General features: G+C 63.5%; 206 protein-coding genes, 2 tRNA genes and 3 pseudogenes (2 of these 211 running past the window's edge). 98 read left to right on the top strand and 113 right to left on the bottom strand.

All coding sequences use genetic code 11. The features are described 5' to 3' along the window. On the bottom strand, positions 1–270 hold the 5' portion of the coding sequence (locus tag AC07VL_RS06030; protein ID WP_494805029.1) for an amidohydrolase. It extends 1,404 nt beyond the left edge of the window; 270 of the gene's 1,674 nt are visible here — the first part of the coding sequence; the start codon lies at positions 268–270; its stop codon lies beyond the left edge, outside the window. A gap of 67 nt (positions 271–337) precedes the next feature. Further along, positions 338–952 carry a GNAT family N-acetyltransferase gene (locus AC07VL_RS06025; protein WP_494805028.1) on the bottom strand — a complete coding sequence of 205 codons (615 nt, stop codon included), beginning with the start codon at positions 950–952 and terminating at the stop codon, positions 338–340. Positions 953–1,077: 125 nt separating this feature from the next. Here AC07VL_RS06025 and AC07VL_RS06020 point away from each other — a divergent pair, with 125 nt between their 5' ends. The 8 genes from AC07VL_RS06020 to AC07VL_RS05985 all read left to right on the top strand — a co-directional run bounded on the left by AC07VL_RS06020 (position 1,078) and on the right by AC07VL_RS05985 (position 5,776). Then, positions 1,078–2,145, top strand: coding sequence for a hypothetical protein (locus AC07VL_RS06020; RefSeq protein WP_494805027.1), 1,068 nt, complete (start codon positions 1,078–1,080; stop codon positions 2,143–2,145). Then, a complete protein-coding gene (locus tag AC07VL_RS06015) occupies positions 2,063–2,599 on the top strand; it encodes a hypothetical protein (protein ID WP_494805026.1) in 537 nt (178 codons plus the stop codon). Before AC07VL_RS06020 ends, AC07VL_RS06015 begins: the two co-directional genes overlap by 83 nt. A gap of 13 nt (positions 2,600–2,612) precedes the next feature. Further along, positions 2,613–3,110, top strand: a complete 498-nt coding sequence (locus tag AC07VL_RS06010; RefSeq protein ID WP_494805025.1) for a hypothetical protein — start codon at positions 2,613–2,615, stop codon at positions 3,108–3,110. After that, positions 3,085–3,609 carry a hypothetical protein gene (locus tag AC07VL_RS06005; protein ID WP_494805024.1) on the top strand — a complete coding sequence of 175 codons (525 nt, stop codon included), beginning with the start codon at positions 3,085–3,087 and terminating at the stop codon, positions 3,607–3,609. The genes AC07VL_RS06010 and AC07VL_RS06005 overlap by 26 nt, the downstream gene beginning before the upstream one ends. 85 nt (positions 3,610–3,694) lie before the next feature. Next, a complete protein-coding gene (locus AC07VL_RS06000; RefSeq protein ID WP_494805023.1) occupies positions 3,695–4,135 on the top strand; it encodes a hypothetical protein in 441 nt (146 codons plus the stop codon). Between the two features lie 2 nt (positions 4,136–4,137). Continuing rightward, positions 4,138–4,641 (top strand): hypothetical protein, encoded by a 504-nt coding sequence (locus AC07VL_RS05995; RefSeq protein WP_494805022.1) that lies wholly within the window; start codon positions 4,138–4,140, stop codon positions 4,639–4,641. A gap of 321 nt (positions 4,642–4,962) precedes the next feature. Then, positions 4,963–5,349: a BPSL0067 family protein gene (locus AC07VL_RS05990; protein ID WP_494805021.1), complete on the top strand. Its 387-nt coding sequence runs from the start codon at positions 4,963–4,965 to the stop codon at positions 5,347–5,349. Position 5,350: 1 nt separating this feature from the next. Next, positions 5,351–5,776, top strand: coding sequence for an STY0301 family protein (locus AC07VL_RS05985; RefSeq protein ID WP_494805020.1), 426 nt, complete (start codon positions 5,351–5,353; stop codon positions 5,774–5,776). Between the two features lie 15 nt (positions 5,777–5,791). On the opposite strand, the gene AC07VL_RS05980 is transcribed toward AC07VL_RS05985, so the two are convergent. The 3 genes from AC07VL_RS05980 to ada all read right to left on the bottom strand — a co-directional run bounded on the left by AC07VL_RS05980 (position 5,792) and on the right by ada (position 9,260). Beyond that, positions 5,792–7,444: a mechanosensitive ion channel family protein gene (locus tag AC07VL_RS05980; protein WP_494805019.1), complete on the bottom strand. Its 1,653-nt coding sequence runs from the start codon at positions 7,442–7,444 to the stop codon at positions 5,792–5,794. A 74-nt stretch (positions 7,445–7,518) separates the two neighbouring features. Beyond that, complete coding sequence (locus AC07VL_RS05975; RefSeq protein WP_494805018.1) at positions 7,519–8,208, bottom strand: 2OG-Fe(II) oxygenase; 690 nt, start codon at positions 8,206–8,208, stop codon at positions 7,519–7,521. After that, on the bottom strand, positions 8,205–9,260 hold the full coding sequence (gene ada, locus AC07VL_RS05970) for a bifunctional DNA-binding transcriptional regulator/O6-methylguanine-DNA methyltransferase Ada (protein WP_494805017.1): 1,056 nt from the start codon (positions 9,258–9,260) through the stop codon (positions 8,205–8,207). Before ada ends, AC07VL_RS05975 begins: the two co-directional genes overlap by 4 nt. Positions 9,261–9,442: 182 nt before the next feature. Here ada and hutC point away from each other — a divergent pair, with 182 nt between their 5' ends. The 8 genes from hutC to AC07VL_RS05930 all read left to right on the top strand — a co-directional run bounded on the left by hutC (position 9,443) and on the right by AC07VL_RS05930 (position 20,100). Continuing rightward, positions 9,443–10,162 (top strand): histidine utilization transcriptional repressor HutC, encoded by a 720-nt coding sequence (gene hutC, locus AC07VL_RS05965; RefSeq protein WP_494805016.1) that lies wholly within the window; start codon positions 9,443–9,445, stop codon positions 10,160–10,162. A gap of 402 nt (positions 10,163–10,564) precedes the next feature. Next, complete coding sequence (locus AC07VL_RS05960; RefSeq protein ID WP_494805015.1) at positions 10,565–13,906, top strand: PAS domain S-box protein; 3,342 nt, start codon at positions 10,565–10,567, stop codon at positions 13,904–13,906. 78 nt (positions 13,907–13,984) lie between these two features. Further along, a complete protein-coding gene (locus AC07VL_RS05955) occupies positions 13,985–14,449 on the top strand; it encodes a response regulator (protein WP_494805014.1) in 465 nt (154 codons plus the stop codon). Between the two features lie 304 nt (positions 14,450–14,753). Continuing rightward, positions 14,754–15,080: a thioredoxin TrxA gene (gene trxA / locus AC07VL_RS05950; protein WP_034780502.1), complete on the top strand. Its 327-nt coding sequence runs from the start codon at positions 14,754–14,756 to the stop codon at positions 15,078–15,080. A gap of 155 nt (positions 15,081–15,235) precedes the next feature. Further along, positions 15,236–16,498, top strand: coding sequence for a transcription termination factor Rho (gene rho, locus AC07VL_RS05945; RefSeq protein ID WP_010401543.1), 1,263 nt, complete (start codon positions 15,236–15,238; stop codon positions 16,496–16,498). 277 nt (positions 16,499–16,775) lie between these two features. Beyond that, positions 16,776–17,045, top strand: a complete 270-nt coding sequence (locus AC07VL_RS05940) for a type B 50S ribosomal protein L31 (protein WP_076566155.1) — start codon at positions 16,776–16,778, stop codon at positions 17,043–17,045. 151 nt (positions 17,046–17,196) lie between these two features. After that, positions 17,197–18,921, top strand: coding sequence for an ArnT family glycosyltransferase (locus tag AC07VL_RS05935; protein WP_494805013.1), 1,725 nt, complete (start codon positions 17,197–17,199; stop codon positions 18,919–18,921). A 198-nt stretch (positions 18,922–19,119) separates the two neighbouring features. Then, complete coding sequence (locus tag AC07VL_RS05930) at positions 19,120–20,100, top strand: choice-of-anchor A family protein (protein WP_290604994.1); 981 nt, start codon at positions 19,120–19,122, stop codon at positions 20,098–20,100. 80 nt (positions 20,101–20,180) lie between these two features. Here AC07VL_RS05930 and AC07VL_RS05925 read toward each other — a convergent pair whose 3' ends face one another. Next, a complete protein-coding gene (locus AC07VL_RS05925; protein ID WP_494805012.1) occupies positions 20,181–21,860 on the bottom strand; it encodes an AMP-binding protein in 1,680 nt (559 codons plus the stop codon). A gap of 142 nt (positions 21,861–22,002) precedes the next feature. On the opposite strand from AC07VL_RS05925, the gene AC07VL_RS05920 reads away from it, so the two are divergent. Continuing rightward, positions 22,003–24,369 carry a DNA polymerase II gene (locus AC07VL_RS05920; RefSeq protein ID WP_494805011.1) on the top strand — a complete coding sequence of 789 codons (2,367 nt, stop codon included), beginning with the start codon at positions 22,003–22,005 and terminating at the stop codon, positions 24,367–24,369. A gap of 274 nt (positions 24,370–24,643) precedes the next feature. After that, positions 24,644–25,960, top strand: a complete 1,317-nt coding sequence (locus AC07VL_RS05915) for an enoyl ACP reductase FabMG family protein (RefSeq protein ID WP_494805010.1) — start codon at positions 24,644–24,646, stop codon at positions 25,958–25,960. 79 nt (positions 25,961–26,039) lie between these two features. Here AC07VL_RS05915 and AC07VL_RS05910 read toward each other — a convergent pair whose 3' ends face one another. Further along, positions 26,040–26,804 carry an SDR family oxidoreductase gene (locus AC07VL_RS05910; RefSeq protein WP_494805009.1) on the bottom strand — a complete coding sequence of 255 codons (765 nt, stop codon included), beginning with the start codon at positions 26,802–26,804 and terminating at the stop codon, positions 26,040–26,042. 174 nt (positions 26,805–26,978) lie between these two features. On the opposite strand from AC07VL_RS05910, the gene AC07VL_RS05905 reads away from it, so the two are divergent. The 9 genes and pseudogenes from AC07VL_RS05905 to AC07VL_RS05865 all read left to right on the top strand — a co-directional run bounded on the left by AC07VL_RS05905 (position 26,979) and on the right by AC07VL_RS05865 (position 34,255). Further along, a tRNA-Leu gene (locus AC07VL_RS05905) sits at positions 26,979–27,065 on the top strand. 173 nt (positions 27,066–27,238) lie between these two features. Beyond that, complete coding sequence (locus tag AC07VL_RS05900; protein WP_494805008.1) at positions 27,239–28,453, top strand: tyrosine-type recombinase/integrase; 1,215 nt, start codon at positions 27,239–27,241, stop codon at positions 28,451–28,453. 319 nt (positions 28,454–28,772) lie between these two features. Continuing rightward, positions 28,773–29,165, top strand: coding sequence for a plasmid mobilization protein (locus tag AC07VL_RS05895; protein WP_494805007.1), 393 nt, complete (start codon positions 28,773–28,775; stop codon positions 29,163–29,165). After that, positions 29,155–29,568: pseudogene (locus AC07VL_RS05890) on the top strand (relaxase/mobilization nuclease domain-containing protein); the annotation flags it as partial. The gene AC07VL_RS05895 and the pseudogene AC07VL_RS05890, both read left to right, overlap by 11 nt. Positions 29,569–29,896: 328 nt before the next feature. Continuing rightward, positions 29,897–30,397 carry an IncQ-type mobilization protein MobB gene (locus AC07VL_RS05885; RefSeq protein ID WP_494805072.1) on the top strand — a complete coding sequence of 167 codons (501 nt, stop codon included), beginning with the start codon at positions 29,897–29,899 and terminating at the stop codon, positions 30,395–30,397. Positions 30,398–31,212: 815 nt separating this feature from the next. Next, positions 31,213–31,629: a DUF4279 domain-containing protein gene (locus tag AC07VL_RS05880; protein ID WP_092610436.1), complete on the top strand. Its 417-nt coding sequence runs from the start codon at positions 31,213–31,215 to the stop codon at positions 31,627–31,629. Positions 31,630–32,096: 467 nt separating this feature from the next. Beyond that, positions 32,097–32,306 carry a hypothetical protein gene (locus AC07VL_RS05875; RefSeq protein ID WP_494805006.1) on the top strand — a complete coding sequence of 70 codons (210 nt, stop codon included), beginning with the start codon at positions 32,097–32,099 and terminating at the stop codon, positions 32,304–32,306. A gap of 1,005 nt (positions 32,307–33,311) precedes the next feature. Continuing rightward, on the top strand, positions 33,312–33,626 hold the full coding sequence (locus tag AC07VL_RS05870) for a hypothetical protein (RefSeq protein WP_332860213.1): 315 nt from the start codon (positions 33,312–33,314) through the stop codon (positions 33,624–33,626). A gap of 143 nt (positions 33,627–33,769) precedes the next feature. Further along, a complete protein-coding gene (locus AC07VL_RS05865; RefSeq protein ID WP_494805005.1) occupies positions 33,770–34,255 on the top strand; it encodes a hypothetical protein in 486 nt (161 codons plus the stop codon). 785 nt (positions 34,256–35,040) lie between these two features. Here the strand turns inward: AC07VL_RS05865 and AC07VL_RS05860 are convergent. Both AC07VL_RS05860 and AC07VL_RS05855 read right to left on the bottom strand, forming a co-directional pair. Then, entirely contained in the window at positions 35,041–35,559 is a 519-nt protein-coding gene (locus AC07VL_RS05860) for an ImmA/IrrE family metallo-endopeptidase (protein ID WP_494805004.1), read from the bottom strand. Continuing rightward, entirely contained in the window at positions 35,556–35,864 is a 309-nt protein-coding gene (locus AC07VL_RS05855; protein WP_494805003.1) for a helix-turn-helix domain-containing protein, read from the bottom strand. The genes AC07VL_RS05860 and AC07VL_RS05855 overlap by 4 nt, the downstream gene beginning before the upstream one ends. Positions 35,865–36,376: 512 nt before the next feature. Here AC07VL_RS05855 and AC07VL_RS05850 point away from each other — a divergent pair. Further along, on the top strand, positions 36,377–36,604 hold the full coding sequence (locus AC07VL_RS05850) for a DUF2188 domain-containing protein (protein ID WP_494805002.1): 228 nt from the start codon (positions 36,377–36,379) through the stop codon (positions 36,602–36,604). A 262-nt stretch (positions 36,605–36,866) separates the two neighbouring features. Here the strand turns inward: AC07VL_RS05850 and AC07VL_RS05845 are convergent, their stop codons facing one another. Together AC07VL_RS05845 and AC07VL_RS05840 are read right to left on the bottom strand one after the other, a co-directional pair. Further along, entirely contained in the window at positions 36,867–37,448 is a 582-nt protein-coding gene (locus AC07VL_RS05845) for an NnrU family protein (protein WP_494805001.1), read from the bottom strand. A 68-nt stretch (positions 37,449–37,516) separates the two neighbouring features. Beyond that, positions 37,517–37,909 (bottom strand): Imm10 family immunity protein, encoded by a 393-nt coding sequence (locus AC07VL_RS05840; protein WP_494805000.1) that lies wholly within the window; start codon positions 37,907–37,909, stop codon positions 37,517–37,519. 146 nt (positions 37,910–38,055) lie between these two features. Between AC07VL_RS05840 and AC07VL_RS05835 the strand changes: the two genes are divergently transcribed. From AC07VL_RS05835 to AC07VL_RS05825, 3 genes are all read left to right on the top strand, one after another. After that, on the top strand, positions 38,056–38,472 hold the full coding sequence (locus AC07VL_RS05835) for a GNAT family N-acetyltransferase (RefSeq protein WP_494804999.1): 417 nt from the start codon (positions 38,056–38,058) through the stop codon (positions 38,470–38,472). A 7-nt stretch (positions 38,473–38,479) separates the two neighbouring features. Next, on the top strand, positions 38,480–39,226 hold the full coding sequence (locus tag AC07VL_RS05830; RefSeq protein WP_494804998.1) for a M56 family metallopeptidase: 747 nt from the start codon (positions 38,480–38,482) through the stop codon (positions 39,224–39,226). 66 nt (positions 39,227–39,292) lie between these two features. Further along, positions 39,293–39,793, top strand: coding sequence for a hypothetical protein (locus AC07VL_RS05825; protein ID WP_494804997.1), 501 nt, complete (start codon positions 39,293–39,295; stop codon positions 39,791–39,793). A 3-nt stretch (positions 39,794–39,796) separates the two neighbouring features. On the opposite strand, the gene AC07VL_RS05820 is transcribed toward AC07VL_RS05825, so the two are convergent. Continuing rightward, a complete protein-coding gene (locus tag AC07VL_RS05820; protein ID WP_494804996.1) occupies positions 39,797–40,597 on the bottom strand; it encodes a class I SAM-dependent methyltransferase in 801 nt (266 codons plus the stop codon). A gap of 291 nt (positions 40,598–40,888) precedes the next feature. Between AC07VL_RS05820 and AC07VL_RS05815 the strand changes: the two genes are divergently transcribed. The 4 genes from AC07VL_RS05815 to AC07VL_RS05800 all read left to right on the top strand — a co-directional run bounded on the left by AC07VL_RS05815 (position 40,889) and on the right by AC07VL_RS05800 (position 47,333). Continuing rightward, positions 40,889–44,242: an MHYT domain-containing protein gene (locus AC07VL_RS05815; protein ID WP_494804995.1), complete on the top strand. Its 3,354-nt coding sequence runs from the start codon at positions 40,889–40,891 to the stop codon at positions 44,240–44,242. Further along, positions 44,239–45,258 (top strand): response regulator, encoded by a 1,020-nt coding sequence (locus AC07VL_RS05810; protein WP_494804994.1) that lies wholly within the window; start codon positions 44,239–44,241, stop codon positions 45,256–45,258. The genes AC07VL_RS05815 and AC07VL_RS05810 overlap by 4 nt, the downstream gene beginning before the upstream one ends. 314 nt (positions 45,259–45,572) lie before the next feature. Then, on the top strand, positions 45,573–46,358 hold the full coding sequence (locus tag AC07VL_RS05805) for a hypothetical protein (protein WP_494804993.1): 786 nt from the start codon (positions 45,573–45,575) through the stop codon (positions 46,356–46,358). A 138-nt stretch (positions 46,359–46,496) separates the two neighbouring features. Beyond that, a complete protein-coding gene (locus AC07VL_RS05800; RefSeq protein WP_494804992.1) occupies positions 46,497–47,333 on the top strand; it encodes a universal stress protein in 837 nt (278 codons plus the stop codon). A gap of 57 nt (positions 47,334–47,390) precedes the next feature. On the opposite strand, the gene AC07VL_RS05795 is transcribed toward AC07VL_RS05800, so the two are convergent. After that, positions 47,391–49,709, bottom strand: a complete 2,319-nt coding sequence (locus AC07VL_RS05795; protein ID WP_494804991.1) for an NADP-dependent malic enzyme — start codon at positions 49,707–49,709, stop codon at positions 47,391–47,393. Between the two features lie 198 nt (positions 49,710–49,907). Next, positions 49,908–51,095, bottom strand: a complete 1,188-nt coding sequence (locus AC07VL_RS05790) for an MFS transporter (RefSeq protein ID WP_494804990.1) — start codon at positions 51,093–51,095, stop codon at positions 49,908–49,910. 128 nt (positions 51,096–51,223) lie between these two features. Here AC07VL_RS05790 and AC07VL_RS05785 point away from each other — a divergent pair, with 128 nt between their 5' ends. Then, a complete protein-coding gene (locus tag AC07VL_RS05785) occupies positions 51,224–51,745 on the top strand; it encodes a MarR family winged helix-turn-helix transcriptional regulator (protein ID WP_494804989.1) in 522 nt (173 codons plus the stop codon). Here the strand turns inward: AC07VL_RS05785 and AC07VL_RS05780 are convergent. After that, the gene (locus AC07VL_RS05780) at positions 51,742–52,368 is read right to left on the bottom strand and encodes a hypothetical protein (RefSeq protein ID WP_494804988.1); all 627 of its coding nucleotides are present in this window, start codon (positions 52,366–52,368) and stop codon (positions 51,742–51,744) included. The two genes, AC07VL_RS05785 and AC07VL_RS05780, sit on opposite strands and share 4 nt — an antisense overlap. A gap of 55 nt (positions 52,369–52,423) precedes the next feature. Here AC07VL_RS05780 and thiL point away from each other — a divergent pair, with 55 nt between their 5' ends. Beyond that, positions 52,424–53,404 (top strand): thiamine-phosphate kinase, encoded by a 981-nt coding sequence (gene thiL / locus AC07VL_RS05775; RefSeq protein ID WP_494804987.1) that lies wholly within the window; start codon positions 52,424–52,426, stop codon positions 53,402–53,404. A gap of 3 nt (positions 53,405–53,407) precedes the next feature. Here thiL and AC07VL_RS05770 read toward each other — a convergent pair whose 3' ends face one another. The 3 genes from AC07VL_RS05770 to AC07VL_RS05760 are packed head-to-tail and all read right to left on the bottom strand — an operon-like array spanning position 53,408 to position 58,629. After that, positions 53,408–55,984: an EAL domain-containing protein gene (locus tag AC07VL_RS05770; protein WP_494804986.1), complete on the bottom strand. Its 2,577-nt coding sequence runs from the start codon at positions 55,982–55,984 to the stop codon at positions 53,408–53,410. Beyond that, entirely contained in the window at positions 55,981–58,011 is a 2,031-nt protein-coding gene (locus AC07VL_RS05765) for a sensor histidine kinase, YfiR-like protein-associated (RefSeq protein ID WP_494804985.1), read from the bottom strand. The genes AC07VL_RS05770 and AC07VL_RS05765 overlap by 4 nt, the downstream gene beginning before the upstream one ends. Continuing rightward, the gene (locus AC07VL_RS05760) at positions 58,012–58,629 is read right to left on the bottom strand and encodes a TOL_0243 family YfiR-like periplasmic protein (protein WP_494804984.1); all 618 of its coding nucleotides are present in this window, start codon (positions 58,627–58,629) and stop codon (positions 58,012–58,014) included. A gap of 223 nt (positions 58,630–58,852) precedes the next feature. On the opposite strand from AC07VL_RS05760, the gene AC07VL_RS05755 reads away from it, so the two are divergent. Continuing rightward, the gene (locus tag AC07VL_RS05755) at positions 58,853–59,335 is read left to right on the top strand and encodes a CinA family protein (protein WP_494804983.1); all 483 of its coding nucleotides are present in this window, start codon (positions 58,853–58,855) and stop codon (positions 59,333–59,335) included. Here AC07VL_RS05755 and AC07VL_RS05750 read toward each other — a convergent pair. Then, positions 59,328–61,097: a GGDEF domain-containing protein gene (locus AC07VL_RS05750; protein WP_494804982.1), complete on the bottom strand. Its 1,770-nt coding sequence runs from the start codon at positions 61,095–61,097 to the stop codon at positions 59,328–59,330. The two genes, AC07VL_RS05755 and AC07VL_RS05750, sit on opposite strands and share 8 nt — an antisense overlap. Before the next feature lie 221 nt (positions 61,098–61,318). On the opposite strand from AC07VL_RS05750, the gene AC07VL_RS05745 reads away from it, so the two are divergent. Genes AC07VL_RS05745 through AC07VL_RS05730 form a run of 4 tightly spaced genes read left to right on the top strand, consistent with a single transcriptional unit; the run spans position 61,319 to position 66,292 of the window. Continuing rightward, entirely contained in the window at positions 61,319–62,248 is a 930-nt protein-coding gene (locus AC07VL_RS05745) for a metallophosphoesterase family protein (protein WP_494804981.1), read from the top strand. Between the two features lie 45 nt (positions 62,249–62,293). Then, the gene (locus AC07VL_RS05740; protein WP_290604924.1) at positions 62,294–63,022 is read left to right on the top strand and encodes a P-loop NTPase family protein; all 729 of its coding nucleotides are present in this window, start codon (positions 62,294–62,296) and stop codon (positions 63,020–63,022) included. Then, complete coding sequence (locus tag AC07VL_RS05735) at positions 63,023–63,433, top strand: hypothetical protein (protein WP_494804980.1); 411 nt, start codon at positions 63,023–63,025, stop codon at positions 63,431–63,433. Positions 63,434–63,463: 30 nt separating this feature from the next. Next, positions 63,464–66,292: a M16 family metallopeptidase gene (locus AC07VL_RS05730; protein WP_494804979.1), complete on the top strand. Its 2,829-nt coding sequence runs from the start codon at positions 63,464–63,466 to the stop codon at positions 66,290–66,292. 6 nt (positions 66,293–66,298) lie between these two features. On the opposite strand, the gene AC07VL_RS05725 is transcribed toward AC07VL_RS05730, so the two are convergent. Both AC07VL_RS05725 and AC07VL_RS05720 read right to left on the bottom strand, forming a co-directional pair. Next, positions 66,299–66,700: a ribosomal maturation YjgA family protein gene (locus AC07VL_RS05725; protein ID WP_494804978.1), complete on the bottom strand. Its 402-nt coding sequence runs from the start codon at positions 66,698–66,700 to the stop codon at positions 66,299–66,301. A gap of 112 nt (positions 66,701–66,812) precedes the next feature. Continuing rightward, entirely contained in the window at positions 66,813–67,718 is a 906-nt protein-coding gene (locus AC07VL_RS05720; protein WP_494804977.1) for a LysR family transcriptional regulator, read from the bottom strand. Between the two features lie 99 nt (positions 67,719–67,817). Here AC07VL_RS05720 and AC07VL_RS05715 point away from each other — a divergent pair, with 99 nt between their 5' ends. Next, positions 67,818–69,113, top strand: coding sequence for an SGNH/GDSL hydrolase family protein (locus tag AC07VL_RS05715; RefSeq protein ID WP_494804976.1), 1,296 nt, complete (start codon positions 67,818–67,820; stop codon positions 69,111–69,113). Here AC07VL_RS05715 and cysK read toward each other — a convergent pair. Both cysK and AC07VL_RS05705 read right to left on the bottom strand, forming a co-directional pair. Further along, positions 69,074–70,006, bottom strand: coding sequence for a cysteine synthase A (gene cysK, locus AC07VL_RS05710; RefSeq protein ID WP_494804975.1), 933 nt, complete (start codon positions 70,004–70,006; stop codon positions 69,074–69,076). The genes AC07VL_RS05715 and cysK overlap by 40 nt on opposite strands. Positions 70,007–70,090: 84 nt before the next feature. After that, the gene (locus AC07VL_RS05705) at positions 70,091–70,555 is read right to left on the bottom strand and encodes an FKBP-type peptidyl-prolyl cis-trans isomerase (RefSeq protein ID WP_494804974.1); all 465 of its coding nucleotides are present in this window, start codon (positions 70,553–70,555) and stop codon (positions 70,091–70,093) included. A 100-nt stretch (positions 70,556–70,655) separates the two neighbouring features. On the opposite strand from AC07VL_RS05705, the gene thpR reads away from it, so the two are divergent. Continuing rightward, positions 70,656–71,174 (top strand): RNA 2',3'-cyclic phosphodiesterase, encoded by a 519-nt coding sequence (gene thpR, locus AC07VL_RS05700; RefSeq protein WP_494804973.1) that lies wholly within the window; start codon positions 70,656–70,658, stop codon positions 71,172–71,174. Between the two features lie 10 nt (positions 71,175–71,184). Here thpR and tcdA read toward each other — a convergent pair whose 3' ends face one another. After that, the gene (gene tcdA, locus AC07VL_RS05695) at positions 71,185–72,039 is read right to left on the bottom strand and encodes a tRNA cyclic N6-threonylcarbamoyladenosine(37) synthase TcdA (protein ID WP_494804972.1); all 855 of its coding nucleotides are present in this window, start codon (positions 72,037–72,039) and stop codon (positions 71,185–71,187) included. 112 nt (positions 72,040–72,151) lie between these two features. Here tcdA and pdxH point away from each other — a divergent pair, with 112 nt between their 5' ends. Both pdxH and AC07VL_RS05685 read left to right on the top strand, forming a co-directional pair. Beyond that, positions 72,152–73,351, top strand: a complete 1,200-nt coding sequence (pdxH, locus tag AC07VL_RS05690) for a pyridoxamine 5'-phosphate oxidase (protein WP_494804971.1) — start codon at positions 72,152–72,154, stop codon at positions 73,349–73,351. Between the two features lie 114 nt (positions 73,352–73,465). Beyond that, positions 73,466–74,701 carry a class I SAM-dependent methyltransferase gene (locus AC07VL_RS05685; RefSeq protein ID WP_494804970.1) on the top strand — a complete coding sequence of 412 codons (1,236 nt, stop codon included), beginning with the start codon at positions 73,466–73,468 and terminating at the stop codon, positions 74,699–74,701. A gap of 34 nt (positions 74,702–74,735) precedes the next feature. Here AC07VL_RS05685 and msrA read toward each other — a convergent pair whose 3' ends face one another. Beyond that, positions 74,736–75,269, bottom strand: coding sequence for a peptide-methionine (S)-S-oxide reductase MsrA (gene msrA, locus AC07VL_RS05680; RefSeq protein ID WP_494804969.1), 534 nt, complete (start codon positions 75,267–75,269; stop codon positions 74,736–74,738). A 214-nt stretch (positions 75,270–75,483) separates the two neighbouring features. On the opposite strand from msrA, the gene AC07VL_RS05675 reads away from it, so the two are divergent. After that, on the top strand, positions 75,484–75,990 hold the full coding sequence (locus AC07VL_RS05675) for a flavin reductase family protein (RefSeq protein WP_494804968.1): 507 nt from the start codon (positions 75,484–75,486) through the stop codon (positions 75,988–75,990). Between the two features lie 40 nt (positions 75,991–76,030). On the opposite strand, the gene AC07VL_RS05670 is transcribed toward AC07VL_RS05675, so the two are convergent. The 11 genes from AC07VL_RS05670 to AC07VL_RS05620 form a co-directional block, all read right to left on the bottom strand. Beyond that, entirely contained in the window at positions 76,031–76,717 is a 687-nt protein-coding gene (locus tag AC07VL_RS05670; protein WP_494804967.1) for an OmpW/AlkL family protein, read from the bottom strand. A gap of 99 nt (positions 76,718–76,816) precedes the next feature. Further along, positions 76,817–78,232, bottom strand: a complete 1,416-nt coding sequence (locus AC07VL_RS05665; RefSeq protein ID WP_494804966.1) for an SGNH/GDSL hydrolase family protein — start codon at positions 78,230–78,232, stop codon at positions 76,817–76,819. Between the two features lie 241 nt (positions 78,233–78,473). Further along, the gene (locus tag AC07VL_RS05660; RefSeq protein ID WP_494804965.1) at positions 78,474–79,493 is read right to left on the bottom strand and encodes an L-threonylcarbamoyladenylate synthase; all 1,020 of its coding nucleotides are present in this window, start codon (positions 79,491–79,493) and stop codon (positions 78,474–78,476) included. Continuing rightward, positions 79,490–80,686, bottom strand: coding sequence for a 5-(carboxyamino)imidazole ribonucleotide synthase (locus AC07VL_RS05655; protein WP_494804964.1), 1,197 nt, complete (start codon positions 80,684–80,686; stop codon positions 79,490–79,492). The genes AC07VL_RS05660 and AC07VL_RS05655 overlap by 4 nt, the downstream gene beginning before the upstream one ends. Before the next feature lie 15 nt (positions 80,687–80,701). Beyond that, positions 80,702–81,199 carry a 5-(carboxyamino)imidazole ribonucleotide mutase gene (gene purE / locus AC07VL_RS05650; protein ID WP_494804963.1) on the bottom strand — a complete coding sequence of 166 codons (498 nt, stop codon included), beginning with the start codon at positions 81,197–81,199 and terminating at the stop codon, positions 80,702–80,704. A 1-nt stretch (position 81,200) separates the two neighbouring features. Continuing rightward, positions 81,201–82,094 (bottom strand): phosphoribosylaminoimidazolesuccinocarboxamide synthase, encoded by an 894-nt coding sequence (locus AC07VL_RS05645; RefSeq protein ID WP_494804962.1) that lies wholly within the window; start codon positions 82,092–82,094, stop codon positions 81,201–81,203. A gap of 103 nt (positions 82,095–82,197) precedes the next feature. Then, the gene (gene fba, locus AC07VL_RS05640; protein ID WP_494804961.1) at positions 82,198–83,262 is read right to left on the bottom strand and encodes a class II fructose-bisphosphate aldolase; all 1,065 of its coding nucleotides are present in this window, start codon (positions 83,260–83,262) and stop codon (positions 82,198–82,200) included. A gap of 78 nt (positions 83,263–83,340) precedes the next feature. Next, positions 83,341–84,801 (bottom strand): pyruvate kinase, encoded by a 1,461-nt coding sequence (pyk, locus tag AC07VL_RS05635; protein WP_494804960.1) that lies wholly within the window; start codon positions 84,799–84,801, stop codon positions 83,341–83,343. Between the two features lie 119 nt (positions 84,802–84,920). Continuing rightward, positions 84,921–86,132 (bottom strand): phosphoglycerate kinase, encoded by a 1,212-nt coding sequence (locus AC07VL_RS05630; protein ID WP_494804959.1) that lies wholly within the window; start codon positions 86,130–86,132, stop codon positions 84,921–84,923. A gap of 77 nt (positions 86,133–86,209) precedes the next feature. Then, positions 86,210–86,560 carry an AzlD domain-containing protein gene (locus AC07VL_RS05625; protein WP_494804958.1) on the bottom strand — a complete coding sequence of 117 codons (351 nt, stop codon included), beginning with the start codon at positions 86,558–86,560 and terminating at the stop codon, positions 86,210–86,212. After that, positions 86,553–87,287, bottom strand: coding sequence for an AzlC family ABC transporter permease (locus AC07VL_RS05620; RefSeq protein ID WP_494804957.1), 735 nt, complete (start codon positions 87,285–87,287; stop codon positions 86,553–86,555). Before AC07VL_RS05620 ends, AC07VL_RS05625 begins: the two co-directional genes overlap by 8 nt. Before the next feature lie 258 nt (positions 87,288–87,545). Between AC07VL_RS05620 and AC07VL_RS05615 the strand changes: the two genes are divergently transcribed. From AC07VL_RS05615 to AC07VL_RS05600, 4 genes are all read left to right on the top strand, one after another. Then, the gene (locus AC07VL_RS05615; protein WP_290600073.1) at positions 87,546–87,740 is read left to right on the top strand and encodes a zinc-finger domain-containing protein; all 195 of its coding nucleotides are present in this window, start codon (positions 87,546–87,548) and stop codon (positions 87,738–87,740) included. A 79-nt stretch (positions 87,741–87,819) separates the two neighbouring features. After that, the gene (locus tag AC07VL_RS05610; protein WP_494804956.1) at positions 87,820–88,245 is read left to right on the top strand and encodes a YybH family protein; all 426 of its coding nucleotides are present in this window, start codon (positions 87,820–87,822) and stop codon (positions 88,243–88,245) included. A 10-nt stretch (positions 88,246–88,255) separates the two neighbouring features. Continuing rightward, positions 88,256–89,269 carry a YheT family hydrolase gene (locus tag AC07VL_RS05605; RefSeq protein ID WP_494804955.1) on the top strand — a complete coding sequence of 338 codons (1,014 nt, stop codon included), beginning with the start codon at positions 88,256–88,258 and terminating at the stop codon, positions 89,267–89,269. After that, a complete protein-coding gene (locus AC07VL_RS05600; RefSeq protein ID WP_494804954.1) occupies positions 89,262–89,852 on the top strand; it encodes a DUF2946 family protein in 591 nt (196 codons plus the stop codon). The genes AC07VL_RS05605 and AC07VL_RS05600 overlap by 8 nt, the downstream gene beginning before the upstream one ends. A gap of 3 nt (positions 89,853–89,855) precedes the next feature. Here AC07VL_RS05600 and AC07VL_RS05595 read toward each other — a convergent pair whose 3' ends face one another. Further along, complete coding sequence (locus tag AC07VL_RS05595; protein ID WP_494805071.1) at positions 89,856–91,445, bottom strand: M48 family metallopeptidase; 1,590 nt, start codon at positions 91,443–91,445, stop codon at positions 89,856–89,858. A gap of 196 nt (positions 91,446–91,641) precedes the next feature. Here AC07VL_RS05595 and moaC point away from each other — a divergent pair, with 196 nt between their 5' ends. Next, the gene (gene moaC, locus AC07VL_RS05590) at positions 91,642–92,148 is read left to right on the top strand and encodes a cyclic pyranopterin monophosphate synthase MoaC (protein WP_494804953.1); all 507 of its coding nucleotides are present in this window, start codon (positions 91,642–91,644) and stop codon (positions 92,146–92,148) included. Here moaC and AC07VL_RS05585 read toward each other — a convergent pair whose 3' ends face one another. Continuing rightward, on the bottom strand, positions 92,149–92,529 hold the full coding sequence (locus tag AC07VL_RS05585) for a DUF6713 family protein (protein ID WP_494805070.1): 381 nt from the start codon (positions 92,527–92,529) through the stop codon (positions 92,149–92,151). Positions 92,530–92,692: 163 nt separating this feature from the next. Between AC07VL_RS05585 and AC07VL_RS05580 the strand changes: the two genes are divergently transcribed. Further along, positions 92,693–93,415 (top strand): flagellar brake protein, encoded by a 723-nt coding sequence (locus tag AC07VL_RS05580; protein WP_494804952.1) that lies wholly within the window; start codon positions 92,693–92,695, stop codon positions 93,413–93,415. Between the two features lie 16 nt (positions 93,416–93,431). Here AC07VL_RS05580 and AC07VL_RS05575 read toward each other — a convergent pair whose 3' ends face one another. The 11 genes from AC07VL_RS05575 to recA form a co-directional block, all read right to left on the bottom strand. Continuing rightward, complete coding sequence (locus AC07VL_RS05575; RefSeq protein ID WP_494804951.1) at positions 93,432–93,902, bottom strand: pilin; 471 nt, start codon at positions 93,900–93,902, stop codon at positions 93,432–93,434. A 127-nt stretch (positions 93,903–94,029) separates the two neighbouring features. Further along, positions 94,030–97,122 carry an efflux RND transporter permease subunit gene (locus tag AC07VL_RS05570; protein WP_494804950.1) on the bottom strand — a complete coding sequence of 1,031 codons (3,093 nt, stop codon included), beginning with the start codon at positions 97,120–97,122 and terminating at the stop codon, positions 94,030–94,032. After that, entirely contained in the window at positions 97,112–98,275 is a 1,164-nt protein-coding gene (locus AC07VL_RS05565; RefSeq protein WP_494804949.1) for an efflux RND transporter periplasmic adaptor subunit, read from the bottom strand. Before AC07VL_RS05565 ends, AC07VL_RS05570 begins: the two co-directional genes overlap by 11 nt. Then, the gene (locus tag AC07VL_RS05560; protein ID WP_494804948.1) at positions 98,272–99,594 is read right to left on the bottom strand and encodes a TolC family protein; all 1,323 of its coding nucleotides are present in this window, start codon (positions 99,592–99,594) and stop codon (positions 98,272–98,274) included. Before AC07VL_RS05560 ends, AC07VL_RS05565 begins: the two co-directional genes overlap by 4 nt. Positions 99,595–99,621: 27 nt before the next feature. After that, the gene (locus AC07VL_RS05555) at positions 99,622–99,981 is read right to left on the bottom strand and encodes a hypothetical protein (RefSeq protein ID WP_494804947.1); all 360 of its coding nucleotides are present in this window, start codon (positions 99,979–99,981) and stop codon (positions 99,622–99,624) included. A gap of 275 nt (positions 99,982–100,256) precedes the next feature. Beyond that, the gene (gene sucD / locus AC07VL_RS05550) at positions 100,257–101,138 is read right to left on the bottom strand and encodes a succinate--CoA ligase subunit alpha (RefSeq protein ID WP_034746085.1); all 882 of its coding nucleotides are present in this window, start codon (positions 101,136–101,138) and stop codon (positions 100,257–100,259) included. Between the two features lie 13 nt (positions 101,139–101,151). Continuing rightward, positions 101,152–102,321, bottom strand: coding sequence for an ADP-forming succinate--CoA ligase subunit beta (gene sucC, locus AC07VL_RS05545; RefSeq protein ID WP_152284203.1), 1,170 nt, complete (start codon positions 102,319–102,321; stop codon positions 101,152–101,154). A 76-nt stretch (positions 102,322–102,397) separates the two neighbouring features. Then, positions 102,398–102,958 (bottom strand): DUF2889 domain-containing protein, encoded by a 561-nt coding sequence (locus AC07VL_RS05540; protein ID WP_290600122.1) that lies wholly within the window; start codon positions 102,956–102,958, stop codon positions 102,398–102,400. A 276-nt stretch (positions 102,959–103,234) separates the two neighbouring features. After that, positions 103,235–104,773 (bottom strand): methyltransferase regulatory domain-containing protein, encoded by a 1,539-nt coding sequence (locus AC07VL_RS05535; protein ID WP_494804946.1) that lies wholly within the window; start codon positions 104,771–104,773, stop codon positions 103,235–103,237. A 91-nt stretch (positions 104,774–104,864) separates the two neighbouring features. Next, positions 104,865–105,320, bottom strand: coding sequence for a recombination regulator RecX (recX, locus tag AC07VL_RS05530; protein WP_494804945.1), 456 nt, complete (start codon positions 105,318–105,320; stop codon positions 104,865–104,867). A 360-nt stretch (positions 105,321–105,680) separates the two neighbouring features. After that, positions 105,681–106,787 (bottom strand): recombinase RecA, encoded by a 1,107-nt coding sequence (recA, locus tag AC07VL_RS05525; RefSeq protein WP_494804944.1) that lies wholly within the window; start codon positions 106,785–106,787, stop codon positions 105,681–105,683. Positions 106,788–107,031: 244 nt separating this feature from the next. Between recA and AC07VL_RS05520 the strand changes: the two genes are divergently transcribed. The 8 genes from AC07VL_RS05520 (at position 107,032) to AC07VL_RS05485 (ending at position 119,383) form a co-directional block, all read left to right on the top strand. Continuing rightward, positions 107,032–107,751, top strand: coding sequence for a response regulator (locus tag AC07VL_RS05520; RefSeq protein ID WP_494804943.1), 720 nt, complete (start codon positions 107,032–107,034; stop codon positions 107,749–107,751). After that, the gene (locus tag AC07VL_RS05515) at positions 107,748–109,286 is read left to right on the top strand and encodes a sensor histidine kinase (protein ID WP_494804942.1); all 1,539 of its coding nucleotides are present in this window, start codon (positions 107,748–107,750) and stop codon (positions 109,284–109,286) included. Before AC07VL_RS05520 ends, AC07VL_RS05515 begins: the two co-directional genes overlap by 4 nt. Next, positions 109,279–109,593, top strand: coding sequence for a DUF4212 domain-containing protein (locus tag AC07VL_RS05510; protein WP_494804941.1), 315 nt, complete (start codon positions 109,279–109,281; stop codon positions 109,591–109,593). The genes AC07VL_RS05515 and AC07VL_RS05510 overlap by 8 nt, the downstream gene beginning before the upstream one ends. Then, positions 109,590–111,638, top strand: a complete 2,049-nt coding sequence (locus tag AC07VL_RS05505) for a sodium:solute symporter family protein (protein ID WP_494804940.1) — start codon at positions 109,590–109,592, stop codon at positions 111,636–111,638. Before AC07VL_RS05510 ends, AC07VL_RS05505 begins: the two co-directional genes overlap by 4 nt. Before the next feature lie 99 nt (positions 111,639–111,737). Continuing rightward, complete coding sequence (locus AC07VL_RS05500; protein WP_494804939.1) at positions 111,738–113,804, top strand: S9 family peptidase; 2,067 nt, start codon at positions 111,738–111,740, stop codon at positions 113,802–113,804. Positions 113,805–113,974: 170 nt separating this feature from the next. Next, complete coding sequence (locus tag AC07VL_RS05495) at positions 113,975–116,014, top strand: alpha/beta hydrolase family protein (RefSeq protein WP_494804938.1); 2,040 nt, start codon at positions 113,975–113,977, stop codon at positions 116,012–116,014. Positions 116,015–116,074: 60 nt separating this feature from the next. Beyond that, positions 116,075–118,135: an alpha/beta hydrolase family protein gene (locus AC07VL_RS05490; RefSeq protein WP_494804937.1), complete on the top strand. Its 2,061-nt coding sequence runs from the start codon at positions 116,075–116,077 to the stop codon at positions 118,133–118,135. Positions 118,136–118,168: 33 nt separating this feature from the next. After that, positions 118,169–119,383 (top strand): 6-phosphofructokinase, encoded by a 1,215-nt coding sequence (locus AC07VL_RS05485; RefSeq protein ID WP_494804936.1) that lies wholly within the window; start codon positions 118,169–118,171, stop codon positions 119,381–119,383. Here the strand turns inward: AC07VL_RS05485 and AC07VL_RS05480 are convergent. After that, positions 119,380–120,228, bottom strand: a complete 849-nt coding sequence (locus AC07VL_RS05480) for an IclR family transcriptional regulator (RefSeq protein WP_494804935.1) — start codon at positions 120,226–120,228, stop codon at positions 119,380–119,382. The genes AC07VL_RS05485 and AC07VL_RS05480 overlap by 4 nt on opposite strands. Before the next feature lie 164 nt (positions 120,229–120,392). Here AC07VL_RS05480 and AC07VL_RS05475 point away from each other — a divergent pair, with 164 nt between their 5' ends. Together AC07VL_RS05475 and AC07VL_RS05470 are read left to right on the top strand one after the other, a co-directional pair. Then, a complete protein-coding gene (locus AC07VL_RS05475) occupies positions 120,393–122,009 on the top strand; it encodes a GMC family oxidoreductase (RefSeq protein ID WP_494804934.1) in 1,617 nt (538 codons plus the stop codon). 162 nt (positions 122,010–122,171) lie between these two features. Further along, a complete protein-coding gene (locus tag AC07VL_RS05470; RefSeq protein WP_494804933.1) occupies positions 122,172–123,503 on the top strand; it encodes an MFS transporter in 1,332 nt (443 codons plus the stop codon). A gap of 75 nt (positions 123,504–123,578) precedes the next feature. Here AC07VL_RS05470 and purM read toward each other — a convergent pair whose 3' ends face one another. After that, positions 123,579–124,622, bottom strand: coding sequence for a phosphoribosylformylglycinamidine cyclo-ligase (gene purM / locus AC07VL_RS05465; protein WP_494804932.1), 1,044 nt, complete (start codon positions 124,620–124,622; stop codon positions 123,579–123,581). 188 nt (positions 124,623–124,810) lie between these two features. Between purM and AC07VL_RS05460 the strand changes: the two genes are divergently transcribed. The 6 genes from AC07VL_RS05460 to panB all read left to right on the top strand — a co-directional run bounded on the left by AC07VL_RS05460 (position 124,811) and on the right by panB (position 130,144). Then, positions 124,811–125,893: an AI-2E family transporter gene (locus AC07VL_RS05460; RefSeq protein WP_494804931.1), complete on the top strand. Its 1,083-nt coding sequence runs from the start codon at positions 124,811–124,813 to the stop codon at positions 125,891–125,893. Between the two features lie 77 nt (positions 125,894–125,970). Then, the gene (gene hda, locus AC07VL_RS05455) at positions 125,971–126,639 is read left to right on the top strand and encodes a DnaA regulatory inactivator Hda (RefSeq protein ID WP_494804930.1); all 669 of its coding nucleotides are present in this window, start codon (positions 125,971–125,973) and stop codon (positions 126,637–126,639) included. Beyond that, positions 126,639–127,310: a histidinol-phosphatase gene (locus AC07VL_RS05450; protein ID WP_494805069.1), complete on the top strand. Its 672-nt coding sequence runs from the start codon at positions 126,639–126,641 to the stop codon at positions 127,308–127,310. The genes hda and AC07VL_RS05450 overlap by 1 nt, the downstream gene beginning before the upstream one ends. Next, complete coding sequence (gene pcnB / locus AC07VL_RS05445) at positions 127,303–128,682, top strand: polynucleotide adenylyltransferase PcnB (RefSeq protein WP_494804929.1); 1,380 nt, start codon at positions 127,303–127,305, stop codon at positions 128,680–128,682. Before AC07VL_RS05450 ends, pcnB begins: the two co-directional genes overlap by 8 nt. Next, positions 128,682–129,158 (top strand): 2-amino-4-hydroxy-6-hydroxymethyldihydropteridine diphosphokinase, encoded by a 477-nt coding sequence (folK, locus tag AC07VL_RS05440; RefSeq protein ID WP_494804928.1) that lies wholly within the window; start codon positions 128,682–128,684, stop codon positions 129,156–129,158. Before pcnB ends, folK begins: the two co-directional genes overlap by 1 nt. A 110-nt stretch (positions 129,159–129,268) precedes the next feature. Next, positions 129,269–130,144, top strand: coding sequence for a 3-methyl-2-oxobutanoate hydroxymethyltransferase (gene panB / locus AC07VL_RS05435; protein WP_230501826.1), 876 nt, complete (start codon positions 129,269–129,271; stop codon positions 130,142–130,144). A gap of 142 nt (positions 130,145–130,286) precedes the next feature. Here panB and AC07VL_RS05430 read toward each other — a convergent pair whose 3' ends face one another. The 7 genes from AC07VL_RS05430 to AC07VL_RS05400 all read right to left on the bottom strand — a co-directional run bounded on the left by AC07VL_RS05430 (position 130,287) and on the right by AC07VL_RS05400 (position 138,536). Beyond that, positions 130,287–131,774: an aldehyde dehydrogenase gene (locus AC07VL_RS05430; protein WP_494804927.1), complete on the bottom strand. Its 1,488-nt coding sequence runs from the start codon at positions 131,772–131,774 to the stop codon at positions 130,287–130,289. A gap of 30 nt (positions 131,775–131,804) precedes the next feature. Further along, positions 131,805–132,656: an ABC transporter permease gene (locus tag AC07VL_RS05425; protein ID WP_494804926.1), complete on the bottom strand. Its 852-nt coding sequence runs from the start codon at positions 132,654–132,656 to the stop codon at positions 131,805–131,807. Next, a complete protein-coding gene (locus AC07VL_RS05420) occupies positions 132,653–133,582 on the bottom strand; it encodes an ABC transporter permease subunit (protein WP_494804925.1) in 930 nt (309 codons plus the stop codon). The genes AC07VL_RS05425 and AC07VL_RS05420 overlap by 4 nt, the downstream gene beginning before the upstream one ends. Before the next feature lie 7 nt (positions 133,583–133,589). Continuing rightward, a complete protein-coding gene (locus AC07VL_RS05415) occupies positions 133,590–134,738 on the bottom strand; it encodes an ABC transporter ATP-binding protein (protein WP_494804924.1) in 1,149 nt (382 codons plus the stop codon). 137 nt (positions 134,739–134,875) lie between these two features. Next, on the bottom strand, positions 134,876–136,336 hold the full coding sequence (locus AC07VL_RS05410; protein WP_494804923.1) for an aspartate aminotransferase family protein: 1,461 nt from the start codon (positions 136,334–136,336) through the stop codon (positions 134,876–134,878). A 10-nt stretch (positions 136,337–136,346) separates the two neighbouring features. Then, complete coding sequence (locus AC07VL_RS05405) at positions 136,347–137,717, bottom strand: glutamine synthetase family protein (protein ID WP_035822563.1); 1,371 nt, start codon at positions 137,715–137,717, stop codon at positions 136,347–136,349. A 54-nt stretch (positions 137,718–137,771) separates the two neighbouring features. Beyond that, complete coding sequence (locus AC07VL_RS05400; RefSeq protein ID WP_494804922.1) at positions 137,772–138,536, bottom strand: gamma-glutamyl-gamma-aminobutyrate hydrolase family protein; 765 nt, start codon at positions 138,534–138,536, stop codon at positions 137,772–137,774. A 282-nt stretch (positions 138,537–138,818) separates the two neighbouring features. Here AC07VL_RS05400 and AC07VL_RS05395 point away from each other — a divergent pair, with 282 nt between their 5' ends. Continuing rightward, positions 138,819–139,964, top strand: coding sequence for an MFS transporter (locus tag AC07VL_RS05395; protein WP_494804921.1), 1,146 nt, complete (start codon positions 138,819–138,821; stop codon positions 139,962–139,964). A gap of 4 nt (positions 139,965–139,968) precedes the next feature. On the opposite strand, the gene AC07VL_RS05390 is transcribed toward AC07VL_RS05395, so the two are convergent. From AC07VL_RS05390 to AC07VL_RS05370, 5 genes are all read right to left on the bottom strand, one after another. Next, positions 139,969–140,811: a hypothetical protein gene (locus tag AC07VL_RS05390; RefSeq protein ID WP_494804920.1), complete on the bottom strand. Its 843-nt coding sequence runs from the start codon at positions 140,809–140,811 to the stop codon at positions 139,969–139,971. Beyond that, positions 140,808–141,374 carry a sigma-70 family RNA polymerase sigma factor gene (locus AC07VL_RS05385; protein WP_494804919.1) on the bottom strand — a complete coding sequence of 189 codons (567 nt, stop codon included), beginning with the start codon at positions 141,372–141,374 and terminating at the stop codon, positions 140,808–140,810. Before AC07VL_RS05385 ends, AC07VL_RS05390 begins: the two co-directional genes overlap by 4 nt. Before the next feature lie 49 nt (positions 141,375–141,423). Further along, positions 141,424–143,322 carry a beta-propeller domain-containing protein gene (locus AC07VL_RS05380; RefSeq protein WP_494804918.1) on the bottom strand — a complete coding sequence of 633 codons (1,899 nt, stop codon included), beginning with the start codon at positions 143,320–143,322 and terminating at the stop codon, positions 141,424–141,426. 94 nt (positions 143,323–143,416) lie between these two features. Beyond that, on the bottom strand, positions 143,417–144,040 hold the full coding sequence (locus tag AC07VL_RS05375; protein ID WP_494804917.1) for a trimeric intracellular cation channel family protein: 624 nt from the start codon (positions 144,038–144,040) through the stop codon (positions 143,417–143,419). A gap of 4 nt (positions 144,041–144,044) precedes the next feature. Further along, positions 144,045–146,471 carry a penicillin-binding protein 1A gene (locus tag AC07VL_RS05370; protein WP_494804916.1) on the bottom strand — a complete coding sequence of 809 codons (2,427 nt, stop codon included), beginning with the start codon at positions 146,469–146,471 and terminating at the stop codon, positions 144,045–144,047. 149 nt (positions 146,472–146,620) lie between these two features. Between AC07VL_RS05370 and AC07VL_RS05365 the strand changes: the two genes are divergently transcribed. Next, positions 146,621–147,508 (top strand): HTH-type transcriptional regulator ArgP, encoded by an 888-nt coding sequence (locus AC07VL_RS05365; protein WP_494804915.1) that lies wholly within the window; start codon positions 146,621–146,623, stop codon positions 147,506–147,508. Here AC07VL_RS05365 and AC07VL_RS05360 read toward each other — a convergent pair whose 3' ends face one another. The 4 genes from AC07VL_RS05360 to AC07VL_RS05345 form a co-directional block, all read right to left on the bottom strand. Continuing rightward, complete coding sequence (locus tag AC07VL_RS05360) at positions 147,509–148,381, bottom strand: ABC transporter permease (RefSeq protein WP_494804914.1); 873 nt, start codon at positions 148,379–148,381, stop codon at positions 147,509–147,511. After that, positions 148,378–149,223 (bottom strand): ABC transporter ATP-binding protein, encoded by an 846-nt coding sequence (locus AC07VL_RS05355; RefSeq protein WP_494804913.1) that lies wholly within the window; start codon positions 149,221–149,223, stop codon positions 148,378–148,380. The genes AC07VL_RS05360 and AC07VL_RS05355 overlap by 4 nt, the downstream gene beginning before the upstream one ends. A 1-nt stretch (position 149,224) precedes the next feature. After that, positions 149,225–150,181 carry an ABC transporter substrate-binding protein gene (locus AC07VL_RS05350; protein WP_494805068.1) on the bottom strand — a complete coding sequence of 319 codons (957 nt, stop codon included), beginning with the start codon at positions 150,179–150,181 and terminating at the stop codon, positions 149,225–149,227. A 95-nt stretch (positions 150,182–150,276) separates the two neighbouring features. After that, positions 150,277–151,161, bottom strand: coding sequence for a TauD/TfdA dioxygenase family protein (locus AC07VL_RS05345; RefSeq protein ID WP_494804912.1), 885 nt, complete (start codon positions 151,159–151,161; stop codon positions 150,277–150,279). 222 nt (positions 151,162–151,383) lie between these two features. Between AC07VL_RS05345 and AC07VL_RS05340 the strand changes: the two genes are divergently transcribed. Then, positions 151,384–151,869 (top strand): tetratricopeptide repeat protein, encoded by a 486-nt coding sequence (locus AC07VL_RS05340; RefSeq protein WP_494804911.1) that lies wholly within the window; start codon positions 151,384–151,386, stop codon positions 151,867–151,869. An 18-nt stretch (positions 151,870–151,887) separates the two neighbouring features. Here AC07VL_RS05340 and can read toward each other — a convergent pair whose 3' ends face one another. The 7 genes from can to AC07VL_RS05305 form a co-directional block, all read right to left on the bottom strand. Further along, on the bottom strand, positions 151,888–152,559 hold the full coding sequence (can, locus tag AC07VL_RS05335) for a carbonate dehydratase (protein ID WP_494804910.1): 672 nt from the start codon (positions 152,557–152,559) through the stop codon (positions 151,888–151,890). A 138-nt stretch (positions 152,560–152,697) separates the two neighbouring features. Next, positions 152,698–153,831: a molecular chaperone DnaJ gene (dnaJ, locus tag AC07VL_RS05330; RefSeq protein ID WP_092796828.1), complete on the bottom strand. Its 1,134-nt coding sequence runs from the start codon at positions 153,829–153,831 to the stop codon at positions 152,698–152,700. Between the two features lie 161 nt (positions 153,832–153,992). After that, positions 153,993–155,936, bottom strand: coding sequence for a molecular chaperone DnaK (dnaK, locus tag AC07VL_RS05325; RefSeq protein ID WP_290599979.1), 1,944 nt, complete (start codon positions 155,934–155,936; stop codon positions 153,993–153,995). 91 nt (positions 155,937–156,027) lie between these two features. Further along, positions 156,028–156,564, bottom strand: coding sequence for a nucleotide exchange factor GrpE (gene grpE / locus AC07VL_RS05320; RefSeq protein ID WP_290599978.1), 537 nt, complete (start codon positions 156,562–156,564; stop codon positions 156,028–156,030). A 359-nt stretch (positions 156,565–156,923) separates the two neighbouring features. Next, on the bottom strand, positions 156,924–158,033 hold the full coding sequence (gene hemH, locus AC07VL_RS05315) for a ferrochelatase (RefSeq protein ID WP_494804909.1): 1,110 nt from the start codon (positions 158,031–158,033) through the stop codon (positions 156,924–156,926). Positions 158,034–158,139: 106 nt separating this feature from the next. Continuing rightward, on the bottom strand, positions 158,140–159,807 hold the full coding sequence (recN, locus tag AC07VL_RS05310; protein WP_494804908.1) for a DNA repair protein RecN: 1,668 nt from the start codon (positions 159,805–159,807) through the stop codon (positions 158,140–158,142). 48 nt (positions 159,808–159,855) lie between these two features. After that, positions 159,856–160,809, bottom strand: a complete 954-nt coding sequence (locus AC07VL_RS05305; protein WP_494804907.1) for an NAD kinase — start codon at positions 160,807–160,809, stop codon at positions 159,856–159,858. 262 nt (positions 160,810–161,071) lie between these two features. Between AC07VL_RS05305 and AC07VL_RS05300 the strand changes: the two genes are divergently transcribed. From AC07VL_RS05300 to gloA, 4 genes are all read left to right on the top strand, one after another. Then, complete coding sequence (locus AC07VL_RS05300) at positions 161,072–161,338, top strand: hypothetical protein (protein ID WP_494804906.1); 267 nt, start codon at positions 161,072–161,074, stop codon at positions 161,336–161,338. Positions 161,339–161,377: 39 nt separating this feature from the next. Next, positions 161,378–162,688 carry a PQQ-dependent sugar dehydrogenase gene (locus AC07VL_RS05295; protein WP_494804905.1) on the top strand — a complete coding sequence of 437 codons (1,311 nt, stop codon included), beginning with the start codon at positions 161,378–161,380 and terminating at the stop codon, positions 162,686–162,688. Between the two features lie 99 nt (positions 162,689–162,787). After that, positions 162,788–163,210, top strand: coding sequence for an OsmC family protein (locus AC07VL_RS05290; protein ID WP_494804904.1), 423 nt, complete (start codon positions 162,788–162,790; stop codon positions 163,208–163,210). Positions 163,211–163,324: 114 nt separating this feature from the next. Next, complete coding sequence (gene gloA / locus AC07VL_RS05285; protein WP_494804903.1) at positions 163,325–163,732, top strand: lactoylglutathione lyase; 408 nt, start codon at positions 163,325–163,327, stop codon at positions 163,730–163,732. 87 nt (positions 163,733–163,819) lie between these two features. On the opposite strand, the gene AC07VL_RS05280 is transcribed toward gloA, so the two are convergent. The 4 genes from AC07VL_RS05280 to AC07VL_RS05265 form a co-directional block, all read right to left on the bottom strand. Next, positions 163,820–165,142, bottom strand: a complete 1,323-nt coding sequence (locus AC07VL_RS05280) for a TolC family outer membrane protein (RefSeq protein WP_494804902.1) — start codon at positions 165,140–165,142, stop codon at positions 163,820–163,822. A 141-nt stretch (positions 165,143–165,283) separates the two neighbouring features. Beyond that, positions 165,284–165,607 carry a rhodanese-like domain-containing protein gene (locus AC07VL_RS05275; RefSeq protein ID WP_290599963.1) on the bottom strand — a complete coding sequence of 108 codons (324 nt, stop codon included), beginning with the start codon at positions 165,605–165,607 and terminating at the stop codon, positions 165,284–165,286. A 15-nt stretch (positions 165,608–165,622) separates the two neighbouring features. Beyond that, positions 165,623–166,273 carry a protein-L-isoaspartate O-methyltransferase family protein gene (locus AC07VL_RS05270; protein WP_494804901.1) on the bottom strand — a complete coding sequence of 217 codons (651 nt, stop codon included), beginning with the start codon at positions 166,271–166,273 and terminating at the stop codon, positions 165,623–165,625. A gap of 169 nt (positions 166,274–166,442) precedes the next feature. Beyond that, positions 166,443–167,093 (bottom strand): TetR/AcrR family transcriptional regulator, encoded by a 651-nt coding sequence (locus AC07VL_RS05265; RefSeq protein WP_494804900.1) that lies wholly within the window; start codon positions 167,091–167,093, stop codon positions 166,443–166,445. A 340-nt stretch (positions 167,094–167,433) separates the two neighbouring features. Here AC07VL_RS05265 and AC07VL_RS05260 point away from each other — a divergent pair, with 340 nt between their 5' ends. Both AC07VL_RS05260 and AC07VL_RS05255 read left to right on the top strand, forming a co-directional pair. Beyond that, complete coding sequence (locus tag AC07VL_RS05260) at positions 167,434–168,306, top strand: head GIN domain-containing protein (RefSeq protein WP_494804899.1); 873 nt, start codon at positions 167,434–167,436, stop codon at positions 168,304–168,306. Positions 168,307–168,377: 71 nt separating this feature from the next. Further along, complete coding sequence (locus AC07VL_RS05255) at positions 168,378–168,650, top strand: YkgJ family cysteine cluster protein (RefSeq protein WP_494804898.1); 273 nt, start codon at positions 168,378–168,380, stop codon at positions 168,648–168,650. A gap of 160 nt (positions 168,651–168,810) precedes the next feature. Here AC07VL_RS05255 and AC07VL_RS05250 read toward each other — a convergent pair whose 3' ends face one another. After that, positions 168,811–169,038, bottom strand: coding sequence for a hypothetical protein (locus AC07VL_RS05250; RefSeq protein WP_494804897.1), 228 nt, complete (start codon positions 169,036–169,038; stop codon positions 168,811–168,813). Positions 169,039–169,204: 166 nt separating this feature from the next. Here AC07VL_RS05250 and AC07VL_RS05245 point away from each other — a divergent pair, with 166 nt between their 5' ends. The 7 genes from AC07VL_RS05245 to AC07VL_RS05215 all read left to right on the top strand — a co-directional run bounded on the left by AC07VL_RS05245 (position 169,205) and on the right by AC07VL_RS05215 (position 177,006). Next, a complete protein-coding gene (locus AC07VL_RS05245) occupies positions 169,205–169,975 on the top strand; it encodes a DeoR/GlpR family DNA-binding transcription regulator (RefSeq protein WP_494804896.1) in 771 nt (256 codons plus the stop codon). 43 nt (positions 169,976–170,018) lie between these two features. Continuing rightward, positions 170,019–171,167 carry an MFS transporter gene (locus tag AC07VL_RS05240; protein ID WP_494804895.1) on the top strand — a complete coding sequence of 383 codons (1,149 nt, stop codon included), beginning with the start codon at positions 170,019–170,021 and terminating at the stop codon, positions 171,165–171,167. Between the two features lie 156 nt (positions 171,168–171,323). Beyond that, complete coding sequence (locus AC07VL_RS05235; protein ID WP_494804894.1) at positions 171,324–172,169, top strand: undecaprenyl-diphosphate phosphatase; 846 nt, start codon at positions 171,324–171,326, stop codon at positions 172,167–172,169. A gap of 6 nt (positions 172,170–172,175) precedes the next feature. Then, positions 172,176–173,999 (top strand): DNA helicase RecQ, encoded by a 1,824-nt coding sequence (recQ, locus tag AC07VL_RS05230; RefSeq protein ID WP_494804893.1) that lies wholly within the window; start codon positions 172,176–172,178, stop codon positions 173,997–173,999. Beyond that, positions 173,999–174,481: a hypothetical protein gene (locus AC07VL_RS05225; protein WP_494804892.1), complete on the top strand. Its 483-nt coding sequence runs from the start codon at positions 173,999–174,001 to the stop codon at positions 174,479–174,481. The genes recQ and AC07VL_RS05225 overlap by 1 nt, the downstream gene beginning before the upstream one ends. A 44-nt stretch (positions 174,482–174,525) precedes the next feature. Beyond that, complete coding sequence (locus tag AC07VL_RS05220; RefSeq protein ID WP_494804891.1) at positions 174,526–175,503, top strand: LysR family transcriptional regulator; 978 nt, start codon at positions 174,526–174,528, stop codon at positions 175,501–175,503. Between the two features lie 216 nt (positions 175,504–175,719). Next, entirely contained in the window at positions 175,720–177,006 is a 1,287-nt protein-coding gene (locus tag AC07VL_RS05215; protein ID WP_494804890.1) for a Glu/Leu/Phe/Val family dehydrogenase, read from the top strand. Positions 177,007–177,201: 195 nt separating this feature from the next. On the opposite strand, the gene galE is transcribed toward AC07VL_RS05215, so the two are convergent. The 6 genes and pseudogenes from galE to AC07VL_RS05185 form a co-directional block, all read right to left on the bottom strand. Further along, positions 177,202–178,221, bottom strand: coding sequence for a UDP-glucose 4-epimerase GalE (gene galE, locus AC07VL_RS05210; RefSeq protein WP_494804889.1), 1,020 nt, complete (start codon positions 178,219–178,221; stop codon positions 177,202–177,204). 166 nt (positions 178,222–178,387) lie between these two features. Beyond that, the gene (gene trmB, locus AC07VL_RS05205; protein WP_494805067.1) at positions 178,388–179,068 is read right to left on the bottom strand and encodes a tRNA (guanosine(46)-N7)-methyltransferase TrmB; all 681 of its coding nucleotides are present in this window, start codon (positions 179,066–179,068) and stop codon (positions 178,388–178,390) included. Between the two features lie 92 nt (positions 179,069–179,160). Continuing rightward, a tRNA-Gly gene (locus tag AC07VL_RS05200) sits at positions 179,161–179,234 on the bottom strand. Positions 179,235–179,593: 359 nt separating this feature from the next. Next, positions 179,594–180,084, bottom strand: a pseudogene (locus AC07VL_RS05195) (integrase core domain-containing protein); the annotation flags it as partial. Positions 180,085–180,407: 323 nt separating this feature from the next. Then, positions 180,408–180,647 (bottom strand): hypothetical protein, encoded by a 240-nt coding sequence (locus tag AC07VL_RS05190; protein ID WP_494804888.1) that lies wholly within the window; start codon positions 180,645–180,647, stop codon positions 180,408–180,410. Positions 180,648–180,843: 196 nt separating this feature from the next. Continuing rightward, a pseudogene (locus AC07VL_RS05185) lies at positions 180,844–181,907 on the bottom strand (IS3 family transposase); the annotation flags it as partial. A gap of 142 nt (positions 181,908–182,049) precedes the next feature. On the opposite strand from AC07VL_RS05185, the gene AC07VL_RS05180 reads away from it, so the two are divergent. Both AC07VL_RS05180 and AC07VL_RS05175 read left to right on the top strand, forming a co-directional pair. Next, positions 182,050–182,289 carry a hypothetical protein gene (locus AC07VL_RS05180; protein ID WP_494804887.1) on the top strand — a complete coding sequence of 80 codons (240 nt, stop codon included), beginning with the start codon at positions 182,050–182,052 and terminating at the stop codon, positions 182,287–182,289. Between the two features lie 254 nt (positions 182,290–182,543). Further along, the gene (locus AC07VL_RS05175; RefSeq protein WP_494804886.1) at positions 182,544–182,903 is read left to right on the top strand and encodes a diacylglycerol kinase; all 360 of its coding nucleotides are present in this window, start codon (positions 182,544–182,546) and stop codon (positions 182,901–182,903) included. Between the two features lie 59 nt (positions 182,904–182,962). Here the strand turns inward: AC07VL_RS05175 and rfbC are convergent, their stop codons facing one another. The 5 genes from rfbC to AC07VL_RS05150 all read right to left on the bottom strand — a co-directional run bounded on the left by rfbC (position 182,963) and on the right by AC07VL_RS05150 (position 190,494). After that, positions 182,963–183,508 (bottom strand): dTDP-4-dehydrorhamnose 3,5-epimerase, encoded by a 546-nt coding sequence (gene rfbC, locus AC07VL_RS05170; protein ID WP_494804885.1) that lies wholly within the window; start codon positions 183,506–183,508, stop codon positions 182,963–182,965. Positions 183,509–183,983: 475 nt separating this feature from the next. After that, positions 183,984–184,877, bottom strand: coding sequence for a glucose-1-phosphate thymidylyltransferase RfbA (rfbA, locus tag AC07VL_RS05165; protein ID WP_494804884.1), 894 nt, complete (start codon positions 184,875–184,877; stop codon positions 183,984–183,986). Beyond that, positions 184,877–185,956: a dTDP-glucose 4,6-dehydratase gene (rfbB, locus tag AC07VL_RS05160; protein WP_494804883.1), complete on the bottom strand. Its 1,080-nt coding sequence runs from the start codon at positions 185,954–185,956 to the stop codon at positions 184,877–184,879. The genes rfbA and rfbB overlap by 1 nt, the downstream gene beginning before the upstream one ends. A gap of 506 nt (positions 185,957–186,462) precedes the next feature. Beyond that, positions 186,463–189,489, bottom strand: a complete 3,027-nt coding sequence (locus AC07VL_RS05155; RefSeq protein WP_494804882.1) for a YjbH domain-containing protein — start codon at positions 189,487–189,489, stop codon at positions 186,463–186,465. A 300-nt stretch (positions 189,490–189,789) separates the two neighbouring features. Then, complete coding sequence (locus tag AC07VL_RS05150) at positions 189,790–190,494, bottom strand: DUF4197 domain-containing protein (protein ID WP_494804881.1); 705 nt, start codon at positions 190,492–190,494, stop codon at positions 189,790–189,792. Between the two features lie 318 nt (positions 190,495–190,812). Between AC07VL_RS05150 and AC07VL_RS05145 the strand changes: the two genes are divergently transcribed. The 3 genes from AC07VL_RS05145 to AC07VL_RS05135 are packed head-to-tail and all read left to right on the top strand — an operon-like array spanning position 190,813 to position 195,896. After that, positions 190,813–192,141 carry an LLM class flavin-dependent oxidoreductase gene (locus AC07VL_RS05145; protein ID WP_494804880.1) on the top strand — a complete coding sequence of 443 codons (1,329 nt, stop codon included), beginning with the start codon at positions 190,813–190,815 and terminating at the stop codon, positions 192,139–192,141. Beyond that, positions 192,138–193,469, top strand: a complete 1,332-nt coding sequence (locus AC07VL_RS05140; protein ID WP_494804879.1) for an MFS transporter — start codon at positions 192,138–192,140, stop codon at positions 193,467–193,469. Before AC07VL_RS05145 ends, AC07VL_RS05140 begins: the two co-directional genes overlap by 4 nt. A gap of 36 nt (positions 193,470–193,505) precedes the next feature. Beyond that, positions 193,506–195,896 carry a TonB-dependent receptor gene (locus tag AC07VL_RS05135; RefSeq protein WP_494804878.1) on the top strand — a complete coding sequence of 797 codons (2,391 nt, stop codon included), beginning with the start codon at positions 193,506–193,508 and terminating at the stop codon, positions 195,894–195,896. Positions 195,897–195,902: 6 nt separating this feature from the next. Here the strand turns inward: AC07VL_RS05135 and AC07VL_RS05130 are convergent, their stop codons facing one another. The 11 genes from AC07VL_RS05130 to leuS all read right to left on the bottom strand — a co-directional run bounded on the left by AC07VL_RS05130 (position 195,903) and on the right by leuS (position 211,702). Continuing rightward, on the bottom strand, positions 195,903–197,477 hold the full coding sequence (locus AC07VL_RS05130; protein WP_494804877.1) for an SEL1-like repeat protein: 1,575 nt from the start codon (positions 197,475–197,477) through the stop codon (positions 195,903–195,905). A gap of 2 nt (positions 197,478–197,479) precedes the next feature. Next, the gene (locus AC07VL_RS05125; protein ID WP_494804876.1) at positions 197,480–199,684 is read right to left on the bottom strand and encodes an EAL domain-containing response regulator; all 2,205 of its coding nucleotides are present in this window, start codon (positions 199,682–199,684) and stop codon (positions 197,480–197,482) included. 5 nt (positions 199,685–199,689) lie between these two features. Beyond that, a complete protein-coding gene (locus tag AC07VL_RS05120; RefSeq protein ID WP_494804875.1) occupies positions 199,690–201,852 on the bottom strand; it encodes an HDOD domain-containing protein in 2,163 nt (720 codons plus the stop codon). Between the two features lie 203 nt (positions 201,853–202,055). Then, positions 202,056–203,336 carry a multidrug effflux MFS transporter gene (locus AC07VL_RS05115; protein ID WP_290599931.1) on the bottom strand — a complete coding sequence of 427 codons (1,281 nt, stop codon included), beginning with the start codon at positions 203,334–203,336 and terminating at the stop codon, positions 202,056–202,058. 189 nt (positions 203,337–203,525) lie between these two features. Then, a complete protein-coding gene (locus tag AC07VL_RS05110; RefSeq protein WP_494804874.1) occupies positions 203,526–204,728 on the bottom strand; it encodes a THUMP domain-containing class I SAM-dependent RNA methyltransferase in 1,203 nt (400 codons plus the stop codon). A gap of 285 nt (positions 204,729–205,013) precedes the next feature. Then, complete coding sequence (locus AC07VL_RS05105) at positions 205,014–205,631, bottom strand: 2-hydroxychromene-2-carboxylate isomerase (protein ID WP_494804873.1); 618 nt, start codon at positions 205,629–205,631, stop codon at positions 205,014–205,016. 9 nt (positions 205,632–205,640) lie between these two features. Continuing rightward, complete coding sequence (locus tag AC07VL_RS05100) at positions 205,641–206,078, bottom strand: CopD family protein (RefSeq protein WP_494804872.1); 438 nt, start codon at positions 206,076–206,078, stop codon at positions 205,641–205,643. A gap of 69 nt (positions 206,079–206,147) precedes the next feature. Continuing rightward, a complete protein-coding gene (locus AC07VL_RS05095) occupies positions 206,148–207,419 on the bottom strand; it encodes a glutamate-5-semialdehyde dehydrogenase (RefSeq protein WP_494804871.1) in 1,272 nt (423 codons plus the stop codon). A 17-nt stretch (positions 207,420–207,436) separates the two neighbouring features. Further along, on the bottom strand, positions 207,437–208,453 hold the full coding sequence (gene holA / locus AC07VL_RS05090) for a DNA polymerase III subunit delta (protein ID WP_494804870.1): 1,017 nt from the start codon (positions 208,451–208,453) through the stop codon (positions 207,437–207,439). A gap of 10 nt (positions 208,454–208,463) precedes the next feature. Continuing rightward, positions 208,464–209,060, bottom strand: a complete 597-nt coding sequence (locus tag AC07VL_RS05085; RefSeq protein WP_290599925.1) for an LPS-assembly lipoprotein LptE — start codon at positions 209,058–209,060, stop codon at positions 208,464–208,466. Between the two features lie 2 nt (positions 209,061–209,062). Beyond that, positions 209,063–211,702, bottom strand: coding sequence for a leucine--tRNA ligase (gene leuS / locus AC07VL_RS05080; RefSeq protein WP_494804869.1), 2,640 nt, complete (start codon positions 211,700–211,702; stop codon positions 209,063–209,065). Positions 211,703–211,875: 173 nt separating this feature from the next. Between leuS and AC07VL_RS05075 the strand changes: the two genes are divergently transcribed. Beyond that, complete coding sequence (locus AC07VL_RS05075) at positions 211,876–212,640, top strand: DUF6597 domain-containing transcriptional factor (protein ID WP_494804868.1); 765 nt, start codon at positions 211,876–211,878, stop codon at positions 212,638–212,640. Positions 212,641–212,731: 91 nt separating this feature from the next. Beyond that, complete coding sequence (locus tag AC07VL_RS05070) at positions 212,732–213,097, top strand: VOC family protein (protein ID WP_494804867.1); 366 nt, start codon at positions 212,732–212,734, stop codon at positions 213,095–213,097. 6 nt (positions 213,098–213,103) lie between these two features. Here the strand turns inward: AC07VL_RS05070 and AC07VL_RS05065 are convergent, their stop codons facing one another. Further along, a complete protein-coding gene (locus AC07VL_RS05065) occupies positions 213,104–214,003 on the bottom strand; it encodes a LysR substrate-binding domain-containing protein (protein ID WP_494804866.1) in 900 nt (299 codons plus the stop codon). A 161-nt stretch (positions 214,004–214,164) separates the two neighbouring features. Here AC07VL_RS05065 and AC07VL_RS05060 point away from each other — a divergent pair, with 161 nt between their 5' ends. Together AC07VL_RS05060 and AC07VL_RS05055 are read left to right on the top strand one after the other, a co-directional pair. After that, positions 214,165–215,343 (top strand): acyl-CoA dehydrogenase, encoded by a 1,179-nt coding sequence (locus AC07VL_RS05060; RefSeq protein WP_290599917.1) that lies wholly within the window; start codon positions 214,165–214,167, stop codon positions 215,341–215,343. Between the two features lie 8 nt (positions 215,344–215,351). Then, positions 215,352–216,602, top strand: coding sequence for a CaiB/BaiF CoA transferase family protein (locus AC07VL_RS05055; RefSeq protein ID WP_494804865.1), 1,251 nt, complete (start codon positions 215,352–215,354; stop codon positions 216,600–216,602). A gap of 53 nt (positions 216,603–216,655) precedes the next feature. Here AC07VL_RS05055 and AC07VL_RS05050 read toward each other — a convergent pair whose 3' ends face one another. The 3 genes from AC07VL_RS05050 to AC07VL_RS05040 are packed head-to-tail and all read right to left on the bottom strand — an operon-like array spanning position 216,656 to position 218,449. Further along, positions 216,656–216,982 carry a barstar family protein gene (locus AC07VL_RS05050; protein ID WP_494804864.1) on the bottom strand — a complete coding sequence of 109 codons (327 nt, stop codon included), beginning with the start codon at positions 216,980–216,982 and terminating at the stop codon, positions 216,656–216,658. Between the two features lie 8 nt (positions 216,983–216,990). Continuing rightward, on the bottom strand, positions 216,991–217,800 hold the full coding sequence (gene dapB, locus AC07VL_RS05045) for a 4-hydroxy-tetrahydrodipicolinate reductase (RefSeq protein ID WP_494804863.1): 810 nt from the start codon (positions 217,798–217,800) through the stop codon (positions 216,991–216,993). A 19-nt stretch (positions 217,801–217,819) separates the two neighbouring features. Further along, positions 217,820–218,449, bottom strand: a complete 630-nt coding sequence (locus tag AC07VL_RS05040) for an outer membrane protein assembly factor BamE (protein ID WP_494804862.1) — start codon at positions 218,447–218,449, stop codon at positions 217,820–217,822. A 195-nt stretch (positions 218,450–218,644) separates the two neighbouring features. Here AC07VL_RS05040 and fur point away from each other — a divergent pair, with 195 nt between their 5' ends. Beyond that, positions 218,645–219,076, top strand: coding sequence for a ferric iron uptake transcriptional regulator (fur, locus tag AC07VL_RS05035; RefSeq protein ID WP_071075246.1), 432 nt, complete (start codon positions 218,645–218,647; stop codon positions 219,074–219,076). A gap of 42 nt (positions 219,077–219,118) precedes the next feature. Here the strand turns inward: fur and hrcA are convergent, their stop codons facing one another. Both hrcA and AC07VL_RS05025 read right to left on the bottom strand, forming a co-directional pair. Beyond that, entirely contained in the window at positions 219,119–220,129 is a 1,011-nt protein-coding gene (hrcA, locus tag AC07VL_RS05030) for a heat-inducible transcriptional repressor HrcA (protein WP_494804861.1), read from the bottom strand. Between the two features lie 116 nt (positions 220,130–220,245). Continuing rightward, complete coding sequence (locus AC07VL_RS05025; RefSeq protein ID WP_494804860.1) at positions 220,246–220,971, bottom strand: HAD family hydrolase; 726 nt, start codon at positions 220,969–220,971, stop codon at positions 220,246–220,248. 246 nt (positions 220,972–221,217) lie between these two features. Between AC07VL_RS05025 and AC07VL_RS05020 the strand changes: the two genes are divergently transcribed. After that, the gene (locus AC07VL_RS05020; protein WP_494804859.1) at positions 221,218–221,817 is read left to right on the top strand and encodes a hypothetical protein; all 600 of its coding nucleotides are present in this window, start codon (positions 221,218–221,220) and stop codon (positions 221,815–221,817) included. A gap of 36 nt (positions 221,818–221,853) precedes the next feature. Then, complete coding sequence (locus AC07VL_RS05015) at positions 221,854–222,435, top strand: hypothetical protein (protein ID WP_494804858.1); 582 nt, start codon at positions 221,854–221,856, stop codon at positions 222,433–222,435. Between the two features lie 186 nt (positions 222,436–222,621). Here the strand turns inward: AC07VL_RS05015 and mmsB are convergent, their stop codons facing one another. The 5 genes from mmsB to AC07VL_RS04990 are packed head-to-tail and all read right to left on the bottom strand — an operon-like array spanning position 222,622 to position 228,131. Continuing rightward, a complete protein-coding gene (gene mmsB, locus AC07VL_RS05010; protein ID WP_494804857.1) occupies positions 222,622–223,524 on the bottom strand; it encodes a 3-hydroxyisobutyrate dehydrogenase in 903 nt (300 codons plus the stop codon). A gap of 20 nt (positions 223,525–223,544) precedes the next feature. After that, positions 223,545–224,678 (bottom strand): enoyl-CoA hydratase/isomerase family protein, encoded by a 1,134-nt coding sequence (locus AC07VL_RS05005; RefSeq protein WP_300754451.1) that lies wholly within the window; start codon positions 224,676–224,678, stop codon positions 223,545–223,547. Next, positions 224,671–225,456 carry an enoyl-CoA hydratase gene (locus tag AC07VL_RS05000; RefSeq protein WP_494804856.1) on the bottom strand — a complete coding sequence of 262 codons (786 nt, stop codon included), beginning with the start codon at positions 225,454–225,456 and terminating at the stop codon, positions 224,671–224,673. The genes AC07VL_RS05005 and AC07VL_RS05000 overlap by 8 nt, the downstream gene beginning before the upstream one ends. After that, positions 225,453–226,613, bottom strand: a complete 1,161-nt coding sequence (locus tag AC07VL_RS04995) for an acyl-CoA dehydrogenase family protein (protein ID WP_494804855.1) — start codon at positions 226,611–226,613, stop codon at positions 225,453–225,455. Before AC07VL_RS04995 ends, AC07VL_RS05000 begins: the two co-directional genes overlap by 4 nt. 9 nt (positions 226,614–226,622) lie before the next feature. After that, positions 226,623–228,131: a CoA-acylating methylmalonate-semialdehyde dehydrogenase gene (locus AC07VL_RS04990; RefSeq protein WP_494804854.1), complete on the bottom strand. Its 1,509-nt coding sequence runs from the start codon at positions 228,129–228,131 to the stop codon at positions 226,623–226,625. 157 nt (positions 228,132–228,288) lie between these two features. On the opposite strand from AC07VL_RS04990, the gene AC07VL_RS04985 reads away from it, so the two are divergent. After that, entirely contained in the window at positions 228,289–229,671 is a 1,383-nt protein-coding gene (locus tag AC07VL_RS04985) for a short-chain fatty acyl-CoA regulator family protein (RefSeq protein ID WP_494804853.1), read from the top strand. On the opposite strand, the gene AC07VL_RS04980 is transcribed toward AC07VL_RS04985, so the two are convergent. Next, positions 229,668–229,840: the 3' portion of an adenosine deaminase family protein gene (locus AC07VL_RS04980; RefSeq protein WP_494804852.1), read on the bottom strand. Its footprint extends 904 nt past the window's final position; only the last 173 of its 1,077 coding nucleotides appear in the window; its start codon lies off the right edge, out of view; it ends in the stop codon at positions 229,668–229,670. The two genes, AC07VL_RS04985 and AC07VL_RS04980, sit on opposite strands and share 4 nt — an antisense overlap.

Genomic DNA, 229,840 nt, shown 5'->3' with positions numbered 1-229,840 from the left:
CGCGTCGATCAGGCCCGGCAGCACGGTCTTGCCCTGCACGTCGACATGCAGGGCGCCCTTGGCCGCCTTGCGTTTTACCTGCGCGGCGCTGCCGACGGCGAGCAGCTTGCCCCCGTCGTCAAAGGCCAGCGACGTGAAGCGCAGCACCTTGCCGTTTGCATCGAGCGTGTAGCCGTTGGCGTTGTCGATGACGGTATCGGCATGCGCGTGGGCGAAAGTGCCCAGGCAGGCGAGAACGAGCAGGGTGCGGCGCAGGTGCGGGGTCGGCATTTCCATCTCCAGGTCTTTTAATAAATGAGTGAAAAGACGAGTGTATAGAAATTGGCAAAATGGTCAATCAGGCAGCGGACGGTGCCCGTACCATCAGCCAGTAATCGCAGCCCGTGACGGCTTCCGCGTAGCGTCCCGCCGCCACGAAGCCCAGGCGGGCGTAGAACGGCAGGCTGCGCTCGTTGTAGGTCTCCAGGAAGCACGCGGCCCCCGCCGCATCGACGGCCGCCAGGCCAGGCGCCAGCACGGATGCGCCCAGTCCCCGCCCCTGCGCGTCCGGGGCGATGCCGGCGATCGACAGATACCACGCGTCCTGCAGACCATGCGGCGCCAGCGCGTGCTCCATGTTCCCGACGATGGCCGTGAAATGCGCGTAGCCCTGCTCTCCCAGCAGCACGCGCAAGGCATCCTCGCGCTGCGCGTAGGCGGCCTGGCGCCGGGCTGCCGGCGTATCCGTCGTCCAGATGGCGGCGCCATGGCCCGCCGCATCGGCCAGGTCGACGCGCCCCGCCTGCCAGCCTTCGGTCAGCGCCAGCGCGAAGTAGGCTTCCAGCATGGCCAGCCGCGCCGCTTCATCCTCGCCGCACGCCACCGTGACGGCGCGGTAAAACGGGTCGCCGATCAGGGCGGCGGCCAGGCTGCGGGCGGCGCGGGAGGCTTCGGTGTGTAAGGCACGGGACATGGTTCTCTTTCTGTTCGTTGTATCTTGCGACGCCCGGCATCTTAACGCAAGCGCCCAAGCCTTGCGCCCAGTCAATACCTCCCCGCCACCGCTGGCCTACGCTGGCGTTTTATCGCGGAGGTTCCATGGCCAGGCATCATGTCATCAGCACCACCGCGTGCGACGTGTTCTTCAAGCTCGTGGCCCACCAAAAGAAAAGCCTGGGCGCGCGCTTCGACAGCATGATCGTCACCTTCGGCGCCGACGGCCGACCCGTGCTGGGCGCGACCCTGCGCAACGCGACAAGCGGCTGCGAACTACACCGCCTGGCCGGCCAGCCCGACGAATGCTGGTGCTGCGGCTACGACGAACAGCTGGAATTCGTCTCGCAAAACAAGGTGCCGCTGGCGCACGCCGACTACCGGCTCACCTTGAGCAACGGCGAAACGTGGACGGGGACGACGGATGCGAAGGGACGCACGGGGCGCGTCACCAGCAAGCGGGAAGAGCAAATAACGATGGTGGAGTTTTTCCCACAAGAAGACAGCCTTCCCTGCTGCTCCGCTGCACCTGCCCCTGTGGCGCCAACGGCGATCATACTTGAGCTACAAGACGTAAAAACAACCGACAAGGATATCGATACATCAGTAAAACAGGTAAAAATCGATAGCATTGCTCGCCCGCTTACCCAGGGTGAAATAGACATGGCATGGATGATTTTCGAGGATGCCGTCGACTATAGCAAAGTCAAAATTCACAAGAGGCCTTATCTATGGCTGTTCCAACCAAAAAACACTGCCATGACACCCAATGGGGAAATGTACTTTCATGAGTCGAGATTTCTGGACGATTTTTCCAATGCTGATAATACCGAGCGTCATTGGTTCATTCATGAAATGGTCCATGTTTGGCAATATCAACTGAAATATCCGGTGGCAATGCGTGGAGCATTCAGAATAGGACTGGACTACAAGTACGTTTTGTCGTCCCAAAAAAAATTAGCCGACTACAACATGGAGGCACAAGGAGACTTGTTAGCCGACTACTACGCATTGAAATACTTAAAGGATTCCTCCGCAATGCGCCAGGAGCAATATGCTAATGACCAAGCAGTTTATGAAGAGGTACTCAATGATTTTTTCATCAACAGAAAAAGTGAAAAGAATTTACCTGGCGGGTATATCGAGCGTACTCCTCTCGTCGACATACCTTGATGCGGGTGCAACATCACGCATCGCCGATGCTGAAATCAATTCAGTGAATGGCACACCCTGTTTCACAATCTCACAAACGGAAGAGAAACGTAACGGTCAGCCACTCCTGGGGGCACTCAGTATTTCAGACCTGTCAGTAAAACCGGCTACCAAAGTATGGAGCTATGTGATGACCGGAGGAAGAAAAATTCCGCTTTCATCAAAAATCTGCCTTCTCTATGGCGATATTCCACAGGGCGCAAATGGCACGCCTGCCCCTGAACTGCAAACCGGGCGGGTTTACAGCGTCTTCTTGAATGGACGTCCAGATGATCCTTCCGACCCGACCTATGGTTACAGAGGGAAATTCTGCATCGCTGTCACCTCCACAGATAAACGAAAAATCATTGCCATTGGCAGCGACATGCCAGCGTGGAAAAAAGATAGCTGTCCAGAACATTTGCTCATCAGATAGTGCGGGGATCGCCATGCCATATCGTCACACACTGCTATTCCTGCTTGCCACGCTGACGACTATCAATGTCTCGGCGTGGTCGCGCATCGCGGATGCCCACATTCACTCTGTCAACGGCATACCCTGCTTCTCCATTACAAAAAAGGAAGAGGCGCGCAATGGCCTGCCATTTCTTGGCGCACTCATGGTTTCTGACATGTCCGTGCAACCGGTAAAAGAAGTATGGGGATTCTCCCTACCGCCAGAAATGGCGCTACCCATCCGTGCCAGCACATGCATCCGCTATGGAAACCTGCCTACCGGCGCGACGGGCATACGCGCTGAAAAATTGATACCCGGGCATTTCTATAGCGTATTCCTGAATGGCAGCCCCAAAGATCCGTCCGATCCAACGTATGGCTATCAAGGCAAATTCTGCGTGGCGACGACGGCCGCTGGCGGCCAGCAAATCATTCCCATCAACAGCGACATGCAGGCCTGGATCGATGAAGTCTGCCCAACGCCCCGCTAGCATCAATCCAACGCTGTTCATACTGCTCGCGCTCTCAAGTATGAACGGCTACGCGCGCTCACGCATGGCCGATGCCGAAGTGACCTCGATCAATGGCGTGCCCTGCTTTAGCATTTCCAAACAGGAAGAGAGGCGCAACGGCCAGCCCTTCCTCGACGCCTTGAGCGTGTCCGACGTGACGGTCAAGCCAACGACGGAAATATGGGGGTTTCTCATGACGGACGGTAAGAAAATTCCACTGTCTTCAACCAGTTGCCTTCCCTATGGGAATATTCCGGCACATGCCGACGCCGCGCCCGCGCCTGAATTGAAGACCGGCAGGGTGTACGAGGTATTTCTGAATGGCAGGCCAGTCGATCCTGCCGATCCTACCGATGGATATGTGGCAAAGTTCTGTCTCGTACAGCAGATCTCTGCCAAGCCACGCCTCGTCGTCATCAAAAGCGATACACAGGCCTGGATGGATGATACGTCCCCAGCCAGAAATTCTTCCCGATAACGCAAGGCATGCCACGAATCATCGCCACCTTATTCTTTGTCTGCTGGCGACCTTGACGAGCATGGATGCCTCGGCGTGGTCCCGCATGGCCGAAGCCGAGATTAGCTCATTCAAAGGCATACCATGCTTTACCATTTCAAAAAAAGAAGAACGCCGCAATGGAACGCCAATGCTGGGCGCACTCATGGTTTACGACATCTCCATAAAGCCGCCTGTAGAGGTCTGGTCCTTCATTCTCCCTGGAGCGACGACCCTACCCATGCATGCAAAAACCTGCTATTTGTATGGCCAAGTACCAGCAGGAGCCGAATCGACTGCCGCGGCGATGTTGAAAACAGGCAGGATGTACAGCGTCTTCTTGAATGGCAGGCCGGATGACCCGTCTGACTCGACCCGTGGCTATAAAGGGAAATTCTGTCTCATCGCGACAGCGAACGGTGGTCAACAGCTCATTCCCATCAAGCGCGACATGCAGGCCTGGATAGATGAAATTTGCCCGGCAAACACCCCAGCACAAAAAGGCTAATCATGCCCATCTGCCACAAGAGCCTATTGGTACTCGCCTTGATGACCTGCATGAGTGCCTCGGCCACCTCCCGCATGGCATACGCGGAAGTACAGCTAAAAAACGGCATTCCCTGTTTCACCATTTCGCAAAAAGAAGAAGCACGCAACGGGCTTCCGCAGATTAGTGCGGTCGTACTGACAGATGTATCCGTCAAGCCTGCAGTCAAAGTATGGTCTTTTCTTTTACCGGGCACAGCAACTATCCCTGTGCATGCCAAGTCCTGCCTTTTGTATGGGCTTGCTCCAGCAACGGCAGAGGTCAAGCCGCCCAAAGCGCCGCCGCTGAAAACGGGGCGCATGTATGACGTCTTCCTGAACGGTAGGCCAGCCGATCCTTCAGATCCTACCCGCGGCTACGTGGGGAAATTTTGCTTAATCACCGGCATCTCCGGGGAGCGCAAGATTCTTCGTATCGACAGCGATAGCCAAGCCTGGATCGATGAAATCTGCCCCGTTCAGGAATAGAAAAAACATGATCTCCTTGCAGCAGAATGCCCTGTTCATACTGCTCATGTTCCTCGGCCTGCAGCCTGTGCAGGCAAGTTTTGCCTGATCCCCGGCGCCTCAGGTCGTCCCAAGATCGCTGCTGTCAGCAGGGACGCCCCGGCATGGATTGCTGAACTCTGCCCCAGCCAGCCATCGCTACGATCATTATCCCGCTCCGTATCGAATGCTGCAGCATGGCTATTTGCGTATGCGCAATACACTTTTCCCATTCCGCATAAGAATATCCATAAGTAAGCAGATCCATAAGGAAGCGCTTTGGAATATCGATACAAGGGCAACTTGAACGCTCTGCAAGGTCATGACCCGGTGGGAACAGGCGAATGCGTCGCGCTCGTGCAAGCGTACGCCCAAGCCCCCCGCACCATCCATTGGCGTCCAGGCCAGCACGTCCTGGACGCCGGGTATATCGCACCGGGGACTGCCATCGCCACGTTTTCCAGTCCGACCGCCGCTTTTCAACCCACGCATGGCAACCACGCAGCCCTGTTCATGTATGCGGGTCCGAAAGACCCTGCCTCGAATCGCCCCAAATACATCGTGGTGATGGATCAGTGGCAAGGGCGCCGGGTAAAGTCGCGTCGTATCGACTACTACAGTCCCGAAGTTGCCAAGGCAAGGCGCATCCTGGACTCAGATAATGCCGCCGCGTTCTATGTGATTCATTAACATGAGCAACGCCCTTCTCATCTTCATCCTCCTCACGGTGGCCGCGCCGGCCGCCATTGCGCAGGTGCCGCAGTGTCCGCGCGAGCTGAGCCCAGCTTCGGTCCAGGTGCGGCCTGCATCCGGATGGCTCGGTATCGTGCCTGCGCGCTTGCTGCTGTCCGGCGCAGGCATCGTGGCCGGGCCGCCCGATGTAGAACCCCGGGCCGAGTTGCGCGGCGACACTGGCCGCCTCGGCAAATACGTTACCGAAACCACATACCCGCACCTGAAATCGATGGAAAAATGGTTGCTCTGCACCTATGGACGAGGAGGAGAGATCGAGCTGGTATACCGCTTGCCCGTACAGGCTGATCGCTGCGTCATCCGAATATCTCGCAATCAATACAACGACACCGATATCGCCATTTCCTGCAACCTGGTTCCCTAAAGGAAAACATAAGGGCTATTGTTCCTCCCCCCGCTGCGCCGGCGCCCTGAACCATTCACCGGGCGGCACCACGTGCGACTCTTTCGGGTCGTCGATGTAGTGCGGCGAAGTGATTTGCACGTCGAATTCGTTGAAGACGTCGATGATGTTCTGGTGTAGGCGGTTCAGCACTTCGGCGCGCTGGCGGGGGACTTCGGCGTTGGCGTAGGCGACGAGACGGTATTGCACGTAGTAATCCTGCAGGGCCAGTTGCATCACGTACGGTTTCGGCGCGGTCGACAGCTCCGTCGTGCGCGAGGCGGCCAGTTCCAGCATGGCGTGCACTTGCCGCCACGGCGTGGCGTAGCCGATGGTGACGGTGGAGTCGAGCACGAAGCCGCCGCCGGGCTGGGCGCGCGAATAATTCTTGGTCGTTTGCGACATCACCCATGCATTCGGCAAGGCCACTTCCTCGCCAAGGCCCGTGCGCAGGCGCGTCTCGAACATGCCGACGTCAACCACCGTGCCCTCGCTGTCGCCCACGCGCACGTATTCGCCCTTGCGCAGGGCCCGCGTGTACATCAGGATCAAGCCGCTGGCGCCCTGCCCCACGATGCTCGACGCGCCGATCGACACCATCAGGCCCACCAGCACGGACAGGCCCTGGAAGGCTGCCGTGTGCGAGCCGGGCAGATACGGATACGCCATGGCCAGCGCGAACAGCCAGATTACCACGCTGGCGATGCGGCGCGTGGGCAGGGCCGTGTCCTTGTCCAGCCAGCCGATCTGCAGTTCGCCGCTTTCCACGCGCTTGAACAGCGAGGCGGCCGTGGCGGCGATCAGGCGGGCGATGGCGAAGATCACGCATACCAGCACCAGCCCCGGCAAGGCGCCGATGATGGCGTGGAAGACGTCGGCCGCCACGTCAAACAGGTAGCCGCTCAGGCTTTCGCCCCACGAGCGCGTGTACGGCAGGCGGCCCAGCACGAAGGCAGCCCACAGATACGTGGCCATCAGGCGCAGGCCCCACAGCACGGCGCTGAGCAGTTGATACGCGAAGGCGATGTAATGCTCGGCATCGAGCACGCGCACGTTTTTCAGGCGCACGTCGCGCAGGCGCGACGCCAGCAGGATGCCGCTGCGGCGCTTGGCCCAGCGGTAAAAGCGCGTCAGGCCCATCCACACCAGCCAGAAGACGAGGGTGGCGGCCGCGCACACGGCGGCTGCGATGGCCAGGTAGCGCCAGCTGCCTTGTTCCTTGTAATCGAGCACGGCCTTGCTCAATTCCCCGGCCGCCACCTTGGCCACGCTTTCCGTCGTGTCGCCGGCCAGCTGGTTGACGTCGCCAGGCACGACGACGAACAGCTGCACGCCGTCGAGCAGCACTTGCGTGCCTTCGGGAATCATGCGCGTGCTCGCCTGCAGGGGACCGTTTTTCGCCAGCACGCGTTCCAGGCGGCGCTGCGCGCCGATGGCCCGTTCATCGGGCGGATAGCCGGCCAGCGCGGCGCGGAAGACGAAGACCTTGCGGTTGGCAAACATCAGCGGCGCCGTCTTGACGGCCCCGGCCTGCGACGGCGCGATGGCGGAGGCAGCCTCCGCGACGAGCGAGGATGCGCCCTCGTCCGCATGGGCCGCAGGCAGCAGGAAGATCGTCAACAGGCAGAGCAGGCGGAGGAACGCGGACATGGCAAGAGTGGAAAGTGACAGGGAATAGCCATCATGCCATGTAATTGCGGAAACTCAAGCGCCGCACCTAGCGTTCAGCTCGCATCATGGAAAATGATGCCCAGGGTGTGGCGCGCGCCCGAACGCAGGCGCGACACGCCATGGCGCATGTTGACGCGGTAGCTGCCCCGCGTGCCGTTGACGGGGCGCTGGGCGACGGGAAACAGCACGGCGTCGCCCTGCGCCAGGGGCACCACTTCGGCGCGCGACTGCATGCGCGGGCGCTGCTCCGTCAGCACGAACTCGCCACCCGTGTAGTCTTCCTGCGGGCGCGACAGCAGCACGGCCAGTTGCAGCGGAAACACGTGCTCGCCATACAGGTCCTGGTGCAGGCAGTTGTAATCGTCCTTGCGGTAGCGCAAGAGCAAGGGCGTGGGCCGCGTCTGCCCGGCCGCATGGCAGCGCGCGAGGAAATCGGCGTGGCTGGACGGAAAGCGCACGTCCAGTCCCATCGCTGCCTGCCAGCGGTTGGCGATGGCCGCCAACGGCCCGTACAGCTGTTCGCGCAGGGCGGCCACGGCGTCCGGCAGGGGATAGGCGAAATACTGGTACTCGCCCTGTCCGAAACCATGGCGCTGCATCACCACCTTGCTGCGAAAGCGCGACGCCTCGTCATACCGGGCCGCCAGTTCCCCGCACTGCGCAGGATTGAGCAAACCCGGCACGACGGCATAGCCGTATTGATTCAGCTCATCCTCGATCTGCCGCCAGTCCAGCGTCATCATGCCTTCCCTTCGCGTTCGAGCAGCGCCTGCTTGCGTTCCACGCCCCAGCGGTAGCCGGACAGGGCGCCATCGTTGCGCACCACGCGGTGGCAGGGGATGGCGACGGCCAGGGCATTGGCGGCGCAGGCACCCGCCACGGCCCGCGCGCCATTGGGTGCGCCGATGCGCCTGGCCAGCTCGGCGTAGCTGACGGTGCTGCCGGCGGGAATCTCGCGCAAGGCTTGCCACACGCGCTGCTGGAACACGGTGCCGCGCACGTCGAGCGGCAAGTCCAGGCCCAGGCCCGGTGCCTCGACCAGGCCCACCACCTGCGCCACGGTCCGCTCGTACTCGGGCTCGGCGCCGCGCAGCTCGGCGCGGGGAAAACGGTCCTGCAAGTCGCGCAGCAGCACTTCCGGATCATCGTCGATCAAAATGGCGCAGATGCCCTTGTCCGTGCTGGCCACGAGGATGGCGCCCAGCGAGCAGGCGCCGATGGCAAAGCGGATCACGGCGCCGCTGCCGCCGTCGCGAAACGCGCCCGGCGTCATGCCCAGCAAGCCCGGCGTGGCCGCATACAGGCGGCCGCTGGAATTGAAGCCGGCCGCATACAACGTTTCCGTGACCTTCGCCGCGCCCTGCAAGCCGGCCTTCAGGCGTTCGCCGCGCCGCGCCGCCGCATAGGCTTTCGGCGTGATGCCCGTGTGCGCCTTGAAGACGCGGTGAAAGTGAAAGCGGCTCATGCCGGCGGCCCTGGCAAGGCTGTCCAGGTCCGGCAGCGCGTCGCTGGCGTCGATCAGGCGGCAGATGTCGGCCACGATGGCCGCCTGGCGCTGGGCCAGGGGCGGCAGGTTCGGCTTGCAGCGCAGGCAGGGGCGGAAACCGGCAGCCTCCGCCTGCTCGCACGTTGCGTGGAAGGCCACGTTGCGGCGCAAGGCGGGACGCGCCGCGCAGGAGGGGCGGCAATACACACCCGTCGTGCGCACCGAGTAATAAAAGATGCCGTCGGCGTCGGGCGCGCGCCGCTGCACGCCTTCCCAGCGCTCATCGTCTGTCAGATACGAGTGTTCCATGGCGAACTCCCTGCAAGTCAATAGTCAGTCTCCAGCATAGCCAGTGCCTGCGCGCACCGCACTCCGGCGCTTGCTTTTGAATTCAAAAAAATGGCTGGCGGCAGGCAGCGTGCTCGGTGCTAAAATCGGCCATCGCGCCTCCGGCCGGAAGCGCGCCCTGCCCGCGCTTCGGAGACACAGCATTGGACGACCACAATACACAAGAAAATACGCCCATTTTCCAGCGCATCAAGGATTTTCTGCTGGCCGGCATCGCCGCCGGCCGCTGGAAGGAGGGCGACGTGATTCCTTCCGAGCAAGCCCTGGTGAAACAATTCGGCGTCTCGCGCATGACGGTCAACCGTGCCGTGCGCGAACTGACCAGCGAGCAGGTGCTGACGCGGCGCCAGGGTTCCGGCACCTATGTGGCACAGCAAAAATACCAGGCGACCTTGTTGGAAATCAAGAGTATCGCCGATGAAGTGCGCGCGCGCGGGCATATCCACCGCAGCAGCCTGCAGTTGCTGGAGCGCACCAAGGCGTCGGACTTGCTGGCCAAGCAATTCGGCCTGCCGCCGGAACACCCGCTGTTCCATTCGCTGATCGTGCATTTTGAAAACGGCGTGCCCATCCAGGTGGAAGACCGCTGGGTCAATCCCGAATGCGCGCCCGACTACATGACGCAGGATTTTTCCAGCATCACGCCGAACGAATACCTGATGGCCGCCGCCCCCCTGCAAGGCGCCACCTACAGCATCGAGGCGCTGTCGGCGCCGCGCGATATCGCCGAAATGCTGGCCATCGACACGAAACAGGCATGCCTGGTGCTGCGCCGCCAGACGCGCTCGGGCGGCAAGGTCGCCTCGATCGCCACCATGTGGCATCCCGGCCACCGCTATCAGTTCGCCGGCAGCTTTACCTGAACACACCTGGCACACCGGCTGCGCGGCGCGCCTTGCGGCCCGTGATGCTCGCCGGCGCGGCGCCGCGCGCGGTGGCCTGCCCAGGCGCCTTCCGGACTGCCGCTGCAATAGCACGATTTGGCGCTCAATTTCTCTCAAATTCTCACCAAATCGCAAAAAATTCGGCCATTGCGGGGCAAAAGAAAGCCCCGTTCTGACCGTTTCAGAACTTAAATACTCCGAGTAAATATTCGATGCTATAGTGGCCGCCAGAAGGCGCCATGGGCGCTTATTTGCGCGCGTCCAGTACGCCAGCACGGTCCAATCACGCCCCAGAAAGGGATGCATTTGTCGTATTGCAGCCACACGAGTTTCAGCGCACCACGCCGCCGGCGCCGTGCTCTGCGTCGGCTCGCGCGTACGATGCTCGCTGCGGGCATCGGGCTGTCCCTGCCTGCCCTGGCGCAGGCGGCGCCCGGCGTGGCGCCTGCACTGCTGTGGCCGTATGCGGCGGCCAGCGCCACGACCCTGGCGGCACTGGCGTGCTGGCAAGCCTGGCGCTGGCGGCGCCAGGCACGGCACGGGCAACGCCCCGCCGATGCCCGTGGCGACGCCCATGCCGTGCAAGCCTTGCACGGCGCCGCCATGGCCGGCTGGACCTGGCGCCGCGAGGCCGACCAGCTGCTGTTCGCTCCCCTGTATCAGGACATGCTCGGCGACAAGCATGCGCGCCTGGAACACACGCTGGCCGCCTGGCTGGCCGAAGTGCACCGCGATGACCGTGGACGCCTGAGCCTGGCGTTTCGCCAGCATTTCGACGGCCAGGCACCGGGCACGTTCAGCTGCGAATTTCGCCTGCGCCACAGCGACGGCCACTGGCGCTGGCTGCTGGCGCGCGGCGCCGTGCTGACGCGCGCCTCCGATGGCGCCGCCACGCAGGCCAGCGGCATCGTCTGCGACATCGGCGAACGCAAGCAGGACGAGGAAGCGCGCATGCGCTCCATGCTCGAAGCGGCGCCCGAAGCCATGCTGGTGGCCGACATCGAAGGCAAGGTGCATTACGCCAACCAGATCGGCGCGCGCTGCTTCGGCTATCCCCTGGCCGAACTGGCGGGAATGTCGCTAGAACAACTGGTGCCGGAAAGCACGGTCAGCCAGTCCGCGGGCGACCCGCAGGCACGCCACAGCCTGCCCGGCCGCGTGATGATGGCGCGCCGCCGCGACGGCACGCACTTCCCCGCCAAGGTCAGCCTGTCGCCGCTGCGCATGGCCGGGCAAGTCTTTTCCATCGTCTCGCTGCGCGACATGACGCAGCGCCAGCGCGCCGAGGAAGCGCTGCACGCCAGCTCGGAGCGCTACCGCCTGATCGTGCAGACGGCGGCCGAAGGCATCTGGATGACGGACGCGGATGGCAAGACCACCTTCGTCAACCCGAAGATGGCGCACATGCTGGGCTACACGGTGCAGGAAATGCTGCACCGGCCCATGCTCGACTTCATGGACCGCGACAGCCAGCTGCTGATGCAGCGGCGCCTGGCCAGCCACGGCAGTGCCGCCAGCCAGCCGGACCAGGTGGATTTCCGCTTTTTCCGCAAGGACTTGTCCAGCCTGTGGGGCTTGCTGTCGAGCACCAGCATCCAGTCGGAGAATGGCGAGCCGGGCGGCACGCTGGCGATGATCACCGACATCACGGAGCGGCGCCAGGCCTCGATCGCCCTGTCGAATTCGAGCCAGCGCATGGCCTCCGTCTTCGGCGCCGTGACGAATGGCCTGGTGGTGCAGGACAGCCACGGCCACATCCTGGAAAGCAATGCGGCCGCCGAGCGCATGCTGGCGGCCAGCCCGGCCGGCAACAGCCTGTGGCAAGCCGTGCGCGAGGACGGCTCCGCCTTCGACCAGCGCAGCCATCCCGTGCACATCACCCTGTCGACGGGCGAAGCCATGCGCGACGTGCTGATGGGCGTGCAGCAGCCGGACGGCAGCCTGTCGTGGCTCTCCGTAAATACCGAAGCCATCCGCGACGAGTACGGCAAGGTGGGCATGGTGGTGGCCAGCCTGACGGACATCACGTATCACAAGCGCAGCGAGAGCGCCTTGCGCGAGCTCAATGAACATCTGGAAGAGCGCGTGGCCCAGCGCACAGAGCAGCTGGACCAGGCCAAGCAGGTGGCCGAAGAGGCCAGCCTGGCGAAGGGACAGTTCCTGGCCAACATGAGCCATGAAATCCGCACGCCGATGAATGGCGTGATCGGCATGGCCTATCTGGCCCTGAAGACGGAACTGGAGCCGCGCCAGCGCGATTACCTGGAAAAGATCCGTTTTGCCGGAGAACACTTGCTGGGCATCATCGACGACATCCTCGACATTTCCAAGATCGAGGCGGGCAAGCTGGAGATCGAGCGCGTCAACTTCAGTTTCGACCACGTCGTGCAGACCTTGATGACGGTGGTGGCGCCGCGCGCCGCCGGCAAGAACCTGGAACTGCTGTTCGAGATCGACCCGCAGCTGCCCGCCGTGCTGGTGGGCGACCCGCTGCGCCTGGGCCAGGTGCTCATCAACTACGCGAATAACGCCATCAAGTTCAGCGAACAGGGCAGCATCACCGTGAAAGTCCACAAGGTGGTGGCGGATGCGAAGCATTGCCTGGTGCGCTTTGAGGTGTGCGACCACGGCATCGGCCTGTCGCAGGACGAGATGAGCAAGCTCTTCCAGTCCTTCCAGCAGGCCGACACGTCCACCACGCGCGAATATGGCGGCACGGGCCTGGGCCTGGCCATCTGCAAGCAGTTGGCCCAGCTGATGGGCGGCGACGTCGGCGTCGACAGCCGCCCCGGCGCCGGCAGCACCTTCTGGTTCACGGCCAACCTGGGCATTTCCGACCAGGCGGCGCCGGCCATGCTCGACAGCATGGTGCAGACGGCGGCCGCCATGCGCGCCAGCGCCGACGCGGCCCTGGTGATGCGCACGCTCAAGCATGCGCGCATCCTGCTGGTGGAAGACAACACGTTTAACCAGCAGGTGGCGCTGGAATTGCTGGAGGAAGCGGGCGCCTCCGTCTGCCTGGCCAACAATGGCGAGGAAGCGCTCGATCTGCTGCGCCAGACGCAGTTCGACTGCGTGCTGATGGACGTGCAGATGCCGCTGATGGATGGCTTGCAGGCCACGCGCCTCATCCGCGCCGATCCGCAGCTGGCCCATTTGCGCGTGCTGGCCATGACGGCCACGGCCACGAGCGAGGACCGCGTGCGCTGCCTGGATGCGGGCATGGACGATTTCATTTCCAAGCCCATCCAGCCGGCCATGATGTACCAGACCATCGCCAGCTGGCTGCCGGCGCGCGAGACGCCGCCGCCACCGGCGCGCACCCGCGCCGCGCCCGCCTTCAAGACCACGCTGGCGGGCGACCCGCAGGTGATCGACCTGTCCATCCTCGCCAAGTTGCTGGGCTACAACCCGGAAAAGGTGCGCAAATTCGCCTTCAAGTTCCTGCAGACGACGCAGGATGGCTTCGGCGACATCGATGCGGCCCTGGCGCGCGGCGACGTGCACCAGGTGCGGGAACTGGGCCACCGCATCAAGTCCTCGGCGCGCACCGTGGGCGCCCTGGGGCTGGCCGAGCTGTGCCACAACCTGGAAACCCTGGCGCCGGGCGAACCGGCCGACGAGGCGGAGCGGGCGCAGCGCATCGTCGCGCGCCTGTGGCCCCTGCTGGAACAGATTACCGAACAAATCATGAACAACACCAGCTTTGCCAATGACGATTAGCTACCACCAGTGCTTTGCGGCAAGGTAACGGCATCGACCACGATGCAGCATACAAACCGGAAACTGAAAGACATCACCATGAACAATGTATCTAATCAACACACCGAGGCCCAGGCCCAGGACGACGCGGGCCTGGCGCCCATGCGCATCTTGCTGCTGGATGACGATGTCTTCATGCTCGACGTGCTCAGCGACATGCTGGAGCAGCTGGGGCAGTTCGACATCCGCTGCGAATCGCACAGCGAGCAGGCGCTGGCCACCCTGCAGCAGCACCAGCCCGACCTGCTGATCTGCGACCTGTCCATGCCCGACGTCGATGGCATCGAATTTCTGCGCATGGCGGCGGAAAACGGCTTCCGCGGCGGCGTCGTGCTGCTGTCGGGCCTGCATTCGGCCGTGCGCCTGGCCGCCGAACGCCTGGCCGTGGCCAATGGCCTGCATATATTAGGCACCTTCCGCAAGCCGATGGAGAGCGCGGAACTGCAGCTCATGGTGAACTTGCAGCGACAGCACACGGCGCGCCTGTCCGGCGTGCAAGCCTGATACGGCGGCGGGGCAGCGGCGTTGGCAGACGGGCCGCGGGGCCAGCAGGCATGCGGCCTGGGCGCCCGCTCAACGGCCCCCGGACAGATCTGCCTCAAGTTTTTCTGCAATAATCGCCACGCTTTGAAAAAATGGGTTATTATTTCAGCCATCCCCGCCTGCATACCTCTGGTCGCACCTTCCAAGAACATTGAAACTGTGCCCATTGCCCCCATCTGCTAGCTGCACTCCAGGAAGCATGGATGGCGAACCAGCGTATGGTTAATTCCAGGCATTATTGATCCCACCCTCATTTGAGGAAAATATGAGCGAAAATATCAAACACATTAGCGATGCATCTTTTGAAGCAGACGTCCTGAAATCCGAGTTGCCAGTACTGGTCGACTTCTGGGCAGAATGGTGCGGTCCCTGCAAGGCCATCGCCCCGATCCTGGAAGAAGTGGCCAAGGAATATGCCGGCCGCATCCAGATCGCCAAGATGGACGTGGACGCCAACCAGGCAGTGCCTGCCAAGTTCGGCATCCGCGGCATCCCGACCCTGATCCTGTTCAAGGATGGTGTCGCCGCTGCACAAAAAGTGGGCGCCATGGCCAAGGGCCAGTTGACCGCTTTCGTCGACAGCAACATTTAATGTATGATAGGCAGCGCTGCGCCCGCAGCGCCGCCTGATTGGACACACCGGGAAGCGGCTTTCGTACCATTCGTGCAAAACCTTCCCGAATAATTAATCAAGCCACGCAGTTCCCTCCCCTACCTTTACATCCCGTCTCGGGACACTCAACACATATGCATTTATCCGAACTAAAGGCCCTACACGTATCCGCCCTGCTTGAGATGGCGATCGGTCTTGACATTGACAACGCAGCCCGCTTGCGCAAACAGGAGCTGATGTTCGCTATCCTGAAAAAACGCGCCAAGTCCGGCGAACAGATTTTTGGCGACGGCGCCCTGGAAGTGCTGCCTGACGGCTTCGGCTTCCTGCGCTCGCCCGACGCCAGTTACATGGCGTCCACCGACGACATTTACATCTCCCCTTCGCAAATCCGCCGTTTCAACCTGCACACCGGCGATTCGATCGAAGGCGAGGTACGGACCCCGAAAGATGGCGAACGCTATTTCGCACTGGTCAAAGTAGACAAGGTCAACGGCGAATCGCCGGAAGCCTCGAAGCACCGCATCCTGTTTGAAAACCTGACGCCGCTGCACCCGAACGAGCCGCTGCGCCTGGAACGTGAAATGAATGGCCAGGAAAACATCACCGGCCGCATCATCGACCTGATCGCCCCGATCGGCAAGGGCCAGCGCGGCTTGCTGGTGGCGTCGCCAAAGTCCGGCAAGTCCGTGATCCTGCAGCACATCGCGCATGCGATCACGGCAAACCACCCCGACATCACCCTGATCGTGCTGCTGATCGACGAACGTCCGGAAGAAGTTACCGAAATGCAACGTTCGGTGCGCGGCGAAGTCGTCGCCTCGACCTTCGACGAGCCGGCCACGCGCCACGTGCAAGTGGCCGAGATGGTGCTGGAAAAAGCCAAGCGCCTGGTCGAAATGAAAAAAGACGTGGTGATCCTGCTCGACTCGATCACCCGCCTGGCGCGCGCCTACAACACCGTCATCCCTGCCTCGGGCAAGGTCTTGACCGGCGGTGTCGACGCGAACGCGCTGCAACGCCCAAAACGCTTCTTCGGCGCCGCGCGCAATATCGAGGAAGGCGGCTCGCTGACCATCATCGCCACGGCCCTGATCGAAACGGGTTCGCGCATGGATGACGTGATCTTTGAGGAATTCAAGGGTACCGGCAACATGGAAGTGCATCTGGAACGCCGTTTGGCTGAGAAACGTGTCTATCCGGCAATTAACCTGAACAAATCGGGTACCCGCCGCGAAGAACTGCTGATCAAGCCGAACGAGCTGCAAAAAATCTGGATCCTGCGCAAGCTACTGTACTCGATGGACGAGATCGAGGCGATGGAGTTCATTCTCGACAAGATGAAGGCGACCAAAAACAACGCCGAATTCTTCGACATGATGCGTAGAGGCGGCTAAAACCTACTGCGCGGCCGCATTTGCAATCTCCGTTGCTCACTGTACTACAGTACAGTTCCGCTACTCAATCGCAACTGTGGCCTGCTCGCTACGGTTTTATCTCGCCTCTCACGTAGGTGCAAGCCGCTCATTGAGCGGCTTTTTTATTGCCGCCGGCCCGAAAGCGCTATATAATCGACGGTTGCATTATTTTAACCCTGGCAAGTGATCGGCAATCGGGTCAAGAAGCAAGACGACCGACGAAGTGCTGTTTGGCTACCAAACTAGAGAGAAGACCATGAAAGTCGATACCCATCCAGATTACCGCGAAGTTGTTTTCCACGACCTGTCGTGCGATTTCAAATTCGTTACCCGTTCGACCATCCAAACCCGCGAAAAAATCACCCTTGACGGTAAAGAATACCCACTGGTGAAGATCGAGGTTTCGGCTGAATCGCACCCATTCTTCACGGGCAAGCACAAAATCGTCGATACCGCCGGTCGCGTCGAGAAGTTCCGTCAGAAGTTCGGTTCCGTTGGTTCGAAAACCGCAGTCGCAGCAGGCTGATTTTTGCCGCCATGCGGCAAAGAGGGCAGCTTCGGCTACCAGAGAAAAGGCAGCTACGGCTGCCTTTTTTGTCTTTGGCCGCTTTACTTTATACTCGCGCATACCCGACGCCATTCGTCGCTTCTTGCCACTATTCTGATACCGATTATCGATGAAGCCAGTCCGCCTTCCCGCCGCTGCCACACTCGCGCTGCCACGATGGGCCTTGTTTGCGCTTGGCCTGCTGTACATCCTGCCTGGCCTGATCGGCCGCGAACCGTGGAAGAACGATGACGCCGCCAGTTTCGGCATCATGTGGACCATGGCGCATGGCGGCCTGAACGACTGGCTGTGGCCCAACATCGCCGGCCTGTCCGTGCCGGACGAAGGGCCGCTGGCCTTCTGGCTGGGCGCCATCGCCATCAAGCTGTTCGGCTGGATCGATGGCGACGTCTTCGGCGCGCGCATGTCGACCATCGGCATTTTCGTCGTCAGCACTCTGTCCGTCTGGTACACGGCCTTCAACCTGGGCCGCCGCAACGACGCCCAGCCCCTGCGCCTGGCCTTCGGCGGCCAGCCCGAGCCGGACGATTTCGGCCGCACCCTGGCCGATGCCGCCGTGCTCATCTACCTGGGTTGCCTGGGCCTGCTGCAGCATAGCCATGACATCACGGCCGAGGCGCTGTACGTCTCCCTGATGGCCTACCTGCTGTACCGCGCCGTGCGCTACGTGGAAGGCCCGTCCGTGCGCAATGCGGCCCTGCTGGGCCTGGCGCTGGGCGGCCTGACCCTCACGCGCGGCTGGATCACGCCCGCGGCGCTGAGCGTCGCCATGCTGCTGTGCACCGTCTTTCTGCGCCTGCCGCTGCTACGCAGCGTGCGCCACCTGGCGCTGGCCGTGCTCGTGGCCATCGCCCTGGCCCTCGTGTGGCTGCTGCCGGGCGAATGGCTGCAACCCTACGGCCATTCGCCGCTGCAAGCGTGGATGGAGTGGAATTGCCGCCAGTTCGGCCCGCCCAGCGTGAAAAGCGTGCAGTATTTCTTCCGCGTCGGCATCTGGTTCTTCTGGCCCGCCTGGCCCTTCGCCGCCTGGGCCGTGTATGCCTGGCGCCGCCAGCACCACGTGCTGCACATCGTCGTGCCGCTGACCTTTGTCGCCATGCTGGCCATCCTCAGCCTGTGCCACCCCGATCCCGAGCCGAGCCAGCTGCTGCCCCTGCTGCCGCCGCTGGCCGTGATGGCCGCGTTTGGCCTGCTGACCATGAAACGGGGCGCCATCAACGCCATCGACTGGTTCTCCGTGATGGTGCTGACCATGTGCGCCGCCGCGCTGTGGCTGTTCTGGTTCGCCATCCTGACGGGCTGGCCGCCGCAACAGGCCCACAATGCACTGAAACTGCTACCCGGCTTCAAACCCGCGCTGGACCTGGTGGCCTTCTTTGTCGCCGCAGGCGCCACGGCCGGCTGGATCGCCCTCGTGCACTGGCGCATCTCGCGCCAGCCGGCCGTACTATGGCGCGCCGTGGTGCTGTCGTCCGGCGGCCTGATCCTCATCTGGGTGCTGATCATGACCCTGTTCCTGCCGCCGCTGAACTACAGCAAGAGCTACGCCAGCGTGGCGCACCAGATTTCCGTGCACCTGCCGCCGGGCACGACGTGCATCAACAGCAACGTCGGTGCCGCCCAGCGCGCTTCGTTCGCCTACTATGGCCACCTGCCCTTTGCCAATGTGAACCAGCAGCAATGCGACGTATTCCTGTTGCAAGACAGCATCAAAGTGCCGGACAACAAGGAGCAGCTGCCCGAGCACCATGGCGCCGACTGGATCAAGCTGTGGGAAGGACGCCGCCCCACCGACGACGTGGAACGCTTCCGCCTGTATCAGCGCATCAGGTAGGCAACAAAAAAACCGGGCTCGCCCGGTTTTTTCATGTCCGTCACCGCCGCGCCGGCGGCAGAAAAAGTGTTGTCTTAAAATATAGTTAATTACCTAAATTGAACTAAAATTGTTTTTTAGATTATAATGGTGGCCTGCGCGATGGCGGTGTCTTGCTTTCCCGCCCACATCGTCCCCCAATTCACTATGAGAATGTCCATGAAATTTTTTGCCACACGTACCTTACCGCTCATCAGCGCCGCCCTCTTCGCCTTCTCCTTCAGCGCCTCGGCCCAGGCCACCGTGATTGACCTCGGCGTCGCCAACGGCTATTCCGCCTTTATTTTCGGCAACATCGGCAGCAGCACGGCCACCGGCTTCACCAGCGTCGGCGGCAGCATCGCCGCCGGCGGTAATGTCTACCTGGACAACTACAGCGTGGGCACGAATAAAAAGCCGGGCGCCGCCGCCAACACCATCGTCGCGGGCGGCAACCTGACGACAGGCTGGGGCACGCTCAACGGTTCGGCCGTGTATGGCGTCAACAATGCCAACGCCACCCTGACGGCGCCACAATGGTTCCCAACTAACAACATCAGCAAGGGCAATGCCTCCACCCTGGACTTTGCGGGCGCCAAGCAGCAACTGACGACCCTGTCGAGCGACGTGGCCAAGCTGCAATCGAACGGCACCGTGGTTTCGCAATACGGCAACATGACCCTGGTGGGCAACATCAACGCCGATGTGAATATTTTCAACATCGATGCGTCGAACCTGCACAACCTGACGCTGGACCTGTCCTCGCTGAAAAGCACGGCCAGCATCATCATCAATGGCACGGCCACCAACATCACCATGAGCGGCGGCTTCGACAATTTCGGCAGCTTCGCCGACCGCACGCTGTTCAACTTTGCCAATGCCACCACCACCAGCCTGAACAACGTTGGCATCAACGGCAGCATCCTGGCGCCGAACGCCGCGTTTTCCGGCTCGGGCAACATGAACGGCACCCTGATCGCCAATTCCGTCAGCTCCATCAATTCCGGCCACGTGTCGATGAACGGCTCCGGCTTCAACACGGTGAGCGTGTCGGCCGTGCCGGAACCAGGCACCTACGCCATGCTGCTGGCCGGCCTGGGCCTGCTGGCCTTCATGCGCCGCCGCACGCCAGCGCGCGCACCGCAGGCGCAACTGGCCTGAGCTTTGCGCTAGAGCAATAAAAAACACCGGGCCGCGCGAGCGTCCCGGTGTTTTTTTATGCCCGGCCAGAAAGCAGGCGCTTACTGGGTCCCCAGGCCCAGGTCGTTTGCCACCTGCTGGCGCAACAGGTATTTCTGTATCTTGCCCGTCACCGTCATGGGGAATTCCTCGACGAAACGCACATAGCGGGGAATCTTGTAATACGCGATCTGACCATCGCAAAAGGCGCGGATGTCCTCGCTCGTGGCCTGCGTGCCGGGACGCAGAATGATGCAGGCGCACAACTCTTCGCCATACTTGGCGTCGGGCACGCCCACGCATTGCACGTCGAGCACGCTGGGGTGGCGGTACAGGAATTCCTCGACTTCGCGCGGATAGATGTTTTCGCCGCCGCGTATCACCATATCCTTCGAGCGGCCGACGATGCTGCAAAAGCCGTTGTCGTCAATCACGGCCAGGTCGCCCGTGTGCATCCAGCGCGCCGTGTCGATGGCTTCCGCTGTTTTTTCCGCGTCGCCCCAGTAGCCCTGCATCACGGAATAGCCGCGCGTGAGCAGTTCGCCCTTTTCGCCGCGCGGCACGATGCGCCCTTCCGCATCGATGATTTTCACTTCCAGGTGCGGGTGGACCCTGCCGATGGACGAGACGCGCATCTCGCGCGGGTCTTCGATCGACGTCTGGAAGCTGACGGGCGAGGTTTCCGTCATGCCATACGCAATCGTGATTTCCGCCATGTGCATCAATTCGATGACCCGCGTCATGACTTCCATCGGGCAGGGCGAGCCGGCCATGATGCCTGTGCGCAAGTTCGACAAGTCGTATTGCTTGAAATCAGGATGGTCGAGGATGGCGATGAACATGGTCGGCACGCCATGCAAGCCCGTGCAGCGCTCGGCCTGCACCGTTTCCAGCACGGCCTTCGGGTCGAAGCCTTCGCCCGGAAACACCATGGCCGCCCCATGCGTGACGCAGGCCAGGTTGCCCAGCACCATGCCGAAACAGTGGTACAGGGGCACGGGGATGCACAGGCGGTCCTGTTGCGTCAGGCGCATGGCTTCGCCGATGAAGAAACCGTTATTCAGGATGTTGTGGTGCGTCAAAGTGGCGCCTTTCGGCGCGCCCGTGGTGCCGGAGGTGAACTGAATGTTGACGGCATCGTCAAACTGCAAGGTAGCGCTCACTTCTTCCAGGTGCGCCAGGTCGGCATCCGTGATGCCGTCCATCACCGCGTCGAAATTATGCATGCCCGGGGTGGCGGCCGCGCCCAGGCGGATGACGTGGCGCAATTGCGGCAGGCGCGGCGACTGCAGGGCACCGGCGCGCGCACGGGCGATTTCCGGCACGACGTCCTGCACGATGGCCAGGTAATCGCTGGACTTGAAGCTGGGCGACAGGATCAGCGCGCTGCATTGCACCTTGTCGAGCACGTATTCGAGTTCCGAGCGCCGGTAGGCAGGGTTGATGTTGACCATGATCAAACCGGCTTTTGCCGTGGCAAACTGCGTCAGCACCCACTCGGCGCAGTTTTGCGACCAGATGCCGACCCGGTCGCCCGGCTGCAGGCCCAGCTTCAGCAGGCCGGCGGCCAGGCGGTGCACGCGCTGCTGGAATTCCGCATACGTCCAGCGCACGTTCTGGTGCGCCACGATCAGGGCATCGTGCTGGCCGTAGCGGGCGGCAATGCCGTCCAGGTAGGCGCCTATCGTTTCGCCGATCAGCGGCGTCTCGTGGGCGCCGTGTACATAACTCATTGCTTGCATGCTGTCTCCAGGGTAATGGCGCGACGCGCTCTTCTTATGGTCATCGACTACAAAAATTATAGCCGCAACCGCCCCCACCCTGCACCGCCTTGCTGTAATGTGCAGACCGGCACACACGATACCCACGGCAACTGACGGCACCATGACAGGCAACACGCAGCACCCGCCCGAGCAGGGCTTTATTTTGACCCGCCACTGGCGCGACACCAGCGCCGGGACGGAGGTCGATTTCTGGCTGGCAACGGATGCCGGGCCCCGCCACGTGCGCCTGCCCGTGCAGACGTCCGTCGCCTTCATCCCCATGGAGCAGCGAGAGCAGGCGGAGCAGCTGCTGCGCGGCGAACGCCATGCCGAGCTGCGCCCCCTGTCCCTGTCCGACTTCCACCACCGTCCCGTGCTGGGCTTGTACTGCAAGCAATACCGGCACTTGCTGAAGCTGGAAAAGCAGTTGCGCGCCCATGGCGTCGACGTGTACGAGGCCGACATCCGCCCGCCCGAGCGCTACCTGATGGAGCGTTTCATTACGGCGCCGGTGGTATTTGACGGCGCCATCGCGGGCGGGAGCGTCCATTTGAAACCCGCGGCCGGCTACCGTCCCGCATTGAGACTGGCATCGCTCGACATCGAGACGACGGCCCACGGCGAACTGTATTCGCTGGCGCTGGAAGGCTGCGGCCAGCGCCAGGTCTACATGCTGGGGCCGCCAAACGGCGTCGACGGGGAGCGCGACTTCGACCTGGAATACTGCGACAGCCGCGCGCAGATCCTCGAACGCCTGAACACATGGATGGCGCAACACGATCCGGACGCCATCATCGGCTGGAACCTGGTGCAGTTCGACTTGCGCGTGCTCAAGGAACATGCCGAGCGTTATCAAGTGCCCCTGAAGCTGGGACGCGAAGGCGCCGTGATGGAATGGCGCGCGCATGGCGGCAAGCAGGAACACTATTTTGCCGCCGCCGCGGGCCGATTGATCATCGACGGCATCGAGGCGCTGCGTTCGGCGACGTGGAATTTTCCCTCGTTCAGCCTGGAAAACGTGGCGCAGACCTTGCTGGGCGAAGGCAAGTCCATCGACAACCCCTACCAGCGCATGGCCGAGATCGACCGGCGTTTCCGCGAAGATAAACCCGCCCTGGCCCGCTACAACCTCAAGGATTGCGAGCTGGTCACGCGCATCTTCGCCACGACCGAATTGCTGACCTTCCTGCTGGAACGGGCCAGCGTGACGGGCCTGGCGGCCGACCGCAGCGGCGGTTCCGTAGCCGCCTTCGAGCACCTGTATTTGCCGCTGATGCACCGGCAAGGCTACGTGGCGCCCAACCTGGGCGATGTCTCCGGCGAAAACAGCCCGGGCGGCTTCGTCATGGATTCCCAGTCGGGCCTGTACGATTCCGTGCTGGTGCTCGACTACAAAAGCCTGTACCCGTCCATCATCCGCACCTTCCTCATCGACCCCGTGGGACTGGTGGTGGGAACGGGCGGCGACGAAGCCGATACCGTGCCCGGCTACCGGGGCGCGCAGTTTTCGCGCGTGAAACACTGCCTGCCCGCCATCGTGCAACAGGTGTGGCAGGGCCGCGAGGCGGCCAAGCGCGAGCGCAACGCGCCCCTGTCGCAAGCCTTGAAAATCATCATGAACGCCTTCTACGGCGTGCTGGGGTCCAGCGGCTGCCGCTTTTTCGACCCGCGCCTGGCCTCGTCGATCACCCTGCGCGGCCACGACATCATGCACCGCACGCGCGAGCTGATCACCGAGCAGGGTTATCAGGTGATCTATGGCGACACGGATTCCACGTTTGTGTGGCTGAAAACGGCGCATACGGATGAAGAGGCGGGCAAGATCGGCCGCGCCCTGGTGGCGCACGTGAATGCGTGGTGGGAGCGCCACCTGCGCGACGAGTTCGGCCTGGAGAACGCGCTGGAACTGGAATTCGAGACGCATTACCGGCGTTTCCTGATGCCCACCATCCGCGGCTCGGAAGAAGGCAGCAAGAAGCGCTACGCGGGCCTGGTGGGCAAGCCCGACGGCAGCGAACAGATGGTCTACAAGGGCCTGGAAACGGTGCGCAGCGACTGGACGCCGCTGGCGCAGCAATTCCAGCAAGCCTTGTACCTGCGTATCTTCCAGCGCGCCGCCTACCAGGACTATGTGCGCGACTACGTGGCGCGCACGGTGCGCGGCGAGTTCGACGCGCTACTGGTCTACCGCAAGCGATTGCGCCGCCCGCTCGACGATTACCAGCGCAACGTGCCGCCCCATGTGCGCGCCGCGCGCACGGCCGACGCCTACAACCTGGCGCAGGGCCGGCCGCTGCAATACCAGAACGGCGGCTGGATCAGCTATGTCATCACGGTGGCGGGCCCGGAACCGCTGGAAACCCAGCGCTCGCCCATCGATTACCAGCACTACCTGACGCGCCAGCTGCAGCCCGTGGCGGACGCGATATTGCCTTTCCTGGGCGACGATTTTTCGCGCCTCGTGTCCGGGCAGCAGGATTTGTTTTAGATCAATTTTGCTGACCGGCACAGCCAAGCTGAGGTAATATCGGCGCCTGCCGGGCGTTGTCTGCCCCTGTCCGCGGGCGCTGCGCGCAGCGGCAGCGTAAAATACGCCATGGCGAAAGAATAAGAGCTCCACCGCAGAAGAAGATGCCGTTCCAGACGAGAATCGTTCGCAACATGATTTTCCCCGCTGAAATGGCGCATAATTTACAACTATGTTGAACCTGCAGGCAGATCGCTCTCCCTCTGCCCTGCTAATTTTTGAATGAATTGACACCATGACCGAGATCACGTCCTTAAGAGACATCCCGCAAAAAAATATCTTCCGCAAGGGCGACACCTTCGTGCTGTTCGGCGAGCTGTTCGGCCGCGGCTATGTGAATGGCTTGCTGGACGAAGCGCGCAAGGCGGGCATGAATATCGTCGGCATGACGGTGGGCCGCCGCGATGAAAACATGGCACTGCGCCCGCTGAACGCGGAAGAGCTGGCGGAAGCGGAAGCCAACCTGGGCGGCCGCATCATCAACGTGCCGCTGATGGCCGGCTTCGACCTCGATGCACCGGCCGGCGAGCCGACGCCGACGGCCCTGCTGGCCGACATGACCTTGAAAAGCTGGCAAGAAGACAAGCTGGACTGGGCGCAGATCGAACGCTGCCGCGAAGCGGGCATCGCCCGTTTCACGGCCTCCGTGGCGAAAGCCATGGCCGAGCTGGACAGCCTGATTCCTGACGGCAGCAATGTGTATTTCGCCCATACCATGGCCGGCGGCATTCCGAAGGTCAAGGTTTTCCTGGCCATCGCCAACCGCATCTACAAGGGCCGCGGCGAGCGCTTCATGTCTTCGCGCGCCCTGCTCGACAGCGACCTGGGCAAGCTGATCCTGATGAACTTCGACGAAGTCACGGCCAACACCCTGCAGCACCTGATCGACGGCAGCGCCGCCATCCGCGCGCGCATCGAGAAAACGGGCGGCCAGGTGCGCTACAGCGCCTACGGCTACCACGGCACGGAGATCTTGATCGACGGCAAGTACCAGTGGCAAACGTATAGCAACTACACGCAAGGCCTGGCCAAAATGCGCCTGGAAAACGTGGCCAAGGCCGCGTGGGAAAAAGGCATCAAGGCAACCGTCTTCAACTGCCCGGAAATCCGCACGAATTCGTCCGACATCTTCGTCGGTGTGGAACTGTCCCTGTTCCCCCTGCTCGACGCGCTGAAAAAAGAAGGCGGCGGCGCCTGGGCCGAAGAGCAGTGGAAGATCTGCCAGGGCTTGCTGGAAGACGGCGTGTCGCTGCAAGACTTGCTCGACCGCATCGCCGCCTACAACGGCGACACGACCAGCGTGCAATTCCGCAACTTCGCCGCCTGGCCGATGGACAACACGCCGGAACTGGCCGAAGTCATGATCGGCACCTCGGACGACATCACCAAGCTGCACAAGGACCGCAAGGAACTCATCACCGACCACCTGAGCTCGTTGGTGCTGGAAGGCACGGGTCCGCTGATGTTCCACGAAATGTCGGACCCGAAAGCCCCCGTCATCTGGCTCAACCACGACATCATCGCGCGCCAGCTGAACTCAGTTCACAACTGAGCTTGAGGTAGCGTAAGGTACGCTGCAATACACCGACGGCCCGGTTCATCCCCGGGCCGTCGGCGTTTCTGCGCATGCTTTATGCGCGCACGATGGACACGCCGCCATCGGCCAGCAGCGCCGTGCCGGTAGTAAAACTGGACGCATCGGATGCCAGGTACAGCGCCGAGCGGGCGATCTCGTCCGGCGTGGCCAGGCGCTTCAAGGCATGCAAGCCCGCCACGAAGGCCAGCGCCTCCGGCGTGGCGGCCACCGCGCGCCCCATCGGCGTATCCGTCCCTCCCGGCAACAAGGCATTCACGCGCACGCCCGCCGTGCCGTACTCGGCCGCCAGGGCCTTCGTCAGGCCGATCACGCCCGCCTTGCTGGCCGCATACGCGGCCATGCCAGACATGCCCAGCGTGTGGCCGACGAAGGTCGATGTAAAAATCAGCGAGCCGCCGCCGCGCGCCGCCATGGCGGGCAGCTGGTACTTGGCCGCCAGGAAGGCGCTGGTGAGATTGGTGTCGAGCGCCGCCCGCCAATCCTCCAGGGCAACTTCCGGCGTGGGCCCCATCGGCCCCAGGGTGCCCGCATTATTAAACGCGATATCGAGGCCGCCAAAACGTTGCAGCGCCAGCGCCACGGCCCCTTGCGCACACGCCGCATCGCCCACATCGCCGGCGCAGGCCACGGCTTGTGCGCCGCCGTCCGCCAGCTGCGCCACCAGCGCCTCGAGTTCCGTCTGCCGCCGGGCCACCAGCACCAGCCGCGCGCCATGGCGGGCGAACAGCCGCGCCGCTGCATGCCCGATGCCCGAGCTGGCGCCCGTGATGATGGCGACCTTGTTTTCCAGTTGTAACATTTGATTTCCCTTCAAGTGGTTGAAAGGAAAAAGATAGGCCGGCAAGCCCGGCGCAGCACTCCGCTTCTTGCGCTGGAATCGCCGTCGTCAACGATTCTGCATGCATGTGCCAAACGCACGCCAAGCATAAAACTTGCCAGATTGTGACAAATCAGTGATAATGCGTCTCGCGTTGCCGGGATGGCGGAATAGGTAGACGCACGGGACTCAAAATCCCGCGCTGGAAACAGCGTGCCGGTTCGATTCCGGCTCCCGGCACCAGAACACAGCAGTAAAAGCTCGAAAAACATCCAGGAACCCGCCTTCGTCATAGGAGAGCGGGTTTTTTGTTGTCCGTATTTGTCCATCGGCGTACATTAAAAGCCATGAACTTTGTTGGTACTTTTTGCTGGATTTAGGATTTTCTCTAAAAAAATACCATCAGGGAGTGCGCCATGCCACTGTCCGATCTGCTTATCCGCCATGCCGTCTACAAGGGCACGCCCAGCGGCGACAAGTATCCCGACCTGTACGGCATGTACCTGCTGGTCACCCGTACGGGCAAGTACTGGCGCATGAATTACCGCCATGCAGGCAAGCAAAAAACGCTGGCGTTCGGCGTCTACCCCCGCGTGAGCCTGGCCCAGGCGCGGCGCAAGGCCGAAGACGCGCGCAAGGCGCTGGCCGAAGGAATCGATCCGAACGCCGTCAAGCGCGCGCAGAAGGCCGAGCAGCGCAGCGCCGCCTTGAATACCTTCGACAAGCTGGCGCGCCAGTGGCTGCTCACCATCCAGCGCAACGGCAGTGCCAGCACGCGCAAGAAAGTCGGCAACTGGCTCGAAGGCGACGTCATCCCCTACCTGGGCAAGATGCCGCTCAACACCATCCGCCCGCGCGACGTGCTGCGCGTGGTGCAGCGCGTCGAGGCGCGCGGCGCGATCGATTCGGCGCACCGCATCAAGCAGCTGTGCGGCCAGGTGCTGCGCTTCGGCGTGGCGATGGACCTCGTCGAGCGCGACGTCACGGCGGACCTGAAAGGCGCATTGACGCCGGTGCCGAGAACGCACTACCCGGCACTGACGGAACCGGGCGATGTCGCGCCGCTGCTGCGCGCCATTTATGGCTACCACGGCCACGTCACGGCGGTGGCGGCGCTGAAACTGGCGCCCATGCTGTTCGTGCGTCCCGGCGAACTGCGCGCCGCCGAATGGAGCGAAATCGATCTCGATGCCGCCGCGTGGCGCATCCCGGCCAGGAAAATGAAAATGCAGCTCGAACACCTGGTGCCGCTGCCGACACAGGCCGTGGCGATCCTGCGCGCGCTGCAGCCTGTCACCGGCGAAGGCCGCTACGTATTTCCCGGCCTGCGCGGCGGCCAGCGCTGCATGAGCGAAAACACCATCAACGCGGCGCTGCGGTCCCTCGGCTATGCCAAGGAAGTCATGACCGGCCACGGTTTCCGCGCCATGGCCCGCACCATCCTCGACGAAGTGCTGCAGGAGCGCGTGGACCTGATCGAGCACCAGCTGGCGCACAGCGTCATCGACCCGAACGGGCGCGCCTACAACCGCACGGCGCACCTGCCTGCGCGCCGCGCCATGATGCAGCGCTGGGCCGACTATCTCGACGCCCTGCGCGACGGCGTCGCCACGCCGCCAGCGCCAGCCTGACGCCGACGCCCGCCTGGAGAAAGAAAACCAGCGGCGGCGCTGGCAGGAACAGGTGCCGCGCCACGCGCGCATGTCGTCGCCGCGCCACGATGGGCGACAAGGCGTGCGTCCACCCGCATCCGCCGTCGTCCTGTTTCGCGACAGCGCCCGCGCTGTTTGATATCGCGTAAGAAAAGCGGCTGGCCCGCGCCTACATTAAAGACCGGGGAGCCGCGGGCGCGTGGGCTGGCGAGGAGCAAGCCATGTTTTCGCTTCGCTCAAACCGGCTTGCCCTGCGGGGCCATCCTCGCTGCGCTCGCCCACCACGCCAGGAGCATCGATGCACGCCGAGACCACGCCACGCAAGCGACAAGGCGGCCGCCCGAAAGGCGACCCGGCCGCCGTGCGTGGCGCCACCATCGGCGTGCGCGTGTCGGCCGCCGAACATGCGGCACTGCTGGAACGCGCCGCCCGCATGCAGATGCGTCCCGCGCAATGGCTGCGCGCCGCAGCGCTGGCGCGCACCTTGCCCCCGCCGCCCGTCGCCGCCATCAACCGCGAACACTACGTGGAACTGGCCCGCCTGGCGTCCAACCTGAATCAGTTGACCCATCTCGCCAACGAAGGCGGCCGCGTCACCGTGGCCGACGCCCTGCTGCAGCGGCTGATCGCGGAAACGCGCCGCCTGCGGCTAGCACTGCTGGGCGTGAAGGAGCAGGACGATGATCGCTAAGGCCATCAAGGGACGCGGCTTTCGCGGCGTGCTGGCGTATGACCTGGGCAAGGAGCAGGCGCGCGTGGTCGACACCAACATGACCGGCCGCACGCCGCGCGAACTGGCGCAGGAATTCGGCGCCGTGCGCAAGCTGCGCCCTGGCCTGGGCAAGGCGGTGCTGCACGTGTCGCTGTCGGCCGCACCGGGAGAGCAGCTGTCCGACGCCCAGTGGACGCAGATCGCGGGCCGCTATCTGGCGGGCATGGGCCTGGACGACAACCAGTACCTGCTGACGCGCCATGCCGACACCCGGCATGAACACGTGCACCTGCTGGTCAATCGCGTGCGCTGCGATGGCGGCGTTGCCAGCGACAGCCACGACTACCGGCGCCAGGAAGTCATCATGCGCGCGGTCGAACGCGACTTCGGCCTGCAGCAGCTGCGCCCCTCCGTCGAGGCGCCGCGCCGCGCGGCGAGCCGGGGCGAGATCGAGGCGGGCCTGCGCACCGGCATCGCCTCGACGCGGCAGCGCCTGCAGCAGCTGTGCGATGCCGCCATTACCGGCTGCGGCAGTTTCACCGCTTTCATGCAGCGCCTGGCAGCGGCGGGCGTGGCCCTGGTGCCGGTGACGCAGCGCAATGACAGCACCCTGGCGGGCCTGTCCTACCGCCTCGATGGCGTGCTGATGAAGGGTAGCGACCTGGGACGCGGATACAGTCCCATGGGATTGGCGAAACGAGGAGTCCACTATGACAAAGAGCGAGACCTTGCGGCAGTTGGCCACTGCCGAGAATACGGCGCAGCTGGACGCGCTGGCGTGCAGGATGGCGCAGCTGCACCAGGCAAAGCTGGCCAGCGCCGAGGAGCTGGCGGCGCTCCTGGAACCGCTGGCGCAGGCGATGGCGGCCCTGACGGACGAGGCGCGCCAGACGATGCAGCAGATGGGCCTCGACGGCACGCGCCAGGGCGAGCAGTTCCGGCGCCAGATCGAGGCGGCGACGAGCGCCTGGCGCAGTGCGGAACAGGCGGCGCGCGAGAGCGCCCAGGCAATCGACTGCAGCAGCCGTACGCTGTCGCAGCGCCAGTACCTGCTGGCGGCGCTGGTGGGCATGATGACGGGGCTGCTCGCCAGCGCATTGTGGCTCTGTCTGGCACCTGCCCCCAGGCTGCAGAACGTGCTGGACGCGCAGCAGCTGGCCGCGCTGATCCGGCCCGCGACCGCAGCCTGGAAGCCGTGCGCGGGCAAATGACGGCAATGGGCTGCGCGCAGTTCGTCGTCAGGCTGGTAGAGGCGAAAAACGGCAAGCAAGAGACGCGGCAGTGGAGCGGGCTGGAACTGCTGCGCAGCCTGGCCTGGCTCAAGCGCATGAATGCGCGCGGCTACGACGTCACCGTGCGGCCCGCAGGCCCGCATGGCCTGGTGCTGCTCGACGGCTTGCAACAGGCCGATGTGCAGCGCCTCGACGCGCGCGGCTGGCAGGGCGCCGCCGTAGTGGAGGTGCAGCATGGCCGCTTCCAGGCCTGGATCAAACTGTCTGTGCACCCAGTCGCCGACGCCTTGCGCGGCCAGGCGGCATCCCGCCTGGCATCCGACCTTTGCCGCAGTGGCAACGCCATCACGGTTGCCGAATGTGGCGCGCTGGCCGGATTGACCTGCCACGCATCGGCCATGGCCGAAGGGCAAGCGGCACGCTATGCGCTGCTGCAGGCATCGAGCGGAGCAGTGGCAGCCGCCGCAGCACCCTGCCTGGAGCGCATGGCGCACCTGCCGGACCCGCCGCTACCGTCCAGGCTGTCCATGCCGCAGGGCGCCGTCCGGAAACGCTCGAGCGGGCGCGCCAGATAACCGGCCAGGTGCTGGCGGCCTTAGCAGCAGCTTTCCTGGTTGCCTTTCGGCATGGCGGCGAACGTTTGGCGCATGGGGAAGGCATTTGCCAGGGCGTGACAATGCGTGTAGTTTTCTGTTTGGCAATTTGCTATTCTCGGGGGGCGGCTGTCGGCTGCGGATTCAACCGGTCAACGACGGCAAGCGGCCAGAAGCGGTCAGTCGTAAACAGGGAGACAGATGGGCCTAATCAACAGATGTGAAGCGTCGATACGATTATTTGGCGACGATCTCATTCCCGAAGAGGTGTGCCGTCTATTCGGCCATTTCCCTTCGAAGGCATGGATGAAGGGTTATCAATATACGACTTCATCCGGTGCGACCGTCCTGCGAAAAACCGGGGCGTGGATACTTGATGCCGACCTTTCAGAAACTGGCGACTTCGATGGCCAAATCTCCCAGCTGCTAGCGCAAATTCCGATAGGGACCGATGTCTGGTTGGAATTAGGGAAACGATTCGAAATCGACATTTACTGCGGCTGGTTTATGCACGGGTCAAGCGAAGGGGTTGCCATATCGCCGCAGTCACTGCTGATGCTGGGCGAACGCAACATCGCGCTTTCAGTCGAAATCTACGCGTCGTTCAATGATGAGTGACCGCACGCGACTGACCGCAACGGGGCGGTACCTGCCAACGACGGCAACCGGCCACAAGCGGACGTAGTGAGAATGAGGACGGATGGTTATGCTTCCAGCTATACAGATCTTCACAGCCATCATCATTGCAGCGTGCGCCGTTATGATCGCCTTGTATGCAACGTGGTTGTTGATGCATCGGCTGAGGCAACGAGAGTCCAAACGCCTCGCGTTTAGAAATTGGCTTCGTCATCTCTTCGAGGCTGTTATGGGCCTCTAAGATTTATAGTGCTTGCAGCGGGGTGAATGGCCGCACGCGGAACCTGGCAACGGCGGCAACCGGCCAGAAGCGGCCATTCGAACCAGCGTGACAATGTGTGAGATTTTCTGATTGGCAATCCGCTATGCTCTGGTGCCGCTACCGGCCACAAGCGGTCTTTCAAAACCGCCCTTGCAGAGAAACGACCAAAACAGGATATTGTTGCATCGTGAAAATTAAAGACGAAGATGTAATTCAAGCCCTGACGGTTAATGGCATAACTTTAGACCGCTGGCTCTCCCTTGGCAGTCATCTCGTCGGCTATCTTGATGAGAGTGGTGGTCTAATGGCACGCATCATTGAGGATGAGGCGCTCGCCGTCGCCGCTTCCAAGATGCTTCAAAAGCGCGGTCAGATTCACAACATGAAGCGCGTATAGCAGTGTTCGCTTTGGGGCGGAACCTACCAATGACGGCTACCGGCCTATCGTGTTGAAAAAAACGAACGACGACATTTTCAGGAGGACGCAGACCTCCAATCAGTCGCTGTTCGTTCCATAGCGGCGGTTCTGGCCAGTCCAGGTTGGCAGGATTTCTATCTTAACGTCAAGGTAGCTATGTTTTTTAAGGCAATCGGCAAGAAGCATTCATTCCCGGGCGGCTTAACATGCCTGGCGCTGTAAAGTGCCGCGCTTGCCGGGCAGTTTCCGCTTCGGCTGGAACAACAGCGCGGAGAAGAGCTCATGCTGATGCATTCTCCATGCAAGAAATCAGTTACTTAGTGTTGCAAGTTGCAAGTTGCAAGTCGCATCAGGCTTAAGCCAGCCCGAAGCGGCACCTCCCGGATCGGGCAAGAATTCAACAACAGGACGTCATTACGATGAATCAGTATTTTGGAACCATATTAGCCGTCATAGTGACCAGTGCGCTCTACGGGTGCTCCGCCTCTCAACCCAAAGCGGCGCCTGTCCCTTTTGCCAATGTTGCACCGTGGGCCGCTGACGTGACTAAAGCCCCGGAGTACACATTCCCAGGCGAGGAAAATTTACGCCTCCCCTTGCCGAGCGATACAGGCGTGGCATGGGACGAAATTTCTCATCGAGGCGATATGAGATGGAACTGTCGCGCAGTGCCAAGCGGTAAATTCGTTATGAACTCCCTGTGTGCGAACGAGCCCAAGGTCGACTCACGATGGCCCGGGACAGCGCCACCCCCAGGTTGGGACGGCGTGGTTCATTCAGACTGATCCAAAGCAACAAGTGCCTTTATGGCAATAATGCGGCGAAAGGTTGGTTGGATGAATACCCTGGTGAACGCCCGTAATGGGGCGGAACCTGCCAACGACGGCAGGCGGCCAGAAGCGGCCAGTCAAGAAGTGGATTTCAATGAAGTATAAATTAATACGCTCGATGGCCCACAACTGGTCACACTCGTTTATGAGTGGCATGAACTATTTGGATGGCGGATTTGTCTTCGAGGATGTGTATCAGATGGCGCGAGAGCGGCGCGGTGCGAAAGTAACCATTAATTGGATTCCTGCGACAAGCGAGGAATTGTTCGGATTTCCTCCAAGAGTTAGAAATTGCCTGCTCGCCTATCGGACAAGATTGGCAGAGTATCTAGGGCGTCATAGCATTGATGTTGCAGCACTTATTGAATTCCGTACAGAAGTGTATGTGGCAGAAAATTTCCAAATGTATGTCCGCGCGTATGTTCTCGATAACAGGAAGAAAGAGCACATCGCGTATGTTTGGAGTTAGGCGATGCAGTTTGCTCTTCGGCATCCGGCTTCAAGGTATCAGACCGGTCGATGATGTGTACGAGTGCAACCGGCCAGAAGCCGCCGCTCTTGAAAGTTTTTTTCATTTGACACTTTGATTGATAGCGGTAGAGACCCGACAAAATGCAAAATTCAGAACGAGATGGATATTGGGTAATCCAATGGTCGGAAGATTGGGACCCCTCCCTGGCGGACATCCTTCAAAGCGTGCCCGAGCTAGTCTGCGGAAAACGGATAGCGATTACCTCGTGCGACAGTGGCCCATATGTACCAACCTCGGACGAACTAATCGCAGGTTGGTTTTTCGATGGAGTCACGGCGATTAGTACAGAAATTACACAGCCTGCAGAGTTGCCCATGCCAGGCTTCGATGAATGGTACATCTTCGATTTAGTCCCCCGGAACTTCCCGACGTGCAATTACGTGAATCGTTTTGGTTTTTCGGTCTTGGATGAGTCTGATGCAACCACGTCTTTCTGGGAGCAAATCACGAAAACACAGCCATTGCATGCCCTTGGTGCTGGCACGCCCAATATGTTTTTCTTGACGCGTGACCGCGAGACTTTTGAGCGCGTACTCCAGGCGGAACCCATTGATGTTTTACGTTGAGCATACATAGCGAATTGAAAATGCTTCGTCCGCTTTGGGGCGTAAGCGGACACCGCAATAGAGAGGCCGCCGCCTCAAAAAATCGCAGTAGTTTCGGCCATGCTTTTCAAGAAAGCGTTCCCTCGCTGCCGATGCTTGCAGGGAGGAAAATACAAAATCAAAAAAAATCATCGGGAGTACTAGCATTTGACGGTTTTTGTACTAGACTACTTGTCTGAAGTCACCAGCAACCGCTCCAAGTGGAATGGTAACGAAGAACTTTTTCTCCAATGATGGTATTTATGATGGTATTTTTGGATATTGGCTGAGTTAACAGAGCGGTTTTCGATTCCGGCTCCCGCACCACAGAATAAATCAAAGAAGTACCGATAAAGCCATTAAATCCAATAAAATCAAGGATTTAGTGGCTTTTTTATTGCCCAAGCAATCCGATCATTCCCGATAAAAACTGATAGGCGTTACGCCAAATTTACGCCCTGATTACGCCAAATTGAAGAGATCATGGCATCAGTCAGAAAACGTTCAAGCGGCTGACGCACGGAAATCGCCGCCTCGGCACCTGGGAATCAGAGACATGAAGTATTAAGGCAGAAGCCGTTACATCGACGGCTGATCGGGAAGCACAAATGCGCAGCAGCAGCACCGACCTCGTCGCAGGCAAAACCTACCTGCAGGAATTCGAGCACTGCCGTGGTAAGGTCTCCGTCCGTAAAAAAATACATGAAGGGACGAGTTCGATTCCACTTTGTATATTATCGTTTCACCACTACAAAAAAAATGCCACGTCAGGTAAGAATTCCCAAGTTCATCAGTCGAAATGACATTGCCTGTTCACTAACACAAAATTTAGAAGCAAGTTCTCGAAGCATGGAAGGTTGATCTATTCCTTCACAAAAGTTCAACAATCTCGCGACCTCAGAAGCAACTAACTCTCCAGGCATAAGGAGTTCCGCTGCAAATGCGTTCGCCTCTATCTCTTGCAGATCAACCGCTGCAGAAGAGCGAGAGTCACGCCTGTTCATTATTGTGTGATCCACAAAAACATCACCTTGATGCTCAAGGACGAAGTGCCCTAGCTCATGCGCAATCGTAAACCTCTGCCGTGCAGGAGGATCACTGGCGTTAACAGCAATGATGCCAGCACCATTTTTACGCATCAAAACTCCAGAAAGATCCCCGTTAAAGAACTCTCTCCTTACAGTCAATCCTAGTGCGACCGCGATTGCAATAGGGTCTATTGGAGCAGAAAAAATACCCAATGATTTCAGCGTTTGTTCTGCCTTAAGCCTTACGAACGGATTCATTGATTTCCTAAATGATCATCTAAATATGCGAGCGAAAGCAGCAACTCCCTATTGATTTCATCAGGGATAGCCGACTTTATTTTTGACTCAAGAGATACTAGCGGGATCAACTCAGTGGGAATTTTATCAAGTGCTTGCGCAAAAGAAAATATAGCAGTTAAGACAATCCCCTGCTTTCCACTTTCTATGTTCGCAATTGCAGACCGACTCATTCCAACTCGCACTGCCAAATCTTGTTGAGTCAACCCAGCATCCTTACGAAGTCTCGCAAGGTGCGCTCCAAATGCTACGTTTATATCTTCCATGCTCAAATTATAGACTTCCCGATAGAAAATGTCAATTTCACGGACAAAGAATCACAGGAAGACAGTAATTTGCTTTTTCCTGTGTTGTCCGGTACACTGCCGTTAGCAGTCTGATCAGTTGAGTGCTTACTTAACATGGCTGTAAAAAAAAAAGCGGACCAAGGTTCCAAGGCCAAGGTCCGCTTATCCGTTGAGCAGGTGGCTTAACGGGGTGCCCAACTGAAAGTACAGTGGACGTGTGTGACAACTCGCTAGTGTACCTTAGTTTGGCGCTACAAGTCCACCACCTAGACTGGAGGTGATGTATGTGCGACGAATCGATATAAAACCTGCGCCCGCAGGATTCAGATGGGTGTGCTGTAGGTTCCGCAAAGTACGTGGTCCAAGTGAGCGCGTATTGGATGCTCATAGCTACGGCTACGAGGCTTGGTGCTTTCTAGTGCCGGCCAAGTAACAATCTGTTAGCCACGAAGGGGATTCCCCCTTCGTCTAAAATTATCAAAGGTATACTTATGACAAAGAAGCAAAATCATCATGTCGTTACTCATAATGGTCAATGGGCCGTGCGCCGCGAAGGATCAGATCGCGTCAGCGGCACTTTTTCGACTCAGCGTGAAGCGATCGACGCAGGTCGGAGAATTTCACAAAATCAACAGACGGAGTTGATTATTCATCGCCAAAATGGCCAAATTCGCGATAAAGATAGTCATGGCAACGATCCGTTCCCACCAAAGGGTTAACATCTATTAGCCCGTGTAGCCCTGCGACGCGGGGCTACTTTATAATTTAAGGATAGGCCGCGTTACGTCATCTGCAACCAATAACTACGCTTCCATACTTAATATTGGTTGCCCAGCAAAAAAATCAAGGCCAGCCTTAAAACTTCTTAAAGAAACGTAAGCTTGTATCGTTTAATGCCGGGAGAAAGGCAATACGTACTCCTGCTGCAAAGGTAGCAGTCCAATCAACTGGCCGCGCAAGGCAAGCCCTATCGTTTCCCCCTCAATATCCAAACGGCCGCACGCCAAACAGCACGCCGTGCAGCCAGAACGCCAGCAGCAGCCACAGCGCACAGCCTGCGGCTATGGCGATCAGGGTGCCTTGCATGGTGCCGCCCTGGTAGGCGACGCCGGCCGCGCGGTCGCGCTGCACGGCAGAAACCAGATCCACTGACGACCAGACGAGGAAGCTGCCGAACAGCAGCACGTCGGCCACGTTGCCGTTGGCCAGCAGATGCGCGACGGCCCAGAGTTGCGTGCCGAGCAGCATGGGATGGTGCACCAGGGTCTTGATGCGGTTGCGCGGCACATTGGCCGCCGCCAGTAACATCAGCGAAAACAGCATCAGCAGGCCGCTGGCGTGGCGCAAGCCCATGGGCGGCGTCCACAGCAGCTGCGGCTGCTGGCGCGCAAGGGCGTAGCCCCAGATGATCAGGCCCAGCCCGGCAAACGCCGCGAGCGAATACAGCCCCTTCCAGCGCTTATCGCCCAGGCGCGCCAGCTGGGCGCTGCGCCAGCCGTCGGCGACGATGCGCACCGAGTGCAAGCCGAGGAACAGCAGCAAACCGAGTATCAGCACCGTCATCGTCTTCTCCCCAGTCAATACCAGTTATCAAGCATAGCCGGCACCCTGGCCGGCGGCGTCCACGCAGATCAACGTTCCTCGCGATAGTAGTCGCAGCCTTCAAACGTGGTGCGCAGCGCCTGCTGCAGCTGGGCGTAACGCTCAGGGGTCAGGTTGAAACGCACGTCGATCTGACCGTCGTCATCCATCTGCATGGCCGCCTCGGCATCCATCTGCACGGACAGGCGGTTCGGATGCAGGATCACGGCATGCATGTGGCCATACCAGGCAAATTCCTGGCCGCAATATTCAATATACGGTTCGTCCATGCCCATGGCCACGTCCTGCTCGTCGTATTCGTCGGCGCGCTGCAGCATCAGGTAGACGGGTTCGCCCTTGCCGGCGGGCGCGGCCAGGGTGGTGATCAGGGCATCGTCTTCATTGACGACGGACAACTCGGTGGCGGTAAATCCTGCGGACATGGCGTACTTTCAACAATTCAAGGGATGACGCCACCATAGCGCAAAAGCGGCGCGGACAACATAGGGCGGGGCGAATAAAGCGTGCCGAGCCGGACGCGCATCGCCGCCTATAATTGCCGCTACAACTCATTGAACAGGAGACCGCCTTGAGCGCAGCATTACCCTACACCACCCGCCTGGCCATTCCCGCCATCGCCACCTACCAGCAGCTGCGCGTCGCCGCCGGCCTGAGCGCGAAAACCATGGAGGCGGCCGCCAGGGGCTTGCCGAACTCCCTGTTTGCCGTGCAAGTGCTGCAGGGCGACGAAGTCGTCGGCATGGGCAGGGTCATCGGCGATGGCGGCTGCTTCTTCCAGGTCACCGATATCGCCGTGCTGCCGGCCCACCAGGGCAAGGGCCTGGGCAAACTGATCATGCGCGAGATCATGCAATTCATCGAGACGGACGTGCCGCAAAGCGCCTATGTCAGCCTGATCGCCGATGGCCAGGCGCAGGACTTGTACGCGCAGTTCGGTTTCCGGCACACGGCGCCCGCCTCGGTCGGCATGGCGCTAAAGCGCTAGGCGCCCGATGCCTGCCTGGCTGCTATGCAGCATGGCGCTGGCGCTGCTGCTGGGCGCAGCCGCCTGGTGGACGGAGCGCCGGCTGCAGCGGCGGCGCAGCAGCACGCGCTGGCCGTGGCTGGCGGCGCTGGCCGCGTCCGTCACCTTGCCCCTGGCCTGGCTGCCCGGCGTGCTGGCGGCCATGCCGGCGGAGCAGGCGCAGCTGAAACTGGCGTGGCTCGTCCTGTCGCTCGGCATGCTGCTGATGCTGGCCCTGCGCAGCGTCTGGCTGCAGTCGCACCAGCGCCGCTGGCAACAGTCCAGCATGCTGGGCACGCCCGTGTACCTGAGCGGCGGCATCGGACCCTGCGTGGCGGGCTGGCTGCGGCCGCGCATCGTCATGCCCGTGTGGCTCTCCTTGATTGATGCCGAGCAACAGGCGCTGCTGCTGGCGCACGAGCAATGCCGGCTGGCCGCGCGCGACCCGCTGCTGCTGGCCCTGGCCCATGCCCTGATCGTGCTCATGCCGTGGAATGTGCCCCTGTGGTGGCAGCTGCACCGGCTGCGCTTTGCCATCGAAGTCGACTGCGATGCGCGCATGCTGGCGCAGGGCCACGCCTGGCGCGACTACGCCGCCCTGCTGCGGCGGCACGGCCAGTATTACTCGGGCTTGACGGGCGCTGCGCCCATCGTGCTGAAGGACCCGCGCGCGCTGCGGCGGCGCCGGCGCCTGCTGGCGGGAATTCCCCGGGACCGGGCGGCGAACTTGCTATAGTAGCGCCAGCGGCGCGCGGCGCGCCCCTGCCCCCGGCTTCCCCTACCCCGAAATCAGAGAGATACCATGCTTTACCTGCTTGCCATCGTGATCGTCATCGCCCTGCTGTATTACGTCTTCAGCGGCCGCACGCCCGTCCAGCCGCTGCAAAAGCCGCTGCTGTCGATACGCCAGTACGTGCCGGCGATTCCCCCGGGCGCGCCCGCGCACCACTGGCGCGACGAGGGACGCTTCGCGTCGGAAGTGGAAAACGAGTCGATGTACCAGAGCGCCATCGCCAAACTGGCGGGCGAGCATGGCCCTGGCAATGCGGAAGAAAAATGCCTGGCCCTGCTCGTCTGCGACGATGCCAACCCCTTCCAGGACAAGGCCATCGCCGTTTTCATCGACGGCCAGCTGGTGGGCTACCTGTCGCACAACGACGCCCTGCGCCTGCGCCGCAACCTGGGCCGCATGGACCTCGTGGGCCAGCTGACCTCGTGCGACGCCGTCATCCGCGGCGGCGGCCTGTGGAACGGCAAGCGCCTGGCGTATGCCGTGTGGCTGGACTTGCAACCCTACAATTAAAACCTATGCCGCGCGCGCCAGCCGCACGGCGCGCGTGGCGATAAAGCTGGGCAGGTATTTTTCGATTTCAAAGCGCGGGTGGGGATGCATTTCCTCGTGGTACCCCGCCAGCACGAAGCCGGCCGCCAGCTGGCCGCCGATCTGGCTGTCGAGGCCATGGCCGAAGACGAGCGCCTCGCCCCTGTTCATGCGCGCGGCCAGCGCAGCGGCATCCAGATCCGCCACGTCCGAGTACGGCAGCACGTAACGGGGCCGTATCAGGCCCTGCTTTGCCCACTGCGGGTCGCGGTCGCCGATGAACACGGCCGGGTTGAAGAAGCTGCTCAGCAGCACGCCGCCGTCCGCCAGCACGCGCGCGCATTCGCGCCACACAGGGGCGATGTCGGGCACGTACTGATTCGACACGGGGTGGACGATGAGGTCGAAGCTGGCATCGGCGAAACAGCCCAGGTCGCGCATGTCGCCCTGCACCGTGGCCAGCGGCAAGCCGTCGCGTTCGGCCACCATGCGGTCTTTCGCCAATTGCTGCTCAGACAGATCGAACACGGTGACGTGCGCCCCGGCGGCGGCCAGCACGGGCGCCTGCTGCCCGCCCGCGCCCGCCAGGCACAGGATGCGCCGGCCGCGCACCTCGCCCAGCCAGCCGGCCGGCAAGGGACCCGGCGTCAGGTGGATCTGCCACTGCCCGGCGCGGGCCGCCGCGATGGTGGCGCCGTCGACGGGCTGCGACCACGGGCTGTTCTGCGCCGCCTGGGCGTCCCAGGCCTGCTGATTGTGCCGCAAGAAGTTGTTACCTAAAGGCATCGCCATCCTTTCAGAAAAAACAGGACGCGAATGTAGCATGGGCGCCGCCAGGACGTCGCCGTTTGCAGAAAAACCACACAATTCCCAACTGCAACTTCTTCGCCGGCACGGGCACCGCAAGGCGTGCGCCGCCTTTTCCTGCCGCAACAGGCATTGCACGACAGGCAAAATAATTACAATTAAGATATTTGTTTCCAGAAATCTGGTAAGGTATTCTGCATCGGTCACCCGCAGAGGCGGCCGGCCCCTATCCTGTTTTCCGCGCCCCGACGCCTTACTGCCTTGCCCACGATGATACCTGCCAGCGTCCAACAGCTGTTCCGCCTGCCCGCCGATCCCGCCCTGCTGCTGCAGGGGCAATATCACCCGGGACTGGTCGCCCTCTCGCTCGTGATCGCCATTTTCACGTCGTGGATGGCCTTCCAGATGACAGCCTACAGCCGCTCGCAGGCCAGCATCAGCCGCCAGTTGCACTTGCTGTGCCTGTTCGCCGGCAGCCTGGCGCTGGGCTGCGGCGTGTGGGCCATGCATTTCATCGGCATGCTGGCCTTCGAGCTGTGCACCAGTGTCGCCTACGACCCGGGCCTGACCCTGCTCTCCATCGTGCCCAGCGTGGCCGCCTCGTTCGTGGCCCTGGCCACCATCAGCCGGCGCGCCGTCACGGCGCCGCGGCTGCTGTGGAGCGGCCTGCTCGTGGGCCTGGGCATCGGCGCCATGCACTACATGGGCATGCACGCCATGCGCGTCGGCCTGTCGCTGCGCTACGACCCGCTGCTGTTCGTGCTGTCGCTGGTGGTGGCCGTGGTGCTGGCCAGCGTGGCCCTGTGGATACGCTTCGGCCTGCGCGGCTGGCGCGGCGCGCTGGGCGCGGCGCAGCGCAACCTGATCGGCGCCGTCGTCATGGGCTGTGCGATCGCGGGCATGCATTACATGGGCATGCAGGCGTCCCGCTTCGTTGGAACGATTCCACCAGGCAATGATGCCGATGCCAACCGCCCCCTGCTCGTCATCAGCGTGACCCTGCTGACCGTCGCCCTGACCATCCTCGTCGCCTCGGCCGTCGGCGTGCTGCGCTACCGCGAACTGTTCCGCCACCTGAACCAGAGCGAGAACTGGACGCGCTCGCTGCTGACGACCACCGTCGACGGCGTCATCACCATCGACAAGGAAGGCAACATCGTCGATTTCAACGGCGCCGCCGAGCGCATCCTGGGCTGGCGCCAGGACGAGATCATCGGCCGCCCCATCAGCGTGCTGGTCAGCGACGTGCGCCAGTCGGAACAGCATGGCTTGCTGCACTACCTGCGCACGGGCCAGGGCGATGCTGTGCATTCCAGCGAGGAAATCCTGTACCTGCGCAAGGATGGCGCCCCCGTGGCCGTGCAGCGTTCGATGGCCAGCGCGCGCCTGGCCGACCAGGACTTGTACGTGCTGTTCATTACGGACGTCAGCGAACGGCGCGCCATGCTGGCCGCCCTGCGCGAAAGCGAACAGCAGCTACGCTCGCTGATGGGCAACCTTCCCGGCATCGCCTTCCGCTGCACCACGGCCGAAAACCAGCCCATGCTGTTCATCAGCGACGGCGTAGAAGCCGTCACGGGCTATCCGCCCGCCGATTTCGTGGGCGCCGCGCCGCGCCGCAGCTTCACAGGCCTGATCGCCGTGGAAGACCGCGCCTACGTCATCGACGTCTTCAACCGCAGCGTCGCCACGGGCGAACCCTACCTGCTCGAATACCGGCTGCTGCACGCGGACGGCAGGTCGCGCTGGCTGTGGGAGCGGGGCACGGTGGTGCACGACCCGGTGGGCGCCGTGCGCTGGGTGGACGGCGTCATCCTCGACATCAGCGAGCGCCGGCAAATGGAGGAAGACTTGCGCATGGCCAAGGAAAAAGCGGAACTGGCGGCTGCCGCGCGGGCCAGCTTCGTCGCCAACATGAGCCATGAAATCCGCACGCCCATGAATTCCATCCTCGGTTTTACGGACGTGCTGCTGGACTCGCCATTGACGCCGGAACAGCGGCGCCACCTGGACACGGTGCGCCAGTCCGGGCGCTCGCTGTTGCGCCTGCTCAATGAGGTACTCGATACCGCCAAGCTGGACAAAGGCGCCATGGCGCTGGAACTGCGCGACTACAGCCTGCTGGCCCTGGTCGACGAGCTGGTTTCCACGTATGGCACCCATGCGCGCGCCAAGGGCCTGCTGATGGAAGTGCAGTACGATCCGCAACTGCCGGCCTTGCTGCACGGCGACGAACTGCGCATGCGCCAAGTGCTGGGCAACCTGCTCGACAACGCCATCAAGTTCACGGCCAGCGGCAGCGTCAGCCTGGCCGCCCGCCTGGACGACGACCAGCTGCACCTGCTGGTGCAGGACAGCGGCATCGGCATCGCGCCCGAGCGGCGCGACGCCATCTTCGAACCCTTCGTGCAGGCCGATGCGTCGACCACGCGGCGCTATGGCGGCACGGGCCTGGGCACCAGCATCAGCCGGCAGCTCGTATCGCTGATGCAGGGCCGCATCTGGGCCGAGGCCGCCTTGCCGCACGGCAGCGTTTTCCACGTCATGCTGCCCCTCGTCCCGGCGCACCGGCAAGTGCTGCCCGCCAGCGAGCGGCGCAACGTGCGCCTGCCGCCGCTGCGCGTGCTGGCCGCCGACGACGTGCCGCAAAACCTGGAACTGCTGTGTTTGCTGCTGCGCAAGCGCGGCCATGCGGTGGAGACGGCCGGCGATGGCGAACAGGCCCTGCACATGGCGCAGCAGCGCGATTTCGACGTGCTGCTGCTGGACCTGCAAATGCCGCGCATGGATGGCCTGGCCGCCACGCGCGCCATCCGCGCGGCCGCCCTGCGCGAGGGCCGCCCGCGCGTGCCCGTGATCGCCATGACGGCCAGCGTGCTCGAGGCGCACCGCAAGGCGGCGCTGGCGGCCGGCATGGACGGCTTCGCCACCAAGCCCGTCGAGTGGGCGGCCCTGTCGCAGGAAATCGCGCGCGTGCTGGGCCTGGCGCAGGCCCTCCCCGCCGACGGCGGCGACCTGGCGGCGCCTGCCGGCCGGCGCGTGCTGCATGATGCGCAGGCCGTGCTGCGCTGGGCTGGCAACGAGGGCGCCTACCGCGCCGCGCTGGCGCGCTTCGGCCACGACCATCCCCGCGTGCCGCCCCTGCTGCTGGCCGCCATCGCCGCCAACGACCGGGCGGCGCTCCTGCCGCAATGCCACACGCTGCGCGGCGTGGCGGCCAACCTGGGACTGGAACAACTGGCGGCCACCCTGGCGGCGCTGGAGCAGCTGTGCGCGGGAAGCGATGCCGCGGCGGCACAACAGCGCGGCGCGGCGGCGGCCACCCTGCAGGCGCAATGGCCGGCTGCCATCGCCGCCATCGCCCGCCTGGCACCGCCCGCCAGCGCCGTGGCCACGGCGGGCGCCGGCGACCTGCCCGCCGCGCGGCTGGCGGCCGGCGCCCTGCTGCAAGCCTTGCGGCGCGGCGAACTGGATGACGTGGCGCAAGCGCAGCTGCACAGCGCCATGGGCGCGCAGACGCCGCCGCTGGTGGCACTCGCGCACGCCATCGACGACTTTGATTTCCCCCTGGCACAGTCCCTGCTGCACGACTTGCTGCAATCCTTCGAGACGGAGTACCCATGAGCGCGCCACGCCGGGCCAAGCCCCTGCTGCTGCTCGTCGACGACGAAGCGGCCAACCTGCAATTGCTGCGGCACATCTTGCAGGACGATTACGCGCTGCTGTTCGCCAAGGATGGCGCGCGGGCGCTGGCACTGGCGCAGCAGGAGCGCCCGGCCCTGATCCTGCTCGACGTGATGATGCCCGGCATGAGCGGCCACGAGGCTTGCCGCCGCCTGAAGGCCGAGCCGCTGACGGCGGCCATCCCCGTCATTTTCGTCACGGCCCTGAACGACATGCGCGACGAGCTGAGCGGTTTCGAGGCGGGCGCCGTCGACTACCTCGCCAAACCCCTCAGCCCCGCCATCGTGCGCGCCCGCGTGCGCACGCACCTGTCGCTGGTGCGCATCGACGAACTGAAGGAGACGCGGCTGCAGATCGTCCAGCGCCTGGGCCTGGCGGCCGAATACAAGGACAATGAAACGGGCCTGCACGTGATCCGCATGAGCCATTACGCGCGCCTGCTGGGCGTGGCGGCCGGCATGGACGAAGCGGCCGCCGACGACCTGCTGCACGCGGCGCCCATGCACGACGTGGGCAAGATCGGCATCCCCGACCGCATCCTGCAAAAACCTGGCAAGCTCGACGCGGACGAATGGGCCGTCATGCAGACGCATGCGCGCATCGGCGGCGAGATCCTCGGCGAACACGCCGCCGGCGGCATGCTGGCTATGGCGCGCGAGATCGCCCTGTCGCACCATGAAAAGTGGGATGGCAGCGGCTACCCGAACGGCCTGGCGGGCGTAGCCATCCCGCTGGCCGGGCGTATCGTCGCCGTGGCCGACGTCTTCGACGCGCTGACCTCGGCCCGTCCCTACAAGCGCGCCTGGCCCGTGACGGACGCCGTAGCGTATTTGCAGGCGCAAAAAGACCGCCATTTCGAGCCGCATCTGGTCGACCTGTTCGTGCAGGAAATGCCCGCCATCGACGCCATCCGGCTGCGCTGGGCGGAAAAGGAGACCGGCCACACGGCGGCCTGAGAAGTGAACTCCCGCCACGGCCAGCGTTGTTGCGTCACACAAGGAAGTGTCGGACACGTTGGTGCCGACGCCGATGCAGACCACTGACATGGCAAAGAGTTCGCTGCCATTATGGGCGACTGGCCAACGCGCACATTGATATGCATCAATAAAAGCAAACACCAGCATGCCATGCTTTCCACTTGGCTCCGGCGGCACGCGCCGCATGGGCACAATTTATTTCACCAAAGAAATATTTCAATGGCGACATTTTCTATTTGGCATTAAAATCGGCGGCGCATTCTTGCCATCAACCCTCACCATTCCATACGACTATGCGTACACGCAGCAAGCTGGGAGCGACGCTCCTCGTGCTCATGCTATTACAGGCCTGTTCCAAAGGCAGCGACCATCGGCTCGATACCGGCCACGGCATGGAAGCCTACAAGACCTCCCTGCAGGAAGCGCTCAAGGACATGCCGGACAAGGAGCAGCGCGCCTATGACTGGGCCGTCAGCGATTTCAATCTGGAACAACTGCATGCCGGCTATCCCAACGGCACGCCGAAAGCCATCATCCGCGCCGAGCGCGACAAGGTGATCCGCGACGTGCCGGCCAAGCTGGCGCAGCTGGAAACGGCCAGGGCAGCGTATGTGGCCGGCCAGGCGGATTTATCGCGCATTACCGCCAGCGACGTGCACTTTACGATGGAAAAGGATTTTTTCGGCCTGCAGCCGACTGTCGTCGCCACCATCCACAACGGCAGCTCGCACGACCTGAGCAGCGTCAAGTTCGTCGCCCGCCTGTATGTCGACGACAAGCCCGAGCCCGTGGCGGAATCGGAGCTGTTCAGCAATTACAATAACGACAGCGGCAACAGCACCGGGCTGCGCCGCGGCGATGCCGTCAAGGCGCGCTTCCGTATCGGCTTCGTCTCCGGCGACGGCAACTGGAAAACCGTGGAAATCCAGCAAGCGAAAAAAACCCGCGCGGAACTCACCGTCTTGCCCGACTCGGCCACCGACACGGGCAACCGCAGCATTCTCGACGACCATGCCGCCAAGCAATACCAAGCCCTGCAAAACGCCTTGAACACGGCAAAGGGCTTGACGGAAATTTGATGCGGCCAGCCGCCTGCTGCCGCATTGATTGACCCAAATCAAGCCTCTCATCAAAAAACCGCCACCCGCCACGGCAATGCTGGACTTGTCCGCATTGCCGTTCTAGCCTTGTTGCCATCCTGACTAGCGAATGACACCATGGCCTACAAATCCATCCTCGTCCACGCCGACCTGTCGCGCCATGCGCCACGGCGCATCGCCATCGCGGCGCGGCTGGCGCACGCGCACCAGGCGCACCTGATCGGCGCGGCGATGACGGGCGTCTCGCGCCTGACCCTGGAAAACAACCGCGGCATGCGCGGCGACGCCGTGGCGGCGCACATCGCCGCCCTGTACGGGCGGGCGGAACAGGCGCTGGACCAGTTCGAAACCCTGGCGCGCCAGGCCGGCGCCGTCTCGCTGGAGCGGCGCCTGATCGAGGACGACGAAGATGGCGGCATGGCCGTCAGCGCCCGCTACAGCGACCTGACGGTGCTGAGCCAGCACGATGCCGGCGAAGCCCTGCCCGGCGCCATGCGCGACCTGGTGCCCTACGTGATGCTCAACGCGGCCCGGCCCGTGCTGATCGTGCCGCCCGGCGCCGATGGCGCGCAGGCAGGCGGCACGGTGGTGGTGGCCTGGGACGGCAGCATGGAGGCGACGCGCGCCATCGGCCACGCCCTGCCGCTCCTGCGCGCGGCGCGCCTGGTGGTGCTGGCCCTGCTGCACCCGCCCGCCGGCCACGCGCAGCCGGCGCGCCACCCGGGCACCGACATCGCCGCCTACCTGAGCCGCCACGGCGTGCCCGTCGAGGTGCGCTCGTCCGTCACCACGGGCGACATCGGTGCGGCCCTGCTGGCCATGGCGGCCGAGGTGCATGCGGACCTGCTGGTGATGGGCGGCTACGGCCATGCGCGCTTCCGCGAAATTTTATTGGGCGGCGTCACGGAAACGGTGCTGCGCCAGATGACCGTACCCGTGCTGATGGCGCACTGACGTCAAAAAGCCGCGCCACCCTGGCGGATGGCGCGGCTTTAACTGCACTGCTGGCGCTTAGACTTTGCGCTGTGCCACGGCGTCGACCACGCACAGGGCCGTCATGTTGACGATACGGCGCACGGTGGCCGATGGCGTCAGGATGTGCACGGGCTTGGCGCAACCGAGCAGGATCGGGCCCACGGCGATGCCGTTGCCGGCCGCCGTCTTGACCAGGTTGTAGGCGATGTTGGCGGACTCGATGTTCGGCATGACGAGCAGGTTGGCGTCGTGCTTGAGGTCCGAGTTCGGCATCAGCTTGTGGCGCAGCTTGCTGTCCAGGGCCGTGTCGCCGTGCATCTCGCCGTCGATTTCCAGGTCCGGCGCGCGTTCCTTGATGATGGCCAGGGCGGCGCGCATCTTCTGCGCCGAGGCGCTGTCGCTGGAACCGAAGTTCGAGTGCGACAGCAGGGCCGCGCGCGGCGACAGGCCGAAGCGGGTCATCTCTTCGGCGGCCATGATGGTGATCTCGGCCAGCTGCTCGGCGTCCGGGTTTTCGTTGACGTGCGTGTCGACCATCACCAGCTGGCGTTCCGGCATGATCAGCACGTTCATGGCGGCGTAGACATTGCTGCCGGCGCGCTTGCCCAGCACCTGGTCGATGTATTTCAGGTGCAGCTGGGTAGTGCCGAAGGTGCCGCAGATCATGCCGTCCGCGTCGCCCTTGTGGATCATCATGGAACCGATCAGCGTGTGGCGGCGGCGCATTTCCAGTTTCGCGTATTCCTCGGTGACGCCCTTGCGGCTGGTCATGTCGTAGTACGTATTCCAGTAATCGCGATAGCGCTCGTCGAAGTCCGGGTTGATGACGTCGAAGTCGACGCCCTGCTTGAGGCGCAGGCCGAACTTCTGGATGCGCGCTTCGAGCACGGGCGGACGGCCCACGAGGATGGGGCGCGCCAGTTTTTCATCGACCACCACTTGCACGGCGCGCAGCACGCGCTCTTCTTCGCCTTCGGCGTAGACGATGCGTTTCAGGTCGGCCGGCGTGGACTTGGCCATCAGGAACAGCGGCTTCATGAAGGTGCCGCTGCGGTAGACGAATTGCTGCAGGCTGTCCGCGTACGCTTGCAAGTCCTTGATCGGACGCGTGGCAACGCCGGAATCCTCGGCCGCCTTGGCCACGGCTGGCGCGATCTTGATCAGGAGGCGCGGATCGAACGGCATCGGGATCAGGTATTCAGGACCGAAGGACAGGTTGCTGATGCCATACGTGGTGGCGACGATGTCCGACTGCTCGGCATGCGCCAGGTCGGCGATGGCGTGCACGACGGCAATTTCCATCTCGCGCGTGATGGTGGTGGCGCCGCAATCGAGGGCGCCGCGGAAGATGTACGGGAAGCACAGCACGTTGTTGACCTGGTTCGGATAATCCGAACGGCCCGTGGCGATGATGGCGTCGCTGCGCACGGCCTTGACTTCTTCCGGCAGGATTTCCGGATTCGGGTTGGCCAGCGCCAGGATCAATGGATTGGGCGCCATCTTGCGCACCATGTCCTGCTTCAGCACGCCGCCGGCGGACACGCCGAGGAAGATGTCGGCATCCGGGATGATCTCGGCCAGGGTGCGCAGCGGCGTATCCTGCGCGAAGCGTTCCTTGTCCGGGTCCATCAGTTCCGTGCGGCCCTTGTAGACGACGCCGGCCAGGTCGGTGACGTAGATGTTTTTCAGCGGGAAGCCCAGGTCGACGATCAGGTCCAGGCAGGCCAGCGCCGCCGCGCCCGCGCCCGACACGACCAGCTTGCAATCCTCGATCTGCTTGCCGACGGCTTTCAGGCCGTTCAGGATGGCCGCGCCGACGATGATGGCCGTGCCGTGCTGGTCGTCATGGAAGACGGGAATCTTCATGCGGTCGCGCAGCTGGCGCTCGATGTAGAAGCACTCGGGCGCCTTGATGTCTTCCAGGTTCACGCCGCCGAAGGTCGGTTCCAGCGAAGCGATGATGTCGACCAGTTTATCCGGATCCGATTCATTGATCTCGATGTCGAAGACGTCGATGCCGGCGAACTTCTTGAACAGCACGCCCTTGCCTTCCATCACCGGCTTGGCGGCCAGCGGGCCGATATTGCCCAGTCCCAGCACGGCCGTGCCGTTGGTGATGACGGCCACCAGGTTGCCGCGCGCCGTATATTTATAGGCATTGGCCGGATCGATGACGATTTCTTCGCAGGGAGCCGCCACGCCTGGCGAGTAGGCCAGCGCCAGGTCGCGCTGGTTGGTCAGTTGTTTGGTCGGCGTCACGCTGATTTTGCCGGGGCGCGGGCACTCGTGGTATTCGAGTGCGGCCAAGCGCAATTGTTGACGCAATTCTTCTTTTTTATCAGATGACGAATCCATGCTGTGCTGCCTTCCTGTTTGATCGATCGGGTGTTTCGGATTTTATCAGACCGATTCTTTCAATTAGCTAGGTATTTTCCGCTAGCCACAGTCTGATATCACGAAAACGCATAACCTGCCATTGTAAGGCCGCCCGCTTGCGCAAACGGAGATAGCAGCAAAAACTATCGGATTATCATTTTTAATTGATTTTAAGAATCACCGTGGGATGCCCAGCCGCGCGCCCGGCGCAAAGCGCAAGGCAATCAGCAGCAGCACCGCCACGCCGGCCGCCATCACCATCCACGCCTGTGCCAGGCTGGACGACTGCTGGCGGATCAGGCCGGCGATGAAGGGCATGCTGCTGGCGATGATGTAGCCGCCGCCCTGCACGAAACCGAGCAGCGCGCCCGCGCCGGAAGGGTCCGTCACGTGGTCCATGCTGACGATCAGCGACAGGGGGAACAGGGCGCCGATGCCGCAGCCCAGCAATATCACGGCGGGCAGCGCCAGTTGCGCGGGCGCCACGATCAGGCAGGCCAGGCCCGCCAGCACGGCCAGCAGGACCGCCAGCAGCAGGATGCGGCGGTCGGGAAAGCGGTGGATGACGGTGGAAACCAGCAGTCCCGCCAGCACTTCCACCAGGGTCAGGCCGCCCAGCAGCAAGCCGCTGTCGGCCGCGCTCCAGCCCAGTTCCGTGTAAAACGGCGGCAGCCAGGCCAGCACCAGGGTGTAGGCACCCGTGCCGATGCCGAAAAACACCATCAGCAGCCAGGCGCGGGGGCTGCCCACGGGCAGGCTGGCGCCCGCGCCGCCGGCCACGTCCACGCGCCCGGCGGACGCGCGGCGCCACAGCAGCGCGGCCGCCGCGGCAGGCACGGCCCACAGGGCCAGCAGCGCGTTCCAGCCCCAGCTGTGCGCCAGCGGCGAGGCGGACGCGGCGGCAATGGCCGCGCCGCCCATGATGCCCGTCGTATAGAAGCCCATCAATTGCCCGGCCCGCTCGGGGAAATGGCGCTTGATGAAGGCGGGCAACAGCGCCTGCACCAGGGCGATGCCCAGGCCGCCCAGGGCGGCCGTGGCGATCAGGCCGGCGCTGCCGTGCAGGGGCCAGCGCAGCGCGCAGGCGCCGGCGATGATGGCGATGCCCAGCGCAATGCCGCGCGCCACGCCCAGGCGGCGCTGCAGCTGCCCGCCCGCCAGCGCGCACACTCCCATGGCGAACACGGGCACGGTGGTCAGCAAGCCCGCATCGGCATTGCTGATGCCCGTGCTGGCCTGGATACTGTCGAGCAAGGGGCCGATGGCGGCCAGGATGGGGCGCAGGTTCAGGCCCAGCAGGATGATGGCGGCCACCAGCAGGGCGGACGAAGCATGGGGGGAGGAAACAGGTCGGTCGAATGGCATGGGAGAGTAGTCCTTGCCTCGCGGGGAGGCACATGGTTTAATGCAACATCAAAATATAACTCGATGAAAAGTATCTTAACACAAAGATAGATTTGTATCTTGACGCTAAGATAGACAGAGGACGCCCCATGACGGATACCCCGCAAGAACACACGCGCGCGCAATTTGCCGCAGCTCAATGGCAGCGCGAACTACCGCAGATGGACACCGGCGCCATGCAGCTGGTGGGCCAGCTGGGCACGGTGGCGCAGCTGATGGCGCGCGACTGGCTCAACCCCCTGTTTGCGCAGCACGGCTTGCAGCCCGGCGAATTCGACGTGCTGGCCACCCTGCGCCGTTCGGGCGCGCCCCATGCGCTGACGCCGACGGCCCTGTACGAGGCGGCCATGCTGTCCTCGGGCGGCATGACCAACCGCATCGACCGCCTGGAAGCGGCGGGACTGATCGAACGCCGCAAGCACCCGACGGACCGGCGCGGCGTGCTGGTGGCCCTCACGCCCAGTGGCCTGGAATTGATCGAAAAACTGGTGCTGCTGCACGTGGAGAACGAGCGCGCCATGCTGTCGGCGCTGAGCGGGGACGAGCAGCGCCAGCTCGACCAGTTGCTGGCCAAGCTGCTGCTGGGCATGGCGCAGGCGAAGAAGGTTTAAACGAGCACGCGCGCCAGCTCGCGCAGGGCCGCATGGCCGCGCCGCGCCAGCCGCTGCAGCGCGTGCGGCGCATGGCTGCCGTACAGGGCCTGCACGTGGCCGGCGCTGGCGGCGCGCAGATCGATCTCGCCCGCGCCGGGGTCGGGCAGCTGTCCTTCGACGAGGGTCAAAAAATAATGCCGGGGCGCGCCGCGCAAATTGGCGGCAAACTGCAGCACCAGGCCGTTGTCGAACAGCAGCGCGCCGCTGCGCGCCCCGCTCTCGAGCAGCAGGCGATACGGCGGCAAGGGCCGCCGCGCGGCGCGCAGGAACGACGCCAGGCGCAGCTGATAGCCCAGTTCCAGGCCGTTCGCCAGCAAGCGTCCCTGCTGCAGATATACCTTGAACAACGCCCGCACGGCCTGGCGGCCGTGGCGCAGGACCAGCGCGTTCTCGTACAGGCACAGCTGGTGGCCATCGCACAGTTCGTCAAAGCCGCGCGCCAGCAGTGCCGGCGCCGTGAACGCGTCCAGGCCGACGGCCTGCGGCTCGCGCAGCCAGCCGTCGTCCAGGCAGGATTGCAGCACGGCGTGGAGATCGTGGAGGGGCATGAGGTGGTGGACGGTGATGGCTGGGGCATCCATTGTAGGCCAGCCTATAATAGGGGCGCCACACCCTCCTTCAACCAGCAGACGAACCATGGCCCCACACGACGCGCTTTCCGAATTCGACCTGATCAAACACTATTTCGTGCGCCAGCGCCCCGGCCGCGCCACCCTGGGCATCGGCGACGATTGCGCGCTGGTGACGCCCGGCGCGGGCAAGCAGATCGCCATCTCGTCGGACATGCTGGTCGAGGACCGGCACTTCTTTGCCGGCGCCGATGCCCGCATGCTGGGGCACAAGAGCCTGGCCGTGAACCTGTCCGACCTGGCCGCCATGGGCGCCCGTCCCGTGGCCTTCACCCTGGCCCTGGCCCTGCCGCAGGCCGACCGCGCCTGGCTGGCCGGCTTTGCCGAAGGCCTGTTTGCCCTGGCCGACGCGTTTGATTGCGAACTGATCGGCGGCGACACCACCAAGGGCCCCTTAAATATCTGCATCACCGTGTTCGGCGAACTGGCGCCGGGCCAGGCGTTGCGCCGCGGCGCGGCCGTGGCGGGCGACGATATCTGGGTCAGCGGCACCCTGGGCGACGCGCGCCTGGCGCTGGCCGGCTACCGCATGGAACAGGAACTGGCGCCCGCCGACCTGCTGACGGCGGCGGCGCGCATGCACACGCCCACGCCGCGCGTGGCGCTGGGCTGCGCGCTGGCGGAACAGGGCCTGGCGCATGCGGCCATCGACATCTCGGACGGCCTGGCGGGCGACCTGGGCCATATTCTGAAGGCTTCACAAGTGGGCGCCACGCTCGACGTCGACGCCCTGCCGGCCGGTCCCATCCTGGCGCAGCAGGACACGGCCCTGCGGCGCCGCTACACGGCCGCCGGCGGCGACGACTATGAACTGTGCTTCACGGCGCCGGCATCGTCGCGCGAGGCCATCGCCGCGGTGGCCATCGCCTGCGGCACGCCGGCCACGCGCGTGGGCCGCATCGAATCGGCACCGGGCCTGCGCCTGGTGGACGCGGCCGGGCAGCCGCTCGACCTGGCCTTGAGTTCCTTCGACCACTTCAGTGAATAGATTCTAGCGCAGCGCCGCGCGCGCCAGCCCCGGCTGGTTCACCATCCAGTAGTGCTGGAAAGCCAGGCGGATGTTGTCGCGCAGCTGGATGTCGTCCCACGGCTTCGTATAAAACCGGTAGATGGCGCCCCGGTTGATGGAGTCGAGCACGGCTTCCAGGCCCGTGTAGCCGGAGAGGATGATGCGGATGGTTTCCGGGTACAGTTCCTTGACCTTGCTGAGGAATTCCGTGCCGCTCATGCTGGGCATGCGCTGGTCGCAGACGATGACGTGCACGCGGTGCAGGGCCAGCATCTCGAAGCCTTCGGCCGGCGTGCTGGCCGTGAGGATGTGGTAGCCCTCGGGACGGAACAGGCGGTGCAGCGACGACAGCACGTTGACGTCGTCGTCGACGATCAATAAGGTCTGCGCCGGCTGGGCGGCAGGATCGTGGCCGGGCGGCAGGCCGGCGCCCGCGGCGATCATCTGCCCCAGCTCCAGCGCCGGCAGGGCGCGGCTGAAATAGAAGCCCTGGATTTCATCGCAGCGGTTGCGCCGCAGGTATTCGAGCTGCGGGCGCGACTCCACGCCTTCGGCCACCACGCTCAGCTTCAGGCTGTGCGCCATGCTGACGATGGCCAGGGCGATGGCCGCGTCGTTCGGGTTGCTGGTGATGTTGCGCACGAAGGCGATGTCGATTTTCAGCTTGTCGATGGGGAAGCGCTGCAGATACGCGAGGCTCGAGTAGCCGGTGCCGAAATCGTCGATGGCCACCTTCACGCCGATTTTCTTCAGCTTGCCCAGCACGACGATGGTGCGCTCGGCATTCGACATCAGCGCCGTTTCCGTCAGTTCCAGTTCCAGCAGTTCCGGCGCCACGTTGTACTGCGCCAGCGCGCGCGTCACCTCGCCTTCCAGGTCGCCCTCGGCAAACTGGCGGCTCGACACGTTCACGGCCACGTGCACGGGCCCCACCTCGCTGTCGCGCCATTCGGCGATCTGGCGGCAGGCGGCCTGGATCACCCAGGCGCCCACGCGCACGATCAGGCCCGTGTCTTCCAGCACCGGCACGAATTCGGCCGGCGCCACCAGGCCGTAGCCGGGGCGGCGCCAGCGCAGCAGCGCTTCCACGCCGCTGATGCGGCCCGTGCGCAAATCCACCTTGGGCTGGTAGTACAGGATGAACTGCTCGTGCTCGAGCGCATGACGCAGCGCCAGTTCCAGGTCCAGGCGCGCCAGCACCTGCACGTTCATGCCGGCCGTGAAGAAGCGGTAGCCGTCGCGCCCCGCCTGCTTGGCGCCGCCCATGGCCGTATTCGCGTATTTGATCAGCGTTTCCGGATCCAGCGCGTCGTCCGGGTACATGGCGATGCCGATGCTGGCCGTCAGGGTGGCCGCGTGGCCGCGCAGGTCGAACGGCGCCCTCAAGGCTTCGCGCACCTGGTTGGCCACGGCCACGGCTTCCTGCTGGTTGCGGCTCATGGTGAGTATCAGCGCGAATTCGTCGTTGCCCAGGCGTCCCACCGTGTCGCGCAGGCGCACGCATTCGACCAGGCGGTTGCTGAACTGGCGCAGCAGTTCGTCGCCCAGCGCCGCGCCCAGGGTGTCATTGATGCTTTTAAAACGGTCGAGGGCGATGAACAGCACGACGATGCGCCAGCTCTTTTCCTGCGCCAGTTCGACGGCCTGGGCCAGGGTCTGGTAGAACAGGCTGCGGTTCGGCAGTCCCGTCAGGCCGTCGTAATGGGCCAGGTGCTTCAGGCGCTCCTGCGCCTGGCGCCGCTCGCTGATGTCGCGCGCCACGGCGATCAGCAGCAGGCCGCCCGTGGCCGGCTCGCCCGCCACAGGCGCCTGCGCATACCAGTGCCAGCCCAGTTCCACAGGCACCAGGCCCAGGTCGCGCCGCACCAGTTCGCATTCCGTCACTTCCGTGGCCAGGTGGGCCGAGCCGCCCTGCAGCGCGGCCAGCGGCGCCGGCGGCGGCGATGGCAGCAGGGCGCCCGGCGACAGCGACAGCAGTTCGCCGCGCGCGTAGCCGAGCAGGCGGCAGGCGCCGTCGTTGGCGTCGACCAGGGTCATGCCCAGCACGTCGACGAGGAAGATGGCGTCCGTGGTGGCATCCATGGCGCCGCGGAAGCGCTGCAGTTCGGCCGTGCGCTGGCCCACCGCGCGTTCCAGCAGCGCGTTGTAGTGGCGCGCGGCGCGGTGCAGCAGGCGCACTTCCAGCATGTTGCGGATGCGCGTGAGCACTTCGAGCGCGTCGAAGGGCTTGCTGATGAAGTCGCGCGCGCCCGCCTCCAGCGCCGCCAGCTTGGCGTCCGGGTCGGCGGCGATCACCAGCACGGGCAGGTAGCCTTCCAGCTCCAGCGGGCGCAGCGCATCCATCACGGCGTAGCCGCTCATGGCGGGCATCACCAGGTCGAGGATGATCAGGTCGAACTGATGGCGCTGGTGCAGGCCGGCCACGGCGCGCGCGTCAAGGGTGCTGGTGACGGCCGTGTAGCCGCCGCTGGCCAGCAGGTGCTCAAGCAGGCGCAGGTTGACTTCCTGGTCGTCGACGACGAGGATCTTGGCGCCATAGATGTCGGCCTGGCTGATCATGGCGCGCCCGCGCCTTTCTGCCGGCGCTGCTGCGCCACGTAGGCCAGCGTGCTGTTGATCGCCTCGGTAAATTCCTCGAGGTTGATCGGCTTGGTCAGGTAGCGGTAGAAGCCCATCGCCATGCTGCGCTCGACGTCGCCCGGCATGGCGTTGGCCGTCAGGGCGATGACGGGGATATGCGCCGTGCGCGGGTCGGCGCGCAGCAGCTGCAAGGCATCGGTGCCATTAATGTGCGGCAAGTTGATATCCATCAAGATCAGCTGCGGCAACTGGCTGCGCGCCATCTCCACGCCCAGGCGGCCATCCCTGGCCGTCAGCAGCTGCAATTGCGGGCAGTAGCGCACGATTTCCTCGACCAGGATCAGGTTGGCGGGATTGTCTTCCACGTACAGCAGGGTGACAGGGGCGCTGTTGTCGAGCAGGGCGCCGGCCAGGTCCGGCCGCGGCAGGCCCGCCGGCACGGGCTCGGGCACGCTGGCTGCCGCGCGCAGCTCGATCCAGAAGGTGCTGCCCACGCCCGCCTCGCTGCTCACGCCGATGTGGCCATCCATCAGTTCCACCAGGCGCTTGGTGACGACCAGGCCGATGCCGCTGCCCTCTTCCGTGCCGCCTTCCTGGCCCAGGCGGTTGAAGGGCTGGAACAGCAGCGCCACCTGCTCGCCAGCGAGGCCCATGCCCGTGTCGCGCACGCTGATGCGCACGCGCCCGCCCGGCTGCGGCGCGCAGGCGATGTGCACTTCGCCATGCTCGCGGTTGTACTTGAGCGCATTCGACAGCAGGTTCAGCAGGATCTGCTTGAGGCGCGTGCGGTCGGCCAGCACGTTCAGGAGGCAGGCATCGGGGAAGGTCATGCCGATGCCGCGCTGGCTGGCCAGCGGCGCGATCATGTCTCGGCATTCCAGCAGGATGGCGTCCAGCGCCACCGGTTCCAGCGACAGGTTCACCGTGCCCGACTCGACCTTCGCCAGGTCGAGGATTTCATTGATCAATGTCAGCAAGTGGCGCCCCGATTTCAGGATGTGGCCGGCGAATTCCTTCTTTTGCGCCAGGGTCGACGGCAGGCGGTCGGAGCTGAGGATTTGCGCGAAGCCGAGGATGGCATTCAGGGGCGTGCGCAATTCATGGCTCATCGACGACAGGAAGGCCGACTTGGCATAGTTGGCGCTGCGCGCCTCTTCCATCGCCATGGCCAGCTCGCCATTCGTCATTTCCAGCTGCACCGTGCGTTCATGCACGCGCACTTCCAGCTCCTGGTTCAGGCGCATGACTTCCTGCTGCGCCTGGGCGCGCTGCTCGGCCTCGCGCGCCAGTTCGCCGTTCGAGCGCTCCAGCGCCTGCGTGCGCAGTTCGATCTCGGCCAGCATCTTGTTGAAGGAATCGACCAGCTGCGCCACCTCGTCGGCGCTGAGCTTGCGCGCGCGGCGCGAATAGTCGCCCGTCTCGATGACTTCGCGCGCCACGTCGGCGATGTCGAGGATGGGCTGGGTGATGACGTAGTCGAGGCGGCGCAGCAGCAGCAGGGCCACCAGCAGCGCCAGCACCGTCACGCCCAGGGCGATGGCCAGGTAATCGGCCGTGCGGCCCGCCAGTTCATAGTCGGCGCGCAGGTACACCGTGCCCAGCAGCTCGCCATTGTCGACGATGGGCTTGAACAATTCCACGGAATTGCCGGCGATGCTTTCGCCTTCCTTGCCCACCTGCGCCGGCAGCGCGCCCACGCCCTCGTTGGCGCGGTAGCTGGCAAACAGGCTGCCGTCGGCCTTGTACAGGGCGCCGGCCGTCACGCGCGGGCGGATGCGCATCAGGTTGAGGTTTTCCAGCGCCAGGCGCTCGTCGTCGAAGGCCAGCGCGGCCGAACTCATGTGCCCCAGCAGCTCGGCCTGGGTACTGATGTCGGCCACCAGGTTGCGGTGGTAGACGCGCAGGTCGTACACGACGATGGTGCCCAGCGAGATGACGAGCGCCACCAGGGTGGTCAGCAGGACCACCGACATCAGCTTGCGGCGGATGGAGCGCAGCCGTATCATCTAGGCGCCTCCCGTCTGCACGCGGTAGGCGGCCAGCAGCATGCGCGCGCTGATGCGGATATGCGCCTGCGCCACGGGTTTCAGGGCCACGTCGAAGCGCACCTTGTCTTCGGCCATCACAAAATTGATCATGCTGCCCATGGCATAGACCTCATCGGAATCGGAGACCGTCAGCAACGCCAGGCCACGGCTGGCGGCCAGCATCTCCTGCAGCGTCGCCTTGTCCAGCGCGCCCAGGTACAGCACATGCAGGCCGGCCAGCGGCTCGCCGCGCCGCACTTTCTTCACCTGCACGCTGCGCCCGTTGACGCTGTGCCCGGCCACGCTCAGCTCCAGCTGCTCGGCCAGCGCATCGGCGCCGGCCACGCCGATCACCAGCGGCGCATCGGGCCGGGCAAAACTGCCATCGGGCCATTCGACAAACCCGGCAAACTTGTACAGATACGCCGCCTTCACCTGGCGTTCCAGCTCGGCTGGCACCTGTGCCCCCGCTTCGGCGCACAGGGCGCCCAGCAGCAGCAATAGCCAGCCCCAGCGGAGAGGGCCGCGGCCGGCGCCACGCAAGGGGCTACGCAGGGGGCCGCGCTGCTGCCGCCAGGTCCAGTTCAGAAATGCCATGACAACCGAGTAAAGATAATGCATTCGAAGGCGCGGCGCCATGCCGCGTCCCTATTCGGGCGATGCGAACCAGGGCGGCGCGGCGGCAGACCGCCTGCCTGCCCATATTGGTAGCAAATGTATAAAAGAGTGTACGCATTTTCGCCGATACCGGGGAAAGTTTCTTTTACCGAACGCCATGCTACAGTCACGCTTCCTCCCCCACCGCACACAGGCATCCCGCATGGACAACGCGCTCTTCCCCCTTTCCACCGCCGTCGGCCACGCCTTGCAGGCCCGCGGCCTGCTGCTGGCCACGGCCGAATCGTGCACGGGCGGCGGCGTGGCGCAGGCCGTCACCGATGTCGGCGGCTCCAGCGCCTGGTTCGAGCGGGGCTTCGTCACCTATTCGAACGCCGCCAAGACCGCCATGCTGGGCGTGCCGGCCGACCTGATCGCCGCGCATGGCGCCGTCAGCGAGGAAGTGGCCGCCGCCATGGCGCAGGGCACCCTGGCCCACAGCGACGCCCAGGTGGCCGTCTCGACCACGGGTATCGCCGGCCCCACGGGCGGCGTGCCCGGCAAGCCCGTCGGCACCGTCTGCTTCGGCTGGGCCCGCGCCGGCCACGTGCACACGGAACGGCTGGTGTTTGCGGGCGACCGGCAAGCCGTGCGCGAACAGGCCGTCATTCATGCCCTGCAGGGACTATTGCGCTTTATCAAGTAACGTCGGCAACGCAGGCGCGGTCGCGCCCCGCCTGTTTCGCCGCATACAGGGCGCTGTCGGCGCGCATCAGCAATTCGTGGCGGCCCGCACCGTGGCGCGGGTATTCGGCGATGCCGGCCGAAAAGGTGCAGCCCGTCAAGCTGTGCGGCGCCTGGCGGATCAGCAGCTGGCGGTAGCGCGCGGCGATATCGTCGATCTTGTGCGCGGCGATGACGCTGTCGGCTTCGCGCAACAGCAGGCAGAACTCCTCGCCGCCGTAGCGGCACAGCATGTCGCTGCCGCGCAGCTGGCTTTCCACCAGGCGCGCAAACTGGATCAGCACCTCGTCGCCAAAATTGTGGCCGAAGGTGTCGTTGACGCGCTTGAAGAAGTCCAGGTCGATGATGGCGATGGTCACGGGCGCCTGGGCGTCGGCCTCGTGCAGGATGGCGTTCAGGCAGGTTTCGAAATGGCGGCGGTTGTACAGACCCGTCAGGTGGTCGCGCATGGCCTGCTCCTTCAGGCTGTCCTGCAGGGAGTTGACGTGCAGGATCTGGTGCGCCAGCTCGCGGTTCAGGTGCTCGAGCTTGAGGTTTTCCGACTCGCGCGCCGCCTGCAGCTCCAGCGCCTTGTCGCGCTCGGCCTTCAGGCTGTGCATTTCCTTTTCCAGGTTGCGCATCAGGCTGCGCGAGGCGCGCGCCGACTTGCTGCTGGCCTCGAACGCGGCCTGGTATTGCTGCAGATAGCCATAGGCGGCCTGCCATTGCCCCAGCCGGGCGTTGATCTCGGCCAGCCCGCGCAGGATCTGCTGCTGGTGAAACGGATTGCGCGTCCAGCTCAGCAGGCTGTGCGCCTGCGTCAGCGAAGCCAGCGCCTGCGCCGTCTGGCCCGCGTCCAGGTCCAGCTTGCCGCGCACCAGCCACGCATGCATCTGCTCTTCCAGGTCCTGGCCCCGGCGCGCATAATCCTCGGCGCGCAGCAGCAGTTGCAGGGCGCTGGCCGACTGCTGCAGCAGGATGGCGGCGTGGGCAGCAATGCAGAACAGGAAGGCGCGGATGGCCAGGTCTTCTTCCGGCCACTCATAGAACGGCTCGACCAGCGCCAGCGCCTCGGCCGGCTTGCCCGTGGCCAATAAACACATGGCCAGGTTGGCCGAGACGATGGTTTGCTGGTATTTGAGCTTTTGCGTGCCGATGATCTCGAGCGCCTCGACCAGCAGGGGGATGGCGTCTTCGTCATTGCCCAGGTCGTGCTGCGACGACGCCAGGTTCGACAGGCTGTTGACCCGGTGCGCGGGGCTGCCGAAGCGCTCGGCGATGTCGAGCGCCAGCAGGAAGTTGCGCGGGCCGTCCTGCGTGTCGCCGCGGTTCAGGGCATCGACGCCCAGCCGCGCATACAGCATGAACTTGTGCAGCGAGTCGGGAATCTGCGCGGCCTGGGTGCGCGCCTGCAGGAAATGCTGCTCCGCCTCGGCGAAGTCGCCGCGCCGGCTCGCATACGCGCCCTGCAGGGCGGCGACCTCCATGCCGCCTTCGAGGTCGCCCGTCTGCCGGAAATAATCGCGCAAGCCGCCGCACGGCGGTTCGGCCTCGCCCCCGTAATAGGCCAGCCAGCAATGATTGAGTTCCGCATACGCGGCGCCGCGTCCATACTGCTGGCGCTGCGCCGCCGCCAGCGCCATCTGTGCCAGCCGCCGCGCCTGGCGGCGGTTGCCGACGAGGCAAGACAGGGCCTGCTGATTCAGGCGGTCTATGTCGGCTTTATCGAGACTGGAGATCGGCACTGCTTCCTCATGCACACTCTGGCGTGGATGGTTCACACAAAAATTGCTCTGCAACAATGGTATCCTGATTAACATCATAACCAGATTCGTTCTTCCCCATGGCAACTTTGCAAAGGATTGTGGTAAAAATGCCAGTTGCCATGGGACAGCGCCATGGTTGCCCAATATGTCAAAAAGAACTATTCTCAAGCATCGCCAGACGCCCCCGCCACGCCGCCTTCATGACCCTGTTCACGCGCCCGCCCCTTTGCCTGCCACTGCCCTGCCTGCTGCTGCTTGCCGGCTGCGCCGCCGCGCCGGCGGGACAGGAACTGGCCGGCCCGCCCTTGCAAGGTCCCGCCTACACCGTGTACGCGGCCGGCGACATCGCCGACTGCCGCCAGCGGGGCTGGGCCTACACGGGAGCGGCGCAGACGGCCGACCTGATCGCGGGCGAACTGGCCGACAAGCCCCGGGCAGCCGTGCTGAGCCTGGGAGACCATACCTATCCGGCGGGCCTGGCGGGGGAATTTCGCGATTGCTACGCTCCCACCTGGGGCCGCTTCAAGGAGCGCACCTTCCCCACCCCGGGCAACCATGAATACTACGGCTCGCGGGAGGCCAGCGGCTATGCCGCCTATTTCGGCCGCCCCGACTACTACAGCTTTGAACTGGGCGCCTGGCACGTGATTTCCCTCAACAGCCACCTGCCGGCCGCGCGCCTGGCGAAACAGCTGGCCTGGCTGCAGGACGACCTGGCGCGCCACCCGCGGCGCTGCACCCTCGCCTACTGGCATGCGCCGCTGTACAGTTCCGGCGGGCATATCGCGCCGAACACCATGCAGCCGGCCTGGCAAGCCCTGTATGACGCGGGCGCGGAACTGGTGCTGTCGGGGCATGACCACGACTACGAACGCTTCGCGCCGCAGGATGCGCAAGGCAAGGTCGACACGCAGCGCGGCGTGCGCCAGTTCGTCGTCGGCACGGGCGGCGCCTTCCTCACGCCCTTCTTTTACCTGATGCCGCACAGTGAAATGCGCGACAACAGCAGCCATGGCGTGCTGAAGCTGCGCCTGCACGACGATGGCTACAGCTGGCAATACCTGGGCGTGCCCGACGACGGGCAAGTGCAGCGCCCGGCCCCCGACAGCGGCATGGCCCGCTGTCACTGATCCCGATTTCTGACGCAACTGACGCAACAACCTGGAGTAGTCGCAATGCAAAACACGGTACATTTCATCCTGCAGGGCAAGGGTGGCATCGGCAAGACCCTCGTCTCGACCCTGCTGGCGCAATGGATGGGCGGCAAGGACAGCACGCCCCTGCGCTGCTATGACACCGATCAGGAAAACGCCACCTTTTCGCGCTACAAGGCGATGAATGTCAAACACGTGCCCGTGATGACGGACGCGCGCAACATCGACCCGAAGCGCTTCGACGCGCTGATGATCGACATCCTCGAAGACGATGGCAACTGCGTGGTCGACAATGGCGCCAACACCTTTTCGCCGCTGATGGGCTATCTGCTGGAAAACGACTGTTTTTCCCTGCTGGAAGAATCGGGCCGCAAGGTCTACATCCACACCATCGTCGGCGGCGGCGACACCCTGCACGACACGGCCACGGGCTTTGTTGCCACGGCGCAATCGACGAAGGTGCCGCTGGTGCTGTGGCAGAACGAGCACTTCGGCCTGCTGCAATCGGCGTCCGGCAAGCAGTTCATCGAATCGCAATCGTATGCCGACAACCGCGCGCGCGTGAAAGGCAGCATCACCTTGAGCCAGCGCAATCCCGACACCTTCGGCGCCGACGTCAAGAAGATGAACACGGCGCGCCTGACGATGCAGGAAGTGCTGCAGAATGACAAGTTCAACATCATGGAAAAGCAGCGCATCAAGGTCGTCTACCGCGACATCTTCGAACAGCTCGACAAGGTGCAGTGGTAGATGGACCCGCATAAACTGCGCACGCACGTGTTCGACAAGACGGGCATCAAGGTCGACGTCGATGACCCGATATTCGCCCTGGTGGCGCTGAACGAAGCGGTGCTGGCGGAAACCGTCGGGCGCCAGCTGGCCCTGCTGGAAGGGGCCACGCAGGCGCTGGCGGCGCAGGCGCGCGCGGCGGGCGGCCTGCCGCCCCTGCCGGCGGCCGCCCCGCCATCGCCGGTGCCGCAGACGCCCGTGCCCGCGCCAGCGCCGGCCGGGCCGGCCGGCTTCACGCCGCGCGAATGGCGCCTGCTGGGCGCCGCCGCCATCGTTTCCCTCGCCAGCGCCCTGCTGGTGCTGGGCGGCGCGGCGCTGCTCTACAAGAGCACGCCCGCGGCGCCCCCCACGCAAGCCACAAGCCAACCGTAGCATCCTACCAACCCCTCTCTGGAAGCACGCATGAAACCGATCAAACTGCTGGCCATACCCGCCCTGATGCTGTCGCTGTACGGCGCCCCGCTCACGCTCGCCCACGCCGCCGGCGCCGCTGCCGCAACGGCAGCCACGGCCGTGCCAAATGTTGCCTACGAAAAATACACGCTGCCGAACGGGCTCGACGTGATCCTCGTGGAAGACCATAAATTGCCCGTCACGGCCGTCAACATCTGGTACCACGTGGGACCGGCGAATGAAGCGCCGGGGCTGACGGGCTTTGCCCACCTGTTCGAGCACATGATGTTTGCCGCCACCAAGCACGTGCCGCGCGGCATGGCCGACCAGCTGCTGGAGGGAGCGGGCGCCACGGATTCGAACGGCAGCACGGATTTCGACCGCACCAATTATTTCGACACGGTGCCGTCGAACCAGCTGGAGCTGGCCCTGTGGGCCCATTCCGACCGCATGGGCTACCTGCTCGACGTGCTCGACCAGACGGCGCTGACGAACCAGCAGGACGTGGTGCGCAACGAGCGCCGCCAGAGCGTGGAGAACGCGCCCTACGGCATCGTGCAGGAAGCCCTGTACCACCAGCTGTTTCCGAAGACCCATCCGTATTACGCCAGCGTCATCGGTTCGCATGCGGACATCCAGAACGCGAAACTGGCTGACATCAAGGAATTCTTCACCAAATACTATGGCCCCAACAACGCCAGCCTGGTGATCGCGGGCGACATCGACAAGGCGAAGACCAAGGAACTGGTCAACAAGTACTTCGGCAGCTTCAAGAGCGGCCCCGCCGTGGCCAAGCTCGACGTCGTGACGCCGCCCATCACGCAGGAACGCCGCATCGTGGTGCAGGACCGGGTCGAACTGCCGCGCGTCTTCATGGCCTGGCTGACGCCGTCCGCCTATGCCCCTGACGATGCGGAACTGTCGATGGCCGCGCAGATCCTGGCCGGCGGCAAGTCCAGCCGCCTGTATAAATCCCTGGTGTACGACAAGCAGATCGCGCAGGACGTGGGCGCCAACCAGAGTTCGAACGCCCTCACCTCCGTGTTCACCCTCGACGTGACGGCCCGTCCCGGCCACCAGCCCGAGGAAATCGAGCAAGCCATGCAGGCGGAACTGGAACAGTTGCGCGCCCAGGGGCCCAGCGAGAAGGAACTCGAGCGGGCCCGCAACAGCATCGAGACGAGCATGCTGAGTCAGGTGGAAAAAGTGGGCGGCAATGCCAACATGATGAACCAGTACAACCAGTACCTGGGCGATCCCGGCTACCTGGCCAAGGATATCGAACGCTACCGCCAGGTGACGGCGGCCGGCGTGCAGCGCGCCGTCGACACCTACCTGAAGAAGCAGTCACGCGTGGTCGTGTATGGCGTGCCGGGCAAGCCGGACCTGGGTCCGGAAGTGGCGACGCCCGCGCCGGGCAAGGTCAAACCTGCGCCAGGCACGGCCATCAACGCGGACGAGCCGTGGCGCAACGCGGTGCCGAAGGCCGGTCCCGCGCCAAAGCTTGTTCTGCCGCAAGCGACGTCCTTCACCCTGAGCAATGGCTTGACCGTGATCCACAATTACAACCCGGCCGTGCCGCTCGTCTCCAGCCAGCTGGTCATCAAGAGCGGCTCGGGCGCCAATCCGCTGGCGCAGCCGGGCTTATCGAGCTTTACGGCGCAATTGCTGCAGGAAGGCACCAGTACGCGCAGCGCGCCGCAGATCGCCGATGACGTGGCGCAACTCGGCGCTTTCCTCGGCACGGGTTCCGGCGCGGATGCCTCGTTCGCCCAGCTGACCTCGCTGAAAACCACCTTCCCGCAAGCGCTCGACGTGCTGGCCGATGTGGTGCAGCACCCGAAATTCCCGCAAGAGGAAGTGGAACGCCAGCGCGCCAGCCGCCTCGGCGAACTGGCGCAGCAGCGCGAAAACGCGGCGGCCGTGGCGGCCCGCGTGGAAGCGGCGGCCCTGTACGGTCCGCAGCATCCGTACGGCTATATCCAGCTGGGCACGGAAGCGGCCCTGAAAGCCACCCGCCGCGCCGACCTGCAGGCGTTCTGGCAGCAGCATTACGTGCCCAACAATGCGGCCCTGATCGTCTCGGGCGACATCGGCGCGGCGGAATTGAAGAGCCTGGCCGAAGCCAAGTTCGGCAGCTGGAAGGCGGGCGCAGTGGCGGCCCCGGTGGTGGCGGCGCCGCAGACGACGAAAGCGCGGCTGATCCTCGTCGACAAGCCGGGCGCGCCGCAAACGGCCGTGCGCCTGTCGACCATCGCCGTGGCCCGCGCCACGCCCGACTATGCGCCGCTGCAAGTGATGAACGCGGCGCTGGGCGGCCTGTTTACCAGCCGGCTGAGCAATAACCTGCGCGAAGAGAAGGGCTACACGTATGGCGTGCGCTCGCAATTCCAGTATCGCAGCCAGCCGGGACCGTTCTCGATTGCCGCCGGCGTGCGCACCGACGTGACGGGGCCGGCCGTGTCGGAAACCTTCAAGGAAATCCGCGCCATGATCGCCAAGCCGCTCACGGCCAAGGAATTGTCGAATGCGCGCAATTCGCAGGTGCTGTCGCTGCCGGGCCAGTTCGAGACAAATGCCAGCATCAGCAGCAGCATGGCCAACACGTATATCTACGGCCTGGGCCTCGACTATTACAGCACCTTGCCGCAGCGCTTTGCGGGCGTGACGGACAAGCAGGTGCAGCAGATGGCGAAGAAATACCTGCAGCCGGAAAAGCTGATCGTCATCGGCGTGGGCGACCAGGCGAAGATCGCCCCGCAATTGAGCAAGCTCAAGCTGGCGCCCGTGGAACTGCGCGATGCCGAGGGTAACGTCAAGGAGGGTAACGTCAAGTAATCGGGTTCAGCGGCGCTTGAACAGCGCCGCTGTATCCACCAGCGCCGCGATCGCCACCCCGGCCGTATAGGCGATCAAATCGCCCCAGCCGAAGGTGGAACCGAGCACCAGGTGCCCCAGCGGATGGGCGCGCAGCGCGACGAGCCAGGGCGCCTGGACCAGCTGGCCGAATTCGACGGCAAAACAGATCAGCAGCGCTATCAGCGCCAGCGGCCACGTGCGCATGCGCGTAGCGATGGCGCCCAGGGCAAAGACGATCATCATGGCCCACAGGGCGTCGCCCGGATACTTGCCGAGCGCGGCGGGAACGAATTGGGGAAAGGCGCGCGAGGCCAGGCCCAGCGCGATGACAGCCACGGTCGCGCCCAGCTGCAGCAGGCGGCGGCGTTCAGGTTTTACCAGGAACATATTTCCATTCAGAGACACGATACGGGCCGAACCATTGCGGACCGTATTTGTTGTATGCCGATATTGTACTGCGCGGCCGTGTCCGCCTGTAGCCTATTGCGCCTGGGCACGCTCACCCCAGGTCGACATGTTCCGCCAGGAAATCGAGGAAGATGCGCACGCGCAGCGGCACGTGCCCGCCCTGCCCCACGAACACGGCATGCACGTCCTCGCTGTCGCCCGGGTTGTACGCCTCCAGCAGCGCCAGTAGCCGCCCGGCGGCGATATCGGCGCGCACCTGGAAGGCGGCCAGGCGCGCCAATCCCAGTCCCGCCAGCGCCAGTTGCCGCAAGGCTTCGCCATCGCTGGCCTGGGCATTGCCAATGACAGGCACGACGATGTCGCCGTCGGGCAGGCGCAGCGGCCAGCCCGAACGGGCGCGCGCGTAATTAGCGTCGAGCAAGTTGTGCGACGCGAGATCGGCGGGCACCCGCGGCGTGCCGCGCCGCGCCAGGTAGGCGGGCGCTGCCACGATCGCCATGCGCGTCTGGCCCAGCTTGCGCGCCAGCAGGCTGGAGCTTTTCAGGGGGCCGGCCCGCACGGCCACGTCCGTGCGCTGCTCGAGGATATCGACCACGGCATCGGTCAGCACGATGTCGAGCGTCACCTCGGGATAGCGCTCCAGGAACAGCGGCGCCAGCGGCAGCAGGAAATGCTGGCCGAAGGGCACGTTCGCATTCACCTTGATCTTGCCGCGCGGTACATCCTGCACGCCGGCGCAGCGCTCGGCCTCGTCCAGCGCCGCCAGCACCTGCGTGCCACGTTCATACAGGCCGCAGCCCTCGGCCGTCAGCTGCAGCTGGCGCGTGGAGCGGTTCAGCAGGCGCGCGCCGAGGCGCTCTTCCAGCCGCGAGACAAGCTTGCTGACGGCCGACGGCGTCATGCCGCAAGCGCGCGCGGCGGCGGAAAAGCCGCCCAGCTCGACCACGCGCACGAACACTTCCAGCTCGCCGGAACGGTTGACATCCAGTCTGGCCATTGTGAATTCAACTCATAAATGTTCTTCAATGAGATAGTCTAGTACATAAATGGCTTTGCTTGCATCATGCGTCCATTCCCCTTGATGAAGCGAGCCGCCATGCAACGATATTCCCTCCTCCCCGCCGCCCTGCTGGCCTTGGCGCTGAGCACGCCCCCCGCCCATGCGGCCGAACCCGCACCCGCCTGGCTGGCCAGCTGGACGGCCAGTCCGCAAGCCGTGTGGGACGCCGCTTTCCTCTTCCCCAGCAACGTGCCCGCCGTGCTGCACGGGCACACCGTGCGCCAGGTGGCGCGCATCAGCGTGGGCGGACCCCGCGTGCGCATCGTGCTGTCGAATGCCTACGGCAAGGTGCCGCTGCACGTGGGCGCGGCCACCGTGGCCCTGGCGGACGGCGCATCGGCGATCCGCCAGGGCAGCCTGCGCACGCTGACCTTTGCCGGCCAGCCTGCGGCCACGGCAGCGCCGGGCGCGCCCCTCGTCAGCGACCCCGTCGACCTGTCCGTGCCGGACCTGGCGCGGCTGACGGTGAGCATCCACCTGCCACAGCCCAGCCCGGTATCCACGTTTCACTGGGATGGCCGCGAGACGGCGTGGATCGCCCCGGGCGAGCAGACGCGGGCCACCCGCATCGATGCCGCGCCCGGCGTGCAGACCACCACGGCGCGCCTGCTGCTCAGTGCCATCGACGTCGAGGCCACGCCGGCGGCGCAAGCCGTGGCCATCCTCGGCGATTCGATCACCGATGGCGCCAGCGCCAGCCTGGGCCAGGATGCGCGCTGGCCCGATGTCCTGGCCGAACGCCTGGCGCCGCATGGCGTGGCCGTGCTCAATGCGGGGATTTCCGGTGGACGGCTGTTGTCCGACGGCATGGGAGAGAGCGCCCTGGCCCGTTTCGGGCGCGACGTGCTGGACCAGCCTGGCGTGCGCGCGGTGATCGTCTTGATCGGCATCAATGACATCAGCTGGCCCGGCACGGCGTTTGCGCCACGGGTACAAAGACCGACACTGGAAGAATTAACCAGCGGCTACGCGCAGCTGGTGGTGCAGGCGCGCCGCCGCGGCGTGCGCGTCATCGGCGCCATCCTGACGCCATTTGCAGGCGCCCTGCCCGGCACGCCCCTGGACGACTATTACCAGCCTGATAAAGATGCGCTGCGCCAGCAGCTCAATGCGTGGATACGCGCCAGCGGCACGTTCGATGCCGTGCTCGACTTCGATGCGTGGGCGCGCGACCCGGCCCATCCGCTGCGCCTGCTGCCCGCCTACGATTCGGGCGACCACCTGCACCCGGGCGATGCGGGCAACCGGGCGCTGGCGGAAAAGATAGACCTGTCGCTCCTGTTTGATGAGGATCAGTCGCCCAGTCCCGCGTACAGGGCCGTGCTCAGGTAGCGTTCGCCGAACGAGGGGATGATGGTGACGATGGTCTTGCCCGCGTTTTCCGGACGGCGCGCCACTTGCAGGGCGGCCCACAGGGCAGCGCCCGACGAAATACCCACCAGCAAGCCTTCATCGCTGGCGGCCAGACGCGCCGTGGCAAAGGCGTCGTCGTTCTTGACGCAGATGATTTCGTCGTAGATGGCCGTGTTCAGGATCTGCGGCACGAAACCGGCGCCGATGCCCTGGATGGGGTGCGGTCCTTTCGTGCCTTTCGACAGCATCGGCGACGCTTCCGGTTCCACGGCAATCACTTGCACGCCGGGCTTGCGCTCCTTCAGCACTTCGCCCACGCCGGTAATGGTGCCGCCCGTGCCCACGCCGGCGACGACGATGTCCACCTGCCCGTCCGTGTCGCGCCAGATTTCCTCGGCCGTCGTGGCGCGGTGGATGGCGGGATTGGCGGGATTGTTGAATTGCTGCAGCATCAGGTAGCGCGGGTCGGCCGCGACCATTTCCTCGGCCTTGCGGATGGCGCCCAGCATGCCTTCGCTGCCGGGCGTGAGCACCAGCTCGGCGCCGTAGGCGCGCAGCAGGATGCGCCGTTCGCGGCTCATGGTATCGGGCATGACGAGGGTGCAGCGGTAGCCGCGCGCGGCGCACACCATGGCCAGGGCGATGCCCGTGTTGCCGCTGGTGGGCTCGACGATGATGGTGTCGGCATGGATCTTGCCGGCGCTTTCCGCGGCGACGATCATGGACAGGCCGATGCGGTCCTTGACGCTGTGCGCGGGATTGTAGAATTCGAGTTTGGCGAGGATGGTGGCCACACTGCCGGCGGCGATGCGGTTGATGCGCACCAGGGGGGTATTGCCGACCAGTTCAGTGACGTCGTTGGCGATGTTCATGGGGATCTCCACAGCGGTATCAGAAAATCCCAGTCTACCGCTTTTTCACGGCAGCGCACGTGGTGCGCTGCCGAAACTGAACAATTACTTAACGTCCAGCAATTCCACGTCGAAGATCAGTGCCGAGTTCGGCGGAATGTCGCCATTGCCGGCGCCACGGGGACCGTAGGCCAGGTCGCCCGGAATGATCAGGGTGCGCTTGCCGCCCACTTTCATGCCGGCCACGCCCTGGTCCCAGCCCTTGATGACCATGCCCTTGCCCAGTTGGAAGTCGAACGGGCCACGGCCCACGGAGCTGTCGAACTGCTTGCCGCGCGAATTTTTCGCCAGCGGACGGTACAGCCAGCCCGTGTAGTGCACGACGACGGTATTGCCGGCCGATGCTTCCTTGCCCGTGCCGACCTTGTTGTCGATGAGGATCAATTTATCGGCGGCGGGGCCGGGGCTCATCGATACGGCGGAGGCGGGAACAGGTGCCGGCGCCTGTGCCTGCGCCAGCGACGCGGCGACGGAGCAGATCAGGGCAAACAAAACGGAGCTACGCGTCATGATGTATTCTTTCAGTGAGTGTCGGTGAGATCCCTGCAAGCGCCGGTGAGCACGGCAGGGAAGGCCAATGATAGCAAACCGCCGCAACGATAGGAAAAACTTGTCACCCGATTCACACTTTCCCCGCCTGTTCTACGCCCTGTGGCCCGATGCGGCCACGCGCGCGGCCCTGGCCGCCTGGCAGGCCCGCTTGCCCGGCAAGCCCGTGCGCGCCGACAAGCTGCACCTGACCCTGGCCTTCCTGGGCCAGCGCCCGGCCGCCGAGCTGCCCGCCCTGCTGGCCATTCTGGAGCACTTGCCGGCGCGCCCCATGCGCCTGGCATTCGATCACGCCAGCCACTTCCCCAAGCTGGCCCTCGCCTGGGCCGCGCTGGCGCAGCCCTCGCCCGCCCTGCTGGACGTGCGCGCCGCCTGCATGCAGGCGCTGGCCGGACAGGGCCTGGCGCCCCGTTTCGAGCACGACCGCTTTACGCCGCACGTGACCCTGGCGCGCCAGGCGCCGCCGCCGCCCGTCCTGGACCTCGCGCCCATCGCCTGGCAGACGGACGAACTGGTGCTGGTGGAATCGTTCAAGAGCAGCGGCGACTACCGCATCGTGGCCAGCAGGAAACTGGCTTAGGCGGCGTGGCTTAGGCGGCGTCCGGCACGGGCGCCGGCACGGCAGCGGCTTGCTCCTGGCGCAGGCTTTTCAGCGCGTGCGCGGCCGCCACCATGCCAAAGCTGGCCGTGACCACCACGCTGGAGCCGAAGCCGGCGCAATTGAGGCCCGTCACGCCGGCAACCGTGCCGTCGATGGCGCACGCTTCGCCGCTCTCGGGCGTGCTCAACGGCTCCATGGAAAACACGGCATCGACATTGAACTTGTTTTTCACGCCACGGGGAAAACCATATTCCGTGCGCAACAGCTTGCGCACGCGCTTGAGCAGCGGCTCCTGTTCCGTCTTCGACAGGTCGCGCACGGCGATCAGGGTCGGGTCCGTCTGGCCGCCCGCGCTGCCGATGGTCAGCATGGGAATGTTACGCGCGCGGCAATACGCGATGACGGCCGCTTTCGCCTTGGCATTGTCGATGGCGTCGACCAGGTAGTCGAAGTCGCGCCCGCCCAGCAATTGCTCCAGGTTATCGGGAGCGATGAAATCCTCGATCTGCGTGACCTGGCAGGATGGGTTGATCAGTTCGATGCGTTCGGCCAGGGCCGTAATCTTGGCCTGGCCGATGGTGTCGCTCATGGCCTGGATCTGGCGGTTGATGTTCGATTCGGCAACATTGTCGAGGTCGATCAGGGTCAGGCGGCCGACGGCGCTGCGCGCCAGCGCTTCGACGATCCAGGAACCGACGCCGCCCACGCCGATCACGCACACGTGGGCGGCGCGAAAGCGCGCCAGCGCGGGGGCGCCGTACAGGCGGGCGATGCCGCCGAAACGCCGGTCAAAATCGATCTCGGTCAAGTCCATGGAAATTTGTTCATTGGTGGAGGTATGCATGCCGCCATTTTAACGGACACTGCGCCGGCGGATATTCTAAAATAGCCGGATAGACAGAGCGACAAGAGCAACTGTCGCCGTGCCCCCACACTGCCCACCACGAGAACTCGCCATGACCACTCCCCTGTTCGACTCCGTTCCCGGCTTTGACCAGCCTATCGCCGTGCTCAAGCATTGCCACGACAAGATCCGCAAGCAGCTGGCCACCCTGCAAGGCTTGCTGGCCCACCTGGCGCAGCACGGCAACACGGCGGAGGCGCAGCAGGCGGCCAAGGCAGTGTTGCAATATTTCAATAAAGCCGCCCATCTGCACCATGACGATGAAGAGCAGGACCTGATGCCCATGCTGCAGGCGACGGCCACGGGCGACGATGCGGCCGTGCTGGCCAGCCTGGTGCCGGAAATCCTCGCCGACCACCAGCGCATGGATGACGCCTGGCTGGCCCTGCGCCCGGCCCTGGACGCCATCGCGGCCGGCACGGGCACGCAGCTGCCGGCCCATGGCGTGCGCGACTATGTTGCCGCCTACCAGGCCCACATGAGCAAGGAAGAGGGCCAGCTGGCGCCCATGGCCAAGCGCCTGTTCAGCGCGCAGCAGATGGAGCAGTTGGGCACGGCCATGCAGCGCCGCCGCGGCATCGCGCCCGATGCTGCCGAGACGCCGGACCCGGCCGCCGCGCTGGCCGCCATGCGCACCGATTATGCCCAGTCCAGCCTGAGCGAGACGGACGTGCTGGCCGATCCCGTCGCCCAGTTCCAGAAATGGTTCGCCGAAGCCGTCCAGGCCCAGGTCGTCGAGCCGAACGCCATGGACCTGGCAACCGTCAGCCCCGACGGCAAGCCCAGCTCGCGCATCGTGCTGATCAAGCAGTTCGACGAGCGGGGCTTCACCTGGTACACGAATTACCACAGCGACAAGGGCCGGCAGCTGGAACACAACCCGCATGCGGCCCTGCTGTTCTTCTGGCGCGAGTTGGAGCGGCAGGTGCGCATCGAAGGCACGGTGGTGAAGACCTCGGCCGCCGAGAGCGACGAGTATTTCAATGTGCGTCCCGTGCAAAGCCGCCTGTCGGCGATTGCGTCGGAACAGAGCGCGCCCATCGCCAGCCGCGCCGCGCTGGAAAGCCATTACGCAGCCGTGGCTGCCGCCATCGGCGACGCCCCGCCGCCCCGCCCCGAGCACTGGGGTGGCTATCGTTTGCAGCCGGAGCGCATCGAATTCTGGCAGGGGCGCCGCTCGCGCTTCCACGACCGCATCGTCTACACGCGCGGGGCGGACGGGCAATGGCGCATGCAGCGCCTGCAGCCGTGAACACCTGGCGCAAAGCAGGCCGGACAATATAGGTGTAGGCTATGAGGTGTAGTACTTGGATCATTGTTTCTCAATTTGCGGCCGCAAGCAGCTGCCGCTTCATTGGAGGCCATTTTGTTTGTACAAAACCAACTCAAGTCCTGGATTGCGGGCATCCGCAGCAAGACCGCCCTGCCCTTGCGCATCGAATTGTGGAACGGCCAGCATGTCGACCTGTCCAATGAAGCGCCGCGCGTCACCATCCGCCTGCCCACGGCCGCGTCGGCCCGCTACCTGCTGAACCCGTCGCTGGCCAACCTGGGCTCGGCCTACGTGGAAGGCAATATCGAGGTCAAGGGCACGGCCATGGACATGATTGCCATCTGCAACGCGCTGGCGCGCAACACGCTCAAGCCGGAAGGCAAGCTGGCCCGCATCGTGCGCAGCTTTACGCACGACAAGAGCAAGGATGCCGAGGCCATCCGCTACCACTACGATGTATCGAACGCCTTCTACGAACAGTTCCTCGACCCCGCCCTCGTGTATTCCTGCGCCTACTTCGAACACGGCGATGAAACCCTGGAACAGGCGCAGGTCAAGAAGATCGACCACATCCTGAAGAAAATCCAGCTGCAGCAGGGCCAGACCCTGCTCGACATCGGCTGCGGCTGGGGCGCCCTCGTCATCCGCGCCGCACAGCAATACGGCGCCCGCTGCGTGGGCGTGACCCTGTCGGAAAACCAGTATGCGCTGGCGCGCGAGCGCGTGGCGGCGGCCGGCCTCGAGCACCTGATCGAGATCCGCCTGCAGGATTACCGCGACGTCACGGGCCAGTTCGACCGCATCACCAGCGTGGGCATGTTCGAGCACGTGGGCCTCAAGCATTTGCCCGAGTATTTCAGCATCATCAACAGGCTGCTGGCGCCCGATGGCATGGCGATGAACCACGGCATCACTTCCACCGACCCGGACAATGGCGAAACGCCGTATGGCGGCGGCGAATTCATCGAGAAATATGTGTTTCCGCACGGCGAACTGGCCCACATCGGCAATGTGCTCAAGACCATGCAGCAGGGGGGACTGGAAGTGCTGGACGTGGAAAACCTGCGGCGCCACTATGCGCGCACCTGCGCCCTGTGGACGGAAAATTTCGAGGCCCATGCCGAGCAGATCCGTCCGCTGGCGGGCGAGCGGCGCTTCCGCATCTGGCATGTCTACCTGGCCGGCTGCGCCTATGCCTTCGAACAGGACTTGATCAGCCTGTACCAGATCGTCTGCGTCAAGGCGGGGCGGCGCTCGTCCACCCTGCCATGGTCGCGCAACTACATGTACGAGCAGGCCGCCAGCCCGGCGCCCGTGCTGACGGCGTGAACGGCGGGACGCGCCCGGCCTGGCGCCGGGCGCCTCACTTCAGGCGGTGCGCATACATGGCGCGGAATTTTTCCACCTTGGGCGCGACGACGCAGGCGCAATAGCCCTGCAGCGGATGCTGCTCCACGTAATGCTGGTGGTATTCCTCGGCCTTGTAATACGGCTGCGCCGGCGCCAGTTCCGTGACGATGGGCGCGTCCCACACGCCGGCCATCTCGGCGAGCACCTTGCGCGCCACCTTTTCCTGCTCGGCCGACTGGTAGTAAATGACGGAGCGGTATTGCGTGCCCACGTCGTTGCCCTGCCGGTTCAGGGTGGTGGGATCATGGATCGTGAAAAATATTTCCAGTATGTCATGATAACTGATGACGGCCGGATCGAATTCCAGCCGCACCACTTCCGCGTGGCCCGTGTCCCCCGTGCAGATCTGCTCGTACGTGGGATGCGGCACGGCGCCGCCCGTGTAGCCCGCCTCGACGTGCGCCACCCCGCGCGCTTCCTGGTACACGGCTTCCAGGCACCAGAAACAACCGCCCCCCAATACCGCCACGTCCATCCGTCCATCCATGATGCTCTCCCGCAAAGAATCGCTTCAGGCCAGCCCATCCCGCCCCGCGAGAAGCGGAAAATACTTGCCTCTTCCACCACTGTAGCGCAAAGCGGCATGGCTTGCAGCGCCGCTTGAAACGGCGCGCCATGGCCCGCACATCGGGGCATGCCGGCCAGGATTGCGCTGGCATCGCCGATTTTTGGCATAATGGCAGCAAATACACAGGCCTCCCATGAACACACGCTCTCCCCGCGCGCCAGCGCAAGAATTCGATACCACCCATTTCCGCCAGGCACTGTCGCAGTTCGCCACCGGCGTGACGGTGATTACCACGCGCCTGGCCGACGGCAGTTTCCGCGGCCTCACGGCCAGTTCCTTCAATTCCGTTTCGCTGTCGCCGCCGCTGGTCCTGTGGAGCCTCGGTTCCGTGGCCAACAGCATGCCCATCTTCAGCGGCAACTCGCACTACGTCATCAACGTGCTGGGCGCCGACCAGGCCGAACTGGCGCAGCGCTTTGCGCGCCGCACGCCCAACCCCTTCGACGACGTCGAGTACGAACTGTCGCGCACGGGCCAACCCATCCTGAAAGGCGTATCGGCCTGGTTCGAGTGCCACAACCGCAGCCGCTACCCGGAAGGCGACCACGTCATTTTCGTGGGTGAAGTGGAACAATGCGCGTTTGCGGCGCAAGCGCCCTTGATCTTCCACAATGGAAAGTTCAATATTCCGCCGGCCTGAGCAGGAACAAAAAAAAATCCGCCGAGGCGGATTTTTTGTTTTACAAGGTAAATTTATACCCGATGCTGACACTCACGGCGAGCGGGTCGAGCTTGATGTCCTGCGTCTGCCCCGTGGAGAATTTCGCCTTGGTCTTCAGGAACGTCTTGACCACGGCCACATCGGCAAACCAGCGCTCGTTGATCGTCACCGTGCTGCCGGCCACCAGGCTGCCGGCCAGCTTGTTATCCATGCGGTAGGTGACGGGCGCGCCACCCGGGTCCAGCAAGGCCGTCATCTGGCCCGAACCCGTTTCCTTTTGGAAATAAGCATACGTCAAGCCCGCGCCCACGTAAGGACGGATCATGGCATTGGGCTGGAAGAAACGGTACTGGATGAAGGCCGTCGGCGGCAAGGCTTCCGCCGTGCCCAGCTTGCCCGTGCCCTTGATGGCGCCGTCGCCGATCAGGTCATGCTTGTACGGCACGCCCAGGATCATTTCAGCGGAAATATTGTCCGTGATCATGTAGGCAAAGGTCAGGATGGGCTTGGTATCCGCCTTGACGTCGGCTTTCGTGCCCGGCAATGCCGGCGCGGAAATGTCGCCGCTGTCCACGTGGGGCGTGATCTTGTTGATGCCGACCTTGGCCATCCAGGTGCCTGCGCTTTGCGCCGAAGCGCCCGTCGCCATGGCCATCGCGGCAGCTGCGGCCAGCACGCGCACAGCGGTATTCAAACGATTCTTCATCTTGTCTCCTGATTCATTATGTGCGGAGTGTTCCGCTATCGAGTCTTGTCGCTGCCAGCGCCAGCCGCATCGCGGGGATGCCGCTGGCGCGGCCATCCCTTACAGCCAGCCCCGCACGACCATTTCCTTGGCCACATAGCGGGCCAGCAGCAGGTTGTTGAACGGCGTAGGATGCACGTCGTCGGCATAGGCGTAGTGGCTGACGTCGCCGGTCTTCAGGTTCTTGCCGGTGCACACCAGCGAGCTGCCCAGGAAGTTCTTCGCCGGGGTCAGGTCGCACGCCGTGTCCGTGACATTCGTCAAGCCGTAAGGGCCGGGATTGACGCCCTGGTCATGGCTGACGGCAAACACGTCGACCAGCAGGACTTTCGCATTGCCCGCCAGGCCGGAGCTCAGTTCGCCGTTGAAGGCGCTGACCATGGCATTGATGAGCGCCTTGGTATTGGCATCCTTGCTCAGGCCCGATGGCGTACCGGCCACATCCGGCAGGTTGTTGACCACCACGTAGTTGGCGCCGTTGGCGATGATCTTGTCCTTGACCAGCGCCACCAGCTCGGTGCCGGCCTGCTTCATGGCGGCAATCAGCAGCGGGCCCTGGGCGGCGGCGTAATCGGCACCGGCCTTGGCGCCGGCGGCGGCGCCGGCAGCATTGCCCGTGACGGTGGCATCGGCTTGCGCCTTGGCCACCAGCGGACCGTACACGGCTGGCGAACCGACTGCCGTGTTGCCGGCAACCACCGCAGCCTGCACGGCGGCACCCACGATCGATGCGGAGGTGGCGCCCGGCGCCGCACTGGCGGCGGCCACGGCCGCGCCGATGGCTTGCGCTGCCGTCGCAGGATTCGGGGCGCCGGCCGCGAAGGCCGCGACCAGGTTCGTGGCAAAGGCTTTCGCGCCGGCATCGGCACCGGCGGCCGCACCGGCCGCCTGGCCAGCAGCCGTCGCGCCCGCCTGCAGCGCACCCAGCTGATACAGCACGTCGTTACCGCCGGCCATCACGAAGACGGCTTCCGTGCCGCTGAACTTGCCACCGGACACGGCCAGGTGGTTGGCGATCTGCGTCACGACGGGCACGGTCAGCGCGCCCAGCGCGCTGCCCGTCAGTTTGTTGTTCGGGCCGACGGGATTGGTCACGCGCGAGCCGCCCATGGCGTAGCCGTAGCAGCCGGCGTGCTTGACGCGGGGCGCGGACAAGCCCACGGAAGCATCGCCTTCCAGTCCCGTTTCCGCGGCGCATGGCGCCGGCAGGCTGAATTGCGCAGCCATGTGTTCGGTCCAGTTCTTGCCCGTCAGTTCAGGATTGATGGCCGTATTGTCGCCATTGATGGTGAACTTGCCGCCACCGCTCGCGGCCACGGCCCCGACGGCATACGACCCCACGTCGGACAGGCTGTCGCCGAACGACACCTGCGCCGAGTATTTGACTTTCAAGGTTTGATCGCCGCCAGTGGCGCCGCCGCAACCGGCCAGGACAGCCGCAGCCAGCACGGCCAGCGCGAATTTTGTTTGATGCATTTTGTCTCCTCGGGTCTTTTTCTGGTTTCTAAACGAACGGGCGTGCTATTCGCTACCCAACTAATATGCCATCGTTCCTCGGGCTTGTATAGAAATTACGTTTTAAAAATCAGCCAAATTACAACAACGCCGGCACCCTGTCACGACAGGGCGATCTGCTGAATTATGGGGGATTTAAGATGTTTCGTGGCAAGCATCTCTATTGCGCTGCATCAAGAAAAAGCCCCTTGCGGGGCTGTTTTCAGGCGGACAGGAATTGCTGCAAGATACCACTTGAGCCGAAGGCGGCACGCCGCAGACGGTCATTGATGCCCAGCCAGGCGGGGCCGGTGGGCGGCGCCTCGACGAGGATCAGTTCGGCACCGACCTGGTCCATCGTGCGCAGCGAGGCGTACAGCGCATGTGCGTAGCTGTGCGGGTCCGCTTCCAGGCGCACGCTGGCACTGGCCGGCGGCAGGTCCGAGTAATGGATCAGGGCCACGCGGCGCCCGTCGTTGAGCAGGCGGTTCAGCGTCTCGCCCAGTACATCGCTGTGCTGCATCGCAACAGGCGTATGTGGCGCATAGTGCGATTCCAGCGTGCCCGAGGCGCGCGGTGCGGCCGCGTCTGCCACTGCGGGCAGGCGGCCGATGACGGCGGCAATCTGCGCGCTGCTGATATGGCCGGGACGCAACAGCACGGGGCCGTGCGTGGCCAGGCGCGACAGGTCGACGATGGTCGATTCGATGCCGACGGCGCTCTGTCCGCCGTCGAGCACGGCGCCCAGCAGGCCGCTATCGAGTTCGGCCGCGAATTCATCGCGCACGTGCTGCGCCGTGGTGGGGCTGACATTGCCGAATTTGTTCGCCGACGGCGCCGCCAGTCCTCCCTTGCCGCCCTTGAAAGTGCGTAGCAGTTCGATAGCCACCGGGTGCGACGGGCAGCGCAGGCCCACCGTATCCTGGCCGCCGGAGACGGCGTCGGGGATGTGCGCGGCGCGCTTGACGATCAGGGTCAGCGGGCCCGGCCAGAAGGCGGCCACCAGTTGCTGCGCTTCGACGGGAATATCGTCGGACCAGTGCGCCAGATCGGCGCCGGGCGCCACGTGCACGATCACAGGGTGATCGGAAGGCCGCCCCTTGGCTTCATAGATGCGCGCCACGGCGGCCGGGTTTTCCGCATCGGCGCCCAGGCCATACACGGTTTCCGTGGGGAATGCGACGAGGCCGCCCGCTTCCAGCACGGCGGCGGCGGCCGCCAGGTCATGTGCAGGCACGCTCACGGGGCGATTCCCAGGATCAGGCAAGCGTCGCGCAGGCGCTGCTGCGCCTCTTGCAAGGTCGCCGCGATGAAGGTCAGATGCCCCATCTTGCGGCCCCGGCGCGGGTCGTCCTTGCCGTACAGGTGCAAACACGCGCCCGGCAGCGCCAGCACCCGGTCCCAGGCCGGTTCGCTGGCGGCATCGCTGCCGTCGGCAAACCAGGCGTCGCCGAGGAGGTTGAGCATCACGGCCGGCGAATGCTGGCGCACGTCGCCCAGCGGCAAGCGCGCCATGGCCCGCACCTGCTGCGCGAACTGGCTGGTGACGCAGGCATCCATCGTGTAGTGACCGCTGTTGTGCGGACGGGGCGCCATTTCATTGACCACCAGGCTGCCGTCTTCCAGCACGAAAAATTCGATGCACAGCACGCCGACGTAGCCAAGCTCGGCCACCATGGCCTGCGCCGCCCGCTGCGCCCTGGCGGCGCAGTCGTCCGAGACGTTCGGCCCCGGCACGGTGGTGGTAAACAGCACGCCGTCGCGGTGCACGTTTTCGGCGATCGGATACACGACCGAGGCGCCGTCCACGCCGCGCGCCGTCAGCACGGACACTTCATAGGCCAGCGGCAGCATCTTTTCCAGCAGGCAAGTTACTTCGCCCATTTCCGCGAACGCGGCGCGCACGTCGTCGCGGGTGCGCACGCGGTACTGGCCCTTGCCGTCATAGCCCATGCGCACGGTTTTCAGGATACCGGGCAGCAAGTCGTCGGCGATGGCATCGATGTCGGCCGGCGTGGCGATGACCATATGCGGCGCCGGCAGCACGCCGGATTTCGCGGCGCAAGCGACAAAGAAACGTTTTTCCGCGATGCGGTCCTGCGCCACCGACACGCCGTGGGCGTTGGGAGCCACGAACACGCGTTCGGCCAGGCGCGACAGGCTGCCGGCCGGGACGTTCTCGAATTCCGTGGTGACGGCCAGGCATTGCGCCGCCAGGGCGTCGAGCCCGGCGGCATCGCTGTAGCCGGCGTTGACCAGGCGCTGCGCCACCTGCCCCGCAGGGCAGGCATCGGACGGTTCCAGCACAGCCACCTGGTAGCCCATGCTCTGGGCGGCCTGGGCAAACATGCGGCCAAGCTGGCCGCCGCCCATCACGCCCAGCCACGCCGGTGGGTTGGCGGCGGGCAGCAATGGGGAAGTCGATTTACTATTCATTATTTCTCAAACATATTAGTCAGGCAAGACCATGGCCTTGGCGGCGGCCGTCTGCGTGACGCGGAAGGCTTCGAGCTTCTCGGCCAGGACGTCGTCGTTGGCGGCCAGCATGGCCACGGCCGTCAGCGCCGCATTCGCCGCGCCCGCTTCGCCGATGGCGAAGGTGGCCACCGGCACGCCCTTGGGCATTTGCAGGATGGACAGCATGGAATCCTCGCCGCGCAGGTATTTCGACGGCACGGGCACGCCCAGCACGGGCACGATGGTCATCGCGGCCACCATGCCAGGCAGGTGGGCCGCGCCGCCGGCGCCGGCGATGATGGCGCGCAAGCCGCGCGCGCGCGCACTTTTCGCGTAGGCATACATCTCGTCGGGCATGCGGTGCGCGGAAATGACTTGCGCCTCGTAGGGCACGCCAAACTGCTTCAGGATGGCGACCGCGTTCTGCATCACGTCCCAGTCCGAGGACGAGCCCATGATGACGCCGACCAGCGGCTTATTCTGCTCAGTCATCTCAGGCCTTCAGCTTCTCGCCCGTCAGGCGCTCGATGGCTTCGAAGTACTTGGCCTGGGTTTTTTCGATGACGTCGGCCGGCAGCGCGGGCGCCGGTGCGGTTTTGCCCCAGGTCAATGTTTCCAGGTAGTCGCGCACGAATTGCTTGTCGAACGACGGCGGCGAAATGCCGGGCTGGTAGGAATCGGCGGGCCAGAAGCGCGAGGAATCGGCCGTCAGCACTTCATCCATCAGGTGCATGACGCCGTTGTCGTCCAGGCCGAATTCGAATTTGGTGTCGGCGATGATGATGCCGCGCGTGGCGGCGTATTCGGCGGCCGTCTTGTACAGTTCAATGGCGACGTCGCGCATCTTGGCGGCCAGGTCGGCGCCGATGCGCTCTTCCATTTCCGCAAAGCTGATGTTTTCGTCATGTTCGCCCAGCTCGGCCTTGGCCGCCGGGGTGAAGATCGGCTGCGGCAGTTTTTCCGCCTGTTGCAGGCCGGCTGGCAGCTTGATGCCGCAGATGCTGCCCGTATCCTGGTAATCCTTCCAGCCCGAACCGATGATGTAGCCGCGCACGACCGCCTCGACCATGATGGGCTTCAAGCGCTTGGCCACGACGGCGCGGCCCTTGACCTGCTCCACTTCCTCGGGCGCCACCACGGATTCCGGCGCGATGCCCGTCAGGTGGTTCGGCACGATGTGGCCCAGTTTCTCGAACCAGAAGTCGCTCATCTGGTTGAGGACCTTGCCCTTGCCGGGAATCGGCTCGTTCATGACGACATCGAAGGCCGACAGGCGGTCCGTGGTGACGATCAGGATCTTGTCGTCGCCAACGGCGTAGTTGTCGCGGACCTTGCCGTGGCCCAGCAATGGCAGGGAGTGGATGGAAGTCTGATAGAGGCTGTTCATAGCGGGGGAATAGTTGGATGAAACGAAACCGGCAGGCAGGGGGCGCCTGCCGGTCGAGAAAATCGGGCGGGAGCGATGCTCCCGGCCCGTTCCAGACAGAATTTTACTTCACAATCTGCGACAGCTCGCCGGCCTTGTAGCGCTCGGCCATTTTTTCCAGCGGAATCGCCTTGATCTTCGACGCCTGGCCTTCGCAGCCGAAGGCCTGCATGCGGGCGCGCACGATCTGCTCGGCGGCCAGGCGGGCTGGCTTCAGGTAGTCGCGCGGGTCGAATTTCGACGGATTCTGGAACATGAACTGGCGGATCGCCGCCGTCATCGCCAGGCGGATGTCGGTGTCGATGTTGATCTTGCGCACGCCGTGACGGATGCCTTCCTGGATTTCCTCGACTGGCACGCCGTAGGTTTCCTTCATGTCGCCGCCGAATTCACGGATGATGGCCAGCAATTCCTGCGGCACCGACGAGGAACCGTGCATCACCAGGTGGGTGTTCGGGATGCGCGCATGGATTTCCTTGATGCGGTCGATGGCCAGGATGTCGCCCGTCGGCTTGCGCGTGAATTTATAGGCGCCGTGCGAGGTGCCGATGGCGATCGCCAGGGCGTCGCACTGGGTGCGCTGCACGAAGTCGGCCGCTTGCGCCACGTCCGTCAGCAGTTGTTCGCGCGTCATGGTGCCGTCGGCGCCGTGGCCGTCTTCCTTGTCGCCCTTCATGGTTTCCAGCGAACCGAGCACGCCCAGTTCCGCTTCCACCGTCACGCCGATGGCGTGCGAGAATTTCACCACTTCACGCGACACTTCCACGTTGTACTCGTAGGAAGCGACCGACTTGCCGTCCGCTTCCAGCGAACCGTCCATCATCACGGACGTAAAACCCGAGCGGATGGCGGCCATGCAGACGGCCGGCGACTGGCCGTGATCCTGGTGCATGACGACGGGAATGTGCGGGTAGGCTTCGACGGCAGCATCGATCAAGTGGCGCAGGAACGCTTCACCGGCGTACTTGCGGGCGCCGGCGGACGCCTGCATGATCACCGGCGAGTTCAAGGCGTCGGCGGCGGCCATGATGGCTTGCACTTGTTCCAGGTTGTTGACGTTGAAAGCAGGAATGCCATAACCGTTTTCGGCGGCGTGGTCCAGCAGTTGACGCATGGATACGAGAGACATGGTAATACTCCAGATAACAATAGAAACCGTTGCGGCGCTTCGCGGCTCATGACCGCGCCGGCGCCTGAATTTTTTCGATCAGACCAGTACCGGGTCAAGTTCCCCCACCTTGACGATTTTCAAGGCATTCGTGCCGCCTACCTGGCCCATCGGTTCGCCCCAGGTGACGACGATCATGTCGCCCTTGCGGACGATGCCCTGCGCGACCAGCAGGTCTTCCGCCTGCTTCAGCACTTGCGCGCTGGGGGCGTTCTGCATCAGATGATACGCCCGAACATTGCGGTACAGCGCGGCTTTGCGCAAGGTTGTCACACTGGGCGTGAGCGCGTAAATGGGCGTGTCGATGCTGTGGCGGCTCATCCACAGGGCCGTGGAACCGGATTCCGTCAAGGCCACGATGGCTTTTACGCGCAAATGGTGGGCCGTAAACAGGGCGCCGTAGGCGATCGACTGGTCGATGCGGGTAAACGTGACGTTGAGGAAATCGGCGTCGAGCTTGTTGTATTCGGACTGCTCCGCCTCGACGCAGATGGCGGCCATCATTTCCACCGTCTCGATCGGGTACTTGCCCGACGCCGTCTCGGCCGACGTCATGACGGCGTCCGTGCCATCGAGCACGGCATTGGCCACGTCGGACACTTCCGCGCGCGTCGGCACGGCGTTGACGATCATCGATTCCATCATCTGCGTTGCTGTAATAGCAAGCTTATTCGACGCGCGCGCCATCTTGATCATGCGCTTTTGCAGGGCCGGCACGGCCGCATTGCCCACCTCGACGGCCAGGTCGCCGCGCGCCACCATGATGCCGTCGGAGGCGTCGAGGATTTCTTGCAGGGCAGGAATGGCTTCCGCCCGCTCGATCTTGGCGATCATCATCGGCTTGTGGTGGTACGGTTCGCCCGCGATATTGGCCAGCTGGCGCGCCATTTCCATGTCGGTCGCGCATTTCGGGAAGGAAATGGCCAGATAATCGGCCTGGAAACTCATGGCCGTCTTGATATCTTCCATGTCCTTCGCCGTCAGGGCCGGCGCCGACAGGCCGCCGCCCTGGCGGTTGATGCCCTTGTTGTTCGACAACTCGCCGCCGATCTTGACGGTGGTATGGATTTCGCTGCCGTGGATGCGCTCGACGATCAGCACGATGAGGCCGTCGTTCAGCAGCAGCACGTCATGCTTGTGCAGGTCGCGCGGCAGGGCCTTGTAGTCGAGGCCGACCCGCTCCTGGTTGCCCAGTTCGCCGTTTTCTCCCCACTTGGCGTCGAGGATGAACTTGTCGCCCGCCTCGAGCTGGATGCGGGTATTTTCAAACTTGCCGACGCGAATCTTCGGCCCCTGCATGTCGGCCATGATGGCCACTTCGCGGCCGCATTCGAGCGCGGCCAGGCGCACCAGCGCGGCGCGGTCGATATGGTCTTGCGCCTTGCCGTGGGAAAAATTCAAGCGCACCACGTCGACACCCGCGCGTATCATTTTGACCAGGATATCGAAGTCAGTGGAGGCGGGGCCGATTGTTGCTACGATTTTTGTACCACGTGGCATAGGATTCCTTGTGCGCCGACAAGACGCTAGCTGAGCAAGACCTGGCGGCTGTGCCGCCCGGCAAGGTAAAAGCGCAGCGGTCAGGCTGCGCTTGGTACTGAACTGCTAACTGCTGCGCCTCAGGCGGCGCGCTGCATGAGGATTTCGACCGCGGGCAAAGTCTTGCCTTCCAGGAATTCCAGGAAAGCGCCGCCGCCCGTCGAGATATAGCTGATTTTATCGGTAATATCGTATTTGGCAATCGCCGCCAGGGTGTCGCCACCGCCGGCAATCGAGAACGCCTTCGAGTCGGCAATCGCCAGGGCCAGGGTCTTGGTGCCGTTGCCGAACTGGTCGAATTCGAACACGCCGACGGGGCCGTTCCACACGATGGTACCGGCCGCGGCGATCTGGCCTGCCAGCAGGGCCGCCGTTTTCGGGCCGATATCGAGGATCATGTCGTCGTCCGCCACGTCGGCCACGTCCTTGACGGTGGCGGCGGCTGTCGGCGAGAACTCCTTGGCGCACACGACGTCGACGGGAATCGGCACTTGCGCGCCGCGCTGGGCCATGATGTCGATGATGGCACGGGCTTCCTCGACGAGTTCCGCTTCCACCAGCGACTTGCCGACGTTCAAGCCGACAGCCTTCATGAAGGTGTTGGCGATGCCGCCGCCGACGATCAGGTTATCGACCTTGTCGGACAGGGCTTTCAGGATGGTCAGCTTGCTCGATACTTTCGAGCCAGCAACAATAGCCAGCAGCGGGCGGGCCGGCGCGTGCAGGGCCTTGCCCAGCGCGTCCAGTTCGGCGGCCAGCAGCGGACCGGCGCAGGCGACGGGCGCGAACTTGGCGATGCCGTGCGTGGAGGCTTCCGCGCGGTGGGCCGTGCCGAACGCGTCATTGACGTAGATATCGCACAATTTGGCCATCTTTTGCGCCAGCTCATCGCTGTTTTTCTTTTCGCCCTTGTTCACGCGCACGTTTTCCAGCAAGACCACTTGGCCGGCAGCCAGGGATTCCAGGCCCACGCCATCGACCCAATTTTGCTTCAATGCAACTTCCTGGCCCAGCAGCTCGGACAGGCGGGCCGCCACGGGCGCCAGGCTGTCGGCCGGCTTGAACTCGCCTTCCGTCGGACGGCCCAGGTGCGACGTCACCATGACGGCGGCGCCAGCATCGAGGGCGGCGCGGATGGCCGGCACCGAGGCGCGGATGCGCGTATCTTCGGTAATCTTGCCACTGTCATCCTGCGGGACGTTCAGGTCGGCGCGGATGAATACGCGCTTGCCTTGCAGTGCATTTTGGGCGATCAAATCTTGCAGACGGATGAAGTTGAGAACAGCTGACATGGCGATCCAGATGACGAGTGGAAGGAAGTGCGCTATTTTACCGCAATGACCAGACCAAATCGCCGATTTGTCCTGCTTTACTGAAAAACATGCAACAGTCGCAAGCCCGTGAAAACCAGCATGCCGAAGACGATGGTTTGCAGCATATTGCGGCGGATCACAAAAAAGAGCGTGGCGGCAATGCCGGACAGCAGTTTCAAATTGGATAACTCCAGGTGTACCTGCTGCCCTTCCATCAGCATGTCGGGCGCGATGATGGCCGCCAGCGCGCAGGCGGGCGCATAGCGCAGCATTTCCCCCACGCGGCGCGGGATGCGGATGTGATGGCCGACCAGCCAGAAGGTGCTGCGCGTGGCGGCCGTGGCCACCACCAGCACGGCAATGGCGATCCACACGTCGGCCCGGCCCCAGTCGATACTGTCAAACATGGCGTTTTGTCCATTTTTCCGTCCATTCTTCCACGGCCATGGCCGTGACCATGCCCACCACCACGGCCACCAGCAAGCCCAGCTTGTACGGCAAACCGTAGGCCAGCACGGCCACCGTGCCCGCCACCAGCACGCCGCACAGGGCGGCGCGGCCGAGGATCAGCGGTATCGTCACGCACAGGATCGCCAGGGTGCCCGCAAAACCCAGGCCCCACTCGGCCGGCACGACGGCGCCCAGCATGATGCCGATGAAGGAACCGCTTTGCCAGGCCAGCCAGTTGGGGTAGATCAGGCCTTTCAGGAAGGGCAGCTTGGCCGGGTCCGGCGTTTCATGCGGGTAGCGCTGCAGAAACAGGCCCACCGTGATATCCCCGGCAACATAGCCGAGCGCAAAGCGCTGGCGCCACGGCAGATGGGCGAAATGGGGCGCCAGCAGCACGGAAAAAATGACAAAACGCAAATTGACGACGAGGGCCGTGGCGAAGATCACCCACACGGGCGCCTGCGCGGCCAGCAGGGGCAAAGAGGCGAGCTGGGCCGAGCCGGCAAAGACCAGCAAGGTCATGGCCCCCGCCTGCGCCACCGTCAGGCCGCTCTTGACCATGGCCACGCCCACCACCATGCCCCAGGCGGCGATGCCCAGCAGGCTGGGCGCGCCCAGTTTCAGGCCGGCGCGCCAGGCATCCTTCAGCACGCCCTCATCGTGGGCGGAGACGGCGGCGTTCACGCGGCGCTCCGGCGCGGGGACTGTGGTAAATGCACAACAATGGTGCGCCGCGACAGGGGCGGCAACGGTGACACGGGCAAGGCAAATCCAGTCCAGGTGGCGGTGGCGCGGCGGCGGCGGCGCAAAAAAGCGCAACGCGGGCACCGCTGGTGAAGGCGCCATTTTAGCCATGATTTTTGCTGTCTGCCCGAATCCGTTAAAATCGTGCTTTTGGCAGCAGCCGACTTCCTTCCATACAGCCTCACGGAGCATGACAAGATGACAAAATCCACCCAGCCAGCGGTCGAACTCGACAGTAAAGACTTGCCAGCCCACTGCCCTAACCCGGCCATGCCGCTGTGGTCGTCGCATCCCCGCGTGTTCCTGGAATTTAACAAGGACGGTGTCGCCAAGTGCCCATATTGCGGCACGGCCTATACCCTGAAGGAAGGCGCCAGCGCCGGCCACCATTAAACTGCCCAGCGGCGCGCCACCAGCGCGCCGTTTTTAATTGCAGCATTTATTTGCCCTACCGATCCAGCCCGGAGTCGTCATGAAACGTCTGAAGGAACTCAATGGCAGCGCCGCGGAAGTCGAAGCGGCCTTCTACGATGCGCTGCACCGCGCCGACCTCGAGGCGCTGATGGCGCTGTGGGCCGACGACGAGGAAATCGTCTGCATCCACCCGGGCGGCGCGCGCCTGATCGGCCATGCCGCCATCCGCGCCTCGTGGGAAACCATCCTGGCCGGCGGCGGCCTGCACATCGTGCCGGCCCAGCTGCATGAAACGCACAATCTGATGAGCTCCGTGCACACGGTCATCGAAGGCGTCACGGCGGGCGACGACGGCCCCGCGCACCTGCTGGCCACGAATGTGTACGTGAAAACGCCGCGCGGCTGGCGCATCGTGCTGCACCACGCCTCGATCGCGCCGGGCGGCGCGCCGGCGGACGCCACGGGAGCGCAGATCCTGCACTAAACGCCGAACGATGACTTATACCGCCCCATTCTGGTTGCCTGGCGGCCACACGCAAACGATTTATCCGGCCCTGTGCATCGGCAAGCCGGCCGTGGCCTTCCGTCGCGAACGCTGGCAGGCGCCCGATGGCGATTTCGTCGACGTCGACCTGGTCGACGGCCAGCCGGGCCTGCCCTTCGTGGTGCTGTTCCACGGCCTGGAAGGCTCGTCGAACAGCCATTACGCGCGCGCCCTGATGCGCGAGGTGGCGGCGCGCGGCTGGTCCGGCGCCGTGCCGCACTTCCGCGGCTGCTCGGGCGAGCCCAACCTGGCGCCGCGCTTCTACCATTCGGGCGATGCGCAGGAAGTCGACTGGGTGCTGCGCCGCCTGCGCCCGCGCGCGACAGGCAAGTTCTACGCGGCCGGCGTCTCGCTGGGCGGCAATGCCCTGCTGTGCTGGCTGGGCCAGTGGCAGCACGAGGCAGAGATCGTCGATGCGGCCGCCGCCGTGTCCGCGCCCCTTGACCTGGCGCAAGGCGGCAAGGCCCTGTCCTCGGGCGCCAACCGCCTCTACACGCGCATGTTTTTGAACACCCTGAAGCCGAAATGCCTGGCCAAGCTGGAACAGTTTCCCGGCCTGTTCGCGCGCGACGCCATGCTGGCCGCGCGCGACCTGCACGCCTTCGACGACGTCGTCACGGCGCCCCTGCACGGCTACCGCGACGCCGACGACTACTGGCACCGCGCCAGCGCCAAGCACGTCCTGCACGACATCACCGTGCCGACCCTGGTGCTCAATGCGCAGAACGACCCCTTCCTGCCGGGATGCTTCCTGCCGTCCAGCGCCGCGCCGAACGTCACGCTCGAGTATCCGCGCCACGGCGGCCATGTCGGCTTTGCCACCGGCACGCCGCCGGGCAGCCTCGCCTGGCTGCCGCAGCGCCTGCTTTCCCACTTTGAAGACGGCAGCGCGGCGCCGTCTTCGCCGCAAAGCTGTCACGCTGACGGCTTGCGCACTGCCTCGGAAAACGCCTTACATGGATGATCTCGTCAAGCAAGCCCTGGCCAAATGGCCGAACGTGCCCCACTGCTACGGCTGGCTGGGCCTGGACGCGCGCGGCCACTGGCGCATGCGCGACCAGCAGGCCCAGCAGCAGCAATTGCCGGGCGACAAGATTGCCCACGCAGCCCTGTTGAGCTTTATCAACCGCAATTACGGCCACGATGAACGGGGCTGCTGGTTTTTCCAGAACGGCCCGCAGCGCGTGTATGTCAAGCTGCAGGCGACGCCGTACATCGCCCGCAGCGATCCGCAGCACGGTTTTGTCCTGCAGACAGGGGCGCCTTTGGCGCAGCTCGAACAGGTGCATTGGTGCGACAACGGCGCGCTGATCTTGCGCCACGGCGATATCGTGGCCCAGGTGGACGACCGTGACATGGCACAGGTGCTGGCGTGGCTGCGCCTCGATGGCGAGACGGCAAGCGATGAAGCGCTGCTGGCCTGGCTGGACGACGGCAAGGGCAAGCTGACCCTGGCGCATGCCGGCCAGGACATCGCCGTGCAGCCGCTGGCCTATGCCGCGATGCCGCTCATGTTTGGCTTCCAGCAGGCACCAGCAGCCGAGTAAGCGCTAACCTTTCTGTTCCTTCAACTGTTCGCGGCGCTTTTCCTGCAATTCCCGCTCGCGCGCATCGATCACGGCCTGGTCGTAAAAGGTCGCGTCCGTGGATTTGCGGGCGATCGTCAGCTGGTCCAGCGCGGCCATGGTGGCGCCCTGCAAGACGTAGGATTCGGCCAGGGCCATGTGCTGCAAGGTCATCTTGCCCTGGTCCGCGTAGGCTTTCGCCAATAAATCGTAGAGTTCCGGCTCTTCCTTGTACAGCTGCACCTGCTCGCGCAGGTACAGGGTTGCCTGCTCCAGCTTGCCTGCTCCCATCAACGCTTCCGCATACTGGCGGGCAATACCGCGCGACAGGGGAAACTGCTGGCGCGCCGCATCGGCCGCCGTCAGGGCCTGCTGCGCCACTTCCTTCTTTTGCGCCGGCATCAAGAGCACTTCCAGGGTCATCGCCGCCAGCAGCGAATTCGGCCCCTGCGTGCCGCCCGAGGTAAACACGTTCGGCCCGGCCGGCTGGTGCAGGGCGGCATAGGCCGCGTCGAGTTCCTTCTGCGCCTGCGCCGGCTGGCCCTGCTTGATGGCGACGAAGGCCAGGCCGTAATGGGCGGCCGTCACCTGGAAGCGGCTCTGTTGCTCCAGCTGCGTCGTGAAGACGGCCTTGGCATTGAGCAAACCCTGCACGCTTTCATCCTGCAGCACGCGGGCGCGGGCGCGGGCCAGGTGGAAATTCAGGCTGTCCGGACGCTGCTTGTAGGGCTGTTCGCGGATGCGCGCCTGGATGTCGGCGATGCGCTCCGTCGTCAGCGGGTGGGTCTGCAGGTAGGCGGGCATCAGGTCGCTGTACGAGCGGCTGGCCGCCTGCATGCGGCCGAAGAAGGCCACCATGCCGGTGGTATCGAAACCGGCTTCGCCCATGATCTGGAAGCCGATGCGGTCCGCCTCGCGTTCGGCGTCGCGGCCGAAATTGAGCTGGCGCTGGATGGCCAGGCCCTGGCCGGCGGCAAACACGCCCATGGCCACGTCGCCGCCCGCGCGCGAGGCCAGCGCCGCCAGCAGCATGGCGGCCAGCGGCATCAGTGCATCCTGGCGCTGCTGGCCCAGCATGCGGGCGATATGGCGCTGCGCCACGTGGCCGATCTCGTGCGACAGCACGGACGCCAGTTCCGCCTCCGTTTGCGCCGCCAGCAGCAAGGCCGAGTGCACGCCGATGAAGCCGCCAGGCAAGGCGAACGCGTTCAACTGGGGATCGCGCACGGCAAAGAAGAAATAATCGTAGTTCGTTTCGCCGCGCACGCTGGGCCGCGCCGCCACGAGGGCGTTGCCGAAGGTATTCAGGTATTCCAGCAGGGGCGCGTCATCGAGATAATCGCGGTCGCCGCGGATGCCGCGCATGATTTCCTCGCCGATCTTGCGCTCCATCGCGGGCGACAGGTCTTCGCGCGAGGTATCGCCCAGGTTCGGCAGGTTGGGCGCGGGCGGCACGGCCAGCTGCGTCCAGGTGCTGGCCGGCTTGGCCGCCGGATTGACGGCCGGTGCCGCAGGCGCGGACGTGAAGGTTTGCGCCAGCGCAAAGGGGGAAGCCAGCCATAAGGCGGCCAGCACGGGCGCGCGCCAGGCCGCGCGCGGCAATGCCGCGACGGCGTCGTGGAGCGCGGTCTGGAGGGGAGTTTTTGCATTCACGGGTGCTATCATACCTTGTTAGCGGCGCCGTTTCCCACGCGACAGGCACGCGATATGCTTGTGACATGCCCGGCTGCGCCAGCGCGCCGCGCCCTCCATCCTCACCTACTTTGACGCCATGACTACAGCAGACCAGCAAGCCCCCGCCGGGGAACTGACCCATTTCGATGCCGCGGGCCAAGCCCATATGGTCGACGTGGGCAGCAAGGACGACACGCGCCGCAGCGCCGTGGCCGCCGGCACCATCCGCATGCAGGGCGCCACCCTGGCCCTGATCATGTCCGGCAATGCAAAGAAGGGCGACGTGCTGGGCATCGCCCGCATCGCCGCCATCATGGGCGCCAAGCGCACCAGCGACCTGATCCCCCTGTGCCATCCCCTGGCCATCACGCGCGTGACCGTCGATTTTGAAGTGGACGCGGCCGCCAACAGCGTGCACTGCCGCGCCCAGGTCGACACGACGGGCAAGACGGGCGTGGAAATGGAAGCGCTGACGTCCGTGCAGATCGGCTTGCTGACCATCTACGACATGTGCAAGGCCGTCGACCGGGGCATGGTCATGACGAATGTGCGCGTGCTGGAAAAGCATGGCGGCAAGTCGGGCGACTGGCACGCCGAGGTTTGATCAGGCTGCCTGACGCGCCAGCTGGCCCTGGGCATGGCGCAAGTCGCACAGCAGCCACACGGCGCAGGCCAGGCACAGCACGATGATGGCCACCGACAGGGGCAGGTGGAATTGCTCCAGCCCTGCCAGCGCGAAGCCCGCGTGGATCAGGCCGGTGCCTATGCCCAGCGCGGCGCACACGCCTGCATAGCATCGCGCCCGCGAGGTTGCCAGCAATACGTGCCGGTAGCCCGCGAGCACCAGGGCAATGGCCGCCAGGTTGAACACCAGGAACCCCTGGATGCCGCCCGGCACATGGAACATTTCCCACTCGTGCCAGTAGGCAGCGTCGATTTGATGCAAGATCAGGAACAGCATGGTCCAAAAGTAGCTGTGCGTCATCACATTTAGATTCGTCAATATTGACGCAATTATAAAGCCTGGACGGCAGGCAGGAAGGATGTACCGGCATTTATTCATGCGCATGTGAATTTCATTGATATAAATGCTTTTTAACCAAGAAATCATGCATACTGCACTTCGACCCCATCACGATGAGCATCGCATGACAAGTAACAAGCCCGCCGCGGCAGCCACGCTCCAGGACTTCGAATTCGAAGCCATGAACCTGCAGGTGGGCGGGCGCATCCAGTTCATCACGCACCGCACCATCAAGCCCATCCAGCATTTCTCGACCGTGATCGGCTATGTGAAGGATGAGTATCTGATCGTCAAGGTTCCCCTGGAAAATGGCGTCCCCATCGTCCTCAACGAAGGCGACAAGCTGACCATCCGCGTGTTTTCCGGCGTCACCGTGTGCTCGTTTTCCTGCAGCGTGCTGCGCATCTTCGGCCGTCCCCTGCACTATGTGCACCTGAGCTTTCCCGACGCCATCCAGGGCACCAGCCTGCGCACGGCCATGCGCGTGAAAGTGGAGATTCCCGCGCAGCTGAGCTACCGCGACGTGGCGGCCGTGCCCGTGTTCATCGTCAACCTCAGCGTGTCGGGCGCGCTGATCGAGTCGCCCTGCATGCTCACGCCCGACGACGACGGCGTGACGCTCAGCTTTACCCTGCTGGTGCAGCCGAACAAGCACCAGATGCGCCTCAATACGCGCGCGCGCATCCAGAACGTCAGCGTGGGCAAGCCCTCGCACGGCCACGCCGCGCAGGTGGCGGAAATCCACACGTACGGCGTGCAATTCATCGACCTGGAGCCGACCCACTACACGCTGCTGCAAAACCTCACCTATGAAGCGCTGATCGCGGACCGGCAAAAGATCGTCTGACGCCAGGCGGGCAGGCTCACTGGGTCGCCGCCGGCCCCCTCGCCGGCGGATTGTCCTTCAGGATGGCTTCGGCCGCGGCCGCATTCGTGACGGTGGTACTGTTGAGCCAGCTCAAGCTGCTGGTGCCCGGCTGCAAGGTCATCTTCACGATCTTGCCTGCCATGCCCGCGCCCAGGCCGGGGGCCAGTATCAGTTCGATATCGCCCGTGGTGACCTTGGCGCTGGCCACTTCGCGCGTCGCCGTAAACAGGGGAATGGGGCCGGGAACATTCTCGGTGGGCGTGCTGCAGGCGGCCGCCTCGCCGCCATTTTCCTGCACGCACAGGGCCACGGCCGTTTTCAAGGGCGCGGCGGCGGCCAGCACGTTGCTGACCTTGGCCCGCATGGTGTAGTCGCCGTACTGGGGAATGGCCACGGCCGCCAGGATGCCGGCGATGGCCACGACGATCATCAGTTCTATCAGGGTAAATCCGCTCTGCCCGCGCATCGTCTCCTCCCAAGGTGCTTTGCTCACGTCCTGCACGGTGCAAGCGCCATGCCAGCGGCGCTCCCGGGCAGCGGCGCCACAGGTGGAAAGAAAAGCGACACTTTCCGGCAGGCGCGGCCCTGCCGTGTCAGCTGGCGTCCGCGGGCAGTCCTTTCTTTTCCGCAAAATAAGGATAGGCCAGCGGCAACAGCAGCAAGGTAAAGAAGGTGGCCGAGACGATGCCGCCCACGATCACGACGGCGAACGGACGCTGGGTTTCCGAGCCGATGCCATGCGACAGCGCCGCCGGCAGCAGGCCCAGACCCGCCATCAGGGCCGTCATCAGGATGGGCCGCAGGCGCGCCACGGCGCCGGCGATGGCGCTGTCGACGGCGCTGGCGTCATGCCGGGCGATCTCGACGATCTGCTCGACCATGATGACGCCGTTCTGCACCGAGATGCCGGCCACGGCAATGAAGCCGACGGCCGCCGAGACGGAAAAATGCAGGCCGACGAGCGCCAGGCCCAGGATGCCGCCGATCAGGGTAAATGGCACGATGGACAGGATCAGCATGGCCTTGCGCACGGAGCGGAAGGCCCAGAACAGCAGCGAAAAGATCATCAGCGCGGTGATCGGCACGATCACTTCCAGGCGCTTCACGGCGCGCTGCTGGTTCTCGAACTGTCCGCCCCAGGTGATCTGGTAGCCCGGCGGCAAGTGCACGAGGCGCGCCACTTTTTCTTGCGCTTCAGCAACAAAACTGCCCTGGTCGCGGCCCAGCAGGTTGGCCTTGACGGACGCATTGCGCCCGCCCGCTTCGCGGCTGATGCGGGCCGCGCCCTGGCGCACCTCGATATGCGCCAGCTCGGCCAGCGCCACCGTGCCGGCGCCGCCCGGCAGATTGACCTGCAGGGCGCCGATGGCATCGACGGAATCGCGCGCCGCCTCCTTCAGGCGCACGGTGATGTCGAAGCGCCGGTCGCCTTCGAAATACGCGTTGACGGCGTTGCCCGCCAGCGCCGTCTGGATTGCCGTGTTGACATCGGCCACGTTGACGCCCAGGCGGGCGATGCGCTCGCGGTCGATAACAATGTCGAGTTCGCTCTGCCCGCCGATTTTCACGGCGCCCACGTCGGCCGCGCCCGCAATGCCGCCCAGGATGGCGGCGATCTGCTCGCTCTTTTGCGTCAGCACGTCCAGGTCGGGGCCGTAGATCTTCACGGCGATCTCGCCCTTCACGCCGGACAGCGCCTCTTCCACGTTGTCCTCGATGACCTGCGAAAAGTTCGTCGGCACGCCGGGCAGGCTGCGGATCTTCGCCGACATGTCGGCCACCAGCGCGTCCTTGTCCGCAAAGCGCCAGCTGCCGCGCGGTTTCAGGTCGGCCAGGATTTCCATGTTGTTGCTGCCCTTCGGGTCGGTGCCGTCGTCGGGCCGGCCCACGTGCGAAATGACATTGCCCACTTCCGGGTAGGACAGGATGATGGCGCGCACCTGCTGCTCCACGGCGCGCGTCTTTTCCAGCGAACTCGAGGTCGGCAGGCTGACCGTCAGCCACAGGTTGCCCTCGTCGAGCTTGGGCAGGAATTCACTGCCCAGCAGGGGCGCCAGGGCCAGCGTCACCACCAGCGCCAGCACCGAAGCGAGCATGACGAAGATGCGCTGGCGCTGCGCCGCCGCCAGCAGGCGGCCGTAGCCGTCCTGGATGCGCTGCAGCCAGGCGCTGTGCTGCTCCGCCATCGGATGGCGGCGCATGGTCCAGGCAAGCAAGGTCGGCACCAGGGTCATGGTCAGGATGATGGCGCCCAGCATGGCAAAGCTCAGCGTGAAGGCGACGGGCGAGAAGATCTTGCCTTCCACGCGCTGGAAGGTGTAGATGGGAATGAAGGCGACAATGATGATGGCCTTGGCAAACAGGATGGGGTGGCCCAGGTCGACGACCGTCTGCTTCAGGGTGCGCTCGCGCAGGGCGGAATCGTGCCGGCCCGGCTCGCCCAGCAGCGCCAGCCGCACCAGCAGGGCTTCGACCAGCACGACGGCGCTGTCGATGATGATGCCGAAGTCGACCGCCCCCAACGAAATCAGGTTGGCGGGAATGCCGCGCGCGTCGAGCATGATGAAGGCGAACAGCAGCGACAGGGGAATCACGGCCGCGACGATGAGGGCGGCGCGCCAGTTGCCCAGGAAAATCACCAGGATGGCGATCACCAGCGCCGCGCCCAGCAGCAGGTTTTCCGCCACCGTGTGCACCGTGTGGCCGATCAGTTCCGTGCGGTCGTAGATCGTGCGCAGGTGCACGCCTTGCGGCAGGCGCGCGTCGAGGCCGGCGATGGCCAGCTTGACGTCGGCCACAACCTTGGCCGCGTTGCTGCCCTTGCTCATCTGCACGATGCCTTCCACCACGCTGTTTTCGCGGTTGAAGGCCACCACGCCGGAACGGGGACGATTGCCCACGGTCACCTCGGCCAGGTCCGACACGAGTACCGTGCGCCCGGCCTTGGCGCTGACGATGACACGGCCGATATCATCGATGCTGCCGAAGATGCCGATGCCGCGCACCACCAGCGCCTCGTCGCCGCGGCGCACCAGGCCGCCGCCCACATTGGCGCTGTTGTTGCTCAAGGCCGCGCTGAGCTGGTCGATGGTGACGCCGTAGCGCTGCAGGGCGGCCGGGTCCACCTGCACCTGGTACTCCTTGACGGTGCCGCCGAAGCTGACGACGTCGGCCACGCCGGGCACGATGCGCAGCGCGGGACGCACGACCCAGTCCTGCAAGGCCCGCACCTCGTTCGCATCCATGCCCGGGGGCGCCTCGATGACGTAGCGGAAGATTTCGCCGACCGCCGTCGACAGCGGCGCCAGGCTCGCCTGCACGCCCGTGGGCAAGTTAACGTTCTGCAATTTCTCCAGCACTTGCTGGCGCGCAAAATAGTCGTCCGTGCCATCGGCAAACGTCAGCGTCACGACGGACAGGCCCGTGATCGTCACGGAACGCAGCTGCGTCTGCTGCGGCACGCCGCTCATTTCCCGCTCGATGGGCAGGGTGACGTTGCGTTCGACTTCCTCCGGCGCCTGGCCCGGATACTGCGTGACGATCTGCACCTGCACGTCCTGCACGTCGGGAAAGGCTTCGATGGGCAGGTTGCTCAGCGCGCGGTAGCCGAAGACGGCCAGCGCCGCCGTCAGGATCAGCACGAAGACGCGCTGCGCCAGGACAAAATCGATCAGCTTAGCGAGCATTGCTGGCCACCTCGGCGTTGAGCAGGAAGGCGCCTTCCGTGACGACCCGTTCACCGGCGCTCACGCCCGCGTCGACGAAGCTGCTGTCGCGGCCCTTGACGCGCACGTTGACGCGGCGCTTTTCAAACGTGCCGGGCTGTTTTTCCACGAAGACATAGCTGTACATGCCTTCGGCGAACAGGCTGGTATTGGGCAGGGCCACGGCCAGCGTGCTGCCGTCGCCGGCCAGGAAGGCGGCGCGCGCGAACATTTCCGGCTTCAGGGCGCCATCGGCGTTATCCAGCGTGCAGCGCACCTGGATGCGCCGCGTCTGCGGGTCCAGCACCGGCGCCACGTGCGCCACCGTGGCGCTGAAGCGGCGCCCCGGGTAGGCATCCGTCTCGACGCTGACGGCCTGGCCCTGGCGCACGCTGGCCAGGGCGCTTTCCGGCACGTCGACCAGCAGCCACAGACGGCGCAGGTCGCTGATGACGAACAGGGGCGCGGGGGCGTCGGGGCGCACTTCCTGGCCCGGATTGATCTGGCGGTCGGCGATGGTGCCGGCCAGCGGCGCGCGCAGGGCGAAGCGGCCATTGTCGCTGCCGGCCGCGTTCAGGCTGTGCATGCGCAGGGCCGCGCGCCGCGTCTCCGCGCGCGCCTGCTGGAAGTCGGCATCGGCCGACTCGTAATCCTTGCGCGCCAGCACCTCGCCGCGGAACAGCGTGTCGGCGCGCTGGTAGGCCAGCTGCTTGCGCACTTCGTCGGCCTGCGCCTTGCGCCAGTCGGCTTCGGCACTGGCCAGGTCGGGCGAATCGAGGTCGGCCAGCAGCGCGCCGCGCGCCACCTTGTCGCCGCTGTCCGCATGCAGGGCCAGCACGCGGCCCAGCACGGGCGAACTGACGCGCGTGGTGACGTTTTCATCATAGGCGATGCGTCCGTTCAGGGCGGCGCTGGCCGGCAGCGGCACGGCGCTCACGGCGGCGATCTTCAGCGTCGCCATCTGCGGCGCGTTCGCGGCAAAGTGCAGCACGCCGCTCGCGGCAACGCTGGAGGCCACGGCGGCGGCCGGCAAGGCGGCGGCGTGCGCCCGCTGCAGATACTGCACGCCCGCGGCGGAGCCGCCGCACAGCAGGATGAACAGGGCGCCATAGGTCAGGGTGCTGCGCGATATCATGGTGTCGTTCTTTCAAGGGATGCACTGGGGAAAGATGTCTGCCAGGCGGCCAGCGCCTTGGCATAGTCGCTGCGGGCGGCCAGCGCGTCGAGCTGCACGGCGCGGTAGCTGCGTCGCACGTCGAGCACGTCGGCGATGGACAGGGCGCCGTGCTGGTAGGCGAATTCCGCCGCCTGGGCCGACTTGCGCGCGGCCGGCAGCAGGCTGTCGTCGATGCGCTGCAGGCGCTCGCCGTTGCTGCGCACGTCGAGCGCGGCACGCTCCAGTTCCGCCCTGGCCAGAATGCGCGCCTGCTCCAGGTTTTCCTGCGCCAGGTCCAGCGCCGCCTGGGCGCTGCGGATCTCGCCGTCATACTGGTAGCGCAGGAACAGCGGCACCTGCAGGGAAATGCCGAAGCTGTTGCCGCTGCCCTGCGGATTGCCGGCGCTGGCCGGGTAATGTTCGGCCTGCACGCCGACGGACACGTCGCGCGTGCGCGCGGCCAGCGCCAGCTTATGTGCGGACGTGGCCGCCGCCACCCGTGCCTGCGCCGCCATCACGTCGGGCCGCCGCGCGATGGCCGCATCGCTGGCCGCGCCGGCCGGCCCGGCCTGCGCCAGCGTGCCGGCGGCAACCATGGCCGGCCAGCCATCGGCCAGCGGCAGCTGCGCCTGGCGGCTGTCGATGCCCGTCAGCAAGGCCAGCGCCTGGCGCGCCCGCGCGACCTCGCTGCGCGCCTGCAGGGCATCATTGCTGGCGCGCAACGCTTCGACTTGCAGCCGCGCCACGTCGGCCGGCGACAGGTCTCCCGCCTTGCGCTGCGTCTGCGCCACGTCGACGGTGCGCTGGTACAACTGCGCCGTCTCGCCGAGGATGGCCTGGCGTTCGCCCGCCGCCAGCGCATCGTAATAGGCCTGGCTGACGGCGAGACGCAGCTGGCGCCGCGCCTCGCGCACGTCTTCGCGCGCGCCCTCCTCCTGGTGCTGGGCGCCATCGCGGCGCAGGCCGCGCTTGCCGCCCCGCTCCAGCAACTGGTCGATGCGCACGCTGCTGTCGACCGTCTTGCTGCGCAAGCTGCCGGCGCCCACGCCCAGGCCGGGATTGATGTTCATCGTCTGCACCGTCAGCATGGGATTGGGCGCGGCGGCGGCGCTGGTCACGGCAGCGGCGGCACTCTCCGCCGCCAGGGCGGAGACGCGCACGTCGTGGTTGCGCTCGAGCGCAATGCGCTGCAGCTGCTCCAGCCCCAGGCTGTCTGCCGGCGGGGTCTGCGCATGCAGGATCAGTGGCAGGCACAGGGGCAGCAGCGCTGCGGGCCAGCGGAAACATTTCATGGACATGGTGGGCACTTTCGCGTTCTCTTGCAATTAATTGCTGTCTGCAGGCAACAACTTGGAGATGCGCGACAGATGACCCTGCCCGCAATCTTCCGGCCACAGCTCTACCTGCACCCCGGGCCTGGCGTCGATATCGGGCGGCACCTCGGCCACGGCCGTGCGCATGACCCGCACATGGCGGTAGCGCAGCTCGACGAAATGGCGGCTCGCCAGCTCGGCGTCGGACAGGCGCGCCAGGCAAACCGGCAACTCGGCGGCGCGTGCGGGCGCGTATGGCGCGACGATCCAGGCGCGCTTCGCGCCCCGCTGCCAGTCCACCCTGGGCGCCTCGGCACAGGCGCATAACAGCAGCAGGCATAGCGCGGCTACGCCCGGTTTCATGGCATCCATAGCTAGGGTTCCGAAGTAAAGAGTAGGCGCGCACGGGGCGCGCGACGATGGTGCTGACAGGCCGAATCATAGGCGCGCGCTACGCCGAACGGTGTTACAAGTTGGTAATGTCACATGCCTGTCATGGCCCGTCCGGACGGCCACGGGAACGGCCATGGCGCGCGGCGAAAAAGGGGAAGGCGGGCGGCCGGAACGGCCGTGGCACGGGGAAGCGCGGGACGAAAAAAAAGGAGCCGAAGCTCCTTTTCTTGTGCTGCATCAAAACCTGGCTGAAATTACAGCATGGCTTTCAGCAGACGCGCCATTTCGGACGGGTTTTTGGTCACGGTGATGCCGCAAGCTTCCATGATTTCCAGCTTGGCTTGTGCCGTATCGGCACCGCCCGAGATCAGCGCGCCGGCGTGGCCCATGCGCTTGCCTGGAGGAGCGGTCACACCGGCGATGAAGCCGACGACCGGTTTTTTCATGTTGTCCTTGATCCAGTACGCCGCGTTGGCTTCGTCCGGACCGCCGATTTCGCCGATCATGATGACCGCGTCGGTATCAGGATCGTCATTGAACATCTTCATGATGTCGATGTGCTTCAGACCGTTGATCGGGTCGCCGCCGATGCCGACTGCCGACGATTGGCCCAGGCCCAGTGCGGTCAGCTGACCCACTGCTTCATAGGTCAGGGTGCCCGAACGGGAAACGACGCCGATACGGCCCTTCTTGTGGATGTGACCTGGCATGATGCCGATCTTGATTTCGTCTGGCGTGATCAGGCCTGGGCAGTTAGGGCCCAGCAGCAGGGTTTTGCTGTTGGCTTTGGCCATGCGGTCTTTCAGGGCCATCATGTCACGGACAGGAATGCCTTCGGTGATGCAAATGGCCAGATCCATTTCCGCTTCGACAGCTTCCCAGATCGCCGCTGCCGCGCCTGCTGGCGGCACGTAGATCACGGAAACGTTGGCGCCGGTTTCTTTTTTCGCTTCGGTCACGTTAGCGAAAATAGGAATGCCTTCGAAATCTTCGCCGGCTTTCTTCGGGTTCACGCCTGCCACGAAGGCAGCTTTGCCGTTCGCGTAGTCGCGGCAACCGCGGGTGTGGAACTGGCCGGTCTTGCCGGTGATCCCTTGGGTGACAACTTTGGTATCTTTATTGATCAGAATGGACATGTTGATTCCTTAATTAAGCTTGACCGGCAGCAGCGGCAACGACGCTCTTGGCTGCATCTTCCATGGTGTCGGCTGCGATGATAGGCAGACCGGAATCGGCCAGCATCTTCTTGCCCAGGTCTTCGTTGGTGCCCTTCATGCGCACCACCAGCGGTACGTTCAGCGAAACGGCTTTCACCGCGGCGATGACGCCTTCGGCGATCACGTCGCAACGCATGATGCCGCCGAAAATGTTCACCAGGATGGCTTTCAGGCCTGGGTTTTTCAGCATGATCTTGAACGCTTCGGTCACTTTTTCTGCCGTGGCGCCGCCGCCGACGTCCAGGAAGTTGGCAGGCTCGCCGCCGAACAGTTTGATCGTGTCCATGGTGGCCATGGCCAGGCCGGCACCGTTCACCAGGCAACCGATGTTACCGTCGAGCGAGATGTAGGCCAGGTCGAATTTCGACGCTTCGATTTCCGCTGGATCTTCTTCGTCCAGATCGCGCAGGGCGACGATTTCCGGGTGACGGAACAGGGCGTTCGGGTCAAAGTTGAACTTGGCGTCCAGGGCGATGACCTTGCCGCTGCCGGTGACGATCAGCGGATTGATCTCGGCCAGCGAGCAGTCGGTTTCCCAGTAGGCTTTGTACAGGCCTTGCAGGTTGACGCGTGCGTCGACGATGGAACCGGCAGGCACGCCGATTTTGGTCGCGATGTCGTCTGCCTGGGCATCGGTCAGGCCAACGCTCGGCTCGATGGTGACGTGGTGGATCTTCTCCGGGTGGCTCTCGGCCACTTCTTCGATGTCCATGCCGCCTTCGGACGACGCCATCAGGACGATCTTCTGGGTAACGCGGTCGGTGACCAGCGAAACGTACAGTTCTTGCTTGATGTCGGCGCCTTCTTCCACCAGCAGGCGGTTGACTTTCTGGCCTTCGGCGCTGGTCTGATGCGTGATCAGCTGCATGCCCATGATCTGGTCGGCGTATTCCTTGACCTGTTCGATCGATTTTGCCACTTTCACGCCGCCGCCCTTGCCGCGGCCACCTGCGTGGATCTGTGCCTTGACGACCCACACCGGGCCGCCCAGGGTTTCCGCAGCCTTGACTGCCTCGTCGACGGACATGCACGGAATACCGCGTGGTACCGTCACTCCGAATTGCCGGAGGATTTCTTTGGCTTGATACTCATGGATTTTCATGCTGGCTTCCCTTCTGATACTGATGTGTAAAAATACGGTTAGTGGTGCAAAAAAAACAGGAAAAACAGCGCAGGGATCACGCTTTGGCTACCCAGCGCGGGTAATACTGTGCCACTGCCCCGCCATCGGTGCGCAGGGCGTGGCATTTGTCGAGTTGAAACGGCTTTTCATGCGGCAAATCAGCATTCTCACCGTCGCGGGTCGACCAGACATCGCCGGCAAATGCCTGAACTGTCGCAGTCGGCAAGACTTGCGCCAGTTCGGTCAAATGGGTACAGCCGGCGATTCCCGCCAGGCGCTGTTTCAAGTCGCGGCGGAAATTCTTCAATAAATTCAAGCCGATCAGCGCCCGGTAAGCGGGGCCGATGGTATCGCAAAAACCGGGATAGGGCACGGCATCGGAGGCGGCTTCGGCCTCGACGATGGTCAGTTCGCGATCGACGGTAATGCGTAAATGGAGGTCATGCAGAGGGGTGCCGGCGGGACGGGGGCCGGAGGCCAGGGTCGCGTCGTAGCTTTTGATGTCGGTAATACGGGCGTCAATATCCCACAGGCCGTCCTCGCGCACATACGCTTGGACGTCGATAACGCGGGAGTGCCGTAGGGCGCGCCGGGATACGGGAGTTGACAGGGGCATAAGACCGATGCCGCTTGCGCGGCCAAAATTTAGTAAGCAGCCATGTGCATAAAGCACGCCGTTCGCAGCTTCTACGAACGGCAACCGCACCTGCGGCGCCGCAAAAACCCTAAAAGTGTAGCACACTGGACGCCGGTTGCGCCGCAACATAATTTTTCATTGTTTCGTTAAAAACGTTTCAAATTATAAATAGATGCGGCGCTTTTCGGCAAAGTCATTCACGATGCGAATGACCGATATCAAAAATCCATGCTTCTGCCGGCCCGGCGGGAACGGCTACTCGGCCACGCCCAGCGACTGCAGGATCGGCAGCGTGCTGGCACGGAAGCTTTCCGCATGCACGGCCAGTTCGGCCAGGTTGTCTTCATCCGTCGTCAGCACCGTGCCATTGCGCACCACGGTTTGCTGCAATGCGCGGAAATACGGCCACGCAAATGCCACCCAGGCCTCCGGCGTGTCGTGCCCTTCCAGCCTGGCCAGCAGAAATAACTGTTGCAAATGATACACACCCATGCCGCCGCCCGTCACGGGACTGGCCAGCGCAACGAGGTCGGTACGCCCGCGGGCCTTGTTCAGCAGATGGCGGTTCAGCCTGGCCGTGACCGGCCGTGCCAGGGCGATGGCGGCATCGTCCTGCACCGACACTATGCAGGCCTTATGCGCCAGCACCAGCAGCATCTGCAGCAAGGCGCCCAGTTCCGCCACATTGGCGGGCAAGCGCTGCTGCAACTCGCCTATCGTGTGCGGCTGGTAATCGGCCAGCAGTTCCAGCAGCGGGCCATAGACGGCCTGGTCCATGTCGGCCTCGCCCAAGGCCCCCGTCACCTTCATCGTGATCTGCGCGACCGGCGCCACCAGGATGATGCGCACGGCGCGCAGCGCGCTGGCCTGTTCAAAGGCATTGAGCTTGCGGCTGCCCTTGACCCAGTAATCCTGGCGGAACTGGCGGTTGATGAGGAAATCGGCGGTGGTCTCGCGGAAGGTGGCGTCCGGAATCTGCGCCAGGAACGCCATGTGTTCGGGCGACAGGTTAAGCGGCGGCACATGATCGTGGTAGGCGGCCGAGCCGGCATACTCCAGCTTGACCGCAGCCAACACCGGCTGGATGGCTGAAAACGACACCGGTTCCCAGTAATGATTGAAGTATTCGTGGGACAGGTAATTCGGGTCCTGTTCGCTGATCTGCTGCAGCCGCAAGGCGACCGTGGGGTTGGCCTGCAGGTAGCGCGGCTTGGTCTCCATCATGCTGTTGACGAAGGACAGCGCGCTGCCCACGCGCGCCAGGGCATCCTGGCCCGGCGCGCTCATCACGCGGCTATGCTGCGCCATCAGGTCGCGCAGCGGCGTCATCGCCGCCCAGCCCGCCTGCGTGTTGTAGCTGATGTACAGCACGCCACCCGGCTTGAGCTTGCGCGCCAGAAAATCGGCGATATGCGCCTGGTTTTCCGGCGAGATCCAGCTCCAGATGCCGTGCAGGGCGATGTAGTCGAAGTCCGGCAGGTCGCTGCGGGCGCAAAAATCCTGGAACGACTGTTCCGACAGCACGGCCCCGTTGCCCGACACCTCGGCCAGTTCCTGCGCAAAGGCAGTCTGGGCCGGATTGAAATCCGTGCCATACCAGCGCGTGCCGGATGCAGCGGCATGGATATTGACGGTCATGCCCTGGCCAAAGCCCAATTCGCATGCCGTGCCTATGCCGGGTGGCTGTATCCCCCGGCTCAGCAGCAGCAACTGCGTGCGCAAAGGATTCAATTCCGTGTAATAGCCGTAGGTATATGCGGTTTCAAAGGTATAGCCGGCATGCCAGTTGCTCATCAGGTGTCCCGTATTCCATGGAAATAAGTGCCATTGCGCACCATGCGCGCGGCCATGGCAGAATAACTGATCCTTGCTGGCAAGTTAACAACTATTCCTCGTCGGGGTCCAGGCCTTTCAGGGCCACCTGCACGGCGCGCTGGGAAAAACCGCGCTGCATCAGGAAGCGCATCTGCTTGTTGCGCTGTTCCGCATCTTGCGCCACCTGGCCGAATTTGCGGCGCCACACCTCGCAGGCGCGGGCAATTTCGCCTTCGGCCAGGCCCGCCTTGAGTTCCTGCAAGGCTTCGCCGCCTATGCCGTGGCTTTGCAGCTCCGCCATGATGCGGCTGTTGCCGAAACGGGCCGAGCGGCGATGGATCAGGGACTCGGAAAAGCGTTCCTGCGACAGCCAGTTGGCTTGCTCGAGGCTGTCAAGCAGGGCTTCCACGTCATCGCCTTCCTGCGCATGCCGCTGCAGCTTGCGCCGCAATTCCATGCGGCTATGTTCGCGCATCGATAAAAACCGTAGCGCCCTGCCCTTCAGGCTCAGTTGTACCGCTGCCATACCCATACCCCATCTTTACTACACCGGATTTACTACACCGGACTGTAAACACAATTGCCGCCAGGCGCACAGGCGCAGGGCGGCAATCATTGTAGATCGTTTGTGCGACCAAATATGGCGCACCATGGATCGCAGTCCATCACAAACAAAACCAGCTACCGCTGGCCACGCGAGCGCAGCTGGTACTGAATAGTTACCTTCACAACGCCTAGCAAAACCGTAGCGAGCGGAAGAAAGGCCTGGCGCCGCCGTTGGCTTGAGAAGCGCAACTGTACGATGGTACGGGGACGCCGAGTCAGCGAGCATCGCAGAGCGCAAATTTCGACGCGCAGCAGGTTTTGATAGGTGTAATCGGCGTAACTACTCGGCGGCCTTCGCTTCCGCAGCCTTGGCTGCCTTGTCGACCGCCTTATCGGCTTTTTCCGGCTTTTCAGCAGCCAGCGGCGGCAGTTCGCGCACGCCCAGCGAGGCGCGGACCTTGTTTTCGATCTCGCGGGCCAAGGCCGGACGCTCTTGCAGGAAGGCACGGGCGTTGTCCTTGCCCTGGCCGATGCGTTCGCCGTTGTAGCTGTACCACGAACCGGATTTCTCCACGATCTTGGCATCCGAACCCAGGTCCAGGATTTCGCCTTCGCGCGACGTGCCGGCGCCGTACAGGATGTCGAAGTGCGCTTCCTTGAACGGTGGCGCGATCTTGTTCTTGACGACCTTGACCTTGGTTTCGTTGCCGATCACTTCATCGCCGGACTTGATCGAGCCGGTGCGGCGGATGTCCAGGCGCACGGACGCGTAGAATTTCAGGGCATTGCCGCCGGTGGTGGTTTCCGGGCTGCCGAACATCACGCCGATCTTCATGCGGATCTGGTTGATGAAGATGACCAGGGTATTCGTGCGGTTGATGGAACCGGTCAGCTTGCGCAACGCTTGCGACATCAGGCGCGCTTGCAGGCCCGGCAGGGAATCACCCATGTCGCCTTCGATCTCGGCGCGTGGCGTCAGTGCGGCCACGGAGTCGATGACGACGAGGTCGACGCTGCCCGACCGCACGAGGGCGTCGCAGATTTCCAGCGCCTGCTCGCCCGTATCCGGCTGCGAGATCAGCAATTCATGCAGGTTCACGCCCAGCTTTTGCGCGTAGCCAACGTCCAGCGCGTGCTCGGCATCGATAAAGGCGCAGGTGCCGCCCAGTTTTTGCATTTCAGCAATGGTTTGCAGGGTCAGCGTGGTTTTACCCGACGATTCTGGACCGTAGATTTCCACCACGCGGCCGCGCGGCAAGCCGCCCACGCCCAGCGCGATATCCAGGCCGAGCGAACCGGTCGACACGACTTGCACTTCTTCAATCGGTGCGCTGGCATCCATGCGCATGACCGAACCTTTGCCAAACTGCTTCTCGATCTGCGCCAGTGCGGCGGCGAGCGCCTTGGCTTTTTCCGATGCGGGTACTACAGCTTTTTTATCGTCCATATGTTCTTTCAGCCTGACATTTAGCGCGTCGGTTAAATTCCGTGAGTTAAATTCAGCGCGGGGGTTAAATTCGTTACAGACACCACTGTATAAAAAAACAGTGATCAATGCAAGCGGAACGTGGATTTGTTTTGAAACAGATCAATACAGCCCTTGTTTTTCACAAAAACTCGCCACCTTGCGGAAAATGAAACACAATATAGACTTCTGATGTCCCGATGTTGCAAGCAGAGGAAGCCTCACCATGCGTATTTTACTTGCCGAAGATGACAGCGTCCTGGCCGATGGGTTGACCCGTTCGCTGCGCCAGTCCGGCTATGCCATCGACTACGTCAAGAATGGCCAGGAAGCCGATACGGCCCTGTCCACCCAGGAATTCGACTTGCTGATCCTCGACCTGGGCCTGCCGAAGATGTCGGGGCTGGAAGTGCTGCGCCGCCTGCGCGCACGCGCTTCCCTGCTGCCCGTGCTGATCCTGACGGCCGCCGATTCCATCGAGCAGCGCGTCAATGGCCTCGACCTGGGCGCCGATGATTATATGGCTAAGCCGTTCGCCCTGTCGGAACTGGAGGCAAGAGTGCGCGCCCTGACGCGCCGCGGCGCCGGCGGCGGCGCCACCATCATCAAGCACGGCCCGCTCAGCTATGACCAGGTGGGCCGCAGCGCGTATATCAACGACCAGATGCTCGATTTGTCGGCGCGCGAACTGGGCCTGCTGGAAATCCTGCTGGGTCGCACGGGCCGGCTCGTTTCAAAAGAGCAACTGGTCGACCACCTGTGCGAGTGGGGCGAAGAGGTGTCGAACAACGCCATCGAAGTGTATGTGCACCGCCTGCGCAAGAAGATCGAAGTGGGTGGCGTGCGCATCGCCACCGTGCGCGGCCTGGGCTACTGCCTGGAGAAATACTCGGAAGCGCGCCTGCACGCCGAGGCGGCCGACTCCGCTGCTCCCTCCAGCAAGTGAAGGGACCCGAGGCGCCGCCGGACGAAGCCGTCGACGACGACTGGTTCGAGCCGCCCACGACGGAGGAGGACGACACCATCGAGCACTCGCTGTTCGGCGAAATCCTCGACTGGATGCTGGCGCCCCTGCTGCTGCTGTGGCCGATGAGCATCGCCATCACCTACCTGGTGGCCAAGAGCATCGCCAATCAGCCCTTCGACCATGCGCTGGAAGACAGCGTCACCGTGCTGACCCAGCAGGTCAAGCAGGCCGACGGCGAAATGCTGCGCCGCGTACCCGACAAGCACAGCAGCAAGCAGGGCCGCGACTTCCTGCGCGGCGACGATGTCGATACCCTGTATTACCTGGTGGTGGGCGCGCGCGGCGAATACCTCGACGGCGACCGCGACTTGCCGCCGCCGCAGGACCCGGACAAATACCGCAGCGGCACGGTGCTGTTCCGCAACGACACCATCCACGGCGCGCCCGTGCGCGTGGCCTTTACCTATCTCGACATGCCTTCCAGCACCGAGGACGAACCGCGCCGCGCGCTGGTGCAGGTGGCCGAAACGCTGGAAAAGCGGGCGCAGCTGGCCAATGAAATCATCAAGGGCGTGATTTTGCCGCAGTTCATCATCCTGCCCGTCATCCTGGCCCTCGTCTGGTTTGCCCTGGCGCGTGGCCTGTCGCCGCTGGCGCAGCTGCAGGAACGCATCCGCGCGCGGCCACCCGACGATTTGTCTCCCATCGAATCGGGCCAGGTGCCCGAGGAAATCACGCCTCTGGTCGGTTCGCTCAACGAGATGCTGGCACGGCTGTCGCTGTCGATCGACATGCAGAAGCGCTTCATCGCCGACGCGGCGCACCAGATGAAGACGCCGCTGGCCGGCATGCGCATGCAGTCGGAACTGGCCTTGCGCCAGACCGACCACGACGAGATCCACCGCTCGCTGCTGCAACTGGCGAAAAGTTCGGAAGCGGCCACGCGCCTGGTGAACCAGCTGCTGGCCCTGGCGCGCGCGGAAAACCAGCCGCAGGCGGGCACCGCCTTCGAGCCCATCGAACTGGGCGAACTGGCGCGCGGCGCGGTGCAGGACTGGGTGCAGGCCTCGTTTGCCCAGCATATCGACCTGGGCTTCGAGCAATCCCCGTATTCGATCATGATTTCCGGCAATGCCATCATGCTGCGCGAGCTGCTGAGCAACCTGATCGACAATGCCCTGCGCTACACGCCGTCCGGGGGCAGCGTCACCGTGCGCGTGCGCAGCACGCCGGAGCTGGCCATCCTGGAAGTGGAGGACACGGGACCCGGCATACCGCAGACCGAGCGGGCGCACGTGTTCGAACGCTTTTACCGCATTCTTGGCAGCAATGCCGAAGGCAGCGGCCTGGGCCTGGCCATCGTGCGCGAAATTGCCCAGCAGCACGGCGCCGAAGTCGACATTTTTAACAATCCGCGCGCCACCTCGCCGAAATTGCCGGGCACCCTGCTGCGCCTGAGCATCGCCCTGCTGCTGCCGGACGCCCCCGAAGAGGATGACATCACGTATGGATAAGCCCAGCCCTCCCGCCGCGCCGGCGCGGCCGCCGCAGGTGCCCGGCCCCGCGTTGCAGCAGCGCCGCGCCGCACATTGGAAGAAAACCCGGCGCCTGACGGCCATCCTGCTGGCCATCTGGCTGCTGACGGGATTTCTGACCGTCTTCTTTGCCCGTGAACTGCTGCACCTGAACCTGTTCGGCTGGCCGCTGCCCTTCTACATGGCGGCCCAGGGCGCCTCGCTGGTGTACCTGGCCATCATCGCCTTCTATGCCTGGCGCATGCGGCGTCTCGACCGGGCTTTTCATGCCGAGGAACAGGCATGAGCGGACAACCCACCTTCTTTGCCCGGCTATGCCGCTACTACCTGCTGTTTTCCGCCGGTTTCGCCGCCTTCCTGCTGGCCCTGACGGTGCTGGAACAGGAAGGCATGCCGCGCGCGTGGATCGGCTACCTGTTCATGCTCGTCACCATCACCCTGTATGCCACCATCGGCGTCATCAGCCGCACCTCGAATGTCACCGAATACTATGTGGCGGGACGCCGGGTGCCGGCCATGTTCAACGGCATGGCCACGGCTGCCGACTGGATTTCGGCAGCCAGTTTCATCAGCCTGGCCGGCGGCCTGTACCTGAACGGCTTCGACGGCCTGGCCTTCATCATGGGCTGGACGGGCGGCTATTGCCTGGTCGCATTGCTGATCGCGCCCTACCTGCGCAAGTTCGGCCAGTACACCATCCCCGATTTCCTCGCCGCCCGCTATGGCAGCGGCCGCGATGGCCGCGGCGCGGCCGTGCGCGTGGTGGCCGTGGCAGCCACCATCATCGTCTCGTTTACCTATGTGGTGGCGCAAATCTATGCCGTCGGCCTGATCGCCTCGCGCTTCACGGGCGTGGATTTTTCTGTCGGCATCTTCCTCGGCCTGGCCAGCATCCTCGTCTGCTCCTTTCTTGGCGGCATGCGCGCCATCACGTGGACGCAGGTGGCGCAATACATCATCATCCTCATCGCCTTCCTGATTCCCGCCATGTGGCTGTCCGTCAAGCATGCGGACAATCCCGTGCCGCAGATCGCCTACGGCAAGGTGCTGCCCCAGCTGAGCGCGCGCGAGCACGTGCTGGAGAGCGACCCCAGGGAAATCGAGGTGCGCGCCATCTTCCGCCAGCGCGCGCAAAGCTACCAGGCACGCATCGACGGCTTGCCCGGTTCCTGGGAGCAAGGCCACCTGGCCGCCCAGCGCCAGCTCGATAACTTGCGTCAGCGTAATACCTCGCTGTTCGACATCCGCAATGCGGAACGCGCCCTGATCGCCTATCCGAAAAGCCCGGAGGAAGCGCGCGTGCTGTGGCAGGCGGCGCAGGCGAACAACCAGAAACGCGCCGAGCCGATCACGCCCCATGCGCAGCCCTTCCCCGCGCCGGACCGGGCGCAGTCCGACATCAAGCGCAACAATTTTCTGGCCCTCGTGTTTTGCATGATGCTGGGCACGGCTGCCCTGCCCCACATCCTGATGCGATCCTACACCACGCCGTCCGTGCACGACACGCGCGTGTCCGTGTTCTGGACCCTGTTCTTCATCCTCTTGATCTACCTCACGATTCCTGCGCTGGCCGTGCTGGTCAAGTACGATATTTACTCGGCGCTCGTGGGCACGCAATACAGCAACCTGCCCACCTGGGTGTCGTACTGGGCCAACGTGGACAAGCTCAGCCCCCTCATCAGCATCGTCGACGTGAACCGTGACGGCATCGTGCAGCTGGCAGAAATATCCATCGACGCGGACGTGCTGGTGCTGGCCACGCCCGAGATCGCCGGCTTGCCGTATGTCATTTCCGGCCTCGTGGCGGCGGGCGGCCTGGCCGCCGCCCTGTCGACGGCGGATGGCTTGCTGCTGGCTATTTCGAATGCCTTGTCACACGACATTTATTACAAGGTGGTCGATCCCACCGCCTCGACGCAAAAGCGCGTGACCATTTCCAAACTGCTGCTGCTGGCCGTGGCCTTCATCGCCGCCTATGCGGCGTCACAGAAGCCCGCCGACATCCTGTCGCTCGTCGGCATCGCCTTTTCGCTGGCCGCATCGACCCTGTTCCCGCCCCTGGTACTGGGCGTCTTCTGGCAGCGCGCCAACCACCAGGGCGCGCTGGCCGGCATGTTCACGGGCTTTGGCGTGTGCCTGTACTACATGCTGCACACGAGCACCATGCTGGGTGGCAATGCGAGTGGACAATGGCTGCATATCGCCCCCATTTCCGCCGGCATCTTCGGCGTACCGGCCGGCCTGGCGGCCGCCATATTGATCAGCTGGCTGACGCCTGCGCCGGGCCGCCGCAGCACGGGGCTGGTCGAGCATATCCGGGCGCCGGAATAATTACCAGGGAGACTGGTAAAAAGGACGGCCAAATGATAGCCTGAGGGAAACAGTGTTCAAAATAAATACTGTATTTAATAACCCCCGACAGGAGCATCCATGCAGTCCAGCCTGGCCCGTTTCACTTTGTCACTCAGCACCCTTTTCCTTGTCACCTCCACCAGCCTGCCAGCCTACGCCGATACGGACGCCAAGGCCGCCAGCAGCGCCGCCATCCCGATCGGCGATTTCTTCAACAACAACGCCTTCAGCGGCGCCGTGATGTCTCCCGACGGGCGCCACCTGGCCGTGCTCGTCAGCGCCAAGGGCGGGCGCGTGCAGCTGTACACCGTCGAGCTGCCGAGCATGAAAGTGAGCGGCCTGACCTCGTTCGAGGATGCCGATATCGCCAGCATCGCCTGGGTCAATGACCAGCGCGTCATCTACAGCGTCGCCGACCGCAACATCGCCCAGGGAGACGTGCAGTACGGTCCCGGCCTGTATGCAATCAATATCGATGGCAGCGGCTATCGTCAATTGGTCAGCAATACTTTTTCGAGAAAGAATCTGAACAGTTCGCGCGCCATGCTGACCGCAAATACGCGCCTGCTCAGCACCAGCAACATGGCCGGCACGGACGACGTATTTGTTACCCAGACGCAATGGAGCACCTCCGGCAAGCCATCCAACACCGTACACCGCCTCAATACGGTCACGGGCATCAGCAAGCTGGCCGCCTCGCTGAACGAGGCGCAGGGCTGGATGATGGACAAGCATGACGAAGTGCGCATCGCCACGACGTCCGACGACAAGAAATCGACGATTTACTATCGTGACAATGCCGAGACGCCATGGCGCAAGCTGCATGAAAGCGACATCTTCCACGCTGCCAAAGGCGACTTCACTCCCGCTTTCTTCGATGCCAGCGGCAATTTCTACGTGCGCGCCGCCTATAAGGGCGTCGAAGCGCTGTACCTGTATGACTTGCAAACGGCGACCATCAGGCCGACACCGCTGGCCGATACGCCCGGATATGATTTCAACGGCCAGCCCGTAAACAATGACAAGAAGTTACTGGGGCTGCGCTATGAAACGGATGCGGAGGGCACCCTCTGGTATGACAAGGACATGAATGCCATCCAGGCCAAGATCGATACCCTGTTGCCCAATACCGTCAACATCCTCTCCGTGCCGACCCGTGCGCAGACGCCGTTCGTGCTGGTCAGCGCCTCGTCCGATATCGAACCGGGTGCCGCACTGATCTACAACAAGGAAACGGGCATGCTCATGCCGCTGGGCGGCAGGCAACCGGCCATCGACCCGCTGCGCATGTCGCCCAAGACCATGGTGCGCTACAAGGCGCGCGATGGCCTGGAAATCCCTGCCTACCTGACCCTGCCCAAGGGCCACGGCGGCAAGAACCTGCCCATGGTCGTGATGGTTCATGGCGGACCGTGGATGCGCGGCGGCCACTGGAACTGGGACGCCGAAACGCAGTTTCTCGCCTCGCGCGGCTATGCCGTGCTGGAACCCGACTATCGCGGCAGCCTGGGCTACGGCGCGGCACACTACAAGGCAGGCTGGAAGCAATGGGGCTTGAAGATGCAGGACGACATCGCCGATGGCGCCCGCTGGGCCATTGCCAAGGGCTATGCGGACCCGCAGCGCATCTGCATCGCCGGTGCCAGCTATGGCGGCTATTCCACCCTGATGGGCTTGGTCAATGATCCCGAGCTGTTCAAATGCGGCATCAACTGGGTCGGCGTGACCGACATCAACATGATGCGCGATGGCCACTGGACCGGCGATTCCGACCTCAGCGATTCCTATAAGAAATTCGGCATGAACGACATGGTGGGCGACCGCGTCGCCGATGCGGCCCAGTTGAAAGCCACGTCGCCACTGGAACAGGCGGCCCGCATCAAGCAACCCTTGCTGCTCGGCTACGGCGGCGCCGACACGCGCGTGCCGATCAGCCATGGACGCGCCTTCCACGATGCCGTGAAGAAAACCAATTCCCAGGTTGAAATGGTGGTGTACCAGGAGGAAGGCCACGGCTGGGCCTTGCCGAAGAACAATATCGACTTCTGGACCCGCGCCGAGAAACTGCTGGCGCGCAGCATCGGCCCCGCAGCGGCGGGCACGTCCGGTGCCGCAGCCACCACGGCACCGCCAGCCGCACCATAAGCACATGCCGGGCGCTGCGGCATGGGCGCCCGGCCCTCTTCCCTGGAGCAATACTTTGCCTGCCGCCTCTGCCGGCCCAGCTGGCCGCCCACGGCAACGCAATGGCGGACTGCTTGCACGCACATTCACACACTGACGTTTCTTCGTCATCACGATCCAACAAGGAAAACATGCTTGCCAAACAGCTGTACACAGCACTGCTCGCCTCGCTGTACGCCCTGACTGCGGCACCAGCAGCATGGGCGGCCGATGCGCCGCCAGCCGCGGCTGCCACGCCCGCCACCACAGCGGGCGCCATGATACCCATCGAGGTTTTTTTCGACAACAGCGCCTTCAGCGGCGCCATCCTCTCGCCCGACGGCCGCCTGCTGGCCGTGCGCGTGGCCCCTCCCGGACAGCGCGTACGCCTGGCCGTGCTGGAACTGGCGAGCATGCAAGTCAAGGTCGTCGCCTTTTTCAGCGATGCCGACGTCAATACGTTTCGCTGGGTAAATAATCAACGCCTCGTCTTCGACCTGGCGGACCGGCAGCTGGCACAGGGCGCCTTGCGCTACGGTCCTGGCTTGTACGCCGTCAATGCCGATGGCAGCAATTACCGGCAACTCGTCACGCGCACCGATGTGCGGCAAAACAAGCGCGCCATATTGATGCTGCCGTGGAACACTTTCTTACTGGAAAGCATTGGCGACCAGCAATCGGACGACGTGTTCGTTGCCCAGCCGGAATTCACCCGTCCCGGCGAAATTAACGACCTGGCGCTGCTGCGCCTGAACACCAGTACCGGCATCGCGAAGACTGTCGCGCAGCCGCCCGGCACGCGCAGCTGGCTGTTCGACAAGCAAGGCCAGCTACGCATCGCACAGGTGCGCAACGGCGCGCAGGAAGAAATCCACTATCGCGACAATAGCGATGCGCCATGGCGCAAGCTGCTCCAGTTCGATGCCTATGGCGGCGGCAAGGAAGCCTTCACGCCCGCCTTCTTCGCCCCCGACGGCACGCTGTACGTGCATGCGCAACATGGCCGCGACAAGCTGGCGCTGTACCGCTATGACCTGGCGAAGAATCGCCTGGATGACACGCCCCTGGTCGCCTCGCCCGACTTCGACGTACAGGCGGAAATGCTGGGCGGCAGCGGCGGCCTGCTGGGCTTGCGCTATGAAACCGATGCGCAAACCACGCTATGGTTCGATGAAAAGATGCAAGCCATGCAAAAGCAGGTCAACGCCTTGCTGCCCATGAGCATCAACAGCCTGTCCACCGGCTGGCGCTCGGCCACGCCTTTCATCCTCGTGCGCAGCGTTTCCGACACCATGCCCATCACCTACCACCTGTTCAACAGCGAGACGGGCAGCCTGAGCGTACTGGGCAGCGCCCGTCCCGCCATCCTGCCATCGCAAATGGCCAACAAGGACTTGCGTCATTACAAGGCCCGTGATGGTCTCGACATTCCAGCCTGGCTGACCATCCCCAAGGGAGGGGCAAAAAAGCGCCCCATGGTAGTGCTCGTGCATGGCGGCCCCTGGGTGCGCGGCAGCTGGAACTGGAATGCCGAGAGCCAATTCCTGGCCTCGCGCGGCTATGTGGTGCTGGAACCGGAATACCGGGGCAGCACGGGCTACGGCCAGCACCACTTCCAGGCAGGCTGGAAGCAATGGGGTTTGAAAATGCAGGATGACATCGCCGATGGCGCGCGGTGGGCGATAGCCGAAGGCATCGCCGACCCGCAGCGCATCTGCATCGCCGGCGCCAGCTATGGCGGCTATGCCGCCTTGATGGGCCTGATCAACGACGCGGACCTGTACCGCTGCGGCATCGACTGGATCGGCGTCACCGACATTGAGCTGCTGCGCAATGGCAGCTGGGGCGGCTACTCGGACGTGTCCGAGCACTACCGCCAATACGGCATGCCCATCCTGATCGGCGACCCGGTCAGGGATGCGGCCCAGTTCAAGGCCACCTCGCCGTTGCAGCAGGCGGCGCGCATCACGCAACCCTTGCTGCTGGCCTATGGCAGCGCCGACCAGCGCGTGCCGCTGCCCCATGGCCGCCAGTTCTACGATGCCGTGCGCAAGACCAACGCACAGGTGGAATGGGTGGAATATGCCACGGAAGGCCACGGCTGGGCCTTGCCGGCCACCCGCTACGATTTCTGGCAGCGCGTGGAGAAATTTCTGACGCGCCATATCGGGCCTGGCGGCGCCAGCCAGTAACGTCCTGCAGCAGTTGGGACTGCTCCCTATGCTGTCACGAATCACCGAGGAATGGAAAGAATGAAGTTACCAATGTTGCGCGTGCTCTCCTCCTGCGGGCTGTTCTCCCTCGCGCTCGCGCTCGCCGCCCCGCCGTTTGCACAGGCACAAGGCAGGGCAACGGCAGTTGCCGCTCCGGCCGCCGCGCCCGCACTGCCGGCAAGCCTGTTCTTTGCGCCCCGCTCGCTGAGCGGCGCCACGCTGTCGCCCGATGGGCGCTCTCTGGCCATGCGGGTCTTGCCGGCCGGCGAGCGTCAGCGCGTGCGCCTGAGCGTGCTGGACCTGGCAAGCATGCAAGCCACGGTGGTGGCTTACTTCAACGATGCGGATATCGCCAACTTCCAGTGGGTCAATAACGAACGCCTGGCCTACGGTCTGGTGGACAGGCAGCGCGGCCAGGGACGGCAACGGTTTGCTTCAGGTATGTTTGCCGTGAACAAGGATGGTAGCGGCTATCGTCAACTGGCCACCCGCGAAGGCATCGTGCGCGACAAGCCTGGCATGCTGCTGCAGCCATGGTCGACCTTCCTGATCGATGACATCAGCGCGCAGCGAGGCGATTTCGTGTATGTCTGGCGCACCCATCTGAGCGCACTGAACTCGATCGCCGACACCTCGACCGGCCGTCTCAACACGCTGACGGGCGGCTACGAAACCGTGAACATGCCGCCAGACCTGCTGTACTGGATGAGCGACTCAGGCGTCGCCTGGCGCATGGACAAGGAATTCGCAGCCAAGCGCAACATGGCCTACACCTTTGACCGGCCAGCCGGCACTTGGCGCAAACTGGCACAGGCAATACCGCAAGATCCCGCCGGCGAAGCCATCGCCCCCGCGTTCCTGGCGCCGGACGGCCAGTTGTACGTGTATGCGCGCAATGGCGGCGACAAGCTAGCGCTATACCGATTCGACCAGCAAGGCCAGCGGCTCGATGGCGCCCCGCTGCTCGCCTCGCCCGACTATGATATCGAGGCCACCATGGTGCATGACGATACGAAGTTACTCGGTATCCGCTACCGGACCGATGCGGAAACCACCTTGTGGCTCGACGCGGATATGCAGGCCATGCAGCAAACCATCAATACGCGCCTGCCCGCTACGGTCAATACGCTGAGCGTGGCGCTACGCGCCGACGCGCCCTTCGTGCTCGTATCGAGCTGGTCCGATGTCCAGCCCCCCATCTATCGCTTGTTCGAACGGGCCAGCGGCAAGCTGATCCCCTTGGGCAAGGCTTTCCCTGCCGTCGCCGCCGAGCACATGGCGTCAAGACAATTGATGCACGTCAAAGCCCGCGACGGCCTGACCATGCCCGCCTGGCTGACCTTGCCCAAGGACGGCAACCGCCAGTTGCCGCTCGTGGTGCTGATTCATGATGGTCCCTGGGAGCGGGGCGCCTGGGGATGGAATCCGCCCAGCCAGTTTCTGGCATCGCGCGGCTATGCCGTGCTGGAGCCAGATTACAGGGGCAGCACGGGACTGGGCGCGCGCCATTTCCGCGCCGGCTGGAAACAATGGGGCCTGGCCATGCAGGACGATATCGCCGATGCAGCGCACTGGGCCATTGCCGAAGGCATCGCCGATCCGCAGCGCATCTGCCTGGCCGGCGGCGGCTACGGCGGCTATGCCACGCTGATGGGACTGGGGCGCGATCCGGCCCTGTTTCGCTGCGGCATAGCCTGGTCCAGCATCCCCGATTTGCGGGAACTCAAGGATGAAGTCAACTGGTGGCTCGATGACGCTTTGCGTAACAGCAATGAAAGCTATACGCTGGCCATGCTGCTGGGTGATGCGGACAAGGACAAGATCTTGCTGCGCGATAATTCACCGCGCCAGCAGCCTGCACGCATCCGCGCCCCGCTGCTGATGGCCCACGGCTACACCGACCATATCGTGCCCCTGTCCGAGGCGCGCGCACTATTCGATGTCATCCGCAAGACCAATGCCCACGCCCAATGGATAGAGTATGGCGAGGAAGGGCACGACTGGGTGCTGCCGCAAACCCATGCCGATTTCTGGCAGCAGAGCGAACAATTCCTCGATAAACATATCGGAAAATCCAGCGCTCCGGCAAAAATGGAGTAGGCTGGAGGGCCATTCTAGCCCCGAGGAGTTCCCATGCCGTCTGGAAAAATTCTTGTCGCCCAGGGAGGCGGCCCCACCGCCGTCATCAACCAGTCGCTGGTGGGCGTGGTGCTGGAATCGCGGCGCTTCCAGCACGTCACGCGCGTGTATGGCGCGCTGCACGGCGTGCGCGGCATCGTCAATGAAGAATTCGTCGATCTGACGCAGGAAACCAGCCACAACCTGGAACTGGTGGCCGCCACACCCTCGTCGGCGCTCGGTTCCACGCGCGACAAGCCGGACATCGCCTATTGCCAGCAAATCTTCGCAGTCTTGCGCGCGCACGAGATCGAACACTTCTTTTACATCGGCGGCAATGACTCGTCCGACACGGTGCGCATCGTCAGCGAGGAAGCGCACAAGGCCGGCTACCCGCTGCGCTGCATCCACATCCCGAAAACCATCGACAACGACCTCGTCGGCAGCGACCACACGCCCGGCTTTCCCTCCGCCGCGCGCTTCGTCGCCCAGGCCTTCGCCGGCGCCAACCTCGACAACGCGGCCCTGCCCGGCGTCTACGTGGGCGTGGTGATGGGCCGCCACGCGGGCTTTCTGACGGCAGCCTCGGCGCTGGGCAAGAAGTTCCCCGACGACGGTCCGCACCTGATCTACCTGCCCGAACGCGTCTTTGCGCTGGATCAATTTCTCGCCGACGTGAAAGCCACCTATGAAAAGTATGGCCGCTGCGTGATCGCCGTCTCGGAAGGCATCCACGATGCGTCGGGCGAGCCGATCGCCAGCCTGCTGGCCAAGGAAGTGGAGCGCGATGCGCACGGCAACGTGCAGTTGTCCGGCACGGGCGCGCTGGCCGACCTGCTGTGCGACGAGATCAAGGCCAGGCTGGGCATCAAGCGCGTGCGCGGCGATACCTTCGGCTATCTGCAGCGCTCCTTCATCGGCTGCGTCTCTGATATCGATCAACGCGAAGCGCGGGAAGTGGGCGAAAAGGCCGTGCAGTTCGCCATGTGGGGCGAGCGCGACGGTTCCGTGGCCATCAAGCGCACGGGTTTTTATTCCGTCGATTACGAACTGCTGCCCCTTTCCGACGTGGCGGGCAGGACGCGCACCATGGAAGACGAATTCATCAGCGCCAGCGGCACGGACGTGACCGATGCCTTCCGCCTGTATCTGCGTCCGCTGCTGGGCTCGGGCATGCCCGATGCGTTCCGCCTCAGGGCGGCCAAGGTAGCAAAGGTCCTGAAACCCTAGCTGCTTTCTGCCAGCAGCAGCGGCCGCAGCTTGACGGCCGCTTCTTTTAATTGCGGCACATGTTGCAGCAATTGCTCCACGGACTTTCTCGCCACGGGCGCGTGGCAGGCGACGGCCGCCACGATGCGTCCGTCGGCCGCGCAGATGGGCACGGCCACGGCCACCATGCCGTGCACGAATTCCTCGTCATCGATGCCGATGCCCAGCCGCGCGATGCGCACGATCTCGCGCTCGAGCAGCACGGGATCCGTGATGCTCTTCGGCGTGCGCGCCTCCAGGGTCAGCATGGCCAGCAATTCGCGCCGCTCCAGCAAACTCATGTGCGCCAGGAACAGCTTTCCGCTGGCCGTGCAATGCATGGGCGCGCGCGTGCCCAGCACCAGGTGCAGCCGCAGCGGCTCCTGCGTTTCCACCCGGTCCACGTACACGATCGCATTGCCCTCTGGAATGGCCAGATTGCACGTCTCGCCCGTGGCCGCCACCAGGCTGCCCAGGATGCTGCGGCTGACGCGGATCAGGGCATTGTTGCGCAGGGTCGCCAGCGCCAGGTTGGTGGACGCGGCACCGGGCACATAACCGCGCCCCACGGGGGTGCGCAGCACATAGCCGTGCTGTTCCAGGGTGTCGAGCAGGCGCATCATGCTGGCCTTGGGCACCTGCATGCGCGCGGCCAGCTGCGACAGGGTCAGCGGCTGGCTGGCGCTGGCCAGGTGCTCGATCAGGCGCAGCACGCGCAAGCCGCGCGCCTCGTCGCCATGACTGGCCGCGGCAGCGGCGCCTGTCTGTCCACCCGCCGCACCACTCTCTTCGGCCTCGGCCGGCCGTTTTTGAAACGCATCATGCATGTTCTGTTTCACCTCTCGCGTATGCGGCTTTTTCCGCTTGTTCCGGTGCTGCACGTCTTTTATAAATGGAACCAGACGTTCCAAAAACAATTAATAAAGACCAGTGTATCGCAAAAAACGCCCGTCGAGGCGGCTGCGATGCCGCAACGCAGGAGACAAGCACCATGTTGCAAACACACTACGATTACATCGTCGTCGGCGCCGGTTCCGCGGGCTGCGTGCTGGCCAACCGGCTGTCGCACGACAGCCGTAACCAGGTATTGCTGCTGGAAGCGGGCGGCAAGGACAACAATCCGTGGATACACGTGCCGGTCGGCTATTTCAAGACCATGCACGACCCGAAGCTGGACTGGTGCTACCGCACTGAAGCGGACGCCGGTATCGCCGGACGCCAGCTGCAATGGCCGCGCGGCAAGGTGCTGGGCGGCTCCAGTTCGCTCAACGGTCTGCTGTACGTGCGCGGCCAGAAAGAAGACTACGACCGTTGGGCCGAACTGGGCAACGCAGGCTGGAGCTATGCCGAGGTGCTGCCCTACTTTAAAAAATCGGAAGACCAGGAACGCGGCGCCAGCGATTACCACGGCGTGGGCGGCCCGTTAAAAGTGTCGGACCTGCGCCTGCGCCGTCCCATCGCCGAGCATTTTATTGCCGGCGCCACGGAAAGCGGCATCCCCTTCAATGCGGACTACAACGGCGCCACGCAGGAAGGTGTCGGCTACTTCCAGCAGACGGCCAGCAACGGGCTGCGCTGGAGCACGGCGAAAGCCTTTCTGCGCCCGGCCCGCAAGCGCGCCAACCTGCGCGTGGAAGTGCGGGCGCAGATCACGCGCGTGCTGTTCGAGGGCAAGCGCGCCGTCGGCATCGAGTACCGGCAAGATGGCCAGCTGCGCCAGGCGCGCGCCAGCGGCGAAGTGATTTTATGCGCGGGCGCCATCGGCTCGCCGCAGATCCTGCAATGCTCGGGCGTGGGTCCGCGCGCCCTGCTGCAAGAGGTGGGCGTGCCTCTGGTGCACGATTTGCCCGGCGTGGGACAGAACCTGCAAGACCATTTGCAGATCCGCCTGGTCTTCAAGACGCGCCTGAAAACCCTGAACGATGAAGTCAACAGCCTGTGGGGCAAGCTGTGGGTGGGCATGCAGTATGTGTTTTCGCGTTCCGGCCCCTTGACCCTGGCGGCCAGCCAGGTGACGGTATTTACCCGATCCTCGCCGGAAGTCACGCGGCCCGACATCCAGTTCCACATGCAGCCGCTGAGCGCCGACAAGCCGGGCGAAGGCGCGCATCCGTTTTCCGCCTTCACCTCGTCCGTGTGCCAGCTGCGCCCGCACAGCCGCGGCCACGTATCGATCAAGTCCGCCGATCCCTTCGCCTATCCGGGCATTTATCCCAACTATCTGTCCGACCCGCGCGACCAGCAGACGGCGATCGCCGCCCTGCGCGTGGCCCGAAAAATCGCCGCCGCGCCGTCGCTGGCGCCGCACATCATTGCCGAATTTGTGCCCGGCCCGCAATTCGAGACGGACGCGCAGCTGCTGGACGCGGCGCGACGCTTCAGCCAGTCCATCTACCACCCCAGCGGCACCTGCAAGATGGGCCATGACGCCATGGCCGTCGTCGATGCGCGCCTGCGCGTGCACGGCATGCAGAACCTGCGCGTCGTCGATGCGTCGATCATGCCGGAAATCGTCTCGGGCAACACCAACGCGCCCACCATCATGATCGCCGAAAAAGCCGCCGACATGATCCTCGCGGACGCCGTGCGGCTGCCGCAGGCGGCCTGACCCGCCCCTCGGCGATCCCATTCCACCGAATTCCACCTGACCAAGGAGGATGCCAGCGGCGGGCAACCGGCCCGCCTGTACCGGCCGCCGCGCCATCCGCGCGGCGGCAGCAAGCCAACCATCTAAAAAAAATACATAATCGATATCGATTGGAGACTAGATATGGACAACAATCCGAACCATCCGAAAAAGGCCAGAGAGCTGCGGAAAGTCGTGATGGCCAGCGTGATCGGCGCCACCATCGAGTGGTACGACTTTTTCTTATACGGCGTCGTCGCCGGCATCGTGTTCAGCAAGCTGTATTTCCCGGGCGGCGATCCGCTCGTCTCGACCATGCTGGCCTACGGCACCTTCGCCGTGGGCTTTCTGTCGCGCCCCATCGGCGGCGTGATCTTCGGCCATTTCGGCGACAAGATCGGCCGCAAGAGCATGCTGGTCATGACCCTGATGATCATGGGCATCTCCACCTTCCTCATCGGCGTGCTGCCCACCTATGACCATATCGGCTACTGGGCGCCCGGCCTGCTGCTGTTCCTGCGCGTGCTGCAGGGCATCGGCCTGGGCGGCGAATGGGGCGGCGCCGTGCTGATGGCGTACGAATACGCGCCGCCGAAGGACCGCGGCTTCTATGCCAGCCTGCCGCAGATCGGCCTGGCCATCGGCCTGTGCCTCGCTTCCGGCGTGGTGGCGATCCTGTCGTACAGCCTGACGGATGCGCAGTTCCTGTCGTGGGGCTGGCGCGTGGCCTTCATCCTGTCGGCGGCCCTCGTCTTCATCGGCATGTGGATACGTTTGAACGTGATGGAAACGCCGGAATTCCAGGCTGTGAAGGAAAAGAACGCGGAGACGCAGATCCCCTTCTTCGACCTCTTGAAACGCTATCCGGGCAATGTATTAAAAGGCATGGGCGCGCGCTATATCGACGGCGTGTTTTTCAATATCTTCGGCGTCTTTTCCATCACCTACCTGACCAACACCATCAAGATAGACCGCACGGAAGCGCTGATGGGCGTGATGGCGTCGGCCGTCGTGATGTGCTTCTGCATCCCCTTCTTCGGCCGCCTGTCGGACCGCATCGGCCGCAGCAAGGTATTTTTCTGGGGTTCGCTGATCACGGGCGTGTCGGCCATTCCCGCCTTCTGGATCATGCTCAACCACGCCGACAATCCCCTGCTGCTGTGGTGTTCCGTGATCATCCCGCTGGGCGTGCTGTATTCGGCCGTGTATGGCCCGGAAGCGGCCCTGTTCTGCGACCTGTTCGACGCCAAGGTACGCTACACGGGCATCTCCTTCGTGTACCAGTTCTCCGGCATCTTCGCCAGCGGCCTGACGCCCATCATCGCCACCTACCTGCTAAAGACAGGCAATGGCGAACCGTGGCACATCGTCGGCTACATCCTGTTCGCCTCCCTCGTCTCGGCCGTCAGCGTGGCCATGATCGGGAAAGGAGGCTCGCAGCCCGATGGCCGCATGAAGCCGGCGCACGCGCGGTAAGCGCGGTAAGAGATCGCGGCGTAAAAAAAAGGCAGGCCTCTTGCGAGTGCCTGCCTTGTTTGTTCAAGCGACAGCTTAGATAACAACTGTTTGATGCTCCTCGCCCACGCGGGCGCGGATGGTGCCGATGCGCGAGACGGTTTCGCCGGCCGCTTGCAACTGGGCGATGGCGGCGTCCGCGTTTTCCTGCGAGACGATGACGGTCATGCCGATGCCGCAGTTGAAGACGCGGTGCATCTCGGCGTCAGCCACGCCGCCGTGCTGTTGCAGCCACGTGAACAGCGGCGGCATGGTCCATGCCTTCGAGTCCAGCTCGGCCACCAGGCCGGGCTGCAGCACGCGCGGGATGTTTTCCACCAGGCCGCCGCCGGTGATGTGCACCATGCCCTTGACTTCCATGGCATCCATCAGCGCCAGCAGCGGCTTGACGTAGATGCGCGTCGGCTGCATCAGCACGTCGGCCAGCTTACGGCCATGGAAGTCGCCTTCCAGGTCCGGTTTCGCCACTTCGATGATCTTGCGCACCAGCGAGTAACCGTTCGAGTGCACGCCCGACGAGGCCAGACCCAGCACCACGTCGCCCGGGGCGATCTTGGTGCCGTCGATGATTTTCGATTTTTCCACGGCGCCGACGGCAAAGCCTGCCAGGTCGTATTCGCCGGCCGGGTACATGCTCGGCATTTCCGCCGTTTCGCCGCCGATCAGCGCGCAACCGGCCTGCTCGCAACCCTGGGCGATGCCCTTGATGACGTCGGTGGCAATCGCCACGTCCAGCTTGCCGCAAGCGAAGTAGTCGAGGAAGAACAGGGGTTCGGCGCCTTGCACCAGGATATCGTTGACGCTCATGGCGACCAGGTCGATGCCGACCGTGTCGTGGCGGTTCAATTCGAACGCCAGGCGCAATTTCGTGCCCACGCCGTCGGTGCCCGAGACCAGCACCGGTTCCTTGTACTTCTTGCTGATTTCAAACATGGCGCCAAAACCGCCCAGGCCGCCCATCACGCCTTCGCGCAGGGTGCGCTTGGCAAACGGCTTGATTGCTTCGACTAAAGCGTCGCCCGCGTCGATATCGACGCCAGCGTCACGGTAGGAAAGGGAAACATTAGAAGTCTGGTTCATGGTGTGGGGGCAGCGGAGGCGGTAAAATAGAAGGCGGATACCCGCCGGCACGCGCGCGCGTGGATGTTTTTGACACCCTGCGACAGGCGGCCAGCCGGTGAATTCGGTCGATCAAGACGCTATTTTATCAAACTGCCCCCACAATTTCGTAATTAACTGCCTTTTTTTAACGCAACAGCCCAAACCCCATGCCATTTCCGATCACCGCCGAACAGAAGCAAACAGCATTTTGGATCGCGGTCTGGCTGGCATTTCTGCTGTTGCTGGTCAGCCTGGGCCCCATCCTGACGCCCTTCCTGGCGGCGGCCATCCTCGCCTACGTGCTCAATCCCGGCGTGGACCGCCTGCAGCGCCTGCACTACAAGCGCCTTTATGTGCCGCGCCCGCTGGCCGTGCTGGTCATCGTGGTGTTGTTTTTCCTCGCCATCACGGCGCTGGTGCTGATCGTCGTGCCCGTGCTGCAAAAGGAAATCCCCCTGCTGCAGGCACAGATTCCCCAGTTTCTCAGCAAGGCGAATGACTTCCTGGCGCCAAAGCTGCGCGACCTGGGCATCCGCGTGCGCCTGGACGGCACGGGCATCAAGCGCATGCTGAGCCAGCAGATGGCCACCAGCGGCGATGAAATCTGGAGCACTGTGCTGGCCTCGGCCCGCATCGGCGGCACGGCCGTGCTGGGCTGGCTGGCCACCGTCGTGCTGATCCCCGTGGTGCTGTTCTACCTGTTGCTGGACTGGCACCCGATGCTGGCGCGCATCGCCGGCGCCGTGCCGCGCCGCTGGGTCGGCCGCACGGTGGGCATGGCGCAGGAAGTCGATACCCTGCTGGCGCAATACCTGCGCGGCCAGCTGCTGGTGATGCTGGTGCTGGCCACGTATTACTCGGTGGCCCTGGCCATCGCCGGCTTCGAGGTGGCATTGCCGGTGGGCATCATCACGGGCTTGCTGGTATTCATTCCCTACCTGGGCTTCGGCCTGGGCCTGATGCTGGCCCTGATCGCCGCCCTGCTGCAGTTTGCCGATTGGAGCGGCGTGATCGCCGTGGCCGTCATCTACGGCTGCGGCCAGGTCATCGAAGGCTTTTTCCTCACGCCGCGCCTGGTGGGCGAACGCATCGGCTTGAATCCGCTGGCCGTGATCTTCGCCTTATTGGCCTTCGGACAATTGTTCGGTTTCGTCGGCGTACTGCTCGCCTTGCCCGCTTCTGCCGTCCTGATGGTCGCTTTTAAGCATCTTCGGCGCCACTATCTATCCAGCACCTTCTATAATGCATAGTAAAAGCGGATATCATATCAACCTGGCAATACCAATGATGCACAAGCAGTAATGAAAAACAGGACAAGGCGTACGCCATGAAACAACTGGTGCTCGATTTAGGCACAGACCAGGCGCACAGCCTCGATACCTTCGAGGTGGGACAGAATGCCGAAGTGGCGCAGCTGATGCGCCAGTTCGCCGCGCGCACGTCGCGCGAGCATTTTGCCTATCTGTGGGGCGAACTGGCCGCCGGCAAGAGCCATCTGCTCAAGGCCCTGGCCAGCACCGAGCGCGCGCGCTACATTTCGCCATTCTCGATCGAGTCCGAATTCGTCTACTCGCCCGACGTGGATTTGTACCTGCTCGACGACTGCGAAAAGCTGTCGCCGCTGGCGCAGATCGACGCCTTTGCCCTGTTCAATGAAATCCGCGCCAACAAGGCTTACATGGTGTGCAGCGGCGCCGTGCCGCCCGCCGTGCTGCCCGTGCGCGAAGACTTGCGCACGCGCATGGGCTGGGGTTTGATCTACCAGATCCACGGCTTGACGGACGATGAAAAAATCGCTGCCCTGACCCAGGCGGCCGCCACCCGCGGCTTGACCTTGTCGCCCGGCGTGTTACCCTATCTGCTGTCCCATTTCCGGCGCGACATGCGTTCGCTGTCGACGATGCTGGACTCTCTCGACCTCTACTCCCTGGAAACCCAACGCCCGATCACCTTGCCTTTGTTGCGCGAGTTGCTGCAGGCGGAAGCGAAAGAATGATGAATCTGGCCCTGTTTGACCTCGACCACACCCTGCTGCCCATCGACTCGGATCACGAGTGGGGCGAATTCCTGGTACGCATCGGTGCCGTGGACGCCGCCGAATTCACCCGCCGCAATGACGAATTTTTCGCGCAATACCAGGCCGGCACGCTCGATCCGGTGGAATACCTGGAATTCTCGCTGGGCACCCTGGCGCAATTCCCGCGCGAACGCCTCGAAGCGCTGCACCGGCAATTCATGGCCGAAGTGGTCTTGCCGGCCATCCGCCCGGAAGTCGTGGCGCTGATCAAGCAGCACCAGGACGCGGGCGACCTGCTGGCCATCGTCACGGCAACCAACCATTTCATCACCAAGCCCATCGCCGACGCGCTCGGCGTCGAACACTTGCTGGCCGCCATGCCCGAATATGACGCCGAAGGCAATGTCACGGGCAAGCTGGTGGGCACGCCGACTCTCGGTGCGGGCAAGCTGACCCACACCCATGCCTGGCTGGAAAAGATGGGCAAGGAACTGGGACAGTTCGAGCGCAGCTATTTTTACAGCGATTCGCACAACGACATTCCGCTCATGTCCGTCGTGACCCACCCGGTCGCGACCAACCCCAATGCCGCCTTAAGCGCACACGCATCCCTCCACGGCTGGCCATCACTCCACTTATTCAATGATTAAAAAATTCATCCGCAAGATCCTCGGCGTTAAAAAAGAGGCAGTGCGCGACACCACGGCACCCATCGTGCTCGGTCCTGCGCAACACGGAATCGACCCGAAACTGGTATCGTCGAATGCCATCCGCGTCACCAGCAGCCTGCAGGAAGCGGGCTTCGAGGCCTTTGTCGTCGGCGGCGCCGTGCGCGACCTGCTGCTGGGCGTCAAACCCAAAGACTTCGACATCGCCACCAACGCCACGCCGGAACAGGTCAAGCGCTTGTTCCGCCGCGCCTTCATCATCGGCAAGCGCTTCCAGATCGTGCACGTGATGTTCGGCCAGGATTTGCTGGAAGTGACGACCTTCCGCGGCGCCGGCGCCGATTCGGCGCCCAAGGATGAACATGGCCGCGTCCTGCGCGACAACACCTTCGGTTTGCAGCACGAAGACGCGCTGCGCCGCGACTTCACCATCAACGCCATGTACTACAACCCGGCCACGCAGGAAGTGCTCGATTACCACGGCGGCGTGGAAGACATCCGCGCCAAGACCTTGCGCATGATCGGCAAGCCGGAAGAGCGCTACCGCGAAGACCCCGTGCGCATGCTGCGCGTGGTGCGCTTCGCCGCCAAGCTGAAATTCACCATCGAGCCGCACACGGCCGCGCCGATTCCCGTCATGGCGCCGCTGATCAACAACGTGCCGGCGCCGCGCGTGTTCGACGAAATGCTGAAACTCCTGATGAGCGGCCACGCGCTGGCCTGCCTGCAGCAGCTGCGCAAGGAAGGCTTGCATCACGGCCTGCTGCCGCTGCTCGACGTGGTGCTGGAGCAGCCGCTGGGCGCGAAATTCGTCACCCTGGCGCTGGACGCCACGGACCAGCGCATCGCCGCCGGCAAGACCGTCTCGCCGGGCTTCCTGTTTGCCTCGCTGCTGTGGCACCAGGTGCTGGAAAAATGGACGGCCTACCGCGCCGCCGGCGAGTCGACGATCCCCGCGCTGCACCTGGCGGCCGACGACGTGCTCGATTCGCAGACGGAAAAACTGGCCTTGCAGCGCAAGATCGGTTCCGACATGCGCGACATCTGGTCGATGCAGCCGCGCTTCGAGCGCCGCGTCGGCAAGGCGCCGTACAAGCTGCTCGAGCACCTGCGCTTCCGCGCCGGCTACGACTTCCTGCTGCTGCGCTGCGCCTCGGGCGAGATCGACGCGGACATCGGCGAATGGTGGACGGCCTTTTATGAAGGCGACGAGGAAACGCGCGAAGCGCTGCTCGTCAGCGCCAATGCCGCACCGGGCGCCGTCAAGAAGAAGCGCCCGCCGCGCCGCAGCACACGCAGCAAGACGGGCACAGGCGGCGGAAGCACCACCACCGGCAGCAGCAGCGGCGAATAATGTCAGTGATCGCTTACATCGGCATCGGGGCGAACCTGGGCGACGCGCGCGCCAACGTGCAGGATGCGATCGCGCGCCTGGCGCGCCTGCCCGGCGCCAGCTTGCTGGACGCCTCGGCCAGCTACCGCACGGCGCCCATCGATTCCAGCGGCGACGACTACATCAACGCCGTGGCGCGCATCGCGACCACCCTGCCGGCGGAGGAACTGCTGCAGGCCCTGCACGCCATCGAGGCGGCGCACGGACGCGAACGGCCTTACCGCAATGCCCCGCGCACCCTGGACCTGGACTTGCTGCTGTACGGCGATGCACAGATCGCCAGCGCCACCCTGACGGTGCCGCATCCGCGCCTCACCGAGCGGGCCTTCGTGCTGGTGCCGCTGCTGGCCCTCGCGCCCGCCATCTCCGTGCCCGGACTCGGCCCGGCGCAAGGCTATCTGGCGGGCGTGGCCGACCAGGCCATCAGCCAGCTCTGAGCCGCCGCGCCAGACATACACTACAATGCCGCCCCTGCACGCCGCCATATAAAGTACTACACTAGCGGCGTCGCAATAGCATCACCCCCCATTCACTCTAGAGAATACCTATGTCCGCTTATTTGCAAGGAACAGATCTGGCCGCAAAAGACAAGGCCGCCACACCGGCGCCGGCGCCATCCAAGCCTGTCGCCAACAAGGCCGTGACCATCCACACCCTGGCCACGCTGCGCGCCGCCGGCGAAAAGATCACCATGCTGACCTGCTATGACGCCAGCTTCGCGTCGCTGATGGACCGCTGCGGCGTGGAGATCCTGCTGATCGGCGATTCGCTCGGCATGGTCTGCAACGGCCTGAACTCCACCCTGCCCGTCACCGTGGCCGAACTGGCCTACCACACGGCGTCCGTGGCGCGCGGCAGCAAGTCGGCCATGATCCTGTCCGACCTGCCGTTCGGCGCGTACGGCACGCCTGAAACGGCCTATGCCAACGCCGTCATCCTGATGCAGGCGGGCGCGCACATGATCAAGATCGAAGGCGGCGCCTGGCTGGCCGAGACCGTCCGTTTCCTCACCGAGCGCGGCATCCCCATCTGCGCCCACATCGGCCTGACGCCGCAATTCGTGCACCAGCTGGGCGGTTATAAAGTGCAAGGCAAGAGCACGGAAAGCGCCGCCGAACTGAAAAACGACGCGCTGGTGCTGCAAAACGCGGGTGCCGCCATCGTGCTGATGGAAGCCATGCCGTCGCAGCTGGGCAAGGAAGTGACCGACATGCTGACGATCCCCACCATCGGCATCGGCGCCGGTCCCGACTGCTCGGGCCAGGTCCTCGTCATGCACGACATGCTGGGCGTCTTCCCAGGCCGCAAGGCGCGCTTCGTGCGCAACTTCATGGAAGGCGCGGCCAGCATCGACGACGCCGTCACCGGCTATGTGAAGGCCGTCAAGGATGGCAGCTTCCCGGCGCTGGAACACTGCTTCTGATGTAGTTTGTTTTACGTCCAAGTCGGCTTACGCGCTGCGCGCTAAGCCGACCTACGAAACCATCCACGCTATAGGTCGGGTAGGTCGGGTAGGTCGGATTAGGCCGCAGGCCGTAATCCGACAACACCGCAGGCGCAAATCCCTATCCCACCTGTATCCACGTCGTCTTCAGCTCCGTGTACTTGTCCAGCGCATGGAGCGACTTGTCGCGCCCGTTGCCCGACTGCTTGTAGCCGCCGAACGGCACGGTGATGTCGTCGCCGTCGTACTGGTTGACGTGCACGGTGCCTGCGCGCAGGGCGCGCGCCGTCTGGATGGCCTTGCTGATGTCCGAGGTCCACACGGCCGCCTGCAGGCCGTAGGGCGTGGCGTTGGCCTGCTTTACCGCCTCGGCGATATCCGTAAAGCCCAGCACGGACAGCACGGGCCCGAAGATCTCTTCGCGCGCGATCGTCATGCCGGCATCCACGCCAAAGATGGTCGGCTGCACGTAGTAGCCGCCCGTATCAAGGCGCACGGCCTCGCCGCCGCCGAGCAGCTGCGCGCCTTCGCTCTTGCCGGACGCGATATAGCCCATCACCGTTTGCATTTGCGTGGCGTCGACGATGGCGCCCATGACGGTGGCTTCATCGAGCGGGTCGCCCGGCTGGAAGCGGGGCAGCATGGCCAGCGCCTTGGCGAGGAATTCTTCCTTGATCGATTCTTCCACGAACAGGCGCGAAGGCGCATTGCAGCTTTCGCCCTGGTTGAAGAAGATGGAGCCGACGGCGGCCGCCACGGCCTTGTCCAGGTCCGGGCAATCGGCGCACACGATGTTGGCGGACTTGCCGCCCAGTTCCGTCCACGCCCGTTTCAGATTCGACTGGCCCGCCATCTGCACGATCAGTTTCCCCGTGCGCGTGGAACCCGTAAAACCGATGCAATCGACATCCATGTGCAGCGCCAGCGCGGCACCGGCCTCGTTGCCGTAGCCGGACAGCACGTTGAAGACGCCCGCCGGCACGCCCGCTTCCAGCGCGATGTCGGCCAGGCGCAGCGCCGTCAGCGGCGATTTTTCCGACGGTTTCAAGATCACGCTGTTGCCGGCCGCGAGGGCGGGCGCGATCTTCCAGGCAGCCATGATCATCGGATAATTCCACGGCACGATGGCGGCGACGACGCCCACCGGTTCGCGCGTGATCAGGGCCAGGCTGTTGGCGGGCGTCGGGGCGATTTCATCGTAGACCTTGTCGATCGCCTCGCCGTACCAGCGCAGGCAGTTGGCCGTGGCGCCCACGTCCACGCTCTGGCTGTACTTGATCGGTTTACCCATGTCCAGGGTTTCCAGCAGGGCCAGCTCGGGACCGTATTTCTGCACCAGGTCGGCGAACTTGATCAATACCCGCTTGCGCTGCGCCGGCGATTTACCGGCCCAGCGGCGGTCGTCAAAAGCGGCGCGCGCGGCCTGCACGGCCGCCTCCACGTCGGCGCCGTCGCAGCGGGCCACCTGCCCCAGCAAGCGCCCGTCGATGGGCGACAGATTGTCGAAAGTCCGGCCTGACCTGGCCGAGACCCGTTCGCCGTTGATGAAGGCGCGGCCATCGATCTTGATCTCTGCGGCCCGTGCATGCCAGCTGGTGTTTTCCGTCATGGTCGTCTCCTGTGTCAGTTTACAAGCAGCTTACTCCTGGTCCGCCGAATACGCCGCAGACATCTGCTTGCGGCGTCTGCGGTCGGCGCGCGCCAGCATCACGGCATACGCGATCACGGCAATCGTCACGACGAGGATGGTCAGCGCGGCGATGGCATTGACGCGCGGATCGAGCCCCAGGCGCGCGCGCGAGAAGATCACCAGCGGCATCGTCGTCGAACCGGGGCCGGACAGGAACGCGGAGAGCACCACGTCGTCGAGCGACAGGGTAAACGTCAGCAGCCAGGCCGAGGCCAGCGCCTGCGTGATGTTCGGCAGGGTCACGAGGAAGAACACCTGGTGCGCGCGGCAGCCCAGGTCCATGGCCGCTTCCGCCAGGGACTTGCTCATTTCCTGCAGGCGCGACTGCACCACCACGGCCGCATACGCCATGCCCAGCAGGGTGTGGCCGAGCCAGATGGTCAGCACGCCCCGCTCGGGAAAACCGAAGACCTTTTGCATGGACACCAGCATCAGCAGCAGGGACAGGCCGATGATCACTTCCGGCATCACCAACGGCGCGCTGACCATGGCGGAAAACACCGTGCGGCCGCGGAAGCGCTGGTAGCTGGTCAAGGCAAAGGCGGCAAACGTGCCGAGGATGACGGACGAAGTGGCCGACATGAAGGCGATCTTCAGGGACAAGCCGAAGCCCGAAATGATTTCCGCATCGCTCATCAACTCGCTGTACCAGCGCAGCGAAAAGCCGCTCCACACCATGTCCTGGCGCGAGCTGTTGAACGAGAAGACGATCAGCACGATGATGGGCAGGTAGAGGAACAAATAGCCCAGCGAGAGCCAGCCGCGCCCGAACCAGCGCTGCAGGAAGGTACGTCCGTTCATGTGCGCTCCTCCGCGTCCTGGTCGGTCTTGTATTTGTTAAAAATGGCCATCGGCACGAGGATCAGCAGGATCACCAGCACCGTCACGGACGAAGCCATGGCCCAGTCGTTATTCGTGAAATATTCATCCCACAGCACGCGGCCGATCATCAGGGTTTCCGGTCCGCCCAGCAGCTCGGGAATCACGTATTCGCCGACGGACGGAATGAACACCAGCATGGCGCCGGCGATGATGCCCGACTTCGACAGGGGCACGGTGACGCGCCAGAACGCCTGCAAGGGCGTGGCGCCCAGGTCGGCCGCCGCTTCCAGGAAGCGCACGTCCATTTTCACCAGGTTCGCGTACAGGGGCAGGATCATGAACGGCAGATAGGCATACACCATACCGACGACCAGCGAGAACGAGGTATTCATCATGTGCAGCGGTTCCTGCACCACGCCCAGCGCGATCAAGAGATCGTTGAGCAAGCCGTGGTTGGCCAGGATGCCCTTCCACGCATACACGCGCAGCAGGAACGAAGTCCAGAACGGCAGCATCACCAGCATCATCAGCACGGGGCGGATCGATGGCCTGGCGCGCGCCATGAAGTAGGCGAACGGGTAGCCGATGAACAGGCAAATGGCCGTGGTGATGGCCGCGTACTTGATGGAACTGAGGTAGGTGAGCAGATACAGTTCATCGGCCGCGATGAACAGGTAGTTGGCGATTTTGACCTTCAGCACGACGATGCCGTCGACGTACGACAGCAGGCCGCCAAACGGGCTGCCGGCCGTGTCCATGTCGGACAGGCTGATACGCAGCACGATCAGGAACGGTATTAAAAAGGCGGCCGTCAGGAACAGCGCGGGCACGGCGATGACGGCGGTGCGCCCAGTGACCCAACGCAGGGTGACGAGCTTGCGCAGCGATTGCAAAATGGACGTCATGATGGCCTCAGCTGGTCAGCACGACGATGTCGGCGCCATCCCACCACACCCACACGCGCTGTTCGCGCTCGAGGCGCGCGGCGTCGTGGCGGGCCGCGTTGGTGCGCGAGACTTTCACCACCGTGCCGCTGTCGAGGCGCACGTGGTAGCTCGTTTCATTGCCAAAATACGCCATGGCGACGATCACGCCCTGGGCACAGTTGTAGCCGTGTTCCGCTGGCGAAGCCCGCTCTTCCAAAGCGGGCGGCGCGATCTGGATGCCGATCTTTTCGGGGCGCACGGCCACCGAGACATCCATGCCCAGATTGCCCGTGATGCCATGCGCGACATAGTGGCGGCCGTCGGGCGTGTCGATGATCACGTGATCGGGTTCGTCTTCCGTGATGCGGCCATCGAACAGGTTGACGCTGCCGATGAAGTCGGCGACGAAGCGGCAATTCGGCGTCTCGTAGATTTCGCCCGGCGCGCCCACCTGCAGGATGCGCCCTTCGCTCATGACGGCGATGCGCGTGGCCATGCTCATCGCCTCGTCCTGGTCGTGCGTGACCATCACGCACGTCACGCCTACCTGCTCGATGATGTTGACCAGTTCCATCTGCGTGCGTTCGCGCAGTTTCTTGTCGAGCGCGCCCAGCGGCTCGTCGAGCAGCAGCAATTGCGGACGCTTGGCCAGGCTGCGCGCCAGCGCCACGCGCTGCTGCTGCCCGCCCGACAGCTGGTGCGGCTTGCGCTTCGCGTATTGACCCAGCTGCACCAGCGCCAGCATCTGCTCGACCCGCGCCGCCACTTCCGCTTTCGGCAAGCCGTCGCGGCGCAGGCCGAAGGCGATGTTGTCCCACACGGACAGGTGGGGGAACAGCGCGTACGACTGGAACATCATGTTGATGGGCCGCTGGTGCGGCGGCACGTCGACGATGCTGTTGCCCGCCAGGGCGATGCGCCCCGAGGTCGGCGTCTCGAAACCGGCCAGCATGCGCAGCAGGGTCGACTTGCCGCAACCTGAACTGCCCAGCAGGGCGAAGATCTCACCCTTGTTGATCGTCACGGAAATACCATCGACGGCGCGCACGCCATCGAATTCCTTGACCAGCTGATCAATCAGCAAGAAAGGCGCTTGGGCGTCGCTGGCCGACGCGGCAGGTGTTGCTATCGTCATGTGTGGGTAGCTTCTGGGTAAGAGGGTGTCAAAATGAAAAACTGGCCACTACAAGAGCGGCCAGGATGGAAGTTTAGCGGAACTGCCGCCATTGCGGTCCAAAAAATACGCAGATGGCGGCAAAATGGGGCAAAAACCTACACCCAGCCCTTCGCCTTCACCTCGTCATACGTCTTGTCCAGGCACAGCCGTATCAGCGCCACCATCTCATCGATCTGCGCCCGCGTCATGACCAGGGGCGGGGCGACGATCATGCGTTCGCCCACGGCGCGCATGATGACGCCGTTGTCGAACATGTGGCCGCGGCAGATCATGCCCACGCCCTGGCCCTCGTCGAACAGCTCGTTGTCGTGCACGGTGGCGCCCTTCCGGCGCACCAGGTTCAGGCCCGCGACGAGGCCGCAGCTGTCCGCATAGCCGACCAGCGGATGCTCGCCCAGGCTGGCGAAGCACTGCTTCAGGTACGGTCCCGTATCGTCGGCCACCTTGGCCACCAGCTGCTCTTCCTCGATGATGCGGATGTTTTCCAGCGCGGCCGCACAGGCGACGGGGTGACCGGAATACGTGAAACCGTGCGTGAATTCGCCGCCCTGCTCGATCAATACCTTGGCCACCCTGTCGCCCACCAGCACGCCGCCCAGCGGCACGTAGCCCGAGGTGACGCCCTTGGCAAAGGTGATCAGGTCGGGCTTGATGCCGAACAGCTCGGAGCCGAACCAGCGCCCCAGGCGGCCGAAGCCGCAGATGACTTCATCGGCGATCAGCAAGATGCCGTACTTGTCGCAGATGCGGCCGATCTCGGGCCAGTAGGTCGATGGCGGGATGATGACGCCGCCCGCGCCCTGCACCGGCTCGCCGATGAAGGCGGCCACCTTGTCGGCGCCGATCTCGAGGATCTTCTCTTCCAGCCAGCCAGCCGCCTTCAAGCCGAAGGCTTCCGGAGACAAGCCATGGCCCGATTCCAGGTAATTGGGCTGGCCGATATGCGCGATGCCCGGGATCGGCAAGCCGCCCTGCGCATGCATGCCGTCCATGCCGCCCAGCGATGCTCCCGCCACCGTGCTGCCGTGATACGCGTTATGACGGCTGATGATGGTGTGGCGCTCCTTGTAGCCGAGGATATCCCAGTAGCGGCGCACCATGCGCAAATTCGTGTCGTTGCCTTCCGAGCCGGAACTGGTGAAGAACACGTGCTGGAACTGCGGCGGCGATATCTGCGCCAGCTTGGCCGCCAGCTGCGCGGCCGGCACGTTCGTCGTGCCAAAGAAGCTGTTATAGAAGGGCAGCGTCTCCATCTGCCTGTACACGGCTTGCGAAATCGACGTGCGGCCATAGCCCACGTTCACGCACCACAGGCCCGACATGCCGTCGACGATCTTCTTGCCCTGGCTATCCCACAGGTAGACGCCGTCGCCGCGCACCATCACCCTGGCGCCCTTGCTTGCCAGGTCCTGGAAATCGGTGAACGGATGCAGGTAGTGGGCCGAGTCCATCTGCTGGATGGCGGCCGTGTCGTACACCTGCGGCGCCGCATTCTTTTGCGCCACGGACGATACAAAAGCGGCGCTCGGCGCCAGCGGATTGTTGGATGTGCTCATAGGTGATCCTTTATACGTGCAGTAAGAGATGCTCGCGCTCCCACGGACTGATGACGGTCATGAACTCCTGGTGCTCGAGGTCCTTGATCGCCGCATACACGTCGATGAAGCGCTCGCCCAGCACCGTGCGCAGCTTGTCTTCCGCGCGCAGCAGCTGCAGGGCCTCGGGCAAGCCTTGCGGCAGCTCGAATTTCATGTCGTAGGCGCTGCCCACCATCATCGGCGTCGCTTCCAGCTGTTCCGTCATGCCGAGATAGCCGCAGGCCAGGGTGACGGCCAGGGCCAGGTAGGGATTCGCGTCGGCGCCGATGATGCGGTTTTCCACGCGGCGGTCCTGCACGCCCGACTCGGGCACGCGGAAGCCCACCGTGCGGTTGTCCAGGCCCCACTGGATGTTGATCGGCGCGGCAGTGTGGCGTACGATGCGGCGGTAGGAGTTCACGTAGGGCGCGACGATGGCCATGGCCGACGGCATGTAGCGCTGCAGGCCCGCGATGTAATGCTTGAAGATGGGCGCGGCCGAACCGTCCTCGTTGCTGAAGATGTTCAGGCCCGTCTTCGCATCGACGACGCTCTGGTGCACGTGCATGGCGGAACCCGGCTCGCCCGCCATGGGCTTGGCCATGAAGGTGGCGTACATATCGTGTTTTAACGCCGCTTCGCGCAAGGTGCGCTTGAAGAAGAAGACCTTGTCGGCCAGGCCCAGCGGATCGCCATGCAGGAAGTTGATTTCCATCTGCCCCGCGCCGATTTCATGGATCAGCGTATCGACGTCAAGGTTCATCAGTTCGCAGTAATCGTAGATATCCTCGAACAGCGGGTCGAATTCGTTGACGGCGTCGATGCTGTACACCTGGCGGCTCGTCTCGGCCCGGCCGCTGCGCCCGATGGGCGGTTTCAAGGGCAAGTCGGGGTCGGTGTTTTTCGCCGTCAGGTAGAACTCCAGCTCCGGCGCCACCACGGGCTTCCAGCCCTTGTCCGCATACAGTTTCAACACGCGCCGCAGCACGGAGCGGGGAGCAAAATCGACCAGCGCGCCATCGGCAAAATAGCAGTCGTGGATGACTTGCGCGGTGGGGTCGGTAGCCCACGGCACCATGGTGATGGTGGTGGGATCGGCCTTTAAAATCATGTCGCGGTCGGTGCTGGAAATGGCGCGGTCGTAGCCGCCATCGTCGACCGGGTAATTGCCCGTCACCGTCATGCCCAGTACCGCTTCCGGGATGCGCATGCCGCGCTCCTGGGTGAATTTCCCGCGCGGCAGGATCTTCCCCCGCGCCACGCCCGTCAAGTCGGGGACCAGGCATTCGATTTCCGTGACGCGCTTTTCATTGAGCCACAAATCCATATCCGTATAGGTGAAATTTTCGCGTATTGCCATGTTTCCCTCTCGCTGGTCTTGATCAAACACCGCGTACTGCGGGCGGTGCGCCTGTCATTCTGTCTTTCTGTGCTGCTCCTGGTAATCGCGGCAAGCCTGGCCGAAGGCGCCGAACAGCCGCATGGACTGCGGATTGTCCTCGACCTGCCATTCCGGATGCCATTGCACGGCCAGCGCAAAGCCGGCGGCGCTGGCCACCGTGTACGCTTCCACCAGGCCGTCGTCGGCCAGCGCTTCCACCAGCAAGCCATCAGCCAGCCGGGCGATACCCTGGCCATGCAGGGAATTGACCATCATTTCGCTCTCGCCGCCCAGCAACCGTGACAGCACGCCGTCGGGCATCAGCTTGATGCGGTGCGCGGGCGCATACTGGCGCGCCAGCGGATCGAGCACGTTCTCGCGGTGGTCCTGCATTCCCGGCACCGCCTGCACGGCCTGGTGCAGGCTGCCGCCCAGGGCCACGTTGACTTCCTGGAAGCCGCGGCAGATGGCCAGCAGCGGCAACTGCGACGCCAGTGCGGCGCGGATCAGGGGCAAGGTGGTGGCGTCGCGCGCAGGGTCCTGCGGCAGGTCGGGATGCAGGATCTCTTCGCCATACAGGCGCGCGTCGACGTTCGAGGCGGAACCGGTCAGCATGACGCCGTCGGCGATCCGCAGCGCCGCCTCCAGGTCAGCATCGGCGCCCAGGGCCGGCAGCAGCAGCGGCATGCAGCCGGCGCCGCGCAGCACGGCGTGCAGGTATTTATCCTGCGCCATGTGCCAGGCATGGCTGCCCAGCTGGCGCTGGCAGGCGGGAACGAGAACGATGGGATGGCGCATGGTGCTACCTCGCTGGCGTGACGATCCAATGACAGCGCCATGACAGCGCTGCCGCTCGCTTCACTGTACAGCAGAGCCGGTAGAGTCGGCCACACCGATGGACGTGGCCACTGGCGGCGCACATCGCCTACACTACGGCTTTGCAATATTGCCTTTATTAAAATCATCATATGCCCGTCCGGCGCCAAACACCAGCGCCGCGGGCACAGTTGCCTACTTTCCCATGCATCCACACCGCTTTTCCGCTCTCCCGAACACCTTTTCCACCGTGCGGGGGCAGCCATGAAGCACATGCCGTGGCGCGACTTCTTCGCCCTCGTGGTCAGCATCGGCGTGGTCGGCCTGGGACTGGGCGCCACCATGCCGCTCACCGCATTGACCCTGCACCAGCGCGGCGTGGGCACGGACATCATCGGCATGATCACGGCCGTCAGCGCCCTCGGCATCCTGGCCGCCTCGCCGTTCGTCTCGGGCTGGGTGGGGCGTTTCGGCGCGCGCGCCACCATGCTGGGCGCCGTCTGGGTGGCCTCGCTGGCGACGATCGCCATGCAGTTCAGCGACCACCTGCTGGCGTGGAGCGTGTTGCGTTTCCTCTTCGGCGGCGCCATGGGCGTGCTGTTTACCATCGGCGAAGCATGGGTCAACCGCCTGGCGCCCGACAATTCGCGCGGCCGCGTGGTGGCCATGTACACCACCAGTTTTACCTTCTTCCAGCTGATCGGCCCCGCCCTCGTGGCCCTCTTCAACGACAAGATTGCGTGGAGCTTCGCCGCCTGCGGCCTGCTGTTTTTGCTGGCCGTGCCGGGCCTGATGCTGATCTCGAACAGCGGCCCGGAAAAGGAGCCGGAAGAACACGGCGTGAAATGGCCCCTGATCCTGCCGCGCATGCCGATGATCGTGCTCGGCGCCGCCTTCTTCGCCCTGTTCGACACGCTGGCATTGAGCTTGCTGCCGCTGTATGCGATGGAGCACGGCATCGGCACGGACCTAGCCCTGCTGTCGGCCACCGTGGTGCTGGTGGGCGACACGGGCCTGCAATTCGCGCTGGGCTGGATGGCCGACCGCTTCGGCCGCGCCAGGGTCCACGCGGGCTGCGGCGTGGCCGTCTGCCTGCTGCTGCCGCTGCTGCCGTTCGCCGTCGGCACGCCGTGGCTGTGGTGGACCTTGCTGCTGTTGCTGGGCGCGGCGGCGGGCGGCATCTACATGCTGGCCCTGGTGGCCTGCGGCGAGCGGTTTACGGGGCTGTCGCTGACCAGCGCCAGCGCCATCGTCAACGCCACCTGGGGCGTGACCAGCGGCGGCGGCCCCCTGCTGACGGGCGTCCTGATGCAATCGGCGGGCGTAAACGCCCTACCGGCCGTGATGTGGGTGTGCGCCGCCATTTTCGTCGGCAGCGCCGTGTGGGAACGCAGGAAGGGGATCGTGTAACGCGCTATTTCTTTTCCAGCCGCTGCCGCAGCTCCTCGGCCACCGGGTAGTCTGGATACGCCTGCCGGAAGGCCGTCCATTCCTCCTGCGCCAGCGTGCCTTCGCCCGCCTTGAGCAAGGCGTCGATCTTCACCAGCCACACGGAGGCATCCAATTTTGCCGACGGCGGCAGCGGCGCGGCGCGTGCCGCCACGGGAGTTGGCATGGCCAGCGCGCGCTGCACGGGCGCCTGGCGCTGCAGGCTCGATTCGGCCTGCATGGGCCGCTCCATCGCCGCGGCAGGCGCCGACGGGGGCGGCGGTGCAGGAGGGGCAAAGGGTACCGTCGCCGTCAGCCGGGGCTCCGGCCGCAAGGCAGGCACCGGCGACGGCTCAGCCTGCACCGCCGGACTGGGCGCCATCTTGGCCAGCGCGCGCGGTGCCGGCGCCGCGGGCAACGGTGCTGGCTGCGGCGCCGCGTCAGCGGCCAGCGGCGGGGCAGATGCCGTGACAGCAGGCGCGGGCATCACCTCCGGCGTGGCAGGTTCGCCGACCACGGGAAATTGCGCCGGCTTCGAACCGAACCAGTCCACGCCGATCAGGTTTACCGTCAACAGCACGGCCGCGGCCAGCCCCAGCGGAATGCGCCAGCGCTGCAGATAGTCGGGCGTCTTTTTTACCGGCAGGGTACGCAGCACGCCGTCGGCACTGTCGTTGGCCGCTGCCGGCTGGCGCAAGGCTTTTTCCGCGTCGGCGAGGATGGCCGCGTCCAGCGCGCTCGATGGCGCAGGCTGCGGCAGGCTGGCCAGCAACGCCTTCAACTCCACGTCCTCGGGTTCGTGATTCTGGTGTTCGTCGTGCGTAGTCATGCCTGCCCTCCCGTGCCTGGCGCGCCATCGAGCTGGGCGCGCAATTTCTGCATGGCGTAGCGCAGCCGGCTCTTGACGGTTTCCGCTTCCGCCCCCGTCACCACGGCGATATCCTGGATGCTCATGCCGCTGAACTGCTGCAGCACCAGCGCCTCCTTCTGTTCCACCGGCAGCGCGGCGATGGCCGCATGCAGCCGCGCGTGCTGCTGCTTCTGCTCCAGCGACTGCTGCGGCGAGGCGATTTCGTCCGCCAGTTCGCCCGCTTCGTCGTGTTCCTGTGCCTGGCGCTGGCGCAGCAAGTCGATCAGGCGGTTGCGCGCGATCTGGTACAGATAGGTGCGAAACGCCGATTGGGGCTGGTAGCCGGCGCGCGCCGCATGCAGGCTGGCCCAGGCATCCTGCACGATCTCGTCGACCCACGCGCGGCGCGGCGAACGCCAGGCCACGAAGCGGTACAGGCCCTGGCTATGACGCCGGTACAATTCGCGAAACGACGGCAGGTCGCCGGCGCCGTAGCGCAGCATCAGCTCTTCATCCGTGGCGGTCAATAAAGTGTCGGGCATGCGAAGCAGTGTAGCCGAACTGCACGGCAGCGACAATTTCCCTGCGCCTTCAGCGTAAAGTGGAGGCGATGGGCGCATAGCTGACGCGGCGCACTTCGCGGATCTGTCCATCCCTGAGCGCCCCTTCCACCAGTTCATAGCCCAGCAGGGCGAAGACGCGGCCCTGCAGGAACAAAGGACGCGCATTGCCATACCAGTCCACGCAGGACGCGCGGCAGCCGTCGTCCAGGGGCTGTCCGGGCCGCGCCGCCAGCGCGCCCAGCTCCGTCAATGTCAAGCCGCTGTTGCGCAGATAGAGGACAGAGGCGGAAGAGCGGTTCAAGCCAGGCCGTTCGTCCGCGCCCAGGATGGGCAGGCCGAGCAGGCCCTCGCCGGCCGTTTGCGGCTTGTAGAAAAAGCCGTGGCTGCGCGACTCGCCCTGCGCCGCATCGGCGCGGATATAGCGCGCGGCGATCGCCGCCTGTGCCCCCAGGCGGATGCTGCTGAAATGCAGCTCCCTGCCCTGCGCGCCGATCACCACGGCGTCATTGCCCAGCGCTTCGATACGTTCCACGCCGTGCGGCAGCGACAAGGATTGCACGCTGCCGCCCGCATCGGCCCAGCGCACGGCATACAGGGGCTGGCGCGGCCATGCCTGGTCGGCCTCGCGGCGCCCGGCATTGCCCGGATTGCCGTACAACAGATATGACCCCACATAGCGGTTCTGCAAGCCGTAGCCGCCACCGCCGGGCAGCGGCCGGTAGCTGCCGGCCGGCGCGCTGTCGCGGCCATCGGAAAACGACGCCAATGGCACGCGCAGCAGGGCCATGTCGCCCCGACCCCGCGCACCATCCCACATGGCGTCGCCCTGGCCCTCGGCGCGCAGCAGGACGTTCAGGTGGCCATCCATGCTTTCCAGGAAAGAGAACTGGTCGACGGGCGCCCCCGCCACCTTCAGGGCGCTGGGCGCCGAGCCGTCGAGGGGAATGCGGAACACGCCCGAGTCGCTGCCCCGGCGCGTGGTCCACACGAAAACGGATTCGCCCGAGACATAAAACACGCGCCCCTGCGGCCCCATTACGGCCGTCGCTTCGCAGCGCATGTCGCGCTGCGCCAGGTCGCACACGGTGACCGTATGCAGGGTCAGACCAAAGCCCGGTTCGGGCTCTTCATCGGTGCGGTAGATGCGCGTGGCCGGGGCGATACGCTTGAAGTCGGACGGCACGGCGTCGGGACGCCAGCGGCGCAGGGCGGGAAAGCCGCCGAACGGGTCACCCCGGCGTAAATCGAGCGACAAAGGAGAGTAAAACACCAGCTTGCTGCCGATCAGGCGGCTGGCGTAATTGCGCGAAGAGTAGTAATCATTCGAGCGCAGGTGATACGTGGAACGGTAGGCCAGCTTGCCGTCCGCGTGGATGTCGAACAGGCCGATCTCCGTGCCGCCCCGGCTGTAGCTGTAGCCGATCACCACCACCGTGTCCCCATCGATCAGCATCTCGTCGTACCAGCTGCCCGACGGGTCGCTGCCCGGCGCGTACGCGTCGAGCGAAGACATGAGCTGCAGGGCGTTGCCCCCCACCTGCACGGTGAACAGCTTGCCGCGCCGGAGCATCACCAGGTGCTTGCCATGCAGCTTGACGATGCCCCCTTCGTCCACGCCCGCCGTCTGCGTGTTGGTGACCGATTCGGCAGCATCCGCCGATTTTGCCGCCGCTTCCGCCATCGGCGCCGGCGCGGCTGGCGGTGCTGGCGGCGCCGCCATATACTGCGACTGCGCCGTGGCACGCTGCAGTTTCTGCTGCTTCAGCAGCAGCGCCTCCTGGCGCGCCTGCAACTGCTGCAGATAGCTGGCCAGCGCCTGCTCGCTGGAGAACGGCACCAGGGTCTTGCGCGGCGCCGTGCCGGCGGCATGGCTGCCTGCCGACAGCAGCAAGGACAGTATCACGGTGATCTTGAGGGCGCTGGACATCGCTTCTTCTCCGGTTGGCTAGGGTGTCCAACATGAAACGCAGCAGCGGAGAAAAAGGGGTTACATGCGCATAAAAATAGTCGCGCAGCTATCGCTACTCGAAACCCCGGATGCGGTCGCCGTTAAAATTCGGCAGGCGCCACTCGAAATGCAAGGCCAGGAAGCGGAACAGGAAGCCGGCGCCGATGGACGCCAGTTGCGCCACCGAACTGTCTACCTTGAAGTACAGCAGGGCCACGTACAGGCTGCCCGTAAACAGGGCCACGGTGGCATACACTTCGCGCTGCAGGACCAGCGGAATCTGGTTGCACAGGATATCGCGCAGCAGGCCGCCAAAGACGCCCGTGATCATCCCCGCCAGCACGACGATGGCCGGGTGCATTTTGGCCGACATGGCGATGTCGCAGCCGATCACGCAAAACGCCACCAGCCCCAGGCCGTCGACCAGCAGGAACACCGTGCGCAAATGGTGCAGGTAGCGCGCCACCACGGCCGTGACGACGGCGGCGCCCACCGTAAACAGCAGGTATTCGGGATGCGCGATCCAGCCCAGCGGATAGTGGCCCAGCAGCACGTCGCGGATGGTGCCGCCGCCGAGCGCCGTGACGGTGCCGATCATGCAGATGCCGAATAAATCCATGCCGCGCCGCATGCCCATGATGGCGCCGGACATCGCTTCGGCGACGATCGCCACCAGGTAAATCGTATATAACAGCATGGTCTTACTCTTCCAAAAATGATTTGAGAATTTGTTCGCGTTCGCGTGCTTCGCTCAAGGTGCGCGCCTCGCTCGTGGTTGTGCTGGAGCCGCCGTTGCCACCAGCGCCAGCGTCACCGTATGCCATACGCGTATCCGCTCCGCCGCTGGCGCAGCTGACGCTGCTGTGGATAAAGGCGAAGTTATCCTGCAGGCAGTCGCCGGCCAGGTACTCGGCGTACACGTAGTCGCCATCGAGCAGGGCCAGGCCTGGCGGTTCGGCCAGCACCTGTTCGCGGCGGCCCTGCACGGCCACCTGCATGTAATCGCGCCAGACGGGCAGCGCCAGGGTTCCCCCGGTAGCGTTGCCCAGGCTCTTGGGCTGGTCGTAGCCCAGCCACACGACGGAGACGAGGCCGGAGGAATAGCCGGCGAACCAGGCGTCGTACGCATTGTTCGAGGTGCCCGTCTTGCCGGCCGCGTCACCGCGTCCCAGCGCCAGCGCGCCGCGCCCCGTGCCGCTCTTGACGACGTCGCGCAGCATGCTGTCCATGACGTAGGCATTGCGCGTGGAGATGACCTGCGTGCCCCCTTTGGCGCGTGGCGCCGCATCGGAAAACAGCACCGCGCCGCTGCGGCTGCGCACTTCCTTGATCAGCTTTGGCGGCATCTGCACGCCGCCGTTGGCGAACACAGAATAGGACTGCGCCAGCTGCAGCGGCGTGACGGCGCCCGCCCCCAGCGCCAGCGGCAGGGAGACGGGATTGCGCGCGCCCTCGAAGCCGAAGCGCGTGGCGTAGTGCTGCACGTAGCCGGGTCCGGCCGCCTGCATCAGGCTGACGGCCACCAGGTTTTTCGAGCGCACCAGGCCGCGCCGCACGCTGATGAAGCCTTCGTAGTTGTTGCCGTAATTGCGCGGGCGCCACGGCTGCGCGCCCGTTTCCTGCGGCAGCAGCAGGCGCTGCGTGTCATCGACTGACGTGCCGGGAAAGTATCCCTTTTCCAGCGCCGCCGAATACACGAAAGGCTTGAAGCTGGAGCCGGGCTGGCGGTAGGCCTGCATAGCGTGGTTGTAGTGGTTGCGGTAGAAATCGAAGCCGCCCGCCATGGCGACGATCTCACCGCTGTGCGCCTCGACGGAAATGAGCGCGCCTTCCATTTCCGGCAGCTGGCTCACCAGCCAGCGGTTTTTCGCCGCGTCGTGCACCACGCGGATGACACTGTTTTCCACGATGGCGCGCTTGCCGTCGAGCGTCAACTTGGCGCCCAGGCGCGCATCCGAGGCCGTGAGCACGATCTCGTCGCCATTGCGCAGCTGCGCCGTGACCTGGCGCGCGCCGGTGGTCACCACCTTGCGCACGAGCGCGGCGCGCAGTTCGCCGCTGTCCGGGTAGGCGGCCAGCTGGCGCGCCACGCTGTCTTCCGAGGCGGCCAGGCGCGCTTCCGGGCCGCGGTAGCCGCGCCGCGCCTGCGCATTCAGCAAGCCATCGCGCAGCGCCTTGTCGGCCGCGATTTGCGGCGCCATGCGGATGGTCGTCGTCACGTCCAGGCCCATGCTGTAGGCACCTTCCGGATAGCTTTGCAGGATCAATTGACGCGCTTCCTCGACCGCATACGCGGCCGCATGCACGGAGCTGTTGCGGTCCTTGTTCAGGGCCAGCTTTTCCGCCACAGCCGCATCGTATTCGGCCGGCGTGATGTAGCCCAGTTCGCGCATGCGCTGCAAGATATAGTGCTGGCGCACGGTGGCGCGCTGCGGATTGGCGACGGGGTTGTAGGCCGACGGCGCTTTCGGCAGGCCGGCCAGCATGGCCGCTTCGGCGATACTCACTTCCGCCAGCGGCTTGTCAAAATAGATGTTCGAGGCGGCGGAAAAGCCGTAGGAGCGCTCGCCCAGGTAGATCTGGTTCATGTACAGCTCCAGCAGCTTGTCCTTGCCGTAGTGCTGTTCCAGCTTGTAGGCGAGCAGCATCTCCGTCAGCTTGCGCTGCACGGTCTTTTCGCGCGACAGGAAGAAGTCGCGCGCCACCTGCATGGTGATGGTACTGGCGCCCTGCGCGTGGTGGCCCGTGACGACGTTGGCCAGGGTGGCGCGCGTCAAGCCGTAAAAGTCCACGGCGCCGTGCTCGTAGAAGCGCGCATCCTCGATGGCCAGCAGCGCCTGGCGCATGCGCAGCGGGATCTCCTTCAGGGGCAGGAATTCGCGGCGCTCTTCGCCGTATTCGGCCAGCAGCTCGCCTTCGCTGGAGAGTATCCGCAGCGGCAGCGCGGGCTTGTACTGGGCCAGGTGTTCGACCGGCGGCAAATCCTGCCATGCCTGGCGCAGCCAGTAGCCGCCCGCCAGCGCGGCGGACAAGCCCAGTCCCAGAGTCAGTCCCAGGCCGAATTTCAGCTTGCGCGCCAGCGTCGACGGCGGCTTGCGGGGCTTTGTATCTTGCGCTTGTGCTTCCATGAGGTGACTCCCTTGCTGCCAGGAGGCCGCGCTGCATACGCGTACGCGGCACTCCATCAAAGAAGTATTGTGCACTGCAACACACCCATCCTTATGAAAAGTAAGTATTATTTAGTATTGATAAATTTTTCTTATGTTAGACACGCACCATGAACCTGAATCCCAAGCACACGGAAGCGTTCCGCGCCGTCGTCGAAACGGGCAGCTTCGAGCAGGCGGCGCTGCAGCTGCACCTGACCTCGCCCGCCATTTCGCAGCGCGTGCGGGCGCTGGAAAGCCAGCTGGGCAATGCCCTGGTCGTGCGCAGCCGTCCCGCGCGCGCCACGCGCATGGGCCAGCGCCTGATGCAGTACCTGAAACGGGCCAAGCTGCTGGAGGCGGACCTGGAAGCGGAACTGGCGGTGCAGCAGGATGCCCCGCTGACCCTGGTGCTGGCGCTGAACGCCGATTCGATGGGCACGTGGTTCTTCCCTGCCCTGTCCGAGGTGCTGATCCGCGAGCGCGTGCTGCTGGACCTGACCGTGGAAGACCAGGACCATACCTATACCTTGCTGGAGACGGGCATGGCCATCGGCTGCATCAGCACGGAAGCGAAACCCATGCGCGGCTGCACGGCCGAGCCGCTGGGCGTGATGCGCTACTGGCTGGTCGCCACGCCCGCGTTCCGCCAGCAGTGGTTCCCGCACGGCCTGACGCGCAAGGCGGCGCGCACGGCGCCCGTCGTCGCCTACACGCGCAAGGACACCTTGCAGTCGTCGTACCTGCAGGAGGCGCTGGGCTTGCCCGAAGGGGCCTACCCCTGCCATTACGTGCCCGGTGCCACCTCGCACTTCAACGCCATCCGCTATGGCCTCGGCTACGGCATGGTGCCCGAGTTGCTGCTGAAGGCGAACACGGATGGCGAACTGGTGGAAATGCTCACGCCCAAGACGCCGGCCGACGTGGCCCTGTACTGGCACACATGGAAGGTGCAGTCGCCGCGGCTGGAGCAGCTGTCGCGGCAGATCATCGCGGCGGCGCGCAGCATGCTGAAGTAACTACCGCTGCATGCCCCAGCGTTTCAGAGTCACGCGCTCCAGGCTGCGAAAGCCAAGGTTTTCCACGATTAAACCGATGACGATGACGGCTGCCAGGCCCGCGAAGACCTTGTCCGTGTACAGCTCGTTGCGGTTCTGGAAGATATACCAGCCCAGGCCGCCCTGCCCCGACGTGGTGCCGAACACCAGCTCGGCCGCGATCAGGGTGCGCCAGGCAAAGGCCCAGCCGATCTTCAGGCCCGAGACGATGGACGGCAAGGCGCCCGGCACGAGGATGTGCGGCACCAGGCGCAGGCCGTTCAGCCCATAGTTGCGGCCCGCCATGCGCAGGGTGTCCGGCACGCCCTGGAAGCCCGCGTACGTGTTCAGGGCCAACGGCCACATGACGGAATGGACGATGACAAAGATCAAGCTGGCCCGTCCCAGGCCGAACCACAGCAGGGCCAGCGGCAGCAGGGCGATGGCGGGCAAGGGATTGAGCATGGCCGTCAAGGTTTCCAGCACGTCGCGCCCCAGGCGACTGGACACGGCCAGCAAGGTCAGCACGAAGGCAGCCAGCACGCCCACCGCGTAGCCTTGCAGCAAGACGGTGAGGGACGCGGCCGTGCGCGTGAGCAACTCGCCGCTGGCGATGCCGTCGATAAAGGCCTGCGCCGTCGGCAGGAAGCCGGGCAAGAGGAGGTCGTTGTGCGTCCAGCGCGCCGCCCCTTCCCACAGCAGGGCCAGGCTGAGCAAAATAAGGACCTTGCGCCACAGCGCATGCTGGCCCAGGCGCTGCCAGCGCGACAGCGGCCGTTCGGCGGCCACGCCGGCCGGCGGCGGCGCCGCATAGACGAACTCCTGGCGGATCGGCGGCTCCAGCAACACGCTCATACGGCCTCCCTGAGCGTGGTCTGTGCCGGCGGGATGGCCACGGCGTCCTCGTCGAACAGCAAGCCGTGGATGCGCTGGCTGGCAGCCTGGAATTCTGCGCTGCCCGCGCTGTGCAAGCCGAACTGATGGCTGTTGAGTTCAGCGCGCACCCTGCCCGGATGGGGCGACAGCAGCAGGATGCGGTTGCCCACCACCAGCGCTTCCTCGATCGAATGCGTGACGAAGACGAGGGTAAAACGCAGCTCCTGCCACAGGCGGCTCAACTCTTCCTGCATCTTGCGCCGCGTCAAGGCGTCGAGGGCGGCGAACGGTTCGTCCATCAGCAGCACTTCCGGCTGCATGGCCAGGGCGCGGGCGATGGCTACCCGCTGCTTCATGCCACCCGACAAGGTATGCGGATGCGCATCCTCGAAGCCGGCCAGACCCACCTTGGCGATCCAGTGATGGGCGCGCTCGCGGGCCGCCTGCTTGTCCAGTCGCTTGCTGGCCAGCAAGGGGAACATGACGTTTTCCAACACGGTCTTCCATGGCGGCAACTGGTCGAATTCCTGGAACACGACGACACGCTCCGGCCCCGGCTTTGTGATGATTTTCGCCTGCATGGCGATGCTGCCCGCGCGCGGGGCGATGAAGCCGGCTACGGCTTTCAGCAGGGACGACTTGCCGCAGCCCGATGGACCCAGCAAGACGAAACGGTCGCCCCGGAAGACATCGAAACTGACGTCGTGCGTGGCGCGCACGGTACGCTGTTCCGTCCGGTATTCCAGGCTGACATGCTTTACGCTGAGCAATGGTTCTAACGTGGCCGGAGGACGTACCAGGTGAAAGGCGGGCGCGTGCATGTCAGCTCCCTTGCGTGATGGCAGGGTCTTCAAAGAAATAATCGCGCCAGCTGTCGGGCAGGTTGCGGATGGCGCTCACGCGGTGCAAAAACTGCGCTAGGCCATAGGTATTTTGCGGGGCGATCTTGAATTGCACTTGTGGATTGGCAAAGATTTTCAGCAGCAGGTTGCGGTCCACCTTACTCTTGTTGACCTTGATATAGATGTCGGCCGCACCCTGCGGGTTGCTGCTCGCATATTGCGCCGCTTCCGCCAGGGCGGCAATGAAGGCGCGGTACGTCTTGGGATTGTCCTTGCGGTATTTCTCCGTCGCGTACAGCAGGGTAGACGAGCTGGGCCCGCCCTGCACCGTGTAGGAATCGAGCACGATGTGCGCGTTCGGATTTTGCGCCAGTTCCTGTTCCTGGAACGGAGAGTTACCGAAATGGCCGCTCAATTCCGTGCCGCCGGCGATGATGGCGGCGGCCGCGTCCGGATGCGGCAAGGTTTGCGTGATCTTGTCGAGCCGGGCAAACTCCTTGTCGCCCCACTGTTTCGCCACGGCCATCTGCAGGATGCGCGCCTGCACGGAGACGGACACGGCGGGCAAGGCGATGCGGTCCTTGTCCGTGAAGTCCGCCAGGGTTTTCACCTTCGGGTTGTTGCTGATCAAATAGTAGGGAAAATTGCCCAGCGAGGCCACGCCGCGCACGTTCTGCCGGCCTTTCGTGCGGTCCCAGATGGTCAGCAGCGGCCCCAGGCCTGCGCCGGCGATATCGATATTGCCCGACAACAAGGCATCGTTGATGGCGGGCCCGCCGGACAGGGTGATCCACTCGACTTTCACATCGACGCCCTGCTGCTTGCCATGCTTTTCGATCAGTTTCTGTTCCTGCGCAATATTGAGCAAAAGAAAAGTGATGCCATGCTGGCCCGCGATGCGGATCTGTCCTTCGGCCCGGGCCATGGGCATCGCCATGCACAGCAGGACGATGGCGGCGAGCAGGCGGCGCGGGCGGGCAAAGGTCAAGATCGGCAACATGGACACTCCTTGGGTCAGATCAACAGTCAAAATCAGTACGGCGCATCGCCTTCGATGGTCGTGCGATACAACTTGCGGCGCTGGTCGGAAGGGCAACCCGTCGCCAGGTGCATCAGGGAGCGGTTGTCCCAGAACACCAGGTCGTGCGGCTGCCAGCGGTGCACATACAGGTGTTCGGGGCGCACGCTGTGGGCAAACAGTTCGTCGAGCACGGCACGGCTTTCATCGTCGGGCAAGCCAACGATGCGCGTGGTGAAGTGCTCGCTGACGAACAGGGCGCGGCGTCCCGTTTCCGGGTGCACGCGCACGACGGGATGGATGGCGGGCTTGACTTCATCGATCTGCGCCTGCGTCAGGGCGGGACGCCACGGATTGCGGCGGCGCAATTCCTCATACTGGCTCAAATAGCTGTGCTCGGCACGCGCGCCGCGCACGGCATGGCGCAGCGCGGCCGGCAAGCTTTCCCACGCCAGGTGCATGTTGGCAAACACGGTATCGCCGCCCTCGTCCGGCAACTCTTGCGCGTGCAGCATGGAGCCGAGACTGGGTACTTCCTTGTACGACAGGTCCGAATGCCAGAAATGGCCCGCGTCACCGAGGCCGATGGGTTGGCCATCCTCGACGATGTTCGAAATGATCAGCACTTCCGGCTGCGAAGGCAGCTGGAACTGGCGCAGCACGTGGATTTGCAGGGGACCGAAGCGGCGGCTGAATTCGACCTGCTGCCGCGGCGTGATGTGCTGCGCGCGGAACACCAGCACATGATGGTCGAGGTGGGCGTGGTGCAGGCGCTGGAAATCGCCGAGAGACAGCGGCTGCGCCAGGTCCAGCCCCAGCACTTGCGCGCCCAGCGGGGCATCGAACGTTTCGATACGGAAATGACTAGCGGAATGCGCGGGTTTCAGGACGGCCGACATAAGAATTCGCAAATAGTCAGGGGAAGTCCACTGTATGCCCGCCTGCGCGCCTTGCAAACGAAGCATTTCCGATATCCATATGCGCAAGGCGTTGCGCCAGCAAGCAACGGCGCCTGTCACACAATGGTACAGCTGCAATGCGCCAGGACAGGGCTTGCCCCGGGGCTGGGCTAGCACGCAACTTGCTTATCCATTCATTTTCAACGCCTAGACAGGAACGCCATGCCCGCTATCGCCCTCTTGCTCGCCTTGCTGCTCGCCACTCCCGCCCAGGCCCAGGATAGCCAGGATGAAGGCGATCTCAGCTACAAGGCCTATGTCCACAGCGACAAACGCATCAAGTGTCTGTACGGCTACGCGGCCGACAAGACGGGCGACCATGCGGCGGCCGTGGCGATCTTTGAAGACTGCATCCGGCGCTGGAACGATGTGTATTCGATGATTTGGCTGGCCCAGCTGTATGAAACGGGCATAGGCGTGCCCAGAGACCTGGTGCAGGCGACGGCGCTGATGCGGCGCGGCGCCCATACGAATGATGACGCCGCCTATGCGCGGCTGGCGCGCTACCACTATGGCGTGGCGCTGGCCGAAGGCCGGGGCACGCCCCGGGATCTTCCCCAGGCCAAGACCTGGCTGCGCCAGGCGGCGCAGGAAGGCGTGCGGGAGGCGGCCGAGTACCTGGACCGCCTGGAAGGCACCGCGCCGTAAGCGCCGTGCCAGCGTGGCTTATGCCGTCGCTTCGTAGCGGGCCAGGCGGGCCGCCATGCGCGGCGCCAGTTCGTGGCCGGCCGTGACCGTCACTTCCAGGTCGTTCAGCAAGCCATCCTTCAAGCCATACACCCAGCCATGGACGCTGAGTTCCTGGCCCCGTTCCCACGCATCCTGCACGACGGTGGTCTGGCACACGTTCAAGACCTGTTCCACCACGTTCAGTTCGCACAGGCGGTCGCCGCGCTGGCGGCTGGTCAGCACGTCGCCCAGGTAGCGTTCGTGCTTCTGGCCCACGTCCTGCACGTGGCGCAGCCAGTTGTCGACCAGGCCGATGCGCGTGCCCGTCATGGCCGCATGCACGCCCTTGCAGCCGTAATGGCCGACGATGATGACATGTTTGACTTTCAGCACGTCCACGGCAAATTGCAGGACGGAAAGGCAGTTCAGGTCGGAATGCACGACCACGTTGGCAATATTACGGTGCACAAACACGTCGCCAGGCGCCATGCCCAGCAGTTCGTTGGCGGGCACGCGGCTGTCGGAACAGCCGATCCACAGGTATTCGGGCGAGGTTTGCGCTTCCAGGTTCTTGAAGAAGTTCGGGTCTTTCGCCACCATCGAGTCGGCCCAGCGGCGGTTACGCTGCAGCAGTTCCGCCAGGGCCAGGCCATTTTTCGGTTCGGTCATATCGCTCCCATAAGGTAATTTCGGTTGAACAGCGCGCCGATCGCGTGCGTTAGGCTGCGATGCGCGCAGATGCTGAAGCAAGCTGGGTAAAAAAACGCCGGGATGTTTCAGCATCCCGGCGCATGGTATTACGTGTGCTTATTCAAAAAAATCCTTGACCTTGTCTTTCCAGGTCTTGCTCTGCGGGCTGTGCTTGGCACCGCCCTCGGTCGTCGATTTCTCGAACTCGCGCAGCAGGTCTTTCTGTTTTTCCGTCAGTTTGACGGGCGTTTCGATGGCCACGTGGCAGAACAGGTCGCCCGCGTAGCCGGAGCGCACGCCCTTGATGCCCTTGCCTTTCAGGCGGAAGGTCTTGCCCGACTGGGTACCTTCCGGGATCGTGAACGACACCTTGCCGTTCAGGGTAGGCACTTCGATTTCACCGCCCAATGCTGCCTTGGTGAACGAAATCGGCATTTCGCAATGCAGGTCGTCGCCTTCGCGCTGGAACACGGCGTGCGGCTTGATGTGGATTTCCACATACAGGTCGCCCGACGGGCCGCCATTCGTGCCCGGTTCGCCGTTGCCGGACGAACGGATACGCATGCCGTTGTCGATACCGACTGGAATCTTCACTTCCAGCGTCTTGTTGCGCTTGATGCGACCGGCGCCGCCGCATGGCGTGCAGGGGTCGGTGATGACCTTGCCGCTGCCATGGCATTTCGGGCAGGTTTGCTGGATGCTGAAGAAACCTTGCTGCATGCGCACCTGGCCGTGGCCACCGCAGGTACCGCAGGTGGTCGGCGACGTGCCCGGCTTGGCGCCGCTGCCGTGGCAAGTGTCGCACTTGTCCCAGCTCGGCACGCGGATGGTCGTGTCGAAGCCGTGCGCAGCTTGCTCCAGTGTAATTTCCAGGTTGTAACGCAAATCGGCGCCACGGTACACCTGGGGACCGGCATTGCGGCTACGTCCACCGCCACCGCCAAAGATGTCGCCGAAGATATCGCCGAAGCTGTCGGCAAAGCCGCCAGCACCGCCGCCGAAGCCGCCCCCGCCGCCCATGTTCGGGTCCACGCCGGCGTGACCGTAACGGTCATACGCATCGCGCTTTTCCGGATTGGTCAGCATCTCGTAGGCTTCTTTGACTTCCTTAAACTTTTCTTCCGATTCCTTGCTATCCGGATTGCGGTCCGGATGGTATTTCATCGCCAGTTTACGGTAAGACTTTTTGATCTCTTCTTCCGAAGCATTTTTTGCGACACCGAGTGTCTCGTAAAAATCACGCTTTGCCATGTTGTCGGCACCTTGCAGTCTATCTACTGATGTAAAAATTACACGAAAAAGCCGAGTCGAGTGCTGCACTGGGCAACGACTCGGCTCGGCCGGTCTTCGCGGCTAATCCCGCGATGTAGCGTTCAGCCCGGCTGCCCCCAGTTCATGGGAGCGCAAGACAATTACTTGCTGTCTTTGACTTCTTTGAAGTCAGCGTCGACAACGTCGTCTTGCTTGGCGCCTGCGTCCGATGCGCCAGCAGCTTGCTGTGCACCTTCCGCGCCGCCGGCAGCTTGCTGCGCTTGCATGTCGGCATACATTTTTTCGCCCATCTTCTGCGATGCGCTCGACAGTGCTTCCACCTTGGCGTCGATCTCAGCCTTGTCGCCGGCCTTGATGCTTGCTTCCAGGTCGGTGATTGCCGCTTCGATCTTCTCTTTCTCGCCCGCTTCCAGCTTGTCGCCGTATTCGGTCAAGGATTTCCGGGTCGAGTGTACCAGAGCATCGGCCTGGTTGCGCGACTCGGCCAATTCTTTGACCTTCTTGTCTTCTTCCGCGTTCAACTCGGCGTCTTTCACCATCTTCTGGATTTCCGCCTCGGTCAAGCCGGAATTGGCCTTGATCGTGATCTTGTTTTCCTTGCCGGTGGCCTTGTCTTTCGCGCCGACATGCAAAATGCCGTTGGCGTCGATGTCGAAGGTCACTTCGATCTGTGGCGTGCCGCGTGCTGCTGGCGGGATGCCTTCCAAATTGAATTCGCCCAGGCCCTTGTTGCCGGCGGCGATTTCGCGCTCACCCTGGAAGACCTTGATGGTCACCGCAGGCTGGTTGTCGTCGGCCGTCGAGAAGACCTGGCTGAACTTGGTCGGAATCGTCGTGTTTTTGTGGATCATCTTGGTCATCACGCCACCCAGGGTTTCGATACCCAGGGACAGAGGAGTGACGTCCAGCAACAGCAAGTCCTTGCGTTCGCCCGACAGGACCGAACCTTGGATGGCTGCGCCCACGGCAACGGCTTCGTCCGGGTTCACGTCCTTGCGTGGGTCCTTGCCGAAGAATTCCTTCACTTTTTCCTGCACCTTCGGCATACGCGTCATGCCGCCGACCAGGATGATGTCATCGATGTCCGACACTTTCACGCCAGCATCTTTGATAGCGGTGCGGCAAGGTTCCATCGTCGCCGTGATCAGCTCTTCCACCAGCGACTCCAGCTTGGCGCGGGTCATCTTCAGGTTCAAGTGGACCGGTGCGCCATTTGCCATGGCGATGTACGGCTCGTTGATCTCGGTCTGTTGCGACGACGACAACTCGATCTTCGCGCGCTCGGCCGAAGCCTTGATGCGCTGCAGGGCGATCGGATCTTTTTTCAGGTCGATGCCGTTGATCTTCTTGAACTCGTCGATGATGTAATCGATGATGCGCTGGTCGAAGTCTTCGCCGCCCAGGAAGGTGTCGCCGTTGGTCGACAGCACTTCAAATTGTTTCTCACCATCAACATCGGCGATTTCGATGATAGACACGTCGAACGTACCGCCACCCAAGTCATACACGGCGATTTTACGGTCGCCTTTTTCAGCCTTGTCCAGGCCGAACGCCAGCGCTGCCGCGGTTGGCTCGTTGATGATGCGCTTGACGTCCAGACCGGCGATGCGGCCGGCATCCTTGGTGGCCTGGCGCTGCGAGTCGTTGAAGTACGCAGGCACGGTGATGACGGCTTCGGTGACTTCTTCACCGAGGTAGTCTTCTGCCGTTTTCTTCATTTTGCGCAGCACTTCCGCCGAAATTTGCGGTGGCGCCAGTTTTTTGTCGCGTACGCCGATCCATGCATCGCCGTTGTCGGCTTTCATGATTTGGTACGGCATCAGCGCGATGTCTTTTTGGACTTCTTTTTCGTCGAACTTGCGACCGATCAAACGCTTCACTGCGAACAGCGTGTTTTTCGGATTGGTCACGGCCTGGCGTTTCGCCGGCGCGCCGACGAGAATTTCGCCATCTTCTTGATAAGCAATAATCGATGGCGTCGTGCGTGCGCCTTCAGCGTTTTCGATTACCTTTGGTTGACCATTTTCCATGATGGAAACGCAGGAATTCGTGGTTCCCAGATCGATACCGATAATTCTACCCATGATTTTTTTCCTTTTATTTGCTAGATTTCAGATGGTTCTTATATGTGGCAAAGCGGCATGGTTTCAAGGCTTGCTTGATGCCGCCCTCTGATTATTTTGCTTGCGCGGTAGTCACAATGGCTGGACGCAACAGGCGGTCCGCAATCATATAGCCCTTTTGCAAGACTGACACGATAGTATTGGCTTCCTGATCCGCTGGCACCACGGCAACGGCCTGGTGTTTCATCGGATCGAGCTTCTCGCCCTGCGCTGGCAGCACTTCCACCAGGCGGTTGCGCTCGAACGCGGCGCTCAATTGCTTCAAGGTCATCTCGACGCCTTCTTTCAGCGACTCGATCGTCGGTGCTTCCACCGTCAGCGCCGTTTCCAGGCTGTCTTTCACCGGCACCATGGCTTCGGCAAAGCTTTCCACTGCGAATTTATGCGCTTTAGCAACATCTTCCTGCGCGCGGCGGCGAATATTTTCGCCATCGGCCTTGGCGCGCATGAAGGCATCGTGCATTTCTGCCAGGCGCGCTTCGGTACTCGCCAGCTGCTCTTCCAAAGTAGGCTCTGCGGGAGTCGATGGCGCAGTCGTCGCGGCGTCCGCTTGCGGATTAGGTACGGCTTGGTTTTCCTGATCTTGCATCTAGAAAGCTCCTACAATCAATGGCTTAAATAAGTTAGTCTATACATCTTTACAACACTAACCGGCAGATGGGGCTATATCCTACTGTTTCAAGGGGTATGCGCGCGAACGCCAAGGTTTACGTCATCCAATGTTACAGCTTATTACAAATCGCTTCCCATTTCGGGCAGCGAGCCGTGCGCGCCCTATGGAGCGTGCCCCCCCCGGATACAGCCGGCATCCCCAGCAAAGCCGGCATTCTACCAGCCCCGCCAAGGCGATTGCCACTGACGATGTTGCTACTTGGCAAACCATCCGTCCGCGCCAGAAACGGCAAAGCCGCGCAAGCGCGGCTCATCCTTGCAAAATAGATACCTTTTCTAATTCGCCGCCCCCAGCGCCAGGGCCGCCGCGCGGGCCTGCTCGCCCTCGTGCTTGTCGGCCGCGCGCTGCGGCGCCGTCTTCATCGTGGGCCAGCCGATCATGTGCTGCTCGGCAATTTCTGCCATGCCCGCGATCCAGGCCGGCGTTTCGTTCAGGCAAGCGATATAGTGAAACTGCTGGCCGCCGGCCGCCTCGAAGTCGTGCTTCGCTTCCATGGCGATTTCTTCCAGGGTTTCCAGGCAATCGCTGGTAAAGCCCGGACACAGCAGGTCGACGCGCTTGACGCCCTGTTGCGCCAGCGCCACCAGGGTGGGCGCCGTGTACGGCTGCAGCCATTCGGCCTTGCCGAAGCGCGACTGGAAGGTCACCACGTATTGCTCTTTAGTTAATTTCAACTTTTCCGCCAGCAGGCGCGCCGTTTTCAGGCACTGGCAGTGATACGGGTCGCCCAGCAGCAAGGTGCGCTTGGGCACGCCGTGAAAGCTCATCACCAGTTTTTCCGGCCGGCCATGCGCTTCCCAATGGTTCAGCACGGAATCGCGCAAGGCGTCGATATACGTGTCGTGCTCGTGGTATTGCTTGATAAAACGCAACTCCGGCACATTGCGCACCGTCGCGTAATGGGCGAATACGGCATCATAGATGGACCCCGTCGTCGTGCCCGAGTATTGCGGATATGCAGGCAGGATGGCGATGCGCTCGCAGCCTTCGCTTTTCAGCCGGGCCAGCACCTCGGGCAAGGAAGGCGAACCGTAGCGCATGGCCATGGCCACCGTCACGCCATCGTGGCCCCGTTCGGCCAGGGCGCCGGCCAGCAATTTCGCTTGCTTGTGCGTGTGCACTTTCAGGGGCGAGCCTTCGCGCGTCCAGATGGACGCGTATTTCTTCGCCGACTGGCCGGAGCGGAATGGCAAAATGATCAGGTGCAGGATAAACCACCAGACGATGCGGGGAATTTCCACCACGCGCGGGTCCGACAGGAATTGCTTCAGGTAGCGCCGCACGGCCGACGAAGTGGGCGCATCGGGCGTGCCCAGGTTGACCAGCACCACGGCGCTGCGGTCGATGCTGCCATGCGTGTACGGCGGTTCTGTTTGAAATGACATGAAGGCTCTTCGAAGGCGTTGGATGGATTAGCCAACCATTATAGTTACATTGCGTCAACATCGGGAGTACTGCCAGGCGATGGCAGCACGCCTGTCACGTCCCAGGTCAAATCGCGAGCAATTCACGGGCATGCTTGCGCGTGGTGGCCGTGATTTCCAGGCCGCCCAGCATGCGCGCCACCTCTTCCACGCGGGCCTTGGCGTCGAGCATGTCGATGCGCGAGGCCGTCTTGCCATTGTCCAGGGTGCTTTTTGCCACTTGGAAATGCTGATTCGCCTGGCTGGCCACTTGCGGCAAGTGGGTCACGCACAGCACTTGCCGTCCCTGTCCCAGGCGTTTTAATAAGCGTCCGACCACTTCGGCGACGGCGCCGCCGATGCCGCTGTCGACCTCGTCGAAGATCAGGGTCGGCGTGGTGGTGGCGTGCGAGGTGATGACGGAGATGGCCAGCGCGATGCGCGCCAGCTCGCCGCCGGACGCCACTTTCGCCAGCGAACGGGGCGCCGTGCCCGCGTGGCCGGCAACGAGGAATTCCACCTGCTCCAGGCCGTGGGCGGCCGGTTCGCACGGGTTCAGGGCAATCTCGAAACTGCCGCCCGTCATGCTCAGCTCCTGCATGGCGCGCGTGACGGCCTGCCCCAGCTCCAGGGCGGCGGCACGGCGCGTGGCGGACAATCGCTCGGCCACGCTGCGGTATTCCGCCTCGATCTTCGCTTCCTGGCGCAGCAAGCCTTCGATGTCGGAAGCGTCGGCCAGGTGCTGCAGCTTTTCCGACAGCTTGGCGTGTTCCTCAGGCAACTCTTCCGGCGTGACGCGGAATTTGCGGGCCGTGCTGTGCATGGCTTCCATGCGCGCATCGAGTTGGTGCAAACGCTCCGGGTCCAGCTCCACGCGGTCCAGGTAGTTGTTCAGCGCATACACGGATTCCTGCAGCTGGATGCGCGACGATTCGATCAGGTCGACGATGGGCTGCAATTCCGCATCGACGGAGACGAGCTTGCCCAGTTTCTGGTTCAGGCCCGACAGTTGCGAGACGATGGGGTGGTCTTCCGACTCGGAAATGAGGGACAGGGCTTCCTGCGCCCCTTCCAGCAGGCTGGCCGCGTGCGACAGACGGCTGTGCTCGTTCGTGATGTCCGTCCATTCGCCAGGCTTGGCGGCCAGTTTTTCCAGCTCGCCCACCTGCCATTCCAGGCGTTCGCGCTCGTACAGCACGTTGGCGGCATTCGTCTCGAATTCCTCGCGCTGGCGCACGAGGGCGCGCCAGCGCTTGTGCAGCGCCGCCACTTGCCGCGCATCCTGCTCCGCGCCCGCTTCGCGCGCCGTCGCCTGGCCGTCGAGCAGGGCCCGCTGCGCTTCGCTTTTCAGCAAGGACTGGTGCGCGTGCTGGCCGTGGATGTCGACCAGCATGTCGCCCAGCTCGCGCAGCTGCGCGGCCGTGGCGGGGATGCCGTTGATATACGCCTTCGAGCGGCCCGCGTTGTCGATCACGCGGCGCAGCAAGGCACCGCCGTCGTCGTTGGCGAATTCGTTAGCCACCAGCCATGCCTGCGCCACCTCGCTGACGGAGAAATCGGCCGTGATGTCGGCCTTGGCCGCCCCTTCGCGCACCACGCTGGCGTCGCCGCGCCCGCCCAGGGCCAGGGTCAGCGCATCGATGAGAATGGACTTGCCGGCCCCCGTCTCGCCCGTCAGCACGCTGAAGCCTGCGGAAAATTCCAGTTCAATGGTATCGACAATGACAAAATCGCGGATGGACAGTGTATGGAGCATGGCTTCTGTGGTTAGGCGGCGTACCGCGGGTTAGCGTGGAAAAACTGGTTAGCTGAGCTTGCCCTCGCCCGACGGGTACTCATTCCAGTGCAGTTTTTCACGCAGGGTGTTGTAGTAACTCCACCCTTCCGGATGCAGGAAGGTAATCGTGTGCGGCGAACGACGGATGAGAATACGGTCTTGCTGGACCAGGCTGGCGAACGTCTGCATGTCGAAATTGACGCTGATATCGCGCCCGCGCACGATTTCCACTACGATCTGGCTCGAGTCGGGCAAGACGATGGGGCGGTTCGACAGCGCATGCGGGGCGATCGGCACGAGCACGATGCCGCCCAGGGTCGGATGCAGCAGGGGGCCGCCGGCCGACAGCGAGTAAGCGGTCGAGCCCGTGGGCGTGGAAATGATCAGGCCATCCGAGCGCTGGTTGTACATGAAGTGTCCGTCGACTTCGACGCGCAGTTCCGCCATGCCGGCGCCGCCACCGCGCGAGACGACGACGTCGTTGACGGCCATGCCCACGTGGATGGACTTGCCATCGCGCAGCACGCTGCCTTCGAGCAAGGTGCGGCGTTCCGCCTTGAAGCGGCCGCCGAGAATTTGCGCCAGCACGGGCAGCATACGCTCGAGCGGGATATCCGTCATGAAGCCCAGACGTCCCTGATTGATGCCGATCAAAGGCACATCGAATGGCGCCAGCTGGCGCGCGATGCCCAGCATGGTGCCGTCGCCGCCCATGACGATAGCGCAATCGGCGGCGGCACCGATCTCGGCCGGCGACATGGCGCGCACGCCGGGCAAGGCCAGGTGCGCGGCCGTCTCCGCCTCGAAGACCACCGTGTGGCCCAGCACCTGCAGGAAATCGACGATGCTTTTCACGGGTTCGGCAATGCCATCCGTATTCTGGCGCACGACCAGGGCGATGGTCTTGGCGCCCAGGTTGAACGGGTGGCCCGGGGCTGGCAAGGCGGCTGCTGGCAATTCGGCGTGTTTTTCGACGGGCATAAAAATCTCGGTAGTGAATGCGTTGGCAAGTCGCCCCAGGCTGTCGCGCCGCACGCCGGCATCGCATGATACTGTATATATGCACAGTATAGTGCGGCTGCCGTGTGCCTGCAAGGGGCGTTTATCAGTGTTGCCGCAGTGTAGCGCAGAAAAAGATTCGCCCATGCGTGCGCCAGCGCTCCGTGCGCCGGGAAATCCCCTTGCCGGTCCCGCGCTGCGGCGGGACACTGGCTGGACGTCATTCTTTCCACCAGGAGGCCATATGCTTACCCCACCAAGTGAACGCAAGATCAACACCGATGAAAAAGTGCGCAATGACGGCGTGGACCGTCTGCCGCACGAGCGCGACGAGTCGCCCGACGCGCAGAACGTGCGTCCGCGCAAGGTCATGCAGCAGGCGGCCAGCGACCTGGAGCAAGGCCTGGTCGACACGGACAGGCATGCCCAGCCGGGTGTCGAAAAGGTCAAGCCCGCCGCGCCGCAGCAAGCCCGTCCCGGCGCGCAGCCGGAACCTAAAAAGGCGCGCTGAGTCCAACCGTCACGCACTGCTACGTTTCCGGAGTACGCCATGCACCGCTACGCCTGTTCACTCCTGCTGGCCGCTGCCTGCGGCAGCACCGTCGCCCACGCCCAGGCGCCTGCCATGCCCGTCGGCTTTGGCCCCCAGCCCGTGCTGCCCGCACCCGATAAACAGCTCATTCCCACCGTCAACGTCGCCCCCGTGCAGCGCTGGACGGCCGGGCAGCGCCCTTTCGTTGCGGCCGGACTGGCCATCGACGCGTATGCACGGGGGCTCGACCATCCGCGCTGGCTGTACGTCTTGCCGAATGGCGACGTGCTCGTGGCGGAAACGAATGCGCCGCCGAAACCGGACGACAGCAAGGGCATCAAGGGCGCCATCATGCAGATGCAGATGAAAAAGGCAGGCGCGGCCACGCCCAGCGCCAACCGCATCACTTTGCTGCGCGGCATGGACAGCAAGGGCATGGCGCAGACGCGCAGCGTGTTCCTGCAAGGGCTCAATTCGCCATTCGGCATGGCCCTCGTCGGCAAGGACCTGTACATCGCCAATGCCGACGCGCTCGTGCGCTTCCCCTACGAGGAAGGACAGACCAGCATCACGGCCCCCGGTACCAAGGTGATGGACCTGCCCGGTGGCCCCATCAACCACCACTGGACCAAGAACGTCATCGCCAGTGCCGACGGCAAGTTTTTATATGTCGCCGTCGGTTCCAACAGCAATGTGGGCGAGAACGGCATGTCGGCCGAAGACGGCCGCGCCGCCATCTGGCGCTTCGAACGCGCGACGGGCAAGGCCCGCGTGTATGCGACGGGCTTGCGCAACCCGGTAGGCCTGGCCTGGCAGCCCGACACGGGCGCACTGTGGACAGCCGTCAATGAACGCGACGAACTGGGCAATGACCTGGTGCCCGACTATATGACTTCGGTCAAGGAGGGGGCCTTCTATGGCTGGCCCTACAGCTATTTCGGCCAGCACGTCGACGTGCGCGTGCAGCCGCCCCGCCCCGACGTGGTGGCCAGGGCCATCGCGCCCGACTATGCGCTGGGCGCGCACACGGCATCGCTGGGCCTGGCGTTTTATGACGGCAGTCTGCTGCCCGCCCGCTACCGGGGCGGCGCCTTCGTCGGCCAGCACGGGTCGTGGAATCGCAAGCCCTTCAGCGGCTATAAAGTCATCTTCGTGCCCTTCGCCAATGGTGTCCCCAGCGGTCCGCCGCAGGATGTCGTCAGCGGCTTCCTCGACCAGAACGGCAAGGCGCAGGGGCGCCCCGTCGGCGTGGCCATCGACAAGGCGGGCGCGCTGCTGGTGGCGGACGATGTGGGCAATATCGTCTGGCGCGTGGCGCCGTCCCGCTGAACGCGGCAGGCGTGGATGCCGCCCCTGTGTGGCGCAACGAACGGAAGCGAGGTGGTGGGGCGCGCATGATGGACTCTCGAACCACGCAAGGAGTACATCATGAAAAAAACAGGATCAGCCGTCTGGAGTGGCGGCCTTAAAGATGGCAAAGGGTTTATTTCCACCCAAAGCGGCGCGCTCGACAATGTGGCCTACGGCTTCAACACGCGCTTCGAAGATGGCCCCGGCAGCAATCCGGAGGAACTGATCGGCGCGGCCCATGCCGCCTGCTTCACGATGGCCCTGTCCGGCCAGCTGGGCGAGGCCGGCCTGCGCGCCACGGCCCTGAAGACGACGGCCGAGGTCAGCCTGGAAAAAATCGATGGCAGCTATGCCATCACGGCCGTCCACCTGACCCTGGCGGCCACCATTCCCGGCGCCACCGAGGAAGCGTTCCAGGATGCGGCCCTGCGCGCCAAGCTGGGCTGCCCCGTGTCGAAATTGCTGGCCACGGAGATTACCCTGGACGCCCATCTGGAGTAATTCCGGCATACCGTCCGCTGCGGTCCGTTCAGCGGACGGCAGGGGCGGTCTCGGCACAAAAACCATAAACCGCATAAAATCCTGCCATTCCCCTATCACCATCAAGGATTTACGATGCGTATTTTGCACACCATGTTGCGGGTCGGCGACCTGCAGCGCTCCATCGATTTTTACACCAAGGTCCTGGGCATGAAGCTGTTGCGCACCAGCGACAATCCGGAATACCAGTACACGCTGGCCTTCGTCGGCTACGGTTCGAATCCCGACCACGCGGAACTGGAACTGACGTATAACTACGGCACCACCAGCTACGAGCTGGGCACGGCGTATGGCCACATCGCCATCTCGGCCGAGGATATCGTTGCCGCGTGCGATGCGGCACGGGCCAACGGCGGCAACGTCACGCGCGAACCGGGCCCCGTCAAGGGCGGCAACACGGTCATCGCCTTCATCACCGATCCTGACGGCTACAAGATCGAATTGATCGAACGCCAGTTCGATGGCCAGGGCGCCGGCCTGTAAGACATCCGTCCTTGCGCCGCGCTGCGCAAGACGAAAAAAAACCAGCGCCGTTGCCGGTGCTGGTTTTGATTTGCATCAAGACATCGCTTATTTATCCAGCAAGGCGTTGACGGGCACCAGGTCAGTTTCCTTCAAGGTGCCGGCTGCCGACTTCAGGCGCAAGCCATTCATGATGGTGTCATAGCGGGCCTTCGACAGGTCTTTTTGCGTGGTGAACAATTGCTTCTGCGCATTCAAGACGTCGATATTGATACGCACGCCCACTTGATAACCGAGCTGGTTCGACTCCAGCGCCGATTTGCTCGACACTTCCGCCGCTTCCAGCGCCTTGACTTGCGCCAAGCCGCTGTTGACGCCGAGGAAAGCCTGGCGCGCGCCCTGTGCCGCCGTGCGGCGCGCCGTTTCCAGGTCGTTGCGGGCCTTGTTTTCCAGCGCGATCGATTCGCGCACCTTGCTCGTCACGGCAAAGCCGCTAAAGATGGGGATGCTCCACTGCACGCCGATGGCATTGTTGTTCGCGCTGCCGGTGCCGCCGCCCGTGGTGTAGGTATGGCCCGTGTTGGCGATCAGGTCCAGGGTCGGATAGTGGCCGGCGCGGTTGCGGCCGATGTCGCGCTTGGCCGATTCCACGCTGAACTGGGCCGTGACGACGCCATAGTTCTGTTCTTCCGCCGAGCTCACCCACGGTTCGATGGCGGCCGGTTCCGGTGCGCTGATGACCACGCCCGTGCGCATCGGCGCCAGGTTCGCCGGCGCTTCGCCGATGATGGTTTGCAGGGCGCTGCGCTTGTTGGCCAGGTCATTGATGGCGGCAAATTCCTGCGCCACCACCAGGTCGTAGGCTGCTTGCGCCTCATGCGTATCGGTAATGGTCTGCGTGCCGACCTCGAAGTTGCGCTTGGCCGATGCCAACTGCTCCGTCGTGGCGACTTTTTGCGCCTGCGTCGCGCCCAGGTTGTCCTGCGCGCTGAGCACGTCGAAATACGCCTGCGCCACGCGGGTGATCAGGTCTTGCTGCACCTGTGCAAATTGCGCTTCGGCAATTGCCTGCGCCAGCTTGCTTTGCTGATAGGTTTCCCAGCGGTCCCAGCGGAACAGCGGCTGCGCCAAGGTCAGGTTGTAGGTATTCGTGTGCACCTTGACCGTCGGCATGGAAATGGTGCTGGTGATCGGTTCGATGCTGTTGCGCGTGTTGCTGCCCGACGCGGACACTTGCGGCAGCAGGCCGGACAATCCTTGCGGAACCCGTTCCATCCCGGCCGACAGGGCCGCGCGCGCACTGGCGTACTGCGCGTCATTGGCCAGCGCCTGCTGGTACACCTGGATGAGATCGGCCGCCTGCGCTTGCAGCGAACATGTCATCGTGACAAAGGCGCTGGTCATCAGTACGGCGATAAGGGGTTTCCGCATTGCATTTCTCCGTTGGAGTCGTCAAAAGTTGATGGAATCAAAAATCTGCTACGCTCAACCTGGCTCCCGCCGGGTAAGCAGGGTACAGGCCTCCGCAGGCATGCGGAAGGCATGCCTGGGGTTGTATCTACTGCGAAATACTTAGTATTTAGGCATGGCGCTGTCGACTTGCAGCGCCCAGGCATGGACGCCGCCCGTCAAGTTACTGATCTTGCCAAAGCCATTGCGCTCCAGGAAAGCCGCCACCTGCATGCTGCGTGCGCCGTGATGGCAAATGCAGACGATCTCTGCATCTTCATCGAGGTCGTCGATACGCGCCGGTATCGAGTTCATCTGCATCAGGGTGGCGCCGTCGAGGTGGCACAGGTCAAACTCCCACTGCTCGCGCACGTCCAGCAATACGGGACGCGGGCGGGAGGTGTCAGCCAGCCAGGCGGCCAGCTGCGGTGCGCTCAAATGCTCCATTGAATCTCCGCCGCCTCAGAACTGGAAGTGCGACGGTGCCACGGCTTGCAACGGCGTGACATTGGTTTCAAACAGTTTGCGCGTGTCGTAGGCCTTGTCCGAGCTGCGCGTGATCAAGTGCGCCGACATGATCGGTGCTTCACCGATGATGGCCAGGATACGGCCACCCACTTTTACTTGTTGCAACAGCGCTTCCGGCAACACGGCCAGGGCGCCGGAGACGACGATCACGTCGTAGGGTGCGCCCTTGCTCCAGCCCTGGGCGCCGTCGCCCAGTTCCACGGTCACGTTGGTGACGCCGTTGGCCGCCAGGTTCTGTTCAGCCAGGGTTTTCAATTGCGGATTGATTTCCACGCTCGTCACATGACGCGCCTTGTGCGCCAGCAAGGCGGCCATGTAGCCGCTGCCGGTGCCCACTTCCAGCACATTTTCATGCTTTTTGACGGCTACGTCTTGCAAAATGCGTGCTTCCAGCTTTGGCGTGAACATGCATTCGCCGCCGCCCAGTGGAATTTCGGTATCGACGAAGGCCAGGTTTTTATAGGCGGCCGGCACGAAATCTTCACGCTTGACCACGTTCAACAGCTCCAGCACGTCGAGATCCAGTACGTCCCATGGACGGATTTGCTGTTCGATCATATTGAAGCGGGCTTGTTCGATATTCATCTTTGGACTCGGTAAGTGAAGTAATAATCCGCCATTTTATCGTTGAACTGGCTGAAAGCACATGTTAACCATAAAGACGGGGAATGGAGGAAATTTGCGACGATCTGCAGATTTGGGGGGGTGAACCTTGGAAAAGGGGCAACTGAACGGTAGCGGCAGGGGCCGCGCATCAGCTTTTCCCGGGCGCCTCCACCTGCAGGCTGCGCACGCTCATGTCGATAAAGGCATCCATATAGGCCACCGGATCGATGTTCTTGACCTCGCATGGCAGGAAGGAATGCGTCCACATCATGAGCATGGTGACGGGTGCGCTGAGGATGGTACTGATCAGTACGGGATCGACCTGGCGGAATTCGCCGCGCTGCATGCCCCGTTCCAGCAGGCTGACGATCAGCGCATTGCCGCGCGCGACGACTTCTTCGTTGTAAAACTGCGCCAGTTCCGGGAAATTGTTTGCTTCGGCCAGCATCAGCTTGGTCAAGCCGGCCAGCTTGGTGGCGCCGAACTCTTCCCACCACTGCATCATCACCTTGCGCAGCAGGTCGGCGCTGCTTTCCTCGGACGCGGCCATGCTGTTTTCCGCCTCGCCGATCGACTGCACGATATTGTCGCGCACCACGGCCTTGAACAACTCCTGTTTATTCTCGAAGTACAGGTACAAGGTGCCCTTTGACACACCTGCCCGCTTGGCCACGTCCTCCAGCCGCGTCGACGCGAAACCCCGTTCGACGAACAGGTCGAGGGCGGCGGCGAGCAATTCCTGGGGGCGGGCATCCTTGCGCCGCTCCCAGCGGGGCTTGGTATCAATCGGGGCGTGCATGTGTCAATCCGGGTAACTTACTTTTGAGTCATTAATAGTAGACTTGTCTCCAAGTCCGGTCAAGCACCGGCGCATGGCCCGGCGCGCCATTGTAGCGTGCCGCTGCGGCAAACAGTACCCTGGCAGGCGAAGATGGGCACCGCGCGGAGGGCTGGCGTGCCGGCGCAGCCGCGGCGCACAAGGCGGCCTGGGTGCAGTTCACGCCGCGTTTTACGCAGTTCATCGCATTTCTGCCATACCGGCTTGTCAGCTTTGCTATCTTGTTATCGACAGCACGGCAGCCGCAGCGCGGCCGCCGGCTTTTTTTGTCCTGAGATAAAACAAATATAAAGGAAACATCATGCGTACCTTGCTGGCCCTGTGCTGTGCCGTTGCCCTTGGCGGCTGCGCCATCGTCATCAATCCCAATGATGGCGACATCCGCTACGCGGGCGATTCGGGAAGCTCCGCCATCCAGGGCAACCAGCAGGTCAGCCGCGACGTGCGCCCCGTCAGCAGCCTCACCGCCCTCGACATCGATAACATGAAGCGCGTCGATATCAAGATCGACGTGCGCGTCGGCCCCGCGCCGTCGCTGGTGATCGAAGCGGACAGCAACCTGCAGCCGCTGATCCATAGCGAAGTGAGCGGCGACACCCTGCGCATCTGGAGCGATACGAGCATTCGCAGCGGCAATGGCATCCACGTCATCTATACGACGCCGCAATTGAACAAGATCAATGTGTCCGGTTCCGGCCGCCTGGTGGTCAGCGGCTTGAATGGCGACGACTTCAGCCTGGTGCAGCGCGGCTCGATGCGTAGCGAACTGTCAGGCAAGGTGGGCCGCTTTGACGTGGCCAACAATGGCTCGGGCACCATCAACGCGGCCGCGCTTGCCAGCGGCAACACGGACACGGTGCAAAATGGCTCGGGCCGCATCCAGCTGGGCAGCGTGCGTGGCGAACGCATCAACGTGGCCGTCAATGGCTCGGGCAATATCAGCGCCAGCGGCGCCGTGCAGCGCCTCGATGCCAACGTGAATGGCTCGGGCGACATCAATCTGGCCGCCTTGAGCAGCGACATCGCCTACCTGGCAAGCAACGGTTCGGGCGACATCGATGTCAGCGTGCAAAACGAAGTCAATGCCCGCGCCAGCGGTTCGGGACGCATCACCGTGCATGGCGATCCGATTCGCCGCACCCTGTCGGGCAAACGCGTCAGCATCGTGCGCTAACCGGGCTCCCGGCGACGCAGGGGGGTCGGCTTGCTATACTGCCGGTTCCTCACCTGCTCGCCTGGAATCCCATGTCACCACCCGCCACCCTGGCATGCCGCCCCTCGTGCGGCGCCTGCTGCACCGCGCCCTCCATCACCAGCCCGATTCCCGGCATGCCGGATGGCAAACCTGCGGGCGTGCGCTGCATCCAGCTGGCCGACGACAACCGCTGCCTGATCTTTGGCCAGCCGGAACGCCCTGCCTTTTGCGGCGGCTTGCAGCCCTCGGCGGAAATGTGCGGCGCCAGCCGCGAGCATGCCATCGGCTGGCTGACGGAGCTGGAACGGCTGACGGCGCCCTGAACGCTGGCAACGCTCCAGCACACCGCCCCCCCCCTGTCGTGTGGCGATTCGCCGCGACCGCTACCTGCTGGCGCAGCGTTCCCGTGCATACGCACGTATCCGCATTTATCCGCATTTCTGCCACACGGACATCCGCCCGCCAGGCTGACGTGAGGCGTGGTCAGCCCCCGGCCTTGGTCCGCGCCGCTGCCCGCTCTTCGCCACGCAGGCGCGCATACTCCAGCATCAGGGAAACCGCCAGATAGGCCAGCAGCACGAATAGGGACGCGCGCGCGTCGCCCCAGTCCAGCGTGCCGTGGCGCTTCCAATGCAGCGCATTGAAGACAATCAGCATGCCCAGGACTCCCCACCCGCTGCGGCGCATGACGCGGCCCAGCAAGGTTGCCATTAATAGTTTACTGGTAAACACGATGTCCTTTGATTTGTTTTATTTTTCACAACTGTACGCGATTCATATCCTTCCGGCAATATTGGCTCACGCATCAAAGTCAGCTTGACTCAATTTGCACGTTTACGTATATTTATGCACATTCATGCACGTTTATAAGTTCAATATGTCCGCCACCCTTCTCCTCAAACAACGCCAGGCGCTGATCCAGCAACAATTGCACGCCGATGGCCGGGTCCTCGCGCTGGACCTGGCGCGCCAGCTCGACGTGTCCGAGGATACGATACGGCGCGACCTGCGCGAGATGGCGGCGGCCGGCCTGTGCCAACGCGTGTACGGCGGCGCCCTCCCGCTGGCGCCCGATGGCGGCAGCTTGACCCAGCGCAAGCAGGAGGCGCCCGAGCGCAAGGAACGCCTGGCCCAGGCCGCCATCTCCCTCGTGCATGCGGGCCAGGTGCTGTTTCTCGACGCGGGTTCGACCAACCTGGCCATCGCCAGCGCCTTGCCGCCCTTGGCGCTCACCGTCGTCACCAACGCCCCGGCCATTGCGATGGCGCTGATGGAACGTCCCGAGATCGAGCTGATCATGGCTGGCGGCAGGGTCGACCGCCGCGCCGGCGCCAGCCTGGGTCCGCAAGCGCTGCGCACGGTCGAGCGCATGCATCCCGACCTGTGCTTCCTCGGTGCCTGCGGCGCCGATGCGGACGCGGGCGTGACGGCCTTCAACTACGACGAGGCCGAATTCAAGCGCAGCATCGCCGGCGCCAGCAAGGCCGTCGTGGTGGCCGTCACCAGCGACAAGCTGGGCACGGCCGCCCCCTTCGGCGTGTTGGCCACGGGCTTGCTGCAGCACCTGGTGCTGGAAGCGGACGCCGACGCGGCCCACGCGGCCGCCTTTGCACAGCTGGGCGTGCAGGTATTGCGCGCCCGCGCCTGATTCTGATCGACACTCCTTCACACTGACTCCTGGAAACTTTCCCATGCACCTCACCGGCACCCTGCAACAACGCGCCACGCGCCTGGTCTTCTTTGCCGCCGGCCTTGGCATGGCCGCCTGGGCCCCGCTGGTTCCCTACGCCAAGTCGCGCCTGGGCCTCGACGAAGCTACCCTGGGTATTTTGCTGCTGTGCCTGGGCGCCGGTTCGCTGTGCGCGATGCCGTTTACGGGCATGCTGGCGGCCCGCTTCGGCTGCCGCAAGGTCATCGTCAGTGCCGGCCTGCTGCTGACCGCCATCCTGCCCGGCCTGGCGTTGGCGGCCACGCCGCTGCAACTGGGCCTGGTGCTGCTGGTCTTCGGCGCGGCCATGGGCACCTTCGACGTGGCCATCAACATCCAGGCCGTGATCATCGAAAAAGCCAATGGCGGCGCCATGATGTCGGGCTTTCACGCGCTGTTCAGCGTGGGCGGCTTCGCCGGTGCCGCCTGCATGGCCCTGCTGCTGTGGCTGGGCTTGTCCCCCGCCTGGTCCTGCGTGGTGGTGATGCTGCTGCTGTGCGGCGTACTGGGCGCGGCGCAAGGCCATCTGCTGCCGACGGCATCCGCCTCTGGCGAAAAGACGCCCCTGTTCGTCATGCCGCACGGCGCCGTGATCCTCATCGGCCTCTTGTGCTTCATCGTCTTCCTCGCCGAAGGCGCCATCCTCGACTGGAGTGCCCTGTTCCTCACCACCACGCGCGGCGTGGAAGAAACGAAGGGCGGCCTGGGGTACGCCGCCTTCGCCATCGCCATGACGGTGGGACGCTTTACGGGCGACAAGGTGGTTAGCCGTTTCGGCGGAAAGCGTGTGCTCACTTTCGGCGGCCTGTGCGCGGCCAGCGGCTTCTTCCTGGCCGTACTGGCACCTCAGGCGGGCCTGGCCATGCTGGGTTTCGTGCTGATCGGGCTGGGCGCGGCAAACATCGTGCCCATCCTGTTTACGGCAGCGGGCAAGCAGAGCGCCATGCCGGCCAGCCTGGCCGTGGCGGCCATTACCACCATCGGCTACGCAGGCATCCTGGCCGGCCCCGCCGTCATCGGTTTCGTGGCCCACGCCACCAGCCTGAATATCGCCTTCGTTATGCTGGGCTGCGCGCTGCTGCTGGTAGCCGCCAGCGCGCGCCTGGCCGCGCCGGCAAAACAGGCTTCCTGAACTTTCCCCTTGCCTGGCGGGCAGCGGCAAAAAACCGCTGCCCGCCAGCGCCCAAATCGGCTCGACGGGCCTCCGGCATGGTAAGCTTCGACCCCGCGCACATTGCTGGCGCCACGCGGTCACCCCATCCTGTCACTTATACCCGTTTATACATCTATGGATCTCATTCTTGCGTTAAAAGCCATCATCATGGGGCTGGTCGAAGGTTTTACCGAATTCTTGCCGATTTCGTCCACGGGACACCTGATCCTGGCCGGCAGCCTGCTGGACTTTACTCAAGATGTCTCCAAGGACGTGATGGATGTCTTTGAGATCGCCATCCAGGCCGGCGCCATCCTGGCCGTGTGCTGGGAGTACCGCCAGCGCATCGGCAGCGTGCTGTCCACCTTCGGCACCGAAGTCAAGTCGCGCAAGTTCGTGCTGAACGTGGCCATCGCCTTCATTCCGCTGGCCGTCATCGGCCTGGCCATCGGCAAGATGATCAAGCACGCGCTGTTCAAGCCCGTTCCGGTCGCCATGGCCTTCATCATCGGCGGTATCATCATCTTGCTGGTGGAGCGCCGCGCGCGCGCCAACCCCGTCACCGTGCGCGTCAACTCGGTCGATGAAATGACGCCATTCGATGCCTTGAAGGTGGGCTGTGCCCAGGCGTTCGCGCTGATTCCTGGCACCAGCCGTTCCGGCTCAACCATCATCGGCGGCATGCTGCTGGGCCTGTCGCGCAAGACGGCCACCGAATTCTCGTTCTTCCTGGCCATCCCGACCCTGCTGGCGGCCACCTTCTATTCGCTGTACAAGGCGCGCGACATCCTGTCGGCCACCGACGTGCCCCTGTTCGGCCTGGGCACCGTCGCCGCCTTCATCTCCGCCTTCCTGTGCGTGCGCTGGCTGTTGCGCTACATCAGCTCGCACGACTTTACATTTTTTGCCTGGTACCGCATCGTGTTTGGCATGCTGGTCCTGGCCAGCGCCCACTTCGGCTGGGTTGTTTGGGCAGAATAAGGCACTATGAATCAAGATCTTAACCAGCGCGCGCTGCACCTGCTGCAGACCGTTTTCGGCTACCCGGCCTTCCGTGGCCAGCAAGCCGACATCGTCGACCACGTCAGCCATGGCGGCGACGCGCTGGTGCTGATGCCCACCGGCGGCGGCAAGTCGCTGTGCTACCAGATCCCCGCGCTGCTGCGCGACGGCGTCGGCGTCGTCATCTCGCCGCTGATCGCCCTGATGCAGGACCAGGTCGACGCGCTCGAGGAAGTGGGCGTGCGCGCCGCCTTCCTCAATTCCACGCAGACCTACGAAGAAGCGAGCCGCATCGAGCGCCTGGTGCGCACGGGCGGCATCGACGTCGTCTACGTGGCGCCCGAACGCCTGATGACGCAGCGCTGCCTGGACCTGTTCCAGTCCTCGAAGATCGCCCTGTTCGCCATCGACGAGGCGCATTGCGTGGCCCAGTGGGGCCATGACTTCCGCCCCGAATACATCAAGCTGTCGGTGCTGCACGAGCAGTTCCCGGACGTGCCGCGCATCGCGCTCACGGCCACGGCCGACCCGCAGACGCGCGCCGAGATCGCCCTGCGCCTGCAGCTCGACGACGCGCGCCAGTTCGTCTCGTCCTTCGACCGCCCGAACATCCGCTACCAGATCGTGGAAAAGGCGAATGGCCGCAAGCAGCTGCTCGATTTCATCAACACGGAACACGCGGGCGACTGCGGCATCGTGTACTGCCTGTCGCGCAAGAAGGTGGAAGAGACGGCGGAATTTTTGAACCAGAGCGGTATCCGCGCCCTGCCCTATCACGCCGGCATGGAGTACGCCAAGCGCAGCGCCAACCAGGCGCGCTTCCTGCGCGAGGAAAACATCGTCATGGTCGCCACCATCGCCTTCGGCATGGGCATCGACAAGCCCGACGTGCGCTTCGTGGCGCATCTGGACCTGCCGAAAAGCATCGAGGGCTATTACCAGGAATCGGGGCGCGCGGGCCGCGACGGCATGGCCGCCAACGCGTGGATGGCGTACGGCTTGCAGGACGTGGTGCTGCAGCGGCGCATGATCGACGAATCGGAAGCGGACGACACCTTCAAGCGGGTGCTGGGCGTCAAACTCGACGCCATGCTGGGCCTGTGCGAAACGCTCAGCTGCCGCCGCATGCGATTGCTCGAATACTTCGGCGAGCCGGCTTCGCCGTGCGGCAATTGCGACACCTGCCTGGTGCCGCCCGTGTCCTTCGACGGCACCGTGCCCGTGCAAAAACTGCTGTCGGCCATCTACCGCGTCGACCAGCGCTTCGCCGGCGGCCACGTGATCGACGTGCTGCGCGGCGTGGAATCGGAACGCATCAAGACCTGGCACCACGATTCCCTGTCCGTCTTCGGCATCGGCTCGGACCTGGGCGAAGCGGAATGGAAATCGATTTTGCGCCAGGCCATCGCACTGGGCCTCGTGTCGGTCGACCATGAACAATACAGCTCGCTGAAACTGACGGACGCCTCGCGCCCCGTGCTCAAGGGCGGCCAGAAGGTGCAGCTGCGCCAGTACCAGAAACCGGTGAAAACCAGCAAGCGCAGCACCAGCGTGGCGAAGGGCTATGTCGAGACGGATCTGTCGACCAGCGAGCAGGCCATCTTCGACAAGCTGCGCTGGTGGCGCGTGGAGACGGCGCGCACGCACAACGTGCCGGCCTACGTCATCTTCGTCGACGCCACCCTGCGCGAAATCGCCAAGGCCAAGCCCACCTCGCTGGAGCAGATGCGCGGCGTGAGCGGCGTGGGCGAGAAAAAACTGGCCTCGTACGGCGACGAAATCGTCGCCATGATCCTGGAGATGATTTGATGGAAGCACTCTCGCCCCAGCTGATTTACCAGGCCGTGGAACTGCTGGGCGCGCAGGCCGACGCCGACGACGCCGTGGAAGCGCAGGTGCGTGCCCTGGTCGGCGACGACCTCACCATGCGCCGCCTGGCCGACGTGATTCCGGAAGCCTTCGGCCTGGTGCTGGCGTCGCACCTGCCCGGCGCCGATACCATGACCCTGCCCGACGCCTTCCGCGCGCAGGACGAGGACGGCGAATGGCTGGAGTTTCCCATGCGCCGCGAACCGATCTTTGTCGTGGCGCTGGACATCGCCCAGCACACCTTCCACAATGGCCCGCGCGCGCTGCTGCAAAACCTGGCCGAACGCAGCTCCCTGCTGGCGGCCATCAGCAAGGGCTTGAACGCGGGCGGCTCGCTCGACGGCACGACCCTGGGCCCGCCGTCCTTCTTCGGCCTGCCGGCATCGCTGTACCAGCCTGCGGCATCGACCGATACGCCCTGACCACTGTACTTTGCCTCTGTCCTTGATAAGAGAACGCTGCCGCGATGGAAACCAAATGGCTGGAAGACTTCATTTCGCTCGCTGAAACGCATAACTTCAGCCGTTCTGCGGCCCTGCGCCACGTCACCCAGCCGGCCTTTTCGCGGCGCATCCAGTCGCTGGAAAACTGGCTCGGCATCGACCTGGTCGACCGCACCTCGTATCCCACGCGCTTGACGCCGGCCGGCGCCGTGTTCTACGAGCAGGCGCTGGAAATGCTGGGGCAGATCAACGGCGTGCGCGCCCTCTTGCGCGGCAAGCGGGCGGCCACGCAAACGAGCGTCGATTTCGCCGTACCGCACACGCTCTCGCTGACCTTCATGCCGAAGTGGCTGACGGCGCTGGAAGAAGGTTTTGCCCCCATCAACAGCCGTTTGATGGCCCTGAACGTGCACGACGCCGTGCTGCAGCTGGTCGACGGCGGCTGCGACCTGCTGCTGTGCTATCACCATCCACGCCAGCCGGTGCAGCTGGACCCGGGCCGCTACGACATGCTGGTGATGGGCCGCGAAACCCTGCGCGCGTACGCGCGCTGCGGCCAGGACAAGGTGCCCGATTTCGTCCTGCCCGGCAGCGCCAAGGACCCGCTGCCCTTCCTCTCCTACACCAACAACGCCTACCTGGGGCGCATGGTGGAATTGCTGGTGGCCGACGCCAAGGTGCCCCTGTTCCTCGATACCTGCTACGAGACGGACATGGCCGAAGGCTTGAAGATGATGGCGCTGGAAGGACGCGGCATCGCCTTCCTGCCCGAATCGGCCGTCATGCGCGACGTCAAATACAAACACCTGGCGCGCGCCGATGGCGGTGCGCCAGGCTGGGAAATCGAGCTGGAAATCCGCCTGTACCGCGAACGCCCGTCTAGCCTGCGCCCCGGCAAGCCCATCGTCGAAAGCCTGTGGCAATACCTGGTGCAGTCGCAGGATGGCAAGACCCGCATGGGCAAGCGCCGCAAACGCGCCACCGAGACCGCGCCATCCTGACTGGCAATCCTGTCAACACAACTATGCATTAAATGCATAACCGGATGCGCACAAAGCATTGGCCGGGGCATGAGGCTATCGCCTACGATGCGGTTCCGCTGCGCGCAGCCTCAAGGTGCGCCTACCACAGCATTTTTGAACGCCAGAAAAAATCATCGCGATGCTCTGCAGATTTTTCAGCGTTACACCACCGTTTTGTCCAGGAGCTTATCAAGCATGACCAGCAAGCACGCACTTCCTTCCTACCTCAATCCTGAAGACCTGGGCCCATGGGGCGTCTACCTCGAGCAGATCGACCGCGTTACGCCTTACCTGGGCAACCTGTCGCGCTGGGTGGAAACGCTGAAGCGTCCAAAGCGCATCCTGACGGTCGACGTGCCCATCGAGCGCGATGACGGCACCATTGCCCACTACGAAGGCTACCGCGTGCAGCACAACCTGTCGCGCGGCCCGGGCAAGGGCGGCGTGCGCTTCCACCAGGACGTGACCCTGTCAGAAGTGATGGCCCTGTCGGCATGGATGACGGTCAAGAATGCTGCCGTCAACGTGCCATACGGCGGCGCCAAGGGCGGTATCCGTGTCGATCCGAAGACCCTGTCGCGCGGCGAACTGCAGCGCCTGACCCGCCGCTACACGAGCGAGATCAGCATGATCATCGGACCAAACAAGGATATCCCGGCACCGGACGTCAACACGAATGAACAAGTCATGGCGTGGATGATGGACAGCTACGCCATGATCGGCGGCAATATGTCGACCGGCGTGGTAACGGGCAAACCAATCTCGCTGGGCGGCAGCCTGGGCCGCCGCGATGCGACAGGCCGCGGCGTGTTCGTCGTCGGTTGCGATGCTGCCGCCAAGGTCGGCATGTCGCTCGAAGGCGCGAAAGTCATCGTCCAAGGTTTCGGCAACGTGGGCGGCGTCGCTGCCCGCATGTTCGCGGAAGCCGGCTCGAAAGTGGTGGCGGTACAGGACCACAAGACCACCGTCGTGCATTCCGGCGGCTTGAACATCCCGCAACTGCTGGCACACGTGGCCGAAGTGGGCAGCGTCGAAGGCTTCCCGGGCGCCGAGGCATTCGTGCCACGCGAAGATTTCTGGGGCATCGACTGCGACATCCTGATCCCGGCCGCGCTGGAACAGCAGATCACGGCAGAACGCGCGCAAGTCATCCGCGCCAAGATCATCCTGGAAGGCGCCAACGGCCCGACCCTGCCGGCAGCGGACGACATCCTGACCGACCGCGGCGTATTGATCGTGCCGGACGTGCTGGCCAATGCCGGCGGCGTGACCGTCAGCTACTTCGAGTGGGCGCAGAACTTCTCGAGCTTCTTCTGGACGGAAGAAGAGATCAACAGCCGTCTGACCCGCATCATGCGCGAAGCATTCGACGCCGTATGGCAAGTGTCGCAAGAGAAGAAAGTGTCGATGCGTACTGCCACCTTCATCCTGGCGTGCACCCGCGTCCTCCAAGCTCGCGAAGTGCGCGGTCTCTACCCTTAATGGCTGCCTGAGAAAAAGCCCAGGGCGTTGTTGCCTTCCCCTCGTCGTACTAGCGTACTGTCTTCGGGGCGGCGCCTGGCCCTGGGCATTTTTCAGGCGCCATTGCTACCTTTGACGCCGTTAGTTTAATGGCGCTCTAAAAAAATCCCGCCACACTGAAGTGTGAGCGGGATTTTTTGTATCCGGCGGACTTTTTTACGCCGCGTAACCTTGCGGATTCTGGTGCTGCCAGCGCCAGTGGTCGGTGCACATGTCGTCGATGTCTTTCTGGGCTTGCCAGCCTAGCAATTCCTTGGCCTTGTCGGCCGAGGCGTAGCAGCTGGCGATGTCGCCGGGGCGACGCGGCACGATGTCGTAGGGGACCTTGCGGCCGCTGGCGGCCTCGAAGGCGCGGACGGTATCGAGCACGCTGTAGCCATGGCCCGTGCCCAGGTTGACGGTAAAGCCGCCTTCGGTGGAAAACAGACGGTTCAACGCCGCCACATGGCCCAGCGCCAGGTCCACCACATGAATGTAGTCACGCACGCCGGTGCCGTCCGGCGTGGCGTAGTCGTTGCCGAACACGGCCAGGCGCTCGCGGCGGCCCACGGCTACCTGGGCGATGAACGGCATCAGGTTGTTCGGAATGCCGGCCGGGTCTTCGCCGATCAAGCCGCTGGCATGCGCGCCGACGGGGTTGAAATAACGCAATACGCCCACTTGCCATTGCGCATCGGCATGCACGAGATCGGCCAAGATCTGTTCGACCATCAGCTTGGAGCGGCCATACGGATTGGTCACGGACAGGCGCGACGTTTCCAGGATGGGCAAGGCTTCCGGATCGCCGTACACGGTAGCCGATGAGCTGAACACGAAACGCTTCACGTTCGCCGCCGCCAGCACTTCCAGCAGGGTCACGGTGCCCGCCACATTATTGTCCATGTACATCAGCGGTTGCGCCACGGACTCGCCTACGGCCTTCAGGCCCGCGAAATGGATCACCGCATCGATGACATGCTCGCGCAAGATGGCAGCCATGGCCGCACGGTCGCGCACATCGGCCTCATAGAAGGGCACGCTCTTGCCGGCAATGCGCTCGACGCGGGCCATGGCTTCGCGCGCGCTATTGCACAAATTATCCACGGCGACCACGTCAAAGCCAGCCGCCAGCAATTCGACGCAGGTATGCGAGCCGATAAAACCGGAAGCGCCGGTCACGAGTATTTTCTTGCTCATAATCCCAACCAATGCAAAAAAGATAAGACTACCTGAATTCGGCCTCCCTGCCAAGCCGGCACGCCGGACGCATAGCCGTCCACCATAAAAAAAGCCTGCCGCGTGGTGGCGGCAGGCTCATTCTGTTCAGGCACAGGGGCGGACACACCGCCAGCACGCTGCGCGTTTATTTCTTAATGAATACCAAATCCCATACGCCGTGGCCCAGCTTCAAACCTCGGTTTTCAAACTTGGTCAGCGGACGATACGCGGGCTGTGGCGCGTAACCATCGGCGCTATTGCGCAATTGCGGCTCGGTACCCAGCACGTCCAGCATCTGCACCGCATAATCTTCCCAGTCCGTGGCGCAATGCAGATAGCCGCCCGGCGCCAGACGATCGGTCAACTGCTTGACGAACGGCGACTGGATCAGCCGGCGCTTGTTGTGACGCGCCTTGTGCCATGGGTCGGGGAAAAAGACGTGGATACCGGCCAGCGAATTGGCGGGAATCATGTGCGTGAGCACTTCCACGGCATCGTGCTGCAGCAGGCGCAGATTCGTCAGCGATTCCTCGCCGATCAGCTTCAACAGGCTGCCGACGCCGGGCGTATGCACTTCGACGCCGATGAAATCCTTCTCCGGCATGGCCTTGGCGATATGCGCCGTGGTCGCGCCCATGCCGAAACCGATTTCCAGGATGACGGGCGCCTTGCGGCCGAACACCTGCTCGAAATCCATGGGTTCTTTGGCGAACGGCAACAGGAACTGCGGTCCCAGCGTCTCAAGCGCGCGCGCCTGCGCCACGGAGAGCCGTCCCGCGCGGGTCACGAAACTGCGGATGCGGTGTTCGGTCGGATCGTACATCATCGGCCGCGCAGGGCCGTTTGCTGGGGTATCTGAAGACATGGGAATGAAGAAAATAGTGGCCGCGCCGCACAAAGCCAGGCGCCAGCGGAAAATGGAGCGGGTGAAGGGAATCGAACCCTCGTCGTAAGCTTGGGAAGCTTCTGCTCTACCATTGAGCTACACCCGCGAAGCCTGCATTTTACGCGGCTTTCACCGCTATTGGCAACGTTGCAGCATGGTTGCTGTGATCGAAAATGCGATGATCGATTTCTCCGAGGTGTGATGGCCATACATGCAAAAGCTCTTCGCTCCACGGCCACATGTCAACCGCCCTTCCGAGTCTTATATGCCATGATATCGATGATTACCTTGATATATACAATAACGGCATACTGCAAATTTGAGAATATTTTCTTTATAGCAATCACCAACCGGCAGGTAATTAAGACCTTAGGCCGTTGAAGATGACTGCATTATTGCCTAATTATTATTTATATTTATCGTTCCTGATCTTGGCCCCGTATAATCGGATACATCCTAAAGCTTTTAATTAACGCCGCTTTCCTGAGCCCGGCGCGCCAACTCCCTCCTGTACATGCGAGGTGATTTCAAGTTCAACGACGAGTGAGGATGCATCTCGTTGAAATGCGTAAAAGCGCCTGGCAACTGGGCGAACACAACTTCTGCCGTGCTGCGGTCCATCAGGTTGACGTAGTCCCGTTTAAAGGTGTTCACGAAGCTCTCAGCAATGCCGTTCGACTGTGGGCTGCACACCGGTGCATGCACCGGCTCGATGTCCAGTTCGCGCGCCAGCGCGTGCGTTTCATGGGCTCGATAGGCGCCGCCGTTGTCACTCAAAAATTCCAGCTTGGCCGATCCAACGCTGGCCTGCCCAAATTGGCTTCCACCACCTCCACCAACATGTCGCGCACCGGCTCGCCAGGCAGACCACGTTCGGCCCACGCACGCCACGCAATAATTTCGCGATCACAGCAGTCTTTCATAAACACACCAGTCACTACCTCGCCGTTGTCGCATACCGGCCTTGCTTGCACCAACCTGACCTACTCGCTTGACTGCTTCGTGCTTAAACCCTTCAGAAAACAACCGTTTTTCACGTCCAATGTCATACCCCTGGTAGTAAGAGAATCAGTGGGCTATCTCAAAAGCAATATTGAGGCGACACGTTAAAAACTCGCTCAAAAAATAAAAGCCCATTTTTCAAACAAATGAAAAAGGGCTCTTATTGTGAAAGATACGCATCACGAATGATGTGACTTTCATTGCATCAAACCTCGACATCCAGTTTGAGAACAAACTGATGTTCGAGTCTATCTGTCGCTGCTTAGGCAGCTAAGAATTAATGATGGGTTGTGGTGGCGTGCGCGGTGGTCGAGTCCGAGCTGGCTGCACCGGCCACAACGGCAACAGCTGCGCCGATTGCGATCATGGTGCTGACGCTCAGGCCGGCAACGGTGGTGCCAGCGGCTGCGCCAGCTGCCGGAGCAGCTGCTGCAGGTGCTGGGGCCGGAGCCGATTGAGCCATGGCTTGCGCGGATGCGAAGCACAGTACTGCCGAAGCGATCAGAATTTTCTTCATGAGATATCCTTTTAGGTTGAACAGTGGGAAATGCTAAACTGTCGCGTGATTGTAGCAACATTTCCCCTTCTAGTCTGCATTGCACCGTTGATGGGTGCAATAATTCATTGTATTTTAATTTAATAAAGAGGCAATTCCGTTTGATGGCTGGGCTTCGGGTGATCTTGCCCCCGTATAACCAAACACAGCCAATCGTTTAGTTAGCGCCGCTTTCCTGAGCCCGACGCGCCAGCTCCCTCCTGAACATGCGAGGCGATTTCCATTTCAGCGACGAATGCGGATGGACCTCGTTGAAGTGCATAAAGGCGTCTGGCAATTGAGCCAGAACGATTTCTGCGCTGCTGCGGTCCATCAAGTTCACGTAGTCCCGTTTAAACGTGTTCAAGAAGCTTTCAGCAATGCCGTTCAACTACGGGCTGCATACCGGCGTGTGCACCGGTTCAATCCCAAGTGCACGCAGCAGCGCGTGCGTTTCATGGGCCCGGTAGGCGCCACCGTTGTCGCTCAAGAATTCCAGCCGGGTCGATCCGACGCTGGCCTGGCCGAATCTTGCCTCGACCGCTTCCACCAGCATGTCGCGCATGGGCTCGCCAGGCAGGCCACGCTCCACCCAGGCACGCCACGCAATGATTTCGCGGTCACAGCAATCCTTCATGAACACACCGGTCACCACGTCGCCATTGTCGCAGGCGATCTCAAAACCGTCCGAGCACCACCGCTGATTGGGTTCGTCCACCGCCACCACGCCACTGTGCACGCGGCTGCTCACTGGGCGTTTCGGCGCCTTGGGTAGCAGCAAACTGTTCGCTTTCATCACGCGATAAAGCCGTTTGTGATTGATTGCTGGCAGGCCCATCAAGACGCGCGTGCGGTTGACCAGAGCGCCAGCCCGGCGATAGCCATAGGTCGGCAGCGCTGTAATCTCGGCGCGCACGGCGTCGACCAGGATGGCGTCGGCAGGCTGGTGGAACGTCTGCATGGTGCGGCCATCGATCCAGTCTGCGGGACGAACCAGCGGTTGGGCGACGTGTGAACGCGCTACGCCAAGGGCAGAGCAGACCGGCTTCACTGGTCGTCCTTTCCCGACAAGGGCGAGCGCGCAATCCACTTTTTTTCGCGAGAGAACTCGACGGCTTCCTTCAGGATTTCCGCCTCCATCGTCTTCTTGCCGAGCATGCGCTGCAACTGAACTACCTGCGCGCGCGCAGCGGCCAGTTCGCTGGCCGGCACCACCGATTCGCCAGCAGTGACCGCCGTTAGTTAGGGGAAATCCAGGGATATCACCCGGAAATGGCATGAATTGTTGGCAACATAGCTTTCACAACGCAGACTTAACCAGAAAATGTTGCTACAATGATGTGACATTTTTGCATTTCCCTATTCAATTTAAAAGGATACCCTCATGAAAAAAATTCTGATTGCTACAGCAGTCCTGTGCTTCGCTTCCGCGCAAGCCATGGCTCAATCGGCTCCGGCCCCAGCACCTGCAGCAGCGGCTCCAGCAGCTGGCGCAGCAGCCGGCACCACCGTTGCTGGTTTAAGCGTCAGCACCATGATCGCCATCGGTGCAGCTGTTGCTGTTGTAGCTGGTGCCGCCAGCTCGGACTCGACCACAAGCCACGCGACCACCACCCACCATTAATATCTGGCTGCCAAGACAACCAAGATAGGCACTTCCTGTGACTGGATGTCGAGTACGGAGATGGTCCACTGGTGCAGATAGCCAGCATATCCTAGCAAGACGTCCAGCTTCACAATAAAAGCCCTTTTCATGTCATTTGAAAATGGGCTTTTATTTTTTCTTGCCAACATCAATTGATCTGCCTGCTTGATAAACCACTATTCTTGCCATATGCGTGAGCCATCCCACTCCTTCTACCAAGAAATACCATTTGCATGCCCATGAAGAACCAGCCTTTTTTCAAGCGCATGAAATATGCACGGGAAGGGATAGCTGCCGCCGTCCGCCTGGAGTCGAGCTTCCGCGTACAATGCCTTGCCGCTCTCCTGGTATTGCTGGTGCTCGTCTGGAGCAGGCCAGCCATGATCTGGTGGGCACTGCTGTTGCTCAGCTGTGGCATGGTCCTCGCGGCTGAGCTTTTCAATACGGCACTGGAACACTTGAGCGATCATTTGCATCCGGCCCTGCATCCCAGTATCAAAATTGCCAAGGATTGCGCCGCAGGGGCCGTCCTGATTCTCAGCATGTGCGCCACGGGCATCTTTGTGGCTTTCTTGGTTGAAACATTGGTGTAGTGACTACGTCGCACACATATCGCGCAACCAGTCATGTGGCCCTATGCAGGTATCGACACTCACTCAAAGATGTCAGCGTTGGCCAGCAAGGTCCCTGCTTTATCTTTACTGGACAACAAGGGCTCTGTTTCAAGCGGCCATTCGATACCGATGGCAGGGTCATTCCACAGGATACTCCGCTCGAATTCCGGCGCCCAATAATCCGTCGTCTTATACAGGAACTCGGCACTATCGCTGGTCACGACGAAACCGTGGGCAAAGCCTTCCGGTATCCATAACTGGCGTTTATTGGCGGCCGATAACTCGACACCAACCCAATCACCGAGCGTGGGCGAACTCTTGCGCAAGTCGACAGCCACATCAAACACGGCTCCAGCGATCACCCGCACCAGCTTGCCTTGCGGCTGCTGAATCTGATAATGCAAGCCACGCAGCACTGCTTTGACGGACTTGGAATGATTGTCCTGCACGAATCGACGACTGATACCCGTCAATTCCGCAAAACGCTTCTGGTTAAAACTCTCGTAAAAAAAGCCCCGGTCATCACCAAAGACAGTTGGTTCGATGATCAGGACCTCAGGTATTGCCGTGGGTTGAATATGCATGATGTGAGATAAGCCTAGGAAAAACTGCCTGGATTGCCGAATCGGTGCTGCAAAGGCCGGACACTACTTGTAGCGCAGCGATATTGCTGCCCGCGCTCGGCGCTCCGGTGGCCCCATGCCCGCGCATCGCTTCGCCGTTCAGCTAAACAGCAGCAGTTTCCCGACCGTCCTTTGAGAAGGTATAGCCACTGTGCCCAGAGTGTATCGCAGAAGATGCCTAGCCCTCCTGCCAGCGCGCCTCGGAAACGCGGACGGCGTTGATTGTCGCTACAGGGCTCACCACGCTGCCCCCTCAAGCTCCACATTTCCGATGTGGTACAAGCAGGCGACGCTGGCTACCGGATTAGCGCTAAGAACACCTATCAAAACCTGCTGCGCGTCGTAATTTGCGGTCTGCGATGCTCACTATACCTTCGCACAGTTGCGCATCTTGACCGCAGCTTTCTGCCGCCCGCTCCGGTTTTGTTAGACGTTGTTAGTATATTTTTTCTTCGAGAAGGCGCAACAGATATTGACCATACGCGTTTTTCTTCAAGGGCTGGGCCAACTGTTCCAGTCTTTGCGCGTCGATATAGCCTTTGCGGAAGGCGATTTCCTCAGGGCAAGCCACTTTCAATCCCTGACGGTTTTCAATGGTCGCGATGAATTGCCCCGCTTCCAGCAGCGATTCGTGAGTGCCCGTATCGAGCCAGGCCATGCCACGTCCCATCAACTCGACATTGAGTTGACCTCGTTCCAGATAGGCACGGTTAACATCGGTGATTTCCAGCTCACCGCGTGCTGATGGCGCAATACCTGCGGCTATATCGCATACCTGCTTGTCGTAAAAGTAGAGACCTGTGACAGCATAACTCGATTTTGGCTTCAACGGCTTTTCCTCAATGCTCACGGCACGCCGCTGAGCATCAAAGTCCACCACGCCATAGCGTTCCGGATCATGCACATGATAGGCAAACACGGTGGAACCGCTTATACGCTCCGTGGCGACACGCAACTGCGCTTCAAAATCATGACCATAGTAGATGTTGTCCCCCAGAATCAAGGCCGATGGCGCATCACCGACAAATTCGCGGCCAATGATGAATGCCTGTGCCAAGCCATCCGGAGAAGGCTGCACGGCGTAGCTGAGCGTGATGCCCCATTGACTGCCATCGCCCAGCAATTCCTTGAAGCGTGGCGTATCCTGTGGTGTCGAAATAATCAGGATCTCGCGTATGCCAGCCAGCATCAAGGTGGTCAGCGGATAGTAAATCATCGGCTTGTCATACACCGGCAGCAGCTGCTTCGACACCGCCATAGTAACCGGATACAGGCGCGTGCCGGAACCACCGGCCAGGATGATACCCTTGCGTTCAATTGTCACACCCATCAGTTTTGCTCCTTGACAGTCGCACGTTCCGCGTAATTCTTTTCCACCCACGTCAGATAATCGCCCGACTGCACATCACGTACCCATGCCTGATTGTCCAGATACCACTGAACGGTCTTGCGGATTCCGGTCTCGAATGTCTCGGCCGGTTTCCAGCCCAGTTCGCGCTCGATCTTGCGCGCATCGATGGCATAGCGGCGATCATGACCAGGGCGATCCTGCACATAGATAATTTGTTCACGATAGCTGCCAGACGCCTTAGGATCCAGCGAGTCCAGAATATCGCACAAAGTATGCACGACTTCCAGGTTGGCCTTTTCATTCCAGCCGCCCACGTTATACACCTCGCCCGGACGACCTGCTTGCAGCACACGGCGAATTGCAGAACAATGATCACCCACATACAACCAGTCACGCACTTGCATGCCATCGCCATAGATAGGCAACGTTTTTCCGGCGCGGGCATTGCTTATGACGAGAGGGATCAGTTTTTCCGGGAAATGGAAGGCGCCATAGTTGTTCGAGCAATTCGTCGTGAGCACCGGCATGCCATAAGTATGAAAATAGGCGCGCACCAGGTGATCGGAGGCCGCCTTGGACGCAGAATAGGGGCTGTTTGGCGCATAAGGCGTCGTTTCCGTGAACGGTGGATCTTGCGGTCCCAGCGTGCCATAGACTTCGTCGGTCGAAACATGCAGGAAACGGAAACCATCGCGAGCGGCGCCGGCCAGACCAGACCAGTAGGCGCGTGCCGCTTCAAGCAGGCTGAACGTACCATTGACGTTGGTGGAAATAAATTCCCCCGGGCTATGGATGGAACGATCGACATGGCTTTCTGCAGCAAAATGCACGATCGCGCGCGGCTGATGCTCCGCCAGCAAGCGCGCAATATGTGCTGTATCGCAAATATCACCGCGCACAAAAATATAACGTGGATCTTGCGCAAGGCTTGCCAAATTGCTGAGGTTACCAGCATAGGTCAGTTTGTCGAAATTAATGATGGGTTCATCACTAAGTGCCAACCAGTCGCGTACAAAATTAGAGCCGATGAAACCGGCACCGCCAGTAACTAAGATCATATCATTGCCTTTTTATTACGTATTTAAAGTCGTTGCTAAGTTTGTTTTCGCCTGCACGGAACAGCGCTAACACACTTAAAAAAATATCACTATATTAATATTTTATTTCCATTCCGCATCACTTGCCGTCTGACTGACAGTGCGGCAGCACCACCCGCGCAGGCAATCCAGCCGCTGCGCAACTTGAGCGACGCCTGCTCCGGGAACACTTAATCTGACAAATAGATATTCTCCATGCCAAAAAACGCCCCCAATAAATAGGCAGGTCCTTGCGCAAATAGCCTGCTCGGCAAATGATTGCCTGGCCGATGTTTTTATGGCAAAAAAACTCGGGCAATGCAGCAATGCGACCCGCCTTAACGTCCTGTCCCGGCAGGTATAAGCACCAGCCCGCTATGGCGCTCCTCAGAAGCGTAGCTCCATTGCCGACTCGCAAACGTCCTGCTCGCACCATGTCCACGCTACTGGTGACTGGCCGCAAAATCCATCCCGATCAACACAGACGCCTAGTATTTACTTTGCCAGGTCACACTAATTTCCTTCGGCCCCGGATTGATCGACAGGCCCGACTTGCTTTGGTCACGCTGGGCGTGCCACAGCCAGCTGCCCATAGCATACCCAACGATGCCACCGGCAACCGTATCAGAAACCCAGTGCTTGCGGCCAAACACCCGTCCTGCGGAACCGACAGCGGCAACGCTATACAGCCACGGGGCATCATATTCCTTGGCGAACGGCGTCACTGCGGCAAAGCCGATCGCCGCATGCGCCGAAGGTAACGAGGAATTCGAACGAGAATTGCCCCCCCCGACGCTGGTCCATGGACCACGATCCTCATCAGGGCGTGCGCGGCCGAACGCATATTTTCCCGCTACGGCAATACCCGTTGCCGCCGCGATCGATTGCATGGAAATCAATCCCGTATTTTGCATACGGTCATCGCCGAGGGCAAACGCGGCAGCTGCTGCGCCCACGGTTGCATATGGCATGGCCTTGCCCAGCTTGTCCCAATTGCGGAACGCAGCGGCATCCTGATGTTTCTTCACGAATCGGTCAACGGGCTTGTCGGCCAGCGCCGAGGCCACCACCACACCACCGATCAGTGCCGTGGCCTTGACCCACTCGGCCGGCTGCGGCATAGCTGACGAAGACTGCTCCAGACGCGCGCGCATGGCTGGCCATGGGCTGACAAAAGGCTTGTCCGGGGGATTGACGGCTGGCAGGTTCTGTTCGTCCCGGCGTTCGGCAAAGTTGCCCAGGCCATCATAACTGTGCATGTCGGCTCGCGGGCGCTCGAACATGTCGTACAGGTCGCCAGGCGATGCCACCATCTGGCCCACATCGCGCGTCCATGGCGAGATGGCAAAGCCGGCGGTCGACTGCGTATCCATCGGCAGCATGCTGTTCAGCGGCACGGACAGGAAAACGCCGCGATCCTGGTATGGCTTCGCTGGTGTGCCCGGGTTGGTAATATCGTTGCCGTTCGTATGCGTGTACCAGGCACCCACCTCAATGCCGGACTGGAAGCGACGCTTGAATTCCATGCGCACGCCCGTGTCTTTCGCCAGGAAGCGACCGACACGTGCCGTGACGGTAATATCGTGCGGCAAGCGGTAATGCAAGGAGCCAATTGCCGTCACCGTCTTGTAGTCGAGGGAATCGAGCAAGCCCTTGTAGCCGCGCTGTTGCAAAGCATCAACGGCCAAGTCGGCCGCCCAGCGGCTATCTTTCGGCAGGTACAGCACCTGGCCGCCAACGCCGCGGAACATATCTTCATACAGGCCGGCCGACAGGCGGGTATACACGCGTTCGGCAGGATTGTCGTATTTGTTCAGCAAGACGCGACTCAGCGAGAAACGCCCGCCGCGCAAATACTCCGCCACATCGGTACGCACATGGGGCAAATTGCTGTTCGATGGCTGCTTAACGCCCGACACCGTTTCCAGCAGTTGCAGGCTGGCGGCGCTATTGAGGTACAAGCCGTCGCTCAGACGGCGATCATAATTGGCGACTGCCGAGATCGAATAGCGGAAAGCGCCGCTCGGATCATTGAAGAAGAAGCCCACCTTCGGCGCAATCTTGAAGCGGTTCGCTTCCCGGTCCAGCGACTTGATCTGTACCACGTCGCCATCCAGGCCAACGCCGACTGCCAGCTTGCCATCATCCTTGACCACATCTGCCGCCTTGGCGGATGCCGGCACAGGTGCGGAAGCGGCCGGCGCAGGCGCCGATACTGATGGCGCAACGACAGCAGGCGTAACGGCCGACGCAGGCGCGACAGCGAGTATCGGTACTGGCGCCGGTGTGACGGCAACTACCGGCGCAGGCTTGTCGAGAAACTCTTGCAACCAGCCTTGCTGATCATCCCGGATAACATCGCTCTTTTCCGGATAGCGCAACAGAACGACGTCGAGGAAAGCCTGACGGTCGATCTTGCCAGCCAAATAGTCGTTCAGTTTCGGCAAATCGAAAAATTCGTAGGTGGCAATCGGCTGGTCCAGCTTGGTATACGTGATGCGCAGGGTTGTCACGCCCTTGGGCATAAAGGCGACGGCAGTGCGCGCCGCGCGGCCCACAGCGCGGCCCATGTTCGAAATACGGCTATTGGTCAGGCTCAGGCTGAAGACATTACCCTTTTGCTCGACACGGATGTTCTTGTAGTCCTGCTTCACGAGGGCATTGACCAGGTCGGCGCCATAACCAGGGTCACGGTGCCAGTCTTCCTTGCTTGGCAATGGTGGCGGATTCTTGTCGTCCACAAAATAGGCAGGTTCGAACACCTTGGGAACAAACTCGCGCTCGCCAAACGGGATGCTGACAAAGGCGTTCAGACTGAACTGATCCCGGCTGCGCGCCGCCTGCAGGGCAAGCCAACCCCAGCGGTATTCAAGGCCCACGGATGCCCCCTTCCCCCGCTTGCCGGCATTGGTTTCGCTGGCGCGGTAATCACGCTGGTACTGCGTCGTGTCATACTCGGCAACCACAGACCAGCGCGGCAATGCCGTCGGCGTCCAGCGCGCGCCAGCAAACAGGCCGTCCGGTCGCTTGCGGGCATAACCCAGGCTCGCTTCGATGTTCTTGCTCGCACCAAAAGTCTTGGTGGCGACGACATACTGTCCCTTGAACAGCTCCGTGCCGAACATATCCGTCATGCCGACAGCCACCGACGGTAGCCATTCCGACTCCGTCCACAAGCGTAATTTGCCGTCGACGACTTTATCCTTGTAACGGCCGTAGCCACTGCCATATTCACCGGGCACATTGGTAAAACCAGGAATGCCGGAGATTGATACGTAACGTCCCGTCATTTGCAGGAAAGGCAGAATATTTGACGTGGCCCATAACTGGCCATACGGACTATCGTAGCTGTAACCGACGCTGAAAGTACCGTCCGTTTCCACCACGGCGCTGGGCATGTTGATATAACCCGATTGACCGCCATGGTTCGGCGTGGCCGCAAGCGCTGAAGGCGCGCCCAACACCAGACAACCACACCACGTATAATTAATTGATTTTCTGAGTACGCTTAACAAATCCGGCTACCTAAAATATCCTGCACTTGGAATTCTGACAATGCATTCAGAAAATCAACGAGCCTGAGGGGACGTGAATACAACGAAAATAGGCCAACCTGCGGGCATTTTGTAATGCCATGCATTGGTTCGCCACTAAAAACGGGCATTCCCAGCCGACCGATTAACCAGGACGTCTGGAATTTATGTCGCAGGATTTTAACATTGTTTTCTTGTAGCAAATGCTTAACTTGTCTGCCTTGCGATACACCTGGCAGCCAGGTGCCAGCAGTGCCTGTGGCTTTGCTGAGTACGAGGCAATCACTTCAAGCTGCCGAAAACCTTACCGATAATCTTGCTGCCATACGCAAGCGGATCGCTGCGAATCGCTTTTTCTTCTTCCCCGATCATCAGGTACAGGCCATCGAGCGCGCGGTCGGTCACGTAGCCTTCCACGGTCGATTGCTGCTGCGGCACCAGTCCCGATTTGCCGATCTGGCTCATGGTGCTGTTGTACTTGCTGGCGAGGCCGGAACGGTCCGTGACGGACTTCACGATGGGCAGGAACTTGACGGCCAGCGGTGCCGAGGTCTTCTGGCGGAAAAAGTCAGTCACCGAGGTGTCGCCACCCGACAGGATATTCTTGGCGTCCGTGACACTCATCGATTTCACCGCGTCGAGCAGCAAAGGCTTGGCCAGGGGCACGGCCGATTCGGCGGCACGGTTCATCGACACCACCAGGTCATCCAGTTGCTGCCCGCGTCCCGTCATTTTCAGCAAGGGCTTGGCTTGCTCGAGGATGCCGGGCAGCTTGATCTTCACCTTGTCATTGTTCAAGAAACCATTTTCGACGCCCAACTTCGCCACGGCGGCGGCCGAGCCGGCCTCCAGCGCCGCCTTCAGGCCGCTGCTGGCCTCCTGATTGGTCAGGGATGCCAGGGGATTGGCCGCCCCGGCGGCGGACGATAGCAGCGCCAGAGCACACACGACGGCAACTGGGCGGCGGGAGAGGGAGGTCAGGCGCATATTCTTCCTTTGTTTAAATCCAGCAAGGCACGGGGCGATTTTGCTTGCCTAGCATAGCAAAACGCCGGCGACGACAGCGACTTTTCTCGCGGCAAAATCGTCCCCTCCCCAGTGCGGGGGAGTGCAAGATACAGCAAATCCTGTTGTATTCACGCACGTTTGACTTGCCATCCCCACGTGGGAAGCAGGCAGATATGGCTATGAAGACGCCCTCTGCGGTGGAGGAAACGCATAACCATATCCACATATATTCGTTCGTCAAAGTTGACACTCTGGCTACGCTCTGGGCCTGTCTTCATTTCTATCAAGGAACGGCTCATGAGCAGTAGCAAGCGACAAATGCGGTTGGGGGCATTTTTGCAGGGTGTCGGGCATCACATCGCCGCCTGGCGCCATCCCGACGTCGACCCGGCCGAAGCAACGCGCCTGGAACCGTTGAAGCATCTGGCGCGCGTGGCAGAGCGGGGCAAGTTCGACGCCATCTTCTTTGCCGACACGGTAGGCTTTCCCGAGGGCCCGCCCGCGCTGCTGGCACGCGCTGCCCTGCCGTATTATTTTGAACCGCTGACCCTGCTGGCCGCCTTGTCCGGCGCCACCGAGCATATCGGCCTGGTGGCCACCACTTCCGTCACCTATCTGCACCCGTTTCACCTGGCGCGCAAGTTCGCCTCGCTCGACCATATCAGCGGCGGACGCGCCGGCTGGAACCTGGTTACCTCGGGCACGGACTGGGAAGCAAAAAGTTTCGGCCTGTCCGCGCAAGTGCCGCACACGGAGCGCTACCAGCGCGCGCGCGAATACGTCGATGTCGTCAAGGGACTGTGGGACAGCTTGGGCGACGATCCCTATCTGTTCGACCAGGCCAGCGGCAATTTCTTCGATCCGGCCAAGCTGAAAGTCCTCGAGCACGAAGGCAAGTACTTCAAGTTGCGCGGCGCCCTGCAATCGCAGCGCCCCGTGCAAGGCTATCCCGTGCTGGTGCAGGCCGGCTCCAGCGAGGATGGCCAGGAATTGGCGGCCGCCACCGCCGAACTGGTGTTTACGGCACAGCAGACCCTGGCCGGCGCGCAGGCCTTTTACAGCGGCCTGAAAGCCCGCCTGGCGCAGCACGGCCGCAGCAACGACGAGCTGCTGATCCTGCCCGGCGTCATGCCCATCATCGGCGCCACCGAGGAAGAGGCCAAGGCCCGCTACGACCAGTTGCAGGAGTTGATCGACCCCGTCATCGGCCTGGGTCTGCTGTCGGGACTGACGGGCGTCGACCTGAGTAAATATCCGCTCGATGAACCGTTCCCTGAACTGCCTCTGGGCGAAGGCTGGCAAAGCCGCGTGCAGCTGTTCATCGACATGGCAAAAAAGGACAAGCTGACCCTGCGCCAGGTCTACCAGCGCGCCGCCGGCGCACGCGGCCACCGCGTGATCTGGGGCACGCCGTCCTCCATCGCCGACCAGTTGCAGGAATGGTTCGAGAACGGCGCCGCCGACGGCTTCAACATCCTCGCGCCCACCTTCCCGCATGGCCTGGAAGCGTTCGTCGACCTGGTGATTCCGGAACTGCAAAGGCGCGGCCTGTTCCGCACCGAGTACAGCGGCCATACCCTGCGCGATCACCTGGGCCTGGCCCGTCCGCTGGGACTGGCAGCATGAGCGCCGCCGCCCTGCCCGCGACGCCGCCAGCGCCAGCTTCCTCCCCTGCCGCCACGCCTGCGAACGATTACCTGTTCGGCCGGCGCCGCACGGTGCAGACTTTCAGCCTGTTGTGCCTATTGATGGTGTTCGACTTCGCCGACCGCATGATCCTTGCCGCGCTGATCCCATCCATCAAGGCCGAGTGGCACATCACGGATGCCACGGCCGGCATGCTCAGCTCCATCCTGACCCTGGGCATGGTGCTGTGCGCGTTTCCCGCCTCGATCGCCATCGAGCGCTGGAGCCGCGTCAAGACGGCCAGCATCATGGGCGTCATCTGGAGCCTGGCGTCGGCGGCCGGCGGCCTGGCGGGCAGCGTCACGCAGCTGGCCGCCAGCCGCGCCCTGGTGGGGGCGGGCGAGGCAGGCTACGCACCCGTCGCCTACACCTGGATCAGCGCCGCCTTTCCCAAGCGCCGGCGCCAGCTGGCCCTCGGTCTGTTCTCCTCCGCGCAGCCGATCGGCATGGCGCTGGGCGTGGCGCTGGGCGGCTATGTTGCCACGCACTACGGCTGGCGCCACGCGCTGGGCATCATGGCCCTGCCAGGCCTGCTGATCGCCCTGTGGCTGTACCGCGGCCAGGACTACCAGACCGTCAGCGTGCGCGACACCGCCGCCAAGTCCCCTGGCGAGCCGGCATTGCGCGGCCGCCTGGCCGTCATCGCCGGCACGCCCTCGCTGGTGTTCGCCTACCTGAGCGCCGCCATGGGCACCCTGCAATGGGTACCGGCCGTGTTCTTCCTGCCCACCTACCTGAACCGCTTCCACGACATCCCGGTGCAGCAGGCGTCCTTCATGACCAGCGGCGTGATGCTGCTGTCGATCGTCGGCGTGCCGCTCGGTGGCTGGGTCATGGACCACTACAACCGCCGCAATGAACTGGCCAAGTTGCTGTTCCCCATCGCCGCCTCGCTGGCCGCCACCGCCATGCTGGGCAGCGCCTTCGGCATCGCGCACGCCCTGGCATGGCAGTACGGCCTCGTGATCGCGGGCGCCTTTGTCGTCTCGGCCGCCGGCACGGGACCGCTGGCGATGACTCAGGAACTCGTGCATCCCGCCTTCCGTCCTTTTTCCGCCACCTGCGCCGTCGTCACCCTGCATTTGCTCGGCTCCGTGCCAGGGCCCGTGCTGGCGGGCCTGCTGTCGAACCGCTTCGGCCTCAATGATGCCCTGCTGGTCCTGGCGCTGGCCGGCGGCGCGCTGCAGCTGGCCACCTTGCTGCTGGCGCTGCGCTACTACCGGCGCGACCTGGGCAAAGTGGCACAGCACCAGTTGCAGCCCTTGTAAAAAACACCGATCATCACGCTAACAACAGGCTTAACGATGTCCAAGAAAATCCATCCCCTCACACTGACTTCCGGCGCCCTGCTGGTCGCCGCCGTCTTCGGGCCCCTCGGCGCTGCGCGTGCCGATGATGCGCCAGCCGCCAACACCCCCGTCTTGCAGGACGGCGGCGAGGTGCAAAGCATCACCGTCACGGCGCGCCGGCGCCAGGAAAAGGCGCAGGATGTGCCGGCGCCGATTACCGTCGTCAGCGGCGCCCAGCTCGAAGCCCAGGGACTCTACCAGGTGCAGGACTTGCAGCAGGCGCTGCCCAACGTCACCTCGCAATTCCTGCATGCGCGCCAGTCCAGCGTGGCCGTGCGCGGCATCGGCAACAACACGGCCAACGAAGGCCTGGAAGGCAGCGTCGGCATTTACCTCGACAACGTCTTCCTGGGCCGTCCCGGCCAGGCCGTGTTCGACCTGCTGGACCTGGAGCAGGTCGACCTGCTGCGCGGCCCGCAAGGCACGCTGTTCGGCAAGAACACCACGGCCGGCGTGCTCAATATCAGCACGCGCCTGCCCACCTTCGAGCGCGAAGGCCACCTGGAAGTGTCGCTGGGCCAGCGCGGCTACCGCCAGTTCAAGGGAGGGTACTCGGGTCCCGTCAGCGACACGGTGGCTGTGCGCATCGCTGCCTACGACACGCACGACGATGGCTGGCTGAAGAACCTGCAGGACAATCGCCGCTTCAATGAAATCAACCGCAAGGGCGTGCGCGCGCAGGCGCTGATCAAGCCGGGCCAAAATTTCAGCCTGCGCCTGATCGCCGAGCACAATGAAGAAGATTCCAGCACCGGCACCCTGGTGCCGTACGCCTACGGCCCCCTGAACCGGGGCGCGGCCGGCGGCAGCCTGCCGACCAACGCCACCAACTACGGCCTGTGGCTGCAAGCCAAGGGCGCGACCAAAGTCATTTTCAATCCCTACGACTACAACGTCAGCATCGACGAGGAGCAGCAGGCCAAGGTGCGGCAAAACGCCGTCTCGGCGGAAGCGAACTGGAAGCTCGGCAGCGGCGCCGATAGCTATGCGCTGACGTCGATCACGGCCTGGCGCGACTGGCGTTTCGAGCCGAAGAACGACCTCGATTCCAGCGATTTGAAAGCATTGACCGGCGGCTTCAGCACCAGCGAGCACCAGTTCTCGCAAGAGCTGCGCCTCGCCTCGCCGACGGGAAAATCCTACGACTATGTGCTGGGCGCCTACTTCTATCACCAGAAGACGGCCAGCTATAACCACTACGACACGGGGCCGCTGGCGTCCGCCGTCTCGGGCGGCGGCTACCCGAACAACAATCTGATGTCGGGCAATGGCGAAGCGCAGACGGACAGCTACGCCGTTTTCGGCCAGGAAACCTGGCATCTCGCGCCCAGGCTGGACCTGAGCGCGGGCCTGCGCCTGAATTCCGAACGCAAGCAGGGCCGCGTCGTGCAAAACGCGCTGGGCAATCCGTCGCCGTACACGGCTTATCCGATCTTCGCTTTCTGGGACTCCGGCACATTGCGCCGCACCGACAAGAACGTGGCCAGCCTGCTCAATGCCAGCTACCGCCTGGAACGCGATGTGCTGACCTATGCCACCCTGTCGCAGGGCGAAAAATCGGGCGGCTACAACGTCAACGGCGTCGCCTCCGTCGGCTCGGCCTTTGGCGTGCAGTCCATCGTCATCGAACCGGAAAAGGCGCGCAACCTGGATGTGGGCATCAAGACGGCGTGGCTGGACAGCCGCCTCACCGTCAACGCGAATGTCTTCATCACCAAGGTCAAGGATTACCAGGGCGTGACGAACGTGCCGTATGCGCCGCTGGCCAGTTACATCGGCGTGCTGACGAACATCGGCGACCTGACCAGCAAGGGCTTCGAATTCGACGCGCGCGCGCGTCTGTCGCGCCAGCTGGAACTGGCCGTGAATGGCGCCTACACCAGCGCCACCTTCGACAATGGCACGGGACCGACGCCGTTCGAAACCTTCAATGACCTGGGCAATCCGCTCAATCCCCTGCAAGGCTACGGCAAGGGCAGCCGCGGCATCGCCGGCAACCGCGTCAACGGCGCGCCAAAATGGATCTTGAATACCAGCGTGCAGTGGCGCCAGAAACTCGGTGCGCAAGTGGAGCAGTATGCGAATGCCAACCTGGCGCTGCGTTCGGACAGCTTCGGCGACATCAACAACTCGCGCTACTCGCGCCTGCCCGGCTATGGCCTGGCCAACGCCAGTATGGGCTGGCGCGTGGGCCAGGGCGACGCGCGCTGGGATTTCTCGCTGTGGGCGCGCAACCTGTTCGACAAGCGCTACTTCCTCGGCTTGACGGGCGTGGGGACGAATGCCTATGCGGCGTCGGCAGGCCAGCCGCGCACGGTGGGCGCCAGCGCGCGCTACGACTTTTAATGGGCGCTAATCGGCCAGCGCTGCCAGGCGCTGGCGCACCTGGATCAGATCTGTTTCACGCATGCGCGCCGCCGTCTGGCGCAGCGATTTTTCCGCACCGGCCACGCCGGCCGCCGCCGCCATCGACAGCCAGATATACGCCTGCTGCAAGTCGAGCGGGCTACCCTGGCCGCTGGCGGCCATCAGGCCCAAGTTGAACTGGGCCCGCGCATGGCCCTGGCGCGCGGCCAGCGCATACCAGTCCCAGGCGGCGGCATAGTCCTGCGGTACGTCCTGGCCATTGTCATGCCGCAGGCCCAGCGCGAACTGCGCCAGGCTGTGGCCCTGCGCGGCGGCGCGGCAATAGCAGGCGCAGGCCTGCTGGCTGTCGGGCGCCGGACCATCGTCGCGGTCGTGCAACACGCCCTGCATGTATTGCGCGGGCGCGTAATCCTGCTCTGCGGCGCGACGGTACCATTCCAGCGCCAGCGCCAGATCCTGCGGCACGCCCTGGCCATTTTCGTGACGCAGGCCCAGGTCGAACTGCGCCCGCACGTGGCCCTGTTCGGCCGCCTTGCGGTACCAGTACACGGCTTGCTGCGCATCCTCCGGCATGCCCTGGCCATGTTCGTACAACCGTCCCAGCTGATACTGGGCGGCGGGAAAACCCTGTTCCGCCGCCTGGCGGTAGCACGCCTGCGCCTGCGCGTAATCGTGCGCGCCATGCTCATGGTGCAAGCCCAGGTTGTGCTGGGCCGCCGCATGGCCAAGTCCTGCCGCCTTCACGTACCAGTCCAGGGCCGCCTGTTTATCGCAGGGTACGCCCTGGCCATTGTCATAGATTAGGCCCAGGTTGAACTGTGAGCTGGCATGGCCCTGCTCGGCCGCGCGCCGGTACCAGGCAATCGCCTGCTGGCTATCCTGCGGCAGCACGTCGCCATTTTCATAGCGCAGCGCCAGGTTGAACTGGGCCGGCGCATAGCCCTGCTCGGCCGCCTTGCGCATCCACGCCGTGGCCTGCTGGCGGTCCTGGCGCACGCCCTGTCCATTGTCATAGCGCAGGCCCAGGTTGTACTGCGCGCGCGCATAGCCCTGCTCTGCGGCCTTGCGGTACCAATTGATGGCTTGCACGAAATCCTGCGGCACGCCCTTGCCATTGTCGTACATCATACCCAGGTTACTCTGCGCACCCGCGTCGCCCTGTTCCGCCGCGCGGCTGAACCACAGCATGGCCTGGCCGCTGTCCTGCGCGATGCCCTGGCCCTTGGCATACAGCCAACCCAGGTTGTACTGCGCCGCCGCGTAGCCCTGCTCTGCCGCCTGCTGGTACCAGTGCGCCGCCCGGACGAAATCCTGCGCCACGCCCTGGCCCTTCTGGCACATCACGCCCAGGTTGTATTGCGCATGTTCGAGTCCCTGTGCCGCCGCCAGGCCATACCAGTGCAGGGCTAGCGCATAACTTTGCTCGGCACCCTGGCCGTTGAAATGCATGAAGCCCAGGCTGTGCTGGGCATTTGCATTGCCTTTCTCGGCCAGGCCCTTCAGGCGCAGGTAGTCAGCCGTGTAATGAACAGCCGTGTAACGGGGATCGGCAAGCGGCACGGTCACGCCTCGATAGCCCGCGTCTGCGGCAGCACGGGGGCGGCATCGGCGATCAGGCGGTTCTGCTCCTGCAGCACGGCGATGAAGCTGCCCAGCGAGATGGGGCGGTGGTACAGATAGCCCTGCATCGTGGTGCAGCCCTTGTCCTGCAGGTAGCGCGCCTGGCCTTCCGTCTCCACGCCTTCGGCGATCAGGTGCAGGCCCAGCCCGCGCGCGATCGAGATGATGGCCAGGATGACGGGATAGTGTCCGTGCTCGTCGTGGATTTCCTTCACAAACGACTGGTCGATCTTGATCGTGTGGATGGGGAAGCGGTGCAGATACGACAGCGAGGAATAGCCGGTGCCGAAATCGTCAATGGCCACCGACACGCCCAGCTGGCACAGCTTGTTCAACTGCTCGATCGCATACTGCGGATTGCGGATGCAGATGTTTTCCGTGATCTCCACTTCGATCTTTTCCGGCGCGATGCCGTAGCGCGTCAGCGCGCCGCGCATCTTCTCGAAGAAGTCGCCACGGTCCAGGTACTGCGGCGACAGATTCAGCGACAGGCGCACGGCTTCGCCGCCGGCCGCGTTCCACTGCAGCAGGTCGCGGCACAGGGCGCCCAGCATCCAGTCCGAGATCGGCAGCATCAGGCCGTTTTCCTCGGCAAACGGCAGGAATTCGCCGGCCGTCAGCAAGCCGCGCTGCGGGTGGTTCCAGCGCATCAGGCCTTCGGCGCCGACGATGCGGCCCGTCGTCACGTCCACCTGCGGCTGGTAATACATCTCCAGCTGGTTCAGTTCCAGCGCCTTGCGCAGGCTCTGCTCGAGCGCGATCTTCTGGTGCGACACATCGAGCATGGACTCGTGATAAAAACTGTGGCCGTTCTTGCCCAGCGCCTTGACCTGATACATGGCGATGTCGGCATGGCGCAGCAGCTCGTCGATGGTTTCGCCATCGCCCGGATAGATGGCGATGCCGATGGACGCGGAAATGTGCACCTGGTTGCCATCGAGGTCGAAGGGCTGGTGCAGGCATTCGAGGAATTTGTCGGCGATCAGGCGCGCATCCTGGCGGTCGCGCAGCTCCGGCAGCACGATGGTGAATTCGTCGCCGCCCTGGCGCGCCAGGGTATCGCCGCGGCGCAGGCAATCCTTCAGGCGCAGTGCCACCTGCTGCAGCAGCTCGTCGCCCTTCACGTGGCCGAGCGTGTCGTTGACCAGCTTGAAGCGGTCCAGGTCGATGAACATCACGGCCAGTTCCGTCAGCTTGCGGCGCGCCTGGATCACGGCCAGGCCCAGGCGGTCCTTGAACAGCATGCGGTTCGGCAGGTCCGTCAGGATGTCGTGATAGGCCTGGTAAGAGATCACTTCCTCGGCGCGCTTGCGGTCGGTGATGTCGCGCGCCACGCCGTACGTGCCGAAATATTCCTGCTTCCTCGCCTCGTGATCGAGGCTGTGCATGCCGATCGAATTGAGTGGAATCGTCATCAGGGTATTGTTGAAAGTACGGTCGCTGCCGCTGCCGCTATGGCACTTCAGGCGCAGTTCCACATTGCGCGAGGCGCGATCGTCGAGACGGCGTTCATTGAAGGCGTAGCGTGCCCGCTCCTGGTCTTCATCGTGCACGAGGATGGAATAGTGGCTGCCAAGCAGTTCTTCGCGGCTAAAGCCCAGCAACTGGTGCACGCGATCGTTGATGAAGGTGATGCGGCCTTCGTGGTTCAAGGTATAGATGATGTCGGGCGAGCTGTCGACCAGGTAGCGGTACATCTTTTCCGAGTTTTCCAGCTGCAGCGCGATGCGCTCGTTTTCCAGCGCCAGCTTGCGCTTTTGCAGCGCGTTCTCCACCGTCTTGAGCAATTCCTCGCGGCTGTAAGGCTTGCGCAGATAATCGTAGGCGCCCCGTTTCAGCGCGCCGATGGCCGCCTCGATGCCGACATCGCCGCTCATGACGATCACGTCGCCCTCGATGCCGCGCCGGTTGATGTGGTCCATGATTTCATGGCCGCTCATGTCGGGCAGGCGCAGGTCCAGCAGGATCAGGTCGAAGCGCAGTTTCGACAATTGCGCCAGCGCCTCGCTGCCGCAGGTGGCCGTGTAGAGCTGGTAGCCGCGGTCCTTCAGCAGCTCGTGCAAGGAGGCGAGCAGCCGGGGTTCATCGTCGACCAGCAGGATACGCGGACTATTTTCCAGGTCAAACGGAGTAGCGAAGGAATTCATGGACGTTACAAGGATAGAGCGGTGTTACCGGGCGCGGGCAGCGCGGCGGAAGCGGCGGCAGCGCCCTGCGGCTGGGGAATGGGCAGCAGGATTTCAAACGACGTGCCGGACTTGCTGCTGCGGCAGCCGATCGCGCCATGCAGGCGGGTGACCAGTTCATGCACGATGGACAGGCCCAGGCCATGATGCGCACCCTCCTTGCTGCTGCGCACGGGCGAAAACAGGTTGGCCAGCACTTCGGGCGCCAGGCCGGCGCCGTTGTCGCTGACGCACAGTTCCAGGTACAGGCGCCGGTCGCGGTTGACGTGACCACGGTTTATCACTTCGATGCGCCCGCCATCGGGCAAGGCTTCGACGGCATTTTTCAGCAGGTTGAGCAGGATCTGCTTGAGCGTGTCGGCATCGGCCTCCACTTCGCTGGGCGCATCGTGCATGCGCGTGACCACCTCGACCTTCGCCGGCAGGAATTCCGTGGCGCGGAACAGCCGCAGCACGTCATCGACCACGCGCGCACTATCGGTGACGCCACCCGCCGCCACCGGCTGCAGGTCGGCCAGGCCGTTGATCAACTGGCCGACCCTGTCGATTTCCTCGTTCAGGATAGCCATCTCGCCCGTCACGGGTTCCTGCTTCTCCAGCTTGTGATCGAGCACGCTCAGGTAATTCTTGATGATGGACAGCGGGTTATTCACTTCATGCACCACGCGGCGCGACGCTTCGCGGTACTCCTCGGCCACGTGATCGAGCTGGCGCCGCGCCAGGCCACGCGCGCTGATCGCCGTTTCCAGCGCGCTGGCGGCCTGGTTGCCAAAGGCGCGCAGGAATCCTTCGCGCTTCTGGCAGGCAGGAATCTGCCACGCTGCCACGCTGCCTATCAGCACGCCCAGGCTGCGCTGGCCGGCCACCAGAGGCAGGCACACGAGGCTGTCCGTGCCGAGGATGCGGAACAGCTGTTCCTCGACGATGCCCAGCGCCGGCATGTCGCGTTTCAAAAAAGCCAGTTGGCACTCCAGCGCCGACGCGGCCAGCGGGCCGCCCTTGGCCAGCGGGATGGAAAAGCCGGCCAGGCGCTGCTGCTGCTCACCCGCCGCCACGCCAACCAGCGCATGGCCAGTGGGGTTCTGCAGCAGGATGACGGTGGTCTCGAAATCGAACAGGATGCGCGCCGAACGCGTGACGGCTTCCAGCAGATGGGTCTCGCCCTGCTGGCGGGCGAAGGTCTGCCCCACTTCGGAAACGAGGACCATGTTGCGAACTTCGTCGGACAGGCGCTGCTGCACCGGATCGACGGGCGGTGGCGCGAACGCCGGCGGCACGGCGATTTCGTCGGCACCGGACAGGTCGATGCCCAGGTGCTGCGCGGCCTGTTCCACCTGGCGCGCGACCTTGCCGATCAGCGACTCCAGCACTTCTTCATCCAGCGCGCACAGGCGCGCCGCCTGCGTGATCGATTCAGCGTCGTCGGCATGGCAGCACAGCAGATGCGCCAGGCGCACGATGCGGATCAGGGGGTGGCTCGCTTCCAGGCGCGCCAGCGGTTCATGGTGATACAGCACGCTGTCGGCCAGGAAGGAATCGAGGTGCCAGCGTTCGATCAGCCAGGCGCCCGCTTCGGCATGCGTGATCTGCAAGGTGCGCTGCTCCACCGCGCACAGGGCAGCGTCGTCGCGCGCCGTGAAATTGTAGGCATATTCCTTGGGCGCCGTGGCCAGCAGGGCCAGGCGGCCCACGTTGTGCAACAGGCCCGCCAGATAGGCTTCTTCCGCGTGCGGATAAGCCATGGCCTTGGCCAGCGCGCGCGCCATGACGGCGGCCGACAGCGAACTTTTCCAGAAGGCGCGCAAATCCGTGCTGCCGGAATGCGGGAAGCTGTTAAAGGTCTGGAACACGGATTCGCTGATGACCAGGGTCTTGATCATGTCCGTGCCCAGCGACACGAGCGATTGCTCCAGGCTGACGACCTTGCCCTGGCGATGGTAGGCGGAGCTGTTGGCCACGCCGAGTATCTTGCTGGTCATGCCCGCATCCTTGGCGATCAGGGCGGCCAGTTCCGGCATGCCGGCATCGTCGGCCTGCAGGTGGGCGATCAGCTTGATGAGAATCTGCGGCATGGCCGGCAGGCGGGCAATCAGCAGGCGATTGCGAATATCTTGATCAGATTGATGCATCGTATCAGGCATTGCCGGTTCGATAAGGAAGAGCGCTTAGCAGCGAAGCGCGGCCACGTTCAGAGGAATCCTCCACTCCTGTAACCCAAAAATAAACTGCCTGAGAGGATGCCGGGAAAAAAGTCATCTTATCATAAGCGCCGCATATTACTTGCAATATAGAAAATTAAGTTGAAATAAATCCAGCGTTCCGCAGTGGAAACTTATCGCTTCAACGGTCCCAGCAAACGGTGGCGGAAGCGGCGCGAAATCAGCCATAGGGCCAGCGCCAGGCCCGTAAACGCCAGTTGGCCCGATGCCAGCCACAGCACGGAGCCGGACAGCAGCGGCGAAATCACGCCGGCTACCACCGCGCCCAGCAGGGTGCTGGCGAACGACTGGCACGAGGCGACCGTGCCGCGGATATGCGGGAACAGGTCCAGCGCCAGCAAGGTCGCGCCCGGCCCCACCAGCGACATGCCGAAGGTATAGAAGAACAGGGGCAGCACCGACCATGGCAAGGATGGCGGCAGGAACAGGTGGAACACGACATTGACGCTGGCGGCGCACAGCAGGAAGGTAAAGCCGATGCCGATCTGGCGCGCGAACGTGACCTTGCCGGCGATGCGATTGGCCGCCGCGGCGCCGAGGAAGATGCCGCTCACGCAGGGGATGAACAGCCAGCCGAACTGCGACGGCCCCAGGCCCAGCTGCTTGGGCAGCATTTCGGGCGCGGCCGTGATGAACAGGAACAGGCCCGCGAAATTGAGCGCGACGATGCCGGCCTTGATGTGGAACAGGGGCGAGCGCAGGATCTGGCCATAGCTCGATGCCAGGAAGCGGGGATTGAAGGGCTGGCGCTTGGCCAAAGGCAGCGTCTCGGGCAAGCGCCAGTAACAGAAGGCCAGCAGGACCAAGGTATAAAAAGCGAGGAACAGGAAAATCGAGCGCCAGTCGAACCAGATGACGATCCAGCCGCCCAGGATGGGTGCCACGGCCGGGGCGATGGAAAAGATCATCGTCACCAGCGACAGCAGGCGCGCCGCCGCCGCATCCGAGTACAGGTCGCGGATGATGGCGCGGCTGATCACCACGCCGGCACCGGCCGAAACGCCCTGCATGATGCGGAAGAACCACAGGTAATGCACCGTGTGCGCCGAAGCGCAGCCCAGCGAGCCGATGGAGAACATCAGCAGAGAGACAAGAATGACGTTGCGCCGGCCGAAGGTATCCGAGATCGCGCCATGCCACAGCACCATGCCGGCAAAGGCCAGCATGTAGAACGTCAGCGACTGCTGCACTTCCAGCGGCGAAGCCTGCAGCGAACCCTGGATCGCGCCGAACGCGGGCAGGTAGGTGTCGATCGACAAAGGCCCCAGCATCGACAGGCCGGCCAGCATCATCGCCAGCGCACCGCGGCTCAGGGGCGCCATGTGGCTGGGAGTGGGCGGCGGAACAGGCGTGACCGGGTCTGGCGGCACATCGGCCGGGGGGGTGGGAAACATGGCGGGTCCAAAGTGGCGCGCGGACCGGTTGCGGTCCGCGCGAGGTACTGCGTTACTACAAACGTCTACAGACTCCAAAATAGCTGATAAAACCGTCGCGAGCGGAAGGGAGAGGTGGCCGAGAAGCGCAGCCGTACACCAGTACGGCGAGCATCACAGGCCGCCTCTCCCGACGCGCAGCAGGTTTGATCAGTTATTTTTTGGTTTGGCTTCTTCGCGGCGGTTATATCCTGCCACCATATCGAAGCGGAACAGACGGCATTCCAGCGCGCCGTTGAAGAATGGCGTCTTGCGCGCTTCCTTCAATCGCAGCAGCTTGGGCAGGCCCAGGTCGGCCGTGAAGAGGAACACGGTCCAGCCGGCGAAGCGCTGTTTCAGGGTCGTGCCCATGGCCGAGTAGAAGGACGTCGACAATTCATCTTCCGGGATGGTGCTGTCGCCGCGCACGCCGATACGCTCGCCGTACGGCGGGTTGGTCAGCATGATGCCCGGCACGTCGCTTGGCGGCTTGACTTCCTGCGCTTCGATCTGTTTCAGCGGCACCTCGAAGCGCACGCCGGCGCAACGCAGGTTGTGGCGCGTCATGGCCACCATGTCGCCCGAAATGTCGCTGCCGAAGATGGTCGGCTCGGCCGGCAGCGGATTGGCCTTGATGGCGTTCTTCATGGCATTCCACGGCGCCGGATCGAAGTCGTGGAAATTTTCAAACGCGAACTGGCGCGCAGCGCCCGGCGGAATCCCCTGCAGCATCTGCGCCGCTTCTGCCAGGATGGTGCCGGAACCGCACATCGGGTCGAACAGCACCATGCCCGGCTTCCAGCCCGACACGCGCAGCAGGCCGGCGGCCAGGTTTTCGCGCAGCGGCGCGTCGCCCGTCTCTTCGCGCCAGCCGCGCTTGAACAGGGCTTCACCCGAGGTGTCGAGGTAGACGGTGAACGTGTGCGCATCGAGGAAGCCGACGATGCGCATGTCCGGCGTCTTGGTGTTGACGGATGGGCGCTCATTGAACTGGTCGCGGAAGCGGTCGCAGATCGCATCCTTGATCTTCAGGGTGGTGAATTCCAGGCTGCGCAGCGGCGACTTGACGGCCGTGACGTCGACGCGGATGGTGTGGTGCACGCCGAACCAGTCCTCCCATGGCTGCGCCAGGGTCAGGTCATAGATATCGTTTTCCGTCTTGTAGCCGGAATGGGCCATGCGCATCAACACGCGCGAGGCGATGCGCGAATGCAGGTTGATGCGGTAGGAATCGAGCAGGTCGCCCGAGCAGTGCACGCCGCCCGGCACCTGGTTGTGGACCTTCATGGTCGCACTATCCTGTGCGATCTCGCCCAGTTCTTCGGCCAGCGCCGCTTCCATGCCGCGCGGGCATGGGCAAAAATATGAAGCCATAATGAGGATACCTTTTATCCGTTGTAGTGAACACCCGCAGACACCTGCTGCGCGTTACGGCGCTCGCCCGGCGATGCTCGCCGTACCTTCGTACGACTGCGCTTCTCGAACAAGCGGCGATCCGCTCGCGACGGTGCTTGCGGGTGTCGTTACTTTTACTGCATTAAAAAACTACTCTGTTAAAACTACTGCTGACTTACTTCACTGCCAGCCGACATGCGCCGCTGACTGAGCTGGTCGGATTACGCGCCAGGCGCTAATCCGATCTACATCCTGCTTTTTTGTTTACGACTTCTCCAGCGCCCGCTCGACAAAATCGAGCCTGTCCTGGCCCCAGTAGCCATCGCCGTCGACGATGTACCACGGCGAGCCGAAGACGGAAGCGGCGGTAGCCGCTTCCGTGTTGGCGTCGTATTCCGCATGCACGCTGGCTGTTTCCGACGTCTTCAGCAACTGGCGGCCCTCGAAGCCCGCGTCAAGCGCAATCTGCACCAGCGTCTCTTCGTCGCCGATATTGCGCTCTTCCGCCCACAGGCCGCGCATGATGGCGTGGGCCAGGTTCAGCGACGCTTCCACGCCATGCGCCAGGCGGGTGGCGATGATCAGCTTGGCCGCCGCTTCCGGCGAGACGGGGAAAAACTTCGGCTGCAGATTCAGTGGCACTTGCAGGAAGGCCGACCAGCGCGCCAGTTCGGCCAGCCGATACGCCTGGCGCTGCGGCGCGCGCTTGGCCAACGGCAGGCCGCCCGAGACGCTGAAGACCTTTCCCAGGTCGAAGGGCCGCACGTCGATCTGCGCACCCGTCTTCGCGGCGATGGCCATCAGGCGCGCGTGGCCCAGGTAGGTCCATGGCGAATGGGGCGCAAAGAAATACTGCACGACTTTATTCTGTTGAGCACTCATCTCGTCTCCTTAGAAAGGCTTGACCACGACCAGCACGACGACGGCCAGCAGCATCACCACCGGCACTTCGTTGAAATAGCGGAACCAGGTGTGGCTACGCTTGTTGAGGCCTTTTTCGAACTTGCGCAGGATGGCGCCGCAGGCGTGGTGGTAGCCGAGCAGCAGCACCACGAAGGTGAGCTTGGCATGCATCCAGCCCGGCATCTTCATGCGCCCTTCGCCACCGCCGTACAGCATCCACATCAGCGCCAGTCCCAGCACCATGGCCGGCAGCGCCAGCAGGGACATGAAGCGGTACAGCTTGCGCGCCATCAGCAGCAGCCGCTCCGTGGCCACCGTTTCCGTCTCCATCGCCAGGTTCACGAAGATGCGCGGCAAATAGAACAGGCCAGCAAACCAGGACATGACGAAGATGATGTGGAAGGCTTTGGTCCAGAGAAAGAGCATGGGATTCCCAGTGTCAGAGGTGGAAAAAATGAGAGCGCGGGCCGCCTTGTGGGCGGCCCGCGAAAGAGACTATTTGCGGACTTCGCCGTGGCCAAAGACCACGTATTTGAGCGAGGTCAGGCCTTCCAGTCCTACGGGGCCGCGCGCATGCAGCTTGTCGTTCGAGATGCCGATTTCAGCGCCCAGGCCATATTCGAAACCGTCGGCAAAACGCGTCGAGGCGTTTACCATCACGGAGGCGGAATCGACTTCGCGCAGGAAGCGCAGCGCATCGCTGTAGTCTTCCGTGATGATGGACTCCGTGTGCTTGGACGAATACCGGTTGATGTGGTCCATCGCTTCGTCAATGCCGTCGACGACCTTCACCGACAGGATGGCCGCCAGGTACTCGGTGGACCAGTCTTCCTCGGTGGCGGGCACCAGGTGCGGGTAGGCAGCGGCGGCCAGAATGGCATGGCTTTCCGCATCGGCGCGCAATTCCACCTGCTTGGTCAGGTACAGTTCGGCCAGCTGCGGCAGCACGACAGGCGCGATGGCGCGCGACACCAGCAGGGTCTCCATGGTGTTGCAGGTGCCGTAGCGGTGGCACTTGGCATTGAAGCCGATGTCCAGCGCCTTCCTGATGTCGGCCTTGGCGTCGATGTAGACGTGGCAGATGCCGTCGAGGTGCTTGATCATCGGCACGGTGGCCTCGTTCATCAGGCGCGCGATCAGTCCCTTGCCGCCGCGCGGCACGATGACGTCCACGTACTGCGGCATGGTGATGAGGGCGCCGACGGCGGCGCGGTCGGTCGTGTCGATGACTTGCACGGCATCGGCCGGCAAGCCGGCGCCGGCAAGCCCTTCCTGCACCAGCTTGGCCAGCGCGCGGTTGCAATGGATGGCTTCCGAGCCGCCGCGCAAAATCGTCGCGTTGCCGCTCTTGATGCACAGGCCGGCCGCGTCCACCGTCACGTTCGGACGCGCCTCATAGATGATGCCGATGACGCCCAGCGGCACGCGCATCTGCCCCACCTGGATGCCCGTCGGTCGGAATTTCATGTTCGAGATCTCGCCGATCGGGTCGGCCAAGGACACGATCTGCGTCAAGCCTTCCACCATGGTGGCGATGGCCGCGTCGGACAAGGTCAGGCGGTCAAGCATGGCCGGCGCCAGGCCGGCGGCGGCAGCCGCGTCGAGGTCGCGCTGGTTGGCCGCGCGCAGCAGGTCCGCATCGCGCACGATGGCCGCGGCTATCAGGGTCAGGGCGCGGTTGCGCGTGGCGCTGTCGGCACGCGCCATGGCGCGCGAGGCGGCGCGCGCGCGGGTGCCCACGTCCTGCATATATTCGGTGATATCCATGCTCGTATCCATAAAAGTTAACCTCTGGCGATCTTCAGGCCCAGCTGCAGCATCGCATCCCAGGCATCGCCTGCGTAGCCCTTGGCACGCAGGCCCTTGATCATCTTGTCCACCTGCGCCGCCTGCTGCAGCGCCGCTTCCAGCACGGGCAGCGAAATGCGCCGCAGGGCCGGCTCCATCATGCGCTCGCGCGGTCCCCAGATGCGGTATTCCTTCAGCAGCGCGCCCAGCGGACGCCCTTGCGCCATACCGGCCTTCAATTTTAACAGCGTGCGGATTTCCTCGGAGACGGCCCACAAGACCAGCGGCAGCGCCTCGCCCTCGCCTTTCAAGCCTTCCAGCATGCGCACCAGGCGGGCCGGGTCGCCGGCCAGCATGGCTTCGGACAGCTTGAAGACATCGTAGCGGGCCACGTTCAGCACCGCGTCCTGCACTTGCTCGTACGTGAGCTTGCCCGCTTCATGCAGCAGGCCCAGTTTCTGGATTTCCTGGTGCGCCGCCAGCAAATTTCCCTCCACCCTTTCGGCGATGAAGTCGATGCTGGCACGCTCGGCGCTTTGTCCCTGCGCCGCCAGGCGCTGGGAGATCCAGGCGGGCAGCTGCGCCCGTTCCACGTTCGGAATCTCGATATACACGGCCGCCTGCTGCAGGCTGGCGACCCAGGCCGCCTTCTGCGTGGCCCAGTCCAGCTTGGGCAAGGTAATCAGGGTCAGGTTGTCCGGGCTGAGATTTTTCGCATAGCTTTGCAGCGCCGCGCCGCCATCCTTGCCCGGCTTGCCGGTGGGGATGCGCAGTTCGATCAGCTTCTTGTCACCGAACAGCGACAGCTCCTGGTTGGCCGCCAGCAGCTCGCCCCACTTGAAGCTGCGCTCCACCGTCAGCACGTCGCGCTCGGAATATCCCTGCGCGCGCGCCGCGCGGCGGATCTTGTCGGCCGCTTCCAGCGCCAGCAGGTGCTCGTCGCTGGTGATCACATACAGCTGCGCCAGCGGCTTGGCCACATGTCCATCGAGCGCGTCTATCCGCAATTGCATGACGTCCCCGTTACTGCTGCGGGGCTGGCGCGACCGGCGTCACGGGCGCCACCGGCGCCACCGACATGGCCGGCAGCACCGGCTTGATGGCTGCCAGGCGACGCATGATCTGCTGCACCATGTCATTGCGCATGTCGCGGTACAGCTGCGCCTCTTCCGTTTCCTTCGCCAGCACCTGCGAATCGTTGAAGGTGATCGGACGATTCAGGCTGATGCTCGTCGGTCCCAGCAACTGGTTGCCGGCCTTGTCCAGCACGCGGAAGTTGATCGAATAACCGAGCTGGTATTCGCTCACGCGGCCGTTGCTGTTCAGGGACAGGATGGTCTTGGTACGGTTCTTCTCCGGATCGCTGAGCACCTCGAACACGGCGTCGGCACCATTCTTGGTGTCGACCACTTCCGTGCTGCCGACGGCGCGGATATAGCGCTTCAGGTCAATCGCCAGCGGCGACGTGTCGGGCAAGCCGATATACATCGTCGCGAACGGCAGCATGAAGCTGCCGTTCGAACCGCGCAGGTGGAAGCCGCAGGCCGACAGCAGGACAGTCAGGCCCAGCGCCAGCACGGCACGGCGGCCCAACAGCGATACGGAGGAAGAAGTCGTCATGATTACACCACGATGCTGATTAACTTGCCTGGCACGACGATGATTTTCTTCGGCGTGGTCTCGACGTACTTCTGCACACTCTCGCACGCCAGCGCGGCCGCTTCGATGCTGGCCTTATCCGCATCCTTGGCCACCGTGATCGAGCCGCGCAGCTTGCCATTCACCTGGATCATCATCTCGATCTCGGACTGTTCCAGCGCGGCCGGATCGACCTGCGGCCACGGCGCGTTGAGCAAGTCGCCGTGCACGCCGGCATAGCCCAGCTCTTGCCACAGCACGTGGGTGATGTGCGGCGCGACGGGGTTGAGCAGGCGCAGGAAGATGGAGAATCCTTCGGCGATCAGGGCCTTCGACTGCGCGCTGTCATCCAGCTTGGCCGATTCCAGGGTGTTGAGCATCTTCATGCAGGCCGACACCACGGTGTTGTACTGGATGCGCTTCAAGTCGTAATCGGCTTGCTGCAGCAGCTTGTGCAATTCGCGGCGCAGGTTTTTCTGCGCGTCGCCCGTGGCAGGAGCGGCGCCGCCAGCCAGTGCGGCCTGGATCGTTGCCGACTGCGCGTAGCCGAAGTTCCATACGCGGCGCAGGAAGCGGTTCGCGCCTTCGACGCCGCTGCCCGACCATTCCAGGGTCTGTTCCGGCGGCGAGGCGAACATGGTGAACAGGCGGGCCGTGTCGGCGCCATACTGTTCGATCTGCGCTTGCGGGTCGATGCCGTTGTTCTTCGACTTCGACATTTTTTCCGTGCCGCCGATTTCCACCGGCTGGCCGTCGGCCACCAGGATGGCGGACTGCGGACGGCCCTTGTCATCGAGGGACAGGCGCACGTCGTCCGGGTTGAACCAGGTGGTCTTGCCCGCTGCATCCTTGCGGAAGTAGGTTTCGTTCAGCACCATGCCCTGCGTCAGCAGGTTGACGAATGGCTCGTCGAACTTGACCAGGCCGAAGTCGCGCATGATCTTGGTCCAGAAGCGCGCGTACAGCAAGTGCATGACGGCGTGTTCGATGCCGCCGATGTACTGGTCCATCGGCATCCAGTAATCGTTGCGCGCGTCGACCATGGCGTCGTTCGAGCCTGGCGAGGTATAGCGCATGTAGTACCACGACGAATCGACGAAGGTATCCATGGTGTCCGTCTCGCGGCGCGCCGGCTTGCCGCACTGCGGGCAGTCGCACTGCAGGAAGGCTTCATATTTGTTCAGCGGGTTGCCCGTGCCGTCTGGCACGCAGTCTTCCGGCAGCACCACCGGCAAGTCTTTTTCCGGCACCGGCACCACGCCGCAATCGGCGCAATGGATCATCGGAATCGGCGTGCCCCAGTAGCGCTGGCGCGAAATGCCCCAGTCGCGCAGGCGGAACGTGGTTTTCTTCTCGCCCAGGCCCAATTCGGCCAGGTCGGCGGCCACCGCATCGACGGCGGAGGCGAAATGCAGGCCGTCGTACTTGCCGGAGGCGATGCACACGCCATCCTTGCTGCCGTACGATTCCTGCCAGGCGTCGGTCGAAAATTCCTGTCCCTTGACTTCGATCACTTGCTTGATCGGCAGATTGTATTTCTTGGCAAAGCCGAAGTCGCGCTCGTCGTGCGCCGGCACGCCCATCACGGCGCCATCGCCGTAGGTGATCAGGACGTAGTTGCCGACCCACACTTCCACTTGCGCGCCCGTCAGCGGATGGGTGACGAACAGGCCGGTCGGCATGCCCTTCTTCTCCATCGTCGCCATGTCCGCCTCGATGACGGAACCCAGTTTGCATTCGGCGTTGAAGGCGGCCAGCGCAGGATTGGTTTGCGCGGCGTGGATGGCCAGCGGGTGCTCGGCGGCCACGGCGCAGAAGGTCACGCCCATGACGGTGTCCGGGCGCGTGGTGAAGACGTACAGCTTGCCGTCGCCGATCAGGGCGCCTTCGGCATCCTTGATCTGGTGCGGGAAGGCGAAGCGCACGCCCGTCGACTTGCCGATCCAGTTGGTCTGCATGGTACGCACGCGCTCGGGCCAGCCCGGCAGCTTGTCATCCACATACGCCAGCAATTCTTCCGCATAATCGGTGATGCGCGCGTAGTACATGGGGATTTCGCGCTTTTCGATCAGCGCGCCGGAACGCCAGCCCTTGCCGTCGACGACTTGTTCGTTGGCCAGCACGGTCTGGTCGATCGGGTCCCAGTTCACGGTACCGGTCTTCTTGTAGATGATGCCTTTTTCCAGCATCTTGAGGAACATCCACTGGTTCCATTTGTAGTATTCAGGCTTGCAGGCGGTCATTTCGCGCGACCAGTCGATGGCTAGGCCCATCGATTCCATCTGCTGCTTCATGTGGGCGATGTTCGAATACGTCCATTGCGCGGGCGGCACGTTGTTGGCCATGGCCGCGTTTTCCGCCGGCATGCCGAACGCATCCCAGCCCATCGGCATGAGCACGTTGTAACCGTTCATGCGCAGGTAGCGGTACATCACATCATTGATCGTATAGTTGCGTACGTGTCCCATGTGCAGCTTGCCCGAAGGGTAAGGTAGCATCGAGCAGGCAAAATACTTGCCTTTTGGGAAACGTGGGTCGTGTTCGACGGCTTTATAGGCGTCGATCGCCTTCCAATGGGATTGGGCGGATTGTTCGACGTCGGCGGGACTATATTTATCTTGCATAATGGATGTGCGACCAGCGTGGCCCGGCCAAAAGTGAATATGAACCGAGCATTATACTGGTTGTCGCCGCCCGATAGCGCGGCACGCTGGCGGCCCGGGCCGGCATATTTTTGCCGGCGTCCAATTATGCTGTGTCATATGTCACAATCTTGTTCTTTGCATCAACGCCGGCCATGATTGTCTACCAGGAATATCTGCCCATCCCCGCCCTGCGGCCGTGGCTGGACTGCGTCTGGACCTGCCGCGTGCAGACGGGCACCACGCCCCTCACCCATCAGGTCTTGCCCGACAATTGCATCGACATCCTGTGCCAGGACCAGCAGGACGCCAGCTTTGCCGTGGGCATGATGACGGCGCCGATTGCCGTCGTCAGCCACGGCCTGGTGCAGACGGTGGCGGCCCGCTTCAAGCCGGGCGCGGCGGCGCGCTTCTTCCAGCTGCCCCTGTGCGAACTCAACGATGGCCGCGCGGAGCTGCAGCAGCTGTGGGGGCGCGAGCTGGCGGCCCGCCTCGGTGAGGCGCTGTGGAGCGAGCCCTTGTCCAATGCACAAAGAATTTCCATCTTGCAAGATTATCTGCTGCTACGCCTGCGCCAGGGGCCGCCGCTGCGCCCGGCCGGGATCGCCGAGCACGCCATCGCCGCCATCGAAGGCGCGCAGGGCATGCTGCGCGTCGAGGGCCTGGCCGGGCAGCTGGGCGTGTCGCGCCAGCACCTGGCCCTGCAATTCCGGCGGCAAGTCGGCATCAGCCCGAAACTGTTTGCCCGCATCTGCCGTTTCCGGGCCGCCAGCGCTGGCTTGAAAAGCCTGCCGCAGCAGCCGGACTGGGCGCAAGTGGCCTTGCAATACGGCTATTTCGACCAGTCGCACCTGATCCACGACTTCCAGGATTTCGCCCATAGCTCGCCCGACGCCTGGCTGGCGGGCCGGCGCGCATGAACACCTTCCATTTTTCCAATCGCGCGGCACGCGCCGGTGGCATGATGGCGCCAGGTATTTCGCCGACTATTTCAACCAACAGGAGCAGAACATGATCAAGGGCTTGCGCACCGTCACCTATCCCGTCCCCGACCTGGACCAGGCCAAGGCCTGGTACAGCCAGGTATTTGGCACGGCACCGTATTTCGACCAGCCGTTCTATGTCGGCTTTGCCATCGGCGGCTTCGAACTGGGCCTGCTGCCGGACGGCCAGCCGGGCACGCAAGGCAGCGTGACCTACTGGGGCGTGGACGGCATCGAGCAGGAAGTCGAACGCATCGTCGCGCTGGGCGCCACCCTGCACCACCCGCTCACGGACGTGGGCGACGGCATCCGCACGGTGGAATTGCTCGACCCGTTCGGCAACCAGATCGGCTTCATCGACAATCCCCATTTCGACACGGCCAAGGTACGTTAAGTTGCATTAAGCGGCGGCCTCGCCCTGCAGCCACTGCCGGAACTGCTGCAAGGCCGTCTTTTCATGCGCCGCTTCGGGCGTGATCAGGTAATACGCCCGCTGGCCGCGCAGTGGGCGCTCGCAGACGATGCGCAATTCGCCGCGCGCCAGCTCCGCCTCCACCAGCATGCGGGGGAGCAAGACCACGCCCTGCCCCTGCACGGCCGCCATGGCCAGCATGGAAAACAGTTCATAGCGGGCGCCGTAGCGCGCTGACTCGCCATCGACCTGCATGGCGTCAAACCACTGGCGCCATGCACCGGGACGCGTGCTTTGCTGCAGCAAGGTCAGTTCCAGCAGATGCTCCGGCTGCCAATCGCTGCGCGCCGCCAGCAGGCGGGGGCTGGCGACGGGCACGATCTCTTCATGCATGAGCAAGGTGGCCCGCGTGCCGGGCCAGCGCGCCAGCTGCTCGGGCGTGCCCGCATACAGGGCGCCGTCATATTCCGTATCAGCAAACATGAACGGTTTCGTGTAGGCATCGATGTGCACGACGACGTCCGGCTGCTCGCTGGCAAAGCTGGCCAGGCGCGGCATCAGCCAGCGCGTGGCAAAGGTGGGCACGGAGGCGAGCTGCAAGGCGCCGCCCCCGCCCTGGCGCGCCATGGTGTCGAGCGTGTCGCGCTCCAGGCCGTCCAAGCGGGCGGCGATCTGGCGCGCATACGCGGTGCCGGCCGAGGTCAGCAGCACGCCGTGGCGCGTGCGCTGGAACAGTTGCACGCCAAGAAAGCTTTCCAGCGATGAAATCTGGCGCGAGACGGCGCTTTGCGTCAGCGACAGTTCGCGCGCCGCATGCGTGTAGCTCTGGTGGCGCGCGGCCGCCTCGAAGCAATTCAAGGCTTGCAGCATGGGAATTTTACGGGACATCGGTGGGCCAGCGCATCGGGAAAACCTCCAGTATGCCGCAAGATATGCACAGCACGCATGTCTGGGTGCAAATAAATCGTTTGCGCAAGGTACGGCAAGAATCTACCATGAGCCATATTCAATCTTGCGCCGATCACCGGCGCTCACCTGCGAGGCCTGTGATGAGCAAAACTGCATTCGACTGGAATTCCCCCCTGCTGCTGGAAGAACAACTGACGGGCGACGAACGCGCCGTGCTGGAAGCGGCCCGCGACTATTGCCAGGGCAGCCTGGTGCCTAGAGTGCTCGAATCGTTCCGCCATGGCCGCACGGACGCCGCCATCTTCCGCGAAATGGGAGAGCTGGGCTTGCTGGGCACGACCATTCCGGAACAGTACGGCGGCGCCGGCCTGAACTACGTCTGCTACGGCCTGGCCGCGCGCGAAGTCGAGCGCGTCGATTCGGGCTACCGCTCGATGATGAGCGTGCAATCGTCGCTGGTGATGGTGCCGATCAATGCCTTCGGCAACGAAGAAACCAAACAGAAATACTTGCCGAAACTGGCGACGGGCGAATACATCGGCTGCTTCGGCCTGACGGAACCGAACCACGGCTCCGACCCGGGCAGCATGGTCACGCGCGCGCGCAAGGTGCCGGGCGGCTACAGCCTGTCCGGCGCCAAGATGTGGATCACCAACAGCCCCATCGCCGACGTGTTCGTCGTCTGGGCCAAGGATGACGAAGGCGCGATCCGCGGCTTCGTACTGGAAAAAGGCTGGAAAGGCCTGTCGGCGCCGGAAATCCACGGCAAGGTCGGCTTGCGCACCAGCATCACGGGCGAAATCGTCATGGATGAAGTGTTTTGCCCGGAAGAAAATGCCTTCCCCGACGTGCGCGGCCTGAAGGGACCATTTACTTGCCTGAACAGCGCCCGCTACGGCATCGCCTGGGGCGCGCTGGGCGCGGCGGAAGACTGCTACCTGAAGGCCCGCCAGTACACGATGGACCGCCAGCAATTCGGCCGCCCTCTCGCCGCGAATCAATTGGTGCAAAAGAAACTGGCCGACATGCTGACGGAAATCACCATGGGCTTGCAAGGCTGTTTGCGCCTGGGCCGCATGAAGGATGAAGGCTCGCCCGCCGTGGAAATCACCTCCATTATGAAGCGCAACAGCTGCGGCAAGGCGCTGGACATCGCCCGCATGGCGCGCGACATGATGGGTGGTAACGGCATTTCCGACGAGTTCGGCGTGATCCGCCACCTGGTCAACCTGGAAGTGGTCAACACCTATGAAGGCACGCACGATGTGCACGCGCTGATCATCGGCCGCGCCATCACCGGCATCGCCGCCTTCAACTAATGGACGCCTTGGCTTCCACCCTCGCTTCCACCCTGCGGCCCGCGCCGCTGACCGGCTTGCGCGTGCTGGACCTGTCGCGCGTGCTGGCCGGCCCGTGGGCCGGGCAAATGCTGGCCGACCTGGGCGCCGACGTCGTCAAGGTTGAACAACCGGGACGCGGCGACGACACGCGCTCGTGGGGCCCGCCCTACTTGAAGGATGAAGACGGCCGCGATACGGCCGAGGCCGCCTATTTCCAGTGCGCCAACCGCAACAAGCGCTCCCTGTGCATCGACCTGGCCGCGCCTGAAGGGCAAGCCCTGGTGCGCCAGCTGGCCGCCGAATCGGACGTGCTGCTGGAAAATTTCAAGCTCGATGGTTTGAAGCAATACGGCCTCGATGCGGCCAGCTTGCTGGCGCTTAACCCGCGCCTCGTGTATTGCTCGATTACCGGCTTTGGCCAGGACGGGCCGTACGCGGCGCGCGCCGGCTACGACTTCCTGATCCAGGGCATGGGCGGCCTGATGAGCATCACGGGCGTGCCCGACGGCCAGCCGGGCGCCGGGCCGCAAAAAGTGGGCGTGGCGCAAACGGACATCATGACGGGCCTGTATGCCACCATCGCCGTGCAGGCGGCGCTGGCAGAACGCGAACGCTCTGGCCTGGGCCAGCATATCGACCTGGCCCTGCTCGACGTGCAGGTGGCGGCGCTGGGCAACCAGGCCGCCAACTATCTGTGCGGGGGAAAAGTGCCCCAGCGCATGGGCAATGCGCATCCGAACATTGTTCCATATCAAGACTTTCCCACGGCCGATGGCGACATGATCCTGGCGATCGGCAACGACGGGCAGTTTTCGCGCTTCTGCGCCGTCGCCGGCCATCCGGAATGGGCGCAGGATGAACGTTTCGCCACCAATCCGCAGCGCGTGGCGCACCGCGCGACCCTGATCCCCCTGATGCGCCAGACCACGGTCATGCGCACGACGGCCGAATGGATCAGCGCCTTCGAGGCGCAAGCCGTGCCGTGCGGCCCCGTCAACCGCATCGACCAGGTCTTTGCCGACCCACAAGTGGTGGCGCGCGGCTTGAAAGTGGAGATGCCGCATCCGACGGCAGGCACGGTGGCGCTGGTGGCCAATCCCGTGCGCCTGTCCGGCTCGCCGGTGCAATACCGCCTGCCGCCGCCCTTGCTGGGACAGCATACGGACGAGGTGTTGCAGCAATGGCTGGGCCTCGATGGCGGCCAGATCGATGGTTTGCGCGAACGCAAGGTCGTCTAAAGAAAAACGCCGGGCAGTGGCAAGACTGTCCGGCGTTTTTTATGTTTTCAGCGTTACTTCAGCGTCAATTTCAGCGCCGGCTTTTCGCCATAATCCTCATAGCGCTCATTGATGCCGGCGATACAGAACGTCATTTCTTCCAGCACATCCGGCGCTTGCGCCTTCATGCTTTCCGCATCCTGCACGACGATGTCCAGCACTTCGTTCGGCTTCAAACGGAATTGCGTCATGTTTTCATCGTCGCGCAGGTAGCTGAGGCAATCGACCCAGGCATCCATGCTGTTGCCGTAAAACTCGGGAAAACCGAAGGCTTGCACGCACTGCGCGTGAAAGCTGGCTGCGTCGGTAATCTCTTTTCCATTCAGGATGGCAGTGGCCATATCGTTCCTCAGTTCTTCAGCGACAGCACGTCCTGCATGTCGAACAGGCCCGTCGGCTTGTCAGCCAGGAAACGCGCGGCGCGCAGGGCGCCGTGGGCGTAGGTGACGCGGCTGCTCGACTTGTGGCTGATCTCGATGCGCTCGCCGATGCCGGCAAACAGCACCGTATGGTCGCCCACGATATCGCCGCCACGGATGGTGGCAAAGCCGATGGTCGACGGATCGCGTTCGCCCGTCACGCCTTCGCGGCCATACACGGCGCATTCCTTCAGGTCGCGGCCCAGGGCGCCGGCCACCACTTCCCCCATCTGCAGGGCCGTGCCCGATGGCGCATCGACCTTGTAGCGGTGGTGCGCTTCGATGATTTCGATGTCGTAGCCTTCGGACAGGCTTTTTGCGGCCAGTTCCAGCAGTTTCATGGTGACATTCACGCCCACGCTCATGTTCGGCGCGAACATGATGGCCGTCTTTTCGGCGGCGGCGGCAATGGCCGCCTTGCCCGCGTCATCGAAACCGGTGGTGCCGATGATCATCTTGATGCCGTGTTCGGCGCAATACGCCAGGTGCTCCAGGGTGCCTTCGGGGCGCGTGAAGTCGATCAGGAAATCGGCGTTCGCCAGGCCCTTGGCCAGGTCGGACTGCGTCAGCACGCCTGCCGGCTTGCCCAGGAAGGCAGCGGCATCCTGCCCGATCGTCGGCGAACCGGCGCGGTCGAGGGCGCCTGCCAGGATGGCGTCCGGCGCATTGCTGACCGCTTCGATCAGGATATGGCCCATGCGGCCGCTGGCGCCAGCGATGGCAATTTTCAGTTCAGTCATTATTTTCTCTTACAGCTACTTATTTGGTGGGTTCGACAGCGGGCGCCGGTGCAGCTTCGGCGGCAGGCGCAGGGGTCACCTCAGGCTTGCTCACAGGAATGGCGGGCGCGGCATCGGCCGGGACCGGCACGGCGCTGGGCGCCACGGGCGACGGCACGGCAGCGGCTGGCACATCGGCCTTGGCCACCTTGGCGAACGGCGACGGGCCGGCGATGCGGTCGATGTATTCTTTCTCTGTCGGCAAGTTGCCGCCTTCGAAACGGGCGACCTTGCCCTCCTTGTCAAAGAACACGATCACGCGGCTGCTGGTGGTTTCGCCATTGCCCCGCGCCAGGCGGAAAGGATAATCCCAGCGGTCGGCATGGAAGATATCGGTCAGCAGCGACGTGCCGAGGATGAAGCGCACCTGGTCGCGCGTCATGCCGACTTTCAGCTGGGCCAGCATCTCTTCGGAGATAAAGTTGCCTTGCTGAATGTCAGGACGGTAGGGCGAGAAAAACCACATGAATTTCTGCAGTGGCGTGACGGTGGTCGTTTGCGCGCCCTGTTCCGGGACGACTTCCTTGCCTTCCTTCAGCGTCACCGCCGGCTTTTCGCCGAGGATGCCGCGGCTGGCACAGCCGGACGCCAGCAGCGCAACACAGACCATGCCTGCCACGACTGGGGCTCGAAAGGAAAGACGGTGCCAGAGAGATGGCAATACAGCCGGTGTTACGCGCATAAATGACCTCAATTTGATGAACAAAACGCCAGGAGTGACCGGCCAGCCAAAAAATGCATATTTTGGCACTCCCCGCTAAAACGCTATATGATAAAGCACCTGACCCACATACGAGCAACAAACATGAGTAACAATCCTAGTGATCTCAAGGCAAGCGGCCTGAAAGCGACCCTGCCACGGCTGAAGATACTCGATATCTTCCAGAGTAGCCCGGTACGCCACCTGACAGCGGAAGACGTCTACAAGATTCTGCTGGCCGACAATATGGATGTCGGCTTGGCAACTGTCTACCGTGTCCTGACGCAATTCGAACAAGCCGGCTTGCTTAACCGCAACCATTTTGAAACCGGCAAGGCGATTTTCGAGCTCAACGAAGGTTCCCACCACGACCATCTGGTGTGCCTCGATTGTGGCCGGGTCGAAGAATTCTTCGACGAAGACATCGAAATCCGCCAGCAAAAAGTGGCGGAAGAACGCGGTTTCAAGATCGCCGAACACGCCCTGGCCATCTACGGCAATTGCATCAAGACGGCCTGCCCGCATAAAACAGCCTGATCTGTGCCGGCCGCATCCGCAAGGGAAAGGCCGGCAGGGCGATCAATGATGGCTCAGCGCGTTCGACAGTAATTTCGCCGTGATATCGACAATCGGGATGACCCGCTCGTATGCCATGCGGGTCGGCCCGATCACTCCCAACGTTCCCACGATCTTGCCGTTGACTTCATACGGCGCCGTCACCACGCTCATTTCATCCATCGGCACGAGGTTCGATTCGCCGCCGATGAAAATCTGCACGCCCGTCGCCTTGCTCGACACGTCAAGCAGCTGCATCAGGCCCGTCTTTTGCTCGAACATGTCGAACATCTGGCGCAGCGAACTCATGTTCGATGACAGGTCGCTCACGCTGAGCAGGTTGCGCTCACCGGAAATGACCATGTCGTCGCTGTGGTCGGCCATCGCTTCGCTGCCCGCTTCCACGGCAGCCTGCATCAGGCTGCCCATGTCGTCGCGCAACTGGCGCAGTTCGCCCTGCAGGCGCACGCGCACGGCATCGAACGACAGGCCGCCATAATTCTGGTTGATGTAGTTGGCCGACTGCACCAGCTGCGCCGGCGTGTAGTCGGCCTCCGTCAGCAATAAACGGTTCTGCACGTCGCCGCCCGGGGCGACGATGACGAGCAGGATGCGTTTTTCCGACAGGCGCAGGAATTCGATCTGCTGGAACACGGATTCGCGGCGCGGACTGAGCACGACCCCGGCAAACTGCGACAGCGAGGACAGCATCTGCGCCGCATTGGCGATGGTGCGTTGCGGCGTCTGCAGGCGCAGGGGCGATTCCACCAGGTGCTCGTCCAGGTGCTTGACGGTCAGCAAGGTGTCGACAAAGATACGGTAGCCGCGCGGCGTGGGGATGCGTCCGGCCGAGGTATGCGGGCTGGCCACATAGCCGAGCTCTTCCAGGTCGGCCATGATGTTGCGGATGGTGGCCGGCGACAGGTCGAGGCCGGAAATCTTCGACAAGGCGCGCGAACCGACCGGCAGGCCGTCGGCGATATATCGCTCGACCAGGGCTTTCAGCAGGGTTTGGGCACGTGTATCGAGTTGCATGATGATTAGTTAAGCAAGTATTCTTTAAGCAAGTGTTCTTTTAGGCAAGCGGCCAAGAAAGCGGCCGAACGCGCAGCAACAGCGCCTATTATGCACGTTCGTCGGCCGGGCGGCGATCAATCTTCCAGTTGCTGGCGTAGCCACAGCAGCAATTCGTCAAAGTTGGCGCAGATGGCGTCGGGCCGCACGCCGGCCGCCAGATGCGCATCGCTGCCCTTGCGGTTCATCCACACGGCCCGCATGCCCGCCCCCTGCGCCCCCGTCACGTCGAAATACAGGTCGTCGCCCACGTACACAGCCTCGTGCGGCGCCACGCCCAGCGCGGCACAGCCGGCCAGGAAGATGCTGGCATCGGGCTTGGCCACGCCAAAATCGCTGGCCGCGATCGATACCTTGAAATGCTGCGCCAGGCCGATAATTTCAAGATCCGCATTGCCGTTCGAGATGGAGCCGACCAGCATGCGCTGCCGCATCCAGGCCAGGCCAGGCAGGACGTCGTCGAACGGCTGGACGCGGTTGCGCGCGGCCAGGAATTGCCGGATGGCGCCATCGACGAGGGCGGGGTCCTCTCCCGCCGCTTCGAAAGCGCTCAGCAGGCCGGCGCGGCGCAGTTCGATCAGGTTGCCATGAAAATGCGGCTGCGCATTGAGCATGGCCAAACGGTGCTGGCGCAGCACTTCGATGGAGAACTGCTGGGCCACTTTGGGCGCGTGCGCGGCCAGCCAGTCGTGCAACAGGGTTTCGGCGGCGGCGATCACGGGCGCGATGGGCCACAGGGTATCGTCGAGGTCGAACAGGATGGCCTTCGGCGGCACGGCAGGCGGGACAGGGGCTAGGGGCATGGCATTCACAAAAAAGATGGCGCGCCACGGTGCGCAGCGTGCCTCTATTGTCGCACCGATCGCCGCCGCCGGCATGGCGATGCCCCGGGCAAATGGGGCCAGGCCGGCGCCTCTGGGCGAAAAATTGTTACAGGGAGATACAAGGCAAGATCAATCCGCTTGCCAGATAGACTAAAATAGGCGCCATTCCAATGCGGCGCCAGCGTCCGCGTTGCGCTACCCTACCTAATTCGTTTTGGAGAATGTATGAAAAACTTGTACCTGCGCTCGATGCTGGCGGCGGCTTGCGCCGTCACACTGGCAGCTTGCGGTGGCAGCGGCGGCAATCTGTACCTGGGCGGCCAGGTATACGGCCTGGCAAAAGACGGCCTGATTCTTAAAAACGGTTCGGAAGAGTTGCCGGTCACCTCGGGCGCATCGTCGTTTTACTTCACCAAACTGGTCAGTACCGACGACCGCTACGACATCACCATCGCGCAGCAGCCGAAAGGCGCCGTCTGCACCATCGCCAATGGCAGCGGCAAGGCATCGAGCTACTCCGTGACCACGGCCTCGGTCACCTGCCAGACCAACACCTATGCCCTGAGCGGCACGGTCACGGGCCTGAGCGCCGACGGCCTGACCTTGGTAATTGGCAGCAACGGCACCAGCCCCTTGAAAGGCAGCACCACCTATACCTTCCCGGCGATCGCCGACGGCGCGCCCTACAATATTTCCATACGGACCCAGCCAACCGGCCTGACGTGCCGCTTCCAGGGTTCCACCAGCGCCGACGGCCACGATACGGTTGGCACGATGGGTTCCGCCGCCACGACGGCTGCCACACTCGACTGCACGGCGCCTTAAGCCCTGCGCTCCGTCACTATTTTTTTGGAGAAATACATGAAGTTATCCTTCCTGCGCCCATTCGCCGCGCTGCTGCTGACCCTGGGGCTGGCTGCTTGCGGCGGCAAGGCCACATACGATGTCAGCGGCACCATCACTGGCTTGAACAATAATGGCCTGGTCCTGACCAATGGCGGCGACACCGTCTCGCCCGGCGCCGGCGCCACCAGTTTCACGTTTGCCAAGCGCATCGATTACGGCACCAGCTACGACATCACCGTCACGCAAAATCCTGCCCACATGAGCTGCGGCGTCAGTGGCGGCACCGGTACGGCGGGCCACTATGTGAGCATCCAGGCGCTGGTGACCTGCTCGCAAAACGTGTACACCCTCGGCGGCTCGATCAGCGGCTTGACGGCGGATGGCTTGGTATTAATTAACGGCAACACACAAACCACGGTGGCCAAGGATGCCACGACCTTTGTCATGGGCGGCTCCGTCGCCGATGGCGCCACCTACGGCATCAGCGTCTTCACCCAGCCAACGGGCCTGAAGTGCGTCGTGCAGCCTGGCACCGGCACGGGCACCATGGGCGGCGCCAACGTCACCACGGTACAGATCGCCTGCAATCCAGGCTAAGCTGCACGAATGGCAGCCGCGCCGCGGCTGCCAGGGAGAGATATCATGGAAATCTATAGTTGATATTCCAAAGATAAATTGGAGTTATATGTGGCGATGCAGCATAATGCATCTGTCTCCTCCAACTCTTCCAAGAATTGGATTTAGCCCGCTTTTACCAGCGGGCTTTTTTTTGCCCAAAATTCCTCAGGCAGGCTTGTTCAAGCCCGGCTGCAGCATCTGCACGATGCTGGAGAAATCCTGCTGCGCATAGCCCGCTTGCGCATGCATCTGGTACAGCTGGCGCACCAGCCCGCCCAGGGGCGTGGGGGCGTTCGCCGACAAGGCCGACTGCTGCGCCAGGCCCAGGTCCTTCAGCATCAGCGCCGTGCCGAAGCCGCCGGTGTAGTTGCGCGACGCGGGCGTGCCGTCCATGACGCCGGGCCACGGGTTGTACACTTCCAGGGTCCAGTTGCGGCCCGAACTCTTGGCCATGATGTCGGACAAGACTTTCGGGTCCAGGCCATGCGCCACGCCCAGGTTCAGCGCCTCGGCCGTGCCGGCCATCAAAATGCCTAGCAGCATGTTGTTGCAAATCTTCGCCACCTGGCCCGCCCCCGCCTCGCCCGCATGGAAGATGTTCTTGCCCATCTTTTCCAGCAGGGGCCGCGCCTGCTGCAAGGCCGCTGCGCTGCCGCCGACGATGAAGGTCAGGGTGCCGGCCGCCGCACCCGCCGTGCCGCCCGAAACGGGCGCATCGATCATGGCAAAGCCCCGCTCGCTCGCCGCCTGCGCCACCTGGCGCGCCACGTCGGCGGCAATGGTGCTGCAATCGATGAACAGGGCGCCCGGCTTGGCCGAGTCCAGCACGCCGCCCGCCGCCAGGTACAGTTCCTGCACGTGCTTGTTGGCTGGCAGCATGGTGATGACGGCGTCCGCCGTCTGCACGGCGGCGCTGGCGGATGCGGCCGCCGTGGCGCCCGCCTCGACCAGCGAGGCCACGGTCGCCGGCGCCAGGTCGAATACGGATACGTGGAAGCCGGCGGCCACCAGGTTGCGGGCCATCGGTGCGCCCATGTTGCCCAGGCCGATAAAAGCAATATGTTGCATAAATGTCTCCTCTTCTTCTGTTAATGCAGATCCGCCAAGGGATGCGTGCTCCATGGCGCCTTGAAATAGCCGTCCAGATACGCTGCGCTGACGTCGGCCAGGCTGGCAGGCTGCCAGCGCGGCGCGTTGTCCTTGTCGATCAGCAAGGCGCGCACGCCTTCGCTGAAGTCCCCATGGGCGCAGCATTGCACGGCGACAATCAGTTCCAGCTGGAACACTTGCGCCAGACTCATGTGACGCGTGCGTTCGCGCATGGCCCACACGAGGGCTGCCGAGCTGGGCGCGCCCTTGTCCAGCGAGTGGGCCGCCTTTTGCAGCCAGGCCACATCGCCGTCATAGGCGGCAATGGCGGCCACCACTTCGGGCAAGGTGGGCGCTTGCGTCAGCGCGGCAATGGCGTCGAAGTTGGCGCGCACTTCGGACACGGGCAGCAGGGACGCCGGTGCCGAAAAGCCGCGCAGCAAGCGCCCCAGCTGCTGGTGGTTCGCCTGCGGGCTCGCTTGCCATTGCGCCAGCGCCAGCGCGTCGAGCACCATGGCGCGCTCTTCCTGGCGCAGGAAATAATCGCCCAGGCCTGTAAACAGGGCGTCGGCCGCGTTCAGCGGCGCGCCCGTCAAGCCCAGGAACAGGCCGCTGCGCCCCGGCATGCGGCCCAGGAACCAGCTGCCGCCCACGTCGGGGAACAGGCCGATGGTGATTTCCGGCATGGCGATGCGCGTGCTTTCCGTCACCACACGGTGGCTGGCGCCCGCCATCAGGCCCAGGCCGCCGCCCATGACGATGCCGCCGCCCCATACCAGCAGCGGTTTCGCATACGTATGGATGCGGTGGTCGAGCCGGTATTCCTCGGCAAAGAAGGCCAGCGCCTGCGGATTCGGCACAATGCCAGGCTGTTCAGCCACTGCCCCACGCAGGCTGCGCACGTCGCCGCCCGCACAGAAGGCCTTGTCCGTCGACGATTGCAGCACCACGCAGGCAATCTGCGCATCACCGGCCCAGCGCACGAGGGCGCCATCGATGGCGCGTATCATCTCCAGGGTCAGCGCGTGCAGCGATTTCGGCGCGTCGAGCGTGATGACGCCCAGCTTCATGCCGCCGGGACAGTCACGTTCCTCGATCTTCACAGTTTCAACAACATTAACGGTCTCAGCCATTCTTCCACTCCGCCGGACGTTTTTCCAGGAACGCCTGCACGCCCTCTTTCTGGTCTTGCGTCTCGAACAGGCCGAGGAACAGGGTGCGTTCGTCGGGCAGGGAGGCGACCAGGGGACGGCTGCGCGCGCCCTGGATCAGGGTCTTGCACGCCGTCACGCTGCTGGGGCTTTGACGGGCCACCTTGGCGGCCAGCGCCAGCGCCGTGGCGGCGGCCTTGCCGGTCGGCACGACTTCCTCGACGAGGCCGATGGCCAGGGCCTTGGCCGCATCGACTCTCTCGCCGCACAGGATCATGCGCTTGGCCCAGCCTTCGCCCACCAGCCACGGCAGATGCTGCGTGCCGCCCGCGCACGGCAGCAAGCCGACGGACGCTTCCGGCAAGGCCATCTGCGCGTGTTCCTCGGCGATGCGGATATCGCAGGCCAACGCGCATTCCAGGCCGCCGCCCATGGCATAGCCATTGATGGCGGCGATGCTGACGCCGCGAAACGCGGACAGGGCCTCGAAGGCTTCGCCAAAGGCGGCGGCCATGGCGAACGCCGTGTCCTTGTTGCCGTCGGCAAACACGTTCAGGTCGGCGCCGGCCGAGAAGAACTTGGCGCCGCCGCCCGTGATCACCAGCGCGTACACGTCGGCGTCCGCATTCAGGTCGGTCACCAGCTCTTTCAGGGCGCGCAGGCTGGCCTGGGTCCACGTGTGGGCGGGCGGGTTGTCGAGGGTCACCAGGGCCGTATGGCCACGGCGTTCCAGCAGCAGATTCGTATACACTTTAGTCATCGTAAGGTCTCCGTGGCGCCATCTTTCAGAATCGCTCGCGCGACGATCAGGCGCATGATTTCATTCGTCCCTTCCAGGATCTGGTGTACCCGCGTGTCGCGCACGTGGCGCTCGAGCGGGTACTCGCGGATGTAGCCATAGCCGCCATGCAGCTGCAGCGCATCGTTGGCCACATTAAACCCCACATCCGTGGCGAAACGTTTTGCCATGGCGCAATATGCCGTCGCGTCCGGGCTTTCCTGGTCCAGTTTCCAGGCCGCCAGGCGTACCATCTGGCGCGCCGCCACCAGTTCCGTCAGCATGTCGGCCAGCTTGAATTGCAAAGCCTGGAACTGGGCCAGCTCGCGGCCGAACTGCGTGCGCTCCTTCATGTACGTTTGCGCCCGCGTCAGGGCCGCCTGCGCCGTGCCCACCGAGCACACGGCGATGTTGATGCGTCCGCCATCGATGCCCTTCATGGCGATGGCAAAGCCTTCGCCTTCCGCACCCAGCAAATTACCGACAGGCACTTTCACCTGGTCGAAGCTGATGATGCGCGTGGGCTGGCTGTTCCAGCCCATCTTCTCTTCCTTCTTGCCGTACACGATGCCCGGCAAATTCGCCGGCACGGCAAAGGCGGAAATGCCGGCCGCGCCCTCGCCGCCGGTCCTCGCCATGACGATCAGCATGTCCGTCTGGCCCGCGCCCGAGATGAATGCTTTCGTACCGTCCAGCACATAAAAGTCGCCATCCTTGACGGCCTTGGTGCGCAGCGAGGCTGCATCGGAGCCCGACTGCGGTTCCGTCAGGCAATAGCTGGCCAGCTTCTGGCCGGCGGCCAGGGCCGGCACCCATGCGTCGCACAGGGCTTCCTGCCCCCAGCGCGACAGCATCCAGGTGGCCATGTTGTGGATGGTGATGTAGGCCGTGGTCGAGGTGCAGCCGCCGGCCAGTTCCTCGAAGACGATGGCCGCATCCTGGCGCGACAGGCCCAGGCCGCCCCAGCGCTGCGGCGTGTACAGGCCGCAAAAGCCCATCTCGCCCGCCTTGGCGATGGTTTCCACCGGGAAAATCGATTCCGCATCCCAGTGCGCCGCGTACGGTGCCAACTCGCCTTCGGCAAACGCGCGCGCCGCCTGCTGGAACTCGCGCTGTTCGTCGCTCAGTTCAAAGTCCATGGCAGCTCCTTATTTGAGGCTGATGGTGGTATTGACCTTGCCCACCGAGGCCGCATCCGTGAACCAGCGCTGGGTAATCGTCTGCGTCTGCGTGTAGAACAGCACGACCTGCTTGCCGAACGGCCCCAAATCGCCCAGCTTGGAGCCGCGCGAACCCGTAAAGCTGAACAGGGGCACGGGTACGGGAATGGGCACGTTGATGCCCACCTGGCCCACGTCGATTTCTTCCTGGAAGTAACGGGCGGCCGCGCCGCTTTGCGTGAACAGGGCCGTGCCGTTACCGTTCGGATTCGCGTTCACCAAGGCAATCGCTTCATCGAGCGTATCGACTTCGACGACGATCAGGACGGGGCCAAAGATTTCCTGGTCATACACGACCATGCCGGGTTTCACGCCGGAGAGAATCGTCGGTCCCACGAAGTTGCCGTTCGGATAGCCATCGACCTTCACGTCGCGGCCGTCGAGGGTCAGCACGGCGCCCTGCTCGATGCCCCTGGCGACGAGGCTGTGCACGCGCTCTTTCGCCGCGCAGGAAATCACGGGGCCCAGGTCCGGGTTATCCTTGCCCGCGCCCACCGTCAAGGTTTGCGCCTTGGCCGCCAGTTCCGGCAGCCACTCGCGCGCCTCGCCCACCAGCACGGCGACGGAGGCCGCCATGCAGCGCTGGCCGGCCGCGCCGAAGCCCGCGCCCAGCAACTGGTTCAGGGTCTGTTCCTTGTTGGCGTCAGGCAAGACGACGGCGTGGTTCTTGGCGCCCATCATGCACTGCGCGCGCTTGCCGTTCAGGCTGGCGCGCTGGTACACATGCGTGCCCACCTTGCTGGAGCCGACAAACGAGATCGCCTTGATGTCCGGGTGGTCGCACAGGGCGTTGACGACGTCCTCGCCGCCGTGGATGACGTTCAGCACGCCGGCCGGAATGCCCGCTTGCAAGGCCAGGCGCACGAGTTTTTCCGTCACCAGCGGGTCTTGCTCCGACGGTTTCAGCACGAAGGTGTTGCCGCAGGCAATCGCCATGGGGAACATCCACAGGGGGATCATGGCGGGGAAGTTGAACGGGGTGATGCCCGCGCACACGCCCAGCGGCTGCAGCACGCTGTAGGTATCGACGCCGCCGGCCACGTTTTGCGCAAACTCGCCCATCTGCAGGGTGCCGATGTTGGCCGCGTGCTCGACCACTTCCAGGCCGCGGAAGACGTCGCCTTCCGCGTCGAGCAGGGTCTTGCCCTGTTCCATCGTCAGGGTGGCGGCCAGGTCCGCCATGTTTTCACGAATCAGTTGCTGGAGCTTCAAGAAAATGCGCGCGCGGGCACCGATCGGCGTCTTGCGCCAGGTCTTGAAGGCGCGCTGGGCCGAGGCGATGGCCGCGTTGACTTCCTCGGGCGTGGCGAACGGTACCTTGGCCAGGACTTCCTGCGTGGCGGGGTTGACGACGTCGCGCCAGACGGTGGTGCGGGATTCAACCCACTCGCCATTGATCAGCAGTGGAACGGTAGGGATGGCAGTTTGCGTGGTCACTCGGTGTCTCCTCGTTGGGGGTATAGGTCTGTTTGCATTATTCGCACAATACGGGCCGCAAACAAGGCGTGAAAATGCGAGATAATGCAAAGACGAATCTGTTAATCTGCAAAGATTGTAAATTTGCAGATTCCACAAAACGGGGAGAGTAAACGCGATGGCAAAGGTTTTCATGGGCGTGCGCCTGCAGCGCCTGCGCGAGGAACGGCGCATGACGCAGGTGGCGCTGGCCAAGTCCCTGGGCATCTCGCCCAGCTACCTGAACCAGATGGAGCGCAACCAGCGCCCCCTGACGGTGCCGATCCTGCTGCGCATCGGCACGGTGCTGGGCGTCGACCCGCAAATCTTTTCCGAGCACGACAGCGCCAGCCTGGTGGCCGATGTGCGCGACGTCTTCGGCGAACTGCCCGACGCGCCGCCCACCTCGATGGCAGAATTGAAAATGCTGGTGGAAAACATGCCGGAACTGGCGCGCTCGATTTTGCTCTTGCAGCGGCGCTACCGGGTGATGGCGGAACGGGCCGATACCCTGGCCGCGCGCCTCGACGACGGCAGCCGCGGCGCCAGCTCGGCGGCCCCGTCCACGGACGAGGAAGTGCGCGAATACCTGAACCGGCGGCAAAATTACATCGATGAGCTGGACCGGGCGGCGGAACGGGTGGCAGGCGAACTCGATCCCTCCTTGCGCACGCTCGATGCGCTGCAGGGGCGCTTGGTGGAGCGCCATGGCATCCGGGTGCAACTGTCCGATGGCGACGCGGGCATGGTGCGCAAGCACCGCTTTGATGCGCAACAACATATCCTGTTTCTGCCCGATACCCTGACGGGCGGGCAGCGCGCCTTCCAGATGGCGGCGCAAATCAGCCTGCTCGAGCACAGCTCGCTGATCGACGCGCTCGTGCTGGCGGCGGGCTTCTCGGGCGCGGCCGCGCAGACGGGCGCGCGCCTGGCGTTTTCCAATTATTTCGCCGGCGCCCTCTTGATGCCGTACCAGCGCTTTTTGCAGGCGGCGGAAAGCCGCGCCTACGATATCGAGCGCCTGGCGCACCAGTTCGGCGTGGGTTTTGAAGCCGTATGCCACCGTTTGAGCACCATGCAGCGCCCCGATGCGGCGGGCTTGCCGTTTTTCTTCGTGCGCGTCGACCGGGCCGGCAATGTCTCGAAGCGCCAGTCGGCCACGGATTTTCACTTTTCACGGGTGGGCGGCACCTGTCCGCTGTGGATCGTCTACGACGCCTTCAGCCATCCGGGCCAGGTGCTGACGCAAGTGGCCAGCATGCCCGACGGCTGCACCTATCTGTGGATCGCGCGCCAGGTCAGCACGGCGTCCCCCGGTTTCAGGGCGCCCGGCAAGACCTTTGCCGTGGCGCTGGGCTGCGACATCTCGCAGGCGCACCGGCTGATCTATTCGAAGGGACTCGATTTGCACGATCCCAGCAGCGCCACACCCATCGGCACGGGCTGCAAGGTGTGCGAGCGCCAGAGCTGCCCGCAGCGGGCGTTTCCCTCGCTGCTGCTGCCGCCGCCCGCGTCGGCTTAAGACTCGTCGACGACGCGGGCGCGCAGCGCATCGAACTCGCGCGCAAATTCCGCGCGCCAGTCGCGCCGCGTGGACTCGTCTATCCAGGCCGCGTCCAGGCCATTCAACATGAAGCCGCGCATGTCGTCCAGGCCGAAGCCGAATTCGCGCATCATCATCCAGGCGCCCG

The organism is Janthinobacterium sp. GW821-FHT03C08 (assembly GCF_059420905.1).
Note: the sequence above shows the minus strand (reverse complement) of the source record. Positions and strands in the feature narration are given on the sequence as shown.

Coding starts and splice junctions, on each gene's coding strand:
- AC07VL_RS04995 (WP_494804855.1), bottom strand. CDS start 226,613: ATGGACTTTGAACTGAGCGACGAACAGCGCGAGTTCCAGCAGGCGGCG.
- AC07VL_RS05215 (WP_494804890.1), top strand. CDS start 175,720: ATGACCAGCAAGCACGCACTTCCTTCCTACCTCAATCCTGAAGACCTG.
- AC07VL_RS05900 (WP_494805008.1), top strand. CDS start 27,239: ATGCCACTGTCCGATCTGCTTATCCGCCATGCCGTCTACAAGGGCACG.
- AC07VL_RS05430 (WP_494804927.1), bottom strand. CDS start 131,774: ATGACGGAAAACACCAGCTGGCATGCACGGGCCGCAGAGATCAAGATC.
- panB (WP_230501826.1), top strand. CDS start 129,269: ATGTCCGCTTATTTGCAAGGAACAGATCTGGCCGCAAAAGACAAGGCC.
- AC07VL_RS05110 (WP_494804874.1), bottom strand. CDS start 204,728: ATGGCTTCATATTTTTGCCCATGCCCGCGCGGCATGGAAGCGGCGCTG.
- AC07VL_RS05925 (WP_494805012.1), bottom strand. CDS start 21,860: ATGCAAGCAATGAGTTATGTACACGGCGCCCACGAGACGCCGCTGATC.
- AC07VL_RS05400 (WP_494804922.1), bottom strand. CDS start 138,536: ATGCGCCATCCCATCGTTCTCGTTCCCGCCTGCCAGCGCCAGCTGGGC.
- AC07VL_RS05845 (WP_494805001.1), bottom strand. CDS start 37,448: ATGACGGTGCTGATACTCGGTTTGCTGCTGTTCCTCGGCTTGCACTCG.
- sucD (WP_034746085.1), bottom strand. CDS start 101,138: ATGTCCATTCTGATCAATAAAGATACCAAAGTTGTCACCCAAGGGATC.
- AC07VL_RS05740 (WP_290604924.1), top strand. CDS start 62,294: ATGCAAAACACGGTACATTTCATCCTGCAGGGCAAGGGTGGCATCGGC.
- AC07VL_RS06010 (WP_494805025.1), top strand. CDS start 2,613: ATGCCATATCGTCACACACTGCTATTCCTGCTTGCCACGCTGACGACT.
- AC07VL_RS05475 (WP_494804934.1), top strand. CDS start 120,393: ATGTTGCAAACACACTACGATTACATCGTCGTCGGCGCCGGTTCCGCG.
- pyk (WP_494804960.1), bottom strand. CDS start 84,801: ATGCCACGTGGTACAAAAATCGTAGCAACAATCGGCCCCGCCTCCACT.
- AC07VL_RS05370 (WP_494804916.1), bottom strand. CDS start 146,471: ATGGAAGCACAAGCGCAAGATACAAAGCCCCGCAAGCCGCCGTCGACG.
- AC07VL_RS05235 (WP_494804894.1), top strand. CDS start 171,324: ATGGATCTCATTCTTGCGTTAAAAGCCATCATCATGGGGCTGGTCGAA.
- AC07VL_RS05255 (WP_494804898.1), top strand. CDS start 168,378: ATGTCACCACCCGCCACCCTGGCATGCCGCCCCTCGTGCGGCGCCTGC.
- AC07VL_RS05670 (WP_494804967.1), bottom strand. CDS start 76,717: ATGAAGAATCGTTTGAATACCGCTGTGCGCGTGCTGGCCGCAGCTGCC.
- AC07VL_RS05600 (WP_494804954.1), top strand. CDS start 89,262: ATGGATGATCTCGTCAAGCAAGCCCTGGCCAAATGGCCGAACGTGCCC.
- AC07VL_RS05345 (WP_494804912.1), bottom strand. CDS start 151,161: ATGTCGGCCGTCCTGAAACCCGCGCATTCCGCTAGTCATTTCCGTATC.
- AC07VL_RS05375 (WP_494804917.1), bottom strand. CDS start 144,040: ATGCTGTTATATACGATTTACCTGGTGGCGATCGTCGCCGAAGCGATG.
- AC07VL_RS05425 (WP_494804926.1), bottom strand. CDS start 132,656: ATGAACGGACGTACCTTCCTGCAGCGCTGGTTCGGGCGCGGCTGGCTC.
- AC07VL_RS05000 (WP_494804856.1), bottom strand. CDS start 225,456: ATGACTAAAGTGTATACGAATCTGCTGCTGGAACGCCGTGGCCATACG.
- AC07VL_RS05050 (WP_494804864.1), bottom strand. CDS start 216,982: ATGGCCACTGCCATCCTGAATGGAAAAGAGATTACCGACGCAGCCAGC.
- rho (WP_010401543.1), top strand. CDS start 15,236: ATGCATTTATCCGAACTAAAGGCCCTACACGTATCCGCCCTGCTTGAG.
- AC07VL_RS05975 (WP_494805018.1), bottom strand. CDS start 8,208: ATGATGACGCTGGACTGGCGGCAGATCGAGGATGAGCTGAATCAATAC.
- AC07VL_RS05040 (WP_494804862.1), bottom strand. CDS start 218,449: ATGGTCTGTGTTGCGCTGCTGGCGTCCGGCTGTGCCAGCCGCGGCATC.
- AC07VL_RS05060 (WP_290599917.1), top strand. CDS start 214,165: ATGAGCAAAACTGCATTCGACTGGAATTCCCCCCTGCTGCTGGAAGAA.
- AC07VL_RS05645 (WP_494804962.1), bottom strand. CDS start 82,094: ATGAACAGCCTCTATCAGACTTCCATCCACTCCCTGCCATTGCTGGGC.
- AC07VL_RS05365 (WP_494804915.1), top strand. CDS start 146,621: ATGAACCTGAATCCCAAGCACACGGAAGCGTTCCGCGCCGTCGTCGAA.
- AC07VL_RS05125 (WP_494804876.1), bottom strand. CDS start 199,684: ATGAATTCCTTCGCTACTCCGTTTGACCTGGAAAATAGTCCGCGTATC.
- dnaK (WP_290599979.1), bottom strand. CDS start 155,936: ATGGGTAGAATTATCGGTATCGATCTGGGAACCACGAATTCCTGCGTT.
- AC07VL_RS05555 (WP_494804947.1), bottom strand. CDS start 99,981: ATGGATGCCATGAAACCGGGCGTAGCCGCGCTATGCCTGCTGCTGTTA.
- AC07VL_RS05250 (WP_494804897.1), bottom strand. CDS start 169,038: ATGGCAACCTTGCTGGGCCGCGTCATGCGCCGCAGCGGGTGGGGAGTC.
- AC07VL_RS05395 (WP_494804921.1), top strand. CDS start 138,819: ATGAAGCACATGCCGTGGCGCGACTTCTTCGCCCTCGTGGTCAGCATC.
- AC07VL_RS06000 (WP_494805023.1), top strand. CDS start 3,695: ATGGCCGAAGCCGAGATTAGCTCATTCAAAGGCATACCATGCTTTACC.
- AC07VL_RS05180 (WP_494804887.1), top strand. CDS start 182,050: ATGAAAAAAATTCTGATTGCTACAGCAGTCCTGTGCTTCGCTTCCGCG.
- AC07VL_RS05095 (WP_494804871.1), bottom strand. CDS start 207,419: ATGGATATCACCGAATATATGCAGGACGTGGGCACCCGCGCGCGCGCC.
- AC07VL_RS05805 (WP_494804993.1), top strand. CDS start 45,573: ATGCGTACACGCAGCAAGCTGGGAGCGACGCTCCTCGTGCTCATGCTA.
- sucC (WP_152284203.1), bottom strand. CDS start 102,321: ATGAAAATCCATGAGTATCAAGCCAAAGAAATCCTCCGGCAATTCGGA.
- AC07VL_RS05340 (WP_494804911.1), top strand. CDS start 151,384: ATGCCCGCTATCGCCCTCTTGCTCGCCTTGCTGCTCGCCACTCCCGCC.
- AC07VL_RS05280 (WP_494804902.1), bottom strand. CDS start 165,142: ATGCGGAAACCCCTTATCGCCGTACTGATGACCAGCGCCTTTGTCACG.
- AC07VL_RS05480 (WP_494804935.1), bottom strand. CDS start 120,228: ATGCATGATGCGTTTCAAAAACGGCCGGCCGAGGCCGAAGAGAGTGGT.
- AC07VL_RS06005 (WP_494805024.1), top strand. CDS start 3,085: ATGAAGTCTGCCCAACGCCCCGCTAGCATCAATCCAACGCTGTTCATA.
- AC07VL_RS05305 (WP_494804907.1), bottom strand. CDS start 160,809: ATGCCCGTCGAAAAACACGCCGAATTGCCAGCAGCCGCCTTGCCAGCC.
- galE (WP_494804889.1), bottom strand. CDS start 178,221: ATGAGCAAGAAAATACTCGTGACCGGCGCTTCCGGTTTTATCGGCTCG.
- AC07VL_RS05625 (WP_494804958.1), bottom strand. CDS start 86,560: ATGTTTGACAGTATCGACTGGGGCCGGGCCGACGTGTGGATCGCCATT.
- holA (WP_494804870.1), bottom strand. CDS start 208,453: ATGCAATTGCGGATAGACGCGCTCGATGGACATGTGGCCAAGCCGCTG.
- AC07VL_RS05385 (WP_494804919.1), bottom strand. CDS start 141,374: ATGCCCGACACTTTATTGACCGCCACGGATGAAGAGCTGATGCTGCGC.
- AC07VL_RS05490 (WP_494804937.1), top strand. CDS start 116,075: ATGAAGTTACCAATGTTGCGCGTGCTCTCCTCCTGCGGGCTGTTCTCC.
- AC07VL_RS05800 (WP_494804992.1), top strand. CDS start 46,497: ATGGCCTACAAATCCATCCTCGTCCACGCCGACCTGTCGCGCCATGCG.
- AC07VL_RS05610 (WP_494804956.1), top strand. CDS start 87,820: ATGAAACGTCTGAAGGAACTCAATGGCAGCGCCGCGGAAGTCGAAGCG.
- AC07VL_RS05755 (WP_494804983.1), top strand. CDS start 58,853: ATGGACAACGCGCTCTTCCCCCTTTCCACCGCCGTCGGCCACGCCTTG.
- grpE (WP_290599978.1), bottom strand. CDS start 156,564: ATGCAAGATCAGGAAAACCAAGCCGTACCTAATCCGCAAGCGGACGCC.
- AC07VL_RS05015 (WP_494804858.1), top strand. CDS start 221,854: ATGAAGTTATCCTTCCTGCGCCCATTCGCCGCGCTGCTGCTGACCCTG.
- AC07VL_RS05460 (WP_494804931.1), top strand. CDS start 124,811: ATGCCATTTCCGATCACCGCCGAACAGAAGCAAACAGCATTTTGGATC.
- AC07VL_RS05830 (WP_494804998.1), top strand. CDS start 38,480: ATGCCTGCCTGGCTGCTATGCAGCATGGCGCTGGCGCTGCTGCTGGGC.
- pdxH (WP_494804971.1), top strand. CDS start 72,152: ATGACCACTCCCCTGTTCGACTCCGTTCCCGGCTTTGACCAGCCTATC.
- AC07VL_RS05885 (WP_494805072.1), top strand. CDS start 29,897: ATGACAAAGAGCGAGACCTTGCGGCAGTTGGCCACTGCCGAGAATACG.
- AC07VL_RS05535 (WP_494804946.1), bottom strand. CDS start 104,773: ATGAGCAACTGGCATGCCGGCTATACCTTTGAAACCGCATATACCTAC.
- AC07VL_RS05960 (WP_494805015.1), top strand. CDS start 10,565: ATGCTCGCTGCGGGCATCGGGCTGTCCCTGCCTGCCCTGGCGCAGGCG.
- AC07VL_RS05100 (WP_494804872.1), bottom strand. CDS start 206,078: ATGCTCTTTCTCTGGACCAAAGCCTTCCACATCATCTTCGTCATGTCC.
- AC07VL_RS05295 (WP_494804905.1), top strand. CDS start 161,378: ATGCACCGCTACGCCTGTTCACTCCTGCTGGCCGCTGCCTGCGGCAGC.
- fur (WP_071075246.1), top strand. CDS start 218,645: ATGAGTAACAATCCTAGTGATCTCAAGGCAAGCGGCCTGAAAGCGACC.
- AC07VL_RS05995 (WP_494805022.1), top strand. CDS start 4,138: ATGCCCATCTGCCACAAGAGCCTATTGGTACTCGCCTTGATGACCTGC.
- AC07VL_RS05575 (WP_494804951.1), bottom strand. CDS start 93,902: ATGCGCGGGCAGAGCGGATTTACCCTGATAGAACTGATGATCGTCGTG.
- AC07VL_RS05765 (WP_494804985.1), bottom strand. CDS start 58,011: ATGATACGGCTGCGCTCCATCCGCCGCAAGCTGATGTCGGTGGTCCTG.
- AC07VL_RS05020 (WP_494804859.1), top strand. CDS start 221,218: ATGAAAAACTTGTACCTGCGCTCGATGCTGGCGGCGGCTTGCGCCGTC.
- AC07VL_RS05380 (WP_494804918.1), bottom strand. CDS start 143,322: ATGTCCAGCGCCCTCAAGATCACCGTGATACTGTCCTTGCTGCTGTCG.
- AC07VL_RS05615 (WP_290600073.1), top strand. CDS start 87,546: ATGACAAAATCCACCCAGCCAGCGGTCGAACTCGACAGTAAAGACTTG.
- AC07VL_RS05510 (WP_494804941.1), top strand. CDS start 109,279: ATGGATAAGCCCAGCCCTCCCGCCGCGCCGGCGCGGCCGCCGCAGGTG.
- AC07VL_RS05240 (WP_494804895.1), top strand. CDS start 170,019: ATGCACCTCACCGGCACCCTGCAACAACGCGCCACGCGCCTGGTCTTC.
- AC07VL_RS05795 (WP_494804991.1), bottom strand. CDS start 49,709: ATGGATTCGTCATCTGATAAAAAAGAAGAATTGCGTCAACAATTGCGC.
- purE (WP_494804963.1), bottom strand. CDS start 81,199: ATGACTGAGCAGAATAAGCCGCTGGTCGGCGTCATCATGGGCTCGTCC.
- AC07VL_RS05730 (WP_494804979.1), top strand. CDS start 63,464: ATGAAACCGATCAAACTGCTGGCCATACCCGCCCTGATGCTGTCGCTG.
- AC07VL_RS05275 (WP_290599963.1), bottom strand. CDS start 165,607: ATGGAGCATTTGAGCGCACCGCAGCTGGCCGCCTGGCTGGCTGACACC.
- AC07VL_RS05675 (WP_494804968.1), top strand. CDS start 75,484: ATGAACACACGCTCTCCCCGCGCGCCAGCGCAAGAATTCGATACCACC.
- AC07VL_RS05115 (WP_290599931.1), bottom strand. CDS start 203,336: ATGTTTCCCACCCCCCCGGCCGATGTGCCGCCAGACCCGGTCACGCCT.
- AC07VL_RS05505 (WP_494804940.1), top strand. CDS start 109,590: ATGAGCGGACAACCCACCTTCTTTGCCCGGCTATGCCGCTACTACCTG.
- trmB (WP_494805067.1), bottom strand. CDS start 179,068: ATGATGTACGATCCGACCGAACACCGCATCCGCAGTTTCGTGACCCGC.
- AC07VL_RS05560 (WP_494804948.1), bottom strand. CDS start 99,594: ATGTCCATGAAATGTTTCCGCTGGCCCGCAGCGCTGCTGCCCCTGTGC.
- folK (WP_494804928.1), top strand. CDS start 128,682: ATGTCAGTGATCGCTTACATCGGCATCGGGGCGAACCTGGGCGACGCG.
- AC07VL_RS05585 (WP_494805070.1), bottom strand. CDS start 92,529: ATGACGCACAGCTACTTTTGGACCATGCTGTTCCTGATCTTGCATCAA.
- dapB (WP_494804863.1), bottom strand. CDS start 217,800: ATGACTGAACTGAAAATTGCCATCGCTGGCGCCAGCGGCCGCATGGGC.
- AC07VL_RS05840 (WP_494805000.1), bottom strand. CDS start 37,909: ATGTCCGCAGGATTTACCGCCACCGAGTTGTCCGTCGTCAATGAAGAC.
- AC07VL_RS06015 (WP_494805026.1), top strand. CDS start 2,063: ATGATTTTTTCATCAACAGAAAAAGTGAAAAGAATTTACCTGGCGGGT.
- hemH (WP_494804909.1), bottom strand. CDS start 158,033: ATGTCATTTCAAACAGAACCGCCGTACACGCATGGCAGCATCGACCGC.
- AC07VL_RS05980 (WP_494805019.1), bottom strand. CDS start 7,444: ATGTCCGCGTTCCTCCGCCTGCTCTGCCTGTTGACGATCTTCCTGCTG.
- AC07VL_RS05405 (WP_035822563.1), bottom strand. CDS start 137,717: ATGGCAATACGCGAAAATTTCACCTATACGGATATGGATTTGTGGCTC.
- gloA (WP_494804903.1), top strand. CDS start 163,325: ATGCGTATTTTGCACACCATGTTGCGGGTCGGCGACCTGCAGCGCTCC.
- AC07VL_RS05145 (WP_494804880.1), top strand. CDS start 190,813: ATGAGCAGTAGCAAGCGACAAATGCGGTTGGGGGCATTTTTGCAGGGT.
- AC07VL_RS05140 (WP_494804879.1), top strand. CDS start 192,138: ATGAGCGCCGCCGCCCTGCCCGCGACGCCGCCAGCGCCAGCTTCCTCC.
- AC07VL_RS05855 (WP_494805003.1), bottom strand. CDS start 35,864: ATGGAAGATATAAACGTAGCATTTGGAGCGCACCTTGCGAGACTTCGT.
- AC07VL_RS05265 (WP_494804900.1), bottom strand. CDS start 167,093: ATGCACGCCCCGATTGATACCAAGCCCCGCTGGGAGCGGCGCAAGGAT.
- AC07VL_RS06020 (WP_494805027.1), top strand. CDS start 1,078: ATGGCCAGGCATCATGTCATCAGCACCACCGCGTGCGACGTGTTCTTC.
- AC07VL_RS05605 (WP_494804955.1), top strand. CDS start 88,256: ATGACTTATACCGCCCCATTCTGGTTGCCTGGCGGCCACACGCAAACG.
- AC07VL_RS05940 (WP_076566155.1), top strand. CDS start 16,776: ATGAAAGTCGATACCCATCCAGATTACCGCGAAGTTGTTTTCCACGAC.
- AC07VL_RS05540 (WP_290600122.1), bottom strand. CDS start 102,958: ATGCCCCTGTCAACTCCCGTATCCCGGCGCGCCCTACGGCACTCCCGC.
- AC07VL_RS05245 (WP_494804896.1), top strand. CDS start 169,205: ATGTCCGCCACCCTTCTCCTCAAACAACGCCAGGCGCTGATCCAGCAA.
- AC07VL_RS05520 (WP_494804943.1), top strand. CDS start 107,032: ATGCGTATTTTACTTGCCGAAGATGACAGCGTCCTGGCCGATGGGTTG.
- trxA (WP_034780502.1), top strand. CDS start 14,754: ATGAGCGAAAATATCAAACACATTAGCGATGCATCTTTTGAAGCAGAC.
- AC07VL_RS05865 (WP_494805005.1), top strand. CDS start 33,770: ATGCAAAATTCAGAACGAGATGGATATTGGGTAATCCAATGGTCGGAA.
- msrA (WP_494804969.1), bottom strand. CDS start 75,269: ATGGATGGACGGATGGACGTGGCGGTATTGGGGGGCGGTTGTTTCTGG.
- AC07VL_RS04985 (WP_494804853.1), top strand. CDS start 228,289: ATGGCAAAGGTTTTCATGGGCGTGCGCCTGCAGCGCCTGCGCGAGGAA.
- mmsB (WP_494804857.1), bottom strand. CDS start 223,524: ATGCAACATATTGCTTTTATCGGCCTGGGCAACATGGGCGCACCGATG.
- AC07VL_RS05065 (WP_494804866.1), bottom strand. CDS start 214,003: ATGTCCCGTAAAATTCCCATGCTGCAAGCCTTGAATTGCTTCGAGGCG.
- AC07VL_RS05150 (WP_494804881.1), bottom strand. CDS start 190,494: ATGCGCCTGACCTCCCTCTCCCGCCGCCCAGTTGCCGTCGTGTGTGCT.
- AC07VL_RS05790 (WP_494804990.1), bottom strand. CDS start 51,095: ATGCCATTCGACCGACCTGTTTCCTCCCCCCATGCTTCGTCCGCCCTG.
- AC07VL_RS05390 (WP_494804920.1), bottom strand. CDS start 140,811: ATGACTACGCACGACGAACACCAGAATCACGAACCCGAGGACGTGGAG.
- AC07VL_RS05930 (WP_290604994.1), top strand. CDS start 19,120: ATGAAATTTTTTGCCACACGTACCTTACCGCTCATCAGCGCCGCCCTC.
- AC07VL_RS05500 (WP_494804939.1), top strand. CDS start 111,738: ATGCAGTCCAGCCTGGCCCGTTTCACTTTGTCACTCAGCACCCTTTTC.
- recA (WP_494804944.1), bottom strand. CDS start 106,787: ATGGACGATAAAAAAGCTGTAGTACCCGCATCGGAAAAAGCCAAGGCG.
- AC07VL_RS05760 (WP_494804984.1), bottom strand. CDS start 58,629: ATGGCATTTCTGAACTGGACCTGGCGGCAGCAGCGCGGCCCCCTGCGT.
- AC07VL_RS05355 (WP_494804913.1), bottom strand. CDS start 149,223: ATGCACGCGCCCGCCTTTCACCTGGTACGTCCTCCGGCCACGTTAGAA.
- rfbB (WP_494804883.1), bottom strand. CDS start 185,956: ATGATCTTAGTTACTGGCGGTGCCGGTTTCATCGGCTCTAATTTTGTA.
- AC07VL_RS05725 (WP_494804978.1), bottom strand. CDS start 66,700: ATGTTCCTGGTAAAACCTGAACGCCGCCGCCTGCTGCAGCTGGGCGCG.
- AC07VL_RS05225 (WP_494804892.1), top strand. CDS start 173,999: ATGGAAGCACTCTCGCCCCAGCTGATTTACCAGGCCGTGGAACTGCTG.
- AC07VL_RS05920 (WP_494805011.1), top strand. CDS start 22,003: ATGACAGGCAACACGCAGCACCCGCCCGAGCAGGGCTTTATTTTGACC.
- ada (WP_494805017.1), bottom strand. CDS start 9,260: ATGGAACACTCGTATCTGACAGACGATGAGCGCTGGGAAGGCGTGCAG.
- AC07VL_RS05300 (WP_494804906.1), top strand. CDS start 161,072: ATGCTTACCCCACCAAGTGAACGCAAGATCAACACCGATGAAAAAGTG.
- AC07VL_RS05495 (WP_494804938.1), top strand. CDS start 113,975: ATGCTTGCCAAACAGCTGTACACAGCACTGCTCGCCTCGCTGTACGCC.
- leuS (WP_494804869.1), bottom strand. CDS start 211,702: ATGCAAGATAAATATAGTCCCGCCGACGTCGAACAATCCGCCCAATCC.
- AC07VL_RS05580 (WP_494804952.1), top strand. CDS start 92,693: ATGACAAGTAACAAGCCCGCCGCGGCAGCCACGCTCCAGGACTTCGAA.
- AC07VL_RS05860 (WP_494805004.1), bottom strand. CDS start 35,559: ATGAATCCGTTCGTAAGGCTTAAGGCAGAACAAACGCTGAAATCATTG.
- AC07VL_RS05630 (WP_494804959.1), bottom strand. CDS start 86,132: ATGTCAGCTGTTCTCAACTTCATCCGTCTGCAAGATTTGATCGCCCAA.
- AC07VL_RS05415 (WP_494804924.1), bottom strand. CDS start 134,738: ATGACGATAGCAACACCTGCCGCGTCGGCCAGCGACGCCCAAGCGCCT.
- hrcA (WP_494804861.1), bottom strand. CDS start 220,129: ATGCAACTCGATACACGTGCCCAAACCCTGCTGAAAGCCCTGGTCGAG.
- AC07VL_RS05075 (WP_494804868.1), top strand. CDS start 211,876: ATGATTGTCTACCAGGAATATCTGCCCATCCCCGCCCTGCGGCCGTGG.
- AC07VL_RS05105 (WP_494804873.1), bottom strand. CDS start 205,631: ATGAGTGCTCAACAGAATAAAGTCGTGCAGTATTTCTTTGCGCCCCAT.
- AC07VL_RS05665 (WP_494804966.1), bottom strand. CDS start 78,232: ATGCATCAAACAAAATTCGCGCTGGCCGTGCTGGCTGCGGCTGTCCTG.
- AC07VL_RS05815 (WP_494804995.1), top strand. CDS start 40,889: ATGATACCTGCCAGCGTCCAACAGCTGTTCCGCCTGCCCGCCGATCCC.
- AC07VL_RS05880 (WP_092610436.1), top strand. CDS start 31,213: ATGGGCCTAATCAACAGATGTGAAGCGTCGATACGATTATTTGGCGAC.
- AC07VL_RS05025 (WP_494804860.1), bottom strand. CDS start 220,971: ATGCCCCTAGCCCCTGTCCCGCCTGCCGTGCCGCCGAAGGCCATCCTG.
- AC07VL_RS05360 (WP_494804914.1), bottom strand. CDS start 148,381: ATGAGCGTGTTGCTGGAGCCGCCGATCCGCCAGGAGTTCGTCTATGCG.
- rfbA (WP_494804884.1), bottom strand. CDS start 184,877: ATGGGTGTGACAATTGAACGCAAGGGTATCATCCTGGCCGGTGGTTCC.
- AC07VL_RS05735 (WP_494804980.1), top strand. CDS start 63,023: ATGGACCCGCATAAACTGCGCACGCACGTGTTCGACAAGACGGGCATC.
- AC07VL_RS05820 (WP_494804996.1), bottom strand. CDS start 40,597: ATGCCTTTAGGTAACAACTTCTTGCGGCACAATCAGCAGGCCTGGGAC.
- AC07VL_RS05895 (WP_494805007.1), top strand. CDS start 28,773: ATGCACGCCGAGACCACGCCACGCAAGCGACAAGGCGGCCGCCCGAAA.
- can (WP_494804910.1), bottom strand. CDS start 152,559: ATGACCGAACCGAAAAATGGCCTGGCCCTGGCGGAACTGCTGCAGCGT.
- fba (WP_494804961.1), bottom strand. CDS start 83,262: ATGTCTCTCGTATCCATGCGTCAACTGCTGGACCACGCCGCCGAAAAC.
- AC07VL_RS05785 (WP_494804989.1), top strand. CDS start 51,224: ATGACGGATACCCCGCAAGAACACACGCGCGCGCAATTTGCCGCAGCT.
- AC07VL_RS05085 (WP_290599925.1), bottom strand. CDS start 209,060: ATGACGACTTCTTCCTCCGTATCGCTGTTGGGCCGCCGTGCCGTGCTG.
- AC07VL_RS05780 (WP_494804988.1), bottom strand. CDS start 52,368: ATGGATGCCCCAGCCATCACCGTCCACCACCTCATGCCCCTCCACGAT.
- AC07VL_RS05985 (WP_494805020.1), top strand. CDS start 5,351: ATGAGCAACGCCCTTCTCATCTTCATCCTCCTCACGGTGGCCGCGCCG.
- AC07VL_RS05825 (WP_494804997.1), top strand. CDS start 39,293: ATGCTTTACCTGCTTGCCATCGTGATCGTCATCGCCCTGCTGTATTAC.
- AC07VL_RS05175 (WP_494804886.1), top strand. CDS start 182,544: ATGCCCATGAAGAACCAGCCTTTTTTCAAGCGCATGAAATATGCACGG.
- AC07VL_RS05270 (WP_494804901.1), bottom strand. CDS start 166,273: ATGAATATCGAACAAGCCCGCTTCAATATGATCGAACAGCAAATCCGT.
- AC07VL_RS05745 (WP_494804981.1), top strand. CDS start 61,319: ATGACCCTGTTCACGCGCCCGCCCCTTTGCCTGCCACTGCCCTGCCTG.
- AC07VL_RS05655 (WP_494804964.1), bottom strand. CDS start 80,686: ATGAATAGTAAATCGACTTCCCCATTGCTGCCCGCCGCCAACCCACCG.
- AC07VL_RS05870 (WP_332860213.1), top strand. CDS start 33,312: ATGAACTATTTGGATGGCGGATTTGTCTTCGAGGATGTGTATCAGATG.
- cysK (WP_494804975.1), bottom strand. CDS start 70,006: ATGAACATCGCCAACGACGTCACTGAACTGGTCGGCAATACCCCCCTG.
- tcdA (WP_494804972.1), bottom strand. CDS start 72,039: ATGCATACCTCCACCAATGAACAAATTTCCATGGACTTGACCGAGATC.
- AC07VL_RS05485 (WP_494804936.1), top strand. CDS start 118,169: ATGCCGTCTGGAAAAATTCTTGTCGCCCAGGGAGGCGGCCCCACCGCC.
- AC07VL_RS05910 (WP_494805009.1), bottom strand. CDS start 26,804: ATGTTACAACTGGAAAACAAGGTCGCCATCATCACGGGCGCCAGCTCG.
- recN (WP_494804908.1), bottom strand. CDS start 159,807: ATGCTCCATACACTGTCCATCCGCGATTTTGTCATTGTCGATACCATT.
- AC07VL_RS05715 (WP_494804976.1), top strand. CDS start 67,818: ATGCAACGATATTCCCTCCTCCCCGCCGCCCTGCTGGCCTTGGCGCTG.
- AC07VL_RS05955 (WP_494805014.1), top strand. CDS start 13,985: ATGAACAATGTATCTAATCAACACACCGAGGCCCAGGCCCAGGACGAC.
- AC07VL_RS05190 (WP_494804888.1), bottom strand. CDS start 180,647: ATGAAGAAAATTCTGATCGCTTCGGCAGTACTGTGCTTCGCATCCGCG.
- AC07VL_RS05470 (WP_494804933.1), top strand. CDS start 122,172: ATGGACAACAATCCGAACCATCCGAAAAAGGCCAGAGAGCTGCGGAAA.
- AC07VL_RS05850 (WP_494805002.1), top strand. CDS start 36,377: ATGACAAAGAAGCAAAATCATCATGTCGTTACTCATAATGGTCAATGG.
- purM (WP_494804932.1), bottom strand. CDS start 124,622: ATGAACCAGACTTCTAATGTTTCCCTTTCCTACCGTGACGCTGGCGTC.
- AC07VL_RS05120 (WP_494804875.1), bottom strand. CDS start 201,852: ATGCATCAATCTGATCAAGATATTCGCAATCGCCTGCTGATTGCCCGC.
- AC07VL_RS06025 (WP_494805028.1), bottom strand. CDS start 952: ATGTCCCGTGCCTTACACACCGAAGCCTCCCGCGCCGCCCGCAGCCTG.
- AC07VL_RS05410 (WP_494804923.1), bottom strand. CDS start 136,336: ATGAGCACATCCAACAATCCGCTGGCGCCGAGCGCCGCTTTTGTATCG.
- AC07VL_RS05350 (WP_494805068.1), bottom strand. CDS start 150,181: ATGGCGATGCCCATGGCCCGGGCCGAAGGACAGATCCGCATCGCGGGC.
- AC07VL_RS05705 (WP_494804974.1), bottom strand. CDS start 70,555: ATGACGCGTAGCTCCGTTTTGTTTGCCCTGATCTGCTCCGTCGCCGCG.
- thiL (WP_494804987.1), top strand. CDS start 52,424: ATGGCCCCACACGACGCGCTTTCCGAATTCGACCTGATCAAACACTAT.
- AC07VL_RS05070 (WP_494804867.1), top strand. CDS start 212,732: ATGATCAAGGGCTTGCGCACCGTCACCTATCCCGTCCCCGACCTGGAC.
- dnaJ (WP_092796828.1), bottom strand. CDS start 153,831: ATGGCAAAGCGTGATTTTTACGAGACACTCGGTGTCGCAAAAAATGCT.
- AC07VL_RS05720 (WP_494804977.1), bottom strand. CDS start 67,718: ATGGCCAGACTGGATGTCAACCGTTCCGGCGAGCTGGAAGTGTTCGTG.
- rfbC (WP_494804885.1), bottom strand. CDS start 183,508: ATGCATATTCAACCCACGGCAATACCTGAGGTCCTGATCATCGAACCA.
- AC07VL_RS05260 (WP_494804899.1), top strand. CDS start 167,434: ATGCGTACCTTGCTGGCCCTGTGCTGTGCCGTTGCCCTTGGCGGCTGC.
- AC07VL_RS05935 (WP_494805013.1), top strand. CDS start 17,197: ATGAAGCCAGTCCGCCTTCCCGCCGCTGCCACACTCGCGCTGCCACGA.
- AC07VL_RS05135 (WP_494804878.1), top strand. CDS start 193,506: ATGTCCAAGAAAATCCATCCCCTCACACTGACTTCCGGCGCCCTGCTG.
- hda (WP_494804930.1), top strand. CDS start 125,971: ATGAAACAACTGGTGCTCGATTTAGGCACAGACCAGGCGCACAGCCTC.
- moaC (WP_494804953.1), top strand. CDS start 91,642: ATGACTACAGCAGACCAGCAAGCCCCCGCCGGGGAACTGACCCATTTC.
- AC07VL_RS05570 (WP_494804950.1), bottom strand. CDS start 97,122: ATGCTCGCTAAGCTGATCGATTTTGTCCTGGCGCAGCGCGTCTTCGTG.
- recQ (WP_494804893.1), top strand. CDS start 172,176: ATGAATCAAGATCTTAACCAGCGCGCGCTGCACCTGCTGCAGACCGTT.
- AC07VL_RS05915 (WP_494805010.1), top strand. CDS start 24,644: ATGACCGAGATCACGTCCTTAAGAGACATCCCGCAAAAAAATATCTTC.
- recX (WP_494804945.1), bottom strand. CDS start 105,320: ATGGCAGCGGTACAACTGAGCCTGAAGGGCAGGGCGCTACGGTTTTTA.
- AC07VL_RS05810 (WP_494804994.1), top strand. CDS start 44,239: ATGAGCGCGCCACGCCGGGCCAAGCCCCTGCTGCTGCTCGTCGACGAC.
- AC07VL_RS05420 (WP_494804925.1), bottom strand. CDS start 133,582: ATGACGTCCATTTTGCAATCGCTGCGCAAGCTCGTCACCCTGCGTTGG.
- AC07VL_RS05450 (WP_494805069.1), top strand. CDS start 126,639: ATGAATCTGGCCCTGTTTGACCTCGACCACACCCTGCTGCCCATCGAC.
- AC07VL_RS05220 (WP_494804891.1), top strand. CDS start 174,526: ATGGAAACCAAATGGCTGGAAGACTTCATTTCGCTCGCTGAAACGCAT.
- AC07VL_RS05290 (WP_494804904.1), top strand. CDS start 162,788: ATGAAAAAAACAGGATCAGCCGTCTGGAGTGGCGGCCTTAAAGATGGC.
- AC07VL_RS05565 (WP_494804949.1), bottom strand. CDS start 98,275: ATGATATCGCGCAGCACCCTGACCTATGGCGCCCTGTTCATCCTGCTG.
- AC07VL_RS05005 (WP_300754451.1), bottom strand. CDS start 224,678: ATGGCTGAGACCGTTAATGTTGTTGAAACTGTGAAGATCGAGGAACGT.
- pcnB (WP_494804929.1), top strand. CDS start 127,303: ATGATTAAAAAATTCATCCGCAAGATCCTCGGCGTTAAAAAAGAGGCA.
- AC07VL_RS05770 (WP_494804986.1), bottom strand. CDS start 55,984: ATGATCAGCCAGGCCGACATCTATGGCGCCAAGATCCTCGTCGTCGAC.